220 protein-coding genes (2 of these 220 only partly in view) are annotated in these 228,458 nt (G+C 57.5%); 112 read left to right on the top strand and 108 right to left on the bottom strand.

Features of this window, described 5'->3' with window-relative positions:
• Positions 1–1,006: the 3' portion of a methyl-accepting chemotaxis protein gene (locus QPL94_RS09030; RefSeq protein ID WP_285356903.1), read on the top strand. Its footprint begins 632 nt before the window's first position; the window shows 1,006 of its 1,638 coding nt (coding positions 633–1,638); its start codon lies off the left edge, out of view; the stop codon is at positions 1,004–1,006.
• Positions 1,007–1,063: 57 nt separating this feature from the next.
• Here the strand turns inward: QPL94_RS09030 and QPL94_RS09025 are convergent, their stop codons facing one another.
• Together QPL94_RS09025 and QPL94_RS09020 are read right to left on the bottom strand one after the other, a co-directional pair.
• On the bottom strand, positions 1,064–1,645 hold the full coding sequence (locus QPL94_RS09025; protein ID WP_285356902.1) for a YceI family protein: 582 nt from the start codon (positions 1,643–1,645) through the stop codon (positions 1,064–1,066).
• A 53-nt stretch (positions 1,646–1,698) separates the two neighbouring features.
• The gene (locus tag QPL94_RS09020) at positions 1,699–2,259 is read right to left on the bottom strand and encodes a cytochrome b (protein WP_285356901.1); all 561 of its coding nucleotides are present in this window, start codon (positions 2,257–2,259) and stop codon (positions 1,699–1,701) included.
• 570 nt (positions 2,260–2,829) lie between these two features.
• On the opposite strand from QPL94_RS09020, the gene QPL94_RS09015 reads away from it, so the two are divergent.
• Complete coding sequence (locus QPL94_RS09015; protein ID WP_285356900.1) at positions 2,830–4,125, top strand: EAL domain-containing protein; 1,296 nt, start codon at positions 2,830–2,832, stop codon at positions 4,123–4,125.
• On the opposite strand, the gene QPL94_RS09010 is transcribed toward QPL94_RS09015, so the two are convergent.
• From QPL94_RS09010 to QPL94_RS08965, 10 genes are all read right to left on the bottom strand, one after another.
• The gene (locus QPL94_RS09010; protein WP_285356899.1) at positions 4,112–5,887 is read right to left on the bottom strand and encodes an SLC13 family permease; all 1,776 of its coding nucleotides are present in this window, start codon (positions 5,885–5,887) and stop codon (positions 4,112–4,114) included. The genes QPL94_RS09015 and QPL94_RS09010 overlap by 14 nt on opposite strands.
• A 104-nt stretch (positions 5,888–5,991) precedes the next feature.
• Positions 5,992–6,591, bottom strand: a complete 600-nt coding sequence (locus QPL94_RS09005) for a DUF2931 family protein (RefSeq protein WP_285356898.1) — start codon at positions 6,589–6,591, stop codon at positions 5,992–5,994.
• Positions 6,591–8,657 (bottom strand): T6SS phospholipase effector Tle1-like catalytic domain-containing protein, encoded by a 2,067-nt coding sequence (locus tag QPL94_RS09000; protein ID WP_285356897.1) that lies wholly within the window; start codon positions 8,655–8,657, stop codon positions 6,591–6,593. Before QPL94_RS09000 ends, QPL94_RS09005 begins: the two co-directional genes overlap by 1 nt.
• Before the next feature lie 48 nt (positions 8,658–8,705).
• Positions 8,706–10,601 (bottom strand): DNA topoisomerase IV subunit B, encoded by a 1,896-nt coding sequence (parE, locus tag QPL94_RS08995; RefSeq protein WP_285356896.1) that lies wholly within the window; start codon positions 10,599–10,601, stop codon positions 8,706–8,708.
• 114 nt (positions 10,602–10,715) lie between these two features.
• Positions 10,716–11,204 carry a protease complex subunit PrcB family protein gene (locus QPL94_RS08990; protein WP_285356895.1) on the bottom strand — a complete coding sequence of 163 codons (489 nt, stop codon included), beginning with the start codon at positions 11,202–11,204 and terminating at the stop codon, positions 10,716–10,718.
• Positions 11,204–13,834, bottom strand: a complete 2,631-nt coding sequence (locus tag QPL94_RS08985) for a S8 family serine peptidase (RefSeq protein WP_285356894.1) — start codon at positions 13,832–13,834, stop codon at positions 11,204–11,206. The genes QPL94_RS08990 and QPL94_RS08985 overlap by 1 nt, the downstream gene beginning before the upstream one ends.
• Positions 13,835–14,002: 168 nt before the next feature.
• A complete protein-coding gene (locus tag QPL94_RS08980) occupies positions 14,003–16,054 on the bottom strand; it encodes a TRAP transporter large permease subunit (RefSeq protein WP_285356893.1) in 2,052 nt (683 codons plus the stop codon).
• A gap of 14 nt (positions 16,055–16,068) precedes the next feature.
• On the bottom strand, positions 16,069–17,079 hold the full coding sequence (locus tag QPL94_RS08975; RefSeq protein ID WP_285356892.1) for a putative solute-binding protein: 1,011 nt from the start codon (positions 17,077–17,079) through the stop codon (positions 16,069–16,071).
• Positions 17,080–17,135: 56 nt separating this feature from the next.
• Positions 17,136–18,191, bottom strand: coding sequence for a hypothetical protein (locus tag QPL94_RS08970; protein ID WP_285356891.1), 1,056 nt, complete (start codon positions 18,189–18,191; stop codon positions 17,136–17,138).
• 304 nt (positions 18,192–18,495) lie between these two features.
• Positions 18,496–19,119, bottom strand: a complete 624-nt coding sequence (locus QPL94_RS08965; protein WP_285356890.1) for a TetR/AcrR family transcriptional regulator — start codon at positions 19,117–19,119, stop codon at positions 18,496–18,498.
• 171 nt (positions 19,120–19,290) lie between these two features.
• Between QPL94_RS08965 and QPL94_RS08960 the strand changes: the two genes are divergently transcribed.
• The 8 genes from QPL94_RS08960 to QPL94_RS08925 all read left to right on the top strand — a co-directional run bounded on the left by QPL94_RS08960 (position 19,291) and on the right by QPL94_RS08925 (position 31,317).
• The gene (locus tag QPL94_RS08960; RefSeq protein WP_285356889.1) at positions 19,291–21,096 is read left to right on the top strand and encodes an acyclic terpene utilization AtuA family protein; all 1,806 of its coding nucleotides are present in this window, start codon (positions 19,291–19,293) and stop codon (positions 21,094–21,096) included.
• Positions 21,097–21,249: 153 nt separating this feature from the next.
• The gene (locus tag QPL94_RS08955) at positions 21,250–22,116 is read left to right on the top strand and encodes an SDR family oxidoreductase (RefSeq protein ID WP_285356886.1); all 867 of its coding nucleotides are present in this window, start codon (positions 21,250–21,252) and stop codon (positions 22,114–22,116) included.
• Positions 22,117–22,126: 10 nt separating this feature from the next.
• Positions 22,127–23,743: an acyl-CoA carboxylase subunit beta gene (locus QPL94_RS08950; protein WP_285356885.1), complete on the top strand. Its 1,617-nt coding sequence runs from the start codon at positions 22,127–22,129 to the stop codon at positions 23,741–23,743.
• Between the two features lie 362 nt (positions 23,744–24,105).
• Positions 24,106–25,266, top strand: a complete 1,161-nt coding sequence (gene atuD / locus QPL94_RS08945) for a citronellyl-CoA dehydrogenase (protein WP_285356884.1) — start codon at positions 24,106–24,108, stop codon at positions 25,264–25,266.
• Between the two features lie 174 nt (positions 25,267–25,440).
• The gene (locus QPL94_RS08940) at positions 25,441–26,259 is read left to right on the top strand and encodes an enoyl-CoA hydratase/isomerase family protein (protein ID WP_285356883.1); all 819 of its coding nucleotides are present in this window, start codon (positions 25,441–25,443) and stop codon (positions 26,257–26,259) included.
• A gap of 337 nt (positions 26,260–26,596) precedes the next feature.
• Positions 26,597–28,591, top strand: coding sequence for an acetyl/propionyl/methylcrotonyl-CoA carboxylase subunit alpha (locus QPL94_RS08935; RefSeq protein WP_285356881.1), 1,995 nt, complete (start codon positions 26,597–26,599; stop codon positions 28,589–28,591).
• Positions 28,588–29,415 (top strand): SDR family oxidoreductase, encoded by an 828-nt coding sequence (locus QPL94_RS08930; RefSeq protein ID WP_285356879.1) that lies wholly within the window; start codon positions 28,588–28,590, stop codon positions 29,413–29,415. Before QPL94_RS08935 ends, QPL94_RS08930 begins: the two co-directional genes overlap by 4 nt.
• Positions 29,416–29,487: 72 nt before the next feature.
• A complete protein-coding gene (locus tag QPL94_RS08925) occupies positions 29,488–31,317 on the top strand; it encodes a long-chain-acyl-CoA synthetase (RefSeq protein WP_285356878.1) in 1,830 nt (609 codons plus the stop codon).
• Between the two features lie 493 nt (positions 31,318–31,810).
• Here the strand turns inward: QPL94_RS08925 and QPL94_RS08920 are convergent, their stop codons facing one another.
• Together QPL94_RS08920 and QPL94_RS08915 are read right to left on the bottom strand one after the other, a co-directional pair.
• Positions 31,811–32,791 (bottom strand): NADPH:quinone oxidoreductase family protein, encoded by a 981-nt coding sequence (locus tag QPL94_RS08920; protein ID WP_285356877.1) that lies wholly within the window; start codon positions 32,789–32,791, stop codon positions 31,811–31,813.
• A gap of 140 nt (positions 32,792–32,931) precedes the next feature.
• The gene (locus QPL94_RS08915) at positions 32,932–33,498 is read right to left on the bottom strand and encodes a BLUF domain-containing protein (protein WP_285356875.1); all 567 of its coding nucleotides are present in this window, start codon (positions 33,496–33,498) and stop codon (positions 32,932–32,934) included.
• A gap of 230 nt (positions 33,499–33,728) precedes the next feature.
• Between QPL94_RS08915 and QPL94_RS08910 the strand changes: the two genes are divergently transcribed.
• From QPL94_RS08910 to QPL94_RS08890, 5 genes are all read left to right on the top strand, one after another.
• Positions 33,729–34,346 (top strand): trimeric intracellular cation channel family protein, encoded by a 618-nt coding sequence (locus QPL94_RS08910; protein WP_285356873.1) that lies wholly within the window; start codon positions 33,729–33,731, stop codon positions 34,344–34,346.
• A gap of 129 nt (positions 34,347–34,475) precedes the next feature.
• The gene (locus QPL94_RS08905; protein WP_285356872.1) at positions 34,476–35,774 is read left to right on the top strand and encodes an NCS2 family permease; all 1,299 of its coding nucleotides are present in this window, start codon (positions 34,476–34,478) and stop codon (positions 35,772–35,774) included.
• A gap of 27 nt (positions 35,775–35,801) precedes the next feature.
• Positions 35,802–36,344, top strand: coding sequence for an adenine phosphoribosyltransferase (locus QPL94_RS08900; RefSeq protein WP_137435209.1), 543 nt, complete (start codon positions 35,802–35,804; stop codon positions 36,342–36,344).
• 9 nt (positions 36,345–36,353) lie between these two features.
• Positions 36,354–37,016 carry a fumarylacetoacetate hydrolase family protein gene (locus QPL94_RS08895; RefSeq protein WP_285356871.1) on the top strand — a complete coding sequence of 221 codons (663 nt, stop codon included), beginning with the start codon at positions 36,354–36,356 and terminating at the stop codon, positions 37,014–37,016.
• Between the two features lie 62 nt (positions 37,017–37,078).
• Positions 37,079–38,395, top strand: coding sequence for an ABC1 kinase family protein (locus QPL94_RS08890; RefSeq protein ID WP_285356869.1), 1,317 nt, complete (start codon positions 37,079–37,081; stop codon positions 38,393–38,395).
• A 33-nt stretch (positions 38,396–38,428) separates the two neighbouring features.
• On the opposite strand, the gene mscL is transcribed toward QPL94_RS08890, so the two are convergent.
• The 4 genes from mscL to QPL94_RS08870 form a co-directional block, all read right to left on the bottom strand.
• Positions 38,429–38,836, bottom strand: coding sequence for a large-conductance mechanosensitive channel protein MscL (gene mscL / locus QPL94_RS08885; protein WP_285356867.1), 408 nt, complete (start codon positions 38,834–38,836; stop codon positions 38,429–38,431).
• Between the two features lie 111 nt (positions 38,837–38,947).
• A complete protein-coding gene (locus QPL94_RS08880; protein ID WP_285356865.1) occupies positions 38,948–39,631 on the bottom strand; it encodes an SIR2 family NAD-dependent protein deacylase in 684 nt (227 codons plus the stop codon).
• 33 nt (positions 39,632–39,664) lie between these two features.
• Complete coding sequence (locus QPL94_RS08875) at positions 39,665–40,171, bottom strand: DUF2244 domain-containing protein (protein WP_285356864.1); 507 nt, start codon at positions 40,169–40,171, stop codon at positions 39,665–39,667.
• A gap of 41 nt (positions 40,172–40,212) precedes the next feature.
• A complete protein-coding gene (locus QPL94_RS08870; protein WP_285356863.1) occupies positions 40,213–41,616 on the bottom strand; it encodes a D-2-hydroxyglutarate dehydrogenase in 1,404 nt (467 codons plus the stop codon).
• Positions 41,617–41,796: 180 nt separating this feature from the next.
• Here QPL94_RS08870 and serA point away from each other — a divergent pair, with 180 nt between their 5' ends.
• The gene (gene serA / locus QPL94_RS08865) at positions 41,797–43,026 is read left to right on the top strand and encodes a phosphoglycerate dehydrogenase (protein ID WP_137435216.1); all 1,230 of its coding nucleotides are present in this window, start codon (positions 41,797–41,799) and stop codon (positions 43,024–43,026) included.
• 125 nt (positions 43,027–43,151) lie between these two features.
• Here serA and QPL94_RS08860 read toward each other — a convergent pair whose 3' ends face one another.
• From QPL94_RS08860 to QPL94_RS08850, 3 genes are all read right to left on the bottom strand, one after another.
• Positions 43,152–44,444, bottom strand: coding sequence for a S8 family peptidase (locus QPL94_RS08860; protein ID WP_285356862.1), 1,293 nt, complete (start codon positions 44,442–44,444; stop codon positions 43,152–43,154).
• A gap of 255 nt (positions 44,445–44,699) precedes the next feature.
• Positions 44,700–45,356, bottom strand: coding sequence for a YiaD family glycine zipper/OmpA-like lipoprotein (locus QPL94_RS08855; RefSeq protein WP_285356861.1), 657 nt, complete (start codon positions 45,354–45,356; stop codon positions 44,700–44,702).
• A gap of 62 nt (positions 45,357–45,418) precedes the next feature.
• Positions 45,419–46,438, bottom strand: a complete 1,020-nt coding sequence (locus QPL94_RS08850; RefSeq protein WP_285356860.1) for an alpha/beta hydrolase — start codon at positions 46,436–46,438, stop codon at positions 45,419–45,421.
• Positions 46,439–46,553: 115 nt separating this feature from the next.
• Here QPL94_RS08850 and QPL94_RS08845 point away from each other — a divergent pair, with 115 nt between their 5' ends.
• Positions 46,554–47,447, top strand: coding sequence for an alpha/beta hydrolase (locus QPL94_RS08845; RefSeq protein WP_285356859.1), 894 nt, complete (start codon positions 46,554–46,556; stop codon positions 47,445–47,447).
• 14 nt (positions 47,448–47,461) lie between these two features.
• Here the strand turns inward: QPL94_RS08845 and QPL94_RS08840 are convergent, their stop codons facing one another.
• From QPL94_RS08840 to QPL94_RS08825, 4 genes are read right to left on the bottom strand one after another with little or no spacing between them, the layout of a single operon-like run.
• Complete coding sequence (locus tag QPL94_RS08840; RefSeq protein ID WP_285356857.1) at positions 47,462–47,749, bottom strand: GIY-YIG nuclease family protein; 288 nt, start codon at positions 47,747–47,749, stop codon at positions 47,462–47,464.
• Entirely contained in the window at positions 47,746–48,651 is a 906-nt protein-coding gene (locus tag QPL94_RS08835; protein WP_285356856.1) for a DMT family transporter, read from the bottom strand. Before QPL94_RS08835 ends, QPL94_RS08840 begins: the two co-directional genes overlap by 4 nt.
• A complete protein-coding gene (locus QPL94_RS08830; RefSeq protein ID WP_285356855.1) occupies positions 48,644–50,029 on the bottom strand; it encodes a sigma-54-dependent transcriptional regulator in 1,386 nt (461 codons plus the stop codon). Before QPL94_RS08830 ends, QPL94_RS08835 begins: the two co-directional genes overlap by 8 nt.
• Positions 50,019–51,521, bottom strand: coding sequence for an ATP-binding protein (locus QPL94_RS08825; protein ID WP_285356854.1), 1,503 nt, complete (start codon positions 51,519–51,521; stop codon positions 50,019–50,021). The genes QPL94_RS08830 and QPL94_RS08825 overlap by 11 nt, the downstream gene beginning before the upstream one ends.
• 251 nt (positions 51,522–51,772) lie before the next feature.
• On the opposite strand from QPL94_RS08825, the gene QPL94_RS08820 reads away from it, so the two are divergent.
• Together QPL94_RS08820 and dctP are read left to right on the top strand one after the other, a co-directional pair.
• Positions 51,773–52,171: a DUF4168 domain-containing protein gene (locus tag QPL94_RS08820; RefSeq protein WP_285356853.1), complete on the top strand. Its 399-nt coding sequence runs from the start codon at positions 51,773–51,775 to the stop codon at positions 52,169–52,171.
• Between the two features lie 143 nt (positions 52,172–52,314).
• Complete coding sequence (gene dctP, locus QPL94_RS08815) at positions 52,315–53,394, top strand: TRAP transporter substrate-binding protein DctP (protein WP_285356852.1); 1,080 nt, start codon at positions 52,315–52,317, stop codon at positions 53,392–53,394.
• An 18-nt stretch (positions 53,395–53,412) separates the two neighbouring features.
• On the opposite strand, the gene QPL94_RS08810 is transcribed toward dctP, so the two are convergent.
• The gene (locus tag QPL94_RS08810; RefSeq protein WP_285357875.1) at positions 53,413–54,255 is read right to left on the bottom strand and encodes a 23S rRNA (adenine(2030)-N(6))-methyltransferase RlmJ; all 843 of its coding nucleotides are present in this window, start codon (positions 54,253–54,255) and stop codon (positions 53,413–53,415) included.
• A gap of 117 nt (positions 54,256–54,372) precedes the next feature.
• On the opposite strand from QPL94_RS08810, the gene QPL94_RS08805 reads away from it, so the two are divergent.
• Entirely contained in the window at positions 54,373–55,686 is a 1,314-nt protein-coding gene (locus QPL94_RS08805) for an MFS transporter (RefSeq protein WP_285356851.1), read from the top strand.
• Positions 55,687–56,074: 388 nt separating this feature from the next.
• On the opposite strand, the gene QPL94_RS08800 is transcribed toward QPL94_RS08805, so the two are convergent.
• The 6 genes from QPL94_RS08800 to QPL94_RS08775 all read right to left on the bottom strand — a co-directional run bounded on the left by QPL94_RS08800 (position 56,075) and on the right by QPL94_RS08775 (position 63,176).
• Positions 56,075–56,440 (bottom strand): DUF4870 family protein, encoded by a 366-nt coding sequence (locus QPL94_RS08800; RefSeq protein ID WP_285356850.1) that lies wholly within the window; start codon positions 56,438–56,440, stop codon positions 56,075–56,077.
• A 12-nt stretch (positions 56,441–56,452) separates the two neighbouring features.
• Complete coding sequence (locus QPL94_RS08795; protein WP_285356848.1) at positions 56,453–58,093, bottom strand: methyl-accepting chemotaxis protein; 1,641 nt, start codon at positions 58,091–58,093, stop codon at positions 56,453–56,455.
• A 220-nt stretch (positions 58,094–58,313) separates the two neighbouring features.
• On the bottom strand, positions 58,314–60,344 hold the full coding sequence (locus QPL94_RS08790; RefSeq protein WP_285356846.1) for a PhoX family protein: 2,031 nt from the start codon (positions 60,342–60,344) through the stop codon (positions 58,314–58,316).
• 210 nt (positions 60,345–60,554) lie between these two features.
• Positions 60,555–60,857 (bottom strand): hypothetical protein, encoded by a 303-nt coding sequence (locus tag QPL94_RS08785; protein ID WP_285356845.1) that lies wholly within the window; start codon positions 60,855–60,857, stop codon positions 60,555–60,557.
• 139 nt (positions 60,858–60,996) lie between these two features.
• The gene (locus tag QPL94_RS08780; RefSeq protein ID WP_285356843.1) at positions 60,997–61,257 is read right to left on the bottom strand and encodes a hypothetical protein; all 261 of its coding nucleotides are present in this window, start codon (positions 61,255–61,257) and stop codon (positions 60,997–60,999) included.
• Positions 61,258–61,373: 116 nt separating this feature from the next.
• A complete protein-coding gene (locus tag QPL94_RS08775; RefSeq protein ID WP_285356842.1) occupies positions 61,374–63,176 on the bottom strand; it encodes an acyl-CoA dehydrogenase in 1,803 nt (600 codons plus the stop codon).
• Positions 63,177–63,554: 378 nt separating this feature from the next.
• Here QPL94_RS08775 and QPL94_RS08765 point away from each other — a divergent pair, with 378 nt between their 5' ends.
• A complete protein-coding gene (locus tag QPL94_RS08765) occupies positions 63,555–63,719 on the top strand; it encodes a hypothetical protein (protein ID WP_285356840.1) in 165 nt (54 codons plus the stop codon).
• An 88-nt stretch (positions 63,720–63,807) separates the two neighbouring features.
• On the opposite strand, the gene QPL94_RS08760 is transcribed toward QPL94_RS08765, so the two are convergent.
• Positions 63,808–65,862: an NADPH-dependent 2,4-dienoyl-CoA reductase gene (locus QPL94_RS08760; protein WP_285356839.1), complete on the bottom strand. Its 2,055-nt coding sequence runs from the start codon at positions 65,860–65,862 to the stop codon at positions 63,808–63,810.
• Between the two features lie 72 nt (positions 65,863–65,934).
• On the opposite strand from QPL94_RS08760, the gene QPL94_RS08755 reads away from it, so the two are divergent.
• The 10 genes from QPL94_RS08755 (at position 65,935) to QPL94_RS08710 (ending at position 74,970) form a co-directional block, all read left to right on the top strand.
• Complete coding sequence (locus tag QPL94_RS08755) at positions 65,935–66,747, top strand: crotonase/enoyl-CoA hydratase family protein (RefSeq protein WP_285356838.1); 813 nt, start codon at positions 65,935–65,937, stop codon at positions 66,745–66,747.
• Positions 66,748–66,981: 234 nt separating this feature from the next.
• Positions 66,982–69,288, top strand: coding sequence for a putative monovalent cation/H+ antiporter subunit A (locus QPL94_RS08750; protein ID WP_285356836.1), 2,307 nt, complete (start codon positions 66,982–66,984; stop codon positions 69,286–69,288).
• Positions 69,285–69,710, top strand: a complete 426-nt coding sequence (locus QPL94_RS08745; protein ID WP_137435237.1) for a Na+/H+ antiporter subunit B — start codon at positions 69,285–69,287, stop codon at positions 69,708–69,710. Before QPL94_RS08750 ends, QPL94_RS08745 begins: the two co-directional genes overlap by 4 nt.
• Positions 69,711–69,756: 46 nt before the next feature.
• Positions 69,757–70,104, top strand: a complete 348-nt coding sequence (locus tag QPL94_RS08740) for a Na+/H+ antiporter subunit C (RefSeq protein WP_285356834.1) — start codon at positions 69,757–69,759, stop codon at positions 70,102–70,104.
• Complete coding sequence (locus tag QPL94_RS08735) at positions 70,101–71,615, top strand: Na+/H+ antiporter subunit D (protein ID WP_285356832.1); 1,515 nt, start codon at positions 70,101–70,103, stop codon at positions 71,613–71,615. The genes QPL94_RS08740 and QPL94_RS08735 overlap by 4 nt, the downstream gene beginning before the upstream one ends.
• The gene (locus tag QPL94_RS08730; protein WP_137435240.1) at positions 71,612–72,085 is read left to right on the top strand and encodes a Na+/H+ antiporter subunit E; all 474 of its coding nucleotides are present in this window, start codon (positions 71,612–71,614) and stop codon (positions 72,083–72,085) included. The genes QPL94_RS08735 and QPL94_RS08730 overlap by 4 nt, the downstream gene beginning before the upstream one ends.
• An 11-nt stretch (positions 72,086–72,096) precedes the next feature.
• Positions 72,097–72,369 carry an MrpF/PhaF family protein gene (locus tag QPL94_RS08725; RefSeq protein WP_137435241.1) on the top strand — a complete coding sequence of 91 codons (273 nt, stop codon included), beginning with the start codon at positions 72,097–72,099 and terminating at the stop codon, positions 72,367–72,369.
• Complete coding sequence (mnhG, locus tag QPL94_RS08720; RefSeq protein ID WP_285356830.1) at positions 72,362–72,775, top strand: monovalent cation/H(+) antiporter subunit G; 414 nt, start codon at positions 72,362–72,364, stop codon at positions 72,773–72,775. Before QPL94_RS08725 ends, mnhG begins: the two co-directional genes overlap by 8 nt.
• Before the next feature lie 96 nt (positions 72,776–72,871).
• The gene (gene ppnP, locus QPL94_RS08715; protein ID WP_137435243.1) at positions 72,872–73,153 is read left to right on the top strand and encodes a pyrimidine/purine nucleoside phosphorylase; all 282 of its coding nucleotides are present in this window, start codon (positions 72,872–72,874) and stop codon (positions 73,151–73,153) included.
• Positions 73,154–73,326: 173 nt separating this feature from the next.
• Positions 73,327–74,970, top strand: coding sequence for a fatty acid--CoA ligase (locus QPL94_RS08710; protein WP_285356829.1), 1,644 nt, complete (start codon positions 73,327–73,329; stop codon positions 74,968–74,970).
• A 61-nt stretch (positions 74,971–75,031) separates the two neighbouring features.
• Here QPL94_RS08710 and QPL94_RS08705 read toward each other — a convergent pair whose 3' ends face one another.
• The 8 genes from QPL94_RS08705 to QPL94_RS08670 all read right to left on the bottom strand — a co-directional run bounded on the left by QPL94_RS08705 (position 75,032) and on the right by QPL94_RS08670 (position 83,256).
• Entirely contained in the window at positions 75,032–76,462 is a 1,431-nt protein-coding gene (locus tag QPL94_RS08705) for an alkaline phosphatase PhoX (RefSeq protein WP_285356828.1), read from the bottom strand.
• 10 nt (positions 76,463–76,472) lie between these two features.
• Entirely contained in the window at positions 76,473–78,203 is a 1,731-nt protein-coding gene (locus QPL94_RS08700) for an alkaline phosphatase D family protein (RefSeq protein ID WP_285356827.1), read from the bottom strand.
• A gap of 177 nt (positions 78,204–78,380) precedes the next feature.
• Complete coding sequence (locus QPL94_RS08695; protein ID WP_285356826.1) at positions 78,381–79,634, bottom strand: D-amino acid dehydrogenase; 1,254 nt, start codon at positions 79,632–79,634, stop codon at positions 78,381–78,383.
• Positions 79,635–79,644: 10 nt separating this feature from the next.
• On the bottom strand, positions 79,645–79,998 hold the full coding sequence (locus tag QPL94_RS08690) for a translation initiation factor Sui1 (protein ID WP_285356825.1): 354 nt from the start codon (positions 79,996–79,998) through the stop codon (positions 79,645–79,647).
• A gap of 34 nt (positions 79,999–80,032) precedes the next feature.
• Positions 80,033–80,557 carry a DUF4136 domain-containing protein gene (locus QPL94_RS08685; protein WP_285356824.1) on the bottom strand — a complete coding sequence of 175 codons (525 nt, stop codon included), beginning with the start codon at positions 80,555–80,557 and terminating at the stop codon, positions 80,033–80,035.
• Positions 80,558–80,634: 77 nt separating this feature from the next.
• On the bottom strand, positions 80,635–81,240 hold the full coding sequence (locus tag QPL94_RS08680; RefSeq protein WP_285356823.1) for a YigZ family protein: 606 nt from the start codon (positions 81,238–81,240) through the stop codon (positions 80,635–80,637).
• 7 nt (positions 81,241–81,247) lie between these two features.
• Entirely contained in the window at positions 81,248–82,573 is a 1,326-nt protein-coding gene (locus QPL94_RS08675; RefSeq protein ID WP_285356822.1) for a sensor histidine kinase, read from the bottom strand.
• Positions 82,570–83,256, bottom strand: a complete 687-nt coding sequence (locus QPL94_RS08670) for a response regulator transcription factor (protein ID WP_137435250.1) — start codon at positions 83,254–83,256, stop codon at positions 82,570–82,572. The genes QPL94_RS08675 and QPL94_RS08670 overlap by 4 nt, the downstream gene beginning before the upstream one ends.
• A 202-nt stretch (positions 83,257–83,458) precedes the next feature.
• Between QPL94_RS08670 and QPL94_RS08665 the strand changes: the two genes are divergently transcribed.
• The gene (locus QPL94_RS08665) at positions 83,459–84,628 is read left to right on the top strand and encodes a GNAT family N-acetyltransferase (RefSeq protein WP_285356821.1); all 1,170 of its coding nucleotides are present in this window, start codon (positions 83,459–83,461) and stop codon (positions 84,626–84,628) included.
• Positions 84,629–84,670: 42 nt separating this feature from the next.
• Entirely contained in the window at positions 84,671–85,330 is a 660-nt protein-coding gene (locus tag QPL94_RS08660) for a hypothetical protein (RefSeq protein WP_285356820.1), read from the top strand.
• Positions 85,331–85,332: 2 nt separating this feature from the next.
• Here QPL94_RS08660 and QPL94_RS08655 read toward each other — a convergent pair whose 3' ends face one another.
• The 3 genes from QPL94_RS08655 to QPL94_RS08645 form a co-directional block, all read right to left on the bottom strand.
• Positions 85,333–86,691 (bottom strand): nicotinate phosphoribosyltransferase, encoded by a 1,359-nt coding sequence (locus QPL94_RS08655; RefSeq protein WP_285356819.1) that lies wholly within the window; start codon positions 86,689–86,691, stop codon positions 85,333–85,335.
• On the bottom strand, positions 86,685–87,233 hold the full coding sequence (locus QPL94_RS08650; protein WP_285356818.1) for an isochorismatase family protein: 549 nt from the start codon (positions 87,231–87,233) through the stop codon (positions 86,685–86,687). Before QPL94_RS08650 ends, QPL94_RS08655 begins: the two co-directional genes overlap by 7 nt.
• A gap of 61 nt (positions 87,234–87,294) precedes the next feature.
• The gene (locus QPL94_RS08645) at positions 87,295–87,510 is read right to left on the bottom strand and encodes a dodecin (RefSeq protein WP_137435254.1); all 216 of its coding nucleotides are present in this window, start codon (positions 87,508–87,510) and stop codon (positions 87,295–87,297) included.
• Between the two features lie 192 nt (positions 87,511–87,702).
• Here QPL94_RS08645 and QPL94_RS08640 point away from each other — a divergent pair, with 192 nt between their 5' ends.
• Positions 87,703–88,536 carry a DUF3750 domain-containing protein gene (locus tag QPL94_RS08640; protein WP_285356816.1) on the top strand — a complete coding sequence of 278 codons (834 nt, stop codon included), beginning with the start codon at positions 87,703–87,705 and terminating at the stop codon, positions 88,534–88,536.
• A gap of 90 nt (positions 88,537–88,626) precedes the next feature.
• On the opposite strand, the gene QPL94_RS08635 is transcribed toward QPL94_RS08640, so the two are convergent.
• From QPL94_RS08635 to QPL94_RS08625, 3 genes are read right to left on the bottom strand one after another with little or no spacing between them, the layout of a single operon-like run.
• Entirely contained in the window at positions 88,627–88,950 is a 324-nt protein-coding gene (locus tag QPL94_RS08635) for an AzlD family protein (RefSeq protein WP_285356814.1), read from the bottom strand.
• Complete coding sequence (locus QPL94_RS08630) at positions 88,947–89,693, bottom strand: AzlC family ABC transporter permease (protein WP_285356813.1); 747 nt, start codon at positions 89,691–89,693, stop codon at positions 88,947–88,949. Before QPL94_RS08630 ends, QPL94_RS08635 begins: the two co-directional genes overlap by 4 nt.
• A gap of 53 nt (positions 89,694–89,746) precedes the next feature.
• Complete coding sequence (locus QPL94_RS08625; protein WP_285357874.1) at positions 89,747–90,601, bottom strand: NAD-dependent protein deacetylase; 855 nt, start codon at positions 90,599–90,601, stop codon at positions 89,747–89,749.
• Positions 90,602–90,850: 249 nt separating this feature from the next.
• Between QPL94_RS08625 and QPL94_RS08620 the strand changes: the two genes are divergently transcribed.
• The gene (locus QPL94_RS08620) at positions 90,851–91,279 is read left to right on the top strand and encodes an organic hydroperoxide resistance protein (protein WP_137435259.1); all 429 of its coding nucleotides are present in this window, start codon (positions 90,851–90,853) and stop codon (positions 91,277–91,279) included.
• On the opposite strand, the gene QPL94_RS08615 is transcribed toward QPL94_RS08620, so the two are convergent.
• Complete coding sequence (locus tag QPL94_RS08615) at positions 91,257–91,820, bottom strand: DUF1415 domain-containing protein (RefSeq protein ID WP_285356811.1); 564 nt, start codon at positions 91,818–91,820, stop codon at positions 91,257–91,259. The two genes, QPL94_RS08620 and QPL94_RS08615, sit on opposite strands and share 23 nt — an antisense overlap.
• Before the next feature lie 104 nt (positions 91,821–91,924).
• Here QPL94_RS08615 and QPL94_RS08610 point away from each other — a divergent pair, with 104 nt between their 5' ends.
• Positions 91,925–92,830 (top strand): haloalkane dehalogenase, encoded by a 906-nt coding sequence (locus QPL94_RS08610; RefSeq protein ID WP_285356809.1) that lies wholly within the window; start codon positions 91,925–91,927, stop codon positions 92,828–92,830.
• On the opposite strand, the gene QPL94_RS08605 is transcribed toward QPL94_RS08610, so the two are convergent.
• Positions 92,821–94,407, bottom strand: coding sequence for an ABC-F family ATPase (locus tag QPL94_RS08605; protein ID WP_137435262.1), 1,587 nt, complete (start codon positions 94,405–94,407; stop codon positions 92,821–92,823). The genes QPL94_RS08610 and QPL94_RS08605 overlap by 10 nt on opposite strands.
• Positions 94,408–94,585: 178 nt before the next feature.
• Between QPL94_RS08605 and QPL94_RS08600 the strand changes: the two genes are divergently transcribed.
• From QPL94_RS08600 to QPL94_RS08590, 3 genes are read left to right on the top strand one after another with little or no spacing between them, the layout of a single operon-like run.
• Positions 94,586–94,882 carry a peptidylprolyl isomerase gene (locus QPL94_RS08600; RefSeq protein ID WP_257791956.1) on the top strand — a complete coding sequence of 99 codons (297 nt, stop codon included), beginning with the start codon at positions 94,586–94,588 and terminating at the stop codon, positions 94,880–94,882.
• Complete coding sequence (locus QPL94_RS08595) at positions 94,882–95,841, top strand: succinyl-CoA synthetase subunit beta (protein ID WP_285356807.1); 960 nt, start codon at positions 94,882–94,884, stop codon at positions 95,839–95,841. The genes QPL94_RS08600 and QPL94_RS08595 overlap by 1 nt, the downstream gene beginning before the upstream one ends.
• Before the next feature lie 60 nt (positions 95,842–95,901).
• A complete protein-coding gene (locus QPL94_RS08590; RefSeq protein ID WP_285356805.1) occupies positions 95,902–96,684 on the top strand; it encodes a substrate-binding periplasmic protein in 783 nt (260 codons plus the stop codon).
• 9 nt (positions 96,685–96,693) lie between these two features.
• Here QPL94_RS08590 and QPL94_RS08585 read toward each other — a convergent pair whose 3' ends face one another.
• Positions 96,694–97,872 carry a M24 family metallopeptidase gene (locus tag QPL94_RS08585; protein WP_285356803.1) on the bottom strand — a complete coding sequence of 393 codons (1,179 nt, stop codon included), beginning with the start codon at positions 97,870–97,872 and terminating at the stop codon, positions 96,694–96,696.
• Positions 97,873–97,951: 79 nt separating this feature from the next.
• Positions 97,952–98,770 carry a DUF2059 domain-containing protein gene (locus QPL94_RS08580; RefSeq protein ID WP_285356802.1) on the bottom strand — a complete coding sequence of 273 codons (819 nt, stop codon included), beginning with the start codon at positions 98,768–98,770 and terminating at the stop codon, positions 97,952–97,954.
• Between the two features lie 123 nt (positions 98,771–98,893).
• On the opposite strand from QPL94_RS08580, the gene QPL94_RS08575 reads away from it, so the two are divergent.
• Positions 98,894–99,583 carry a transglycosylase SLT domain-containing protein gene (locus QPL94_RS08575; protein WP_285356801.1) on the top strand — a complete coding sequence of 230 codons (690 nt, stop codon included), beginning with the start codon at positions 98,894–98,896 and terminating at the stop codon, positions 99,581–99,583.
• A gap of 7 nt (positions 99,584–99,590) precedes the next feature.
• Here the strand turns inward: QPL94_RS08575 and QPL94_RS08570 are convergent, their stop codons facing one another.
• Positions 99,591–100,487 carry a LysR family transcriptional regulator gene (locus tag QPL94_RS08570; RefSeq protein WP_285356799.1) on the bottom strand — a complete coding sequence of 299 codons (897 nt, stop codon included), beginning with the start codon at positions 100,485–100,487 and terminating at the stop codon, positions 99,591–99,593.
• A 129-nt stretch (positions 100,488–100,616) separates the two neighbouring features.
• On the opposite strand from QPL94_RS08570, the gene QPL94_RS08565 reads away from it, so the two are divergent.
• Positions 100,617–100,814, top strand: coding sequence for a hypothetical protein (locus tag QPL94_RS08565; protein WP_285356797.1), 198 nt, complete (start codon positions 100,617–100,619; stop codon positions 100,812–100,814).
• Between the two features lie 82 nt (positions 100,815–100,896).
• On the opposite strand, the gene QPL94_RS08560 is transcribed toward QPL94_RS08565, so the two are convergent.
• Entirely contained in the window at positions 100,897–102,579 is a 1,683-nt protein-coding gene (locus QPL94_RS08560) for an AMP-binding protein (protein ID WP_285356795.1), read from the bottom strand.
• Positions 102,580–103,031: 452 nt separating this feature from the next.
• Here QPL94_RS08560 and QPL94_RS08555 point away from each other — a divergent pair, with 452 nt between their 5' ends.
• On the top strand, positions 103,032–103,946 hold the full coding sequence (locus tag QPL94_RS08555) for a glutathione S-transferase family protein (RefSeq protein WP_285356793.1): 915 nt from the start codon (positions 103,032–103,034) through the stop codon (positions 103,944–103,946).
• A gap of 24 nt (positions 103,947–103,970) precedes the next feature.
• On the opposite strand, the gene QPL94_RS08550 is transcribed toward QPL94_RS08555, so the two are convergent.
• From QPL94_RS08550 to QPL94_RS08540, 3 genes are all read right to left on the bottom strand, one after another.
• Positions 103,971–104,597, bottom strand: coding sequence for a TPM domain-containing protein (locus QPL94_RS08550; RefSeq protein ID WP_285356792.1), 627 nt, complete (start codon positions 104,595–104,597; stop codon positions 103,971–103,973).
• 63 nt (positions 104,598–104,660) lie between these two features.
• Entirely contained in the window at positions 104,661–105,404 is a 744-nt protein-coding gene (locus tag QPL94_RS08545) for a TPM domain-containing protein (RefSeq protein WP_285356791.1), read from the bottom strand.
• Entirely contained in the window at positions 105,404–106,012 is a 609-nt protein-coding gene (locus QPL94_RS08540; RefSeq protein WP_427901854.1) for a LemA family protein, read from the bottom strand. Before QPL94_RS08540 ends, QPL94_RS08545 begins: the two co-directional genes overlap by 1 nt.
• A gap of 205 nt (positions 106,013–106,217) precedes the next feature.
• Between QPL94_RS08540 and QPL94_RS08535 the strand changes: the two genes are divergently transcribed.
• Positions 106,218–106,502, top strand: coding sequence for a YebG family protein (locus tag QPL94_RS08535; protein ID WP_137435277.1), 285 nt, complete (start codon positions 106,218–106,220; stop codon positions 106,500–106,502).
• 20 nt (positions 106,503–106,522) lie between these two features.
• On the opposite strand, the gene QPL94_RS08530 is transcribed toward QPL94_RS08535, so the two are convergent.
• Positions 106,523–106,951: an Lrp/AsnC family transcriptional regulator gene (locus tag QPL94_RS08530; protein ID WP_285356789.1), complete on the bottom strand. Its 429-nt coding sequence runs from the start codon at positions 106,949–106,951 to the stop codon at positions 106,523–106,525.
• A gap of 140 nt (positions 106,952–107,091) precedes the next feature.
• On the opposite strand from QPL94_RS08530, the gene QPL94_RS08525 reads away from it, so the two are divergent.
• Positions 107,092–108,216 (top strand): arginine N-succinyltransferase, encoded by a 1,125-nt coding sequence (locus QPL94_RS08525; RefSeq protein WP_285356786.1) that lies wholly within the window; start codon positions 107,092–107,094, stop codon positions 108,214–108,216.
• Positions 108,203–109,009 (top strand): DUF1338 domain-containing protein, encoded by an 807-nt coding sequence (locus QPL94_RS08520; RefSeq protein WP_285356785.1) that lies wholly within the window; start codon positions 108,203–108,205, stop codon positions 109,007–109,009. Before QPL94_RS08525 ends, QPL94_RS08520 begins: the two co-directional genes overlap by 14 nt.
• 15 nt (positions 109,010–109,024) lie before the next feature.
• Here the strand turns inward: QPL94_RS08520 and QPL94_RS08515 are convergent, their stop codons facing one another.
• On the bottom strand, positions 109,025–109,900 hold the full coding sequence (locus QPL94_RS08515; RefSeq protein WP_285356784.1) for a diacylglycerol/lipid kinase family protein: 876 nt from the start codon (positions 109,898–109,900) through the stop codon (positions 109,025–109,027).
• Positions 109,901–110,072: 172 nt separating this feature from the next.
• Between QPL94_RS08515 and QPL94_RS08510 the strand changes: the two genes are divergently transcribed.
• Positions 110,073–110,858 carry a ZIP family metal transporter gene (locus QPL94_RS08510; RefSeq protein WP_285356783.1) on the top strand — a complete coding sequence of 262 codons (786 nt, stop codon included), beginning with the start codon at positions 110,073–110,075 and terminating at the stop codon, positions 110,856–110,858.
• On the opposite strand, the gene QPL94_RS08505 is transcribed toward QPL94_RS08510, so the two are convergent.
• Complete coding sequence (locus QPL94_RS08505; protein WP_285356782.1) at positions 110,855–111,643, bottom strand: TSUP family transporter; 789 nt, start codon at positions 111,641–111,643, stop codon at positions 110,855–110,857. The two genes, QPL94_RS08510 and QPL94_RS08505, sit on opposite strands and share 4 nt — an antisense overlap.
• Before the next feature lie 239 nt (positions 111,644–111,882).
• Here QPL94_RS08505 and QPL94_RS08500 point away from each other — a divergent pair, with 239 nt between their 5' ends.
• The gene (locus QPL94_RS08500) at positions 111,883–112,548 is read left to right on the top strand and encodes an AbiTii domain-containing protein (RefSeq protein WP_285356781.1); all 666 of its coding nucleotides are present in this window, start codon (positions 111,883–111,885) and stop codon (positions 112,546–112,548) included.
• Between the two features lie 5 nt (positions 112,549–112,553).
• Here QPL94_RS08500 and QPL94_RS08495 read toward each other — a convergent pair whose 3' ends face one another.
• The 4 genes from QPL94_RS08495 to QPL94_RS08480 all read right to left on the bottom strand — a co-directional run bounded on the left by QPL94_RS08495 (position 112,554) and on the right by QPL94_RS08480 (position 116,309).
• Complete coding sequence (locus QPL94_RS08495; RefSeq protein WP_285356779.1) at positions 112,554–113,621, bottom strand: peptidoglycan -binding protein; 1,068 nt, start codon at positions 113,619–113,621, stop codon at positions 112,554–112,556.
• 12 nt (positions 113,622–113,633) lie between these two features.
• The gene (locus QPL94_RS08490) at positions 113,634–114,356 is read right to left on the bottom strand and encodes a MotA/TolQ/ExbB proton channel family protein (protein WP_285356778.1); all 723 of its coding nucleotides are present in this window, start codon (positions 114,354–114,356) and stop codon (positions 113,634–113,636) included.
• Positions 114,357–114,465: 109 nt separating this feature from the next.
• Positions 114,466–115,251 carry a substrate-binding periplasmic protein gene (locus QPL94_RS08485; protein ID WP_285356775.1) on the bottom strand — a complete coding sequence of 262 codons (786 nt, stop codon included), beginning with the start codon at positions 115,249–115,251 and terminating at the stop codon, positions 114,466–114,468.
• Between the two features lie 164 nt (positions 115,252–115,415).
• On the bottom strand, positions 115,416–116,309 hold the full coding sequence (locus QPL94_RS08480) for an alpha/beta fold hydrolase (RefSeq protein ID WP_285356773.1): 894 nt from the start codon (positions 116,307–116,309) through the stop codon (positions 115,416–115,418).
• Positions 116,310–116,534: 225 nt separating this feature from the next.
• Here QPL94_RS08480 and QPL94_RS08475 point away from each other — a divergent pair, with 225 nt between their 5' ends.
• The 4 genes from QPL94_RS08475 (at position 116,535) to QPL94_RS08460 (ending at position 120,042) form a co-directional block, all read left to right on the top strand.
• Positions 116,535–117,242 (top strand): DUF3581 family protein, encoded by a 708-nt coding sequence (locus tag QPL94_RS08475; RefSeq protein ID WP_285356772.1) that lies wholly within the window; start codon positions 116,535–116,537, stop codon positions 117,240–117,242.
• 13 nt (positions 117,243–117,255) lie between these two features.
• Positions 117,256–117,714, top strand: a complete 459-nt coding sequence (locus QPL94_RS08470) for a DUF4112 domain-containing protein (protein WP_285356770.1) — start codon at positions 117,256–117,258, stop codon at positions 117,712–117,714.
• Positions 117,715–117,799: 85 nt separating this feature from the next.
• Positions 117,800–118,018 carry a zinc ribbon domain-containing protein gene (locus tag QPL94_RS08465; RefSeq protein WP_285356768.1) on the top strand — a complete coding sequence of 73 codons (219 nt, stop codon included), beginning with the start codon at positions 117,800–117,802 and terminating at the stop codon, positions 118,016–118,018.
• A gap of 119 nt (positions 118,019–118,137) precedes the next feature.
• Positions 118,138–120,042 carry an N-acyl-D-amino-acid deacylase family protein gene (locus tag QPL94_RS08460; RefSeq protein WP_285356767.1) on the top strand — a complete coding sequence of 635 codons (1,905 nt, stop codon included), beginning with the start codon at positions 118,138–118,140 and terminating at the stop codon, positions 120,040–120,042.
• Here the strand turns inward: QPL94_RS08460 and QPL94_RS08455 are convergent.
• Positions 120,011–121,240 carry a spore maturation protein gene (locus QPL94_RS08455; RefSeq protein WP_285356765.1) on the bottom strand — a complete coding sequence of 410 codons (1,230 nt, stop codon included), beginning with the start codon at positions 121,238–121,240 and terminating at the stop codon, positions 120,011–120,013. The genes QPL94_RS08460 and QPL94_RS08455 overlap by 32 nt on opposite strands.
• Positions 121,241–121,608: 368 nt before the next feature.
• Between QPL94_RS08455 and QPL94_RS08450 the strand changes: the two genes are divergently transcribed.
• From QPL94_RS08450 to QPL94_RS08435, 4 genes are all read left to right on the top strand, one after another.
• On the top strand, positions 121,609–122,451 hold the full coding sequence (locus QPL94_RS08450) for a formate/nitrite transporter family protein (protein WP_285356764.1): 843 nt from the start codon (positions 121,609–121,611) through the stop codon (positions 122,449–122,451).
• A gap of 20 nt (positions 122,452–122,471) precedes the next feature.
• A complete protein-coding gene (locus QPL94_RS08445) occupies positions 122,472–124,190 on the top strand; it encodes a bifunctional protein-serine/threonine kinase/phosphatase (protein ID WP_285356763.1) in 1,719 nt (572 codons plus the stop codon).
• 92 nt (positions 124,191–124,282) lie between these two features.
• Complete coding sequence (locus QPL94_RS08440; protein ID WP_285356762.1) at positions 124,283–126,172, top strand: sensor domain-containing diguanylate cyclase; 1,890 nt, start codon at positions 124,283–124,285, stop codon at positions 126,170–126,172.
• A 6-nt stretch (positions 126,173–126,178) separates the two neighbouring features.
• The gene (locus tag QPL94_RS08435) at positions 126,179–126,916 is read left to right on the top strand and encodes a maleate cis-trans isomerase family protein (protein WP_285356761.1); all 738 of its coding nucleotides are present in this window, start codon (positions 126,179–126,181) and stop codon (positions 126,914–126,916) included.
• Here the strand turns inward: QPL94_RS08435 and QPL94_RS08430 are convergent.
• Positions 126,913–127,803, bottom strand: a complete 891-nt coding sequence (locus QPL94_RS08430) for a DMT family transporter (RefSeq protein WP_285356760.1) — start codon at positions 127,801–127,803, stop codon at positions 126,913–126,915. The two genes, QPL94_RS08435 and QPL94_RS08430, sit on opposite strands and share 4 nt — an antisense overlap.
• A 262-nt stretch (positions 127,804–128,065) precedes the next feature.
• On the opposite strand from QPL94_RS08430, the gene QPL94_RS08425 reads away from it, so the two are divergent.
• Entirely contained in the window at positions 128,066–128,242 is a 177-nt protein-coding gene (locus tag QPL94_RS08425; RefSeq protein WP_285356759.1) for a DUF1328 domain-containing protein, read from the top strand.
• A gap of 28 nt (positions 128,243–128,270) precedes the next feature.
• On the opposite strand, the gene QPL94_RS08420 is transcribed toward QPL94_RS08425, so the two are convergent.
• The gene (locus tag QPL94_RS08420) at positions 128,271–128,801 is read right to left on the bottom strand and encodes a shikimate kinase (protein ID WP_285356757.1); all 531 of its coding nucleotides are present in this window, start codon (positions 128,799–128,801) and stop codon (positions 128,271–128,273) included.
• A 172-nt stretch (positions 128,802–128,973) separates the two neighbouring features.
• Between QPL94_RS08420 and QPL94_RS08415 the strand changes: the two genes are divergently transcribed.
• Positions 128,974–129,675 carry a lytic transglycosylase domain-containing protein gene (locus tag QPL94_RS08415; RefSeq protein WP_285356755.1) on the top strand — a complete coding sequence of 234 codons (702 nt, stop codon included), beginning with the start codon at positions 128,974–128,976 and terminating at the stop codon, positions 129,673–129,675.
• Between the two features lie 7 nt (positions 129,676–129,682).
• Here QPL94_RS08415 and QPL94_RS08410 read toward each other — a convergent pair whose 3' ends face one another.
• Positions 129,683–130,309, bottom strand: coding sequence for a LysE family translocator (locus tag QPL94_RS08410; RefSeq protein ID WP_285356753.1), 627 nt, complete (start codon positions 130,307–130,309; stop codon positions 129,683–129,685).
• A 36-nt stretch (positions 130,310–130,345) separates the two neighbouring features.
• Complete coding sequence (gene mtgA / locus QPL94_RS08405; protein ID WP_285356752.1) at positions 130,346–131,047, bottom strand: monofunctional biosynthetic peptidoglycan transglycosylase; 702 nt, start codon at positions 131,045–131,047, stop codon at positions 130,346–130,348.
• A 74-nt stretch (positions 131,048–131,121) separates the two neighbouring features.
• Here mtgA and QPL94_RS08400 point away from each other — a divergent pair, with 74 nt between their 5' ends.
• The 3 genes from QPL94_RS08400 to QPL94_RS08390 are packed head-to-tail and all read left to right on the top strand — an operon-like array spanning position 131,122 to position 133,818.
• Complete coding sequence (locus tag QPL94_RS08400) at positions 131,122–131,814, top strand: pseudouridine synthase (RefSeq protein WP_285356750.1); 693 nt, start codon at positions 131,122–131,124, stop codon at positions 131,812–131,814.
• 13 nt (positions 131,815–131,827) lie between these two features.
• Positions 131,828–133,177, top strand: coding sequence for a dicarboxylate/amino acid:cation symporter (locus QPL94_RS08395; RefSeq protein ID WP_285356749.1), 1,350 nt, complete (start codon positions 131,828–131,830; stop codon positions 133,175–133,177).
• Positions 133,174–133,818: a DsbA family oxidoreductase gene (locus tag QPL94_RS08390; RefSeq protein ID WP_285356748.1), complete on the top strand. Its 645-nt coding sequence runs from the start codon at positions 133,174–133,176 to the stop codon at positions 133,816–133,818. Before QPL94_RS08395 ends, QPL94_RS08390 begins: the two co-directional genes overlap by 4 nt.
• Before the next feature lie 65 nt (positions 133,819–133,883).
• On the opposite strand, the gene putA is transcribed toward QPL94_RS08390, so the two are convergent.
• Positions 133,884–137,513, bottom strand: a complete 3,630-nt coding sequence (gene putA, locus QPL94_RS08385; RefSeq protein ID WP_285356747.1) for a bifunctional proline dehydrogenase/L-glutamate gamma-semialdehyde dehydrogenase PutA — start codon at positions 137,511–137,513, stop codon at positions 133,884–133,886.
• A gap of 169 nt (positions 137,514–137,682) precedes the next feature.
• The gene (locus QPL94_RS08380; protein WP_285356746.1) at positions 137,683–141,195 is read right to left on the bottom strand and encodes an NAD-glutamate dehydrogenase; all 3,513 of its coding nucleotides are present in this window, start codon (positions 141,193–141,195) and stop codon (positions 137,683–137,685) included.
• Between the two features lie 158 nt (positions 141,196–141,353).
• On the opposite strand from QPL94_RS08380, the gene QPL94_RS08375 reads away from it, so the two are divergent.
• The 13 genes from QPL94_RS08375 to QPL94_RS08315 all read left to right on the top strand — a co-directional run bounded on the left by QPL94_RS08375 (position 141,354) and on the right by QPL94_RS08315 (position 153,160).
• Entirely contained in the window at positions 141,354–141,806 is a 453-nt protein-coding gene (locus QPL94_RS08375; RefSeq protein ID WP_285356744.1) for an Lrp/AsnC ligand binding domain-containing protein, read from the top strand.
• Positions 141,806–142,717 carry a LysR family transcriptional regulator gene (locus QPL94_RS08370; protein WP_285356742.1) on the top strand — a complete coding sequence of 304 codons (912 nt, stop codon included), beginning with the start codon at positions 141,806–141,808 and terminating at the stop codon, positions 142,715–142,717. Before QPL94_RS08375 ends, QPL94_RS08370 begins: the two co-directional genes overlap by 1 nt.
• A 107-nt stretch (positions 142,718–142,824) precedes the next feature.
• The gene (locus tag QPL94_RS08365) at positions 142,825–143,628 is read left to right on the top strand and encodes a putative hydro-lyase (protein ID WP_285356741.1); all 804 of its coding nucleotides are present in this window, start codon (positions 142,825–142,827) and stop codon (positions 143,626–143,628) included.
• A gap of 38 nt (positions 143,629–143,666) precedes the next feature.
• Positions 143,667–144,731, top strand: a complete 1,065-nt coding sequence (locus tag QPL94_RS08360) for a TRAP transporter substrate-binding protein (RefSeq protein WP_285356740.1) — start codon at positions 143,667–143,669, stop codon at positions 144,729–144,731.
• A gap of 64 nt (positions 144,732–144,795) precedes the next feature.
• A complete protein-coding gene (locus QPL94_RS08355; protein WP_285356739.1) occupies positions 144,796–145,392 on the top strand; it encodes a TRAP transporter small permease subunit in 597 nt (198 codons plus the stop codon).
• The gene (locus QPL94_RS08350) at positions 145,389–146,672 is read left to right on the top strand and encodes a TRAP transporter large permease (protein WP_285356738.1); all 1,284 of its coding nucleotides are present in this window, start codon (positions 145,389–145,391) and stop codon (positions 146,670–146,672) included. The genes QPL94_RS08355 and QPL94_RS08350 overlap by 4 nt, the downstream gene beginning before the upstream one ends.
• A 32-nt stretch (positions 146,673–146,704) precedes the next feature.
• Positions 146,705–147,382: a DUF2848 domain-containing protein gene (locus tag QPL94_RS08345; RefSeq protein WP_285356736.1), complete on the top strand. Its 678-nt coding sequence runs from the start codon at positions 146,705–146,707 to the stop codon at positions 147,380–147,382.
• Positions 147,379–148,710, top strand: coding sequence for an amidase (locus QPL94_RS08340; RefSeq protein WP_285356735.1), 1,332 nt, complete (start codon positions 147,379–147,381; stop codon positions 148,708–148,710). Before QPL94_RS08345 ends, QPL94_RS08340 begins: the two co-directional genes overlap by 4 nt.
• Before the next feature lie 5 nt (positions 148,711–148,715).
• Positions 148,716–149,549, top strand: a complete 834-nt coding sequence (locus tag QPL94_RS08335) for a hypothetical protein (protein WP_285356734.1) — start codon at positions 148,716–148,718, stop codon at positions 149,547–149,549.
• A gap of 91 nt (positions 149,550–149,640) precedes the next feature.
• A complete protein-coding gene (locus QPL94_RS08330) occupies positions 149,641–150,708 on the top strand; it encodes an NADH:flavin oxidoreductase/NADH oxidase (RefSeq protein WP_285357873.1) in 1,068 nt (355 codons plus the stop codon).
• A gap of 39 nt (positions 150,709–150,747) precedes the next feature.
• Entirely contained in the window at positions 150,748–151,503 is a 756-nt protein-coding gene (locus QPL94_RS08325; protein WP_285356733.1) for a 5-oxoprolinase subunit PxpA, read from the top strand.
• On the top strand, positions 151,500–152,225 hold the full coding sequence (gene pxpB / locus QPL94_RS08320; RefSeq protein WP_285356731.1) for a 5-oxoprolinase subunit PxpB: 726 nt from the start codon (positions 151,500–151,502) through the stop codon (positions 152,223–152,225). Before QPL94_RS08325 ends, pxpB begins: the two co-directional genes overlap by 4 nt.
• Complete coding sequence (locus QPL94_RS08315) at positions 152,222–153,160, top strand: 5-oxoprolinase subunit C family protein (RefSeq protein WP_285356730.1); 939 nt, start codon at positions 152,222–152,224, stop codon at positions 153,158–153,160. The genes pxpB and QPL94_RS08315 overlap by 4 nt, the downstream gene beginning before the upstream one ends.
• A gap of 10 nt (positions 153,161–153,170) precedes the next feature.
• Here the strand turns inward: QPL94_RS08315 and efpL are convergent, their stop codons facing one another.
• The 4 genes from efpL to QPL94_RS08295 form a co-directional block, all read right to left on the bottom strand.
• A complete protein-coding gene (gene efpL, locus QPL94_RS08310) occupies positions 153,171–153,737 on the bottom strand; it encodes an elongation factor P-like protein EfpL (protein WP_137435321.1) in 567 nt (188 codons plus the stop codon).
• Between the two features lie 55 nt (positions 153,738–153,792).
• Positions 153,793–154,491, bottom strand: a complete 699-nt coding sequence (locus QPL94_RS08305; RefSeq protein ID WP_285356729.1) for a crotonase/enoyl-CoA hydratase family protein — start codon at positions 154,489–154,491, stop codon at positions 153,793–153,795.
• Between the two features lie 62 nt (positions 154,492–154,553).
• On the bottom strand, positions 154,554–157,127 hold the full coding sequence (locus QPL94_RS08300) for a DUF2339 domain-containing protein (RefSeq protein ID WP_285356728.1): 2,574 nt from the start codon (positions 157,125–157,127) through the stop codon (positions 154,554–154,556).
• Positions 157,128–157,143: 16 nt separating this feature from the next.
• Entirely contained in the window at positions 157,144–157,536 is a 393-nt protein-coding gene (locus QPL94_RS08295; RefSeq protein ID WP_502881516.1) for a DUF2750 domain-containing protein, read from the bottom strand.
• Positions 157,537–157,650: 114 nt separating this feature from the next.
• Between QPL94_RS08295 and QPL94_RS08290 the strand changes: the two genes are divergently transcribed.
• Positions 157,651–157,854, top strand: coding sequence for a DUF3185 family protein (locus tag QPL94_RS08290; protein ID WP_137435325.1), 204 nt, complete (start codon positions 157,651–157,653; stop codon positions 157,852–157,854).
• A 21-nt stretch (positions 157,855–157,875) separates the two neighbouring features.
• On the top strand, positions 157,876–158,019 hold the full coding sequence (locus QPL94_RS08285) for a DUF3096 domain-containing protein (RefSeq protein ID WP_099617637.1): 144 nt from the start codon (positions 157,876–157,878) through the stop codon (positions 158,017–158,019).
• A 52-nt stretch (positions 158,020–158,071) separates the two neighbouring features.
• Here QPL94_RS08285 and QPL94_RS08280 read toward each other — a convergent pair whose 3' ends face one another.
• Entirely contained in the window at positions 158,072–158,344 is a 273-nt protein-coding gene (locus tag QPL94_RS08280) for an Rdx family protein (RefSeq protein WP_137435326.1), read from the bottom strand.
• A 54-nt stretch (positions 158,345–158,398) separates the two neighbouring features.
• The gene (locus QPL94_RS08275; protein WP_285356726.1) at positions 158,399–159,271 is read right to left on the bottom strand and encodes a DMT family transporter; all 873 of its coding nucleotides are present in this window, start codon (positions 159,269–159,271) and stop codon (positions 158,399–158,401) included.
• Between the two features lie 119 nt (positions 159,272–159,390).
• Here QPL94_RS08275 and QPL94_RS08270 point away from each other — a divergent pair, with 119 nt between their 5' ends.
• Entirely contained in the window at positions 159,391–160,308 is a 918-nt protein-coding gene (locus QPL94_RS08270) for a helix-turn-helix domain-containing protein (RefSeq protein ID WP_285356725.1), read from the top strand.
• 66 nt (positions 160,309–160,374) lie between these two features.
• On the opposite strand, the gene QPL94_RS08265 is transcribed toward QPL94_RS08270, so the two are convergent.
• Positions 160,375–162,072: a BamA/TamA family outer membrane protein gene (locus QPL94_RS08265; RefSeq protein WP_285356724.1), complete on the bottom strand. Its 1,698-nt coding sequence runs from the start codon at positions 162,070–162,072 to the stop codon at positions 160,375–160,377.
• 154 nt (positions 162,073–162,226) lie between these two features.
• Here QPL94_RS08265 and QPL94_RS08260 point away from each other — a divergent pair, with 154 nt between their 5' ends.
• Entirely contained in the window at positions 162,227–163,444 is a 1,218-nt protein-coding gene (locus tag QPL94_RS08260; RefSeq protein ID WP_285356723.1) for a PQQ-binding-like beta-propeller repeat protein, read from the top strand.
• Positions 163,445–163,496: 52 nt separating this feature from the next.
• Here the strand turns inward: QPL94_RS08260 and QPL94_RS08255 are convergent, their stop codons facing one another.
• On the bottom strand, positions 163,497–164,504 hold the full coding sequence (locus QPL94_RS08255) for an Acg family FMN-binding oxidoreductase (RefSeq protein ID WP_285356722.1): 1,008 nt from the start codon (positions 164,502–164,504) through the stop codon (positions 163,497–163,499).
• Between the two features lie 206 nt (positions 164,505–164,710).
• On the opposite strand from QPL94_RS08255, the gene QPL94_RS08250 reads away from it, so the two are divergent.
• Positions 164,711–165,553 (top strand): CPBP family intramembrane glutamic endopeptidase, encoded by an 843-nt coding sequence (locus QPL94_RS08250; RefSeq protein WP_285356721.1) that lies wholly within the window; start codon positions 164,711–164,713, stop codon positions 165,551–165,553.
• Between the two features lie 110 nt (positions 165,554–165,663).
• Here the strand turns inward: QPL94_RS08250 and QPL94_RS08245 are convergent, their stop codons facing one another.
• Entirely contained in the window at positions 165,664–166,458 is a 795-nt protein-coding gene (locus tag QPL94_RS08245; RefSeq protein WP_285356719.1) for an SDR family oxidoreductase, read from the bottom strand.
• 36 nt (positions 166,459–166,494) lie between these two features.
• Positions 166,495–169,053 (bottom strand): EAL domain-containing protein, encoded by a 2,559-nt coding sequence (locus QPL94_RS08240; protein ID WP_285356718.1) that lies wholly within the window; start codon positions 169,051–169,053, stop codon positions 166,495–166,497.
• Between the two features lie 227 nt (positions 169,054–169,280).
• On the opposite strand from QPL94_RS08240, the gene QPL94_RS08235 reads away from it, so the two are divergent.
• Positions 169,281–169,940 (top strand): DUF2238 domain-containing protein, encoded by a 660-nt coding sequence (locus tag QPL94_RS08235; protein WP_285356717.1) that lies wholly within the window; start codon positions 169,281–169,283, stop codon positions 169,938–169,940.
• An 18-nt stretch (positions 169,941–169,958) separates the two neighbouring features.
• Here the strand turns inward: QPL94_RS08235 and QPL94_RS08230 are convergent, their stop codons facing one another.
• Both QPL94_RS08230 and QPL94_RS08225 read right to left on the bottom strand, forming a co-directional pair.
• Complete coding sequence (locus QPL94_RS08230; protein WP_285356716.1) at positions 169,959–170,282, bottom strand: hypothetical protein; 324 nt, start codon at positions 170,280–170,282, stop codon at positions 169,959–169,961.
• Position 170,283: 1 nt separating this feature from the next.
• Positions 170,284–170,658, bottom strand: coding sequence for a hypothetical protein (locus tag QPL94_RS08225; protein ID WP_285356715.1), 375 nt, complete (start codon positions 170,656–170,658; stop codon positions 170,284–170,286).
• A 153-nt stretch (positions 170,659–170,811) separates the two neighbouring features.
• Here QPL94_RS08225 and QPL94_RS08220 point away from each other — a divergent pair, with 153 nt between their 5' ends.
• The 7 genes from QPL94_RS08220 to QPL94_RS08190 all read left to right on the top strand — a co-directional run bounded on the left by QPL94_RS08220 (position 170,812) and on the right by QPL94_RS08190 (position 177,191).
• Entirely contained in the window at positions 170,812–171,381 is a 570-nt protein-coding gene (locus QPL94_RS08220) for an NnrU family protein (RefSeq protein ID WP_285356714.1), read from the top strand.
• Between the two features lie 39 nt (positions 171,382–171,420).
• On the top strand, positions 171,421–172,038 hold the full coding sequence (locus QPL94_RS08215; RefSeq protein ID WP_285356711.1) for a TetR/AcrR family transcriptional regulator: 618 nt from the start codon (positions 171,421–171,423) through the stop codon (positions 172,036–172,038).
• A gap of 79 nt (positions 172,039–172,117) precedes the next feature.
• Positions 172,118–172,594: a hotdog fold domain-containing protein gene (locus QPL94_RS08210; protein ID WP_285356709.1), complete on the top strand. Its 477-nt coding sequence runs from the start codon at positions 172,118–172,120 to the stop codon at positions 172,592–172,594.
• A gap of 10 nt (positions 172,595–172,604) precedes the next feature.
• Positions 172,605–173,009, top strand: coding sequence for a PaaI family thioesterase (locus QPL94_RS08205; RefSeq protein WP_285356707.1), 405 nt, complete (start codon positions 172,605–172,607; stop codon positions 173,007–173,009).
• A 61-nt stretch (positions 173,010–173,070) separates the two neighbouring features.
• Positions 173,071–173,829 (top strand): substrate-binding periplasmic protein, encoded by a 759-nt coding sequence (locus QPL94_RS08200; RefSeq protein WP_285356706.1) that lies wholly within the window; start codon positions 173,071–173,073, stop codon positions 173,827–173,829.
• Positions 173,830–174,023: 194 nt separating this feature from the next.
• Positions 174,024–175,379, top strand: a complete 1,356-nt coding sequence (locus QPL94_RS08195) for an MFS transporter (RefSeq protein WP_285356704.1) — start codon at positions 174,024–174,026, stop codon at positions 175,377–175,379.
• Positions 175,380–175,445: 66 nt separating this feature from the next.
• On the top strand, positions 175,446–177,191 hold the full coding sequence (locus QPL94_RS08190) for an extracellular catalytic domain type 1 short-chain-length polyhydroxyalkanoate depolymerase (protein WP_285356703.1): 1,746 nt from the start codon (positions 175,446–175,448) through the stop codon (positions 177,189–177,191).
• Positions 177,192–177,251: 60 nt separating this feature from the next.
• Here the strand turns inward: QPL94_RS08190 and QPL94_RS08185 are convergent, their stop codons facing one another.
• Positions 177,252–178,658: an ice-binding family protein gene (locus QPL94_RS08185; RefSeq protein ID WP_285356702.1), complete on the bottom strand. Its 1,407-nt coding sequence runs from the start codon at positions 178,656–178,658 to the stop codon at positions 177,252–177,254.
• Positions 178,659–178,980: 322 nt separating this feature from the next.
• Positions 178,981–179,445 carry a hypothetical protein gene (locus QPL94_RS08180; protein ID WP_285356701.1) on the bottom strand — a complete coding sequence of 155 codons (465 nt, stop codon included), beginning with the start codon at positions 179,443–179,445 and terminating at the stop codon, positions 178,981–178,983.
• A gap of 133 nt (positions 179,446–179,578) precedes the next feature.
• Here QPL94_RS08180 and QPL94_RS08175 point away from each other — a divergent pair, with 133 nt between their 5' ends.
• From QPL94_RS08175 to QPL94_RS08165, 3 genes are all read left to right on the top strand, one after another.
• The gene (locus QPL94_RS08175; protein WP_285356700.1) at positions 179,579–180,619 is read left to right on the top strand and encodes an AraC family transcriptional regulator; all 1,041 of its coding nucleotides are present in this window, start codon (positions 179,579–179,581) and stop codon (positions 180,617–180,619) included.
• A gap of 319 nt (positions 180,620–180,938) precedes the next feature.
• On the top strand, positions 180,939–182,207 hold the full coding sequence (locus QPL94_RS08170) for a hypothetical protein (RefSeq protein ID WP_285356699.1): 1,269 nt from the start codon (positions 180,939–180,941) through the stop codon (positions 182,205–182,207).
• Between the two features lie 235 nt (positions 182,208–182,442).
• Positions 182,443–183,045 carry a cysteine hydrolase family protein gene (locus QPL94_RS08165; protein WP_285356698.1) on the top strand — a complete coding sequence of 201 codons (603 nt, stop codon included), beginning with the start codon at positions 182,443–182,445 and terminating at the stop codon, positions 183,043–183,045.
• Between the two features lie 28 nt (positions 183,046–183,073).
• Here the strand turns inward: QPL94_RS08165 and QPL94_RS08160 are convergent, their stop codons facing one another.
• Complete coding sequence (locus QPL94_RS08160) at positions 183,074–183,997, bottom strand: homocysteine S-methyltransferase family protein (protein WP_285356696.1); 924 nt, start codon at positions 183,995–183,997, stop codon at positions 183,074–183,076.
• Between the two features lie 161 nt (positions 183,998–184,158).
• Between QPL94_RS08160 and QPL94_RS08155 the strand changes: the two genes are divergently transcribed.
• Entirely contained in the window at positions 184,159–185,166 is a 1,008-nt protein-coding gene (locus tag QPL94_RS08155) for a zinc-dependent alcohol dehydrogenase family protein (RefSeq protein WP_285356695.1), read from the top strand.
• A 278-nt stretch (positions 185,167–185,444) separates the two neighbouring features.
• Positions 185,445–185,636: a CsbD family protein gene (locus QPL94_RS08150; protein ID WP_137435346.1), complete on the top strand. Its 192-nt coding sequence runs from the start codon at positions 185,445–185,447 to the stop codon at positions 185,634–185,636.
• A 51-nt stretch (positions 185,637–185,687) separates the two neighbouring features.
• Here the strand turns inward: QPL94_RS08150 and QPL94_RS08145 are convergent, their stop codons facing one another.
• From QPL94_RS08145 to QPL94_RS08135, 3 genes are read right to left on the bottom strand one after another with little or no spacing between them, the layout of a single operon-like run.
• Positions 185,688–187,781, bottom strand: coding sequence for an FUSC family protein (locus QPL94_RS08145; protein ID WP_285356694.1), 2,094 nt, complete (start codon positions 187,779–187,781; stop codon positions 185,688–185,690).
• 13 nt (positions 187,782–187,794) lie between these two features.
• Positions 187,795–188,655, bottom strand: a complete 861-nt coding sequence (locus QPL94_RS08140; RefSeq protein ID WP_285356693.1) for an efflux RND transporter periplasmic adaptor subunit — start codon at positions 188,653–188,655, stop codon at positions 187,795–187,797.
• Positions 188,656–188,664: 9 nt separating this feature from the next.
• A complete protein-coding gene (locus tag QPL94_RS08135) occupies positions 188,665–188,865 on the bottom strand; it encodes a DUF1656 domain-containing protein (protein ID WP_137435349.1) in 201 nt (66 codons plus the stop codon).
• 38 nt (positions 188,866–188,903) lie between these two features.
• On the opposite strand from QPL94_RS08135, the gene tenA reads away from it, so the two are divergent.
• Entirely contained in the window at positions 188,904–189,572 is a 669-nt protein-coding gene (gene tenA / locus QPL94_RS08130; protein WP_285356692.1) for a thiaminase II, read from the top strand.
• A gap of 36 nt (positions 189,573–189,608) precedes the next feature.
• Here the strand turns inward: tenA and QPL94_RS08125 are convergent, their stop codons facing one another.
• Genes QPL94_RS08125 through QPL94_RS08115 form a run of 3 tightly spaced genes read right to left on the bottom strand, consistent with a single transcriptional unit; the run spans position 189,609 to position 193,133 of the window.
• Entirely contained in the window at positions 189,609–190,709 is a 1,101-nt protein-coding gene (locus QPL94_RS08125) for a histone deacetylase family protein (RefSeq protein ID WP_285356691.1), read from the bottom strand.
• A 44-nt stretch (positions 190,710–190,753) separates the two neighbouring features.
• A complete protein-coding gene (locus QPL94_RS08120; protein WP_285356690.1) occupies positions 190,754–191,296 on the bottom strand; it encodes a GNAT family N-acetyltransferase in 543 nt (180 codons plus the stop codon).
• On the bottom strand, positions 191,289–193,133 hold the full coding sequence (locus QPL94_RS08115) for a sensor domain-containing phosphodiesterase (RefSeq protein WP_285356689.1): 1,845 nt from the start codon (positions 193,131–193,133) through the stop codon (positions 191,289–191,291). Before QPL94_RS08115 ends, QPL94_RS08120 begins: the two co-directional genes overlap by 8 nt.
• A gap of 76 nt (positions 193,134–193,209) precedes the next feature.
• Between QPL94_RS08115 and QPL94_RS08110 the strand changes: the two genes are divergently transcribed.
• The 3 genes from QPL94_RS08110 (at position 193,210) to QPL94_RS08100 (ending at position 198,220) form a co-directional block, all read left to right on the top strand.
• Positions 193,210–194,190: a ribonuclease Z gene (locus QPL94_RS08110; protein WP_285356687.1), complete on the top strand. Its 981-nt coding sequence runs from the start codon at positions 193,210–193,212 to the stop codon at positions 194,188–194,190.
• 127 nt (positions 194,191–194,317) lie between these two features.
• Complete coding sequence (locus tag QPL94_RS08105; protein ID WP_350310613.1) at positions 194,318–195,646, top strand: PilZ domain-containing protein; 1,329 nt, start codon at positions 194,318–194,320, stop codon at positions 195,644–195,646.
• A gap of 18 nt (positions 195,647–195,664) precedes the next feature.
• Positions 195,665–198,220 carry an EAL domain-containing protein gene (locus QPL94_RS08100; protein ID WP_285356686.1) on the top strand — a complete coding sequence of 852 codons (2,556 nt, stop codon included), beginning with the start codon at positions 195,665–195,667 and terminating at the stop codon, positions 198,218–198,220.
• A gap of 54 nt (positions 198,221–198,274) precedes the next feature.
• Here QPL94_RS08100 and QPL94_RS08095 read toward each other — a convergent pair whose 3' ends face one another.
• The gene (locus QPL94_RS08095; protein WP_285357868.1) at positions 198,275–198,706 is read right to left on the bottom strand and encodes a DUF3010 family protein; all 432 of its coding nucleotides are present in this window, start codon (positions 198,704–198,706) and stop codon (positions 198,275–198,277) included.
• A gap of 37 nt (positions 198,707–198,743) precedes the next feature.
• The gene (locus QPL94_RS08090; protein WP_285356685.1) at positions 198,744–199,088 is read right to left on the bottom strand and encodes a PBPRA1643 family SWIM/SEC-C metal-binding motif protein; all 345 of its coding nucleotides are present in this window, start codon (positions 199,086–199,088) and stop codon (positions 198,744–198,746) included.
• A 208-nt stretch (positions 199,089–199,296) separates the two neighbouring features.
• Here QPL94_RS08090 and QPL94_RS08085 point away from each other — a divergent pair, with 208 nt between their 5' ends.
• Genes QPL94_RS08085 through QPL94_RS08070 form a run of 4 tightly spaced genes read left to right on the top strand, consistent with a single transcriptional unit; the run spans position 199,297 to position 204,125 of the window.
• The gene (locus QPL94_RS08085) at positions 199,297–199,719 is read left to right on the top strand and encodes a gamma-glutamylcyclotransferase family protein (RefSeq protein WP_285356684.1); all 423 of its coding nucleotides are present in this window, start codon (positions 199,297–199,299) and stop codon (positions 199,717–199,719) included.
• 51 nt (positions 199,720–199,770) lie between these two features.
• Positions 199,771–202,173 carry a Lon protease family protein gene (locus QPL94_RS08080; RefSeq protein ID WP_285356683.1) on the top strand — a complete coding sequence of 801 codons (2,403 nt, stop codon included), beginning with the start codon at positions 199,771–199,773 and terminating at the stop codon, positions 202,171–202,173.
• Positions 202,166–203,029 carry a universal stress protein gene (locus QPL94_RS08075; RefSeq protein ID WP_285356681.1) on the top strand — a complete coding sequence of 288 codons (864 nt, stop codon included), beginning with the start codon at positions 202,166–202,168 and terminating at the stop codon, positions 203,027–203,029. The genes QPL94_RS08080 and QPL94_RS08075 overlap by 8 nt, the downstream gene beginning before the upstream one ends.
• 16 nt (positions 203,030–203,045) lie before the next feature.
• Positions 203,046–204,125, top strand: coding sequence for an alpha/beta hydrolase (locus QPL94_RS08070; RefSeq protein WP_285356679.1), 1,080 nt, complete (start codon positions 203,046–203,048; stop codon positions 204,123–204,125).
• Between the two features lie 26 nt (positions 204,126–204,151).
• Here the strand turns inward: QPL94_RS08070 and QPL94_RS08065 are convergent, their stop codons facing one another.
• The 3 genes from QPL94_RS08065 to QPL94_RS08055 all read right to left on the bottom strand — a co-directional run bounded on the left by QPL94_RS08065 (position 204,152) and on the right by QPL94_RS08055 (position 206,759).
• The gene (locus QPL94_RS08065; RefSeq protein WP_285356678.1) at positions 204,152–204,790 is read right to left on the bottom strand and encodes an SDR family oxidoreductase; all 639 of its coding nucleotides are present in this window, start codon (positions 204,788–204,790) and stop codon (positions 204,152–204,154) included.
• A 132-nt stretch (positions 204,791–204,922) separates the two neighbouring features.
• Entirely contained in the window at positions 204,923–206,068 is a 1,146-nt protein-coding gene (locus QPL94_RS08060; protein WP_285356677.1) for a mechanosensitive ion channel family protein, read from the bottom strand.
• Between the two features lie 73 nt (positions 206,069–206,141).
• On the bottom strand, positions 206,142–206,759 hold the full coding sequence (locus tag QPL94_RS08055) for a class I SAM-dependent methyltransferase (protein ID WP_285356676.1): 618 nt from the start codon (positions 206,757–206,759) through the stop codon (positions 206,142–206,144).
• Between the two features lie 245 nt (positions 206,760–207,004).
• On the opposite strand from QPL94_RS08055, the gene nirK reads away from it, so the two are divergent.
• Positions 207,005–208,390 (top strand): copper-containing nitrite reductase, encoded by a 1,386-nt coding sequence (gene nirK / locus QPL94_RS08050; RefSeq protein ID WP_285356675.1) that lies wholly within the window; start codon positions 207,005–207,007, stop codon positions 208,388–208,390.
• 102 nt (positions 208,391–208,492) lie between these two features.
• On the opposite strand, the gene QPL94_RS08045 is transcribed toward nirK, so the two are convergent.
• Positions 208,493–209,623, bottom strand: coding sequence for a M14 family zinc carboxypeptidase (locus QPL94_RS08045; protein ID WP_285356674.1), 1,131 nt, complete (start codon positions 209,621–209,623; stop codon positions 208,493–208,495).
• Between the two features lie 168 nt (positions 209,624–209,791).
• On the opposite strand from QPL94_RS08045, the gene QPL94_RS08040 reads away from it, so the two are divergent.
• A complete protein-coding gene (locus tag QPL94_RS08040) occupies positions 209,792–210,622 on the top strand; it encodes a hypothetical protein (protein ID WP_285356673.1) in 831 nt (276 codons plus the stop codon).
• A gap of 9 nt (positions 210,623–210,631) precedes the next feature.
• On the opposite strand, the gene QPL94_RS08035 is transcribed toward QPL94_RS08040, so the two are convergent.
• The gene (locus QPL94_RS08035; RefSeq protein WP_285356671.1) at positions 210,632–211,891 is read right to left on the bottom strand and encodes an MFS transporter; all 1,260 of its coding nucleotides are present in this window, start codon (positions 211,889–211,891) and stop codon (positions 210,632–210,634) included.
• A 226-nt stretch (positions 211,892–212,117) separates the two neighbouring features.
• Between QPL94_RS08035 and fabG the strand changes: the two genes are divergently transcribed.
• Positions 212,118–212,861, top strand: a complete 744-nt coding sequence (gene fabG, locus QPL94_RS08030) for a 3-oxoacyl-[acyl-carrier-protein] reductase (protein ID WP_285356670.1) — start codon at positions 212,118–212,120, stop codon at positions 212,859–212,861.
• Between the two features lie 28 nt (positions 212,862–212,889).
• Here fabG and QPL94_RS08025 read toward each other — a convergent pair whose 3' ends face one another.
• Both QPL94_RS08025 and QPL94_RS08020 read right to left on the bottom strand, forming a co-directional pair.
• The gene (locus tag QPL94_RS08025; RefSeq protein WP_285356669.1) at positions 212,890–213,345 is read right to left on the bottom strand and encodes a GatB/YqeY domain-containing protein; all 456 of its coding nucleotides are present in this window, start codon (positions 213,343–213,345) and stop codon (positions 212,890–212,892) included.
• Between the two features lie 192 nt (positions 213,346–213,537).
• Entirely contained in the window at positions 213,538–214,191 is a 654-nt protein-coding gene (locus QPL94_RS08020; protein ID WP_285356668.1) for a PEP-CTERM sorting domain-containing protein, read from the bottom strand.
• Positions 214,192–214,364: 173 nt separating this feature from the next.
• Here QPL94_RS08020 and QPL94_RS08015 point away from each other — a divergent pair, with 173 nt between their 5' ends.
• A complete protein-coding gene (locus QPL94_RS08015; protein WP_285356667.1) occupies positions 214,365–215,237 on the top strand; it encodes a patatin-like phospholipase family protein in 873 nt (290 codons plus the stop codon).
• On the opposite strand, the gene QPL94_RS08010 is transcribed toward QPL94_RS08015, so the two are convergent.
• Positions 215,230–215,409 (bottom strand): hypothetical protein, encoded by a 180-nt coding sequence (locus tag QPL94_RS08010; protein WP_285356666.1) that lies wholly within the window; start codon positions 215,407–215,409, stop codon positions 215,230–215,232. The two genes, QPL94_RS08015 and QPL94_RS08010, sit on opposite strands and share 8 nt — an antisense overlap.
• A gap of 47 nt (positions 215,410–215,456) precedes the next feature.
• Positions 215,457–217,145: a GGDEF domain-containing protein gene (locus QPL94_RS08005; protein ID WP_285356665.1), complete on the bottom strand. Its 1,689-nt coding sequence runs from the start codon at positions 217,143–217,145 to the stop codon at positions 215,457–215,459.
• 389 nt (positions 217,146–217,534) lie between these two features.
• Between QPL94_RS08005 and QPL94_RS08000 the strand changes: the two genes are divergently transcribed.
• Complete coding sequence (locus tag QPL94_RS08000; RefSeq protein ID WP_285356664.1) at positions 217,535–217,735, top strand: hypothetical protein; 201 nt, start codon at positions 217,535–217,537, stop codon at positions 217,733–217,735.
• A 91-nt stretch (positions 217,736–217,826) separates the two neighbouring features.
• Here QPL94_RS08000 and QPL94_RS07995 read toward each other — a convergent pair whose 3' ends face one another.
• Genes QPL94_RS07995 through QPL94_RS07980 form a run of 4 tightly spaced genes read right to left on the bottom strand, consistent with a single transcriptional unit; the run spans position 217,827 to position 220,117 of the window.
• The gene (locus QPL94_RS07995; RefSeq protein ID WP_285356663.1) at positions 217,827–218,495 is read right to left on the bottom strand and encodes a DUF799 domain-containing protein; all 669 of its coding nucleotides are present in this window, start codon (positions 218,493–218,495) and stop codon (positions 217,827–217,829) included.
• The gene (locus QPL94_RS07990; protein ID WP_285356662.1) at positions 218,492–218,839 is read right to left on the bottom strand and encodes a DUF4810 domain-containing protein; all 348 of its coding nucleotides are present in this window, start codon (positions 218,837–218,839) and stop codon (positions 218,492–218,494) included. The genes QPL94_RS07995 and QPL94_RS07990 overlap by 4 nt, the downstream gene beginning before the upstream one ends.
• Positions 218,832–219,152, bottom strand: coding sequence for a hypothetical protein (locus QPL94_RS07985; protein WP_285356661.1), 321 nt, complete (start codon positions 219,150–219,152; stop codon positions 218,832–218,834). Before QPL94_RS07985 ends, QPL94_RS07990 begins: the two co-directional genes overlap by 8 nt.
• On the bottom strand, positions 219,149–220,117 hold the full coding sequence (locus tag QPL94_RS07980) for a CsgG/HfaB family protein (RefSeq protein ID WP_285356660.1): 969 nt from the start codon (positions 220,115–220,117) through the stop codon (positions 219,149–219,151). Before QPL94_RS07980 ends, QPL94_RS07985 begins: the two co-directional genes overlap by 4 nt.
• Positions 220,118–220,521: 404 nt before the next feature.
• Between QPL94_RS07980 and QPL94_RS07975 the strand changes: the two genes are divergently transcribed.
• From QPL94_RS07975 to QPL94_RS07960, 5 genes are all read left to right on the top strand, one after another.
• A complete protein-coding gene (locus QPL94_RS07975; RefSeq protein ID WP_285356659.1) occupies positions 220,522–220,968 on the top strand; it encodes a phosphate-starvation-inducible protein PsiE in 447 nt (148 codons plus the stop codon).
• 32 nt (positions 220,969–221,000) lie between these two features.
• Complete coding sequence (locus tag QPL94_RS07970; protein WP_285356658.1) at positions 221,001–221,768, top strand: SDR family oxidoreductase; 768 nt, start codon at positions 221,001–221,003, stop codon at positions 221,766–221,768.
• Between the two features lie 187 nt (positions 221,769–221,955).
• Positions 221,956–222,114 (top strand): PEP-CTERM sorting domain-containing protein, encoded by a 159-nt coding sequence (locus QPL94_RS21385; protein WP_350310612.1) that lies wholly within the window; start codon positions 221,956–221,958, stop codon positions 222,112–222,114.
• 85 nt (positions 222,115–222,199) lie between these two features.
• Positions 222,200–222,955: a sterol desaturase family protein gene (locus QPL94_RS07965; protein WP_285356657.1), complete on the top strand. Its 756-nt coding sequence runs from the start codon at positions 222,200–222,202 to the stop codon at positions 222,953–222,955.
• Positions 222,956–223,279: 324 nt separating this feature from the next.
• The gene (locus QPL94_RS07960; RefSeq protein WP_285356656.1) at positions 223,280–224,065 is read left to right on the top strand and encodes a hypothetical protein; all 786 of its coding nucleotides are present in this window, start codon (positions 223,280–223,282) and stop codon (positions 224,063–224,065) included.
• Between the two features lie 95 nt (positions 224,066–224,160).
• Here QPL94_RS07960 and QPL94_RS07955 read toward each other — a convergent pair whose 3' ends face one another.
• Positions 224,161–224,616, bottom strand: coding sequence for a CopD family protein (locus QPL94_RS07955; RefSeq protein WP_285356655.1), 456 nt, complete (start codon positions 224,614–224,616; stop codon positions 224,161–224,163).
• Between the two features lie 43 nt (positions 224,617–224,659).
• Complete coding sequence (locus QPL94_RS07950) at positions 224,660–225,514, bottom strand: ion transporter (RefSeq protein WP_285356654.1); 855 nt, start codon at positions 225,512–225,514, stop codon at positions 224,660–224,662.
• Between the two features lie 146 nt (positions 225,515–225,660).
• On the opposite strand from QPL94_RS07950, the gene QPL94_RS21470 reads away from it, so the two are divergent.
• The 3 genes from QPL94_RS21470 to QPL94_RS07935 form a co-directional block, all read left to right on the top strand.
• Entirely contained in the window at positions 225,661–225,930 is a 270-nt protein-coding gene (locus tag QPL94_RS21470) for a beta-eliminating lyase-related protein (protein WP_502881515.1), read from the top strand.
• Complete coding sequence (locus QPL94_RS07940; RefSeq protein WP_285356652.1) at positions 225,927–227,837, top strand: 3-oxoacyl-[acyl-carrier-protein] synthase III C-terminal domain-containing protein; 1,911 nt, start codon at positions 225,927–225,929, stop codon at positions 227,835–227,837. The genes QPL94_RS21470 and QPL94_RS07940 overlap by 4 nt, the downstream gene beginning before the upstream one ends.
• Positions 227,838–228,009: 172 nt before the next feature.
• On the top strand, positions 228,010–228,458 hold the start of the coding sequence (locus QPL94_RS07935) for a hypothetical protein (RefSeq protein ID WP_285356651.1). It continues 1,519 nt past the right edge of the window; only the first 449 of its 1,968 coding nucleotides appear in the window; it begins with the start codon at positions 228,010–228,012; the stop codon falls past the right edge of the window.

Genomic DNA, 228,458 nt, shown 5'->3' with positions numbered 1-228,458 from the left:
CATCCTTCGTATGATTATCCAGTCTGTGAGCGTGCTAAGGAAACAGCTGGACAACATTGCCCAGGGGGAGGGAGATCTCACTCAGCGTATTCCCGTTGAAATGGACGATGATCTCGGAAAGCTTGCCGCAAGTTTTAATCACGTGCTTGAAAACCTCCAGGGCATGATCGGCTCCATCCAGAATCTAAGCAAACAACTGGGCGAAGGTGCCTCTGAATTGTCCTCGACCGCCCATGACAACAGCAATGGCGTAACCCGGCAAACAGATGCCATTTCCATGGTCGCAACCGCCATCAATGAGATGCAAAGTGCCATTGAGGAGGTGGCGGGCAATGCCTCTCGCGCAGCCGACATCACCAGACACGCCCAGGAAAAGGGGCGGAATGGTGCGACCATCATCCGCAACTCATCGGTCCAGGTACAACGCCTGGCTGCACAGATATCCAAAGCTGTGGAGGTTATACGCAAGCTTTCACAGGACTCGGAGAACATTACTTCGGTTCTGGATGTTATTCGGGAAATCGCCGACCAGACCAACCTGCTGGCACTCAACGCTGCGATAGAGGCTGCCCGCGCCGGGGAGCAGGGCCGGGGCTTTGCCGTGGTTGCCGACGAAGTGCGCACACTGGCCAAACGAACACAGCAGTCGACCGAAGACATACAGACCATGATTACCGCCCTTCAGACCGGCGTTGCCGATATCGTGGCGGTGATGGAAACCGGAAGCAAGGAAGCGGTGGAAACCGAAAAACTTGCGACTGAAGCCGAGGCCGAGCTGCAGGGAATTCTTGAATCGATGGCGGACATCAGCGACATGAATACCAGCGTGGCGTCGGCGACAGAAGAGCAGACTCAAGTGGTCGACGAGATTAATCGCAGTGTTACAGAAATCAATGACCTGGCGTTTGAAGGGCTGGAACGGTCAGGTAGCATCGACCGTATTAGCAAGTCGCTGGACGGCTACGCCAGGGAGCTGGAACAACAGACAGGAAGGTTCAAGGTATAAATGGGAAGATCTCGCCCCATCTCCGGCTTCACCGCGAGACGGGGTGAACCAGGACGGTTACTGACGGATGCCTTCCACTGAAATGATCATTTCAACCGTTTCAGAGGCTTTACCAAGGTCCATGGGAATGCCGAAGTCAGCCAGCTTGAACTCGGTTCCGGCTTCAAACCCCATGCGATAGCCCCCCCATGGGTCATCGCCGTGCCCCAGCATTTCCACATCAAGAGTGATTTCTTTCGTCACACCGCGCAGTGTCAGGTCACCGATGATATCGGCCTCACCTTCGTCGTCCACTTCTACCCGCTTGCTCCTGAACGTTGCTTCCGGGAATTCGCTGACATGAAGGAAATCATCCGAACGCAGGTGTTTGTCCCGCTCGCCGTGGTTTGAGTCAACGCTGGAGGTATCCACAGTTACTTCTACAGAGCTGTTTTCCGGGTTTTCCGCGTCGTAGACAAACTGGCCGTCGAAGTCATTGAATCGACCGTAAAGCCAGCTGTATCCCAGGTGGGAAATCTTGAAGGTAATGAACTGGTGATCACCTTCGGTATCAAAAGCGTAGGTGCCACTGTGTTCAGATGCCTGGGCTCCACCAACCATGGTGAATGTAACAGCGGATGCAAGCAGCAGTTTTTTCATGTTTATCTCCTCATTGAAACAGCCCGAAGGCGTGATTGTAGATAGTGTTCAGATCAGTGTTGGCGACGGTCCGTACCCAGCATACGCCGCAGCGTATCGTCCCGGTCAATCAGATGATGTTTGATGGCTGCCAGGCCATGAAGGCCGGCGAGTACAATCAGGGCCCAGGTCGACCAGTAGTGAACCAGTCCGGCGGTATCCTCCATCCCCTTGATCCGGCCAGTCACCGAGGGGACTTCAAACCAGTCGAACACACTGATGGTTGACCCATCCGCAGTGGAAATGAGATACCCACTAACCATCGCCACGAAAATCAGGACATACAACATCAGGTGGGCGCCGTGAGCCGCCAACACCTCGAAGCGACTGTGATTGGGCAGGGGGCGCGGTACCGGGTTGATGAACCGCCACACCAGCCGCAGCGTCATTACCATCAATAGCAAAATACCGATGCTTCGATGGATGTCAGGGCCGGTGCGATACCAGTCATCGTAGTAGGACAGGTCTACCATCCAGTAGCCCAGTCCGAACAGCCCGAATACGGCAACCGCAACAAGCCAGTGGATCCCGATGGTCACAGCCCCGAACCGGTTGGCGGTGTTGCGTAGCTGCATGAATATCTCCTTGCCTGACGTTCCTGTACCTGCCGTAAATGCTAAAAGCAGTTTAGAAACAGGCGCCGTTAAAACCAATCGAAATGTTTTGCATACATAGGTCAGAAATTCTGACCAAAGGCACTATCAGGCCTATAGCACGTACTTTCCCTTATACCTTTGGTCTGATACGGGTTCTACGGATTGTAGAAAACCATGACTGGAATAGACTTTATGCATATCTTGAATACCCGGTTAGGGTTACTCATTGAACGAGAGGAAGCGACATGGAAATTGAATTCGACGAATCTGTTGCAGTGCCGAGCAACAACTGATTCCAGGCGGCTCCTGGCGAGCCGTCCGTAGGCCCCTCCCTACAGCGCCGTTCTGTGCGCTGTTACCTGACGTTGCCTGTTTTTACATGAAATAGTGGCAATAATTTGCTGGTTTTGGCACTCTCCTGTCTGGAACAATAATCCTGTGCATACTGGCTGAAATTCCACCAAAATCAGCAGGGTGCAGCCGGGATTGACAGATCGGAAGGCCACCGGGCGTTTCCGATGTTTTCGTATATCCGGACCCCGAAGACCTATGTCGCGAACCCTCCCAGAAGAGTTGACCGCACCGGAACTGGACGTGCTGTCGCCTATGCTATCCAGGGAGGGCGATTCATGGACGGCGAATTACCAGGGCCTGACACTGCGAACAGCGTTACAACCCATATTCAGCATTTCCCACAAACGCATCGTCGGTTATGAGGCACTGATCCGTGCCTTTGATCCGGACAATGCCGCGGTGCTCCCTCTACACCTGTTCGAGCTGCCGTCGTCAGATGCTGAAAACCTCCTGCTCGACCGGCTTTGCCGCTATTTACACATTCGCAACTATTCGAACTTCCAGGACCAGCTCAACTGGCTGTTTCTGAACGTGTCTCCCCGTGTGGTGTCGGCCGGCAGCCGGGCTGATTCGTTTTTCGGTGAACTGCTGAAAAAAACCGGGCTTCCCCCTCACCGTATTGTGATGGAAATTGTTGAGCAGCCCACCGATGACGCTGAAAGATTGCGGGAAACCGTTGCCTACTACCAGCAACTGGGTTGCCTGACCGCCATTGATGATTTTGGCGCCGGCCACTCCAATTTCGAGCGCATCTGGAACCTGTCACCGGATATCGTCAAGCTTGATCGCAAATTGCTCACCCGCGCCACCGGTGACCGCAAGGCCAGACAGATACTCAATGGCATTGTCTCGCTGCTTCACCAGTCCGGCTGCCTGGTTCTGCTGGAAGGCGTGGAAACCCACGAACAGGCCATGATAGCCATTGATGCCGGAGTGGATTTCGTACAGGGATTCTATTTCCGTAAACCGAGCATCGCACTGGCAGACATTCCCGGGGAACTGACCGATCTGGATGGGCTGCTGAGAGACTACAAGAGCAAGAACCGGGTAACGCAGGATCCGACCCAGCAGCTGACTTCCTTTTTCGAAGGCTTCTTCCGCAATGCTGTGGACCGGCTCAGCCAGGGCATGGTGATGCGAGAAGCCTGCAACACCCTGCTGAATCATCCGGCGGTCTCCCGGTGTTACCTGGTCGATGAAAGTGGCGTTCAGATCGATGACACCCTGGTGTCAGATGCCATGGCCAGCAGCCTTGACCCCCGCTTTCGTCCCCTGGAGAGCACCACCAGTGCCGACTGGTATCGCCAGCAGTACCTGCGCCAGGCCATCGCCCAGCCGGGCTATCTGCAGGTGACTGCGCCCTATCTCTGCATTACCGGCGCCTACATGTGTGTCACCCTGTCCCTGGGCTATTATCACAACGGAAAACTGAGAGTCCTCTGCTGCGACATTCTCGCCAACCCGACCGAAACCAGCGTCAGGAAAGGTTGATCCCGTACACCAGGGAAATCACCCCGACCGTGACCAGCCCGATAAACAGGTTCATCGGCAGGCCTATCTTCACGAAATCCATGAACCGGTAACCGCCCGGGCCGAAGACCATCATATTGGTCTGGTACCCCAGCGGTGTGGCAAAGCTGGCTGAGGCGGCCATCATTACCGCAATCACGTAAGGCTCGGAAGCAATACCCAATGAGGCAGTCATGGACAGCACAATGGGCAATACCAGCACCGCGGCGGCGTTATTGGTGATCACTTCAGTGAGAACCGATACCGAGAAATACACCAGCAAAACCGTCAGTAACGGGTGGCCACTGCTGACATCCAGTATTCCCGCCGCGACGAAGGCCGCTGCACCGGTTTCCTGCAGGGCCGCCCCGAGCGCAAAAGAAGCCGCGATGGTGAGCATGACGGGCACATCCACAGCCTTCTGCGCCTGACCGACCGAACAGCAGCCGCTGAGAACCATCAGCGCAGCCCCCATCAGCGCCGCGTTGAGCATACTCAACACACCGAAGGCTGCAGCCCCCACCAGTACCAGCAGAATTCCCCAGGACAGATACGCGCGGTCGTGACGGGGCGTTTCCGTTTCCAGGTCATTGATCAGCAGGAAGTCCTTGGCGTATCGCTGACGGCTGACGAACGCCGGGCGGGCTTCAAGCAGCAAAACATCCCCGGTTTTCAGGCGAATATTACCCAGGTTACCAGACACCCGCTCGCCACCCCGTGCGACCGCCAGCACCACGGCACCGTATCGATCCCGGAAACGGGCGTCGCGGATGGTCAGACCAAGTACTTCAGACTGTGGTGACAGCGCAGCCTCCACCAGCCGCCGCTCTGCCCGGTCTTTGCTCAGGCTGGGCTCATCATCATGAACGGAGGGCACGATGCCGTTAATCCGCAGGAGGTCGGAAATGGCCTGGGTATCGCCGGCAAACACCAACCGGTCACCACCCCGCAGGCGTTCTTCCGAGGGCACAGCAGTTACCACACTGCCATCCCGCTCAATCTCAACCAGGTAGAGGCGTTCCAGCTCGCGCAGACCAGCCTCGCCCACGCTCTTGCCGACCAGTGGCCCGTCAAAAGCAACCGCAACTTCCAGGGTAAATTCCCGCATGGACCCGAACTTCTGCTGGTCCTTGCGATCCGGCAGCGCCCTGGGTAATACCAGCAGCATCACCGCCAGACCAATCACCGCCACCGGCAACCCGACCGCGGTAATGGAGAAGATCGAGAAGCCGTCCTCGCCAGTCAGCTGCTGATACTGCCCGTTGACCACCAGGTTGGTACTGGTACCAATCAGGGTCAGGGTGCCACCGAGGATGGCGGAGTAACTCAGGGGAATCATCAGCTTCGATGGCGAGATGCCAATTTTCCGCGACCAGGCATGAACCGCCGGGATCATGGTGGCAACCACAGGGGTGTTATTAAGGAAGCCGCTCAGCAGCGCGACCGGAAATGCAATACGGGCCTGGGCCGAGCGCACGGTGCGGGGCGATCGCAACAGGTGATGAACCACCAGATCCACACCGCCGGAGTGATGTATGCCGGCAGCCACTACAAACATGGCGACAACGGTGATCAGGCCTGTGTTACTGAACCCGGCCAGGGCCTGATCGGCAGTGACAATGCCGCTGGCACTCAGCACAACGAGCACGCCCAGCATGACGAGGTGCGGACCAAAACGCCCGAAACTCATCAACAGCAACGCCACGCCCGCGAGGCTTAAAGCAAACCAGCCCTGCCAGTCCATCTGGTGTTCCCTTGGATAAAAGGCGCAGGATACCGAGTTTGCCGAAGACATAGAAAGAATAAAGGATGCTGTTTAAAGCACCAACAGATATATAGCCGGCACGTCTACCAGCCCTCGGTTGGCACACCGTGTTCTTCGAGGTAGTCGCCGTGTTGTTCGAGGTAGTTTGCTGTTCCGACTTCAAAATCGTCCGGATCCCCGTCTATTTCCGTGGCCTGCATACGCATCACTTCCACTTCATTGCCAATCTGGTTCAGGATCCATACCACCACCGTGCCTCCGGGGGCCAGACCAATGGTCATGGTGTGCCGGGGGCTCATACGTAACCCATCATAAGCCTTGAACGGTGCAGGTTCCCGCATGAGGTCCAGAAGACCGGGCGGTACTTCAATCAGCTTGGCGTAGTATTTCTGCTCGGCGAAGGAGAACCAGCGAAGGAAGATCAGTTCGGGGAAAGGGTCCGCGGCTGTTCCCTTACCCGAAGGCCCGTGCGGCCCTTTCCAACAACATGCAACGCTACCAATGGGTTGACGCCAGCTCCGTTCTCCACTCTTCTCCAGAAACATGTCAATCACCCACACTTCGTAATTCATGGGTGCCGCTATCTTGATGTTCCACGGTTCACGGCTATCAGGCGACGAAGCACAAGCGCTGACCAGAAATATTGTCAGAGTCAGCCACAGAATCACAATTTTTCTAACCATCAGTAGCCTTCCTGTTGCGGGTACACCCTGCGTTCCCTCGATGACGCTGGGGCATGTGGCCTGACATGGCGGAACAGGCTTACCCGCACGGGCACCTCGCCGATCAGTGTTTCAAAACTGTTATAGTTCGCGGAGTAGTGAATATAACGTTGCAACAACAACTCGTGGCTCTCCCTGGATAGAGAAGGCTCATCGTCTCCCTGTTTGACCTGCTGCATAAGCTTGTCGAGTATGGCTTCCAACTCTTCAGGCATTGTTTCATCCCGCTTCGTCGCACCTACATCCTTCAATGGCACCCCCTTGTCTGTTGCAAGCCGGTGCATCATTCGCAGGGCCACCCGGGAATAGTCGCCACGAACCTGTCGGGTCATGCGCAGTGCCAACTCTACCTCACCTTCCGGTGCGGGATGGTCTTTTCGGTTTGTCACTATGTCCAGGCTGGCATCACCTTCCGAGCCAGGGTTGGCCGCCAAGTTGTGGGGTTTGCGGGACTGCCGAACCGGTAAACTGTGGAGGCCAATCCAGCCCTCAGCTGCCACTTGTGTTCGCAATGCCTCAAGGTTATCCCATTCCATACTTTTCTCTGGCCAGCGCAGCCGGCTCGGTGGCACTGGCAATAGCGGACTGATCAAGACCTCCTCTCGCTGACTGTCACCGTATCCACCACCAATGTCCGAGTGGGCTCCGGGTAGCGCGATTTCACGGAAATTAGCAGGAAGGGTACCGTTCGGACTACGAAGACTATTCAGGGCGAAGTTCTTGCGGTGCTCGTGGGTAGCGGTTAGATGCACCGCATGATCAACCTGACCGGGGTCCAGATAGAGCTTAACAGGACTGTTGCGGGCATTGTCCGCAGCCAGGTCGCCGGCAAAAACGTTGACGATACCAGCAACAGTGTCATACAACCCAACGAAACGGATGCGAACCTCCTTCGGCCAGGCAACGCCGTACTCACTCAAAACCTTTGCCAGCAGCCCCTCTGGGCCAATATTAATCTCATGCGCTGCATGACGAGCCGCTGCAGCACCGCGGCTAAAACCAAAAAGATCGACTGCCAGTTGGTCACTTTGTTTACCTTGCAGGTCTTCTCTCATCTGCATGGCCAGCTGTGAAAATGCATAGTGAACCTGGCGGATAACGCCAGCATCTCCCAAGCCGGTAGCTGCACCGTACAATGAATCTTCGCTACCCGACTTTGAACCGGCGCCCGGTGCGTAAATGCTTCGACGAAAAGTAATTTTATTGTCTGACCTTAGTTGTCTATTTGGGTACAAATCCCATAGTTTCGCCACATTACTCGGAGCATTGGAGTAACTGCCACCCAGCATCAGGCCCAAACGACGCTCACATTCTTCCTGGCTTATTTCATCGTTCTCAAAGGGAGTCAGACACTCTTTCTCCAACTGCTCCGTAAAAACCCGGGTGTTGGTCGCATTATTCAAGGTCCCATCTGTAAAAATCCCCACCTCCAGATGAATACCGGGCGGTTCTTCCGACTTCTTACTGGTGTCAGTCGCTGGACTGGAAGTGGCAGGAAGCGGCATCACAGACGTGGCACTCCCCAGAGGTAGTGTCGGTGCGCTTCCAGATGACGATTGTCTCTGATGGTTTTCGGCGTGATGCCGGATTTGCATGTCGATGCCAAATGTCCGACTCCGGAATCCGCCAATTCCCGCGGGATTGCTGCTACGCAACTGCTCCGGAGTAACCGCCCATTCGTTCAGCTTTGCCACGTCGTTTTCGAGGAATGCGCCAACAATCAGCGTGTTCACTTTCCACTGGCCACCGCCAGGAAAATGTCCGCCGGGCTGCCAGGTAACCACCGGGGACACTGGAAAGCCGTCCACGGGGCCATGGACCAGCAACAGCTCACCGTTGCGAACCTGGTCCTGGAGGGTATCGGGATAGCCATTGCGCCGATAAGGCTTGCGGGGGAGGTCCTGCGGTAGCTGCAATGCGGAAAACGGGTCGGCCAGCAGGTGCTGTACCTTACTGGCGGCCAGAAACGGGCTTTCAATACGAGGGAGATCATACGCGGTCAAATCCCTTGACCGGACAAGTTTCATCGTCACCACTCCTTGCTGACGTTGTTGTTTAAGCTGTTGCGGACACCATCACACTTCGATGTCTGCCATGTTGCCGTAGGTTTCCAGCCACACCCGACGATCGGAGGCGCGCTTTTTACCCAGCAGCATATCCATACGGGCGTCGGTGTCGTCACCATCGGCAATGGTAAGCATCACCAGCCGCCGGGTATCCGGGGCCATGGTGGTCTCACGGAGCTGGAGCGGGTTCATTTCGCCCAGGCCCTTGAAGCGGGTGACGGATATTTTACCGCGGCGATTTTCCGCTGCCAGGCGGTCAAGGATGCCCTGCTTTTCATGCTCGTCCAGAGCGTAGAAGGTTTCCTTGCCCAGGTCCACCCGGTACAGGGGCGGCATGGCAACGAATACATGGCCGGCGGCAACCAGTGGGCGGAAGTGTTTGACGAACAGAGCACAGAGCAAAGTGGCGATGTGCAGCCCGTCGGAGTCGGCATCGGCGAGGATGCAGATCTTGTTGTAGCGCAGGCCGTCCAGCTTGTCCGAACCCGGGTCTACCCCGATGGCAACGGCGATGTCATGGACTTCCTGGGAGGCGAGGATCTCACCGGAGTCCACTTCCCAGGTGTTGAGGATCTTGCCCCGCAGTGGCATCACGGCCTGGAACTCCCGGTCGCGTGCCTGTTTGGCAGAGCCACCCGCGGAGTCCCCTTCCACCAGGAAGAGCTCGGAGCGGTTGCTGTCGCTGCCTGAGCAGTCTGCCAATTTGCCGGGCAGTGCCGGGCCGGAGGTGACCCTTTTCCGGGCGACTTTCTTGCTGGCACGAAGACGGCGCTGGGCGTTGCTGATAAACAGCTCTGCCAGCATTTCGGCAACGTCGGTGTGCTGGTTCAGCCACAGGCTGAAGGCATCCTTGACCACGCCGGAGATGAACGCAGCTGCTTCCCGGGACGACAGGCGCTCCTTGGTCTGGCCGGAGAACTGGGGCTCCTGCATCTTGAAGGACAGCACGTAGGCACAGCGCTCCCAGATATCTTCCGGCGACAGCTTCACGCCCCGGGGCAGCAGGCTGCGGAACTCGCAGAATTCCCGCATGGCTTCCAGCAGGCCGGTGCGCAGGCCATTAACGTGGGTGCCACCCTGGGCAGTGGGGATCAGGTTAACGTAGCTTTCCATGACCGCTTCGCCACCTTCCGGCAGCCACTGGATAGCCCAGTCGACAGCTTCCTTGTTACCGGAGAAGCTGCCGGTGAAAGGCTCCAGAGGTACCGCTTCGATGTCTGCCAGTTCGGTACGCAGGTAATCGCGCAGCCCGCCTTCATAGCACCACTCGTCCTTGTCGCCAGTCTGCTCCTGCAGGAAGGTGATATGCAGGCCTGGGCAGAGCACGGCCTTGGCACGGAGATTATGGCGCAGACGACTGACGGAAAATTTCGGGCTGTCGAAATAGCTGGGGTCAGGCGTGAACTTCAGCCGGGTGCCGGTATTACGCTTGCCAACGGTATCCACTACCTCAAGGTCGGTTTGTTTGTGGCCATTGGCGAACGTCATCCGGTGTAATTGCCCGTCGCGTTTGATCAGTACCTCAAGGTTCGTCGACAGGGCGTTGACCACCGACACACCCACCCCGTGCAAACCACCGGAGAAGTTGTAGTTGCCCTGGGTGAACTTACCGCCGGCATGAAGGCGGGTAAGAATCAGTTCCACACCGGGCACGCCATGCTCTTTGTGCATGTCCACCGGCATACCGCGGCCGTCATCTTCGACACTGAGCGAGCCGTCGCTGTGGAGGATCACGTCAATCCGGCGGGCGTGGCCTGCCAGAGCTTCGTCAACGCTGTTATCAATGACTTCCTGGGCCAGATGGTTGGGGCGACTGGTGTCGGTGTACATGCCCGGGCGCTTGCGTACCGGGTCCAGACCACTAAGAACTTCAATGGCGTCGGCGTTGTACTGTTTCTGGCTCATGGGAAGGAAATGACTCCACGGGTTTGTAATTAAGCTGGGCCATAGCTTAGGGATTCACGGGGAAAGATCAACGGTTGATTTGTGCGGGTGAGGACCAGCGCAGCTGCCGAGCTGCTATCGCGGGCGTGTGATGGTATCCAGGCCCTTGCCGGACACCCTGAGCTGCTTCCAGTCTTCGGGGGTGATGGCAATAATGGCGCAGGGCGTGGTCAGCGCCTGGGTGACCATGGCATCCGATGCCGGCTTCCGGACGTCAAGGGTCAGCCCCAGCACATTGTCAGCGATCTCTGCGGACTCCAGGGTCAAACCATAGCCGCCGGTGGGCTTCTGTCCCAGCCCCACAAGCACCAGGTGTTCCTGCTCCAGATCAAGAGCCCGGAGTTTTTTCATCGCAAGGTTGCCGGATGGCAGTCGCCCGAGCTTGTCCAGCTCGCTGGCGTCGCTGATATAGACCAGCCCCGGTGCCGTCAGGCCGCAATGGTCGGACTCCGTCACCTGCCGTGCCAGCGGTGCGCCACTGGCAGTTGCCGAGCGATTAACGGCGCACCCTGCCACCAGAGTGATGGCGAGGGTCAGGGCTGTCATATGTAGCAAACGCATCATCAACGGTCGTTCTCCAGGCGGCGAATTGGCACGTTATCCTGCTCTTTCTCACCGTCGGACTTCAGGCGATAGCCTTCGAATCCGATCCGTGGCAGGCCCATCGCAGCTATCGTAGGCCGGCGGAAACTGGTGCTTAACCTTACCCCGCTCAGCGGCTGGTCGCCAATGACGATTTTCTCAGGCAGACCATTGACCGGGTATTCGGCGCAGGCTTCACCGTTCTCGCAGATCAGGCCATTGTTGTCGATGTCGGTGCCAGCCACCAGGAAATACTCCCCCGGCTCGACCTGGTCAAAGGCGAAACGATACTGGCCGCCACTTGCGGATGCCACCACCTGCTCGATGGTATCCCGGTTGTCATCGGCGCTGACCAGGAGCACATAATGCCTGCCTGCGTCCCGCTCGTCTGCCGAAGTACCCAGCCGCAGGGAAACCGGGACCGTCAGGGTGCCTGCTTCTCCATTTTGCGGATCGTATTCGATCTCCAGTTCTGTGGTGTAACGTTTATTATTTTCCAGCCCGGACGTATCCACCGATACGACGAGCGACTGTGATAGGTCAGCCGGACGTTCTCCCAGGTTCAGCCATTCCGCTCCAGCGGTTACCTGGATGATAGTGATTGGTTCACCTTCGGGATAGGCTGAAAATTCAAGCTCCGCACTCAGAACGGCCGAATTGAACTGCAGCGCCGACGGAGATGCCCCAAGGGTGATGGGGAAGTTTCCGTCCAACGCGGCGTCCATGGCCGCCAGGGCGTTGATCAGGCCGGCACCGTATTCAAAAGCAGGGCCAACCTCTTCCGTCAGAGCACCACTTCTTAACAGGCTGCGGAACTCCCCCGGTGTAATTGTGGATTCTCCCTTCATCAGGGCATAGACGCCTGCCACGTGAGGCGCCGCCATGGAGGTGCCCTGAAGGCCGGCATAACCCGGCTCGAAGGAGCCACTGTCATCCCTGCCCCAGGTGCTGACAATTACATCAGCCGTACCATCCTGATTGGCGTCCCGGCTCGCATCGCCCCCTGGCGCTACTACGTCGACGGATTCGCCCACATTGGAGTAGGAGGCACGTTTACCAGCTCCGTCCACGGCCCCGACGCCGATCACGTTGGGGTAAGCAGCCGGGTAGGTTGGCTCATCAGTGCCCTGGTTGCCTGCAGCGGCCACAATCAATTGGCCATTACCGCCGGCCCAGGCTGCATCAATAGCGCTTTTGAGTGCATTACTGGGCCCGAGACCACCAAGACTGAGGTTGATCACGTCGATCTCGCTTCGGCCTGCCGCCCAGTTCACTGCAGCAATCAGATCCGCGGAAGAGCCTACACCGTCACGACCAAGAACCCTCACCGGGTAAATGCTGGCTCCAGACGCCATGCCGACAATACCTTGGACGTTATCCACTGCTGCAGCAACGCCGGCTACGTGGGTGCCGTGAAAGTTACTACTCCTGGTTTTACCGTCGCCAGGGTCAGCGGGATTGGTGTCTCGGCCTGGTTCCTGGTCAATATCCAGATCACCAGACACATAATCCATGATCTCACCGGAAATCAATCGGACATTCTCGTCCAGGTCCGGGTGCCAGGCGCCGCCGGTTGTCGGGGGCGATCGGAACACACCAGTATCAAACACTGCGATGCCGATGCCCAACCCTGCGTCCGGAGCCGCCTGCCAGGCCATAGGGGCCCTTGTCAGCGGCAAATTCCATTGCCGGTCATAAAGCGGATCGTCGTCTGGCGCAACCTGCTGCGAAGTGTAAAGATAATTAGGCTCGGCGGCAGCAACGCCGGGTTGCTCACGAAGCTCCCGTATCCAGTCCAGGGTATCCTCGCGAGCATCCTCCACCTGGCGGGCGCTCATGGTGGCGAGGTTTCGCGCGCTGTCCCTGCGCATCAACCAGGCGCCCCGACCCAGATTCCTCCGCTCTGACACAGCCATGGCTGCCGCCATTGCGACGCTCCCCGGATCTGCATCGAAACTCAGGATGGCTTCATCCACCATGAAAGCGGGATCCGTATAACTGGTATTCATGACACTGGGGGAAGCCTGATCCGCCAGTGTAAGAACGTAACGGAAGGGAATGCCCCCGGCTGTGCTGACTTCGATCAAGTAGGAGCCTGTTTCAGCATCAGCCGGGAGAGTAACCATAAGTGCCCGCAGAGTATCGGAGGCGGTGTCACTGTACTTCGGCACCAGATCTCCACCTTCCTGCTTGAGGATACGCAGGGTTCGATCTGGCAACGGCAGGCGCTGGTCCGGCGACAGGAACATCTGAACGGCTACCCGGTCGCCAGGCGACAGCTCAGTCACAAAAAAGTCCGCGGTATCTGTTACGAAATCGAATTGATCCGGGGTTCCCGTGTCATAGGTGCCTTCAATGAAACTGAGATAGCCACCTACAGTAGCCCCTGAAGGCAAGGCCTGTGCCGATCCGGGGGAGCCATTGTCCACCGACTGATCAAGGCGGAAGTCATCAGCGGTGTCGGAATCCACCCGCGTTCCGCTTTCTATATCGATAACGCCAGCCACATCAGGTGGGTTTTCAGCGCCGCCACCGGACCCTCCGCCACCACAGCCCGATAACAGCAGCAACAAGGACATCAAACCAGCAGTGACAGGTGCATTCCGGATCATAAAAGTCTCATAGGGCGACATCATGGACACGCGAGAACAGCTCCCTTTGTTTTCCCACATGGTATCTGATTGACGTTGGTAACACCGGATACGTTGCAAACATTTCATCAGATGCAAAAAACCGCCATCAGGTTACCCCGAAGGCGGTTTCTTTATAGTGACAATTGGTTACAGCGCGTAGAACAACAGTGGCACAAAGGCAGCGGTCAGCAGCGTTGGCCCCATCACCACCAGCGGCAGCAACAATCGCTCATAGCGGTGCCAGAAGGAGCCCGTGCGCTCAGCTGCCAGCACCTCGGTTTCGCCAACCACCTGCCGTGTCAGCAGGTGGTTCAGTGCCACCGGCGGGCTCAGGTAACCCAGCTCAAAGGCCACCAGGCACACAATCCAGAAATGCAGTGGGTCGATACCCAGCTGGATCGCCGGCTGCGCGATGGTAGCAGACACCAGGATAACCGCACCAAACGGGTCCATCACCATTCCGATAACGGTCAGCATCACTACGATCACCAGCATGGCAAGCCACGGGCTGGTCAGGTTTTCCGGGAACAGCGCGTGAACAATGTCGGAGCGTTCCAGAATACCACCAAGGCAGATCGAGAAGCCGATCAGCGCCAGCAAGGCACCAATATGCACGGCGGAGTCACTGGCTGCAGCCGTGCTGCGCATCCAGAAAGCCCGGCCACGGGAATGCCCCTGTTCATCATGGTCCTTTCCGGAATCCAGATAGACCAGTGCCAGCATCACCAGCGGCAAAATCATCGGTGCACTGTATTCATTGAATCCCAGCCCGAGGATCAGCCAGATGGCAACGATAACCACGGCAGCAACGGCTGCGTAGGGCGCCAATGGCCGCAGCTCGGCAAGGGATTTCCTGAATGCTCCAGGCGCCGGGCGCGGTTTCCAGTTGCCCTGGGTTTTACAGACAACCACGGAAAACAGCGTTGCCGACATGAGGAACACCCAGAAGCCCCAGCCGTACATCTCGGAGGTGGTCACTTCCTTGTTCAGGGCTGCAACCACCACGATCAACAGGCAGGGGTTCAGAACCACACCCAGGCTGCCAGACATGGCGGTCGTGGCCAGTGACAGCTGGCGCCCTGCCCCGCTCTTGCGCATCTCGTCATAGACAACGCCACCGACGGCCAGGATAAAAATACCCGACGCGCCAGTGAATGCCGTGGGAAACGCCGTGGCGAAGATCATCACCGAGGCCAGCATGGGGGCAGGCAGATGGTACGGCTTGATCACATTCAGCAGCAGTTCCGGAATCCGGGTCTGTTTGAGGGCCATACCCACCAGCACGTAGAGGCCGATGTTGATAAACATGGACGACAGATTGGTCATCATGCCGAAGTAGATGGCCAGGCCAGAGGAGTACCCGTCAACGAAGAAGAAATAACTCATGGCAACCAGGCCCATGGCGCAATACAGGGGCAGAACCAGGCCGGAGGATACTGCCAGCGTTCCCGCCCTCATTCGCGCCGGCACTGACAGGAAGCGCACCAGATTGATAACCATAAACAGGCCAAACACCGCAGCCCAGGCGTACTGCAGCACCATGGCGTCTTCCGAGCCAGGGGACGACGACAATCGGCCCACGTAGGAAAACAGCGAATACACCATCAGGCCATTGACCACGAACTGCATGCCCTGGCTCAGGCGCCACTCGGCGCGGTTGCGGGGCAGTCTCAGGGCAATATGGTCGGCATCCAGCGCGGAGATGGCCGCTGCCATGGCGAACATGCCAATAAACAGGAACTTGGTCAACTCAATGTTATCCAGCAGGAAATCGGCGAAGCCCTGCTCAACGGCCTTGAACACCGCCAGCGCGTCGGTGGCGTGCTTCTGGTTCTCCTGGTACCGGAAATGTGCTTCCTGACAAAGCGCCAGATTCTTTTCCAGGGATTTGCGGATCGCCTCCGGGTCCGGTGGCGAACTGAACAGGTCATCCGGGTCCGGCTCATAGGCCTCAACCCGCTTTTCAACCTCTGCATCGACATCCATGACCAGCCTGCATGTAGGCTCCGTGGCATCCGGGTCCAGCAGGTAATAGTTCGGCCAGGTCTGCTCACCCACCCACAGCATGCGCGAGTGGAGCGAGTTGCCCATACCCAGAAGAAGCGTGAAGATAAGGAGCAGCAGGAGAATAACCCCGTGCAACCGATGCACGGGGTACAGCGTTTTCGAGCCTGCGGCTGATAATGCTCGCCAGTTCATGGAGGATCAGCCCTTTATTCGCGGTCGGACGCTGTGCACTCGGAAGCACCGGGATTGCTGGAGCAACGGATCTTGCTCAGCAGGCTCATCATCTTGGGGTGATAGACCTCGTCGGCGCCGTCTGTGCCATCCCGCAACTGCAGGCGGTTCTCACGGAACATTTCCTGGTAGCCTTCGATGTCCTTCTCGGGGATGCGCACCCACTGCTTCTCGGGAATGGCGGATTCCTGGCGCTCGATCAGGTCCATGGCCTGGCCATACATGCCCCAGGCAACCTCGCGGGATTTCTGGGCAGTTTCGTCGTCGAAGACCCCGTCCCGCGCAATGATCTGGATCGTCAGTTGCGCCAGCGGGTAATCGACAATACCGCCTTCGTCCCCAATGCCTTTGTAGAGTTCCAGGGCCTCGTAGGCGAATGCCGGTGCGTAAGCCGTATCCACCGACCCATTGTTAAACTTGCCGGCAAAGTTGGTGATATCAGACGGCACAACGGTGGCCTTCACGTGGTTCACCATGTGAATGGCGTCTTTCTGGTAGTCCAGGGTGGCCATGCGCTTGCCCGCCAGCTTACCGGCAGTATTGATACTCCGGTCGTTGACGAACAGGTAGCCGGCACCGGCGGGCACAATCCCCAGCACTTCGTAATCCCCGTCTTTCATCAGGGGAGCTGCCTTGGGCTGGGCCAGGGTTGCCAGGGTTGTCTTCAGGTCGCCGTAGGTCGGAAGGGCACCGACCGCGCTGATGCTGCCGGTAAACCGGTTGAATGGCCTGGTGCGAAGGTCTGTGGCGGCAACGGCATCACACTGCCCTGAGTTGAAGTCACCAACGGCAACGCCCTCGTCCGTGTAGGGGCGCAATTCAAAGTCGACACCATGGGCTTTCATTTCCAGCGCATAGTCTTTGACCATGTTGTACATGTCGCCATTGGCACCAATTACGTCAAAGACACACATTTTGACCGGCTCAGCCGCGGCAAACGGGGCGGCGATAACCAGTGACAGGGCAGTAAGGGATTTGCGGATCATAAATGACCTCCGGGTTTCTTGTGTTTGTTGGTGTTTGTCAGAGTGGTGGACGCCCGCTACAGCAGGTCGTCCAGATCCATGGTTTCCGGTTCTTCGCCGACACGCTCAGGGCTCATCCGGCCAAAATAAGTACGGGGGGTGCGGTAGCCATAATTGGCTGTCCAGTGTTTATCGGATGAGAACCGGATTGCGTCACCGGCCACTTCATCCACCAGCCGGAATTCGCTCCACACATTGATGCGGTTTTCCGCCTCGGCAAATCTCGCGATAACATCCTCAAGCACCTCCGGACGACCAAAGGTCTCTGCGGCGACCGCCTCAAGCGCCATGGACGCTCGGATGCCTGCCTCGACTCCCAGGCGGGAGCTGTCCTCAAGCACCTTCCAGGGGTCGGGAGCGAGACTCGGCTGGGTGTCCGGCAACAGTAGCCATACCATGCTGCGAATGGCGTTCGGCAGGCCGCCCCACTTCTCATTATCAAGACAGGTAGCGGCACGCTCTGCCTGCGGCGCAATGTTGCGTGGCACACCTGCCATGGCTCCGGAGTTGGCGTCGTTCACGATGGCCTGCATCCCGGTCAGCAGGCCCAGCAGGAAGGTGAGCTCCTCCTGGTCGTCAAACAGGAACGGGCACTCGAACTCTTCAGCCGCAGGATCAAAATCGTAAGCGGCCATGGCGCGCTGGTAGGCGATGTAACGGCGCTTGGCGGTTTCAGCGTTCAGTCGCTTGGCTTTTTCGCGGGCGTCTTTCGCAGATGGCACCTCACCAGCGAAATCCGCTCGAAGGTAATCCAGTTCCGCCTCCCAGGCCTTGTACTCGGAACAGTTTGCCGCCAGCAGCATCAGCAGGGACCCAGTACTTTCAGGCGCATCGGTCACCCTGGAGAAGGAATACAGCAAGGGATCCACGCCCTCACCCAGCGCGCAGGCCATTTTCGGATCCGACATCTGCATCACGTAGGGGGTTGCTTCTCCCTCCGAATAATTGGAGAGAACCACGCCGGTGGTTGTGTAGATGGGGTTGGCCGAACAGCCGGCAAGGAGCGTCAATACCAGAAGGGCCACGCCACTATTACGCAGGCGCCCAAAGGATTTCACCAGTGAGGAGTTCATAGTTCGTCCTGTCTTACATTGTTTTTATAGGTCGGGGATGATCGGGGCTTATTATCACTGTCTGATCGACAGATACCGTGATGGATAACCCGCTATCGAATCCCCGCTCGTATTTTGACAGGGGCAAGAATGCTGCGAATCTTGTCTGACAAAAATGGCTGGAATGCCGATTTGGTCATGCCGATCAGGCCAATGGCCTGCAAAGACGGGAAAATAGAAGATTTAAATTGATTTAAAACAATGACTTCTGAAATTCATTACAGTTGATACATTTGTACCAGCACAAAAAATTTCCTTGCAGGACTCAACTTCCGGGCCCTGTCAGCCCCATCATGGCCACTACCTGCTCCGTCAGATCGTCCAGTGTGAGGCCACCATCCGGCCGGTACCAGGTCACTGTCCAGCTCAGTGCGCCCGTCAGCAGGCGGCGCACCACAAACGGATCCGCAGCCAGCACGCCCTGCTTTCGCAGCTCCTCCAGCACATCCAGCCACAACTGCTCGTAGATATCCCGGAGTTCAAGCACATAGGCCTGGGACGCCTCCGACAGGCTGCGCCACTCGAACACCAACACCGCCATGGCCTCTCCGGTTTGGCCATTGATGGACTCCAGCTCGGCGCGGACAAGCGCCTGCAGCTTGTCACGATGGGTTGTTGCGGCGTCCACCGCTGCCTGCATCAGGGCGGTATTGAGGCGAATGGTTTCTACCATCACCGCCTTGAGGATTTCTTCCTTGGTGCGGAAGTGATGAAACAGACTGCCCGACTGGATACCCACGGCGGCAGCCAGATCCCGCACGGTGGTGCGCTCATAGCCCTTGTCACGAAACAGCCTGGCCGCTTCGTGAAGAAGCCGGCCGCGAGCGCTGGCAGGGTCGGAAACCAGATTGTCGGCAATCAGTGAGCGCAGGATACAGTCTTGATTCACAGTGTTTTCCAGCCAGGGAACAGAAGAACGCCAATTCTATCCTGATTTTGCCTGTTTACAAACCAAGCGCTTGCTTGGTATTGTCACTGGAATCGCTGACAACCTCCGCAGAGCGCGGCCCCTTGAGGGCCTTTGCAAGCGCTTTTCGGCTTCCGTTTACAAGGTGAAACCATGCCAGACTCCGATCGTTCCAGGCCAGAAACCATCCGCATCGGCTGTTCCGCCGCGTTCTGGGGCGACACCGAAACCGCCGCGGCCCAGCTGGTTCACAAGGGCAATATCAATTACCTGGTGGCGGACTATCTGGCGGAGATCACCATGTCCATCATGGCCGGGCAGAAAATGAAGGACCCCAGCCAGGGCTACGCCCGCGATTTTGTGCAAACGGTGATGGGACCATTGCTGGGTGAGATAAAGCAGAAAAGTATCCGGGTACTCGCAAACGCTGGCGGCGTAAATCCGATTGCCTGCCGCGATGCCCTGCAAGCACTGTGCGAAAAAGCCGGTGTAGACATGAAGATTGCCCTGGTGCTGGGTGATGACCTGTTACCCAAGAAAAAACAACTGGCGGATGCCGGCATGACCGAGATGACGACCGGCCAGCCGATGCCACCGATGATGGTGAGCCTGAATGCCTATCTCGGTGCCCCGGGTCTCGTCGCTGCCCTGGAACAGGGTGCCGATATCGTTATTACCGGTCGGGTTGCCGACAGCGCGCTGGTCCTGGCGCCGCTGGTCCACGAGTTCGGCTGGAGCTGGAGCGACTACGACAAGCTGGCCCAGGGCAGCCTTGCCGGGCACCTGCTGGAGTGCGGTGCGCAATCCACTGGCGGTAACTTTACCGACTGGGAAGATGTGGCGGATGGCTATGCGGATATGGGCTTCCCGATTGCAGAAGTCACGGCAACCGGCGACTTCATAATGACCAAGCCGGAAGGCACCGGGGGCAAGGTGTCCAGGGGCACTGTGGCCGAGCAACTCGTTTACGAAATCGGCGACCCCAGGGCCTACCTGCTCCCGGATGTGACCAGTGATTTTACGGCAGTCACCCTCGAAGAGGTGGCGGCAGACCGGGTGCGTGTCAGCGGCGCCAAAGGGCTATCACCAACGGACAGCTACAAGGTGTCCGGCACCTGGCCGGATGGTTTCAAGTGCACGGTTACCTTCCTGCTGGCCGGTATGGACGCAAAAGCCAAGGCGCAGGCGGTGGCCGAGGCGATTCTGGCAAAGACGTCGCGAATGTTCAGCGAGCGCGGCCTGGCGGATTACACGGACACCAGTATCGAGCTGCTGGGCACCGAGACGACTTATGGTGCCCAGGGCCGCATGGGAGACTGCCGAGAGGTGGTGGTGAAGATCAGTACTGCTCATGTAAAGAAAGAGGCGTTGGTGCTGTTTTCCCGGGAAATCGCCCAGGCGGCGACGGGGATGGCGCCCGGGATTACCGGCATTGTGGGTGGGCGGCCGACGGTTTGGCCGAAGATTCGTCTGTACTCCTGCCTGGTTCCTAAAACTGAAGTGGCGGTTGCGGTGGATCTTGATGGCCATCAGCAGGCAGTGGATGTGGATACCACTGGTGGTTTCGAGCCGGGGCAACTTGAGCAGCAGGCGTCCAGCGCCGCAGAGCCGGCCACGGATACGACGGTGCCATTGATCCGGCTGGCGTGGGCGCGCAGTGGTGACAAGGGGGATCACACCAATATCGGGGTGATTGCCCGCAAGGCGGAATTTGTGCCGTTTATTGAGGCGGCGTTGACGGAACTGGCGGTGGCGGAGTGGATGGCTCACACGCTGGATCCGGAGCATGGTCGGGTTACTCGTTGGGCGTTGCCGGGTTTCAATGCGTTCAATTTCCTGCTCGAGCACAGTCTTGGCGGGGGTGGCGTTGCCAGCCTTCGGATTGACCCCCAGGGCAAGGCTTTTGCTCAGCAACTGCTGGAGTTTCCCGTGCCGGTTCGTGCTGACCTGCTTGATTAGTCTTACATTGATGCAAGCACTCCGGTGGGAAGGCTTGTCCGGGACACGCTGTGAATACGTCCCTGTACGCTCGACAAAAACATCCATGTTTTTGACGGTCCCGGACAAGCCTTCCCACCGGAGCGCCCGAACATTTGAAAAGGTCCTCTTATTATGAGCTATCAGTCTGTTTTTCATCCGGATCTCTTTCGGGATCAGGTTTTTATTGTTACCGGGGGTGGTTCGGGGATTGGACGCTGTACGGCCCACGAACTGGCCGCGCTTGGGGCCCGGGTCGCGCTCGTCGGGCGGAAGGCCGAGAAGGTTGAGGCGGTGAAGGCAGAGATCTCCGAGGACGGGGGTGTTGCCTCGGCTCACGTGTGTGACATCCGCGAAGAAGAATCGGTCAAGGCGACCGTTAAGGCCATTATTGAGGAACATGGTGGGCTGAACGGGGTAGTGAATAACGCCGGCGGTCAGTTTCCCTCCCCACTCGCGAACATCAACCAGAAAGGCTGGGAGACTGTCGTTCGCACCAATCTCACCGGTGGCTTTTTGATAGCCCGTGAGGCCTACACTCAGGCACTGTCGAAAACCGGCGGGGCGATTGTGAATATTGTTGCGGATATGTGGGGTGGTATGCCCGGCATGGGGCATTCCGGAGCGGCCCGGGCGGGGATGGTGAATTTTACCCAGACGGCGGCGGTGGAATGGGGCTGTTCCGGGGTACGGGTGAACGCGGTGGCGCCTGGGTGGATCGCGTCCAGTGGCATGGACAATTATCCCGAGCACATGAAGCAGTGGATTCGCAGCCTGGGGGATAATGTGCCCATCAAGCGTATGGGTACGGAATCCGAGGTCAGTGCAGCGATCTGTTTCCTACTGAGTCCGGGGGCGGCGTTTATCAGTGGGGATTGTCTGCGGATCGACGGCGCGGCGTCCCAGGGTGGACGGGTCTGGCCTTTCCCGAAGGCTAAGAACAACGAGCCCTTTAACGGTTTCCATCGGGCGGTCACGCCCAAAGTGTTGAGTGACGACTGAGGAGTAGGCAATGCAGGTACTGGAATCCACCGTTAATCCCCAGTCGGATGACTTTCGCGCCAATGCGGAGGTGATGGAAGCCCATATCGCTACTTTCCGGGACGTGGAGCAGAAGGTGCTGGACCTGGCGGAGGCGGCGCGGGAGAAGTTTATCAAGCGCGGCAAGCTGCTGCCCCGGGACCGTATCAACCGATTGCTGGATCGCGGTACACCGTTTCTGGAGCTGTGTTCCCTGGCCGGCTACAAGATGCACGACGACAAGGACGGCAGCATGTCCGGTGGCGGCATTATTGCCGGCATTGGCCACGTCAGTGGTGTTCGCTGTCTGGTGGTGGCCAGTAACAGTGCCATCAAGGGCGGCACCATCACGCCGGCAGGCCTGGACAAGACCCTGCGGCTGCAGCAGATTGCCATGGAGAACAAGCTGCCGGTGGTGTCGCTGTCCGAGAGCGGCGGTGCCAACCTGAACTACGCTACGGATATTTTTGTGCTCGGCGCCCGCGGCTTCGCCAATCAGGCCCGCATGTCCGCCGCCGGTATTCCCCAGGTGACCGTGGTGCACGGAAACGCCACCGCCGGCGGTGCCTACCAGCCGGGACTTTCAGACTATGTAATCGTGGTCCGCGGGCAGGCCAAGATGTTCCTGGCCGGCCCTCCCCTGCTGAAAGCCGCCACAGGCGAAGTGGCCACCGATGAGGAACTCGGCGGTGCACAGATGCACGCGGAAGTGGCGGGCACGGCAGAATACCTGGCCGAAGATGACGCCGACGGCATCCGTCATGCCCGCAATGTGCTCGAAGCCCTGCCCTGGAACGAGCAATTACCGCCTGTGCGGGAACCGGAATGGGAAGAGCCGCTGTATGCGGCTGAAGAATTGATGGGCGTGATCCCCAGCGATGCCAAAAAGCCCTACGACGTCCGCGAAATCCTCGCTCGCATTGCCGATGGCTCGAAGTTTATGGATTTCAAGAACGACTACGACGACCAGACCGTGTGCGGGACCATCCGCATCGAGGGCCACTCGGTGGGCATCATCGGCAACAACGGCCCCATCACCCCGGCCGGCGCCACCAAGGCCGCCCAGTTTATCCAGCTTTGCGACCAGGCGGGCACGCCTTTGCTGTTCCTCCACAACACCACCGGTTTCATGGTGGGCACCCATTCGGAGCAGAACGGCATCATCAAACACGGGTCCAAAATGATCCAGGCGGTGGCCAATTGCCGGGTGCCAAAGGTCGCAATTGTGATCGGCGGTTCCTATGGTGCAGGTAACTACGCGATGTGCGGCCGCGGCCTGGACCCAAGGTTCATCTTCGCCTGGCCCAACAGCCGCACCGCGGTCATGGGCCCGGCACAGGCCGGCAAGGTGATGCGCATTGTCGCCGAAGACAAGCAGCGCCGGGGCGGCATGGAACCGGATCCCAAAACCCTGGATTTCCTGGAACAGGCCACCGCCAAGAAGCTGGAAGACGGTTCCACTGCCCTGTTCGGTACGGCGCGGCTGTGGGACGACGGCCTGATTGATCCACGGGATACCCGGCGGGTTCTGGCTCTGGTGCTTTCGGTATGCCGCGAGGCTGAGGCCCGACAGTTGCGGCCTAATTCGTTTGGTGTGGCCCGCCTCTAGGGGGTCGTAGTGATGGTGTTTGGACCCGGAGCTGAGTTGCTTTGTCGGATTACGCTTCGCTCATTGTGCCCTTCACGGGTAAATCCGACCTACGTTTCCGGGCCCGCGACTCATGTAGGTCGGATTCGCCAAAGGCGTAATCCGACAAATAGGGAACAGGAAGCAACAGGTTAATAGACAACAGCACCTGTGGGGCACGGGCTTCAGAAACCGTGGAGGGCCAGGGATGGCCCGATCGAGCCTACACGGACGTACTTGCGGCGTGTTTCTGAGGCCCGTGCCCCACAGGTGCAGCCCAAGCTAGAGAACGTGCACCAAAACGACAAGGGCACGGACTACCAATAAGTCAGGAGAACAAGAACGTGAAATTCACCCCCGAACACGAAGCCCTCAGAAAAACCGTCCGCGATTTCGTGGAGAAGGAAATCAACCCCCACTGCGACGAATGGGAAAAAGCCGGCGAGTTTCCGATTCACGATATCTTCAAGAAACTCGGCAACCTCGGCCTGCTGGGCATTCAGAAGCCGGAAGAGTACGGCGGCATGGGGCTGGATTACAGCTACAACCTGGTGGCTGCGGAAGAGCTGGGCACGGCCCACTGCGGCGGTGTGCCCCTGGCCATAGGTGTTCAGACCGATATGTGCACCCCTGCCATTTCACGTTTTGGTTCCGATGAACTGAAACGAACCTTCCTCGCGCCGGCCATTGCCGGCGACATGGTGGGCTGCATCGGTGTAAGTGAAGTCGCTGCCGGCTCTGACGTGGCCGGGATGAAGACCACCGCAAAGCAGGATGGCGATGACTATGTCATCAATGGCTCCAAGATGTGGATCACCAACAGCCCCAGGGCTGATTTTATTTGCCTGCTTGCGAACACTTCCGACGACAAGCCCCACAAGAACAAGTCATTGATTGTGGTGCCCATGAACACGCCGGGCATTTCCTTCAGCCCGCACCTGAACAAGCTGGGGATGCGGTCCTCCGAGACGGCTGAGATCTACTTTGACGATGTGCGCGTGCCCCAGCGTTATCGAATCGGCGCTGAGGGCACGGGATTCATGATGCAGATGCTCCAATTCCAGGAGGAGCGGCTGTGGGGCGCGGCCAACGTGATCAAGGCGCTGGAACACTGCATCAACAAGACCATTGAGTACTGCCGCGAGCGCAAGACCTTCGGCCAGCCGTTGATCAATAACCAGGTGATTCATTTCCGCCTGGCTGAGCTGCAGACGGAAGTCGAGGCCCTGCGTGCCCTGACTTATCAGGCCTGTGAACTGCACATCGAAGGCAAGGATGTGACCAGGCTGGCGTCGATGGCCAAGCTGAAGGCCGGGAGGCTTGGGCGCGAGGTGACGGACAGTTGTCTGCAGTACTGGGGTGGCATGGGTTACATGTGGGAGAACCCGGTGTCCCGTGCGTTCCGGGATGTGCGGTTGGTGTCCATCGGCGGTGGTGCTGACGAAATCATGCTGGGAATTATCTGCAAGATGATGGGAACTTTGCCTGGCAAGCAACGCGACTAGGCTCTGAACCTTCTTGATTGGGAGAAAGGGCTGGCGCATGGGTAGAAAGGCTTTCCGGGACACGCTGTGAATACGTCCCTGTACGCTCGACAAAAACATCCCTGTTTTTGACGGTCCCGGAAAGCCTTTCTACCCACACACCAGCCCCCGGACAATTTTATTGGAGTCATGCTTATGGACACTTTGCTTCATTGCGAAACCCTCATTCTGGAAAAACAGGGCCCTGCCCTGCACGTCACCATCAACCGGCCAGACGTTCGGAACGCCATGAGCCTGGAGATGGTGGCAGAGCTTTCGGCGGTGTTCAGTCAGGTTGAGGGTGATACCAGCATTCGCGCTGTGGTTCTTCGCGGTGCCGGTGGCCACTTCTGTGCCGGGGGGGACATCAAGGACATGGCCGGTGCCCGGGGGCAGAAGCCGGCAGAGGGAGAGGAAGACCCGTTTTACCGTTTGAACCGGGCGTTCGGGCAGATGATTCAACAGGTTAACGAGTCGTCGAAGGTTGTGATCGCGGTGACCGAAGGTGCCGTGATGGGCGGTGGCTTTGGATTGGCGTGTGTGTCGGATATGGCCATTGCCGGGCCGTCGGCGAAATTCGGGATGCCGGAGACCACCCTGGGGGTGATTCCGGCTCAGATTGCACCATTTGTGGTGGAGCGTATCGGGTTCACGCAGGCGCGGCGGTTGGCGTTGCTGGGTTTGCGGGTGGATGCGAATGAGGCTTGCAGGCTGGGGATTGTTCATCAGGTTGCGGAGTCGGAAGTCGAGATTGACGAGTTTCTGGGTCATGCGGTCGAGCGGGTTCGGCAGTGTGCGCCCAATGCGACAGCCCAGACCAAGGCGTTGCTGCACCGCGTTGGCCACGAGTCCATGAGTGGCCTTCTGGACAGTGCGGCGGAGAAGTTTGCCGAGGCGATTCGTAGCGACGAGGGCTCTGAGGGGACGCTTGCGTTTATGCAGAAGCGTCCGGCCTCTTGGGCGGCCTCTGAATGACGGCTTCCGGCTGATGGTGGCAGGCTGGGGCGGGCATGGCTTTTCGGGACACGCGGTGAATACGTCCCTGTACGCTCGACAAAAACATCCATGTTTTTGACGGTCCCGAAAAGCCATGTACGCCCCAGACCCAGACCATGTGCAAAACGCCAGTTAGCAGCAACAGCATGCGATAACAACCGTTGGAGGGAGCGTTGATGTGAGGGGTGGGTCCGTCCAGGACCGTAAAAAACAAGGATGTTTTTTACGAGCCTACATGGACGTATTCACGGCGTGTCCTGGACGGACCCACCCCTCACAGCAACGCGGACAAGCACCCAACCATGAGACCAACAAAATGCTAAGAAAGCTCCTGATAGCAAACCGAGGCGAAATCGCCGTACGGGTGACCAAAACCGCGAAGTCGCTGGGCTACCGCACAGTAGCAGTGTACTCAGAGGCAGATGCCAAAGCGCTGCATGTGGAGTTGGCCGATGAGGCGGTGTGTATAGGCCCGGCTCAGGTTTCGGCTTCTTATTTGAAAGTCGAGGCTATTATTGAGGCGGCAGCCAGGACCGGGGCGGACTGTGTGCATCCGGGGTATGGATTTCTGTCGGAGAATTCCGGGTTTGCAAGAGCCTGTAAGGAATCCGGGCTGGTGTTTGTGGGGCCCCCGGAGGCGGCTATTGAGCTGATGGGTAGCAAACGGCGGTCGAAGATTGCCATGCAGGAAGCCGGTGTGCCGGTGGTGCCCGGGTTTGAGGGCGATAATGCCAGTGATGAGGAACTCATCGAAGCTGCAAAAAATATTGGCTACCCGCTGATGATCAAGGCCTCTGCCGGTGGCGGTGGCCGGGGTATGCGGCTGGTGGAAAAGGCAGAGGAACTGGCCGACAACATCCGGCGTGCCCGCTCCGAGGCCAAGCAGGCCTTCGGGGATGACGAGTTGATTCTGGAGAAGGCAGTCATCGAGCCCCGTCATATCGAGATTCAGGTGTTTGCAGACCAGCACGGTAATGCGGTCTACCTGGGTGAGCGGGACTGCTCCGTACAGCGGCGGCATCAGAAGGTCGTAGAAGAGGCGCCCTCGCCTTTTGTCACCCCGGACTTACGCAAAGCAATGGGGGAAGCAGCCGTCAAAGCGGCTCTCGCCTGCGGCTACGAAGGTGCCGGTACCGTCGAGTTCCTGGTGGACAAGGACCGAAACTTTTACTTCCTGGAAATGAACACCCGCCTGCAGGTGGAACATCCGGTCACCGAGCTGATCACCGGGCAGGATCTGGTCGCCTGGCAGCTTTCCGTCGCCGAGGGACTGCCACTACCGCTCACACAAGAGCAAATTCAATTGAACGGTCACGCCATTGAAGTGCGGCTTTACGCCGAAGACCCGGCCAACGGGTTTACGCCGCAGACCGGACCACTGCATCAGTTCCAGCCCGCCGAGGGCGAAGGATTACGGTTTGATACCGGTGTTCGCTCTGGCGATGCCGTCACGCCCCATTACGATCCGATGCTGGCCAAGGTCGTTGCCTGGGGAGCCAACCGCAACGAAGCTCGCCGCCGGCTATTGCGGGCACTGGAGGACACCACGGTGTTCGGCGTGACCACCAACCGTTATTTCCTCAGCCGCATCATCGCTGACGAAACGTTCGGTGCCGGTGAGGCCACCACGGCATTTCTGCAACAGGCGTTCCGGGACGATCCCTCGCTGGCCCCGAAGGACACCTCCATACGCGAACTGGCACTGGCGGCCTGCGTGTTCAGCCATGGCAATTCAGGCCCCGGTGCGGCTCGTCATGACATGAATAGTTCCTGGAGTAATGCGCCTGCCACGGTCACGCCCATGAAGCTGGAAACCGGCGACAAAACCCTGGAACTGCTGGTGCGACGCACTGGTAATCACTTCACGGTTACCCGGGGTGAGGACCAGCACGAACTCGACCTTGAAAGCATGGGCGGTGGCCTGTTATGCATTATCGACAACGGCATTCGTCAACAATGCCAATATCACCGCCGGGACGATCACCTATATTTGCAGGCGTCCGGGCAGGCAGTGGCGTTGCATGACGTCACCCACCAGCCGGCCAGCGGGGCTGCGGCCAGTGGTAGCGGCCGCATCAAGGCCACCATGGACGGCGCCATCATTGATGTTCTGGTGCAGGCCGGCCAGGCGGTGAAGCAGGGGGACACCCTGGTGATCCTGGAGGCCATGAAGATGGAGCATCCGGTGAAGGCGGACCGCGATGGTACAGTGGGTGAGGTGCTGGCCGCCAAAGGCGACCAGGTAAAACGCAGCCAGTTGCTGGTGGAAATTACTGCCGCTGAAGCTACCTCAGAGGAGGCCGGACAATGAGCACAATGCAGGACAGAACCGTTTTTATTACCGGCGGCAGCCGGGGTATCGGCCGGGCCATTGCCCTGGCCTGCGCCAGAGAAGGTGCCAATGTGGTGATTGCGGCCAAGTCCGACAAGCCACACCCGAAGCTGCCCGGCACGATTCACAGTGTGGCAGAAGAAATTCGGCAGGCAGGCGGTAAGGCCCTGCCCCTGGTGCTGGATGTACGGGACGAACAACTGGTGCGCCAGCGGGTGGACGAGGCTGCCGCTCACTTTGGCGGCATTGACGCGCTGGTAAACAACGCAGGTGCCATAAAACTGACCGGCGTGGAAAACCTGAAGGTCAGCCGCTACGACCTGATGCATCAGGTCAACGCACGCGCGGTATTTGTCTGTAGCCAGGCGGCACTGCCCTGGCTGAAGGAGTCGGACCGGGCCCATATCCTGAGCCTGTCGCCGCCCCTGAATATGGACACCCGGTGGTTTGCCCAGTACGGGCCTTACACCACAACAAAATACGCCATGACCATGTTGAGTATGGGGATGGCAGAGGAGTTCCGACGCTACGGCATTGCGGTAAACACACTCTGGCCCAAAACGCTGATTGCCACCGCTGCCATCGAGTTCGAAGTGGGCGGCCCGCAGATGATGGCCCAGGGCCGCAAACCGGACATCATGGCGGACGCCGCACTGAGCATTCTCAGCCGCCCTGCCGAGGACATGACCGGCCAGTCGGTGATTGATGAGGATGTACTGAGAGCCGATGGCGTTACCGATTTTGAACACTACCGGTACCAGCCCGGCGACAAACCGCTGCTGCCTGACCTGTTTCTGGATTAGCCCCGGAGCCATTGGTTGTCCCGGGGCAAAAACGAATAACAACGTTAAACACAGACCCTGACGGATGACTCTATGACCCAGGACAACATATCCCCACGCGACATCGCTCGCAGCCTGCCGGGCATACTCCGGCGCTTTCCCGCTATTGCCCGGGGCTATTACTACTACGCAGTCAGGAACGAGAACAAAGACCTGACCCTTGGCACCCTGGTAGAACGCAACGCCAGGAAACACGGCCAACGCCCGGCCATCCTCTACGAAGACCGCAGCATTACCTGGCGTGAATTCGACGAGTGGGCCAACCGCATTGCCGGGTTCCTGAAAGCCGAGGGGCTTATCAAAGGCGATGCTATTGCCGTGTTCCTGGAGAACCGTCCGGAGCTGCTGGCCGTGGTAGCCGGCGCTGCCAAAATTGGTGTCGCCTGCGCTATGCTCAACACGTCCCAGAAAGGACGGGTTCTGGAGCACAGCATCAACCTGATTGGTCCCAAAATGGTTGTGGTAGGCGAAGAACTGGTCGACAGCTTCGACGGTGTTAAGGGCGACATCCGGACCAGCCACCCCAACCCGTTCCTGTTCCTGGCCGACGCCAACACCATGAACGTCTTTGGCGATGCGCCGGAAGGTTACGTGAACATGGCTGCAAAGGTCAGCGCCCACCGGAACACCGGGCCCCGACCGGCCGACCCGCCCGTCATGGGCGACACCGCCATTTACCTGTTCACTTCCGGTACCACCTGCCTACCCAAGGCAGCGCCAGGCAGCCACCGCAAGTTTATGAAAGCCTACGGCGGCTTTGGCATGATGTCCCTGGACATGAAGCCACACGACGTCCTTTACTGCACACTGCCCCTCTACCACGGCACCGCCCTGCTGGTGTGCTGGGGTTCAGTGATGGCCGGCGGCTCCGCCATCGCCCTGCGTCGCAAGTTCTCCGCCAGCGCCTTCTGGGACGATGTACGGTATTTCCAGGCCACCACCTTCGGCTACGTGGGCGAGTTGTGCCGCTACCTGCTCAACCAGCCCCCCAGCGACCAGGACCGTAATCACAACCTCACCAAAATGATCGGTAACGGCCTGCGCCCGTCCATCTGGAAGGAGTTCAAGGACCGCTTCGGTATCGAAACCGTGGCGGAGCTGTATGCCTCCAGCGAGGGCAACATCGGCTTCAGCAATTTCTTCAACATGGACAACACCGTCGGTTTTTCCACGGCCCCCTACAAACTGGTGAAATTCCACGACGGCACCCGCGACCCGGTTCGTAATGACAACGGTTTTATGCAGGAAGTGGAGCAAGGCGAGGCCGGCCTGCTGATCGGCGAGATCACCAAAAAGTGGTCCTTCGAGGGCTATACCCAGAAAGACGCCACGGAAAAATCCATCCTGCGGGATGCTTTCAAGAAAGGCGATCAGTGGTTCAACACCGGCGATGTGCTCAAGGACATCGGCTGTGGCCACCTGCAGTTCGTCGACCGCATGGGCGACACTTTCCGCTGGAAGGGTGAGAACGTGTCCACCACAGAGGTGGAGAACATCATCGACGGCTCCAACATGGTGGAGGAGGCGATTGTCTACGGCGTGGAAATTCCGGGCACCAACGGCAAGGCCGGCATGGTGACGCTGGTGCCCCAATCCAATGGTCAGGAATTCGATGTCAACCGTCTGTTCCGTTACCTGAACGACAACCTGCCGCCCTATGCGATTCCGGTGTTTGTGCGGGTGACTAATGCCATAGAGAAGACGGGCACCTTCAAATACCGGAAGGTCGATATCCAGAAAGCCGGTTATTCCATCGACAAGCCCGGGGAGCAGGTTTATGCGTGGTTGCCTGGGACTGAAGGGTATACCCTGTTAACGCCTGAACTGGTGGCGGAGATTGATGCGGGGGAGGTACGGTTCTGAGTGTTTCTTGGCTTATGGTGGTGCCTATGGCTCCCGGCCCTAGCCTTTATGGCTTGGTGACTGCACCGATGGGAACCCCTCCCAAAAAACGCTACGAGCACATCCATGTGCGCTTGGGCTCCGCACATTTTTGGGAGGGGGTTCCCACCGGTGCTGACTAAGCATCGGAGATATCGCCCGTTAACTCGTAATCCTGGGAAAAACGTAGGTCGGATTAGCGAAGCGTAATCCGACTCTTTTCTGGCGTTATCTCCATTTGTCGGATTACGCTTCGCTAATCCGACCTACGGTTTTGTCATGTGCTGATATATTCCCAAGGTCTACCGGCCGGGGCTGAGGGGCCCTCCACAAAATGTCTCCGGCCAGGGACGGCCGGAGTCAAGCGCACATGGATGTGCTCGTAGCGTTTTTGTGGAGGGCCCCTCAGCCCCGGCCATACACCAAGCCAAAAAGGCTAGGGCCAAAACCCAGAAGCCAACTCAAAAACCAGACCTCAAGAACCAACCTTAAGAACAATCTTCCCGGTAGCCGTCCGCCCGGTCAGCGCCCCGAGGGCCTTCTCGTAATCCTCGAACTCATAAACCTTACTGATTCTCGGATCAATCTTACCCTCAGCAAACAGCTTCAGTAACTCCATCATGTTCTGGGCGCTGGTCTGCGGTTCGCGCTGGGTGAAGCTGCCCCAGAAAACACCCACTACCGAACAGCCTTTCAGCAGAGTCAGGTTCGCCGGGATCTTCGGTATGTCACCAGCGGCGAAGCCGATGATCAGGTGGCGGCCGTTCCAGGCCATCGCACGCAGGGCCTGTTCGGTGAATTCACCACCCACCGGATCGTAGATCACATCCACGCCCTTGCTGTTGGTCAGCCGCTTTACGGCGTCTTTCAGTGGCTCTTCAGTGTAGTTGATCAGCTCGTCGGCACCGGCTTCCTTCGCCACCGCCAGCTTCTCGGCCGTGCTGGCCGCTGCGATCACATGGGCGCCCATGGCCTTGCCCAGTTCCACCGTTGCCAGGCCAACCCCGCCGCTGGCGCCCAGCACCAGCAGGGTTTCGCCCGGCTGGATGTTGGCTCGCTGCTTGAGCGCATAATAGGAGGTGCCGTACACCATAGAGAAAGCAGCCGCTTTCTCGTCTGACATGGACTCGGGGATCGGCAGGATATTCTGCTCGGGAACCACCACTTCCTCGGCGAAGGCACCGTAGCCGGTGAGGCCGGCAACGCGGTCGCCCCGTTTGAAGCGGGTGACTTTTTCGCCCACTTCAATCACCTCACCGGACATTTCTCCGCCGGGGGAGAACGGCATGGTGGGTTTGAGCTGATACTTGCCTTCGATGATCAGCGTGTCCGGGAAGTTCAGGCCTGCGGCCTTGACCCGAACCTTGACGCCATGGCCTTTGACCACAGGACTGGCGACATCTTCTATCACCAGTTTGTCCGCAGGGCCGTATTCCTTGCAGAGAATCGCTCTCATGTTGTGACTCCGTTAATCGACGGTCGATAAAAGATGACTGCAGTTGATGGTTATCAACCTAAACAGAGTCGTGCCATGAAGCAAATAAAGAAATCTTATCCTACCGGATAAGCCTTGCTTATGGTCTCCGGAATCCCACGCTAGAGCATGGTGCTTACATAGGCCATTGCACCCACCAGACAGACGGCGGCCGCGATGAGACCCGCAAGAATACCTTTGGGAATGACAGACTGCTTGTTTCGTTTATTTCGCCCACCGTCATGGCTGACCACGCGACCTTCCTGGCTGGAGTTGCGAATAAGGGTGATCATCTCCTCGCACTGGCTGCGATTGAACCCCGAGGGTCGAAAGGCCTCCATCCCCTCCTTATCCAGGAACCTGTTGACGTCTGAAGACAGCGGCACGTACTTCATCGACCAGTTGGTAAAGGTTCGGGCTTCGATCGGCTCTTCCAGCAACGTAATCACATTACGGTGTCGGTCGTCTCTGGCAATCCGGTCATAGAGCTGGCGAACGGCCCCTTCTTCGCCCTCCAGATACTGGAAAAACTGGTCGTCGCCGTAGTAAAGGCCGCCAACGATTTCACTTCTGGCATTGTTTCGACGGGATTCCATCAGGATCCGGGCGACGTTGGGCTCTACACCCTTTTCCACTGGTTTGGCCTTGAAAGTGGCTTCACTGGCGTAAGCCAGACGCATCAGGGACATATCATTCACTCCGTACTACATTAAACGGTTAAGGTAGGTGTGAAATACGTCTCATACCTTGAAGATGGATCATAGACATTCGTATGGTTCTGTCTCCCGGGCATTGCATCGCCACTCAAAATGCCCGGACCTTACGCTTTTCCGGGATGAATCTGCCTGCCTTTTCAGCTATCCTGCGCGCACCGTAACCGGGCTGCCGCCTGCCCCTTGCTGTTGCTCCAGGGTCTGACATGTTCGATATTATCTACCTGCTTGAAATGATCGGCGTGATTGCCTTTGCCATATCCGGCATGATCGTAGCGCGATCCAAGAATATGGATCCGGTGGGTATATTCACAATCGGTTTTGTCACCGCTCTGGGTGGCGGCACCCTGCGGGACCTGATGATGGACAACCATCCGTTGTACTGGATCAAGCATCAGGAACAGCCGATCCTGATCCTGGTGATGGCGATCATCTACAGCTACTGGCACCGCGCCGGACGCCTCCGAGCATCCCGAATCGTCTTTCCCGACGCCATTGGTCTGGGCGTTTTCTCCATTCTTGGCGCTCAGTTGGCCCTCGACCTTGGCCACTCCTGGTTTGTCGCCTCGCTATTGGGGGTGATGACCGGTACCTTTGGCGGCGCATTGCGCGATACCTTGTGTAATGAGGTGCCGTACATTTTTCGCAAGGACCAGGTTTACGCGTCCATTTCATTTGCCGGTTGCTGGCTTTATTTTGTATGCCAGTGGCTGCTGGAGAGCGAAACCCTCGCCCTGACCATCGGCTTACTGTTCATTACCCTCACCCGCTTGCTGGCCGTGCGCTTTGATATTCGCCTGCAACGGGACAGACAACAGGGCTAATCAGCCTGCAATGTTGAATCGTCTCTTGGCGTTCACGGCTCCAGCCGGTAACATTGCCGTTTTTTCACCCAACTCCTGAAACCGATTCATTCAATCCCCATTCAGCTCCCTGTAAGGCAGGCATCCGTCATGCTCGAACGACTATTCCAGCTCCAGGCCCATGGCACCACTGTTCGTAAAGAGGTGATTGCGGGCTTTACCACCTTCCTGACCATGGCTTACATCATCGTGGTCAACCCCAGCATTCTCTCCGCCACCGGCATGGACTTCGGTGCGGTGTTCGTGGCTACCTGCCTGGCCGCCACTATCGGCACCCTGATCATGGGGCTGTGGGCCAACTACCCGATTGCCCTGGCCCCGGGCATGGGCCTGAACGCGTTCTTCTCGTTCACCGTGGTGGGCAGTATGGGTTATAGCTGGCAGGTGGCACTGGGAGCCGTGTTCATCTCCGGTTTCATCTTCTTTTTGCTGAGCCTCTTCAAGGTCCGGGAATGGATCATCAACAGCATCCCCCTCTCCCTGCGCTATGGCATCTCGGCCGGTATAGGCTTCTTTCTGGCACTCATCGCGCTGAAAAATGCCGGTATCGTTATCGATAACCCCGCAACCCTGGTAGGTCTTGGCGACGTTAAAGTGGCCGAAAGCCTGCTGTTCTTTGGCGGATTTGTGCTGATATGCGCCCTGTCGTTCCGTCAGATCACCGGTGCGGTGATGATTGGTATTATCGCCGTGACCGCCGCCGCAATGGCGATGGGCATGGTGGAATACGACGGCTTTGTTTCAGCCCCGCCCAGCCTCGCCCCGACCTTTATGCAACTGGACCTGGCCGGCGCGCTGAACGTGGGCATGATCAGCGTAATTTTTGCCTTCCTGTTTGTGGACCTGTTCGACACCTCCGGTACTCTGATTGGCGCCGCCCAGCGCGGTGGACTCCTGGACAAGAACGGTAAACTCCCCCGCCTGGGTCGCGCACTGATGTCCGATTCCGTCGCCACCATGTCCGGTGCCGCCCTGGGGACATCCACAACCACCAGCTACATTGAGTCCACCGCCGGCATTACCGCCGGCGGCCGCACCGGCCTGACGGCGGTTGTCGTGGCCGCCCTGTTCCTGGCGTGCCTGCTGTTGTCGCCCATTGCCAGCATTATCCCGGCCTACGCCACAGCCCCTGCCCTGCTTTACGTCGCGGTACTGATGGCCAGCGGGTTGAAACTGATAGACTGGGATGACGTCACCGAAGCCGCTCCGGCGGTCGTGACCGCATTGATGATGCCGCTGACCTTTTCCATCGCCAACGGCATTGCCCTGGGCTTCATCACCTATGCCATCCTGAAAGCGTTAAGCGGACGCTGGTCAGACCTGAACGCCAGTGTGGTGATCATCGCTGTCGTCTTTATCCTGAAATTCACTTTCCTGGACGTGGCGTAAGCTGCGTTTTCAGAGCCCGGATTCGCTATGGACTACTTTGCAGAAAGCATCAAGAAAGCCATTCGCACGGTGCCTGACTGGCCCAAGCCAGGGGTCGCCTTCCGCGACATCACCACTGTACTGCAGGATCGCACCGCGTTCCGCAAACTGATTGATGCCTTTGTTCACCGTTACCACGGCCACAAGATCGATGCGGTTGCAGCGGTAGATGCCCGTGGCTTCATTATCGGTTCGGCACTCGCCTATGAACTCAACGCCTCGCTGGTGCTGATCCGCAAGAAAGGCAAGCTGCCGTTCGACACCCTGGTGGAAGACTACGAACTGGAGTACGGCACCGCCTCGGTGGAGCTGCACAAGGATGCCTTCAAACCCGGCGACAACGTGGTTCTGGTGGACGACCTGATTGCTACCGGAGGCACCATGCTGGCGGCCTCGCGCCTGATCCGCCGTATTGGTGCCGAGATTGTCGAAGTGGCGGCAATGATCGACCTTCCGGACCTGGGCGGCTCACGCAAGCTGCAGGAGGAAGGTCTGAAGGTTTATACTGTGTGCTCGTTTGAGGGCGATTAGGGGGCTGCCATGCCTGATTATCAGCACCACTGGAAAGACGGGACACCGGTTCACCTGCCGCTGGGCAAGATTGTCTGCATCGGCCGCAACTACGCGGAGCATGCCCGGGAGTTGAACAACCCGGTGCCGGATGAACCATTACTGTTCATAAAACCGGCAACCTCGGCAGTGCATATCACCCGCCCGCTGGACTTTCCCCGGGACCGGGGTGAAGTCCATTTTGAAGCCGAACTGGCCGTACTGATTGGCCGCCCGCTGACCAACGCCTCCGCCAGCGAAGCCGAAGGCGCCATTCTCGGCTATGGCATGGCACTGGACCTGACCCTGCGGGACCTGCAGTCCCGGCTCAAGGACAAAGGCCAGCCCTGGGAAAGAGCCAAGGCCTTTGACGGCGCTTGCCCACTGTCGCCATTCGTATCCATTGACCGACTTCGACGCGACCACCTGACCTTTACCCTGGACATCAACCGTGAACGCCAGCAAACCGGCGACACCCGCGATATGCTGAACCCGATCGTGCCTCTGATCGCGCACATGAGCAGCCAGTTCACGCTGATGCCCGGCGATGTGGTCCTCACCGGCACGCCCAAAGGCGTCGGGCCGCTGGAATCGGGGCAGATATTGTCCCTGGAACTGGAAGATGCCTTGTTTGTTGAGACCACCGTGCTCTAGTGTGGGAACACGGATCTGCAAACCCAGTCAGGTCCATCGGCTTTTCAGGACGTATATCAGGCATGGCAAAGAAACCGGTTACCACCCGTAGCGGACGATTCTTCAGACTGGCAGGCATGACGGCTTCTGTAGCCGGGCAATATGCCGGGCAGCGCGCACGCCGGATATTCCGCAGCGAAGAGGACGACGAAGGCGCCCGCTCCGAAAGCTACACCCGTATGGCAGACCAGATTGTCGACACCCTGGGGGAGCTGAAAGGTGCAGTGATGAAGGTCGGGCAGATAGCGTCGCAGACTCAGGACTTTCTGCCCCGGGAATTCTCCGACGCTCTCGAGCGGCTGCAGAAAGAAGCGCCGCCGATGCCCTTCGAGGTGATTGTCGGGCAGGTAGAAAGCGAGTTGGGCAAGCCGGTTTCAGAATTGTTCGAATACCTGCAGGAAAAACCCTACGCCGCCGCTTCCATTGGCCAGGTCCACCGTGCCCGGCTGCACGATGGCACCGATGTCATCGTCAAGGTTCAGTACCCGGGGGTGGACGAATCCTGCGACAGCGATCTGAAGCAGCTACGCATGGCCCTGAAACTGGGCGGATTGCTGCGGATGCCCAAGGAACACGTGGACCAGCTGTTCGGTGAAATCCGTGTCCGGCTGAAAGAAGAACTGGATTACGAAAACGAGGCCCGCAACCTGGAACTCTTCCAGGCATTCCATGCCAACGACGACTGGATCGTCATCCCGAAAGTGTTCGAAAGCCACTCGTCCCGGCGGGTGCTGACCATGGAGCTGGTGGAAGGCGACCACATCAGCGAGGTAACACCGGAAAAATACGATCAGGACACCATCAACCTGATTGGTCACCGCATCTTCACCATGATGGCGGACCAGCTTTTCCGCTACCAGTGCATCCATGGCGACCCCCACGCCGGCAACTTTGCCTACCGCCCCGACGGCACCATCATTCTGTATGACTTCGGGTGTGTGAAAAAACTGAAGCCGGAGATTGTTGAAGCCTATCGCAACGCCCTCATTTCGGCCCTTGAAGAAGACTACGCCGCCCTGGACCAACACCTGATTGCCCTGGGCGCTCGCGTGGAATCCCAACCGGCAGTGGACGAAGCCTACTATGCCATGTGGCGGGACATCCTCATTCAGCCGTTCCGTAGTGACACACCCTACGATTTCGCTGACTCGGAGCTCCACAAGCACGTTGCCGCCAAGACCACGACCGTGTTCAAATACCTGGATTATTTCAAACCACCGGTGGAGAGTATATTCATCGACCGCATGATTGCCGGGCATTACTGGATGATGAAGCGGCTGGGTGTGCAGGCGGCGTTTCGGGAAGAACTGGAGAAATACCTTCGACAAACGCCGGACTGAGTTGTCACCCGGCCCGGCAGAGCGGCCAAAAAACTACTCGGGTTTCTGTTTCAGCAAATCCCGGATCTCCATCAATAACTGCTCCTGTGCTGAAGGAGCGGGCGGTGCGGCCGGGGTTTCCGCGTCCTTTTTACGCATGCTGTTCAGCGCCCTCACAGCGATGAAAACAGCAATTGCGACAATCAGAAAATCGAACACGGCCTGGATGAATGCCCCGTAACGGATCGCAACCGCCTCCGCACCCTCCTCGGCGGCTTTGAGCGTAATAACGAGGTTGGAAAAGTCGACACCGCCGATAAGTAGTCCGATAGGTGGCATCATAACATCGGCAACAAACGACGAAACAATCTTGCCGAATGCGACACCGATGATAATGCCTACCGCCATATCCATGACGTTACCCTTGACCGCAAATTCCTTGAACTCCTTTACGATGCTCATCGCAATCAACTCCCTGATACCAGACCTTGTTGGCCCAAAAAAACAGCAGAGGGCACGCCCACACGAGCGCTATAGAATTGTAGCGGAGTTTTGGGCGATTACTGCCACGGATCAGCGGTTTTCAAGTCCGGCCACCCATTGGGACACACCCTCACAGGCCCCCTTACGAATAACCCTCGCCCTGGAAAGGTTTGCCGGCTCACCGGGATCGATGACCGTAATCGGCACATCAAAATCCACCAGGTCCACCAGCCCCGCGGCTGGATAGACCTGCAGGGATGTGCCCACGATCAGCAGGTGATCCGCAGTTGGGACGATCTCGGCAGCGGCCTCAATCATCGGCACTTCCTCACCAAACCACACAATATGAGGCCGCAGCTGGGCGCCACGCTCGCAGGTGTCGCCGGTATGGATATCCGCGAACCCGATGTCGTAGACCAGTTCGGGGTGCTTTGAGCTGCGGGCCTTGGTGAGTTCGCCGTGCAGGTGGATGACATTGCTGGAGCCGCCCCGTTCGTGCAGGTTGTCCACGTTCTGGGTGATGATGGTTACCCGGTAATGCTGCTCCAGCTTCGCCAGCAGGCGATGGGCGTTATTGGGCTGTGCCGACTTCAGCTGCCGGCGGCGTTCATTGTAGAAGCGCAACACCAGTTCCTGGTTGCGGGTAAAAGCCTCCGGTGTGGCGACGTCATAAACGCTGTGCTGCTCCCACAGCCCGCCATTGTCGCGAAAGGTGGAAAGGCCACTTTCGGCACTCATGCCTGCGCCGGTGAGAACCACGATGTGATCTTTCATAGGGCACCGCTTTTATTTTTGTAGGGATGTACGTCAGAACCAGAGTTTCTCCGGCTTACGCCGTTTTTCTACTCTGAGCCCATGTTTTTCAAGGATAGCAACCAGTTCCTCGGTGTCATCCATATTAAGGAAAGAAGCCAGGGAAATTTCTTCGCCCCGGAACTGCAGATGGAGCTTGGGGGGCGTCCAGGGGTGGCGCGGCACATCCTGCCAGACGCGGGTATGGCGGCGGGGAAGTTCCCACTCTTTTTCCTTGCGGGTAAGGCCTTTTTCCAGGCGTATCAGTTCCGGTGAGAAAGTGAGCACTTCCCGCTTCTGGCACTTCCTTGAGGTATAGTAAAACGCCGCCACCAGGGCGCCCAGCTCCAGGCCGGCAAACGGCAACACCGGCCATGCCCCGATCAGGACCATTCCGGTGGAGATCATCAATTGAAGGAACACTGCCGCCAGCCAGACGCGGATGTTTCCCTTCCATGTCATGGACTGGTTGGGGGTCAGGAGAAAACAGTCGCCTTCATCTCGGGAAAGCTGCTCTACCATTGCGGTTACTCCCGGGAACCACCCGCACCGCCCTCACGCCTCTAGTCGAAGATCTTGCCGGGGTTCATCACCCGGTTGGGATCGAAGACCTGCTTGATGCCTCTCAGGTAGGCAATTTCAGCAGCGCTGCGGGTGTACTCCAGATACGCCTTCTTGGTCATGCCTACGCCGTGTTCTGCAGACACGCTGCCCTGATAACGTTCGACAATCTCGAAGACCCATTTGTTCACCTGTTGGCATTTCTCAAAGAAATCCTCCTTGGCCATGTCTTCGGGCTTGAGGATATTCAGGTGCAGGTTGCCGTCACCGATGTGACCGAACCAGATGATTTCAAAATCCGGATAATGCTCGGTTACCACCGCGTCGATTTCCTGCAGGAAACCCGGCACCCGGGAAACCACCACAGAGATATCATTCTTATACGGCGTGCGCGGTGCAATGGACTCGGAAATCCGTTCCCGTAGCTGCCACAGGTTCCGGGCCTGGGTTTCGCTCTGACTGATTACGCCGTCCAGTACCCAGCCATTTTCGACACACTGTTCAAACAGTGCCATTGCATCGTCCATCACCTGGTCGGAGACTGCCTCGAATTCCAGCAGTGCATAGTATGGCGCCTCGGTTTCAAAGGGCGCCTGCACCTGGCCGTGGGCCAGTACATGGCCCATGGCCTGGTGGGAAAAGAACTCGTACGCGGTCAGGTCGATCTGCTTCTGGAAGGTCTGCAGCACATCCATGGTGTTGGTAAGGTCGTTCAGGCCCAGAACCAGTACGGTCAGGTTGTCCGGCTTGCGGGACAGCTTCATGGTGGCCTCGGTAATGAAGCCCAGGGTTCCTTCCGCACCAATGAACAGATGGCGCAGGTCATACCCGGTGTTGTTCTTTTCCAGGTCCTTGTTCAGGTCGAGGATATCACCCTTGCCGGTCACCACTTTCAGGCCGGCGACCCAGTCCCGGCTCATGCCATAGCGGATCACCTTGATGCCACCGGCGTTGGTGGACAGGTTGCCACCGAGCTGGCTGGAGCCCGCCGAGGCAAAATCCACCGGATAGTAAAGGCCGTTTTCTTCCGCAAAATTCTGAAGCTGCTCCGTCACCACCCCGGCCTGGCATTTCACGGTGCGGTCACTGGCGCTGAAATCCAGGATCTGGTTCATGTTGTCAAACGCCACCACTACCTCACCATTGGCGGCCACAGCGCCGGCACTCAGGCCCGTGCGTCCACCCGAAGGCACCAGCGCCACCTGGTTGTCATTGGCAAACATCACCAGTGCCTGCACCTGCTCGGTGGTTTTTGGCAGAACGATAGCCACCGGTTTGGGCAGATAGATCCTGGTCCAGTCCTTGCCGTAGTTTTCCAGGTCGGCCGGGTCGGTCAGTACTTTCCCGGGCGTCTGGCCCGTTTCCATCAGGGCGCGAAGGGAGGCAACGATCTGTTCAGAATTCATGGATAGTCCGGTCTCGCAAAGGGTTAGTCAGGGCGTCAGCAGGCGAAGTTGATTCAGATAACCTGACGCGCTGTGAAAATCTGCGTTTATGGTATCATACCGCCCCTGTTCTGTGAGCCCGCCCGCCAACAGCGGCGCTCACGGGTCATTTCATGTGACGAAAGGTTCGGAAGCAAGCCCATGTCTAATACGTCTCTTGAAAAGAGCAAAATCCGCATCCTGCTGCTCGAAGGCGTGCACCAGTCTGCCATTGATACCCTGAATGCCGCAGGTTATACGAACATCGAGTACCTGACTCACTCGCTGGCCGAGGATGAGCTGGTGGAAAAAATCGCTGACGCTCATTTCGTGGGTATCCGCTCACGCACCCAGCTGACCGAAAAGGTATTCGAGGCCGCCCAGAAACTGGTGGCAGTAGGCTGCTTCTGCATTGGCACCAACCAGGTTGATCTTCAGGCCGCCACCCGTCGCGGCATCGCTGTCTTCAACGCCCCCTTTTCCAATACGCGCAGTGTGGCGGAACTGGTTCTTGCCCAGGCCATTCTTTTGCTTCGTGGCGTACCCGAGAAGAACGCCAAGGCGCACCGTGGCGAGTGGCTGAAGTCCGCCAAGGACAGTTATGAAATCCGTGGCAAGAAACTCGGCATCATCGGTTACGGCAACATTGGCACCCAGTTCAGTGTGCTGGCGGAAGGCCTGGGCATGGACGTCTATTTCTACGATGTGGTCTCCAAGCTGTCTATCGGCAATGCCACCCAGGTAGGTACGATGCAGGAACTGCTGAACACCTGCGACGTGGTCAGCCTGCATGTACCGGAAACGCCGGCCACCAAGTACATGTTCAAGGCGGAGCAGTTTGCCCAGATGAAACCGGGTAGCATCCTGATGAACGCCTCTCGTGGCACCGTGGTGGACATTGACGCATTGGCTGATGCCCTCGGTAGTGGAAAGCTTCTGGGCGCCGCCATTGATGTCTTCCCGGTGGAACCCAAGTCCAACGACGAAGAATTCATCTCACCGCTGCGAGAGTTCGACAATGTCATCCTGACCCCGCACGTGGGTGGCTCCACCATCGAAGCCCAGGAAAACATTGGCCGCGAAGTGGCGGAAAAGCTGGCCATGTACAGCGACAACGGCACCTCTGTCTCTTCCGTGAACTTCCCGGAAGTGGCCTTGCCCTCGCACCCGAACCAGCACCGCCTGCTGCACATCCACGAGAACGTGCCGGGCGTGATGTCGGAAATCAACCAGGTGTTCTCTGAGAACGGCATCAACATTTGCGGCCAGTACCTGCAGACCAAGGAGGACATCGGCTACGTGGTGATCGACGTCGACAAGGAATACGGCGAGCTGGCACTGGAGAAGCTGTTGAAAGTGAAAGGCACCATTCGGTGCCGCGTTCTGTTCTGATCCGGGAACATGAGGCATCACCAGGAGCCGGGGCCCACAAGCCCCGGCTTTTTTTTGGCCAATCAGGCCAACTCCCGGAAATAACCCCCGGTTAACCTGGTTTTCAGTGCTTCGCCCTTTCAGTATTACTGAGGCACTCTGAGCAGGAGGTTGGGCGATCCGTCTTTAATACCACCAAGTACGTTTTCGGTCGCCAGATCGTCCAGGCGGGCGTCCACGGCCGAAGGTGAAAGCCCGGGTTCAGCCCCGAGGATGAGGGCAGCGCCCCCCGCTACGTGAGGCGATGCCATGGAGGTACCGCTGATGGTGTTCACTTCATCGTCTTCCTGATACCAGGCTGCGGTTATGTCAGAGCCCGGAGCAAACAGGTCCAGGCATCCACCGTGGTTGGAGAAGGACGATCGCTGGTCCTCCCGGGTGGTGCTTCCCACAGTAATCGCTGGTTCTACCCGATTGGGGGACCCGGAGCAGGCATCGGCATCGCTGTTACCTGCAGCCACCACGAATGCCACCCCCTGCTCGATCGCCCCACGCACCGCAGTGTCCAGAGCATCGGAATCTCCTCCACCCAGAGACATGTTGGCCACCGCTGGCGCCCGATGATTCTCGGCCACCCAGTCCACGCCTGCTATCACATCCGCGTTAGTACCGGCGCCGGAACAGTCCAGCACCCGGACCGCCGAGACAGACGCGTGCTTGGCCACGCCATAAACCGTACCCGCAGCAGTGCTGGCCACGTGGGTGCCGTGGCCATTACAGTCCGTGGTGTTTTCCGGGTCGGTTTCGCCACCGATATTGACGATCGGGCCGATCAACGGCAACCCGCCCAGGCCCAGTAGCCCGGCATCGTTAACTGCGAAATTGCGGCCTTCAATCACCCGCCCGGCAAACTCATCATGGGTATCCCGCAATCCGGTATCGATGATGTAAACACTGACACCATTGCCGGCGGATTGCGGGTAGCTGTATCGCTCGTCCAATGGCAACACTGCCTGGTCTATCCGATCCAGGCCCCAGGTGGCATCAACCTGGGTCTCGACATTAGCCGCGACCACCTGGTCGGGCTCAACCGCCAGAACGCCAGGCAGGGAGGACAGCAAAGCCGCCTGTTGTTCCGTCAGGGTGACTGCTGCACCGGTCATCGCGGTCCGGTACAGATGCAGAATATCGCCACCACCCACAGCTAACAGCAGGGATTCGACACTTGCCTGTAAGTCGGACAGGCCAAGCATGTCGGGAATGGCGGAGTCCAGGGTCAATATGTAGCGGCCGGGCAAGCTGTCTCCTGGCTGAAGTGCGGCCGCGGTTGTTTCCGTAGAGTCCGGCAGCCCGGCCTCATTCACCAGGCCCGCATAGGCAGGCGCGGCGGCAAGAAAACAGACGGTCAATCCCATTGTTATTGTGATCTTTGTTGTCAAAGCACATCCTCCTTTTGCTCACTTTCCAGTAATGAGACTCACCAGGAACGGACAGCATAGAGCCTCAGGTCTCCTCACGGGGCGACCCGTCAAACAGTTCCATGAGTGACGAACCAAATCAGGTCAGAAGGGGCCATGCAGGCGCTTTTAAACAATTTGTAATGGCAGGGGGGCGTCGGGGAATTGGGGAAGCGGGACAGAACTGGCTCCGGAAACCATCGTATTCCGGAGCCAATCAATCATCATGCGTTTTTGTTACTGCATCGGAACCAGCGTCAGTTCAACGCGGCGATTCTGTTCACGGCCAGAGGCCGAATCATTGGATGCGATGGGATAACGCGGGCCATAGCCGACGGCACGCGTGCGCCTGGGCTCAATGCCCTGGTTCAGCAGGAAGTCCCGAACAGAGCTTGCGCGACGCTCGCTCAGCAACTGGTTATAGTCCCTGGAGCCGGTGCTATCAGTGTGGCCTTCGATCTGGATGATGGTCTTGTCAAACTCCTTCAGCACCAGTGCCACGGATTCCAGCGTATTGCTGAAAGACGGCTTGATGGAAGACTGGTCCACATCAAAGGTGATGTTGCCAGGCATGACCAGTTCGATTTCGTCGCCGTTGCGCACGACGCGAACACCGGAGCCTTCCAGCTTGCGGCGCAGTTCGGCTTCTTGCTTGTCCATGTAGTAGCCGATACCACCGCCAACTGCAGCGCCGGATGCAGCACCAATCAGTGCCCCCTTGCCGCGGTCACTGCTGCTGGACGTTGCCGCACCAACAGCCGCGCCACCGATGGCGCCAATTATACTGCCCTTGGTAGCGCTCGATGTTTTCTCTTCCCCGGTATAGGGGTCGTATGTCATACAGCCGCCCAAACCAACAGTGGCGACAGCAAAAGCAACAATAGTTTTCTTCACGGCATTCTCCAGAGTCTTTCCAAGGTATTACTGATAGCGGCACGTTCCCGCTCTGTGTTTACTTAACAGGCTTCCGAAAGGAAGCTGTCGTGGTCGCTTTCAAAGGTATCCACTATGGTGTTGAATACCGTTGCCTGCAAATCCTGAGCTTCGTTTACCAAGTGATGACGCCCATCGGGGATCCTGAGTTCCTCAACCGAGGCAAATTTATTACGGATAATCCGCAGATTGTGCTGCCAGTCGACGGTCAGGTCCTTCTCCCCCTGCACCACCGTCACCGGATAATTTACCGGACGAGCGGATTCGATATGGGGCACCCACTGCCGCAACGCCGACACCCAGTCTACATGAACAGCCCTGGCCTGAAGCGGATCATACTCCTTAAGGAAGGTCAGAAAACGCGAGTTTCCACTGTTCGTACCAAACACTCGGGCCCACCGTGAAACAAACGGTTTAGCCAGGCTATGGAGGAGTTTTGCCCCCAGCCACCCCATCGGGCGTATCAGCGGGGCCAGTAACACAACCCGCCGGAAATCCGAGGTTTCGGGAGTATGGTGATTGGTCAGCAGATAATCAATCAGGATAGCGCCGCCGGTACTTTGCCCCACCGCATACCACGGTGCCCTTACCTTGCCTCTCACCTTGGCCATCACGTCTGTCAGTACCGCCTGATATTCCAGGAAACTGCCAATAGCTGCCGGCGTTCCGCTGGACAGCCCGTGACCTGGCTGATCGTAAGCGAGCACGTCGAACCCCGCGCCCAGGCAACGATCAATCAACTGGCTGTACAGGCCCACGTGGTCAAAATAGCCATGCAGGATGAACACGGTACCTTTGGGCCGACGTTGTTCGGGCAACCGGAAATAGTGCACCATCACCTGGTGCCGGTCCGCCATGACGTACCCTTGATGATAGGAAACATCCGGGTGCTCCACCCAGAGATCCAGCCCGTAAAACCGACAGTAGGCCACCATATCTTCGCCAAGCGCTTCCCGGCGTTCGGGATCGAATGGCTCCAGCCTTTCCAGAAGCGATGCCCTGTTCCAGTTCGGAATTTCTATGGTATCTGTTTTCCAGTACACGTAGAGTTAAACGCCTGTTATCAATAGGTGCAAAGTTGGCACGTTGGCCGCCGGGGGCCCAGCCGTTAGATTAGCACACCACAACACCTTTTAGGCCGTTAAAGCGGAGTGAACAATGATACAAACTGCCCTGGAAACAGGACTGCGCCAGACCATGATCCGCCTGATCAGGCCTTTGCTGCACCCTGCCGTTCCGGTAAGCATTCAGCGCAAACTGGTGAGCAAAGCCTATCTGACCTCGGTTCCACCCCGTGGCACCCGCTTTGAAAACATTGAGGCCGAGGGCGTTGCCATAACGCGAGTCTGCCACAGTGACAACCCGGACGGTGTCGTACTGTATTTCCATGGTGGCGGTTATATCATCGGCTCCCCGCGAACTCACCGGGGAATTACCGGGCACCTCGCCAGGGCCAGCGGCACCATCGTAATAGTACCTGACTACCGGCTGGCCCCCGAAAACCCTTACCCGGCAGCCCTGGACGATGCGGAAGCCGTTTATCTGGCGCTGCTTGACGAGGGACATCCGCCGGCGTCACTCAGCCTCGCGGGCGACTCTGCCGGAAGCGGGCTGGCCATCGCACTGGCAATGCGCTTGCGGGACAAAGGGTTGCCCCTGCCCTCATCACTGATGGTCATGTCTCCCTGGACCGACCTTTCCAATGCACACCTTTACTCACCGGAATGTGAGCCGGTTCTGCAAAGACGCTGGATCGATAAGGCCGCCCGCCTGTATTGTGGTAGTGAACCTGTAGCCAACCCTTACGTCTCTCCGGTTTATGGGGACCTTTCCGGCTTGCCCCCCTTGCTGATCCAGGTAGGCAGCCAGGAAATCCTGATGAACGACGCTCAGCGCCTGGCGACAGTGGCCAACCGGGACAGCGTGGATACCCGGCTGGAGATCTATAACAGCCTTTGGCATGTGTTCCAGGTGCATGCCGGGCAGCTGGACCGGGCCACCGAAGCGCTGGAAACGGCGGGCCAGTTTATTCGACGCCACCTCACCACCTGATGGTCCAGCGGCAATCAGGTTTTTAACGCGGTCAGATCGGGCAGGGACAACTCACCGCGAACCAGTGCCTCTTTCTGCCGGCGCGGCCAACGCTTGATCTGCCACTCCAGTTGCGACGCAGTTACCCGGTCCCGGGTCTCGGCAGAGAAGACCAGCTCAAGGGGCCCCTTTCCCCGCAAGCTTCTGGCACCCTTTGGGGCGCCGGCCTGATGCTCCGCAAACCGGCGTGGCACATCCGTAGTGATGCCGGTGTAGAGGGCTCCCCTGGCCGTTCGCACCATATAGACAAACCACTGGCTCATGTGGATTGTGCCCTGGCCATTTTTTCCCGGGCCTTGCGCTGCTGAATCCATAACCCCGCGACAATCAGAACCAGACCAATGTAGGTGGACGGCAGAATGATTTCCCCGAGGATGAAATAGATAAATACCAGGGACAGGAACGGGGAGATAAAAATCAGGTTGCTCACCCGGGAGGTATTCTCGGCCTTTTTCATGGCATAGGACCATAGAATAAAGGCAATGCCCATCTCGAAAACGCCTACGTAGATGGCGGCCGTAAGGCCGGTACCTGGGCTGAAGTCAAAGCCCGCTGTCAGGGCACAGATCGCCACGATCACCGGCAAGCCGCACAGGAAGTTCAGGAACAGCCCCACCACCGGGTCCCGGGTGTCCCGTGTGGCAATAATCCAGTAGGAGGCCCAGACCAGTGTGCTGCCGATCGCATACGCCACTCCGAGGGGGTCGGAGAAGGTCATTGAAAAGACATCACCGCGGGTCGCAATCACCACCACACCGCTGTAACAGATCAGCCCGGCAATGATATCCGCGCGCCTCAGCCGCTGCCCCAGAAAGGGCACCGAGAGGTACGCCAACACCAGTGCCCAGGTGTAGTTCAGGGGCTGGGCTTCCTGGGCTGGGAGTCGATCAAAGGCGCCGAACAGCAGAAAATAATACAGGCAGGGGTTGATCAGCCCCATTCCGATGGACTGTAGATACTGGCGCCGACTCAACTGGAAAACCAGGTGCCAGCGACGCTGGAGCATGAGCACCAGTGCCATAACCAGCACCGAGGCGGAACAGGCCACTACCAGCATCTGTATCGGGCTCAGCTCCCGCAACGACAGCTTGAAGGCTGTGGCGACGGTGGACCAGAGCAGCACCGTGCCCAGACCATACAGCATGGCGTGTTTCTGGTTAGTCATGAGCCTCGTCCTTTTCGCTATCCAGCCAGCGATAAAGAGTGCGACGATTTACCCCCAGTATCTGTGCGGCCCGCCGCTTGTTGCCATCCACGGCAGTGATAACACGCTCGACATAATCCTGCTGAACCTGATCCAGGGTGGGCCAGTCTGCGAGATTTCCTGCGGGCAGGCCGGGCCTTGCTTCAGGTGTCTCCGTCCGGCGTTTACGTATCCGGGCGGGCAGATGCTCCGGGAGGATTACCTCACCTTCGCAGAAGGTCACAGCCCGCTCTATGGCACTGCCCAACTCTCTAACATTGCCCGGAAACGGGTAGTCAGCGAGGATCTGTGATACCACCTCGCTCATCTGCAGGAAACCACGGTTGTGCCGCTTCGCCGAATCCCTCAGAAAGTGCATGGCGAGGAGGTCCACGTCGTCTCCACGCTCCCGCAGCGGAGGCACGACCAGGGTCAGGGTTTCCAGCCGGTAATAAAGGTCTTCCCGGAAGTTCCCCTGCTCCACGGCTTTGATCAGATCCTGATGGGTTGCAGCGATGATGCGTACATCCACCTTCTCTTCCTGGTCGGCGCCCACCGGCTTGATCGTGCCTTCCTGCAATACCCGCAACAACTTAGCCTGCAAGGCCAGGGGCATTTCTCCGATTTCGTCCAGCAGCAGCGTGCCACCATCCGCCTCTGCAAACAGCCCCGGACGCGAGGATTTCGCCCCGGTGAAGGCGCCGGCTTCATGACCGAAGAACTCACTTTCCATCAGTTCCTGTGGAATGCCGGCACAATTAACCGGGATGAACGGCCGGCCCCTGCGGTCACTCTCCCTGTGGATTGCGCGGGCCACCAGCTCCTTGCCGGTCCCGCTTTCACCGCTGATCAGAACCGCGGCCTGGCTTCTGGCCACCTGTTTGATCTCATTCCTCAGCTGTACCAATGCCCGGCTTTCACCCACCAGGCCGAGTGAATTGTCTTCTGTGGTCTGCGACTTGTAGCGAGCCAGTTCGCTGGTAATGGCCGCGTGGGCCAGCAAACGCTTGATCTTCAATCTCAGATGATCGGTGGAGAGTGGTTTGGTGAGAAAATCATCGGCGCCCGCCTTGAGGGCCTCCACCGCCTGATCGACCGTGCCAAAAGCAGTAATGATGATAAACGACACCGACCTGCCCTCAGCCTGCAGCTGCCGGAGTATCGACAACCCATCACCGTCCGGAAGCCGGAGATCCGAAACAACCAGATCAGCGCCTGATTCCAGGGCGAGCCTGCGCCCTTCCTCCGCTGTTCCGGCGCAGATTACCCGGTAACCGTCCACCTCAAGCTCTTCCGCCAGCAAGGTTCGTAAACTGGCGTCGTCTTCCACCAGCAGAATCGAGGATGGATTACGGCTCATGACTGTTCTCTCCAAGGGCTTCCTGGTGTTGATAAACCGGCCAGAAAGTAGACATCCGGCATCCGCCCTCAGGGCTCGAGCCCACCTCAATCCGGCCGCCGTGCTCTTTGAGCACACTGCCAACAACGGCGAGCCCAAGACCGGTCCCTTCACCCGCAGCGCGGGTACTGAAGAAGGGCTCGAAAATGCGCTCACGCATGGCTTCCGCTATCCCCGGACCATCGTCACCCACCCGCAACTCCCACAGCCCGTCATGCTCGGCAAGAGCCACTGTCACTGTTGAGCGGGCCGCCTGGCAGGCATTACGGATGATATTCACGCATGCCATCTCAAGACGGGTCGGCTCTGCCAGGATGTCTGCCGTCCTATTGGGGATTGCGGACCGGATCTCTACCCCCTGGCACCTGGGCTCTTCACGGATGCGCCCCACGACTTCCTTTGCGGTTGCCGCCAGATCGGTCTTGCGGCGGGAGTCAGGAACGTGACGGAAGCAATCAAGTAGCTGCTGGATGATCAGTGTCATGCGCTCGACCTGGTGCTCTATATCCGTGAGATGTCGCCTGTCACCGTCAGCCAGATCGCCCCGGCCCAGTATGTTGGCACGACCCTGAATGACACTCAGTGGAGCGCCAAGTTCGTGGGCAACACCACCCGCCACGCGGCCAATCATGGCCACTTTCTCCTGGTATTCGAGCTGTTCGGCAAGTTCCCTTTCACGCTCGACGCTTGCCCTTATTTCGGTTTCTGCCTGCATCATGCGCTCCCCCATATCACGCAGGCCCTCGTGAATCTGGCGCAGTTCCCGTGGCCCGGCGGGCGCTTCGTCAACTCGCCAGCGCCCGGGTGCCATCTGCTCCATGATTCCCAACAAACGGCTGACATGACGCCCGACTGCTCCGTAGTGCCCCAGCACCACAACGAGGATGACCATCAGCGACACCATTGACCAGATGGTGACGGCCCAGATGCGGCTGGATGCCACCAACTCGTGGAAGTCACTGCGCTTGCGAGTCACCTGAAGCAGCCCCTGAATCCGGCCATCGCCGACAATCAGCGGCGTGAACTGGGAAAAAACAGAAACCCCGTCAACCTGGCGAAAGGCACCGCCGACTTTACCGCTGGCGATAACCCGCTCGGCACTGTCACTGCGGGTGACGTCAGTGTCAGCAACCCCCAGACTGGCAACCTGCTGACCATCCTCATCGAAAACGGAGGCCCCGAACACCCGGCCAATCCGGAATATCGATTTCAGCGACTCGCCCATGACAATTTCATCGCCATCAGACATGGCCTGTGAGAGCGGGCCGCTAACCGCACGGGCAACAAGCTCCAGATCCTCTCTCAGACGATCGTTCAGGTTTTCCTCCACGGCACCCAGCCCCACATAGATAGCGACACCACTGAACACCATAAGCGGAACGACGATGCTCAATACCAGGGTCAGGCGTAGTGACCGGAACATTTTTTGAGCGGTGAGCACAGGCCTTTTCATGGCGAACTCCGACAAAGTGTCACACATCTATGCCACATGTGACATTTCGCCACAACACACATTACCTACCATTAACCTCTTATAAACTCTAGGATATTGTTTTTATTGCATTTAATGAGCTATTCAAAAACTGGCACGGGGCTTGATAGGTGTCACAGAGAAAGCATCAATCAACCAGAACCACCCTTACGGTTCGCCAAGATTGTTTGTAGAACACGCAAGCAATCCAATCACTGCAAAAGGAGAACGTTATGAACAAGCTTCTCGTTTCATTGACCGCATCCCTGGCACTGCTTGCCGCCGGCCCTGCCCTCGCGCAGGACAACCAGCAAAGCCCGGAATCTGCTGACAGCGACGGTGGCTACAGCGACCCGGCTGCTGCAGGCACCCAGAACACCAATTTCAACGACCAGGAACTGAAGCAGTTCGTTAAAGCTCAGGAAGGCATCAATGATATCCGTGACGAATACATGGAGAAAATTGAAGCAGCCGATTCCCAGCAAAAAGCCCAGGAACTGCAGATGGAAGCCAATGATGAGATGGTGACCGTGATTGAGGATGCCGGGATGGATATTCCCACCTACAACTCAATCGCAACTGCCTACAACAGCGAGCCGCAGGTACGGAACCGCGTTGACGCGCTGATGTAAGCGACTGCCTGCGATCGTGTCGTTTCAGGCCCCGCATTAGCGGGGCCTTTTTGGTTGAGCCACCCGGCAAGGTGCAACCACTGTGCCGGCTTATTGTGGTACCTTGCGTACGAGAATCAGTTGATAACGGCCGGAGACAGGACATGCGAAGATTTTGCCATTGGCGGGCCCCATTGTTTGCGATGGTTATTCTGCTACTGGCTGGCTGTTCCGACAGCCCCTCTCCAACCGCAACCCGTGAAGATGCCGAAGAAAAGCCCACCTACCCGGTCACCTGGCGGTTCGCCCTTGAAGAAATTGAGGGCAGCGTCCAGCACCGTTATGCGCTGGAACTGAAAGAGCGTATCGAAAGCATCTCGGACGGCAATATCCTTATCGACATCTTTCCCTACGGCTCGATCGGAACGTCCATCCAGTTGACCGATCTGGCCCGCGAGGGGTCGGTCCATCTTGCTTTTGCATCCCCCGGGCATCTGGCCGACGTGGTTCCGGAAACCGGCGTTTTCACCCTCCACTTCCTTCTGTCGGACGACGAGAATGTAAACCGGGATATTCTGGCCAGTGATGAACTGGTGCAGATGTTCAGCGAACCCTACGCAGAACAGGACCTCCAGCTCCACGGCTTTGTACCCGAGGGCTGGATGGTCTGGACCGCTAACAAACCCCTGAAAACACCTGCCGATTTCGACGGGCTCGCATTCCGCACCATGACCTCGAAGATTTCGGCGGAAGCCTACAGGGCCTATGGCGCGACACCGACTCCGGCGCCCTACTCGCAGGTATACAGCGACCTGCAGTTACAACGTATTGAAGGGCAGGCCAACCCGGTTTTTGCCATTGAAGAGATGGGATTTTACGAGGTCCAGAACACCATGACTTTTGCCAGGCCCGCCCAGTTTGTCACCTCAGTGGTTTCCAACAAGGCGTGGTTTGACGCCCTCCCGGACGACCAGAAACGCTGGCTGGAAGACGCGCTGGATGAGGTCTCACCTCTTGCCTGGGAAGTACAGGCGGAGCTCAATGCCAGCCGCCTTGAAACCATCCGGCAGAACAGCGACATTCGCACCGTTGAGCTGACAGAACAAGAGCGTGACCGTTTCCGCGAAGCCAGCCTGTCGGTTCGCGAAAGCTACGCCCGCATCGCGGGCAAACGGGGAGAAGCCATTCTGGAACGCCTCATCGGCATGGTCGATGAGGCGGAGTCGGACGTCCCCGACCTCTGAACCGGAAGGTAGATCACGTCATTCCGGAACCAGCCAGTCCATCGTTGACGTAATGCCAAGACAGTCACTGGCGGAAACAGCTTCCATCATCGCCGCGAGCCTGCGGTCAAACCCCCAGGGTGGATTGATCACCAGCATCCCGGAGCCGGACATACCACGCTCCGGTGATTGCCTGAGCGTTATCTCACTGCAAAGCACTTTTCGCACAGGGCCGCCGGAAACTGCATTTTTTAGTCTTTCATGGGCGCTGCCGGCCAGAATCGGATACCAGATCAGGTACACCCCGTGCCGGCATTTCTGCCAGGCTCGCGTCAGCGCCTCCGCCACATCTTCATACTCGCTTTTTACCTCATAGGAAGGATCCGTCAGTACCAGAAGCCTTGGCTGTCTGGGAGGCAAGCCACGGAGCAGCCCTTTCAGGCCATCCTCCCGACAGATTCGAACCCCGGAACGCCCGGAACCCCACTGGGCCAGAGTTTCACTTTCGGCCGGATGCAGTTCAAAGGCCGTCAGGCTGTCCTGCTCACGCAGATACCTGTAAAACCAGTGGGGAGAACCGGGATAACGCTCAATCTCACCATGGTGCCCTGCTCCGGGTGCCAGCTCCTCGATGAGAACCTGCCAGTCCTCCGATTGCAGTTGTTCCCTGTAGCGCCAGACTTTTTGAACCCCCGAGTTTGCTTCACCCGTTTTCTGCGCCCGGTCACCGGCAAGATCATAGCTTGCACTGCCTGCGTGGGTATCAAAGCAGGCAATCGCAGAAGGCTTGGCCTGCATCATTCGCAAAGCCAGCACCAGCGCTGAATGTTTCTGGATATCGGCGAAATTACCGGCGTGAAAAGCGTGAAGGTAACTCAACATCATCAGGACTCCCGGTTGACGGACGGGTATTAGGCATCAGTGAAACAGAGGAGGCAAGACTTGAGAACCTGTCGCTGACTGATATCCTTTAGCCCTGATTTGCATGAGGACACCAATTTGCCAACCCCGAAAGATGACACTGCCGAGCGACTGTACAGCCTGATCGCCAACGAAGAAGACGCACGCGTCTGCACCGATATTCCCGAGGAGGCCTGCCGCGAGGTTCCCCGCAACTTCTTCCTGATTCTTGGCAGTAACGTGCTGACCAAACTCGGCGATTTGTTGATCAGCCCCAAAACGGTCCTGGCCTGGCTGCTGAGTGCGATCGGCGCACCTGCACTGGTGGCCTGGCTGGTCCCGATCCGTGAATCGGGGTCGATGATTCCGCAGATGGTGATCGGAGCCTGGGTGAGGCAAAAGCCGGTGCGAAAATGGTTCTGGACGCTCGGGAGCTTCGGGCAGGCGGCAAGTGTCATCGCCATGGCTGCAAGTGTGTGGTTTCTGGAGGGCTACGCTGCCGGTGGTAGCATCATTGCCGCACTCATCGTTTTTTCCCTGGCCCGCGGCTTCTGCTCCGTGTCCATGAAGGACGTGCAGGGCAAGTGCATTCCCAAAACCCGGCGGGGACGGCTCTCCGGCCTGGCGTCCACCCTCGGCGGCACCGCCACCGTTATCCTGACGGCCCTGCTGTTCTGGGACCGGGGGGATCCGACGATCGGTTTTTATACGGTGCTGCTGCTACTGGCTGCCTCACTCTGGATTATTGCCGGCTTCCTGTTTGCCGGTGTTGAAGAATACGACGGTGAAACCGGCGGTGGTGGCAATGCCATGGCAGAAGCCTTCAACAGTCTTTCCCTGCTCCGCGATGACGTTCCGTTCCGGAAATTTGTGGTCACCCGGGCACTGCTGCTCTGTTCGGCCCTGGCCGCCCCCTACTTTGTGGTTCTGGCACAGAAGGAATCCGATATTGGCTGGATGCTGGGGGTTTTCCTGCTGGCCAGCAGTCTCGCCAGCTCACTCAGCGCCAGTTTCTGGGGCTGGGCTGCCGACACTTCGAGCCGGAAAGTGATGATTCGTGGCGCCGCCATGGCCAGTGGTGTATGCCTGGTCGTGGGCACCATCGCACTGATCGACCGAACCGAAACCGGCAGCGTCTGGTTTTACCCGGTCGCTTTCTTCATTCTGAGCGTGGCCCACGCCGGTGTACGGCTGGGCAGAAAAACTTATCTGGTGGATATGGCCGGAGGCAACAAACGCACCGACTATACAGCGGTGAGCAACACCGTCATCGGTGGCCTGCTGCTGGTAACTGGTGGCTTTACGGCGCTGATCTCGATGGTGTCGGATGTGGCGGTCATTCTTGTGCTGGGCCTGATGGGGCTGGCGGGTATGTTCAATGCACTACGTTTGCAGGAGGTAACCTCCGACTGACTCGCGCGACTGAGACGCACGTCACAGCAAGCAATGCTATTGGAACCGGATTGGTGCATTTTACGTCAAGTTCCAAAACAGCCAACACGGAGCCTGGCAAAGGGATACTAAAACAAGGACGTGTCGTTCCACTGCGCAGTCGCTAATAACTTGAGGCAGAGAAATGCGGACAGACACACCCATACCCAGCAAGCATCAAAGCCGGTTGACACCTGAAACGAAGGCGTCATGACGGCCAGGCCTGAACCCGACGCGGTTCACCATCACAGCCTGGTGCCACCCCATCGTCGTGCTCGGGTCATTTTCGCCCTGGTTTTCTTCTCTCTGAGTCTGTTTTTGCTGACCTACGTCGGCACAGTCCCGCCCAAATAGCCGGGCGGGAGCTACTCTACAAAGGCGATTTCCCGTCATTCAGGGCCAGGGCGCCCTTTACGATGCGGTAGATAATCCAGATGGATACGCCCAGAAGCACGAACCAGCCAACGATAAGGGGAGTGGTCACAATGCCGACAACAGTCCACAGCAGCCCTATCCAGAAGGTGCGGATCTGCCAGCGAAAATGAGGTTCTATCCAGGTGTTTTTGACATCATCAAGCTTGACGTAATTGATGATAACGCCGGCAAGGCCGGTGATCCCTCCGACAAAGAACGATAGCGCCTGGAGGATATAAACCAGCACGGCCAGATTGCGGCCTGGTTCTTCGCGGCGGGCCAGCGGATCATCGTCGGCGGGAATGTATTCAGGCTCAGGCAATGGATTCTCCACTCAGTGACTGTCCGGTTTGTAACCCAGGCGGAAACCGCCCCAGTGTTTACCGTTCACATAAATCGGCACCGACAGGTCATGCATGATTTCCCCGGTATCCCGACGATAGGTCTGCAGCAGCATACTCTGGGTATGGCTGCCACAACGGGCGCCGGTGCGGTCGTTGAACAGCCGCTTGCTGCGGCTTTTCATCAGGTCCACTTTCGGATCGCCGGTTGGTGCATGGGCAAAATCACGGTTATGGGTAGGCACATAGCCATCGGGCGCGATGGCTATGGCATACACCATGGACGAATGAGCTGCCTTTACCGCTTCCTGCACCGATGGAAGCTGCTGGTCAGTAAACCGGTCATAACTGCTTGAGTACTTCTGGGGATCGGTATTCGGTATGGGCTCCCTCTTCTTGTCAAACAGAGCGTTCTCGGACAGCTGTCCGTCACGAACCGCCTGTTCGAAGAGCTTGCCGATACGGTCTGCACCCTGGCGGGCCTGATCATAGAAGGCCCGATGATAACTTTCATCACTGTTCAGGGCAAAGGCGGCATTGGCCTCTTCCGCCAGTTCCATCAGGGTTGCGGCCTGCTGGGCGAGGGAAGCCACGCTGGTATCACTCTCCGTGATCTGGTCCCGGACCGTTTCAATGGCGCCAGACACCTGCTGCAGGCTTTGTTCGTTATTCTGGTCAATCTCGGCAATACGGGCCACCTGCTGCTGAACCCGGTCGGATTGATCGCGAATCTGATCCAGGCGCTCACCGACACTTTCAACCGATTCCAGGCCAGCCTCGACGCTTTTGGCAAGGTCCTCGATTCGCGAGACAATCAGGGAGGTATCAGAGCGGATTTCCTGAAGGGTTTCGGCCACTTCACCGGTTGCCTGTGCGGTTCGACCGGCCAGTTGCCTGACCTCATCGGCGACAACGGCGAAGCCGCGCCCCTGATCGCCCGCACGGGCCGCCTCAATGGCCGCGTTCAGTGCGAGCAGGTTGGTCTGTTCGGCGATTCCCTGAATGGTGGTGGTGACACCCTGGATCTTGTTGGATTTCTCGTTCAGCTCCTGGATCAGCCTCAGATTCTCGCTGGACTGCTCGTGCACCGCCCGCACACTGTCTATGGCCGATGTCAGCGCTTCCCTGCCTTCAATGCTCACCTGCCGATTCTGCAGGGCCATGGTAGCGGCGTCCGTGGCCTGCTGGGCGGATTCCCGCACACTTTCTGTAATCTGCCCGGCATACTCCGACATCTGCGAGGTTTCACTGACCTGGCGGTCCAGGCGGACCTTTAACTGATCCGCTGCGAAAGACACCTGGGCCGCCGAAATCGCGCTCTTGTCGGCACTTCCCGACAGCGCCTCAATCAGAGCGCGACCGGCCTTCGCCTCGGCAAGGAGGCCCGAACACTGTTTACCCAGGAGGCTCTCATCAGAGAGCTCGCCGGCACTCAGTTGCTTGAGGGAACGTTCTACCGGCTCCAGTACCCGCAATACCAGATAAGCGGTGGCCACCACCAGGCCGATTACCAGGCCCGCCAAAACCGACGAACCGTCCAGCCCGATCAACGGTGCCCCCATTGTCGCCACGATGGCAACAACAACCGCAACCGACACCCCCATAAACAGAATAGGTCGACTGAGTAAACCCATAGCCACCTCGTTATTATCATTATTAATGAATGCATCTTTATTGGATATTACCCGTGAGAGTAATGAATTGACCTGTGTTAATAACTGCTACTTTAGTTCACCAATAATTGTTTTTCGGCAGGCGGCTACAAATCTGAAGCAAAAAAAACGCAAGCCGGAGACTTCCAGGCAGAAGAATCCGGCTTGCGTTCAGGCTCAGTTGAATGGTTGGCAGCCTGAATCAGGCGCCGATCACACCTCCATCATCCCGCGTTACGATCACTGTTGCATCCCGGGGACGGTCCTCCGCCGCATTCGGCCAGTTGCCGTCCGGATGCTGGATGTTGACGAACATGGTCTTCACATCCGGTGTCGATACGACGCCGGTGACCTCACAACCTACCGGACCGACGAAGAATCGCTTGATTTCACGGGTCACCGGATTGGCTGCCAGCATCATATTGTTCTGGTACGGCGCGGCATCACTGCCATCGGTCTGAATCCACAGGCGTCCATTGTAATCAAACCACAGGCCGTCGGGACTGTTGAAGATATTGGTATCGTCCAGGGTAACCACTGCTTCTCCATCAACCACGGTTTCGGTTCCCTGTTCACCGGCGAACACAAAGATGTCCCAGTCAAAGCTGGTCGCTGTGTGGTCGTTGCCGGCTTCTGTCCAGCGGATAATATGGCCGGTGGCATTCTCAACAATCGGGTTCGCAGCGTTAACGTCGTCAAACCCTTCTTTCCCACGGTTGCTGTTGTTGGTCAGCGTGAAGTAAACCTCTCCGGTTTTCGGATCAACAGCGCCCCATTCCGGGCGGTCCATCGTGGTGGCACCTGCGATGTCGGCCGCCAGACGGGTATTCACCACAACGTCGGCCTGATTCTCGAAACCATCAAACTGGATATCGCCCACCAGGGTTCCCTGAGCGGCTGCAACCTTGTCGGCAAAGTCTGCGTCTTCCAGATCCAGTGCCAGCCAGTCGCCGGAGCCGTCGGCGTTGAATCGGGCGACGTAGAGCGTGCCTTCATCCAGCAGGTAGCCGCCAGCCGTTGCGGCATGGTAAGGCTTGGAAGAGACAAACTTGTAGATGTATTCGAAGCGGGAGTCATCACCGGAGTAGCAAACCACCGGCTCACCTTCTTTGGCAGACGCAAAGATAACACCCTCATGACCAAAACGGCCCAGAGCCGTCCGTTTCTGGGGTTTGCTCTCGGGGGTGAAAGGATCAATCTCAACCATGTAGCCGTAAGTGTTCGCCTCGTTACGATAATCCTCGGCTGCAGAAGAAGCGCCGGTGGTTGTTACGTTGAAACGCATGTATTCGTCGGCACCCGTATCAGCCAACTCCCAGTCATAACGGGAGTTGTCATTTACACCATGTCGCACATATTCACGGGGGCGCTCGGTATCGGCGGTGGCAAAGTAGCCATGCCAGTTCTCCTCCGCCGTAAGATAGGTCCCCCATGGCGTCGGGCCCATCGCGCAGTTGTTGAGGGTACCGCGGGTTTGGGTGGCATTCGGGCTGTAGGCGGTGATCAGCTTGCTGTAGCCACGAAGCGGGCCACGAATATCCATTTCGGTATTGCCGGTAATGCGCCGGTTAAAGGGGCTGCCGAAAACGATGTCCCAGGCACCATTGCTGTCGCGCCTGATGTGAATAACGGAAACACCGTGAGCCGCAATCTCCTTGCGAACTTCGTCCGCCGGACGAACATTCCCGTTATCAGCAGCTCTGGTCGGGCCGTTGGCATGCAGCGCGCCCTGGTTGATGTATTCGTGGTTCATGACCAACAGGCCTTCGGTAGAGCTGTTGCCCCCGGACTTCTGGTCGATCGGGAAAAAGTGCACGCCATCGTGATGCATACCAACCTGCTGCTCCTGGTCTTCGCCGGTGTTGGTGCCATCGGCGCGGTATTCAGGATAGCTGCCAGTGATCGGCGTTCCCCAGGGCACAAAGGTTTCAGTCGAGTAGCCTTCCGGAACAACAACGCGGTTTTCGGTTGAAACCGCCACCGGCTTGAATCCCAACTCTGTGCTGGACTGGACATCACCAGTGGTGCTGCCGTTGTCGTCGTCACTGTCAGAGCAACCAACGAGGCCCATCCCCATAACACTTGCCAGGGCAGCGCCAACACTGCCTTTCATCAAAGTGCGCCGCTGCATTCTTGCGGTCAGCACCGATGCGAAGGACGTATTGCCGGAATGATTTACAACGGGCTCGAAATTGGGATCCAGATAATTCGGATCCAGGTCATGCTTCGCCATGGTCCTGCCTCTCTCGGGTGGTTTATAGGTTATTCCGAGAACCCAGTGTCGATGGCGAAGGTGACAGATTGCAGACAGTCAGAAGTCAGTTTCTTTAACGTTTTTTGACAGTTCAGACGAAAAAAGCCTGCCCGGTCAGGGGCAGGCTTTTTCACGCAACGGTGCGCGTCTTCGAGGCAATCAGGTGGCCTCGGCGTGAATCCGATGATTCTATTGCATGGAGTCACCTGCCTCCTCAGCAGCTTCTCCCATTTCTTCGCCTGCTTCGTCCATTGCCTCGCCGGTTTCCTCAGCGGCGTCGCCAGCGGCATCCTTGGTTTCATCCCAGGCGCTGTCATTCTGGCCAGTGGCGTCTTCGTAAGTCTCTTCGATGGAATCGCCAGCGTCGTCCGCCATATCCTCGATGTTATCACCGGCTTCCTCGAAATCTGCGCCCTCATTGTCGTCCTGACTGCAGGCCGCGAGGCCCAGTGTCATCAGCAGTGCCAGTGCGCTCAGTGTCAGCTTGTTCATAACCATGTCCTTATTCGGTTTGAGGTGTGAAAACAACAGCGACAAGTCTACGGCCATCGCCGACACCGGCACAATTACCTGCTGATTACGTTTTTGTTAGTAGTGACAATAAGTTAGGAAAAGCAATGACCTGAGAACGTCAATCGGCCACCGACACTGTTCTGCCATCAAGCGTCAGTACATGATCCAGCCGGACCATATGCCCACGCCCCAGAAAAACAAACTCCTGGCCTGCCCTGCTGAAGAGATCCCGGATGACATCGTGGGTAGTCTGGACCTGCCCGGCATCGTCGCGATACACGATTTCCGCCAGCTTTGATGAGGTCAGGTATTCCCTCAGCAGGCTCTGTATTTCACAGCGCACCGGATGGTAAGCGTTAGAGGCATTTTCCCACGTCATGGCAGACTCTTCCCTGTGGATACCGACAGGACAGAAAAATGCCCCGGAGCGCCGAATTCAGCGCGGGAGCCGGGGCATGCCTACAGTCTGGTTCAGATTGAGTCAGTCTGCCAGTCTCAGAACCACTCCGGCTTCATGTTCATACAGGTATCGTCCTGGTTCCTCAGCAACACCAGGTCCTGCGCCACGGTTGGCAGTTCCCAGTGGAAGAAGTACTGGGCAGCCTGCAGTTTGCCCTGGTAGAAACTGCGTTCGTCGTCGCTGTTCGCCGAGCCCAGCGCCTTGGCCGCGGCATTGGCCTGGCGCAGCCACATCCAGGACACAATGATGTGGCCGAACAGGTGCAGATAACATGAGGCGTTGGCCAGAACCCGGTCCGGGTCTTCCGACATCAGGGACTTGCCCAGGCTCTGGGTGACTTTGACAGCCTGTTGCAGGGTTTCACTCAGGGAAAGCGCCCATTGCTGGCAGCGGTCGGTAGTGGCGGCTTCGAGATCCACCTGCATTTCCTGCATCAGCAACTGCAGGCCGTGGCTCTGGTCCTGCCAGATCTTGCGGCCCAGCAGGTCCAGTGCCTGTATGCCGTTGGTGCCTTCGTGGATCGGGTTAAGGCGGTTGTCACGCCAGCACTGCTCCACCGGATATTCCCGGGTATAACCCGCACCGCCGTAAACCTGGATGGCGAGATCGTTTGCCCTGGGGCCGAACTCTGACGGCCAGGCCTTGATGACCGGGGTCAGTAGGTCCAGCAATTTGCCGGCTTCCATCCGCTTTTGCTCATCCGGATGGGTGTGCTGGTCATCCATCAGGCGCGCACCGTACAGGCACAAGGCCAGGCCCCCTTCGCTGTAGGCCTTCTGGGCCAACAGCATTCGGCGCACGTCGGCGTGTTCGATGATCGGCACCTGGGGCGCTTCCGGATTCTTTTCCGACGGTTTGCGGCCCTGCAGACGGTCTTTCGCATACTCCAGGCTGTGCATGTAGCCACGGTAGCCTATGACGGCGGCACCAAAGCCTACACCGACGCGGGCCTCGTTCATCATCTGAAACATGTACTTCAGGCCCTGGTGAGGCTCGCCAACCAGGTAGCCGTGGCAGGGGGCGTCGTCACCGAAGCTCAGGGCCGTGGAGGTGGTGCCCCGATAACCCAGTTTGTGAATCAGGCCCGCCAGGTTCACGCCGTTGCGCTGTTTCGGGTTGCCGTCTTCATCAACGATGAATTTCGGCACGATAAACAGGGAGATACCTTTCACCCCCGCCGGTGCGCCTTTGATCTTGGCCAGCACCATGTGAACGATGTTTTCGGTGATGGATTGTTCGCCGCCCGAAATATAGATTTTGGCGCCCTTGATCAGATAGTGGCCATCATCTGTTGGCGATGCGGAGGTGCGAATGTCCGCGAGGGAGGAGCCGGCATGGGGCTCGGTCAGGGCCATGGTGCCACTGAAACGGCCGCTGAGCATGTGGGGCAGGAAGGTGTTTTGCTGCTGGTCGTTGCCGAATACGCGGATCAGGTTGGCGGCAGCGGTGGTCAGGAACGGATAGCCGGCTGTGCCGGGGTTGGCTGCGGTGAAGAAGCCGTTGCAGGCAGCCATCACGGATTCGGGCAGTTGCATGCCGCCGAGTTCGTAGTCGTAGCGGCCGGCGATAAAACCCGCGTTGGCGTAGGCGTCGAAGGCTTCTTTTACCTGGGGAAGCATTTCAATCTGGCCATCCACGAACTTCGGTTCGTCTTTGTCGGCGGCGCTGTTGTGGGTGGCGAACTTTTCCCGGGCCATTTTATCGGCGGTTTCGATGACGGCGTCGAAGGTGTCGCGGTTGTGTTCGCTGAAGCGTTCGCGTTCGCTGAGGCTTTCGGTGTCGAGTACTTCGTAGAGTTGGAACGCCAGGTCGCGGCGGTCGATCAGGGTGTCTGTCATTGGGGTAGTCTCCTGTTTATGGCGTATAGCCTCTCATACGGTTGTTTTGTTGAAACCGGCGTTAATGACATGATCATGGTTAATCCCGCCACTTTTCATTCTGGGCGACCGGGCAATCACGGGGATTACACTGCTTGCGGATGGAGACTGGCGGGAGAAGTGACGAGAATGGTGGGTTACGAGGACGTCAGTTCGTTCAGCCGTCTGTTCCGGAAACACACTGGCCTGCCCCCCGGTGTTTACCGGGCCCGCTTTGGTCGCTAGCGCACATACACGGCGGTTTGGCCCGGGTTATGCTTTGTTACAACCATAGGGCCGAAAGCTGGCGCCAAACGTAAAGTTTATTGACACAGGCTATTTCCCGCGGAGGGTAATACCATGACAGCACTACAGAGAAACCAGCAATCCGATCTGCTGAGCCGCCTCTACGCCATGAAGCAGAAACAGCTGCTACAGGCCAGCCAGCAGGCCGACAGCCTTCGTTACCGGGTACTGTCTGCCGAAGCTGACGCCATCAGCGCAGCCCTGAAAGCCATTCGATAACGGGCAGCCAGGACTGTAACGGTACCTGACTGCCACTAACGCCGGAGTGATAAAGGCGCTCACTTTGTGACCAAAATTGTCCATACGGTCAAATCCGGGCAGCCACTTCTGTCCCCTGGCGGATGGCCCGCTTCGCGTCCAGCTCTTCAGCCACATCAGCGCCACCAATCAGATGCGTCTGAATTCCCCGGTTTACCAGATCATCAAACAGGGCACGGAACGGCTCCTGACCTGCGCAAATGATGACATTATCCACCGCCAGCACCTTACTCTCCGTAACCTTGCCATCTTTGTCTGATAACGTGATGTGCAGGCCCTCATCGTCAACCTTTTCGTAGCTGCAGCCCCGGAGCATTTCCACGTCCCGGTGCTTGAGGCTGTTGCGGTGAACCCAACCGGACGTCTTGCCCAGGCCGCCACCTACCTTGCTGCTCTTGCGTTGCATCAGGTAGATCTTGCGCGGTGACGATGCTGGCTTGCGTTCCGCCAGCCCACCCGGCCCTTCAAATTGCGGGTCAACGCCCCATTCCGCCTGCCAATCGGCAACGCTGACCTGCTCGCCCTCGGGGTGATGGCCGGATTCGTGGGTGAGGAACTCACTGACATCGAAGCCGATACCCCCGGCGCCAATCACCGCCACTGATTTGCCAACGGGCTTGTTGTGACGAAGCACGTCGAGGTAACCCAGCACTTTCGGATGATCGATACCGTCAATCTTCGGTGTTCGTGGTTTCACGCCCGTGGCGATGATGACGTCGTCAAATCCGGCTTCACTGAGCGAGTTCGAGTCAACGCGGGTATTGAGCCTGAGCTCAATGCCGAGGATTTCAATCTGGCGCTGGTAGTACCGTAGTGTCTCGTAGAATTCTTCCTTGCCGGGGATGCGCTTGGCATAGTTGAACTGGCCGCCAATCTTGTCATCCGCTTCAAACAACGTCACTTTGTGCCCTCGTTTGGCGGCGGTGGTGGCTGCAGCCAAGCCTGCGGGCCCGGCGCCCACTACAGCAATACGGCGGCTGACCGGCGCCACCGTGAGCACCAGTTCGGTCTCGTGGCAGGCGCGGGGGTTCACCAGGCAGGACGCTCGCTTGAGCTGGAACACGTGGTCCAGACAGGCCTGATTGCAGGCAATGCAGGTATTGATTTCATCGCTGCGGTTCTGCTCGGCCTTGCGAACAAACTCCGAATCCGCCAGCAGCGGCCGCGCCATGGACACCATATCCGCCTTGCCGGCGGCAAGGATTTCTTCACCTTTCTCCGGGGTGTTGATGCGGTTGGTGGTGCACACCGGGATATCCACTTCGCCGTAGAACTTGGCGGTGACGTCGGCAAAGCCGCCCCTGGGCACGGAAGTCACAATCGTTGGCACCCGGGCTTCGTGCCAGCCGATGCCAGTGTTGATAATCGTGGCACCAGCTTTTTCGATGGCCTTCCCCAGTTGAACGACCTGCTCCCAGGTCTGCCCGCCTTCCACCAGGTCCAGCATCGACAGGCGGTAGATAATGATGAACTCCGGGCCGACCGCTTCCCGCATCCGGCGGACGATCTCCACCGGCAACTGCATACGGTTCTCAAAGGGGCCGCCCCATTTGTCAGTGCGCTTGTTGGTGCGCTCGCACAGAAACTGATTGATAAAATAGCCTTCCGAGCCCATTACCTCGACGCCATCGTACCGCGCGAGCTTTGCCAGTTTGGCGGCATCGACAAAATCATTGATCTGTTTGTCCACGCCTTTGGTAGACAGGGCCCGTGCCTTGAAGGGCGTGATCGGCGCCTTGGTGGCAGAAGCTGACACGCTGAAGGGCTGGTACCCGTAACGGCCGGCATGCAGCAACTGCAGGCAGATCTTGCCACCGGCATCGTGAACTTCGTTGGTGACATGGCGATGAAGCAAGGCGGTACCGCGATGGTTCATGGTGGACGCCAGGGGCGAAAGCTGGCCCACAAAGTTGGGAGAGAAGCCACCGGTGACCATGAGCCCAACGCCGCCTTCCGCACGTTCGGCAAAATAACGGGCAAGTTTGTGGATGTTCCAGAAACGGTCTTCCAGACCCGTGTGCATGGAGCCCATAAGCACGCGGTTTTTCAATTCGGTGAAGCCCAGGTCAAGGGGCTTGAGCAGGTTCGGGTAGGCTGCAGTCATGTAGTCTCTCCTTCGGGAGGCAACATGGTAGCATAGCGCCCTACGACTAATGTATGACACGGAACCGACGATATGAGCACAAGCGATTCTGAACGGGTACTGATCGATATTGAGGATGGCATTGCGACTGTCACCCTCAACCGGCCGGAAAAATATAACGGCCTGGACATGCCCATGTTCGAAGCCATTACCCGGGCGGCCAAGACCCTGAAGAAAGACCGCAGTGTGCGCGCCATTATTCTGAGAGGTGCAGGAGAGGCCTTCTGTTCCGGGCTGGATGTAAAAACCGTGTCGAAGAACCCGGTAAATTTTCTCAAGCTGCTGATAAAGCCGGGCCGCAAGATCAGTAACCTTGCCCAGGATGTAGGCTATTTATGGCGGGATGTGCCCGCGCCGGTCATTGCCGTCACCCATGGTTATTGTTTTGGCGGCGGCTTCCAGGTGGCGCTGGGGGCCGATTTCCGGTTTTCCACTGACGACTGCGAGTTTTCCATTATGGAAAGCAAGTGGGGCCTGATCCCGGACATGAGCCTGACCGTATCCCTTCGCGAACTGATCCCCATTGACCTGGCCAAGGAACTGACCATGACAGCCCGGCGCTTCAACGGTACCGAGGCAAAAGCCATGGGCCTGGTCAGCCGGGTGAGCAACGATCCGATGGCTGAGGCCCTGGCCTTTACCCGCGAATTGGCGAATCGCTCCCCGGACGCTGTCGCCGCCAGCAAGCTGCTGTTCAACCGGAGTTGGAGCGCCACTGACAAAGTAGCGCTGGACTGGGAAACGAAATTGCAGAAGAAGGTGCTGGGCCGTGCCAATCAGCGTGTTGCGCTAGCACGGAACTCCGGCTCTCCGGACAAACCGTACCAGGACCGCCGTGATTTCTGACCGCTATTGGTGATAGCGTGGTTTCTCACTGGTCCGACAGCTCTGCAAAACCGTATGGAGGTGTCTAGTCTTGTAGTCAGGCGGCCTGCAACCTGTCTTGCCTTTAATCAAGGTGTCGGATAGGCTCTCAGGCGTCTGAATACAGGGTAGTAGTCAACATTCCCTGTGGATCCGTCTCCAGCCCCGGAGCGATCCAGCCGACTTTAACGGGCCTGACTGGAGCGCAATCTCAACATGCTACTGGCTGTGTTATCAGGATTTCTGCTGGCAATAGTGGCACCGGCGCTACACCGGGTAACGGGCAGGTACATCGGCTGGACGCTCGCGATACTGCCCGCCAGCCTGACTGCCTATTTCGCCAGCCTGATTCCGGAAATCCAGGCCAATGGTTCGCTGGTTCTGGAATATGCCTGGATACCGGGCCTGGGCATCAACCTGAACTTTCTGGTTGACGGCCTTTCCCTGGTGTTTGCCCTGATGATCAGCGGCATCGGCACGTTTATCCTGATTTATGCCGGCGCCTACCTCGCTGGCCATAAATACCTGGCACGTTTCTTCGTGATCATGTTGTCCTTCATGGCCTCCATGCTGGGACTGGTGCTTTCTGACAACCTGGTTTCGCTGTTCGTGTTCTGGGAACTCACCAGTATCACCTCCTACATGCTGATCGGCTTCAACCATGAAGACATGGAGGCCCGAAAATGTGCGCTTCAGGGCCTGTTTGTCACCGCCGGCGGCGGCCTCGTACTGATGGCGGGGCTGATTCTTCTGTCGATCATGACTGGCAGTTACTCCTTGGCTGAAATCCTTGCGTCGGACCTGGCCCTCCATGAACACGTCTTCTACACAGGGGCGGTCATCTGCATCCTTGCGGGATGCTTTACCAAATCCGCCCAGGTGCCGTTCCACTTCTGGCTGCCCAACGCCATGGCGGCACCCACGCCGGTTTCCGCCTTCCTGCACTCCGCTACCATGGTGAAAGCCGGCGTATACCTGATGGCCCGCCTGAATCCCTCTCTGGGGGAGGGCGAACTCTGGAGTCAGGCATTGATGCTGTTCGGTGCCGCCACCATGTTTACCGGTGCCTACCTGGCCTTCTGCAGTACCGGTATCAAGAAAGTCCTCGCCTACTCCACCATCATGGCCCTTGGTACCCTCACGATGCTGATTGGCGTGGGCACCGAACTCGCCCTGACTGCCTTTATCTGTTTCCTGGTGGCGCATTCGCTGTACAAAGGGGCGCTGTTCATGATCGCTGGCGCCCTGGATCACGAAACCGGCACCAAGGACATCACCCGCATGGGCGGCCTGAAAAAGGCCATGCCGGTAACCGCGGTGATCGCATGCCTGGCAGCGTTGTCCCTGGCGGGCCTGCCACCCCTGTTCGGGTTTATCGCCAAGGAACTGCTGTTTGAGTCATTGCTGGACTCCCCGCTCTGGTCCGCCGGTCTGACCACGGTAGCCGTTGCTGCTGCGGTGCTGATTGTCGGCGTTGCGGGCCTGGTGGCCATCAAGCCTTTCTTCGGTCAGGTCGGCAATACACCGAAAACCCCTCACGAGGCGCCCTTCGGTATGCTGATTGGCCCTGCGGTACTGTCAGTGACTGCCCTGATATTCGGCCTCGCTCCGTTCCTTCCCGAGGGAGCGCTGCTACAGTCTGCCGTAGGCAGCGTCTATGGTGCTTCGGTAGAAACCCATCTGGCGCTCTGGCACGGCGTCAACGTGCCACTGATATTATCCATCGGAAGCCTGGCACTGGGCCTGAGCCTGCTGACCGGCTGGAACCGGCTGCAGCCATCGATTTATGCCATCAATACCTCCGCCGCCCGGTTTGGCCCGGAGGCGGGGTACTTCCGCTTTATGGAAGGCATCACCATTGTTGCTGCCTGGCAGACCCGGGTATTGCAGAACGGAGTGCTCGGTTTGTACCTGCTGCTGCTGGTAGCGGTGACCTTCGGCCTCACCGGGTACACCCTGCTGACCCACCATGGCATCAATCTGACCCTGGATCTGACTGACAGTTACTTCTATGAGTGGGGCATTGCTCTGCTGCTCGTTGCCGCTGCCACTTTTGCCAGCACCACCCACTCCCGCCTGGGCTCGGTGGCTTCGATGGGTGTACTTGGCTTCGGCGTTGCCCTCACCTTTATACTGTTCAGCGCGCCTGACCTGGGCATTACCCAACTGCTGGTGGAAACGCTGACCGTCATCCTTCTGGTGCTGGTGCTGTTCAAGCTGCCGGAATTCGTCAACCTGTCCTCGCCGTTCGAACGATACCGCGACCTTGCGGTAGCTACGTTTGCTGGCGTGGTGATGACACTGCTGATTCTCGCCGCACTGGATGTTCAATACTTCGAAAGTATCTCGAGCTACTACGTCGAGAACAGTGGGACGCTGGGCCATGGGCGTAACATCGTCAACGTCATTCTGGTGGATTTCCGGGCTCTGGATACACTGGGCGAGATCTTCGTTCTGTCACTGGCCGCCCTCGGCGTGCTTTCAATGATCAAACTGAGGGCGGAGGATCAGTACAAATCATGAAATCCAACACCCTGATTCTGCACACCGCTGCACTGTTTATCATGCCGTTGCAGCTTATGTTCTCCGTCTTCCTGCTGCTCCGCGGCCACGACGAGCCCGGTGGCGGTTTCATTGGCGGACTGGTAGCGGCGAGTGCCTTTGTGCTCTACGCCTTTGCGTTTGGCTCGGAACCCACTCGCCGCATCCTTCGGGTCGCCCCCAGGGATCTCCTGGCTGCCGGGCTGTTGTTCGCCATCGCCTCGACCATTCCTGCGTTTCTGGCAGGCCAGCCCATGCTGACCGCTCACTGGTGGGAGCTGCCGCTTCCCGGCGGTAGCTACCTCAAGCTGTCAACGCCACTGATTTTTGATATTGGCGTTTACGCGGCCGTCCTTGGCACCATCATGACGTTTGTTATCAACCTGATGGAGTCGGATGAATGAACCAGGCTATTGAAATCCAGTACATCTTTTCAAAAGGAGGGCCGTTATGGAAAGTCTGATGGCTTACGTCGTCGGCATCCTTTTCGCGGCAGCGATTTACATGATGCTGCGACGCTCCATTGTCAAACTGGTCATCGGCCTGATAATGCTGAGCAACGCTGCCAACCTTCTCATTTTTGTCGTCTCCGGCATGACCAGGGGAGCGCCTCCCCTGCTTCCGGAAGGTGCTGATGCGCCTCTGGGTGTGGTTGCTGACCCGTTACCCCAGGCACTGATACTGACTGCCATCGTTATCGCCTTCGGCGTCCTGGCCTTCGCAGTGGTTCTTATACGCCGCGCGTATGAAGTAGTGGGAACCGATGACCTCGACCAGATGAAGGATACGGACACTTGAACCTGGAACTCGTCCTCCCGATTCTTATTCCGCTGATTTCCGGCGCCCTGTCCGTGGCACTGTGGCGCTCGGTTCGCTATCAGCGCATCCTGGCGGTTCTGGCTACTGGCCTTTTGCTCGCTGCCAGTGTCTGGCTGCTGCGCTCAACCATTGACCAGGGGTTCCTGGTGATGGAAATGGGCAGTTGGCCAGCACCCTTCAGCATTGTGTTTGTCTCCGACCTGCTCAGTGCCATCATGATCGTGTTGACCGGCATCATCGGTCTTGCCATCGCCATCTACTCACTGGCGTCCACACCCAGCGGGCATGAGAAATTCGGTTATTATCCCCTGATGCACCTGCTGCTGGCCGGGGTTTCGGGTTCTTTCCTGACTGGTGACATTTTCAACCTGTTCGTCTGGTTTGAGGTGATGCTGCTCGCCTCTTTTGCTCTGCTCACTCTGGGGGGCGAACGGGCGCAGATGGAAGGGGCGATCAAATACGTCACCCTGAACCTGTTTTCTTCCGCGATTTTCCTGTCAGCGGTGGGCCTGCTTTACGGAACCGTTGGTACGCTCAACATGGCGGATATCGCCCAGAAAGTGGCCACACTGGAAGACCCCGGCATGGTCACGGTGGTATCCATGATGTTCATGGTGTCCTTTGGCATCAAGGCGGCCGCCTTTCCACTGTTTTTCTGGTTGCCAGCTTCCTATCACACTCCACAGGTGGCGGTTTCTGCCCTGTTTGCCGGGCTGCTGACCAAGGTGGGTGTCTACGCCCTGTACCGGGTATTCACCCTGATCTTTACCCAGGATGTGGAGTACACCCACACGATTCTGCTGTGGGCCGCTGCGCTCACCATGCTGACAGGTGTTCTCGGGGCTGCGGCCCAGTTCGAGTTCCGCAGGATTCTGTCGTTCCATATCGTCAGCCAGATCGGCTACATGATTCTGGGACTTGCCCTGTTCACCCCGCTGGCCATCATTGGCGGCGTGTTCTATATCATGCACCACATCATCGTTAAGACGAATCTGTTCCTGGTCAGTGGTATTGTTTACCGGCTGCTCGGCAGCTACGAACTGAAGGATCTTGGCGGCGTCTACAAAGAGCGGCCAATGCTCGCCCTGCTGTTCCTGATTCCTGCCCTGTCACTGGCCGGTATTCCGCCCCTGTCCGGGTTCTTTGCAAAATTCGTTGTGATCCGCGCCGGCCTGGAAGCAGAAGCCTATGTTGTGACCGGCATAGCCCTGCTGGTTGGCCTGCTGACGCTCTACTCCATGATCAAGATCTGGGCGGAGGTGTTCTGGAAGAAAACGCCAGAACACGTCAAGTCCCTGAGCCTTTTGAGGGGCGACGTGAAAACCGGTCACAACTGGGCCTACCACGTACCGGTCGTCGGCCTTGCTGCCTGCACCCTGTATATTGGCCTTAACGGTCAGCCGATCTATGAACTGGCGGAAATGGCGGCTGACCAGTTGATGAACCCTGAGCTCTATATAGAAGCGGTTCTGGGAGGTGCGCAACAATGATCGGATTCTTCTGGAACATCATGCTGGCACTGGCCTGGGTGGCCCTGAGTGGCAACTTCTCGGCGATGAACTTCCTGGCGGGTTTCTTCTTTGCCTACCTGGCGCTGATGGTCCTGCAAAGGCAGGTCCCCGTGCTCAAGGGCTATTCAAGCCGTATCCCCCGGGTGGCGGCGTTTCTGGTGTTTTTTGTGAAAGAACTGGTCAAAGCCAACTTCCGCGTTGCCTATGACGTCGCCACGCCGGTCTGGTATATGAGACCCGGTGTGATTGCATTTCGTCTTGAGGCCCATACCGACGTCGAGATCATGTTCCTGAGCAGCGTGATCTCCCTGACACCGGGAACCCTGAGCCTGGACGTGTCGGACGACCGTCAGGTGCTTTTCATTCATGCCATGTTCCTCCAGGATGAAGAACAGTTGCGGCAGGACCTCAGGGAACTCGAGCACCGAATCCTGAAGATCTTGCGCTAAGGAGCCAATACGTGATTCCGTTTGTGATCAACATTGTCTATTTCATGCTCTCGTTGGCGCTCCTGTTCGCATTCATTCGCCTGACCAGGGGGCCTTCACTGCCAGACCGTGTCGTGGCCCTGGAGTTGGTGGCTTCCATTGTGGTGGGTTATGTCGGAGTGCATGCGATCGATACCGGAGTCTCCAGCCTTCTGGACGTGGCCATCGTCATCGCTCTGACTGCCTTCCTGGCAGCCATAGGATTTGCCCGCTTCCTGGAACGGGGAGGTCGCAGGAATGATTGAAATCATCGTCTCGGTACTGCTTCTCGCAGGGGCGGCATTCATGCTGCTTGCTGCCGTTGGCATTCTTCGCCTGCCTGACCTGCCCACCCGCATGCATGCGTCCACCAAGGCCGGTGCCATGGGTGCCATGTTCACCATGGGCGGTGTGGCGTTCTATTTCGCAGACAGCATCGTGTTTGCCCGGGCGTTTGCGATTGTGGTGTTCATCCTGATTACCTCACCCATCGCCGCCCATGTTATCGGGCGTGCCGGGTACTTTACCGGAACCACCCTCTGGGACGGTACCGTCAAGGACGAGCTCCGGGAAAACTACGACGCCGAGACACACAAGCTCAGCAGCGGCTATGAGGGTAGCCCCGAGAGCGTGACACCTCCGCCCGAACCCGAGTCACCCGAAGACCCCTAGGTGTCCCCTTCTTTTAGGTTTGCCGCGGTGATTTTTCACAACGCGGCAATACAACTTCGCGTATAGTGCGCCCATCAATTATGAGGAGATGCTTTCATGTTGAACGTGAATGAATATTTTGATGGAAAGGCCAAATCCATTGCCTTCCAGACCTCCACCCTGCCAGCCACCGTAGGCGTGATCAGTCCTGGCGAATACGAATTCGGCACCAGTAAAAAAGAAACCATGACCGTCATCAGCGGCGCACTTACCGTACTGCTGCCAGGTATGGATGAATGGATGACCTATGGTTCCGGCGAGTTTTTCGAGGTAGCGGGACAGGCCAGCTTCAAGGCAAAAACCGACGTAGACACTGCTTACCTGTGTACCTACGAATAACACCTGCACATCACTCCGGAGAAACGCGGAACGGGACACACGGGCCAATAAAAACCTGCGGCTCCGGTTCTGCGTTATTTTTAACCGTTAAAGGTTTCCGTTGACGTAAAACTGTGTCAGATTTAGGACTCTTCTCGTTATAAATTAAACAATTGAGAAAGAGGCATCGAGTTATGGCACAGACCCGCATCCTGCCGCCGGCAGACAACGCCCATCAGTATCCACTGCTGATCAAGCAACTGCTCATGTCTGGCCCCAGGTACTCTCCTGACCAGGAGATCGTTTACGCCAACCGTTCAAAATACACCTACACCGATCTGGTTGAACGCATCCATCGCCTGGCAAACGCCCTGACCGATGCCGGCGTCAAACCTGGTGACACCATCGCCGTTATGGACTGGGACACGCCCCGTTACCTTGAGTGTTTCTTTGCCATTCCGATGATTGGTGCGGTCCTGCACACCGTCAACGTGCGCCTGTCGCCGGAACAGATCGTTTACACCATGAACCATGCCGAAGACGATGTGGTCATGGTCCATGACGACTTCCTGCCCATCCTGGAAGGCGTGAAGGACGAGATCAAAACCGTCAAACACTACATTCAGCTAAGCGACGAGCCGAGCGCGAAGTCCACCTCACTCAATTCCCTCGGTGAATACGAGTCGCTTCTGGGCAAGGCGGACACCCAGTTCGACTTCCCGGATTTTGACGAGAACAGCATTGCCACCACCTTCTACACCACCGGCACCACCGGTAATCCGAAGGGGGTTTTCTTCAGCCACCGGCAGCTGGTCCTGCACACCCTGGCCATGACCGGCTCCCTGTCCGCCTACGACGAGATCCCGCTGCTGCGCTCTTCCTCGGTGTATATGCCGGTCACCCCCATGTTCCACGTTCATGCCTGGGGTGTGCCCTACGCCGCTACCATGATGGGCATCAAGCAGGTTTACCCCGGCCGCTACGAGCCCGAGCTGCTGGTGGATCTGCTCAAGGAGCACAAGGTCACTTTCTCCCACTGTGTCCCCACAGTGATGCAGATGATGATGGCCACCGAATCCATCAAGACCGCCGACCTGAGCAACTGGCATGTACTGATCGGTGGTAGCGCCCTTACCCGGGGCCTGTGCGACGCCGGCGCCAGACTGGGCATCTCCATGTACACCGGTTATGGCATGTCAGAAACCTGTCCACTGCTGAGCGTAACCCACCTCAAGCCGGAAGACCTGGAGCTGCCGCTTGAGCAGCAGACGTCCAAGCGCATCAAGACCGGCATCGCAGTGCCCATGGTCAACCTTGAAATTGTTGACCCGGAAGGCAACCCGGTGCCCCACGACGGCGAAGCCAAGGGCGAAGTGGTTGCCCGCGCGCCCTGGCTTACCCAGAGCTACTTCAAGGAGCCGGAAAAAGGCGAGGAACTCTGGCAGGGTGGCTGGCTGCACACCGGTGACGTGGCCAGCATGGAGCCTGACAACACCCTGGTGATCAAGGACCGCATCAAGGATGTGATCAAGACCGGCGGTGAATGGCTGTCATCCCTGGACCTGGAAAACCTGATCAGCCAGCACCCGGCGGTTGCCGGCGCTGCAGTGGTTGGCGTGCCTGATGAGAAATGGGGCGAACGCCCCCATGCCCTGGTGACGCTGAAGCCTGGTGAGGAAGCCAACCTGGAAGATATCCAGAGCCACCTGAAGCAGTTCGTGGATTCCGGCGAAATCAACAAGTGGGCCATCCCCGGCCAGATTGATTTTGTTGAGGATATTCCGAAAACCAGTGTTGGCAAGATCAACAAGAAGCTGATCCGGGATCAGTTGAAATAGGGATCATCGGCGCAAGCCCGGCCATGGGGTCAGATGATTGTCATCTGACCCCATATCATGCTCACAGGTCATTGGGCAGAATCAGCTCGTAAACCATTCCCAGCCCATTGGTAAATCCGCCAACGCCGTTTCTACCCCCACGATCCGATGTAAAGTACATCCGACGCCCATCCGGCGAAAAAGCGATCCCAGCAACCTCCGAAGCGTCCTGCCCGACTATCTGCAGCAGCGGCTTAAGAGTGCCGTCCGGCAGAATCACCACAACCTGCATATCGCCACCATCCTCTGCCACGAGGATATCTCCCTGCGTGGTTACGAACAGGTTATCCACGCCGGACAGAATGTCGTTTGGAGCAACCGCAGTGGCTCGGTCATAAATGACTTCAATGGTCTGTGACAGGGTATCCACTGCCCAGATCCGGTCGTCACCCTTGGTGGCGAAGTAGACGATGCCCTTGAAGAACCAGACGCCCTCTCCTCCGTCGAACACTGTTGAAGCTGGCAGACGATTCTCATGTTGCGGCTCATGGGGATTCTGGACGTCAAGCCATTCAATCGCCTGAGGCGCGTCCAGAGCTGCATCCACGCCCTCTCCGCGCACTGCCAGCACCTGGAGGCGCCCCGATTGCAGTGCAGCCCGGTCACTGCCCTCCGGCCAGTCGGAAGGGTCTGGAATCCAGCGGTAGAACCGACCATCCGGCATATCCTCGGTGAGATACAGCATGCGCTCGCCCGGGTCTATGGCAATCGCCTCATGGGAGAAAAAGCCCAGCGTCGGTCTCGCCAATCCTTCACCAGGCTGGTAAGGGTCACATTCCCAGACCTGCCCGTTGGGAAACTCCTCACACGACAGCCAGGTATTCCAGGGTGTTACGCAGCCCGCGCAATTGAACGTGGTGCCGCTGAGGATTGTATAGGAGTCGACAATTGTGCCGTCGGGATCGAACACCAGCGTACCCACCTGGGCAAGCCCCGGTGTGAACTCTTCAATAGCGGTGGAAAGCCCCGCCAGCTCCGGGAAGGTAAACCCCAGCGTGCCAGCTCCGGGAACCTCACTGTTACTGATGTAGATCCAGCCGCCGTTTTCACGGGGCACAACGCCTCCACCATCCGGAAAGATGTGCCAGGGCTGGTTACCAATGCCGCCCGTTTGCGGCGCGCTTGCGTCCATTCCTTCAGGCTGGGGAAGCTCACCGTTGATCGCGACAATGCGCGTCGCAAAGCCTTGAGGGGATCGCACGCCATGAATGTCGGCATCCTGCAACGGACCGATATCGGCAAAGCGTCCAAGGAGTTCATCTACAATCTCGGGAAGCTCCTCGCCATCGGGCACGTCACCAATACCAGGGGTAGGTGCAGCGGCGGTGGAATCAGAGCCACCACAGCCGACCAGCCAGGACGCAGAACCCACCGCGCCGGCAGTGAAGAACAGCGTCCGTAGAACATCACGGCGCTTCCACTGATTAGCTTCCGGAAAGAATGATCGGGACATCGGTGACTCCTTAGCTGACCGCATTGCGTACGGGCGGATGAAACAGTGCGGTGCGCACCGCTCGTGGCTGGGACCGGGGGCGATCCTCATAAATACGGGCATTGCCATCGTCGACACCGACAACCTTGGTCATCGCGGGATCAACCTCCCCCAGTTGGTCGGCACTGGAAATACTGCGGACATAGAGGAACTCCGCCTGGGTACGCTCCGTCGTCACGTCAACGAGAATGAAACCGGGCGACTTGAGCTCTACGTACTTCATGTGGGGATTTGCCACTTTAACCGCCTCCGCAGCGATATCGGCAAACTCTTCCGGAAACCCCGGCGAGGTTACCGAAGGCGTGACAAACTCGGCCGCCAGGGGGCCGACAGTGGCATTCTCCAGAAGGTTGCCCGAGTCCGCATACACTTCGTTAGCCCAGGAGGTGTGAATATCGCCGGTAAAGAACACTGTGTTATCGATGCTTTCCTCGGCAAGCGATTGCAGAATGACTTCTCTGTCTGCGACATAACCGTCCCACTGGTCCACGTTCAGCGCCAGCAACTGGCCGTTGAATGTGGTCAGATCCTCCATGCCAAGGGTGCCTGCGGCATCCAGGGTGCGAACAATATTCAGTTCTGCAAACATGACCTGCTGGCCGATCATCCGCCAGCTTGCCCGGGACGAGGACAACCCCCCGACAAGCCAGTTCATCTGCGCATCACTCATGATCCGCCGCTCCTCGTCGAAACGGGCCGGATCCGACGGAGAGGACGCCTGCAGGTCTCGCCCCTCAAGACGGGTATCCAGCATGAAAAGGTCGATCAACCCGCCAAACTCGAACTGCCGCCAGATCCGCCCCTTTTCGGTGCCCACCTCACGAATCGGCAACCACTCGAAATAGGCCTGGACTGCCGACGCGCGACGCTCGGTCCAGGCGCCTTCTGTCGCCTCGTCATGATTCTCAGCACCGCTGCGGTAGCTGTCGTTGGCAGACTCGTGGTCATCCCAGACGCAGATCATTGGAAACTGCTGGTGCACCGCCTGCAGGTTGGTGTCGGTTTTGTATTGGGCGTGACGCTGCCGATAGTCCGACAGTGTCAGTATCTCATGGGGGGGCAGAGGGTCGCGGCCAGGAAAACTGCCATACTCACCGGGTCCGTACTCATAGATGTAGTCACCCAGGTGCAGGATAAAGTCCAGGTCGCTTTGCTCGCTTACGGCCTTGTAGACGGAAAACAGGCCGAATGCATAGTTTGAGCAGGACACAACAGCGAATCTTGCCCGTTCACCCGGCATGTCCGCTGCCGGAAAGGTTCGGGTTCGACCAACCATGGAAACCTGTTGACCGACGGCAAACTGGTAGTAATACCAGGTATCGGACTGCAATCCCGTCACATCCATTTTCACGCAGAAATCCTGCTCGGGGCCGGTCGCAGAGCTGAACTCACCGACCTTTTCCCGCATCTCGCGATCCCGTGCCACTGCAACCCGCACCGGGACAGTGTCCACATCCCGGGGAAGCGATTCTGTCGGGGTTACCCGTGTCCACAGAATGACTCTGTCTGAAAGCGGATCGCCGGAAGCAACGCCGTGGTTAAACTCGACCCCGGGGATACTCTGGCTATCACCTGCCGAAGTAGTCGAGCCTGGTTCATCATTCGTGCTGGCGGGGTTCGAAGAACTGCCCCCGCAGGCGCTCAAGGCAGTGAAAGAAGCAGCAGCGAGGCCCTTGACCACCGCACGACGTTGCTTGTCCATTCTATTCTCCAATAAATCGGGGCTGGGTCGATAACCGTTCAACCACAGTTGGTTTGGGAGGTAACAGACTGGAAAAAGTTTATGAATGAATCGTGACAATAGCCTGGTAGATCAGGCCAACGAAGCAACGCCACTGCTTTTTTCAGAAGTGCCGTTGTTATCGTGAGGGTGGTCTATCTAGAGACCTGTGAAGTTGAAATCCAAGTCAGGCTTTCGCCCAGCCACAATATCCGTCAGCGCTGCAGCAGAACCGCAGGAGTGCGTCCAGCCCAGCGTACCGTGACCGGTGTTCAGGTAGAGGTTGCCGAAACGGCTTTTTCCGATATAAGGCACATTGGAGGGGGTTGCTGGCCGCAACCCGGCCCAGAACTCCGATTGCTCCCAGTGGCCGGCCTCTGGCATCAGTTCGGCGGTTCGCCGGACAATCGCCCGGCAGCGGGTAAGATTCAGCTCCCGGCTATAGCCGCTCAGTTCAGCCGTTCCCGCCACGCGAATGCGGTCGCCGAGGCGTGAGAACACCAGTTTGAACTCGTCGTCCGTGAGGCTGACATTGAACGCCGCTTCTTCATTTTTTACCGGCACGGTTATGGAATAACCCTTCGCCGGGTAGATGTTCAGGAACAGGCCCAGTTTCCGGGCCAGTATGGCGCTGAAGCTGCCGAGGCAGAGCACGTAACTGTCCGCGCGCAGGGTCTGATGCTTGCCCGCACGAATAACGTTCACGCCAAGCACACGATCCCGCGTGTTCTCAAAGCCGAGAATGTCCGTCTGGTAAAGGAATTCAACACCGGCGTCCTGTGCTTTTTTGGCCAGAGCCTGGGTGAACTGGCAGGCATCACCGGATTCATCTTCCGAGGTGTAGGTTGCCCCGGCAATCCGATGTCTGACCGGTGCCAGCGCGGGCTCCAGCTCAACCGCGTGATCGGCATCGATCACCTGGCGGTCACAACCCAGCTCCCGCATGATACGGGCGGGCTCCAGAGCCGACTCAAACTCTGCGGGGTTGGTGTAAAAATGCAGGATACCCCGCTCAAGGTGAGAGTACTCGATTCCGGTATCCTTTCGCAGTGCCTGCAAACACTCCCGGCTGTAGGTGCCAAGACGCACAATCTGCCGGATATTGTGGGCGGCTCTGGCGGACGTACACTGCCGCAGGAATGCGATAGCCCAACGCCACTGGGCCGGATCCATGCGCGGGCGGAACAGCAGGGGCGCATCTGAACGCGCCAGCCATTTGAGCACCTTTAACGGTGCTGAGGGGTTGGCCCAGGGTTCGGCGTGGGATACCGAGATCTGTCCGCCATTGGCATAACTGGTTTCAATACCTGCATTACTCTGCCGGTCTACAACGGTGACCTCATAGCCCTGCTGTCTCAGGAACCATGCGGTGGTAACACCAACAACGCCGGCTCCCAGCACCAGTATGTGCATTCATTCCCCCTCAGCCGCCGGCCTTTTTCACGGTCCAGCCTTTATCCTGCAAAAGCGGCACCAGCACATCCCGCTGGTCACCCTGAATCTCCACCACCCCATCCTTGACGGTACCACCGGTTCCGCACCGGGCCTTGAGTATCTTGGCGAAGGCTTTCAGGTCTTTTTCGTCGAGGGGGATGCCGGTGATGAGGGTAACGCCCTTGCCCTTGCGACCCTTGGTTTCACGGCTGACGCGCACAACGCCATCACCGGCGGGGCGTGACGGCGCCCCACAAATGCAGTCGTCAACCGGGTGTCGACAACCGGGGCACATGCGCCCCTGCTCCGTGGAGAACACCAGTCCTCCGGAACGGTTTTTCATAACGTCCTCTTATTCACTACGGTACCTGCCGGCTTCACACTCCGGGAGGATACTTTTCAAACATGTCGGCCACGACTTCATCAATCAGCTCTCGCCGGGACTCGGACGACTGGTTTTCATTCAGGTAGCGGCGGCTGGCTGCTCGCCAGACAACGCGGTCGGTGTCTGTGTCGACCAGTTCCACAACCAGTTTGCCTTCCTCAATTTCCCGGATCGGTGGCGCCGAGGAAAGCCCCCAGCCAAAGTTGCCACTGCCAAAACCAAAACCAAGGCCAACGCCGCTGCGTTCAAGACGCTCTTCCTCGACGATCTGCCAGGCGACGAGCAGGTCTGCCTCGTTCTGCTCTACCTTGCGCATGGACTTACGGTTGAGTTCCCGCTCAACGGCGCTCTCAATGCGGCCACCGTCGAGGGAGGTAAAATTCTCACCCTCACCCTTTGGCGCAAATGCCCAGGACGCGTAATTACCAAAGACGGTGCCGGAATCATAATCTGTTACAACGTTGCTGGCACATCCGGCCAAAGCCAACATCAACAAGGAAACAAGGATAACTCTCATGATTACAACTGCCCCTTTCTGTATTGCCTGTGTTCAGTATACGCACAGTAGACGCCTGGCGTTTCGGTAAACGTTCCCTAGCTTTCGAAACTGTAATCTATGCCGCGGGCGTCGCAAAATGCGCAGAGTTCACTATTCCGGTCGACCGGCAGGGTAATCTCTGCCGTGACCCGGGCACTGTAGTCCACCTGGTCTACCTGGGCGCTGTTCTGCTCACACCAGTGCCTGAGCGGCTGTTCATCGGCGAAGGTCATGGTAAGGATCACCCGCGATAGTGGCTGCTGGATCACCCGGTCCACCGCAGACAGCACCGCCTCGGTGGCGCCGGCGTAGGCCCTGACAAGGCCTCCGGCTCCCAGCTTGATACCGCCAAAGTACCGGATGACCATGACCAGTACATCGCCCATATCCTTGTGCTGGATGACGCTCAGGATAGGCTTTCCGGCGGTGCCCGATGGCTCGCCGTCATCATTCATGGCAGCCTCCGCAGCCGCACCCGGCCGGCCAATCTGATAGGCCCAACAGATATGGCGGGCATCCGGATGGTCTTTGTGGGCCTGCTCCAGCCAGGCCTTGACCTCATCCCGGGACGAAACGGGCACAACCCGGGCTATAAACCGGCTCTTCTTGACCTCTGTTTCCCGTTCCAGGAAGCCTGCCGGGACCGGATAATCCTTGGACATGGGCGGCTCAATTTGCTCCGGTGAAGATGGGAAGCCGCAGCAACACTGCCAGACCACCCTGATCCGCGTTAAAGGCTTCTATCTGGCCGTCATGAATGGCCACAATATCCCGGGCTATGGCAAGCCCAAGCCCCCAGCCCTTGCCACCACGGGACTTGTCAGCACGATAGAAAGGCTCAAACAGATGAGGTAATACCTCGTTGGGCACTCCCGGCCCCTCGTCCCGGATCTCCAATACCAGTTGCTGTGGCTCTGAGCGCAAGGCGACATGGACTTTCTTGCCCGGAGGGGTGTGATCCAGTGCATTCTGCAGAATATTGTCGAACGCGCGCTGCAGCAGTCCCTGGTCTCCCAGTACGGAAGCACGCCTGCAATCCGGACTGATGGTCAGCAGGCAGTCAACGCCCCGATGTTCTGCGTAATCGGCTGCATCCTTGAGCACATCATTGATTACCTTGACCGGCTGAACGCCTTCGCGCTCGATATCCCCACCTTTTTCCGATACCCGGTACAGCGTCAGTATCTGGGATGTCATGGCTTCCAGTCGCTCATTCTGGCGCAGGATAGAGGCCATCAGGTCGCCATCCACACCGCCTTCACTCGCCAGCTCAATGGCAATCCGCTGTCGTGTCAGCGGCGTTCGTAAATCGTGGGAGATATCCCGTAGCAAATGGGTCTGGCGATCCAGCAGGTTGCACAGTTGCTCGGTCATCGCATTGAACGCTGTTGCCAGGGCACCCACTTCGTCACGGCGGCTGGCAATACCCTCGCTGACACGCAGGGAATTATCGCCTCCGGCAATGGCCCGCGCTGTCGATTCCATATGCTTCAGGGGGCGTGACACCAGGCGTGCGACCCACACGCACGCCAGGGTGATGATGACGAAGGCAAGGGCAAGCTCAAGCCACTGAAAAACCCGGGGGCTCAGCCATGCCTCGCCATTCAGGCGCGGCCAGGCAACGAGCCGGTAGCCTTCAGCCACTTCAATTACGGCGGGCCGCTGCTGATACCAACCGACAGATTCCATGCGTTCCCGAATGGATTCCGGCAGGCTGCCATCATCGTGGTCTGCTTCAATGAGGAACAGATGCAGATCCAGCTTGCTGCCCTGCTCTTTCAGAAAGCGCCAGGCATCGCCCCGTCCCCGGGTTTCACGAACGGCCAGTGCCTCAACCGCAAGTTCCTGCAAACCTGCCTGGCGCTCGATAGCCTGCCTCTCACGATCTTTCAGCGTGTAGGTCACCAGGTTGCCGACAATCATGGTGAGCGCCATGGCAAGCCAGATGGAAATGAATATCCGCCAGAACAGCGGAAATCTCAGCCCCCTGGTCATGCCGGCACCCGATAGCTGTACCCCAGCCCCCGGATCGTCTCGATTCGCGGCGGGTCATCATTCCCCAGTTTCTTTCGCAGATTGCTGATATGCATATCCAGTGTGCGGTCATAGGCCTCCAGACGACGGCCCAATGCCCATTGCATCAGATCCGTCTTTCTCACCACACTGCCGGCATGGGCCAGCAGTACCTGTAACACCTCATACTCGGTAGCGGTGAGATCCAGTGCTTCATCGTTCTGGTAGATCCGTCGGTGAACGGGTTCCACTCTCAGATCGCCATAGGTTCTGGACTCGTCCAGCCCGACTTGCTGATCCCAGGCCACTCGTCGCAGCAGCGCCTGGAGCCGGGCGATGAGTTCACGGGGATTGCAGGGCTTGGGGATGTAATCGTCCGCGCCAACTTCGAAGCCGACGATGCGGTCAGTCTCGTCGCCACGGGCAGTCAGCAGAACAACAGGAAGGTGGGTCTTTTCCCGCAGCTGGCGTAATACTTCCAGGCCGCTGATGTCCGGCAACATGATGTCCAGCACGACGATATCACAGTGCTGCCCCAGTGCCAGTGACAACCCGTCCTGGCCATTCGCCGCCTCGCGTACGGTAAAGCCCTGATTGGAGAGATAGCGTGACAGCAGCTCCCGCAATTCCTCATCGTCTTCGACCAACAGTACCCGGTTCTGCATGGCAATCCTCCGTTGTTACAGACAGCAGTCTATCACGACACTGCAAGGAGCCTGTTTTGTCTCATTTTTCTTTGCATAACCTTTACATGGGGCTGTTGTATTCCGCCACATCAACTGACCAACAGAAATTTAACCCTCAATCAATGATCGCGGACCGGATTGTAACGTATGGTAGTAGCTAAACTCGTGAGCAGCCCAGACTATGCCAGAACCCGGTAACCCCGAACTGACAATCCATGCAACCCGATCTATTGGCGAGATCCCCCCGGAGGACTGGAACCGGTTCGCAGGCAATGACACGCCGTTTCTGCGCCATGACTTTCTGCTTGCTCTGGAGGAGACCGGGGGCACAACCGCTACGACGGGGTGGGGCCCGTCTCACCTGATGATCTACCTCGATGACAAACTCGCAGGCGTGATACCGGCGTATCTGAAAACCCACTCCATGGGCGAATACGTTTTTGACTGGGCCTGGGCCGAGGCCTATCAGCGTTACGGCATGAACTACTATCCCAAACTGCTGATTGCCATTCCCTTTACCCCTTGCCAGGGGCCGAGGCTGTTGTTCTCTGAAGAGCTGCGCGGGTGGATGACGCCTGAGCGCATCCACCAGACGCTGGACGCTGTCACCGGCGACCTCGGTGCCCATTCCTGGCACCTGCTGTTTCCGGAACGTCGGGACCAGGAACTACTGGGCAAGCCGGATGAACTTCACCGATTTGGCTGCCAGTTCCACTGGTATAACCGGGGTTACAGGACATTCGATGATTTCCTCGCGAGGCTGACGTCGCGAAAACGTAAATCCATCCGCAAGGAACGAAGATTGGTCGCGGACCAGGGCATTACGTTCCGGCATTTTTCAGGCCAGGACATCCCCGATCACGTCATCTCGGCATTCTATGTTTTTTACCAGGCCACCTATCTGAAGCGGGGGCAAAGACCCTATCTGAACAAAGAGTTTTTTCAGCAGTTGAGGGAAAGACAGCCAGAGCAGCTTCACATTATTATGGCTGCCAGAAGCGAGCAAATGATTGCAGGAGCCCTGTTTGTTCAGGGCGGAGATACCCTCTACGGCCGCTACTGGGGCTGCCTGGAGGAATTCGACCATCTACATTTTGAAACCTGTTACTATCAGGGTATCGAGCTGGCCATTCAGCAGGCACTGACACGCTTCGACGCCGGTGCACAGGGAGAGCACAAACTGGTTCGGGGCTTCGAGCCGGTTATTACTCACTCCTGGCACGGCATACTTCACCCCGGTTTCCGTGAGGCTATTGCCAGGTTTACCCGGGAAGAAGCCGAGCATGTGATGGCCTATGCCGAGGATGCTTGGGAGGCATTGCCTTTCAGGCAAGTCGAGCCGGATCAGTAGCAGACCTCAAGATATTACTGACATTTAACGGAGCGGGCAGCCATGGAACCGGACAATCTTTTCGACATTTTAAGCACCAACCACGTTATCCTCCTGATCGCTGTTGCAGCACTGGTTGTGGCCATCGTCTCGATTTTCTCCGGCACCACCGCCAGGCGCAAACTGGCCGATCGAGTCGACGCCATAAAAATGAGGGTCGACAGCCTGTGGACAGATATGGACGAACTGCGGGTATCGCACTTCAACGGCCCGAAAGCCTCCGGCGCCTCAGGTGGTAACGATACCACCTCCAGTGAGAGATTCTCTGCAGAAAAGGCGGCTTACGAAGCCATCTGGCCACTGGTCTGGTCACTGCACGACAAACTGGGCATGTTTCTCAGGGCCGTTGAGGCGGACGACCAGGCTGGCGAGCTTCGGCTTGAGGCCCGCAATGCAGCGCTGACAGCCCGCAGCACCTTGAATCGGGTTCGCCCCTTCTGTCACGGCGATATTGACGAGCTGATTACCCAACTGATTGATAATCACATAAAAGCACACCTGGCAGCGTGCCATTACATGGATCTGCGCAAAGACTCTCTGTCATCCAGCTCGAATCATGAAAGGGCCGTACAGAAAGAAAAATTCCGCATGCTCTATGATGGTCAGTCCAAGGAAATGCTGGACCAACTGGTTACCAACATCCGGCACAGGATGCTCCGGTAGACTCAGGCCCTTCTGACCCTCTCCAGGGTATCCCGCTGCAACGCCTTCAGAAAGTCACTGATTACGACGGGTACTTCACTAATGGGAGCAAGGGAGCGAATACGCTTCGGCAGGGTGTCGATTGCGTTGCTGGCGTTCTGGACCTGATCATCCAGTGACACCATGGCATCCTCGATGACCCGCCCCCGCTTCATCACCGGTTTCAACAACGGGGTGCCGTCGAACACTTCATCCCTGCCACTTACAACGTCCTGGACGATACAGCCGTCAGGCCCCAAGCGCCGGTATATCTGTTTCGGCCCCGGGAACGACTGCTTCCCCGGAGAATTCTTCATCCGCGGAAGGCTGGCGTATTCAGTCAGTTTGAAGGCAAGTTCCAGCGCTGGCTCATCGTTCGAAACACCAATCGCTGTGCCGACACCGAACCCGTCAATGGGTGCTCCGGAAGAAAGCAGCTCCGCAATCCGGTATTCATCCAGGCCACCACTTGCCATTATCTTGATATCCGTCAGGCCAGCCTCATCCAGCATGTTCCGGCAGTCCACGGCTTCCGCAGCAAGGTCCCCGGAATCCAGGCGGATACCACCGATGCTCACCTTCGGGTCGTCCTGCAGCCAATTGATGATTCGCCTGACTGCGGAGCGTGTATCGTAAGTGTCAACCAGAAGTGTTGTTCCCGGATAGAGATCCGCATACACCTTGAACGCATTGAGTTCGCCTGCACACGCCTGTACAAAACTGTGGGCCATGGTGCCGTAAACAGGCATATTGAAATCCAGGCCAGCCAGGACATTGCTGGTGCCCGTCAGCCCGGCCAGACGATAGGCCCTCACCGCACGGTGCGCGGCATCCAGACCATGTGTTCTGCGCATGCCAAAGTCGATCACCGGCCGCCCTTCCGCGGCGAATGCCAGCCGGACTGCTTTGGACGCCAGTACCGACTCCAGGTGCACATAGTTCATCACCAGGCTTTCCAGCAGCTGAACCTCGGCGATCGGCCCTTCAATCTCCAACAGAGGTTCCTGGGGAAACAGGGGCGTGCCTTCAGCAACCGCATGAACAGAGCCGCTGAAGCGGAAATCCCTCAGCCAGTCCAGAAACGCCGGCTGAAACCGGTCAAGAGACGCCAGACGCTCAATGTGTTCACCCGTAAACCAGAGGGATTCAATAACAGACACGACGCTCCTCTGCCCACAGGCAAGAACGAAGTTCCGGTTCTCCGGGAGTTCACGAAAGAACAGGCTGAAAACCGCTGTGTCATCCATGCCCTCGGACCAGTAAGCCTGGGCCATGGCCAGTTCGTACAGGTCTACCATCAGTGGCAGGTCGCCCTGCCTGACAAGCGGGGGTTGTGTCAGCACAGGTCAGCTCCCTCTTCTTTCAGTTCTTCAAAGACTGCCGGCGCTCCGTCTGCCTCAACCGCACGAGTACCATCGGCAATGAGCTCAACCTCAAAACCGAGCTTGAGTGCATCCTTCACGGTTGCTTCCACGCACACATCGAGCGCCAGACCGGCCACAAACAGACGATGGATACCGTGCCGGCGGAGATAGCTGTCCAGTTGGGTGCCATCAAACGCGGAATAGGCGTCGGTATCAAAGGCCGTCCCCTTGCTGACTCTGATGGCGGAATCGGGGAGGTTCATTTTGGGGTGAAATTCAGCCCCATGGGTATCCTGAACGCAGTGGACCGGCCAGGGGCCTCCGCGATCCTCAAAGCTGATGTGGTCAACGGTATGCCAGTCACGGCTGGCAAGAATCGGCCAATCTGACTCTTGCGCTTTGCGAATCCACTGATTGATGGCCGGGAAAATCTCACCGCTGCCCGGAACTGCCAGGCTGCCGCCTTCACAGAAGTCATTCTGAACATCAACGAGCAATAAAGCATTTGGTCCAGTGCCCATAACAATTCCTCCCATGGTTCTACCAGATGTAGATGAAGAGGTTCGTTCAGATCACCGGATGTCAGCTTCCTTCTATCCGGAAGCCTATTTTAAGTACAACCTGATAGTGTCCGACTTTGCCATCAGTAACATGACCGCGGGTTTCCTGTACTTCAAACCACTCGATGTTCCGAAGGTTCTTGCTGCATTCGGCAATCGCATTTTCGATGGCCTCTTCAATACTCTTGGTCGAAGAGCCAACTACCTCTACCTTCTTGTAAACATGATGGTCGGACATGACACCTCCTGCTTCTTAAGGCCGTGTGTATCAGGCAAACCATTTGAATGCCTGTTATTTCAGCCTATACCAGTAAACTGGGACCAGCAAACACACGGAAGGTTTCTGTGCAGGAACTTTCCGGATCAAATGAACTCTGAGGTTGCCTGTGTCGTAAACTGGTCGTTACCCACTACTTCCGCCCGGAACACTATGAGAAGAATCAAACGCTGTTTTATAGGTGTTTTCCTGACGATGGCGCTATTACTTGCCGGCCCACTGTTCCTGGCCGCCTGCGCCGGCTTTCAGGACACCGGTAGCTGGCGCACGGCGGACCGATCCAGCGCGGGCCTGGCGCCGACTCCCGAACAGGAGGCAGGCGCTGTGGTGCAGGTATATGGTGCACGCGCCTACAACTGGCGGGGCTATTTTTCATTGCACACCTGGATCAGCACGAAGGAGGCCGGCGCCAGCAGTTATTATGTGCATGAGGTGACAGGGTGGCGACACTATGTGGTCCAGTCCAGGCCTGATCACCCGGACCGCGCCTGGTTCGGAGCCAGACCAGAATTGATTGCGGATTTTCGCGGGGAACAGGCCCAGCGCATCATTGCGCAGCTTGGTGGTGTTATTGAAGAGTATCCCTATCCAACGACGTATGAGGCATGGCCGGGCCCCAACAGCAATACCTTCGTCGCCTGGGTTATCCGCCAGATTCCGGAGATGGATGTCGCCCTGCCCAGCCATGCCATCGGCAAGGATTATCTGGGCAATGGCCTTGTTTCCGAAGTCCCCGGCGGAACCGGTTATCAGCTTTCTCTGGGGGGTTACTTCGGTGTTCTTGCAGGTGTCCGGGAAGGGCTTGAACTGAACATCCTTGGGCTTACCCTGGGGGTTAATCCCCTGGGCCTCGGGATCAAACTCCCTGGTATTGGCGAGCTGGCGCTGCGTAACACCAATCCTATGGCGGAACCATTGAATTCAGAAAATAAACCCGATACCACCAAGACGGCCGAGGCAGGGCAAGTCTCCCAAAAAACACTGTAAATACGTCCGTGTACGCTTGAGCTCCGCCATCCCTGGCTCCGCACATTTTTGGGAGACCTGCCCTGCCCCGGCCTGATTCTGTGACTGGGGCTAGAATCCGGTGATACCCGCGTAACGGACTAACCCAGCTGCTGCAATACCTGCCGCAATTGCCGGAAGTGGCTTTTTGGTAACCAACATAATAACCGCTGTAACAACGAGAGCCGCTAACGAGCCAGCATCACCGCTGAATGCCATGGGGACAATAATCGCGATCAGCACCGAGCTGGCCATGGTGTTGATGAAGCTTTCGATCCGGGGATTGATCGTCACGAAAGACATCAGGAACACACCGCCGAAGCGGGTCACTACGGTGACAATCGTCATGATTGCAATCAGGGCCAGGATCCCGGCGGTGGTGGTTTCAATGCTCATGTCGAGGGTCCCTCCTCTGCAGCTACTTCGGCTTCACCAGGTTTCTTTTCCAGCCAGAAGAAGCCGATAGCGCCTCCGGCCAGCGCGCCGACTACCACGTGGGTATTCGGGGGCAGCCATTTCCAGGCGGCCAGTGAAGAGATCGCGGCGACTGTCCATGCCACCAGCGTTCGAGGTGACTTGTTTCCGCCCAGCGCCATGGCCAGCAGGAAACAGCCCAGAACCATATCCAGGCCAAGGGACTGTGGGTCCTGCAGTAACCCGCCGAAATACACGCCGAGCCAGGTTCCGATAATCCACGCCATCCAGATAGCGAGACCGCCACCGAGGATGACTTCCAGGTTGCGTTTGCCGCTCTGGTATTCCTGGGCAGACACCGCCCAGTTGGCGTCGGTCAGAAACAGCAGCAGGCCGTATCGGCGGCCAGGAGACATGTCCCTGAGCATGGGGTACAGCGAAGCGCCCATCAACAGATGCCGGGAGTTGATGGCAAAGACCACGGCAATCAGAGGAATCAGGGAGACTTCGCTGCCCCACATATCCACTGCAGCGAACTGGGAGGCACCGGCGAACACAGTGAGGCTCATGAGGATGGCCTGCAGCGGTTCGAGTCCCTTCTGGACAGCCGCCAGGCCAAAGGCAGCGCCGAATGCCACCACGAATAACGAGATGGGAAGCAACCTGAAAAACTCGGCACGGACTTTTTCGGGCTGAAGATGGTAGGAATATGCGCTGGCGTTCATCTAAGCAAGCTAATGAAACCTGCGGCAGATGCGTATAGGTAGATGCCGAAGCATCAGAGTTGGCAGAGGGTAGCGGCCAGAGTTTCGCTGATGTCAGCGTTAAGCTTCAGGTCTACCAGCGAGTCGGCGCGGGTGCGCCCCAGGTTCAAGGTAGCCATTGGTTTGCCCCATTCCCCGGCATATCGGCAAAAGCGGAACCCGGAATAAACCATCAGCGATGACCCGATCACCAGCAGGCCGTCGCTGGCTTTGAGCGTGTCCAGCGCGGAGTACACCCGGTCTTTGGGCACGTAATCGCCGAAAAAAACCACATCAGGCTTGAGAATGCCACCACAACAGGGACAGTCGGCGATACGGAAATCAGAAAAGTCCACTTCAAGATCAGCATCGCCATCCGGTGCGGCACCCGCGGTGTATTGCCCAAACTCCGGGTTCATGTCTGCGCAGCGATCATGCACTTCATCCCGCCTGCAGCGGTAACCACAGCTCATGCAGATGACTTCGTCTGCCCTGCCGTGCAGATCTGTCACCAGGCGGCTGCCGGCCTGCTGATGCAGGCGATCCACGTTCTGGGTGACAAGCAGACGGCTGTGGTTGCGCCGTTCCAGTTCGGTCAGGTGATGATGGGCAATATTTGGCCTGGCATTGCGGATGACCGGCCAGCCTATCAGGCTGCGCCCCCAATAACGCTGGCGCACTGCCGTACTCGTCATGAAGTCACTGTGCTGCACAGGCTGTTTGCGCTTCCAGGCACCGTCGCCATCCCGGTAGTCGGGAATGCCCGAGTCGGTACTGACGCCGGCACCGGTCAGTATCACCAGGCCCGGGTACCGGTGAATAAACTCCGCCAGCATGGCACCGGCTTCCTCCGGAGAGTGTAGCAACAGTGGCTGGTCATTGGCCGGCATAATCACACCTTTGGCGGACTTCTGGATAGCAGACATCGCGTTCACACCTGTTGATCGATCCCTTTACTTTAAGGAGCAAACCGCACCCTGCCAATGGCAACAACCGGAAAACCACTCAAAAGATCGGTACACCCCTTCAATATACATTGTGCACAATATAATTTTGTGCAATTATTGTTTGCGTAGAGTCACTACCAGAGTCCTTTAAACTCGATGCGCTGTAATGCGCCAGAAAGGAGAAACAGAATCATGTCTATTGAACAGGTTGTATACCGCGCCTCAGCAGAAGCCACCGGCGGCCGTGATGGTCGCGCCATTTCTTCGGACGGTATCCTTGATGTTGAACTGGCAACCCCGAAAGAACTCGGTGGCGCTGGAGACAAGGGCACCAACCCTGAGCAGTTGTTTGCAGCGGGCTATTCCGCGTGCTTTATCGGTGCCATGAAGTTTGTGGCGGGGCGGGACAAGCTGCCCATGCCGGAAGACGCATCAATTGAAGGTGTGGTCGGAATTGGCCAGATTCCCGGCGGTTTCGGGATCGAGGTGGAGCTGAAAATCTCCCTGCCCGGCATGGACGATGCCAAGGCTAAGCAGTTGATCGATGAAGCCCACAAGGTGTGCCCTTACTCCAACGCCACCCGTGGCAACATTGATGTCACTCTGACCCGGGTGGACTGATCGCTGATAGTCGGGAAAGCCTGCGGCGCATCTCATCCGCGCCCAGGCGATTCATCAATGCGATGTTCTGCTCCGGTATGAGTTCCGCGCCCGGATACCCGGCGATAGCACGCTCAAGGCTTTCCTCCCGCAACAGGTGGAGCATCGGATAAGGCGACCGATTGGTGTAGTTTTCGGCATCGTCCGGATTGGTCCCACCAAACTGGTAGTCCGGATGGAAGCTGGCGATCTGGTAGATCCCGTCCAGTTCCAGGTACTCGATGAGGCCATCGGCGGTGGCGAGAAACTCGTTGTACGCCATGAAATCCTGCAGCACGCCGGGATGCACCAGCAGCGTTGTCTCAATGTCAGGGTGCTCATTCAGATGCACCAGCTCGTTCTGCAGCGCTATCAGCAGAGCCTCTTCCGAGCTGGCAGCAGTGACCTCAAAGCGAACCCGCTCCTTCAACAGCTCCCTGCGCGCGAAAGGGCACAGATTCAGGCCAACCACCACATCTGACACCCATCGGTGGGTGGCATCAGCAATCGAATCGTGGTCCACGTGGATACTCCCGCATCTGAAAAAAGGGACCGACACGCCAACGGCGAGTCGTGATATGTTAAGCAAGCTTACAATAATTCCATTACCGATACAGGAGACACAAAATGGACGTGGTGAGAACGCCTGAAGAACGATTCGAACGCCTTCTGGACTATCCCTTCGACCCGCACTATGTAGAGGTCGATGGTCTGCGCATGCACTATGTCGACGAAGGGCCCGCAGACGCCAGACCTGTGCTGATGATGCATGGCGAGCCGTCCTGGTCCTACCTTTACCGCCACATGATCCCTATCTGCGCTGCTGCGGGGCATCGGGTCATCGCCCCGGACCTGATCGGTTTTGGCAAGTCGGACAAGCCCACGGATATCAACGCCTACAGCTACCAGAGCCATATGGACTGGATGCAATTGTTCCTGGACCAGACCGGCCTGCAGGACATTACCCTGGTCTGCCAGGACTGGGGTTCGCTGCTGGGCCTGCGCCTGGCTGCGGAGAATCCGGACCGGTTCCGCGCCATCGTCGTGGGCAACGGCATGCTGCCAACCGGCGATCAGCCGGTACCAAAAGCTTTTCAGCTATGGAAGAACTTCGCCCTCTACAGCCCCTGGTTCCCCATTGCCCGTATCATCAACACCGGCAGTTTCCGCACACTCGGTCCGGATGAACGTCGCGCCTATGACGCCCCGTTTCCGGGCAAGAAATACAAGGTCGGTGCCCGCGCCTTCCCGAAACTGGTGCCGGTAAAGCCGGACAACCCGGCCAGCGAATCCAATCGGGCGGCCTGGAAGGTGCTGGAGCAGTGGGAAAAACCGTTTCTGACCACGTTCAGCAACGGCGACCCCATTACCCGGGGCGGCGACCGTTACATGCAGGAACGGATTCCCGGTGCCAAGGGCCAGCCCCACACCACCCTGACCGGCGGACACTTCCTGCAGGAAGACTCACCGGTGCAGTTTGCGGGCGCCATCAACGACTTACTGGCCCGCCTGGATCAGGGTGATCAGACGTAACCCTGGCTGCGCAGGTAGTCGTCGTAGCTGCCGCTGAAGTCGGTGATGCCATCGGCTTTCAGCTCGATGATGCGTGTGGCCAGCGACGATACAAACTCCCGGTCATGACTGACGAACACCAGCGTGCCCGGGTAGTTCTCCAGGGCCAGGTTCAGCGCCTCGATGGATTCCATGTCCAGGTGGTTGGTGGGTTCGTCCATCAGCATCACGTTGGGCTTTTCCAGAATCAGCTTGCCGAACAGCATGCGGCCCTGCTCGCCGCCTGAAATCACTTTCACCGACTTGCCAATATCATCCCCGGAAAACAGCATGCGGCCCAGGGTGCCACGCACCAGTTGCTCACCGCCGGTGGTCCATTGCGACATCCAGTCAGTCAGGTTCATGTCCTCGTCGAAATCAGAGGTGTGGTCCTGGGCGTAGTAGCCAACCTGGGCACTGTCCGTCCACTTAACATCGCCGCTGTCAGGGGTCATGGTGCCTGCCAGACACTGCATCAGGGTCGTTTTACCGATGCCGTTGGGGCCGATGATGGCCACCCTCTCGCCGGCCTCAATCTTCAGGTTGAGCTTGTTGAACAGGTTTTCGCCATCAAACCCTTTGGTCAGATCCTTGAGAGTGACGGCCTGACGATGCAGCTTCTTGGTCTGCTCAAAGCGGATAAACGGGCTCACGCGGCTGGAAGGTTTCACTTCCTCAAGCTGGATCTTGTCGATCTGACGGGCACGGGAGGTGGCCTGCTTGGCCTTGGAGGCGTTGGCAGAGAAGCGGCTGACAAACTGCTGCAGCTCGGCAATCTGGGCCTTCTTCTTGGCATTATCCGACAGCATGCGCTCGCGGGCCTGGGTAGCAGCAGTCATGTATTCGTCGTAGTTGCCCGGGAACAGCCTCAGCTCGCCGTAATCCAGGTCCGCCATGTGGGTGCACACACTGTTGAGGAAGTGGCGGTCGTGGGAAATGATGATCATGGTGCTGTCCCGTGCCACCAGGACGCTTTCCAGCCAGCGGATAGTATTGATATCCAGGTGGTTGGTGGGCTCGTCCAACAGCAGAATGTCGGGGTCGGAAAACAGTGCCTGGGCCAGCAGCACGCGCAGCTTCCAGCCCGGCGCGATCGCACTCATCGGGCCGTTATGCTGTTCCAGGGGGATGTCCAGGCCCAGCAGCAGCTCACCGGCACGGGCATCGGCGGTGTAACCGTCCATCTCGGCAAACTGCACTTCCAGGTCTGCCACGGCCATGCCGTCTTCTTCACTCATTTCCGCCAGTGAATAGATACGGTCCCGCTCGGCTTTCACCCGCCAGAGCTCCTCGTGGCCCATGATCACGGTATCGATCACCGTGCAGTCCTCGTAGGCGAACTGGTCCTGGCGCAGTTTGCCCAGTCGCTGGTTCTGGTCCACCATGACCTGGCCGGCAGAAGGCTCCAGATCACCCCCGAGGATTTTCATGAAGGTGGACTTGCCGCAGCCGTTGGCGCCGATAAGACCATAACGATTGCCGTTGCCGAATTTGACGGATACGTTTTCAAACAGGGGCTTGGCCCCGAACTGCATGGTAATGTTCGCGGTGGAAATCAAGAAGAAACCTATTAACAGTGAATACCGGGTAAAAGCCGGTCAAGAAAAGCCGGCATTGTACAGGTTTGCAGCCAAAACCGTGAGACAGCAGAAACACGGATAAAAAGCGCTTGCCTCAGCGGCCCGGGGCGGGCAGCATTTCAGCCTCGGTAATACCAACACACACTTCATCACCGCGATAAAGGAAACAGACGTCATGACACAGGCAACCGCACGCCACATCCTGGTAGACAGCGAAGCAAAATGCGAAGAACTGAAGAAAGCCATCGAAGGCGGCCAGGACTTCGCAGAAGTGGCCAAGCAGCACTCATCCTGCCCTTCCGGCCGCAACGGCGGTGATCTGGGCTCCTTTGGCCCGGGCCAGATGGTTCCGGAGTTCGACAAGGTGGTATTCAGCGGTGACGTGAACAAGGTACTCGGTCCGGTGAAGACCCAGTTCGGCTACCACCTGCTGGAAGTCACCAGCCGGAGCTGATGGGCGTAAACCTGTCAGTTGACAGACCTGCCCGCAAAGCCCCGATATGGCAATATCTGGCCTTGGCGGGCGTGGTCCTGATAACCCCCTTCTTCTTCATTGGTGGCCCCGGGTGGACCGACGGGCCACTGTACAAGTCCGCCTGGAATCTCGGACATATCCTGTTCTTTGCACTGCTGACTCTTGCTGTTCAGCCCTGGCGGTTCTGGACCGGCTGGAAGCTGTGGGGGCTCTCCACCCTGGCGGTACTCCTGGTGGGCCTGGGCATAGAAGTGCTCCAGTACGGGAGCAGCCGCCAGATGGACTGGCAGGACATCTTCCGTAATTTGCTCGGGCTATGGGTCGTACTCGCGATACGACCGCTGGCGTCGTGCGCCGGGCACTCTGTGCTGGCCACCTGGTCTCTGCGAATCATCGTTGGCGTACTGCTGGTTGTAGAAGTTACCGCCACGGCCGGGGTCGCCCTGCAACAATACAGGGTCAGCCAGTTGTTGCCGGCACTCTACGATTTCGGCCAGTCAGACCCGTCACCTTTCTGGAAAGGGCCAATCCGGAAAGAACCGATCAGTCCCGTTTTCAGCAGCCAGGAAGGCGAACTGAGGATATCCCTGAGCACCGACCGCTACTCCGGCGTCTCCCTGCACAACTTCCCGGGCGACTGGCGCGATTACAGCCACCTGGTCATAGTGCTGCACAACCCCCAGGATCATCCCATCCCGATGGTTCTGCGAATCAACGACGTTGAACATGACCTCGGCGATAACGCCTACAATGACCGCTTTAACACACGCCTGGTGCTGCCTCCCGGTGAACAGAGCTTTCGGCTGGATCTGGATAGGGTCAGAAACGCACCTGCTGGCCGCACTATGGATATGGGAAGTGTCCGGCGGCTGGGCCTGTTCGTCTCCAGGTTAGAGGAACCAAAAACCGTCTACCTGCGCGACATCAGGTTGGAGTGACCTCCTCCGCCATTTGAACTAGAATTGTTATCAGTAGCATCCTTGGCTGTAGGCAACTGCATGAAGTTTGTAATTGCGCATATCGTTGTACTGGTGGCTTTCTGGTGGCCGCCTGCATTAGCGCATGATGATGATCGGCAACTGAGTATCAGCGTTGGTGACTGGCCCCCCTTCTTTGTGGAAGGTGAGCCGGGTCAGGGCAGTGTTGCCCGACTGGTCAGTGACATCTTTGCAGAGGCAGGCTACGAGGTGGAGTTCCATTTCCTGCCCTGGAAACGAGCCTACCGGGAAGCCGCAGCAGGCAAACATGATGCGACTGCAATCTGGATGTATGCTGCAGACCGGGAAAAGGACTTTGTCTACAGCGACCCGGTAATGAATGAACGCTTCGTGCTTTTTTACCGAAAGGCTGCCCCCATCCATTGGGACCAAATAGCAGACCTTTCCGACCTCCGCCTCGGGGCCAGCATCGGCTACAGCTACGGCCCGAAATTCGACAGGGCTGTTGAAAATGAGATTCTGGACGTGGAATGGGTAGCCTCCACAGAACTCAATTTCCGCAGGCTGCTGTACGGGCGCATCGATGCCTTTCCGGAAGAAATCAACGTTGGCTACTATATTCTCCGACGGGAAACCGACCAGGAAGAGGCCCGCCAGATTACCCACCACCCTGAACCCATTTCCGAAAACAAGAGCTTCCTGCTGTTTCCGGCGGACGAACCGGAAACGGAGAGGCTGCGGGAAATATTCAACCGTGGCCTGAAAACGTTCAGGGACGACGGACGTTACAGCAACTATTTCGAAAGCAGACCGCAAGCCTCAATCAAATCATCGGGCCAATAACCGGGCTGTTCAGTCGAGCCGCCAGGGGTTGGACGTCAGCGGTTCCGCTCCAGTTTCGCCGACCAGCACCGTATCACTGCAGCCAATACCCCACTGCCCCGGAATCCGCAGGCAGATCGGCAGGTGAAATACCATGCCTTGCCGAAACACCGTGAATTCACCGCGAGCAATAAACCCCGAGCCCTCCACCCAGGATGGGGGGAACTGCGCACCAACGGTGTAGCCAAACACCCCGGAGAAAAACACCTCATCAGCCAGCGGTGCCATTGCCTGTTCCGCGGCGCTGGCCGCGGAATCAAAGGTCCTGCCCGGTACCATGGCGGCCTGCAGGGCATCCACCACGCGTCGGCAGCCGTCGAACACCGATCGCATCCTGGCGGACGGCTGGCCAGCCACGACGGTACGCATCATCGGGGCCGTATAACGCTGCCAGACCGCCCCGAACTCCAGGAAGACGGTATCGCCATCCTCCACCTTGCACCGCTTGTGGTTGGTATGAATCACGCTGCTTCGCTGCCCCACGGTGACGATAGGCTGCATGCTCATGAATTCACTACCACCGGCCAACAGGGCTTCGGCGCCCACGGCTGCGATGTCGTTGTCGGTCATGCCGGGTTGTATGGCTGAAACAGCGGCTTCTATACCCAGCCCGGTAATGCGGGCACTTTGCCTCAGGCAGTCAATTTCCGCGGACGATTTCACGATGCGGCTATTTTTCAGCAGGCCGGAGGCGTCCACGAATTGGGTATCCGGCAGCCGCTGCTTTAACCCTTCCACAACACCCTGGCGCAACGAGCCATGCCAGTAGTCGATACCTACGATTGTTCCATGACCACTGAGAGCCTGTGCCAGCGGGTCAAGCACATCACCAATCCCCTCCCAGCGGTAGCCAGTGACGTTATCAACCCGGGTGGTGATCATGGCAGGGCCGGTTTCAATGGACGGTACCTGTAGCATCAGGGACTCGGCCGTGACCACCAGCGCGACGTGAACGGAAACCTCGAAGGTACTGTAGCCGGTCAGGTAGAAAAGATCGGACGGATCGGTCAGCAGCAATGCCTCGACACCTTCCGCCGCCATTCCGGCCCTGAGCTGCTTGAGACGCTGATCGTATTCAGCCTGGGGAAAGGGGCATTCGCGCCCCCTGAGTTCTCTGGCCAGGGCTTTCTGGTAGGCGTTGAAATCCATAGGGGTCGTCTCCGGGCGGAGGAAAGGTTACTACTGGAGACTGGACCCAAACCGGCTGGTTTTCAAACCCTGACGGGTTTTATTGAGGATTCAAAAACCGCGTCAACTGATTGCCCACCGATTCCACGGGGTCGGTAATCGAGCGCTGAATACTGCTGGTGGCCACCCGGGTGAATGCTGAACCGGCATCACTCTCGAGAAATTCAACATAGTCTTTCAGTTCGGACGTGCTCAGCTCCTGATAGGTATAGAGGTAGCCGACGTAGACCTGTTGGGCAACCAAGCCACGCAGCATGCCTCTCTGGCTTTCAATCTTCTGCTGCAGCTGCTCGAAAGTGGGGCCCTTGCTACCGTTGAAGGCAGCCATGGCCGAGGCCAGGCCCAACTGGACCGCTACGGTGGTGTCCACTGTGCTCTCGGTGGCCCGGGCAGCCCTGTCAAACCGTTCAAAAAGCTTCGCACGCTCGCTGCCTTCGTATTTTTCCTGTAAGTCCGCGGCTGCGGCCTCCACTTTTTTCCACGCTGCCGGCCTGGACGCGGCAACCTCTGCCCGGGAAATCTTCTCTGCCAACGGCGTTTCATACCAGGCAAGTACAGAATTCAATTGCTGATCACTCAGGCCCTGATTCAGGTCCTCAACCACCTGGGCGCGAATCTGCGCGACACTGAACGCATTGCTGACAACATTGCTGATGGTGTTGGCGACGAATGGCTCTACCCGGCCGCTCTGCTTAAGACCCTCACGTACGCCCTGGCTCATCATTGCCGGATACTGGGCGACAATCTCGTCGATGGGGGACGCCCGTAGCACCGAGTCAGCCAATGGGCTGGCAGTAGCGGACGTACAGACCAGCATAAGAAAAAGTAAAGCCGGTTTAACTTGGGATAGTGCGCGCATGAACCTAGTATCCTGTGAAATCGGATGTTTGTTATGCCATGGCGCCGGCGCCCCCTGCAAGCAAACCGGGCCGACGTTAGATGACCATTTTGTAGTGTGGAGCAAGAGAGCCCTGAGTTGCCCATGAAGAAACGTCGTAACCGACTGAAAATCTGGAAGTCGCGGCTGCGCTGGTACGGACTCCCCTCACTGGGCCTGGCCATCGCGATTGTGGCGACCCTGCGGTTCAGTCTGCTGGAACCCGACCCCCCGGCCAACACGGAGAACGTCTGTGAGATTTTCCGGGAACATCCGGTCTGGTATGACTACGCCAGCCGCTCGAAAGAGCGCTGGGGCACGCCCATCGCCACACAACTGGCGTTCGTTTTTTACGAGTCGTCGTTCCGCAGCCATGCCCGGCCGCCCCGTAGCCAGCTGCTGGGATTCATTCCCTGGACCCGGCCAACGTCTGCTTACGGCTACGCCCAGGCTCTGGACCCTGCCTGGGGCGAGTATCTGGAGGCAAACGGCGACGGATTATCGGTGGTGCGTACCAATATGAAACACGCACTGGACTTTGTGGGCTGGTATAACCACCTGACCAACCGCGACGTGGGCATTCCTCTTACCAGCCCGGAGAAACTCTACCTCGCCTACCACGAGGGCAGAACCGGGTACCAACGACAAAGTTACCTGGCCAAGCCGGCAGTGATGTCACTGGCCGAGCGGGTGCAAACCCGGGCTTTTCGCTACCATCGACAACTACAGACCTGCGAGGAAGAGTTCCAGTGCTGGCGCTTCTATCAATTCTGGCCGTTTTGCGGTGACTGGTAGAGGCGGGTCAGACCCCGTCTCCCTCCACTCGCGGTGATAGCTTTGCCAGCCTGGAAGTCAGAAACTCCATCACGATCCGGACCCGTGCCATCTGCTGGGTTTCGTGGTTAACCATCAGCCAGAGATCCACACCTTCGCCTTCCAGAGGTGGAGACAGCCGCTCCAGTTCTCGGGTGCCGTCTCCCAGGTAACAGGGCAACGCGGCGAGACCGGCCCCGGATCTAGCGAGGGCGTGCATAGCCTGAAGGCTGTTGCAACGAATAATGGAAGAGGCGTTTTTCAGGTGCTTGCGGTACCAGCGCCCGGTTGCCAGGTGACTGAAACTCTCATCGGGCAGAATCCAGAGTTGCTGGTCCGGTGCGGTCTCCAGGTCCATGTCAGGGTTGCGCTTGCAGTACCTTGCGGCCCCATAGATGGCCGACTCGATGGTACCGATACGTTCACCTTCCAGGGTGGCCTGGGGTTTATTGACCGGCCGCAGCGTCAGGTCAGCCTCGCGGTGGCTGAGATTGAGCACATCGTTATCAGTGAGCACTTCCAGCTCAATTTCCGGGTATTCCCGCACCAGATCGGCAATCATCGGGCTGATCAATGCGTTGACCATGGTATCGGTAGCGGCGAGCCTGACTTTGCCCACGGGTGCCGAATCCTGCCCCACCAGCTGGCGCTCGAGGTTTTCCATATCGCCGGTCAGCCTTTCAGCCGCGCGGAAGGCGGTTTCACCCACCGGCGTCAGCTGCAGTCCGTCACGATTGCGCTCAAAAAACTGCACGCCCAGCTGTTCTTCCATCTGGTCCAGACGGCGAAGCACCGTGGTCTGGTGCACACCCAGTATGTCACCGGCTTTGGCGAGGGTTCCACCTATAGCCAGCGCATGTATATATCGAAGATAATCCCAGTCCATAGCTACTGCATATTTGCAACATGAGTACGGATTTTAACGTATTTAAGCTGCAAAAAAGAAGGCGTATAGTCTTTTACATAGTCAGCTAACCAATATTTTTTCAACCCACCAGATAAGGAGGAAGGCGCTATGACTCAAGCACATATCGCGACCGTACACCCCATGCCATCCAGTATCCTCCACAACAGTACTGAGGTCAGGCGCCAATACACCCGTGCAGCTGCAAGGCAGGCCGCACAGGTTATCAGCCGGAAGATGGGTTCCTGGAGAAAGAAGGCAGCAACCGCAACGCCGGAGATGCCCCAGATGATGCAGGGCGAGCACTAAGCGCCCCCTGTAAAGGAAGACAGATTTCATCAGCACCGGTGGCCCTGAACACTCAGGCCCACCGGTGTTTTCGTTTGCAGGCTCAGAATTCCCAGATCACTTTCTGTTTCTTGCCGAACCACTCATCCATTTTGCGGTTGTAGTAGTCCTCGATCACGTTCCGCTTGATCTTCATGGTGGGGGTCAGCATGCCGTTTTCCATGGTCCAGGGTTCCTTCACGACGACCACAAAGGCCAGTTTTTCATGGCCCTCGCATTCCCTGTTTACCGCATCCAGCTCTGCGGCCAGCTCCTGCTCAAGCTCGTCCCGGCTGCCACCGGCTTCCAGTTCCTCACGCGCTTCTTCCGATAGCAGCACCATCAGGCATGGCTGGGGCTGATTGGCACCGGCCACACACACCACCTCTGCTTTCGGATGGTTGAAGCGGTTTTCGATAGGCACCGGTACCACGTACTTGCCCTTGGAGGTTTTGAACAGGTCCTTTACCCGGCCGGTAATTCTCAGGAAACCGTCCTTGTCGATTTCCCCCATATCACCGGTTTTCAGGAAGCCATCGTCGGTGATGTCTTCGCGGGTCTTCTCTTCGTTCTTGTAATAGCCCAGCATTTGCCCGGGGCTTTTCACCTGAACTTCTCCACCCTCTGCCAGGCGGTGTTCCACGCCCGGGTTGGTCACGCCCACGGTGCCGGGCTTCGCCGCGCCCGGGCGGTTGGCATGGGAATAACCGAAGTTTTCGGACATGCCATACACTTCCAGCAGCTCGAGGCCCAGGTTGCGATACCAGGCAATGATTTCACCGGACAGTGGCGCTGCACCTGTAAGGGCTGCACGGCAATGGTCGAGCCCCAGCTGCTTGAGTACTTTCCTCTTAACCAGCCGGTTTAGCAGTGGAATATTAAACAGCACTTTCTGTTTCTTGGGCGGCAACTTGGCATTGACGCCTAGGTAGAATTTCATCCACAGGCGCGGCACCGAGAAGAACAGGGTCGGGCGGGCCCGCTGCAAGTCCTCCTGGAAGGTTTCCAGGGAATTGGCGAAATAGAGATGGAATCCGTAATACAGCGACTGGGTTTCGACGGCGGCACGCTCCGCCACATGGGCAAGCGGCAGATAGGAGAGCATGCGTTCGTCCTGGGTGACCGGAAATATTTGCTGCAAGCCATCCGCCACGGAAATCATGGTGCGGAAACTGTGCATGACACCTTTCGGGCGCCCGGTACTGCCCGAGGTATAAACGATGGTCGCCAGGTCGTCGGGATCTGGCAGTTTCGGCTCCGCCGGCTCCTGGCTGGCAATGATGTCCAGCCATTTCGGGGTGTCGTCCCGGGGCGACATCGGCAGCGAGATAATCGGCAGGTCGTCAGGGATGTGGCCCTTGATGTCGTTCCAGCCGTCGGCCTTGCCGTCCAGCTTACCCAGGAAAAGCAGCTTCGCCTCGCTGTGCTCAAGAACATAGGCCGCCGTATCGCCGTTCAACGTGGGGTACAGCGGAACTGAAACGTGCCCTGCGGCCCAGGTGGCCAGGTCACACAGGATCCAGTGCGCGCTGTTTTTACCCAGGATCGCAATATTGCTGCGCTCAGGAAGTTCCAGGGTCCCCAGATGGGCCGCCATCCGGGAGACCTGGTCTGCCGCCTGCTTCCAGGTGATGTCTTCGGTGGTTCCATCCGGAAACGGCTGGGTCAGATAACCCTTATCGGGAGTCTGCTCCGCCCAATAGTAAAGGCAATGAAGGGAGGATTGCTTTGCGTTGTCTACCGCCATCGAAGGCTCCTTATTGTTATAATCCGGAATCACTTTTTTTTATCAGACTTAAGCGTAGCCAGGTAGATAGTACCTGTATTTGCCGTTTCCTCAAGCTCCCCCCATGCCGGGATCATCTCGCCGCCAAACCGGACAAATGCGACACGCAGCACACTTTAATTCGTGACATCTGTCAATTATGGTCTAGAGTGACGAAGTTAGCGTAGAGAACAACAACAAAAAGGTCACTCTGGAGGTGCCTGTGAGAACAACAACCCGCTCATCATTGATTTTCCCCGCCTGGGCGCTTATCTGCGCGGGCGCAGTTGCATTCCTGTACTGTGCATCAGCAGGGCTTCTGACCGCCTGAGTGGCCCAGCCGGACAACCTTCGGGGCTTCCGCCAGGGTGGTTTGCAGCGTACCCTCCTTTGTTTCGCCAGCTAATACTGTCAACAAGGAAGGGTTACGCCCGATGCAAGATCTCATTCTGTTCCACTATCCCATGTCCCCCTTTTCCGAAAAGGTGCGGGTGATGCTGGGCTATGCCGGCCTTTCCTGGCAATCCGTTACCGTGAAGGAAATGCCACCCAGGCCAGTGCTTTCCATTCTCGCCGGCGGCTACCGAAAGGTTCCGGTGGCCCAGAATGGCGCTGATGTCTTTTGTGACAGCCGCGCCATTGCCGACGAAATCGCGCGCCTGAGCGGCAAGAAAGAACTGAGCCTGGCCGGTCAGCCGCAGGAAGTCATCGATTTCGTGCGCACCACCGATCTGGAGGTATTCCTGGCCTGTGTGATTGCCGCCAGCGACGGCCGCATGCTGAAGAAGCTGGTCAGGGAAACATCGCTTTTCCACGCCTTCCGCTTCCTCAAAGACCGCATCAGCATGGGCAGAAAATCCCGGGTCAAGGCACTACGGGGCCCTCAGGCCAAGGAAAAAGTCATCTCCCATATCAGCAGCATGGAATCCATGCTAAACGACGACTTCCTCTTCGGGAGTACTCCCTGCGTCGCGGATTTCTCGGCTTACCACGGCCTCTGGTTTGTGTGCGACCTGGCCGGGAAACCATGGCTTCGGGACTTTCCGAAAGTAACTGCCTGGATGGAACGGATGAGGGCCTTTGGCCATGGCGAATTCCGGGAAATCACCGCAGATCAGGCTCTGGACATCGCTCGCGATGCCATGCCACGGGCCATTGAATCCGCCGGTGATGACCCGCTTGCCAGAAAGAACGTGGGAATTGCACCGGATGATTACGGGCGGGAGCCGGTCAGCGGCAAACTGGTGTATGCCGATAACCAGGCGCTGGTTCTGGGACGCTCCCATAAGCGGGTGGGCCAGGTACATGTGCACTTCCCGCGTCAGGGATTTGCAGTAAAGCCGGCCTGATGTCTCAGGCCGGGCTGGCAGCCGTTAAGATCGTTCTGGTATTAACACCAGGTGATTAGGCAATTCGTTTTTCTCGTGTGTAGCCGGCACCTGCTCGCGGAGATGCTGCCCGCAGCTTTCAATGCACTCCAGGAAGCCGGCCAGGGTATCGCCACTGCGCACCCGGTCGGTAAAGGTTTTGACAATACCCTCCCAGACATCATCACCAACCTTTGAAGAGATCCCCTGGTCGACGAGAATTTCCACGTAGTGCTCCGCTTCCGATACGAAAATCAGCATGCCCACGCCGCCTTCAGTGTGGTGCAGATTCTGTTCCAGGAACTGCCTCCGCGCCATATTGGAGGCCCGCCAGAACCGCACGGGGCGCGGAATCAGGTGGTGCCCCACCCCCGGAAACTGCAGCAACAGGCAGAGCACGATAAAGGTGGCCCACTGCACCACCAGCAACCAGTCGGCGCCGAGGGAACCGGTGAAATAATTGATGGTGCCGGGAATCAGTAGCGCAATGATTCCCGCCCAGAGCAGCGGTATGTAGGAGTAACTGTCGGAAGCATCCGCCAGCACCGTAACCAGTTCCGCGTCGGTTTCCCGCTCGACGTCAGAGATGGCCGAGGCCACCTGTTGTTGTTCCTTGTCTGTTAATAGTGTCATGTTTGTTCCGATATTGCTGAATCAGGGGGGTTCCGTGTTTGCGCACCTTGTGACAGGGCATGGCTACCAGCCGCCGGACGCTCCACCGCCACCGAAGCCACCGCCTCCGCCGCCGAAGCCGCCACCTCCGAAACCACCACCGCGACCGCCGCCAAGCCCACCGAGCAGAGCGCCCGCCAGTATGGCACTACGGCCACGCCGGCCGCTCGAGAAAAACACCACCAACACGATAATGAAAAACAGGATGCCGAGCGCAGGATGAGGTTTGTCCTGCTGCGCATCGGAACGCTGGCGCTCAGGTACCGCGAGGGGTTCACCCCCCAGTACCTGGACCATGGCCGCTGCACCGTTAGCGATCCCGCTGGCAAAATCACCCTCCCTGAAGGCGGGGGTAATGATCTGGTTGATAATGGTGGCGGAGGTTGCGTCCGTAAGGCGGCCTTCCAGGCCGTAACCCACTTCGATACGGATGCGTCGCTCGTCTTCAGCAACAATCAGCAGGGCCCCGTTATCCTCGCCTTCCTGGCCAATCCCCCAATGCCGGCCCAGTTGATAGCCATAATCCTCGATGGCGTAGCCCTGCAGGTCGGGGAGAGTGACCACCACCACCTGCTCGGTGGTCGCCTGCTCATGGGCTTCCAGCATCTGGGCAAGGTTGGCCTCTACCTGCTGCGGAAGCATGTTGGCCTGATCCACGACACGGCCCGAAAGTTCAGGAAAATCCGGAGTGGACTGGGCAACGGCGCTGGCCTGAAAGATCAGGCCCAGGACAACGAGCACGGTTATCCGGTGCAACAGAACAGGCATCAGAATTCCACCTGGGGCGCGTCTTCCGCATTCGGGGCAGTTGCCTCAAAGTTGGCCCGCAACTCCATATCACTGTAAAGGAAGCTGTGCCACAGGCGGCCCGGGAAGGTGCGAATCTCGGTGTTATAGCGCTCAACCGCCTGGATAAAGTCCCGTCTGGCCACCGCAATGCGGTTCTCAGTACCTTCCAGTTGCGACTGCAGCGCCAGGAAGTTCTGGTTGGATTTCAGGTCAGGATACCGTTCAGACACCGCCATCAACCTGCTCAACGCGCTGCTCAGTTCGCCCTGTGCCTGCTGGAACTGCTGGAGCTTTTCAGGATTGTTGAGAATGCTCTCATCCACCTGGATCGACGTAGCCTTCGACCGGGCTTCAATGACCGCCGTCAGGGTTTCCCGCTCCTGTTCCGCAAAACCCTTGACGGTCTCAACCAGGTTCGGGACGAGGTCGGCCCGCCGCTGGTACTGGTTTTCTACCTGCGACCAGGCCGCCTTGACCTGCTCGTCGTAGGTGGGGATATTGTTTATCCCACAGCCGGTCAACAACAGGGCCAGTAGTGCCATGGCCGCCAAACGGAATGTGAATCGGCCTGGCGTGGCCGTGCTCATATAGTGCATATCGTATCGTTTCCTTGATGATTAACGAGCTGATCGCCTGGAAGCCTAGAACACTAACACACTTCCGCCCAGGCATCTGCCGTTCCAGGGGCCCCGGGAAACACTGTATACATATACAGACCTGTTCGTTATACTCCCGGCGACTCAATGAACCCCACCAGACACGACAACGTGCGGGAACACACTGGAGAACATCATGGCCGTACAAGCGCTGTATTACTCGGAGAGGGACGGACTGGAGATGGCACTTAAAAACCCTGACACAATGCTTTTCTCGTCCAAAGCAGAAGCCGACGCCCGCGACAAGGTTCTGGAACTGGCTGAAGAGATTACCCAGTTTCTGCAAGCGAGGGTTGAAGGCATGGATGAAGCCATGGCCGAAAAGGCCGCACTGGCCATTGCCGAAGAGAAAGACCTGTTCGGCAAGGCGCTCAAGAAGCCCTCTTTGTTGAATGAGCAGGCGCAGCCGGATTCCGACTGACGTCCGCCAGCTCTCACCACTCAGCGGCGGAACCGTGTTTCCAGCACCACCGCTGAGTTGGTTCGCTCTACGCCTTCCAGATTGCCGATCTCGTCGAGTACCGCACTGAGTTCCTCCAGCGACTGCGCCTGAACAATAGCGATCAGGTCGTACTCGCCGCTGACCGAATACAACTGGGACACCTGGCTGATCTGCTCAAGGGCGGTGTTGGTGCGGGCTGTCAGCTTTTGATAGACCTTGATCGACACGTGCGCCTCTACCTGATTGGCAGAGAACTCGCCACCGAGCAGCACTGAATAGCCACGGATGACACCGCCGGCTTCCAGCTTCGCTATACGGTTCTGCACCGTTGAGCGCGAGACATTCAGGGCCCGGGCCAGGTCAGAAATACTGGAACGGGCATTTTGGCGGAGCAGCAAAAGCAGCTCCTGATCTTGCTTTCCGAGCATATTGCCAAACCTTTATGTCAATTTGTGCATATAATCTATCATTTTTGATATTTTGAAACTACAAATTGACATCCCGCTTCATCATACTGTCGTCATCAATCTTCACCAGCAAAGTGCCAGTTACAGATGAGGATGCCACGATGATTATTCGCCCGGTTGCCACCACGGATCTCCCGGCCTTGCAGCAAATAGCTGTGGAATCCGGCCCTGGCTTCACCTCACTGGTGGATGATCGTGATTTTCTGGCTCAAAAGGTCCACCGTTCCATGGCAAGTTTCGGCCGCATGGTGAATTCACCCGGCGACGAAAGTTACCTGTTTGTACTGGAAGATCCGGATACCGGCGAAATCATGGGAACCACCGGCATCGAAGCCTCGGTAGGCACCCGACGCCCGCTTTACCACTATCACTGCAGCCAGGTGGTGCACCACTCGCCTGAGCTGAACCTGCGTCGCAAGCTGGAAGTGCTGGACATGTGCAACCACTACACCGGCTGCAGTGAAATCTGCACACTGTTCCTGCGGCCGAAGTTTCGCCGCGCGCACGCCGGCAAACTGCTCTCAAGAGTCCGTTTCCTGTTCATGGCGCAACACCCTCAACGGTTTGCAGAGACGGTCATTGCCGAAATGCGGGGCGTGTCGGATGAGAGGGGCCAGTCCCCGTTCTGGAACTGGCTGCGTGCGCATTTTGTGGATCTCGACTTCGACACCGTGACCCGCATGGTCGGTACCGGGGATAATGGCTTTATTGCCGATTTGATGCCCCGGCACCCACTCTATACCCACCTGATGGACGAGAGCGCCCGCGCGGTTATCGGACAGGTGCACGACAAGACCCGCCCTGCCCTGAACATGCTTGAGGCCGAAGGCTTCCACCATACCGGTTTCATTGATCCCTTCGATGGCGGCCCCACAGTTGAGGCGAAACTGACGGACATCCGGTCGGTGTCCACCTCCGTTGGCTGCCGAATCCAGGTTGTTGATAAAGTGGAACCGGCACTGGAAAAATGGGCCTGCGGCGGCCAGGGACGGGTACTGGCTGTTACCAATACCGGAACTGAACATTTCCGCGCCACCATCACCAGTGCCGCCAGGTATCTGCCCACGCGCAACCTGCTACAGGTGCCGGCAACACTGGCAAACGCGCTCCACCTGCGTAACCATGGGCAGGCCCGATTCATGGAACTGACAACCGCCAGCACGGGCAGGCAGCCGACGGCTATTCCAATGTGCCAACAACAGGAGGCGCTCCATGCATACCGATAGAGACACACTGTTCGGTCGTCTTTGGGAGAACTATTGCAAAGTGACTCCCTCTGCCGAAGATATTCACCGTTTACTGGATGACACCCAGGGCGGCGAAATCGTCAATGACCATATTGCCCTGCGCACCTACAACCTCGAAAAGGTGAACCTGGACAAGCTGGCTGCGCACTTCCTGGCGCTGGGATACCAGGAGGGTGGCGAGTATCATTTCGAAGCCAAGAAACTCTACGCCAGACATTACGAACACCCGGACCCGTCCGCCCCCAAGGTGTTCATTTCCGAGTTGCTGGTCGAGCAGTGTTCCGAGCCGTTACAGGCCATTGTCCGGAACCTGGTGAGTCAGATTGATCCGGATGCTGTCACCGCCGACAATTTTCTGTATTCCGGCCGACACTGGGACATCGACTATCCCACCTACCAGACCCTGCTGGAAGAAAGTGAATACGCCGCCTGGGTGGCCGCCTGGGGCTTTCGCGCCAACCATTTCACGGTAAGCATCAATGCCCTGAGCCGCTTCAGGACAGTGGCGGAGATCAACCAGGTGCTCAAGGACAACGGCTATCGGGTGAACGACTCGGGAGGGGAAATCAAAGGATCACCGGAAGAACTGCTGGAGCAATCATCCACCATGGCAGACCGGGCGGAAGTACAATTTTCCGACCAGGTGGCGGCCATTCCCAGCTGCTTCTACGAGTTTGCGCTCCGGTACCCGAAGCCCGACGGCCAGCTCTACAGCGGATTTGTCGCCGCCTCAGCGGACAAGATCTTTGAAAGTACCGACAGCCGGCGCTAGTTCTGCGTCCGGCTATTACTCTGTGGTGACCAGCTCTTCGCAGATCACTTTCAGGCAGGCGGGCCGACATTTTGCCGTGAGCGGTGTCTTCCCGGCGATGTCTCCGTCCATGGTGATGGTTTTGGGTGAACGGGTAACAACGCTCACTACGGGGCTCTTCATCTGCACAACCGTACTGTTTCGCTTCGTCGAACTCCGGCTCAGGCGAACCGTGAGAAAAGCCAGGAACAGCTGGAACAAAGACCGCGGCCGGACCGCAATCACGTCCAGCTGCCCGTCACTGGCCGAGGCCTCGGGAATCTCACTTCCGCCGCCGAAAAAGGCACCGGAGGAGACGGCGATGGTGAGCCAGCGCCCGGTGACCTTACCCTCCTCGGTCTCAATAACACCGTGGAATCCGCGGTAGGCCGCCAGCTTCTGCAACAGCGCCACGCCATAACTGAAACGCCCGAGAAAACGCTTACTCTCCCCCGATGATTCCCGCACGGCATGAGTCCCAAGGCCAATATGAGCAACGTTCAGAAACCTCCCTTGTTGGGCAACGGCAATGTCTACCATTTGCGTCTTCCCACTCGCCACCAAGTCACAGAGGCGCTGCGGATCCTCCGGCAGGCCCAGGTTGCGGGCGAAGTCATTGGCCGTGCCGGATGGAAGCACTGCAAGGGTCGCGCCGGATTCCAGGCAGAAGCCCGCCCCCGCATTCACGGAACCGTCACCGCCGGCTGCCAGCACAATGTCGGCGGTATCAATCTCGCGTGTCCAGGCTGTATCCTCGAGGCTGCAGTCCCGGATATCGGATATACCGGCAGCTTCCAGGTGCTTGCGCCAGAAATCCGGGCCACGACTGCCCTCTTCCCCTGCCTTGGGGTTTGCCATCAACCAGTAGACCATGACATTCCTTTGCTCCCTGAGCCAGTGCGCTTAAACAGACGTACACTGGTATCAGTTATACACCCAAAACGGGTCATCAACATGATGAGTGTTTAATCTGGCGGTAACACCCCCGACCAAACCGCAGGCGGGCGCAAGCACGACAGGACTAGACAAGACAAAAGGGAGGCCAATGCTGGAAGAAGTCAACGTAGTCTTGCTGGGAGCCACTGCCAGTCTTCTGGCAGGCCTGGGCACCGGGGTTGGGGCGCTGGGTGTTTTCCTGGTGAGAAAGCTCACCCCGCAACTGCAGGACGGCATGCTCAGCGCAGCCGCCGGCGTCATGCTGGCGGCATCATTCTTCTCGCTACTGCTGCCCGGAATCGAATACGGTGAAGAGCTCACGGGAGCGACGTGGATTGCGGCACTGATGGTGATCGCCGGACTCCTCATGGGTGCGGGACTGCTTTTCAGCATTCACCAGCGACTGCCTCACGAGCATTTCACCCTTGGGCGAGAGGGGCCGGAGAGCGCGCGAATCCGCCGTATCTGGCTGTTTATTATTGCCATCGCCTTACACAATTTCCCCGAAGGCATGGCGGTAGGTGTGGGATTTGCCGGAGGCGATATCGGCAACGGCACCGCTCTGGCGGTTGGCATCGGGCTACAGAATATTCCTGAAGGCCTGGCGGTGGCGGTGTCACTGCTGGCCATTGAGCACTCGCGGCTGAAATCCTTTGGCATTGCAGTCCTGACCAGCCTGCTGGAACCCATTGGCGGCCTTTTCGGCAGCGCCATGGTGTGGCTTGCCGAACCCATCATGCCCTGGACCCTGGGCTTCGCCGCCGGGGCGATGCTGTTTATCATCAGCGACGAAATTATCCCTGAAACCCATCGCGGCGAGTACAAGACCCTGGCGACATTTTCCCTGCTGGGCGGATTCGTGGTGATGATGTTTCTGGACGCAACGCTGGGCTAGACCGGAAACAGCACCTTCATCATCCCGATACTGCTGACGATCAGCAGTACCACGCCAAGTACCCGGAAAAACACCGGTGTCTCCGCCCTCAGCATACGGTCATGGACATAGAGGCCAACCACATGGCCCACGGCAGCACAGGGCAATAGCCACAGGTGGTGGATCAACTGCAGGTCGATTCCAACCCAGATAAAGGCTGCCATTTTGATGACCACCAGTATGAACCAGAGCGCGAACAGGGTATCCCGTAACCGTTCCTTGGGCAGGTGTTGCGCTGCCACAGCAATAATCAGCGGCGCCCCGATCAGTGAAGTACCGCTGACATACCCGCCAACCATCAGGAAAACGGTATCAACGGCACGGCTGCCACTGCGAAAGGGTCGGTCAAGGATGTAGGAGACAGAATAAAGCGCCACGATGACAAAGATGATGGTGCTCATGACATCCGATGGCAGAGTGATAAGCCCAAACACACCGATCAGCTTGGGCACAATCATGATGGCCAGAATTCGCCAGAGGTAGTTCCAGTCCACCGTACCCGCCGATATCTTCCCCTCATCGTCCGTTCTTGACGACTTGCGGTTGTTCATCCAGATGGTGAGTGATGAAAACACCAGTAGATGCACAGCAATGATGGGCAGGAAAACCAGCGGCTCATCCAGTACCAGCAGCAGAAACGGCAACGACAACACCGCCCCGCCAAAACCTAGCCCGGACCGGACAAAGCCGCTCCAGACAAAGATCAGACCAATCAGGACATACTGGTACAACGCCAGTTCAGACATAGTGAGACTCAGGTTCCGGCAGGTAAGTTCGCGAATGCAAAGGTATAAGAGGATACCCGCCAGCCCCCCATTACTTCCAGTAACAAAGGGGCTACTTTTCTACAACGGAAGAAATGCCCAATAGCGCCTAATTTTTAATCAAAGGTTCCGGTGTTGTGCTGCCCGGAACTTCTGATAAAAACAACAACCGGGCGGGGGCAGCAACTCCTGCTTCTGCCCGTGGAGAAGGGAGAATAACGATGTCAGCAGCGGTTGAACACCTGGACGAAAAGCTTCAGGACAGCAGCGAGCTACTTGAAGAAATCATGCCTTCGGCCATCACCCTGGCCATGATGCTTCGTCAGCGAACCATGGCAGCCTGGATGCGGACCGAATTCGACGGTTATGGCGACCCCGCTGCATTACCCCCTTACCGACGTGATGTACCGGGCCATATTGTCGCCCGCTCTCCTCAGTATGGCTGGATTCCAGCACCCGTCGACGACCAGCAGAAACTGGATTTCGGACACCGGGATATGATGGAGGGCATCAAGTCCCTGGAGAAAACCTGCCTCAGCTGCAAGAAGGGTACCGGTCACCGCATTGTGTTCGACAAAGAGGAAATGGCAACACTGCAATCCCGGATCAATCTCAGTGCGGAACTGGCTATCACCATCAGCAGAGACAGCTACTGCAAAATGCTGCGGGTTATGCGCAGTGCACTGTACCTCTGGTGCCAGGAGCTGATGGAAACAGGCATTGGCGGCGACCATAATTCGTACAGCCAGGACGAACGCAAGAAGGTGGCCCATCTTGACGATCCCGAGCGCTTCTGGCGCAAGGCTCTGGAAAGCAACGACGACCTGCCGGTTCCGGATGTCCGCGAGGCAGGCTTTTTCGAGCGGGTCTTCGGGCGCGCAGGCTGAACCTCTTACCGGTCGGTAAGCTTGATCTCGATACGGCGGTTCCGCTGCAACGCTTCTGCGGAACTGCCCTCGTCGACCGGAAAGAACTCACCGAATCCGGCCGCTACCATACGAGTCTGGGGCACGCCTTCCGAGGCAAGGTAACGCACCACTGCCACTGCCCTGGCAGTGGACAGCTCCCAGTTGGACGGGAATTCTTCGGTATTGATCGGAATGCGGTCGGTATGGCCATCAATTCGCAGAATCCAGTCGATATCGTCCGGTATGGCAGAGGCGACATCCAGCAGCACCTCTGCCAGCTTGTCCAGCTCACGCTGCCCCTCTTCACCGAGGCTGGCTGAACCGGACGCAAAAAGCAGCTCGGAGGGCAGCAGGAAACGGTCACCGACAATACGGATGTTCTCGTTATCCTGCAGAATTTCCCGTAACCGGCCAAAGAACTCGGACTGGTAACGCTCCAGTTCATTGACCCGCTCTGCCAGCAAGGTATTCAGCCGTTTACCCACTTCTTCCAGTTCGGCCTGTTTCTCGGCAGTCAGGTCTTCCTGCAGCCGCAATGCGGCAGTAATGCGGCTCAACTGGTCCTGCAAGGCTGCGATCCGGTTCGACAGCTGCTGAATAAACGCACGCTGGGAGGCGCTCAGCTTCTCTTCGTCCTCCAGCTCGGCCTCGGCGCCGGAGACCGCCCGCTGCAGATCCTCAACTTTCAGGGCCTGGGCCTCGGCATTGTATTGCTGCGCCAGCCGTTGCGCCCGCTCTTCTTCAATCTCTGCGCGAAGCTCGTCATTCAGGGCAAGGCTTTCACTGTAGCTGCTCTGCACCGTGGCCATCTCCTCTTCCAGAGCTGCTGTCTGCTCCTGCTCCAGTCCCAGAAGCCGGGAAATTTCCGCCAGCTGGGCATTCAGCCTGGCCAGTTCGGAGTCACGGTCCGACAGGGTCTGTGAGAGATAGAGCTGACTGACCACATAGATCAGCAACATGAAGATAATCAGCATCAACAATGCCGACAGGGCATCCACATAACCGGGCCATACGTTGATGTTGCTGCGGGTGCGACGTCTGGAGCCGATCATGGCGCCTGCCTGTTATTGCGGTGCATCTTCAACCCGGTCCACCAGGTTGGTTACACCGGTCAGCCACTCTTCCAGGCCGTCGTAAAAACGGTTCTGGGCATGCCCTGCCTGGATATCCAGAAAGCCAAGGACCAGAGAGCCTCCCAGCCCCAGCAATGATGAGCTGAAAGCCGTACCCATGCCTTCCAGCGGCTTGAGAAGACCCGACTGGAGGCCGGCGAACACCTCGCCGAAATCTTCCTGCCCCATATCCAGGTTTACGATCACCTCTCCCACCGAGTTGATCGTGCCGAGCAGGCCCCAGAAGGTGCCCAGCAGGCCCAGAAAAATAAGCAGACTGATGAAATATCGGGTAATTTCACGCTGCTCATCCATGCGGCTGTGGATGGCATCCAGTACGGTGCGCAGCGACATGGTAGACAGCGAGAAGCGGTCCCGCTTGGAGTCGTCGTCAAGCTGGCGTGCCAGCGGTTTCAGTAACCGGGGCTCCTGCAACACGGAAAGCCCGGCATGACCGGTACGGAACTGCGCAACCCATCGCAGTTCCGGGAACAACACGAACACCTGACGGTAGGTAATGGCGATGCCGATCAACAGAACACAGAGGATGAGCAGGTTGAACACCCAGTTCGCCATGAACGCGGTCTGCAGCGGCTTGTAGATCAGGGCACAAACCACCACGACCACCGCCAGAAACAGCGTCATCCAGAAAAGGGTATGTTTGGGATTGCTCATTAACGCCACCGGTTTTATCAGGAAACACGTTAAAAGCTAGCACAACCCCCGGACCCCTGCTGAACTTAACCCGGTTCTGGCGGGTTACGTATTTGTTACCTGGTCAGCTTCAGCGCTGATAACGGCTGACAATGTCGTCCAGAGCTCCACTTTTGCGGGCCTCATCCAGGCCCCGCTGAAGATCCTCCACAATCCCGGAATCGGTCTGGTTGCTGACAGCCAGGTACATCGGCGTTTCCCGGAAGACCAGGACCGGTTTCAGGCCGGTAATGCCATGCTCTTCTTCCGCCACCAGTGGACCCACCAGTCCATCGGTAACCCACAGGTCGGCCTGACCCAATGTCAGCCTGCGCGGGTTCTGTTCACCAGACACGTTCATGATGACGTCAAACCCCTCACCGACAAGATAATCCGACATCACGTCTCCCTTGTAGCCGGCAATTTTGTACTGTTTGGCATCGTCCAGGGTGTCAAGTGCAATATCTGAGTCCGGTGCCGCGAACAGTGTCCACTTGATTGGCGCCAGCGGTCCCACCCACTGGAACTGGCCTTCCCGTTCATCGGTTCGAGCCGTGCAGAACAGGGCATGATTCTCACGGCCCTGAACCCTATCGTAGGCAAGGCTCCAGTCACGCATCTTCATGACGTATTCGTAGTCCACCCGCTTCATCATCTCCTTGACCATATCCGTACAGATACCTGATATATCCCCGGCATTATGGGCAAAACCCTGGCCAGTGGTCGAAGCGTTATAGGGAGGGTAATTCTCGGTATAGATATAGAGCTTGTCGTCGGCGAGGGCTGTTGGCATCAGTGCCAGCAATAAGAGGCCCTGGGCCACACGTCTGATAAGTGTCAGGGGGCTTGGAATTCCGGAGCCTGATCTGGCTGGCATTCTTGTATCCTCGTTGCAATAGGGCTTTGTCAGTTGTATATATATGCAAAAACTACATTCTGGCATTTAAGGCTAATTGCTTTGGTCGCTTATGCCAATACGACCATCATTGCGGTTCTGACGCAAAATTTCAGTGACAAAACGTATCTTTGTTGTGCGTAATTTTAATGCGTCGCAGGCAGGAACCAACGCTGCAGTTCCCTCAGGACATCCTCAGGCGCTTCCTCGGGAAGAAAATGCCCACAGCCCAGCAGCCTGCCCTCCACCTTATCGGCATAGCGTTGCCACACGGCCATGACATCGTAGGTGCGGTGAACAAACCCCCTGCTACCCCAAAGCACCAGCAGCGGGCACTCAATCTTGCGATTGCGATCACGGTCATGCCTGTCATGCTCCAGATCGATCGTAGCGGCGGCCCGGTAATCCTCACAGGAGGCATGAATCACCCGCGGATCACGGAAACAGCGCACGTACTCGGCAACCGCGCCCGGGTCAAAACCGGCATCGGGACCGCTCCAGCGATTGAGTTTCTCCTTCAGGAAGTAATCGGGATCAGCGCCGATCATGCGCTCGGGCAATCCATCGGGCTGAATCAGGAAGAACCAGTGATAGTACCCGGTGGCAAAATTCTGGTCGGTGTGGCTGAACATATGCAGAGTGGGCGCAATATCCATCACACAGACACGGGAAACCTGGTCCGGATAATCAAGCGCCATGCGATGGGCCACTCGCGCACCCCGGTCATGGCCGGCAACGGCGAACCGCTGATAGCCCAGGCCCGCCATCACCTCTACCATGTCCCGGGCCATTTCCCGCTTTGAATAGGCTCCATGAAGGGTATCGGATGGCGGTTTCGAGCTGTCACCGTAGCCGCGCAGGTCCGGACAGATCACGTGAAAATCCCGGGCCAGCTCCGGCGCTACCCGGTGCCACATCACATGGGTCTGAGGATATCCGTGTAGCAGGAGCAACGGCGGCCCCTTACCGCCCTGGGCAAGGTGGATATCGGCACCTGACGTTCTGATGCGGTCGGTTCTGAACTCAGCCCCAAAATCCATCAAATACCTCCGCCATTTGCTCTTAGTCTATTGAATTCGACATTGAAATAGATAGTGTAGCCAATCAACCGCAGGGATCGAACGGAACAGGCCCGGCCCCCGGGGCAAGTAACCGCAGCTATTTTGGCGTTTATCTTAGACATTGGTTTCGTTGCGTCTTGCTGCAGGCGGCTTTTAAGGCCACTATCGTAACCATCCATATTTGCGAAAACGAAAAGGCACCGCATGTTTCTCGAACGTTACCATTCAATCCAGGACGGACACGTGCTGATCAGCGCGACCCAGGCCAGCCGATTTGCCAAGGAAGTGGCAGGAGATTTCAACCCGATACACAACCCCGACGCCCGCCGCTTCTGTGTACCCGGGGACCTGCTGTTCGCTCTGCTGGTCTCACACTTCGGCCTGTGCCGGCATATGACGTTCCACTTTCGCAGCCTGCTGGGCGAGAATGTCCCACTGGACTTTCGCGAAGACAGCGACGGCGTGATTCGGGTCTACGACCAAAAGGGCAAGGTGTATATCGAGGTCGAGCGCAGCGGCGAATGCACCCACGATGAAACCGTCATCGAGAATTTTATTCGCTGTTATGTTGCGGCTTCGGGCAAGAACTTTCCCCATACCCTCAAACCGTTAATGGAAAGCGAAGGCGTGATGTTCAACCCCGACAGGCCCATGATCATGTACCAGAGTATGAGCCTGACTATGAACACCCTTGATGCACCATCTCCTGATCTGGAGTTGCACAATGCCGGCCTGAAGCCGGAAGGAAAGCGGGGCAACGTCTCGCTGGATTACCGCTTGATCTCGGACAGCAAAACCGCGGGCGAGGTTTCCAAGAAGCTGGTTGTCAGTGGCCTGCGGGAGTACGACTCAGACGCGATGGATGCGGTTGTCGAAGAATTCTACCGGCTCAAGAACAGATCCTGGGATTAACCGGAACCCTGTCATGGCAACCACACCGGTAAGTCGGGAAGACAAGCTGGCGGCACTGGCCCGTCTCGACAGGTTCAGCCGAATGGCCGATAACGCCATTGTCATACCGTTCACCCGTTTCCGGATCGGCGTCGAGCCCCTTATCGGTCTTGTTCCTGTGCTGGGTGACTTCGCCGGCCTGATCATGTCGGGTTACGTGCTTGTCGAAGCGCAGCGGGCCGGTGCCAGCAGTCGTGTTAAACGGCAAATGGTCCGCAATATGGCGATCGACTTTGTTGGCGGCCTTGTTCCCGTCGTCGGCGATGCCTTCGACTTTGCCTGGAAGGCCAATGCCCGCAATGCAAAACTGCTTCGTGACTACCTGGAAATCGAACTGAAAACACAGCCCGAACCTGCGTTTCCCTGGAAACAGTTTGTGGTCACCATCGGCATTCTCTCTGCACTGACAGTCCTGGTAGTCATTGCCCTCTGAATCGGGATCACTACGGATTTGTGCCTGGCAGCCCCAAGGCTTAACCTTGACTCAGGCACATTGAATGACTGAAGGGACAACCACTATGGCGAAGAATAGCTGCTCCAACTGTGGGATGGACATACCCCGGGGAAGTAAAAAATGCCCGGAGTGCGGCAAACTTCAGACTTCAAGGCTCAGGATGATTCTTGGCGCGGCCACCGTGCTGATTGCGGCACTGGTTATTGTCATCGGGGCTGTTTTCATCATCGTGAAGGACGAACCCGCCAACCCCGCCGGGAGCACTACCGAAATCACTCCCTGACCTCACGCCATTTTCGCAAGTATCGACTATTATTGCCGCAGGGCTGATTCCGTTCTGGCGGCACCGGGCAATAGTAACGATCTACTTCGGAAACCAGAATAACAACAGGTGAAACACTCATGAGCGATGGACCAACCGACACTGGCTGGGACTATCTGATCCGGGGCGCCAAGGTCTTTGATGGCATCGGCGATTTGCCGGTGCGCGAAGATATTGCGGTTGCCGGTGGCAAGATAGCCGCCAGGGGCGCAAACCTTGATCCCCGAAAAGCGCGCACGGTGATAGATGGCAGCGAATGCTGGGCCATGCCCGGGCTTTTCGATATCCACACTCACTACGACCTTGAACTGGAAGTCGCCCCCGGCTTGCCCGAGTCCGTGCGCCACGGCACCACCACGGTGGTGATCGCCAACTGCAGCCTGGGGCTGGCCTTCGGTTCCCAGCGCAAAAACGGGGCTGACCCGATTGTGGATTGTTACGCCCGCGTGGAGAACATTCCCAAAGAGGTGCTACGGGCAACCGCCGATCGGGTTGACTGGCAGAACCCGAAGGAATATATCCAGCACCTCAACAAACTCAGCCTGGGGCCCAACCTGGTTGCCCTGGTGCCCCACTCCATGCTGCGCATCGAAGTGATGGGGTTTGAGGCCAGCATCTCCCGTGCCCCCACCGAAGACGAGCTCCAGGCCATGGAGTCTTTGCTGGAACAGGCACTGGACGACGGCTACGCGGGTTTCTCCACCGACGCCCTGCCCTTCCATTACCTGGCCAATCAGCCTAACACCCGCAAAACCATTCCCACCCAGTTTGCCGGGTACCCGGAAATCAAACGGCTGACCGATGTGGTCCGGCGCAAGGGTGGTGTCTGGCAGGCCACACCACCGAAAGACAGCACCATTGGCACCATCAAGACCTTCCTGCTCAGCTGCGGCCGCCTCCACGGCAAGCCGTTGAAAACCACCGTTGTGGCGGCACTGGACGTGCATAGCAACCGCAAGATCGTGCGGCTGGCACGTTTGCTGGCCCGGGTACTCAATTCCCGCCTGCTGAAGGGTGACTTCCACCTTCAGGCGCTGGCAGCGCCTTTCAAGGTATGGTCTGACGGCGCGGTAACGCCGCTCTCTGAAGAGATAGAAGAGCTGCGCATCCTCAATGAAACCGAACTGGAAGACCGCGAAGGCAGACAGAAAATCCTTTATGATCCGGCCTACATCAAGCAGTTCAAGGCCATGTGGATGAGCGGCAAGACCGGCCTTGGCCTCAGGCGTCTGAAACACCTGGTTCGTCTCGAGGATTACGCGTTCAACCGTACCCTGGAAGACATGACCATCGACGTCTGCCCGCTGAAGGACTGGGAGGGTAAAACCTTCGCCGACGTCTATGCGCGCGTGAAAGCTGCCAATGCAGGAAAGCCCCGGGACAGCAGCGACGCGGAAAAGGCCCTGCTGAAGGACTGTTTCAGCCAGGTGAAGGATGAAGGCGACTTCGTACTGGCAATGCTGCGGGCCTTCGATCGCGACCTGAGCTGGTACACCGTTTCTGCCAATCGGGACGAGCGCACAGTGCGCAACCTGCTGATGGACCCCCAGCTACTACCCGGCTTCAACGACAGCGGCGCGCACCTCACCAATATGGCCTTTTACGACGGCAACCTGAGAGCGCTGAAACTGGCGTCAGACGGTGGCGATATGGATGTAGCCTACATGGTGCGACGCCTCACCCGCGATCCCGCGCGGGTGTTCGGCGTCAAAGGTGGAAGCATCGGGGTGGGTGATCAGGCGGACCTGATTCTGGTGGACCCCTCTGCGCTGCGCCGCATGGACCATAACAACACTGTTCAACGTCAGTACCGCGAAGCGTTCCAGCATGAGCAACTTGTCAATCGCACCGATGGTGTAGTGCCCCTGGTGATGATCGCCGGTCACCCCGCTTGGCACGGAACGGAGTTCGACGAGGCACTGGGGCAGAAAAGAATGGGCACCGTGCTGGACACTAGCCAAAGAACCAATAGCACACCAGGATAGCCGTCAGCATACCGGCAAAGTCCGCCAGCAGGGCACAACCGAGGCCATGGCGGATTTTGCGGATGCCCACGGCGCCGAAATACACCGCCAGCACGTAGAAGGTGGTTTCGGTACTGCCCTGCATGGTGGCCGCCATTAATGCGGGAAAACTGTCCACCCCGAAGGTATCCATGGTCTCAAGCATCATCGCCCGGGCACCACTGCCGGACAGGGGCTTCATAAAGGCGGTAGGCAGCGCCTCGATGAAACCCGTATCCCATCCCAGCCCCTCAATGACCCACCGAATACCCCCAAGGCCCGCATCCAGTACGCCACTGGCCCGCAGAACACCGATCGCCACCAGCATTGCTACCAGGAACGGCAAGAGTGAAATGGTGAAACTGAAGCCCTCCTTGGCCCCCTCGATAAACGTATCGTAGACATTCACCTTCCGCAGGGCACCGATCAGCAGGAAGCTGATCACGATGCCGAACAGCGTGAGATTGCCCACCAGCGTTGACGTAGCCGCCAGGGCCTGGGCGGACATGCCCGCCAGTGTTGCCAACAGCAACCCCAAAGCCGCCGCGCCGGCGAGAAGGTAAGCCAGCACCACCGGGTGCCAGAGCTTCAGCCGCTGCATCAAGGACACACTCAGCAATCCCACCAGGCTGGACGCAGTCGTCGCCAGCAGAATAGGCAGGAACACTGAAGTGGGCTCCGCGGCCCCTTGCTGCGCGCGGTACATGAAAATGGTCACTGGCAGCAGGGTCAGTGACGACGTATTGAGAACCAGGAACAGAATCTGCGCGTTACTGGCCGTATCCCGGCTCGGGTTCAGTTCCTGCAGCGAATGCATGGCCTTGATGCCAATGGGCGTAGCCGCGTTATCCAGCCCCAGGATATTGGCAGCAAAATTCATGGTGATATGCCCCTGCGCCGGGTGGCCACTGGGCACTTCCGGCATCAGCCTGCGGAACAGCGGGTCCAGGACTCTGGCCATAAGCTGAATCAACCCGGCTTTTTCGGCAATGGCCAGAAAACCCAGCCACAGCGTCATGGTGCCCACCAGCACCAGTATGATCTCGACACTGAGTTCTGCCATGTCGAACATGGCCGCAACCAGGCGGCTGAACACCTCGCTGTCGCCCATGCCCAGCCATTGCCAGAGTGCCGCTGCAAAGGCCACCAGGAAAAACCCCAGCCAGATTCCGTTAAGCATTGTGTGATTCGCTTCCCTGAGTTGTGAGTGACGAGTTCATTTTCGGGGCACCAGCCTTCCGCGCGCACCAAATTGAACCATACTCGCCATGATCAGCCCGCACCGGCACCAGATTTCGCACGGCACTGCATTAATAAATAGGCGTTAGTTTACTGAACTTCATAGATTTTTTTTGGATCAGCGAAATCAGGCACGGGTATTGCGTTGTACCAGATGACATTAACCAGCGATTGCCGGGCCTTCACCGGCCCGGAACATTGAACACTACCCGGACAACGGCGTCCCCACAAACCTGACTTTCAGGCTTTCGTGTGCGCGCCGTTTTTTTGTGCCCGGAACATTCCATCGTCAAATGAGGTAATTAAAGGATGTCCTATCTAGTTCCTTCAGAATTCGTCACCAAAATGGTGGACGCCGGTGAATCCAAGGTTCACATGTCCACCCGCGACACGCTGATCCGCGCTTTCATGGCCGGCGCCATTCTTGCCCTGGCGGCTGTATTTGCAGTTACCGTGGCGGTGGAAACCGGCAGTTTCCTGCTGGGTGCCGTGCTCTTCCCGGTGGGGTTCTGCATGCTCTACCTCATGGGGTTTGACCTGCTCACCGGCGTGTTCATGCTCACTCCCCTTGCCCTGCTGGACAAGCGACCCGGGGTTTCCACCAATACCATCCTGAGAAACTGGGGCCTGGTTTTTGTCGGCAACTTCGCTGGTGCACTGACCGTCGCCTTCATGATGGCCTTTATTTTCACCTACGGTTTCAATACCGAACCCGGCGCCGTTGCCGAGAAAATTGCAGGCGTCGGTGAAGCCCGGACCCTTGGCTATGCCGAGTATGGCGCAGCCGGCTGGTTTACCATCTTCATCCGCGGCATGCTGTGCAACTGGATGGTTTCCATGGGCGTGGTGGGCGCAATGATTTCTACCAACGTTGGCGGCAAGGTACTGGCGATGTGGATGCCCATCATGCTGTTCTTCTTCATGGGCTTCGAGCACTCCGTTGTGAACATGTTCCTTTTCCCGTTCGGCATTATTGTTGGTGGTGGCTTCTCGGTGATGGACTACCTGATCTGGAACGAAATTCCCACGGTTCTGGGCAACCTGGTTGGTGGCCTCGCCTTTACCGGCCTGACTCTCTACACCACCCACATCCGCACCGGTGCCAAGCGCAACTTTTCCAAGAGCGCCAGTGCTGACCGCGTGCCCGCGTAAATGGGCTGTTGTATTTCAACATGAGCAGGCATCTGAAGGTTTCTGCCGGTCAGCATTCGGACAAAGGCCGCAAGCCATCCAACCAGGATTTCCACGGCTGCATTATGCCGGCCGAACCACGCCTGGGGATGAAAGGCGTCGCCTTTGCCATGGCCGACGGGATCAGTAGCAGCGACGTCAGCCAGATTGCCAGTGAAACGGCGGTGAAAAGCTTTCTGGATGACTACTTCTGCACTTCAGAGGCCTGGTCTGTGCGCAAGTCTGCGGAGCGGGTAATGACGGCCACCAACTCCTGGCTCCATGCCCAGACCCGCAACAGTCCTTACCGGTATGAAAAGGACAAAGGGTATGTCTGCACACTCAGTGCGCTGGTGTTCAAGGCTTCCATGGCTTACCTGTTCCATGTCGGTGACACCCGGATCTACCGCCTGCGGGACAGGGCCCTGGAACAGCTCACCAATGATCACCGGTTATGGATTTCCCAGCAGGAGAACTACCTGGGCCGCGCCCTCGGGATGGATTCGCTACTGGAGATTGATTACCAGTCGCTGCCGCTGAGAGAGGGCGACCTGTTTATTCTGGCAACCGACGGCGTCTACGAACATGCCAGTGCACAACAAATGATCGGCACCATCAGTCAACACCCGACAGATCTGGACCAGGCCGCCCGAGCCATGGTCAAGGCTGCTTTCGACAACGGCAGCGACGATAATCTGAGCGTGCAGATTATTCGGGTGGACCAACTGCCAGAGCAGAGATCCGCGGAGATTCAGCGGCAGGTGGAAGACCTGCCTTTTCCGCCCATCCTGGAACCACGGCACAGTTTCGACGGCTACACCATTCTCCGGGAAGTGCACGCCACCAGCCGCAGCCATGTGTACCTGGCACTGGATACCGAAACCGACACCCGGGTGATCCTGAAAACGCCGTCCATAGACCTGAGGGGTGACCCCGGCTACCTGGAGCGGTTCCTCATGGAAGAGTGGATTGCGAGGCGGGTGAACAGCGCCCATGTTCTCAAGGCGGGCCTGCAGGATCGTCCCCGCAACCACCTGTACACCGTGACCGAATACATCGAAGGCCAGACCCTGAAGCAATGGTTGATTGACCACCCCAAACCGGATCTGGAGACGGTGCGCGGCCTGGTGGTTCAGATTGCCCGCGGCCTCTACGCGCTGCATCGCATGGAAATCCTGCACCAGGATATCCGCCCCGACAACATCATGATTGACACCAACGGCACCGTAAAAATCATCGACTTCGGCTCCGCCCGGGTGGCCGGCATTGTGGAGGCCAATACCCTGGAGCCAAACGACATCCCGGGTACCGCGCTGTACATGGCGCCGGAATACTTTATGGGCGAAACCGGCACCAACTGCTCAGACCTGTATTCACTGGGTGTACTTACCTATCACATGCTGTCCGGCAGATTCCCCTACGGCACCCAGGTGGCCAAGTCCCGCACTGCATCGGCCATGCGCCGGCTCACCTATGCCTCGGTACTGGACGATGACCGGGAAATCCCCGCCTGGATCGATGAAACCATCAAAAAAGCGGTACACCCGAACCCGGACAAGCGTTATCAGGAACTGTCCGAGTTTACCTTCGACCTACGCCACCCCAACCAGAACTTCCTCAACAAAACCCGCCCGCCGTTACTCGAGCGTAATCCCGTGGCTTTCTGGCAGAGTGTATCGGCCCTGTTGGTCTGTGCTGTTGTCTACCTTCTTGCTACATAAAACCAACACTCCGAATACTTTTTAGAACCCAAATTTCGCGACAATTGGCTAGTATTGGTGCAAGTTTCCAGCGAACAACCCGAGAGTTACCATTGCAACGCGCCATGGGCCACCGGCCAATCCTGCAGAATCCAGCGGCGGCAATCTGTCGGCTTGCGGTGGTGCTGTGCCTTCTGTTGGTCCTCGCCCCCAGCGCGCTGGCACTGGACCCGGTTAACGTTACACAGGGAAAGGACAGCCTGTCACTCGGGCCACACATTGAACACCTCAAAGACCCTGACCGCTCTCTGGACCTGCCCGATGTCCGCGCCCTTGGCGAACAGTTCACCCCGATCACCCGGGAGGTGCTCAACATCGGTTACACCAGTGCCGGCCACTGGGTGCGGTTCCGGCTCAAGAATCCCGGCACCGAGTCACTCACCCGCTACCTGGAATTCCGGTCTCTTTTCGTCGACAGACTGACGCTTTATCACCCCCGGGGAGGGGGTGAGTACGAGAAAATTGAGTCCGGGCGCCTGGTGCCTCCGGCAGAACGCCCTCACACATCACAAACGTTTATTTTTCCGATCACGCTGCCTCCAGACACTGACGCTGACTTCTACCTCTATGCCGCCAGCGCCGACACCCTCACCATTCCCCTGTACCTCCACACCGACGATGGCTTGCAGCAAACCGAGTTGACCAGCCGCTCCTGGCTGACATTCTTCCAGGGCCTGATTGTCACCATGACGGTATTCAGTCTGTTCCTGCTGGTGACATTGCGGGACCGGGTCTACGGCTACTACATCGGCGTTATCGTGGTGCATCAGGGCCTGTTCTTTACTCTGTTCAACGGCCTGGGCTACCAGTACTTCGGGCTGGAGAGTCCCTGGTGGTCGCGGGAGGCAATGTCTGTACTGGTCAGCCTGGCGATGTGGATGATCATGCAGTTCACGCGGGTACTGCTGACCACCCGGGACCAGCAACCCCGTCTTGACCGGCTGGTCGTCGCGATCCAGTTTGCCGCTCTTGTCATTGCCAGCCTGAGCCTGTTCGTGGACTATTACCTGTCCATCCGCCTTGCTAATCCCCTGGCATCTGTCACGGCACTCACACTCTGGGTCGTTGGCTGGAACAGCCTGTGCAAGGGCAATCCGGCCGCCAGATACTTCCTCATTGCCTGGACTATGCTGATCATTGGCGGCCTGACTTACAGTCTGAAATCCTGGGCGCTGATTCCCAGTAACAACTTTACCGAACACAGCTGGCAGATTGGTGCGGCCATAGAGGCTATTTTCCTGTCGCTGGCCATTACCGACCGCATCAGTACCGAAAGCCGGCAGCGCATCCAATTGCAGCGCGAAGCTCAGAAGGCGCAAGCCAGAGCGCTGGAAGTGCAGCTCAAGGCCAATGAGACACTTGAGCAGAAAGTCCAGGAACGCACCGAGGAACTCCGGGAGGTAAACCGCAAACTGCAACAGCTCAGCGATACCGACCAGCTTACCGATATCAGCAACCGCCGTTCCCTGGAACGTTATCTGAAACACACGTTTCAGCGAGCCACCATCGACGGCAAGAGTATTGCCGTGCTGTTGATCGATGTGGACCACTTCAAGCCGGTCAACGACACCCATGGCCACCAGACGGGTGATGACTGCCTGAAGGTGATCGCCGAGCGTATTCAGGCACATTCCCGCTGGCCAGCTGACATGGTAGCCCGCTATGGCGGAGAGGAGTTTTGTGTGGTGCTCCCTGCCACCGACCAACAGACCGCTGTACTGGTGGCAGACCGCATCCGGAAAGGCATCGCATCCAGGCCTGTACCAACACGGATCGGGCCACTGAAGCTGACCATCAGCCTGGGCGCCTGCGCGGCAGTTCCGACACCGGCAGATACCTGTGAAACATTTCTGGAGCGCGCTGACCAGGCGCTTTACCAATCGAAGCAGGAGGGACGCAACCGGGTTACACTGTATAACGCTGAAACGGTCCAGAATGGTTGAGGCAAAATGAACACAACAACCGCCCGGATGGCTTTCCTCTACCCCGGCCATGCCGCTGAAGATGACTATCCACGGCTGGCAGCGATGAGTTCGCCGGCGTCTGAAGTGACCGTCATCCATACAGAATTCAATGAAGATGCCCACACTGTGGAAGCACTCACAGAGATGGGAAGCCCACAACGTCTGAGTGAAGGCGCAAGGCAGCTTGAGAACAGGAACCTGGAAGCCGTTCTGTGGACGTCCACCAGCGCCAGCTTTGTTCGGGGCCTGGACGGCATACGCGAACAGATCGAAACGCTGGAAAACCTGCTCCACATCCCGGCCTCCACCACGGCGATGGCGTTTGCACGGGCTGTTACTGCAATCAATGCGAAGCGTGTCGCCATCGCAGCGACCTATCCCAGGGACGTTGCCCTGCTGTTCAAGGCGTTTCTGGAGCATTTCGATATCGAAGTGGTGCACATGACCAGCCACGGCATTGTCACCGCCGCAGAGGTAGGCACGCTGCAGCGAGAGGCCGTATTACGGTTCGCGACAGACAACAATCACCCTGACGCCGATGCGTTACTGGTGCCGGATACCGCGCTGCACTCGGCTGCCTGGCTGGAGGACCTGGACGCGGCTGCCGGCAAGCCGGTGCTAACGGCCAACCAGGTCAGTTTCTGGGAGGGGTTGAGGTTATGCGGCAAGCTCACACCCCAGCCGGGCCTGGGCTCCCTGTTCAGGGTAAACCCGTGGGATTAGGAAGCCGGCTTCCGCTGCGTGACCACCAGGGCAACGCCGGTGATGGATATGGCTCCACCGATCATTGCGAGCACACCCAGCCGTTCATCGAACAGCCAGAACGCTTCCAGAGCAGTCACCGGCGGCACCAGGTAGAACAGACTTGCCACCTGTGATGCCGCACCACGGCGAATCAGCCACATCAGCAGCAGGATTGCGCCGATCGAGACCCCGAAAACCAGCCAGACCATCGACCATATCAGCGGCGGGGCCCACTCCACTGCACGGGTTTCAAAGACAAAAGCGCCCACGGCAAAAAACGTTGCCGCGGCGCTGTATTGAATGAAGGTTCCGGCGACGAGATCCGCCTGGGTGCCATTACGCTTCTGGTAGACGGTACCCAGGGAAATGCCGCCCAGGGAGAGCGCCGCCCAGATCAGTGTCCACAGGGGAAAGTCCGTACCGGATGTGCCGGCACCAAACTTCTCCGCCAGCACCAGGCTGACGCCTACCAGACCAAGCGCTAGCCCCAGCCACTGACGGGACGAAACGCTCTCTTTCAGGACCAGGATCGCCACCGCAGAAGTCACCAGTGGCTGCAAACCAACAATAAGCGAGATAATTCCCGAGGGCATGCCGCCCTGAATGGCGTAGTACACGCCGCCCAGATAGCAGCCGTGAACCAGCAAACCGGTTACCGCCAGGTGACCGGCGCCACGCCATCCGGGCCAGCGGGTTTTCAGGAACCACGCGAGTACGCTGAGTAACGCCAGCGTGAACAGCATGCGTATCAGCAGGAGTGTAAAAGGCTCGGCAAAGGGCAAACCGAATTTTGCACCGATAAAGCCCGTGCTCCACAACCAGACGAACAGGGCCGGCACAAAAAACGAGTAGAAAATCTGGGGCATACGCTTAACCGCGAATTGTCAGACGTGGGTGGGAACGGATCAGAATTCTCCCGGGTTTATTGGGTAGACAATAGCAATGTTTAGCGACGGATCGTACCTTAGTAAACATTAATCAACCGACAACAATCAGAAATACGCCTAAAAAACATTATTTTATGCTTCTCCATCTCCATTCCGGAGCCGTTCGCAGTGATCCTCTGTTTGTGCCTTTCCGATGCATGTGCCACGTTTAAATACGAAGCCATCTGATAGGAGAAAGGATATGCTCTATTGGGCTGTCGTATGTCTCGTCGTCGCGATTATCGCCGGTGTACTGGGATTTGGCGGTATCGCTGGAACAGCTGCAGGATTTGCAAAAGTTCTGTTCTTTATTTTCCTCATCCTGCTTGTCATATCCCTGGTTGCCAATGCCATGAAGGGCCGGGGGCCAAAGATCTAGATACAAGTACACCCGGCGGCGGCAGGCTTCAACGTGCCGCCCGGGCTCGCGCCAGGGCTACGAGCACGGCGTCACACACCTCTTCGTGGTCCTTGCCGACACAATCAATAGCGACATCAGCCAGGCGGGAATAGAGCTCATACCTTTCAGTGAACAGGTCTTCCAGCGACTGATCCGGGCGACGGGAAATACCCCGTGCGCTGTAATCACCAATACGCTCAAGTACCACGCCCAGCGGAATATCCAGAAACACCACAACAGCATCGGCTTTCAGATGTTGCATCGCCGCTTCACTGTAGACCGCACTGCCGCCGGTCGATATGACCTGGCGCTGCACCTCCAGCCGGAGTAACACCTGCTCTTCTATTCTTCTCAGTGCCTGATAGCCATCACCATCGACAATGTCCTGCAGGGTACGGCCTGCTTCCTGCTGAATCAGCAGATCAGTATCAATAAACCCCAGCCCCAGCCGCTTCGCCAGCAGCACCCCGACCGTGCTTTTACCACTACCCGGCATACCGATGAGCACAACATTGCTCGCTGTTTTGTTCGCAGGCACCTTACCTCCGGAATCCGCCAATAATGTGAACTGACCGGCTATACTGAAAAAGTAACACTTTTGCGACACACATTGCGGTTTCTTCAAGCAACTATAGCCGTATAATCAGGCGAAAGGCTGAAACAAATGGCAGACAGCCGCGTTTATTGATCGGGCAGTACAAGAGCAAACAATGACGAGCGGCAAAACCTTCATCGCTTCATCGCTGGCACTGATGCTACTGGCGTTTTCCGCGCCGGGAATGGCGGACAGCATCAAGCGCATTGTCCACCCTGATGGGAGGGTGGAGTATACCAACGTGAAGGGCAGCAGCCAGAAACGGGCTTCCACAAAGGATGAAGTGGTTTACCGTTACAGGGACGACAACGGTGTGGTTGCCTACAGTGGCATACAACCCGCCAGCTCAAATTTCGACGTCATCCGATTCCACTGCTACGCCTGCGACCCGGACTCCAACGTGAACTGGCGCACCACCCCGCTGTTCCTGAAGCCCTACCGGGACGAAATTAGTACGGCTGCCAGCGAATTCAATGTTGACCCGGCACTGGTACGGGCCGTCATCCACGCCGAGTCGGCGTTCAATGATAAAGCCCTGTCACCCAAGGGCGCCCAGGGGTTGATGCAGCTTATGCCGGCCACCGCAAAAGAGCTGGGTGTTCGCAACGCCATGGTTGCCCCGGAAAACATCCGCGGCGGTGTAAACTACCTCGCCCGTATGCTCAAACGTTTCAACGGCGATACCAGGCTGGCAACGGCCGCCTACAATGCTGGCCCGGGTGCTGTCGGGCGCCACGGCGGCATACCGCCCTACGCCGAAACCCGAGCTTACGTGGAGCGGGTGGGCATCCTTCATGAACGGTATGCAAGTAACTGATACAGCATTAACCAAACGCCAGCCACGCCCCAACCAGTATCATCAGGCTTCCCGCCACCCGGTTGACCGTGCGAACGCCTCCGCCCTGTTTCAAGGCCTTGCGTAACGTTTTGCCGCCGTGGGCATAGAGCTGCAAGCAAAGGAACTCCAGGCCCAGAATAATCAGGATCATCGCCGTCAGCTGCGGCGCCATTGGCAGTTTGCTGTCAATAAACGGTGGCAGCAGAGCTATGAAAAAAGCCCACCCCTTTGGGTTGGCAATTGCCGTCACAAACCCCTGAAGCGCCAGCTGCAAGCGTGAGCTTTCAACCGGCTCCGCGTCCTCCTCCGGCATCGCCATTTTGCCCCTGGATCGCCACATCTGGATGCCAAGCCATGCGAGGTAGGCACCGCCGGCATACTTGAATACCGCAAAGGCTGTCGGGTACTTCAGCATAAAGGTTGCCACTCCCACTGCTGCCGCCGTCGCCACCAGAGCAACGCCGACCAGTTCACCCGCCATCATCCACAGCGCCCGCTTCACGCCAATGGTAATGCCGAGCGACAGCGCCAGGGTCATACACATGCCCGGGGTAATGGACACCACGAAGAACGTTGGAATAAAGGCGGACAACAAGGCCAGGTTCAGGGACACCACAAACAGACTCTCACGTTGAAGGTGACGAAACCGTTAATTATACAACCCCTGCAGATAACGCAAACCCGAAAGCTGTGCCATCTGTCCCCGAATCCATGCGACTCTTTCCCACACGTAGGCAGAGGGACTCGCAGCGCTGAGTACTTTCGGGTTGGGAAGAACCGCTGCAAGCCGGGCCGACTGGGTTTGAGACAAAAGGCTGGCAGGTACACCGAAATAGAGGCGGCTGGCGGCCTCTACGCCGTAGACCCCGTGACCAAACTCGGCAATATTCAGGTACACCTCGATAACCCGCCGCTTGGGCCAGAGCGCATCGATACCCAGTGCAAGCCCCGCCTCCAGTGCCTTGCGTATAAAACTGCGCCCGTTCCACAGGAACAGGTTTTTGGCCGTCTGCTGGGTGATGGTACTCGCGCCGCGCAAACCCTGGCCCGCCTGGTACTCCGCCAACGCCTTACGGATGGCACCGAAATCCACACCGTGGTGGTGCGGAAAGCGCTGGTCCTCACTGGCGACCACCGCCAGCGGCATCCAGGGTGAGATATCATCCAGGCTGACCCATTCCTGCCTCAGCTCCTGGCCGGAGCCGGACAGAAGGTGTCCGAGCATGAAGGCGGATGTGGGCGGGTTTACGAACCGGAACAGTAAAATCGCTGCGATCACCAGCAACAAAACCCCGGCGAGGGCCCAGGCAAACGTTCTCAGGGATTTCCGGATCAAAGAATGTCGAGCCACAGTGTTATCATCAACCGATTGTAGGTATCGTCGTTCAAGCGCAGAAAGTCTGACAAGACTATAACATTGACCCTATGAAGCTTTCCCGAATTCTCAGTAATCAAAACGGTGTCAGCCGCAAGCAGGCCAACGCACTGATTGCCGCAGGAGCGGTAACGATCAATGGTGTTGCCTGCCGGGAAGCGGCCCGGGAAGTGGACCGTTTCTCAACGGTGACCTGCCGTGGCAAGGTTATACAGCCGGGTGAGCCGGCCTGTTATCTGATGCTGCATAAGCCTGCAGGGTACCTCAGCGCCACATCCGACGAGGTTCACAAAACCGTAATGGAGCTGATCAACCACAACCTGCACACCGGCCTGCATATTGCCGGGCGGCTTGACCGGGCGAGTACCGGATTGCTGGTTATGACCAATGATGGCGCCTGGTCGCGCCGGCTTACCGAACCGGAAATCAGGATACCAAAGGTCTACCGGGTCTCTACCGCCAGTGCCATCTCACCAGAGACCGCCGAACGGTTCGCCGAAGGCATCTGGTTCCAGTTCGAGCAGCTCAGAACCTCTCCTGCCCAGATCGAACTGCTCGGCGAGCGGGAAGCAAGAATCACTATATACGAGGGCCGGTATCATCAGGTAAAACGCATGTTTCATGCCGTCGGCAATCGAGTAACGACACTGCACAGGGAGAGGATGGGCAACATTCACCTTGATGGCAGCCTTACGACCGGCGCCTACCGCCCGCTGACAGAAACGGAGATCAGCTCAGTCTGATAAAGGCCCGACCATGACTGAAAACAACTCAAGCTACTATCCCCGACCGCTGCGGCATCTGAGCAGCTATCTGTCAGGTCTTGTCCAGGACCGGCTCTGGCTGAAGGTACTCGTAGGCATGTTCCTGGGGCTGGTGACGGGCACCTTGCTGGGCCCCTCTGTTGGTCTTGTCGAGCCCGCGACGGGCACGCTGATTGGTAACTGGCTGGCATTCCCCGGGCAGCTGTTCCTGGCCACAATCCAGATGATCGTGATTCCCCTGGTCGTTGCCTCCGTCGTCCGCGGCCTTGCTGCCAGCGAAGACCTGGACCAGCTCCGCAAGATGGGGCTGCGAGTCACCGGCTTTTTCGTCATCACCACGGCCATCGCTGCCTCTATCGGGCTCTGGGTTGGCAGCGTGATGAATCCCGGCAGCATGATGACTGGTCTTGCGGGTACTGTCTCATCCGGGGAAGGCACGACCGCGGCAGCAACCATGCCCAGCGTGGACGAACTTCCCAAAACCCTGATCGGCCTGCTTCCCGGCAATCCACTGGATGCCATGGTGGAAGGCCAGATGCTGCAGGTGGTCATTTTCTCCATCATCGTCGGCATCGCACTGGTGAGTATGGCTCCGGAAAAATCACGGCCCCTGCTGGACTTGCTGGACTCCCTGCAACAGGTGTGCATGACCGTCGTGCGCTGGGCCATGCGGCTCGCGCCCTACGCCGTGTTCGGACTGATGGCACAGTTGACCACCACGATCGGCTTCCAGGCCATGATGGGTATGGCATCCTATGTGGTGACGGTTCTGGTGGGGCTGCTGCTTCTGCTCGGTTTGTACATGCTGATCCTGAAGCTGCTGGCCGGCCAGCCCCCTGTGCAGTTCATCAAGGACAGCCGTGACGTTTTACTGCTTGCGTTCTCCACTTCCAGCTCCGCGGCCGTGATGCCGCTGTCGATTCGCACCGCTGAAGACAAGCTCGGGGTACGGCCCTCGGTGTCGCAGTTCGTCATTCCTCTCGGCGCCACCATCAACATGAACGGCACAGCGCTGTACCAGGCCGTGGCGACAGTTTTCCTGGCGCAGGTCTACGGTATTGATCTCAGCATGGGCAGTATGGCGCTGGTCGTCGCCATGGCGGTAGGTGCCTCCATCGGCTCACCGGCAACGCCGGGCGTGGGTATCGTCATCCTCGCGATGGTGTTGCAGACTGTTGGCATTCCGCCCGGTGGCATTGCATTGATCATGGGAGTGGATCGAATTCTGGATATGTGTCGTACTGCCATCAACGTCACCGGCGACCTGGTCACCTGCCGGCTGATGGAGAACTGGTCCGGTAAACGGCTAGCTGACAACCCTGTTTCCGAGGAGCTCCCATGACAACCGTGCAAATCGACATCGTTTCCGACATCGCCTGTCCCTGGTGCGCCATTGGTTATGCCCGCCTGGAAAAGGCCATGGCGGCCCTGAAAGACGACATGGAATTCACCATCGAATGGCATGCCTTTGAGCTGAACCCGGATCCGTCCGGCGATGGCGAGCCTATCCTGCCGGCCCTGAGCCGTAAATACGGGCGCAGCGAAGACGAGATGAAAGCGAGTCAGGCGCAGATGATGGATATTGCCAGCGACCTGGGGCTGAACTTCGAGAAGCTTCAGGAACGCCATACCCGCAATACCTTTGATGCCCACAGGCTGGTGAAATGGGCAGGAGAACAGGGAAAGCAGACAGCTATGAAGATGGCCTTCTTCGAGGCCTATTTTGGCCGCGCGGAGAATATTTCAAACCCGGAGGTGCTGGTTTACTGCGTGGAAGCCATAGGGCTGGACGGCGACAAAGCCCGCGAGGTTCTGGCTTCAGACCTGTACGCGGATGCCGTGCGGCAGGATGAGGCTCAATACCAGCAGGCGGGTGTTTCCGCCGTGCCTGCCTACATCATCAACCAGAAATACCTGGTGTCCGGCGCGCAGGAACCTGAAACGCTGGTAAAAGCCTTTCGGGAAATCGCCGGGTCTGCCTGAGCGGCCCCCGGCGGTAATTACCAGCACACCCCCCTTCCCTGGGGGTTGTCCGGCAAGGTCAACCGTTACTCGGAGGCTGCGATCAAGCTGGCGTTACCACCGGCTGCAGTGGTATCCACACACAGATGGCGCTCAATCACGTACCGCTGATCCAGCTTGTGCTCGGTAATCAGTGGTAACAAGGCGCCGTCACGCTTCATCAGCGCTTGGCGATACGGCTTCAACAGTGACGGTTTTGCACAACTGACCACAGCCTCGAAACCATTAACCTTTTCAACGGCATCCGGCTCCAGGCGGCCTTCTACGCCGACTACCGGCAGGCCAGCCCTGGCAGCGCGATCCAGGGTGTGTTGAATACCCAGCGCAATTACCACCGCTTTATTGCCCTGAGCCAAAGCCATGGTCATCTGTTCGATGGCAGTTTCCTTATCGGGGCCAAGACATAGCACCGTGCCACGGGCGTGGTTGGTCAGTATGTTGGATTCACCCGTTGGCCCTGGCATTTCCTCGGCGTGGGCGTCCAATGGCTCGGGAACCGAGTCAAAGATCGACTTCATGGCCTCGATTCGCGCTTTTGGCTCCTGGGCATCCATCTTGTCGAGCTTGCCGATCAGGCTTTTCAGCTTCTTGGCATCCACTTTATCGCCACCCGACTCTGTCACACTCTGAACCGTCTCACCTTTCATAAACCGGCGCACATACTGAGGACCACCGGCTTTGGGGCCGGTACCCGACAGGCCTTCGCCGCCGAACGGCTGGGAGCCGACAATCGCACCGATCTGGTTGCGGTTAACGTAGGTGTTGCCGACCTTGATTCGACTGGCGATACGGTCAACCCGAGTGTCTACACGACTATGGATGCCAAAAGTCAGGCCGTAGCCCTTCGCATTGATGTCATCCACGACCTTATCGATATCTTTCGCATCAAAGGTAGCAACATGCAGTACCGGGCCGAAGATCTCTTCTTCCAGATCCTCAATGCCGTTCACCCTGAGCACCGCAGGAGACACAAAGTTACCCGTGTGCGGCACTGACAGTTTTTTCAGGAGTTGATCCTTGTTCTCGAATTTCTTGCAGTGATCAATGATTTTCTTCGCAGATGGATCATCAATGACCGGGCCTACGTCCGTGGACAGCAGCCACGGATCACCAATGCCCAGCTCTTCCATGGCGCCGTACAGCATGTGCAGCAGACTATCGGCGATGTCCTTCTGGACATACAGCATCCTCAGCGCCGAGCAACGCTGACCGGCACTCTGGAAAGAAGATGCCAGAACATCCCGGACCACCTGCTCTGGCAGTGCAGTGGAGTCGACGATCATGGCGTTCAGGCCACCGGTCTCTGCCACCATGACAGCGTCCGGTTCCATATTATCTGTCATGGCCTTGTCGATGATCTTGGCGGTGTTGGTAGAGCCGGTGAAGCATACCCCGGCGACACGGGAATCCGAGGTCAGGCCCGCACCGACGGTCGCACCGGTGCCCGGTACCAACTGGATGGCATCTTTGGGAATGCCCGCCTCATGCATTAACTCAACCGCGCGAAAGGCCAGCAATGATGTCTGCTCGGCTGGCTTGGCCAGCACCACATTGCCCGCCACAAGGTTGGCCAGAATCTGGCCGGTAAAGATCGCCAGCGGGAAGTTCCAGGGTGAAATACATACCACTGCACCACGAGCTTCACCGCTATCCTTGTAGCGAACGCCTTCGTTGGCGTAAAAGTGGGCAAAGTCTACTGCTTCGCGAATCTCAGCCACAGCATCCGACAGGGATTTACCCGCTTCTCGACAGGTCAGTGCAAACAGCTCGTAAGTGTTTTCTTCATAAAGATCCGCCACCTTGCGCAGGCAGTCAGCCCGCTCTTCTGCAGATTTGGAGGACCAGGACTTGAACCCTTTATCTGCGGCAGTGATTGCAGTGTCAATATCGGCTTCGTTAGCCTGGGTAACATGGCCAACTACATCATCCGGGTTGGCCGGATTACGCACTACCTGAACTTCAGTGCCAGATACCTTGCCTTTTATCAGCGGCCCGCCTTTCCACTGATGCTCTTTGTAGGCACCACGGCCCTTTTCGATGGCCTCGATGGTGACCGGGTCAGTGAGATCCCAGCCTTTGGAGTTGCGGCGGTGCTCGCCGAAGATCTTCAATGGATGGGTAATTGCCTTGCTGGAAATGTCTTTGCCCATTTCCCTGACCGAATCGATCGGGTCTTTCGCGATCATCTCCGGCGTAATGTCTTCGTCCACAATCTGGTTGACAAAGGAGCTGTTGGCGCCGTTCTCCAGCAGACGACGCACCAGATACGCCAGCAGTTCCCTATGGGCGCCGACCGGTGCGTAGATCCGGCAGGGAACGCCGCTCTCTTTCATTACCTGGCTGTGCAGGGACTCACCCATGCCGTGCAGGCGCTGGAACTCGTAATTGGCTTCACCACGAACCCTCGCCAGCTCCAGAATAGCGGACACTGAATGCGCATTGTGGGTCGCAAACTGCGGGTAAATGCGGTCGGTCATGTTCAGCAGTTTGGTGGAACAGGACAGGAATGACACATCACTGCAGGCCTTGCGGGTGAATACCGGGAACCCGTCCAGGCCCATCACCTGGGCACGCTTGATTTCCGCATCCCAATAGGCGCCTTTCACCAGCCGCACCATGATGCGACGGTCGTATTTTTCAGCCAGACCGTACAACCAGTCGATCAGGAAAGGCGCCCGCTTGCCATAAGCCTGCACCACCACGCCGAAGCCATTCCAGCCTGCCAGTTCAGGATCCCTCAGCAGCTCTTCAATAACGTCCATTGAGAGGTCCAGCCGATCCTGTTCTTCGGCGTCGATATTGAAGCCCATATTGGCGGCAGCAGCTTTCTTGACCAGTCGCTTAGCCCGGGGCAGAAGCTCTTTCATCACCCGTTCTTTATTGCCGTACTCATACCTTGCAAGCAGCGCAGAGAGCTTGACGGATATGCCGGGGTTCTTGCGAACGTCGCCCTGGCAATGTCTGGCAATACTGTCGATAGCGTTGGAATAGGAATTGTAATAACCCTGGGCATCGTGATCCGTGCGGGCTGCCTCCCCCAACATGTCATAGGAATAGGTGTAACCCTTTTTCATGTAGTCTTCGCCGGCTTTCTGGGCTTCCTTGATGTCGCGCCCAAGCACAAATTGCCGCCCCATTTCTTTCATGGCAAGACCGGCCACCTTGCGAATCACCGGTTCACCCATGCGCTTCAGAAGCCTGCGGAGGGTTTCAACCACGCTCTGGCGCTCGGACTCCGTCAGCAACTTGCTGGTCATCAGCAAGGCGACGGTTGCAGTATTTATCAGCGACGAGGAGGCTTTGCCAACGTGGTCACCCCAGCTGCCTGATGTGATCTTGTCTTCGATCAGCTCGTTGATCGTCACGCTATCCGGTACCCGCAACATGGCCTCGGCCAGGCACATTAGTGCCACGCCTTCCTGGGTGGTCAGCCCGTACTCCGCCAGGAACTTTTCCATAATGGTGGACTTTGAATTCTTTCGGACTCTGCGCACCAGTTCGGCTGCGCGGGCGGAAATCGCCTTACGCTCTGCCTCGGTCAACTGAGCGCCAGCAATCATTTCATTGATGACTGTGTATTCGTCGGCCAGATAATAATCGCGGATGGCCTGACGGCTATCGACGAGCTCAGGCGTCTCTGATTGCTGCGGTCTCATGGTTGAACCCTCTCAGTTGTTTGTCTTTCCCGCATTCTACCGGGAACGACAAAGACTATTTGACTGTAAAAACCAGCCAGGCGCGGTATTCAGGCTTTTTTGATGTACTAAAATTAATATTTTTCCTGTCGCACGATTAATTTTTAGACGAAGTTACTCGATCAGTCGATCATTCTGCCTTTGCAGCCAACTCCCGAAGCATGCTGTGAGCCACGGAAAAGACGGCACAATCCATCACCGTCGCTGTCTGCATGTCTCCCAGCATCCGGTGCCAACGGGCCAGGGGCGCCTGTTTATCTTCACGCCAGGCTTCGAGCATCTGCTCCGGCGACGCCTTGGCGCCCTCTCCACCGGTACCTGTGGAAAGCACACCCGAGGTGAGATTCCGCAACTGGTGGTCCAGCTCATCCCGGTAGTGGAGCGTTGCCAGCACCTGCCAGTGGCCGCGGGCCCTGAAGGAAAGCATCTGCCGATCAAGCCAGGTCAGGTTAAGGCCTTCCCCCAGACTGAAATACACCCAGGCGACCGACTTCAGGTCATGCCCCAGCTGACGGCCAATCTCGATGATGTCCATCAGCCAGTAACGGCTTTCCGCAGATGCAGCGTAAGCTGCCAGCCCCTGCGGAACTGTCTGCTTACAATACTTATCATAGCGTTCCTGCCAGCGACTTGCAGGAATCACCGATCCGAGGCGCTCCAGAGAGGCCAGCACCTCGGCCAGGGGCTCCTGGTAATGGTCGACACAGGAGGCCGGATCCAGATTGCTCCGGCGGTTATGCAGCAACCAGCTGGTGCTGCGGGTGACGAGGCGAATGACGTCACTGAACAGTTCTGCCTGCACAGCGGAGCTGATCTTTCCATCAAGCGCCTCTATGGCCTTCCATTGAGTCTCTACGTCATGGATCCGGAGGGAGATCAGGTAGGCAGCGGCAATCCGGCCACTGTCGGCACCAGTCGCATTACGGAGTTTGTCCGCCCAGCTGATGCCCATGCGATTGACCATGTCATTGGCGATCTGGGTGGCTGAAATTTCCGCACGCAGCGGGTGGGCGTCAATTGCCTCGGGGAAATGCTCCAGTAACGATGCCGGAAACGCCGAATGCAGCGCCTGGATAAAGCGATCGTCGTGAACAATCGACGTGGTCAGCAATGCCTGTTTGAGTTCGATCTTGGCGTAGGAAATCAGTACGGAAAGCTCCGGACGAGTAAGACCGGAGGCCGGCTCCCGCCGTTCCCTGAGCTCATCATCGTCGGGCAGGAATTCAAGAGCCCGGTCAAGCTTGCCTTCGGCCTCCAGCCGCCGCATAAGCCGCTCGTATTCATCCATGGTGGCAACCGCACCGCTTTGTGCCAGGCACAATGCCATGGCCTGGCGATAGTTGTTGCGCAGCACCAGCGCTGCTACCTCAGAGGTCATTGCCCTGAGCACATGATTGCGTTGTTCAAGGGTCATCTGCCCACGCCGTACCTGCTCATTGAGCAGAATCTTGATATTCACCTCATGGTCAGAGCAATCCACCCCGCCGGCGTTATCAATAAAATCGGTGTTGGCCGCCCCTCCCGCACGGGCAAAGCCAATGCGGCCAAGCTGGGTAAAGCCCAGGTTACCGCCCTCGCCCAGCACCTTGCACCGTAACTCATGGCTATCGACTCTCACGGCATCGTTGGATTTGTCACCAACGTCTTCGTGGGATTCGCTTGCCGCTTTCATATAAGTGCCGATGCCACCATTCCAGAGCATGTCCACCGGCGCCTTCAGCAGCGCCCTGATCAACTCATTGGGCGGAAGGCGATCTGCCTTGATGCCCAGGCAGGCCTGCATTTGCGGCGATACGGGAATCCACTTTGCGGCCCGTGAAAAGACACCGCCACCTTCGCTGATCTTTTGCTCGTCATAATCCGCCCAGCTTGAGCCTGGCAACTCGAACAGACGCTTGCGCTCGGCGAAAGACGCCGCTGCATCCGGTTCGGGGTCAACAAAGATATGCAGATGATTGAACGCGCCGATCAGGCGGATACGATCCGACAACAGCATGCCGTTGCCGAACACATCTCCCCCCATGTCCCCGATACCAACCACGGTAAATTCCTCGGCCTGGGTGTCGATGCCCTTCTCCAGGAAGTGGCGCTTGACCGACTCCCAGGCTCCACGCGCGGTAATCCCCATCTTCTTGTGGTCGTAGCCCTCACTGCCGCCGGAGGCGAACGCATCTCCCAGCCAGAAGCCATACTCATGGGCCAGCCGGTTGGCAATATCAGAGAAGGTTGCCGTGCCCTTGTCGGCCGCCACAACCAGGTAGGTGTCATCGCCATCGTGCCGAACCACCTCCGCCGGTGGCACCACTTCGCCTTCATCGAGGTTATCGGTCAGATCCAGCAACCCGCGGATGAACGTCTGATAACAGGTAATGCCCTCCTCCCTCAACGCCTCCCGGGAGCCGTCTTCCGGCGGCTGTTTGACAATAAACCCTCCCTTGGCGCCTACAGGCACAATCACCGAATTCTTCACCTGCTGGGCCTTCACCAGCCCGAGAATTTCGGTGCGGTAGTCCTCGCTGCGGTCGGACCAGCGCAACCCGCCCCGGGCCACCGGCCCTGTCCTGAGGTGAACCCCTTCTACCCGCGGTGAGCACACGAATATCTCGAAACGCGGGCAGGGTTTGGGGATATCAGGAATGGAGGAGGGGTCAAGCTTGAGCGACAGGTATCCCTTAAACTCGCAGGTCTCCTGACGCTGGAAATAGTTGGTTCTCAGGGTGGCCTTGATCAGCAGATAGAACCGCCTGAGGATGCGGTCATCATCGAGGCTGCTGACCGCCTCAAGAGCCTCCAGAATGGCACCCTCGATCCTTGCAGTCTCTGACTCCCTGCTTTCAGCCACCGCAGCACCGGGATTGAACCTGGCGTTGAAGAACCCGACCAGCAGTGCGGTAATATCCAGGTGCCGCGCCAGGGTGTCGGCAATGAACGGCTGGCTGAACCCGAAACGCAGTTGCTTGATATAGCGGGAATAAGCCCGCAGCACACTGACCTCACGCCAGCCCAGACTGGCCGCCATCATCAGTTGATTAAAGCTGTCATTTTCCGCAAAGCCATTCCAGATCTCGCGGAATCCTTCCTGCAGCAGGGGCTTGGCCTTTTCAATATCGGCGCCGCGGCAACGGGAATGGAACTGCACGGTGAAATCGCTGACCCCGAACTGTTCCCCGTCACGCCGCCGGATACGGTAGGGATGTTCCCCCAGCACTCGCATACCAAGGTTTTCCAGAATCGGAATCACATCCGACAGGATCACCGACTTACCCTGGCTGTAGAGTTTGAAACTCAGTTCCTGAGTCCCCTGCTCAGAGGGGTGGTAGAACCGCATGGGCACGTCGGAAGTCAGGGCTATGGACTGAATCTGCTGAATATCGTCAACGGCATCCTCTATAGAGAACTTCGACCGGTAGCTCGATGGAAAACCACCACTGAACATGCCGGCAAAGCGTTTTCCGGGCCCCTCTCCCAACTTCTCAGTCAGTTGGTGTAGCAGCCCGTCGTCCCACGACCGGGACTCTTCCAGCATCGTGGTGACAATCTCTCGCAGGTTTCGCGAGTCGTCGGGGTCGTAATCCTCCCCCTCAAGGGCATCTGAGAGCTGTTCCAGCAGCGTTTGTTTTTGTTTGGCTTCGGAAAGGGTCATCGGTGGTCTCCGGGACTATCAACTGGCGCGTGTATCACTGAACATCTCCAGTATAGCCAACTCAGCGAAGACCCTTTGGCCATATAGTTTTAATGTGCAGGTATTTTGATTATATTCGTGGGCATAAATAGCCGTATATCTAGCCGGGAAATGAAATTATGGTCGAACTGGACAGAATCGATCACTCCATCATTCGCGAACTGCAGAAGCACGCACGGATTACAGTGACAGAGCTGGCGTCACGGGTAGGACTGTCGAAAACGCCGTGTCAGGTTCGCATGCGGCGCCTGGAAGAGCAGGGCTACATCACCGGCTACACCGCCCTGGTCAACCAGACCAAACTCGGGCAAAGCCACATCGCGTTTGCACAAGTCACCCTCAACGACACCAGCAGCAGTGCCCTGACGGCGTTCAACACTGCGGCAAAAAAGATCTCGGCAGTGGAACAGTGCCACATGATTGCCGGCAACTTCGATTATCTGCTGAAAGTACGCACCCGGAACATGGCGGAGTACCGGCAGGTGCTGGGAGAGCAGATATCCGCCCTGCCCCACGTGCTGCAGACCAGTACATTTGTGGTGATGGAGAGCGTCAAGGATGCCGGGATCTGATGAACATCCGCACCCTGGAAACGTTTGTCTGGATAGCCAGACTGGGCAGTTTCCGCGCTGCCGCCAGCAGGGTCTACGCCTCACAACCGTCGGTTTCGGCCCGTATTGCCGGGCTGGAAGACCAGCTTGGAATAGAGCTGTTTGATCGTTCCGGCAAGAAGATCACCCTGACCGCCAAGGGCCGGGAATTCCTGGTCTATGCCGAGAAAATGCTGAGCCTGCACGGAGAGATGCTGCAGGCCGTCGCCAAACCATCGTCCATCCAGGGCACCATTCGCCTTGCCGTCTCGGAAACCATTGCCCATACCTGGCTCCCCCAGTTGCTGGAACGTGTGAGCGAAGCCTACCCGGCTATCAACCTTGAACTGGACGTGGATATCTCCCTCAACCTGGCGGAGAAACTCAAGAATCACGAGATCGATATCGCTTTCCTCATGGGCGGCGTCAACCAACCCGGCATTACCAACCGTGACCTGTGCCGCTACTCGCTGACCTGGGTCGCAAGCCCCCAGCTCGACATTCCTGACCAGCCCATGTCTCTCGCCGAGCTCGCCACCTGGCCAATCGTTACCTATCCAAGAAAGAGTGAGCCCTACATTGCCATCCGTTCACTGGTGGACCCGATGAACCACTCCACACGCGTTCATTCCTGCTCTTCGCTTTCAACCATCATCCGCATGACGGTGGACGGTCTGGGGGTCAGTGCCCTTCCCCGGGAGATTCTTCAGCGTGAACTGGACGCTGGCGTGCTGCGGCAATTCGAGGTTGATGCAACCGTGCCGGACCTCACCTTCATTGCGGCCTACAGGGCAGCACCAACCAGCAGTGTCGTACACGCCATTGCAGAACTTGCACTGATAACCGCAAAAGAGCGCGCGGGATTGGTCGAACAGTCCCCCGCAGAGCGTTGAAAACCATGGGTGATCCATTTTTTCTATCGAAACTGATCCCAAATTTCGATTTGTGTTAATCACTAATTCTGCCTTAAATGTAAGAAACTCATCTATCGGGCAGAAACATGACAAGCATCGCTCAGCTGGACGCACACTCAACACCCCAGGCTGTTCGCCAGGCCGCGAGAGAAGGCAGCCTGACCGGGCCAACGTCCGGGCTTGCCAGTGGGTATGTCCAGGTCAACCTGGTCATCCTGCCGGAATCCCAGGCCGCGGGCTTCCTCCGTTTCTGCCAGGCCAACCCCAAACCATGCCCCCTGCTCGCTGTCAGTGAACCCGGCGCCCGCACCTGCACCCTTTTAGGCCGTGATCTGGACATTGCCCGCGATGTGCCAGCGTACCGCATCTACCGCGATGGCCAGGTCAGTGACACCTGTACGGATGTCGCAGAAGAATGGCGGGATGACCTGGTGACTTTTGCGCTTGGCTGCTCCTTTACCTTTGAGCACGCCCTGATCAGCGCCGGGCTTCAGGTTCGCCATATAGACGAAGCCAGAAACGTGCCGATGTACAACACCTCGGTACCACTGACGCCAGCGGGCGGTTTTGGCGGCAACCTGGTTGTCTCCATGCGACCGTTTGTGGCCGCTGACGCCATCCGTGCCATCCAGATCACTACCCGTTACCCGCAGGTTCACGGTTCTCCCGTGCACCTCGGCAACCCATCCCTGATCGGCGTTGCCGATCTGAGTGCACCGGATTACGGCGACTCCGTTTCCGTGGGTGAGAATGAAATTCCGGTGTTCTGGGCCTGTGGTGTTACACCACAGCAGGTCCTGATCGATTCCGGTATCGAGTTCGCCATCACCCACAGCCCGGGGCACATGCTAGTCACGGATATTCCTGACAACAGCCTGGCCCTGTTCTGAAAAGAACCAACCCCGACGAAGACCATGAGGAAAACACCATGAATACAAGAAAAACCCTCGTTGCAGCCTCCCTGATGAGCCTGGCATTTGCCAACTCATTGGCGTTGGCGCAGGACCTGGACAAGACCAGCTTTAACTATGTGGGAAGCTGGAGCAGTTTGTCCCTCTATCAAAACTTCGAACGTCCGTTCTGGGAAAAACACGTTCCCGAAGCCTCCGATGGCCAGATTTCCACCAAGGTCACCACCTTTGACCAGATGGGCCTGGGTGGCGGTGAGGTCTTTCGTCTGATGGACCGTAACGTCATTGAGGTCACTTCCACGGTAGCCGATTACGCAGTTGAGGATGCCCCGGAACTGGAAGCCCTGGACATGCCCATGATCGCTCCCGACGTGGACACCGCGCGCAAAGTGGCGGAAGCCTATCGTCCGGTTCTCGCGGATGCATTTAAACAACGGTACGACGGTGCTCAACTGCTGGCCGTTGTCCCTTATCCTTCGCAAATGGTGTTCTGCAACGCCGATATCGACGGCCTGAGTGACCTCAAGGGCATGAAGGTTCGGGCCAGCGGTCGTACCACCGCCGAATTCCTCCAGGCGCTGGGCGCCGAAGGCATCACGCTGAATTTCAGCGAAGTACCCGGCGCGTTGCAGCGCGGCGTTATCGACTGCGCAGTAACCGGTTCCCTGTCCGGTTACAGCTCTGGCTGGCATGAAGTGTCTACTCATCTGTACCCGCTGCCGGTAGGTGGCTGGGACCACGTGGTGACCGCCATGAATGGCAAGAAATGGAACTCGCTTTCAGAGGAAACCCAGGAGTGGCTGACCGCTGAAATCAAGGAAAACTATGAAGACCCGGTGTGGGCCTCCGCAGTGGATGAGACCAAAGAAGGCATCGCCTGCCTGACCGGCAACGGCGAATGCTCCCGCGGTGACGCCGGAGACATGACCCTGGTGGAGGCCACCGATAGTGACTTCACTGAGGCTTCTCGCCACCTGGAAGAAACCCTGCTGCCTAACTGGGCACAGCGCGTCGACCAGGAATGGGTTGACCGCTGGAACGAAACCGTAGGTGAAGTAACCGGTCTGAACGCGTCCAAGTAATACGCTTCTCACCCACAACGGCGACCGGGGCAGCCACGTTGCCCCGGTCGGTCTGGAGAACAATATGTTGCAACAGGTGAACTCTTTTCTGGACCGCGTGCTCGCTGGTGTTGAAGTCGGCTCGCTCTGGTTTGCCCGGGCAGGGGGCGTGATGATCCTGCTGACCGTGGCCCTGGTTACCATCGAAGTGGCCTCACGGGTGTTTATGGGGCGTTCTGCGGTCCACGCCACCGAACTGACCGGTTACATCATGGCGATCAGCGCCAGCTGGTCTTTCGCCTACACCCTGATGTGCAAGGCGCATATTCGCATTGATGCCCTGTACCTTACCTTTCCCATGAAGATTCGAGGCGTGCTTGACCTGGTCGCGCTACTGGCACTGGCGATGTTCTCCATTCTGGTGGTCGACGCGGTTTTCGCTGTCCTAAGCCACTCCTACAGCGGCGGATCGACAGCCAACACACCACTGGGCACCCCCTTGTGGATGCCACAGGCGTTGTGGTTTGTGGGATTGGTCTGGTTTGGTTTTGCCGTGTGTGTGGTTTCCCTGAGAGCCTTTTTCGGTTTGCTCAGCGGCGACACCGAAGGTGTGCAGAAACTGGCGGGCAGTCCGACGCTGGACGAACAGATTAGCGATGAAAACAGGGAAGCACGCTCATGATCATTACCGCACTGGTTATTCTGATGGTTCTGCTGCTTCTGAGCGTGCCTGTCGCGGCCACGCTGATTGCACTGGCCCTGGTGCTGGCGGAACTGTTCTCGCCCTTCCCGCTGCTCAACGCAATGGGGGATGTGCTCTGGTCGGCGTCTGACAAATACCTGCTGATCGCCATTCCGCTGTTTATCCTGCTGGGCGAGATTCTGGTGCGCACCGGCATTGCCCGTGGCACCTACCGGTCCCTGGAGAGCTGGATGTCCTGGCTGCCGGGCGGGCTGCTGCACGCCAATATCGGCACCGCGACCCTGTTTTCGGCAACCTCCGGTTCCAGTGTCGCCACGGCTGCCACCATCGGCACGGTCGCATTGCCGCAAGGCAAGGAAATGGGTTATGACCCCAAACTGTTCACCGGCTCCATTGCCGCCGGCGGTACCCTGGGCATCATGATTCCACCGTCGATCAACCTGATTGTTTATGGATTCCTGACCGAAACCTCGATTCCGCAACTGTTTGCCGCCGGTCTGATACCGGGTCTGTTGCTTGCTCTCATGTTCATTGTTGGCACAGCTCTGATCTGTATCTGGAAGCCGAGTCTGGGTGGTCCCAGCGTGTCACACAGTTGGGGCGACCGTTTTTCCGGTCTCAAACACCTGGTACCGGTATTGACGCTGTTCGGGATCGTGGTTGGATCCATCTACGCTGGTGTCGCAACACCTACCGAAGCGGCCTCCCTGGGTGTGCTTGGCGCCTTGGTGATCGCCCTATTCATGGGCAAACTGTCCGTTAACGTAATTGTCCAGGCCCTGGACGGCACCATGAAGACCACCGGCATGATCATGCTGATCATCATCGCCTCTTACTTCCTCAATTTCGTGCTGGCCTCCGCCGGCGTAACAAGGGAACTGACCGCATTTCTCGAAAACGCTGGACTTGGTCCCTACTCAACGCTAATGCTGGTCATCCTGCTTTACATCGTTCTCGGTTTCTTCATCGAGACACTGTCGCTGATGGTCATCACCATTCCCCTCGTCGCCCCTATCATCATCGCCCTGGGATTCGACCCGGTGTGGCTGGGTATCCTGATCATTCTGCTTATTGAGATGGCGCTGATCACTCCGCCCGTGGGACTCAACCTCTACGTGGTTCAGGGCGTGCGTGAAAGCGGACCCTTCAGTGACGTGATGAAAGGGGCCATGCCCTACGTTGGCATCATGTTCCTGATGGCAATCGTGCTGGTGCTGTTCCCGCAAGTGGCCACATTCCTCCCCGAGCTGATGAAGTGACCAACAATGAACCCGATGAACGGAGTGACACAATGACCAACTTCCAGCTTGCAGACACCAAGGAAACCATTCACGTCGACGTCCGCGAGCTCATCATTGCCGGCTGGGCAGGGCGGGTGCAGTCTGCCATCGACGAACACATCGAAGAACTGAAGGAAATTGGTGTAACGCCACCATCCACCACTCCGCTGTTCTATCGGGTGGCCGCCAATCAGCTCACCACGGCTCCGGACATCCAGGTGCTGGGGGAAGCCTCCAGCGGCGAGGTAGAAGTGGTCCTGATCGGCTCCGATCAGGGCACCCTGGTAGGCATCGGTTCGGATCATACCGACCGCGAGGCCGAAGCCTGGTCTGTGGCCCACTCGAAACAGGTCTGCGTCAAACCGGTGAGCACCCGGGTGTGGCGGCTCGACAGCGTGATCGACCACTGGGACGAACTGCAGATGGCGTCCTACGCCACTATCGACGGTGAAGAAGTGTTGTACCAGGAAGGCCCGGTCACTGGCCTGCTGCACCCTGCGGAACTGCTGCGCCGTTTCGGGCTGGAGAAAGCTGAACTGGCCCCGGGGCAGGCCATGCTGTGCGGCACGCTTCCGGTGCTCGGTGGGCTGCGCCCGGCACAGGCATTTCGGATGGTGCTGAAAGATCCGGTCTCAGGCAGCGAACTTCAGCACCAGTACAACATTCGCACACTGCCGGTGATCCAATGAATCAGCCAACCACACTCGCCCGGCTGCTTGACGAGATGGATAGCGGCCAGCACAAGGCCGCGGAGCTGCTGGAGAGCTGTTTCGAGCGTATTGATGCAGACGATGACACCAATGCCCAGATCTACACCAGGCGCTTTGATAGAACCGCCCGCGCCGAAGCCGATGCCATCGACCGACAGCGTGAGGCCGGACTGGCTGGCGGTCAACTTGCCGGGCTGCCCATCGCCCTGAAAGCGCTTTTTGACGTGAAGGGCGAGATTACCCATGCCGGGTCCCGGGGTTGGCAGGCGCCAGCACAAACCGATGCACTGATCGTTTCCCGATTGCGACGTGAAGGCGCCGTGATCACCGGCCACACCAACATGACCGAGTTCGCGTACTCCGGCGTGGGATTGAACCCGCACTACGGCACACCGGATAACCCTCTGGCGCCTGGTCGCATTCCCGGTGGATCGTCTTCCGGCGCTGCGGTGGCGGTGGCCCGGGGAATGGCCGCCGGGGCTATTGGCACCGATACAGGCGGTTCCGTGCGGATTCCGGCGGCGTTCTGTGGCCTGGTGGGTTTCAAGCCGTCCCAGTCCCGCGTTCCCCGTGATGGCACTTTCCCGCTGTCCGACAGTCTCGATTCCATCGGCCCTATTGCCCCGACAGTGGACTGCTGCGCCCGCCTCGATGGTGTGCTGTCTGGTCGCCAATTCCAGCCACTCAGACCTTTATCGCTGAAGGGCATGCGCTTTGTGGTCCCGACCGATTACATGCTGGACGATCTGGATAACACCGTTGCACAGGCATTTGGCTGCAGCCTGAACAGGCTGCGCGATGCCGGCGCCAATATCATTGAAGCGCCTGCGCCAGTGCTTGCCGCAATCCCCGAGCTCATGGAGGGCGGCGGTTTCACCGCCGCAGAAAGCTATTTCGTGCACCGCCAGTCTCTGGCGGACCACGGGGACCAGTACGACCCCCGCGTGCGCAGCCGGATCGAACGTGGTGCCGACATTACCGCCGCCGACTACCTGGAACTTTGCCGTCGCCGACAGCAACGAAAGCAGGAGGCGGACGAATGGCTGCAGGATTACGATGGCCTGCTTGCCCCGACAGTGCCCGTGGTTCCGCCACGGTTCGAGGAACTGACCGCAGACGAGGATTACGCCCGCCTCAACCTGCTGATCCTGCGGAACCCTACCGTGGCGAACATGCTGGACCTGTGCTCCATCACCCTCCCCAACCACAAGCCTGGCTACCTGCCAGGCGGGCTGATGCTGATAGGTCGCAACGGCACGGATGACACCCTGTTGCGGCTGGCGCAAGCTGTCGAACAGGTGTTGTAACGACCATGCTGACCGTGCTCCTGACCAAACTGATCGCTACCGCACTGGTGGTCATCGGTGTGTCGGTTGCAGTTGGCAAACTGGGCCCAAGGCTGGGAGGCATCATTGCCGGAACGCCCATTATTCTCGGCCCGGGCTACTTCTTCCTGTTACAGGAATGGCCCACAGAATTTATCCAGCATGCCGCACTGGCAACCCTGCATGCACTGATCGCGACATTACTGTTCAGCATCAGTTTCGTGCTGACCGCCGAACGCCTGGGTGCCCTGCCTAGCCTTGGCCTGGCGACCCTGATCTGGATTCCGGGGGCATACCTGTTCTCTTTCGTTCCCGGGGGGGTTGCTGTTGCCGTTGTACTTTACGGCCTGGTGCTGCTTGCAGCAGAAGTCATCAAACGTGCTCTGGACCTGACTCAGCCCAAAGTAGTGGCGGTCTCCGGCTGGTTCGATGTGGTGTTGCGAGGGCTCCTTGCAGGTGTACTTGTGGCCGTAGCCACCACACTGGCGGCCCGCTCCGGCCCCATGCTGTCGGGCATACTGGTCGGATTTCCCGTGGGTCTGTTCACAATCGGCTGGACACTTCACGACCGTTATGGTCCCGATGTGGCAAGAGCCACCGTCGCCGCCGCGCAACAAGGCATGCTCAGCCTTGTTGCCTTTGCCGTGGTAACGGCAATTCTCGTCGGGCATGTGGCGCCCATGGTCACGTTTCTGGGCGCCCTACTGGCATCCATTGCCGTCAGCGCCACTCTGTTCCTGGTCAGCCAGTGGCGGGTGCGGCGCGCTTACGGCCATTTACTGACACCGGAATCAACAATAAAAGGAAATCCCCATGAGTGACAAAACCACCGAGTCGAACGCACCGATCGCCGATTCCCGTTCCGGTGGCGAAAATGCCCGCCGCATCCTCCGACGTGACCCGAAGCCGCATATGTTCCGGCCGGTCCGTTTTCGCTCTGTGGAAGCGCGCAACCGAATCATGCTCTCACCAATGTGCCAGTATTCCGGCGAGAACGGGCTCTCCAACGACTGGCACTTTGTTCACCTGGGTGCCCGGGCGGCCGGTGGTGCGGGCTGGGTGTTCACTGAAGCCGTTCACATCGAACCCCGTGGGCGCATCACACCCCATTGCCTGGGGCTATGGAACGATGAACAGCGCGATCACCTTGCCCGCATTGTCCGTTTTGTTGAGACTCAGGGCGCCGTGCCCGGCATTCAACTTGGCCATGCCGGCCGCAAGGCATCGGTGGGGCGGCCATGGGAAGGCTCGCACCCCCTGAGGGCCGACACCGGCGGATGGGAAGATCTGGTGTCGGCGTCAGCCCTGCCCTACGCCAGCGGGTGGCAGGTACCGGAAGCGATGACTAACCATCAGATAGGCGAGTCCCTGCAGAGCCTGAAATCCGCCACCCGACGTGCGCGTGAGGCCGGTTTCAAAGCACTGGAACTGCACGGCGCCCACGGTTACCTGATACACCAGTTCCTGTCGCCCCTGAGCAATCAACGTACCGATGAGTACGGCGGCAGCTTTGAAAACCGCATACGCTTCCTGCAGGAGTCCATCGCCGTGGTGCGCGAGGAATGGCCGGACCACCTGCCTCTGTTTGTGCGGTTGTCCTGTACCGATTGGGTCGACGGTGGCTGGACGCTCGACGACACCGTACGGCTGGCCACTCTGTTACGGTTTCAGGGCGCTGTCGACCTGATAGACTGTTCATCAGGGGGTAATGATCCGCGCCAGAAGATTCCCGTTCACCCGGGCTATCAGGTACCCCTGGCCCAGGCGGTGCGCTCGCGGGCGGATATCGCCACCGGTGCCGTTGGCCTGATTCACAGCCCGGACCTGGCCGAGTCGATCGTCGCCAACGGCCAGGCCGACCTGGTTATTCTGGGGCGGGCGCTGCTGTCGGACCCGGCCTGGCCGCTTCGCGCCGCAGCGGCCCTGAAAGCCGAAAATGTAGAGTGGCCAAAACAGTACGAACGCTCGAACATCTTCTGAGTCAACAGGCTGTTTCAAAGCAAAGAAAGAGAGGACACCATGAAACCTTTACTGCTGAACGCCGACATGGGTGAAAGCTTCGGCCCCTGGGTGATGGGCCTGGACCACAAGGTTATGCCACACGTGGATCTGGCCAATATCGCCTGCGGCTTTCACGCCTCGGACCCGGACGTCATGCGGCGCACGGTTCGCATGGCAGCGGAACATGCCGTCGGTATCGGAGCCCATCCGGCCTACCCGGACCTGGTCGGTTTCGGCCGCCGCTCAATGGCCTTTTCGGCGGAGGAAATCGAAAATCTGGTGCTCTACCAGATAGGTGCCCTGGCGGCCATGTGTCGGGCAGAAAGCACTGAGCTCCGTTATGTAAAACCCCACGGCGCGCTCTATAACGATATGACCCACAAACCGGAAATCTTCAGCGCCGTCGCCAGGGCCATTAAAGCCTATGACCCGGAACTGCCGCTGATGACCCTGGCAACCCGAGACCCCAGCGCTATACGTGAACTGGCCCGTGAGCACGACCTCGCACTCTGGTTTGAAGCCTTTGCCGACCGCGCCTACGACGCCGACGGCAGGCTGGTTTCCAGAACTAAGGCGGGTGCGGTACATCACGACCCTGACGTTATTCTCGATCAGGCCCAGCGAATTGCCACGGGGCAACCACTAACCGCCAGCGATGGCAGTGAACTGATCCTGACTGCAGACACCCTGTGTGTCCACGGAGATAACGAAGAGTCAGTGGCCTCCGTGCTCGCTATTCGGCAAATGCTCAACCAGCTTAAAGAACGGGCATGAAATCCACACGCTTACCCTGCCTGGAACGGGCCGGCCTGGATGGTTGGATGGTGCGGCTGTTCGACAGCATTGAGGAAAACAACCTTCTGTGGCTGACCGCCCTTGCTGAGGAATGTGAGGCTGCATTTGGCGACACCCTAGTGGACCTGGTGCCTTCCTACACAACGCTGATGGTGGTTTTTGATCCGCTTCGGATAACACCCAGCGAGGCGCGACAAAAACTGCTCGACATACTCGCCACCCTCAGGCCTGCCGAAGCCGACGCCGGTGGAAAACTCCACGAGCTACCCACCTGGTACCACCAGCAGGTAGGCCCTGACCTCCAGCGGGTGGCCGATCTCTCAGACCTGTCGATCGATTCCGTCATCGAAGCTCATAGCAGCCGGGAATATCGCGTGTTCGCTCTCGGCTTCGCGCCCGGGTTTGCCTTTATGGGACTGCTGGACCAGGCACTGAACTGTCCGCGTCTGGATACCCCGCGTCAGAAAGTCCCCGCGGGCAGCGTGGCTATCGCCGGCCAGCAAACTGCGGCTTACCCGGTGGTCACTCCCGGCGGCTGGAACCTGATCGGCCGGACGCCGGCACGGCTGTTTGATCGCAATCGCGAGGGGTTCAGTCTGCTCAGGGTGGGCGACCGCGTGCGCTTCGTGGCGTTGAACCGGGAGGAATTCGAGGCGCAGGGTGGCGATGCCTCACCCTGTAACGGGGAGTCGACAAAATGAGTGCAAGCGACCTGACCGGATTTCACGTCTCCCGCGCCGGCCCTCTGGCGCTGTTGCAGGATGCGGGCCGTTTCGGAGTCAGACACCTGGGTGTAACCCAGGGCGGGCCGGCTGACCTGCACGCCTGGGCCTGGGCCAACCACCTCACAGGCAATGCCTGGGGCACCGCAGCGCTCGAAATCACTTTCGGCGGGCTGGAACTGGTAGCAGAGCGGGACCTGACCATTGCACTGACAGGCGCAGACCTTGGCACCAAGCACAATCAGCAGCCGGCGGCCATGTGGCGAACCCTGGCCATCAGTGCCGGCGATACGCTGACCTTTCGCACCCCGGTTAACGGTTTGCGGGCGTATCTTGCCGTGGCAGGCGGGTTTCGCAGCGATACCGTACTGGGAAGCGTCGCCTGCGTGGTACGGGAACAGCTTGGAGGCTTTGACGGCCAGGGATCCAGCCTGCGGGAAGGGGACACCCTGCCCGTAAACCAGAACCAAGCCGCCACCACGGATCGGGTTGCGCCGGGGCAGGAACAGCGGGACTATCGCCAGACACCCACGCTGGATCTGTTGCCGGGTGCACAGATAGCGGCATTCACTGGCAAGAGTCTGTTTGATACATTCAATGCACAATGGCAGGTGGACCAACGCGCTGACCGCATGGGGGTTCGCCTTACCGGCCCGCGGCTGCACTGCACCATCGGCTCACTGGTATCGGAAGGAATTTCACTGGGCGCCGTTCAGGTACCACCGGATGGCCAGCCAATCGTCCTGCTGAACGACCGGCAGACCATTGGCGGCTACCCGCGTCTGGGCAACCTGACACCCCTGGCCGCCAGCCGCCTTGCCCAATGTCTGCCGGGGCAGACCGTGCGCCTCAGGGCTGCCGGTATCGACAGCGCACTGCGACAGCACCGGCAGTTCCTGGCAGCGTTCCTCTAAAGCGGCCGTATCACGCCCGGCCCAGGAACCGGCGCTCTTCCACATTGATCTTGATTCGGTCGCCGGTAGAAATATGTTCAGGCACCTGAATAACCAGGCCCGTCGTGAGCCTGGCAGGCTTGGTCCGCGCCGTTGCAGACCCGCCTTTTACCGAGGGATCGGTTTCCTCGATGACAAGATCCACCGTCGGGGGCAAGTCCAGGGCTACAGGCGCATCGCTTACAAGAATCACCATCAATCCCTGGGTATCCTCGTTGATGAACAGCAACTCATCGGCAATGGCCTCGCCATTGAGGCTGTATTGTGTGAAGTCTTCAGTATCCATGAAGACGTACTCTTCGCCGTCTGAATAGGAGAACGTGGCTGGCCTTCGGACCAGGTCAGCCAGGTTCAGCATGTCGGAATCCTTGAACGTCTGGTCGATCTTGTAGCCGGTCACTACGTCGTAGAGACGCATGCGATAAAGGCTGCCACCGGCTCTGCCCTGCGGCACTGACCGCTCGATGTCCTTGACGAAGTAAACGCCACCCTCGTATTCAACTGCGGAATTCTTCTTGATTTCACCTGCTTTTGGCATCGCTTGTGGTTCCGGAATCAAAGTGGGACAGAAAGGTTAATCAGGCCACGCATTCTCAGGCCATTAAACCAAGGTGTTCTGCGTCCTTCAGGATACAATCATCCAGAAGTTCGAGATACGCGGCCTTGGCTTTACGCTTGGTCTGCTCGTGCGCCTTCATGTTCAGCTTACGGAACTGCTGGGCCACTTCATTCGCCCTCTCCTTAAGCTGCTCCGGCGCAACCACCTCATCCAGGAAACCGGCATCAACGGCTCCTCTGGGGCTGAAGATTTCCGCGTTAATCACAGAACGGTAAAAATGCGCCGGCGACAGGCGATGGCGCGCAATCTCGATACCGGCATGGTGCATAGTCATACCGATGGCCACTTCGTTCAGGCCCAGCTTGAAATCACCCTCGATACCAATGCGGTAGTCCACTGACAGGAGAATGAACGCGCCCTTGGCAATGGCGTGGCCACTGCAGGCACCGATTATCGGCAGCGGGAAGGCTGCCAGGCGACGGGTGAACCGTGAACCGACCGTGACCAGCGCGGACGCTTCCTTCGGCCCCTTCTGCATTTCCTTCAGGTCGTAGCCGCCGGAAAGAATACCGGGCTGCCCGGTCAGAATGACCACTGCATTGTCTTCCTCGGCCCGGTCAAGGGCGTGATTCAGCGCTTCAAACACGTCGTGGCTCAGCGCATTCGCCTTGCCGTTACTGATAGTGATTGTGGCTACGCCATCTTCCAATTGGTAATTTACAAGGTCCGTCACCGGAATACCCTCTTGCTGAAGTTGAATTTTGGAGTGGCGAACTTTGCCACCTTCTGCCCAAACTAGCTACTCTCAGGCGTGCGCCGCGTTTTCCCGTACATCCAGGCCAACCCTAACAACGCCAGGCCAAGCCCCATGAATGCGGCTACCCGCCACAGGCCCTGCAGGCCCGCCATGTCGACCAGGAATATCTTGCCAATCACAATACCCAGAAGGGCCATGCCCGCCTTGTGAAGCACCTCATTGTCACGTCTCGTAGAATAGAGAATGGCGGCAATGGCATACAACATGCCCACCACCGAATAGCTGTACAACTCCCCCTCTGACACACCGAACGACAGCCCCATCTCACTACCCTGCCAGAGCTGGCGAATTTCCAGCAGGGTAAACAACGCAAAACAGGCAGCTGCCACGCACAACGACCATAGCCGGGGTGCAAGCTGAGGGAACCGGCTTGCAACAAGCACCAGCAGCACCGGGCCACCAAAGGCAGGCAACAGCATGTTGAATATCGCAGCATCACCAATGACGCTGTCGCCCCACCAGGGATTGTGCACAGTAACGAGAGTGAGATAACTCAGGATGGACAGTCCAAGCAGAATCCACGAGAACAGGCGATAGAGCCATTCCAGCGACTGGCTTGCTCTTGCGCGCACCATGTAGGTCAGGCTAAGCGCGCCCCACAGCAAGGTGTTGATGGTCGCCTCGGTGAAACTGTACTCAAGGGCAAAAATATCGCCCTCATAGAGCCAATGACGCATCTCCGCGCCGAGGAACAACACCAGCAAATGCAGTGTTGCCCCTTCGAGCCACGGGCGAATGCCATGATTCCTGCCGGCCATCAAGGTGGCAATGCCGGCAAACAGCGCCGCCCCACCATAGGTCCACAAGGACCAATGCACGGTGGCATCGTAGTCCTGCAACCATGGATTGAAGGTCAGCCGTGCAACGACCAGGGCCAGCGCCACTTTCAACAACAGGTACAGTTCCGGCATCTCATAGTGGCGTGCCAGCCAGGTCAGACTGACAAACTGGGCTGAAAGTGCGAGCGTCAGTGAGCCTTCGCGGAACAGCATCACTGCTGCCAGGGAGTAACTTATGTGCGCCGCGAGAACGGCCCAGACAACGCCACGCCGATAGCGTTCGAGCGCTTCCATTTTCCAGGCCAGCACACCGTACACGCCGCCGATGACCAGCATCGCCACCGACCAGGTGACGGACGTTTCGGAGCCGTGAATCAGTAACCAGCCGAGAACCAGCCATACCAGGGGTGACAGAAACGTTAACGAGGCCCACCGCCGCTGATCACTCTGACGCACCCAGTGCCACAACCCCAGACCAACAGTGATTACGCCGGCAGCAATGAGATAGGAAAGAAAGCTGTCCTGTTGCTCCAGGGGCATCTGAGTCGGGAACAGCGAGTCTGCGCCACTGCGAGCCCTGTACCCCAACCAGCCTGCTGCGCTGGCCAGCACCGCACCCCAGGGAAGAAACCACAGCGTTCCGCGGCTCTGTGGAGCCAGCGCCGCCACTGGCAGGATCAACAACCAGCTCCAGAACAACGGGCTGGAAACTGACTGGTCATCCATCGACAGTGCCCAGATAATCAGCAGTGATACCAGGACCTCCCGCAGGCGCGGCACCTCCACCTTTGCCGCACCCGGCAGGATCGCGAAGACCAGGAACAAACCGGCGATATACCAGGCTGTCGCGGCTCCGACGGCAGCAGAAGACACGGTAACCAACCACCACAAAAGTGCACCAGCCAACGTGGCGTACCACAGCCAGTCGCGATACACATAGCGCATCAACAGCAGCGAGCTGAGGGTAATCAGGAAGCTGTAAGCCAGCACAAATGCCACGCTGCCATCCTCACCACCGATCAGCAGAGGCACCAGATAGGCACCACTTAACCCCATGACGGCCAGCAACGGGCCATGAACCAGTGCCAACACCATGGTACCCAGTGATACCGCCGCCAGGCCGACCAGCGCCACCGTCGGGCTGACCAGCCCATAGTGGTGTACACCGGCCAGCAATGCGGCATATAAGGTAATACTGCCGCCGCCCGCCAGCGCGGCGAACACCTGGTCAGCACCCTGGTTACGGCGGCGCAGGTATTCCGCTCCCGCATGCAACGCAAGACCACTTGCCAGAGCCATGATCAGTTGCTGCACAGGGCCAATAAGCCCGGCATTGATAGAGTGGCTGACCATGAATATTCCCGCCAGTCCCACACTCAGACCGCCAAGCCAGACCATCCAGTTTTCTTTCAGGGTACGAACCAGGCGGGAAGACTTTCCTGAGTCCGATGCGCTACTGGCTTCCGGGCGGGGCGACGCAGCCCAATCATCGGTTGATGGCGCGGCTGGCCCGGGATGCTGTTCCGTCAGATGCCGTGCAGTGACGACGGGCGCTTCAGGCTCGTCCAGTTCCAATGCCGGCGGTTGATCCCCCCGTGCCATCTGGCGCCTGAGCCCTGCAATTTCCGTTTGCACCACTGACAACTCGTGCTCCAGCGACGCCATACGAGCTGCCTGGTCACCACGCCGGCGAAAGGCGAGAAAGCCCAGGACGGAGCCAACAGGAACAAGCACCGCAACGGCTAAAACCAGGATGATGAGTAATGCTTCCAAGCTCTTTTCCCCTTCTTCAGAAGCTTGACATCTCGTCCTGCAGGTCGCGCTTCAGCTCCTCTGGCTCTGTTATCCACAGTGTGTCATCGCGGCCGGGAAAGACACCTACCTCCAGGCCGTCTTTGGTCAGGCCAGGTACCCATTTTTTGAAAAAATCAGGGAGCGAGATACTTTTCGGGGAGAGGTCACTGGCACCTTTCGCGTACTCCATCGCAAACGCCGAGCTGGGCCATACCGGCAAATGAGCAAGGGCACCGTCGTCCGATTCGATCTTCAGGAAGCGGTTCTCCGCATTCACCAGAATCCAGATTTCCCGCTCTTCACCCACCAGGCTCAGGAAGTAGTCGTATCGCTCTTCACCATTCAATTCGAGGACCTGGTTCATTTCGTCGTTGGTCATGGCAGTCATTAACAGTTGCACTCCGGTAAGATACCCTGCCCCATTCACCTGCTACACTGGCAGGTTCAGGGCTACTTTGGGCCTTGAGATTTGGTTCCACAAGCACACTATAAGGAAATTGGAATGGGAAGCACGAAACTCATTGGCCTAGTTCTGCTGGTGGTTGGTATTGCCCTGCTCTTCTTCGGGTACCAGTCTACACAATCAGTGGGGGACCAGATTACTGAAACGCTCACTGGTCGCTTTACGGATGAAACCATGTGGTACCTGATTGGTGGCGCCGCAGCCGTTGTTGCGGGTGGATTCCTGGCGTTCGTCAGAAAATAATCATTGCAGGAGACCAGACGTATGACACTTCACCTTGAACTTGCCCCCCTGATCAGTCTGGGTGCAGGCATTGGCATACTGGTATTTCCAAAGCTGCTCAACTATATCGTGGCAGGCTACCTGATCGTTCTGGGCGTTCTGGGATTACTGGGGCATTCCTTCTGAGGGCACCAGGCCCGTAACAGGAGAGCCCGGGTAGACTCGTTGGTCCCGGGCTTCAGCGATCCACGTGTCCGAGCGAGCGTTCAGGGTCGATTTCGTCCCGTACCAGTTGCTTGAGCACCTTGATCTCCGGAAATCCTTCTTGCTCCTTGCGGGACCAGATCCGCTTTTCATTAACCCACACCTCGAAAATTCCACCGCTTCCCGGATGCAACGCCAGCGATTCCAGCTCGCCTTCGAAGGTGGTCAGCAGTTCCTGTGCCATCCAGGCTGAACGTAGCAGCCAGCGGCAGCCTGTGCAGTAATGGATATCAACTCTGTTTGTCATTGCGCTCGTCCATTATTTTCCGGGAGTGTTTTCGTTCGCAGTATACAGCAGACGCTACGTCTTCTGACCGGGTCGACGAAACAACACGTAGTTCCCCAGTATGGCCAGTATCGCTCCCAACACCGCTGTAATGGTCCACTCGAAACCCTCCAGCCAGGTGGACACACTCAAGGCCACGATCGGGAACAGCACCGTTGCATAGCCCGCCTTGTCAGCGCCCAGCGTCTGAATCACTGTGATATAGGAATAGAAGGCAATGATGGAGCCGGGAACCGCAAGGAACACCGTTGCACTCCAGAAGGTGGCTGTTGTGGGCACCACCCACTCAACCCCCTGAATCAGGCACCAGACACCCAGGATCAAGGCACCGTAGACCATGCCCCAGGCATTGGCGACCAGCAGGGGGATCTCTGCCAGTCGCACCTTTATGCTCACCAGGTTCCCCATGGAAAACCAGAAAGTACCCGCAGCGGCAAACAGTATGCTGGCACCGGTTGCGTTACCCAACTGCAGGTCATGCCAGAATAACAACGCGACGCCGCTTATGCCCAGTGCCACGGCCGGGTACAGTCGGGCGGTGGGCTTCAGCCGTAGCCACAACCAACCATTAACCGCGTTGAACAGCGCCACCAGCGAGAACACCACCGCCAGAAGGCCACTGGTCATCGACTCCGCAGCGCGATAGATCAGCAGAAAATTCACGCTGTACAGGGTAAGCCCCTGAAGCACCAGCCAGCTGTGCTGCTTCAGGCTCAGCTTCTGCAGGCGTCGCATCAACGCAAGCACCGTCAGGGTCACAACAGAGGCCATGAGAAAACGGTAGAACACCGAAATATCAACCGGTGCCGACTCTACCTGCAAACGAATAGCTGTCCAGGTAAGGCCCCATATCAGCACAGTGAGAGCATAATGAGCAGAAACAGGCATGGCAGGTATTCCAGAAAAAAGTTGCACGTAACCAAACGACAAGGACAGAGTAAGGGGTTGGAGAGGGCAAGACTTGTCAGATCCTGCGCAACCATGGATGATTCTTGCGGAGGCCCGCTATGGATACCGACCAAATACCCACAAACGCTTCACCGACCAAGCCCCGGCAGAATCGCCGCGATATCGTAGACACGCTGAAAGCCGCCGGCGTGTCGCCACAGAAACTGATGGAACTGGATAAGGGGCGGGCGCTGGCGCAGTGGCAGAACCGCAAGGGGGAAGTGCGTTATGAGCGGCCTAACCACCACGCCCTGAGCATCTACATCAACGAGGGTGCCAAAGCCAGACGGATCGTCAATGGGCAGGCCGTGAGCCAGGGGTTCCCCGGTGCCGTTTGCCTGTTTCCGGCGGGCAGCCGCTCCACCTGGAAGATCGGCGGTCAGTTCGAATTCTTCCATTTCTACTTTAATGACCTCGACATAACCCAGTGCGCAGAGCAAACCTGGGATTGCGAACCACACAACGTCGAGCTTGCCGAGCTCTACCATGCTGAAGACCCGGTACTGGCCCAGGCCGGGAAGTTGCTGGCGCTGAGCGACTGGCAGGCCCCTGGCCAGGTCATGGCAATGGACCATCTGGCACAGTGGCTGCTGTTGCAGGTGGTCAGCCGCCACTCCACAGCGCAGAGGACACCGCCTGCTGTCACCGGCCAGCTCTCTCTGCATTATCGCAGGCTGCTGCAGGAGCGCATCCATCAGCAACTGGACCAGCCGCTGACCCTCGCGGAGATGGCAGGCTGGGTAAACCTCAGCCCCTATCACTTCGCGCGCCTGTTCCGTGCCACCTTCGGCTGTGCACCCTATCAATACGTCCAGGAACAGCGGCTGACCCGGGCCCGAGATCTGCTACGCCAGCCCGGGCATAAAATCACCGCCATCGCCCTGGCCTGCGGTTTCAATGATTCCAGCCAGTTCAGCCGGACGTTCAAGGCCCGGTTTGGGTTAACGCCGTCCGGCTATCGCGGCTCTGTCGAATAACTGGATGGAACGATCATCCACGACCAGTCATGCTGGCCGCACCAGGCCTGATCACAGAACCGTCGCCTAGAACTGCGTTCGACCCCGCAGCAACACCTGCACCTGGTCAATGCTGTCGTCCCCGTCCAGCGGGAAAGCAAAGTCCAGGTGCAGCATCCGCTGTACTTCAATCCGGTTTGAGGCCAGCCGCACGCCGAACCCCGCATCTTTCAGGACGCCCTCAGCCGGGCCATTGTTGCGTCCGTCATCGAACCAGGCACGACCTACGTCAGTGAACAGAACACCACCCAGACGGAACAGCTTGAACGGGTGCCAGTCCGGAAAATAGCGCCGCTCCAGCGTCCAGAGTGCTCGCCGGTTACCCTGTTGGTAGTCACTCGGATATCCTCGGAGGCCGTTCTCACCGCCGATTAATAGCTGCTGGTCCGCGGTCAGATTATGGGCTGCAGTAACAGACAGATTGGTATACCAGCTCGTCCACCGCACGGAACCACCGTGAAAGTACTCCAGATCGAGTGTGCCCTGAAGATTCTCGACACGGTTTTCATCCAGACGATAGCTGCCACTCTGGCTGAGCCCGTAGCGGGCATAGTCGGTTTCGGTAGCCAGCAGCGCATCCTCGAATTCCATGTTCAATACGACGCGATCCTCTGTAGCTCCCAGTCCGGGAGATGAATAACCCAGCTCTGTCAGCCACACGAACCCATCCCGGACATCCTCAACCCGCTGCAGGCGAGTGAGGTTTGTCATCTCCCGGAAGCGGTTTTCGCGGTAGTCAAAACCGATCCATGGGTAGCTCAGGGTCCGGTCTTCCGGCAGTATGTCCAGGTCGGGCTCATCCGGCAGGCGTTCAAATTCCAGCGCATCATAACGCCAGCCGGCAAGCAGCCTCCATTGGCGATCATCCTGCTCCGCCAGCCGCCAGCCTACGTCAACACTGACGAATTCCTGGCTACGGTGGTAATCAGCAATGGCCTCGGCACCCACGAAACGGGACTGTTCCCGTACGTCGTCCACGCCGCTGAGCCCGAAGCGCCAATCTGTGCGTTCGCTGTAAAATGGACGCTCCAGGTAGGCACTGCGACCACGGCCGTCGCTGCGTTTATCGTAGGAAAACCCCGACTGCCAATGGGAACCAAGAACATTGGGATCATCAAAGTTTATGCCGGTCTCGGTGCGGTCAGGGTCCCTGGTGTAGGAAATCTCCACGCTCTTACCGGACCCGAGAAAGTTCGGGTCGGAAATACCGGTGTTGGTGGTGTTCTCGCCACCGGAACGCGACCCTCCGACCGTAGGAAATAACGTCCAGGTATCCCGTGCCAGAACACTCACCTCCACCTCATCCCCGCAGACACGAGTGACACCAACCCAGGCCGCGGCCAGGTACTCGCGCTGACGGAGAATGCGTTCGGACTCGGCGATGGCATCCGGCTGGTAGACATTGCCCTCGCTGAACACCAGCTGGGCACGCAGGGCCGACTCCCAGGTGGGGGTATTGAGTGCGTTGAGGGTGCGGTAAAAAACATTGTCCTGGTCCGGATCACTGACATCAAAAATCGGTCGGCGAATAATACGAACCTGGCCGATACGGGCGCCTTCCGGGATCACCATATCGCTCTGGCGTGCCAACTGGTCGCGGGGCTGGTCAAGGTCGATTGACTCGGGCTGGACGTCGCTGACGATACAGGTGTCCGTTTCGGGATCTGCTGCCACGGGCGGTGAGAAAAGCCCTATCCCGAAAATAACAAAGGCACGTTTGAACATGATCAGGCTCTCGTATTCGGGGCCTAGTATGTATTACCTAATCCCTTCAAATATAGTCGTCCTCGCCTGCTTACCAAGCGATTCCAAGAACAACACAGCTTCCGTGAGCGCAGTAACCCATGGATATTCACCTTTACAATGGAGTGTTGTTCCCGTGCAACGTAACACACAGAAGAAAACCATTACCCTGCTACTCAGCCTTGTTCTGATTGCGGCCTGTACCGCGACCATTCAACCGGAATGGGTCAGCCTGTACAACCATAAAGCCGACGTTGAAAGCGACCGCCTCACCTGGCTCGACGACATGGCCGTCAATAGCTATGGCGATGTGATCGTGGCCGGAACCACGATCCGTGCAGGGCTGGAAAACCGGGTGCACGATCTGGTGCTGGCCCGGTTCACAGACAGCGGCCAACGGATCTGGGCCCGGGATTTCGACCTCGCCACCGGCGATTACCGCAGCGACGACAGCGCCGTGGCGATGGCCGTTGATCATCAGGACAATGTGTATGTTCTGCTCAACCAGTTCAAGGCGCAGGGCGATAGCTCGTCCAGTGGTGCCTGGCTGATCAGCACCGATGCCGACGGCAACGAACGCTGGCGCCGCCAACTCAGTGACAGCGAGGAAATGCGCGCGCTGACCCTCAGCAACGACAAGCTTTACACCACCGGCCCCAGCACCCGGATTCTCAGCCTGGAAGGCAAGCTGCTGCAGCAAGTGGAGCACGACGACCACAGCGGACATTCGGTGCAGGCGAACGCAGCTGGCCAGTTCGTTGTCGGTGGCGGACAGGCGGTGAGCTTCTACGGCTCCAACGGTCAGCGTCTCTGGCAGCACGCCGGCACAACCGAAGAGTGGGCAGCCGGAAAGGTGATTTTCACCATGAACGGCGACATCGTGGCCTCCCAACTGCTGGAAGAAAACGGCGCTGCCCGCATCACCCGCTATTCGGCCCATGGCGAGAAGCTCTGGAGCAGAAACTTCAGCGCCGCCTACACCAGCTACGGCCTGCCCGGCCCTGCACTGGTATTCGAGGACTACCGTGGTGACCTGCTGCTAAGTGCTTCCAACGCCGACGGTCACCGTATTGCCAAACTGGACAGCAGCGGCCGGGTGATCTGGAACAAAACCTCACGCAATGGCATCGTCAAAGACGCTGCTCTGAGCGGAAGCGACCTGCTCGTCGTAGGCGGAGGATACAATGCCAAGTATGAGAGTGATGGCAGCCGGGTCGCGGAGTCGAAGGTGAACCGGAACGTGCAGATTACCACCGGCAGTATCGCCATAGACGGCGACAAATTCTATGCAGGGTACAGCGCTGAGGACAATGGCACCTTTGCGCTTCACCTCTCACAGTATCTCGACCGGTAATACCTGATCAGGCTGTGGCTCCTCACGCTTGGAGTCACAGCGCTGCCCAGGTTCATTTGATAACTTGCTCCAGCGGCCGTCGCAGGGATCGTGGCGTTTTCGCTCCGCGACCAACTCTCACGATAAAGTCCGGCCGTCGATTCCCGACATCCAGAAAACGGGCAAACTTCGTTCGCAACGGAGCCACCTCAACCGGCTGATTAATAAAGGCCGTACTCAGGCCCAACGCGGCTGCCTGCAGGGCAAGTCGCTCGTAGCACCGACCGGCCTCAATCCAATGGGGCCTGTCGTCGATCTCAGAAACCAGTACTGCAATCGCGGATGAACTCCGGATGTGACGGTAGTCTTTCTGGCTCTGCTTCTTCGCAGAGAACCCGAAGTGCATCGCCATCAAACCCAGCCATCGCGGCACTGCCGGGTTGCCCATGACCGGTCCATACAGACCGTCACCTGTTGTCACCGCCTCTGAACCGTTAAAGCGAATCCAGGACTTGAGCTCCCGGGCCCATTCTGAATCGCCAAACTGGGCGGCATTGCCTTCCGCCACATATCGCGCGACCTGTTCCTTCTGTTCACCATCAGTGAACACAATGATGGAGACTCCATCACCCTGCCCGGCCTTCTCCAATTGCTGCAACTGCTCGGCAGAGAGTTGCGAACCATCGTACTCGACGCGGCTGCACTGCCTATGGGGAATGGCCTCGAACAAAGGCGACCGGAAAGGCGTTGTTTCCTCAAAATCAATGTTGACCCCCGAGGTTGAGGCATCATAGGAGCAGTGGCCCTTCAGCCCCGCCGCTTCTGCTGCCAGCAGCAGATTCTCGGCGGCACAGCCCAGGCTCGCGTACAGGTGGTGGTCATCAGGGTCCACAGCCGGACATCGCCGTGACAGATCCGGAAGAATCCGTATCCGGTTGTTTTCCAGTTTGAAAATCCAGGGCTGGGTATTGTGACTGGACGCCGCCAACGTCGCATAATGCACGAGCACCGAATAATCTTGCACCGCGTTGTCCAGCGCCAGGTGACGCCAGGTCTCCTTTGCATAGTCTGAGTAGTTCATCTCGCCCTCACATGCCGCCTTCAGGCAACGTTGTGTTAGCCAGTATCTTACCAATCGGCGGGCCATTCTTGACGCATATCAAGAGAACATCCGGTTAGCCAAAATCTGAAGGCGCCTGTCTGTACCGCCCGGCCTTTTCGTGCCTACCATGAACTGTACAGCGAGAACGGTTCGCCCAATAGCCATCCGCATCCGGGACACTACCTATGCCCTCTCCAGGCAAAACCGTTCAACCGGAAACTATCCCATTCGGTTCGCTGGCATTATTTCTGGCGCTGACGTTCGGAATTGCCTGGGGAATCCTCGCTGCGTTCATTTTTTTACCAGAGACCATGGTCGGTGTTTTTGGCGAAATTACCGGTCAACACCCCCTGTTTTACCTTGCGGTCTGGGCCCCGGCCATTGCGGCCTTTATCGTGGTTTTCCGATTGTCGGGCATCGAAGGTCTACGCCGATATCTTGGCCGTTTTCTGATTTGGCGCTGTCCCCGGGGGTGGTATGCATTTCTGCTAATCGGAGTCCCTTTGGTGTTTGTGGCTGGTTCGCTCATGAAGGGCAATATTTCCGAGACAGGCTTTCCATTCGACTCGATTCTGTCCTTTCTCGGGGCGCTGATTCTTATCGCGATCAAGGGCCCCATCGAGGAATTTGGCTGGCGTGGACTGGCACTGCCCCTGCTACAGCGAAAGGTGGCCCCCATCTGGGCCGCTCTGATTCTGGGTATTATCTGGGGACTCTGGCATACCCCGGCCTTCCTGCTCAGCGGCACCCAGCAAAGTGCGTGGTCGTTTATGCCTTTCTTCCTGGGCACTATCGCCCTGAGCGTTATCGTAACACCGCTCTTCAATGCCTCACGGGGAAGCATACTGCTACCGGCGCTGTTTCATTTCATGCTGATTAATCCGGTCTGGCCAGAAGCACAGCCCTACGACACCTACCTCTTTGCGCTTGTTGCTGTAGCACTGGTCTGGCTGAATCGGAAAACCATGTTTACACGCAAATACAGCATCACAGAAGTCATTCCAGGAAAGCGGACGTCCTCGCCATGAATACGGTGACGCGACGATCGACTCCCTTGGAAATGACGCGGAAAGTGATTCAGAAGGGCGTATCGCGCCTCTGGGTCGCAGTTGGTTTGAACTATCGGTTTTAACTGGCCCTAGGAACGAGCTCTGGTAATGCGGAACAGCGCCTCCGGCGAGATCCGCTTGATCCACAGCGCGGCCATTTCCTTGCCCTTGCCTACCGGAATCTCACGCTTCTTAGCTTGCAGGCCCTTGAAGACCACCTCGGCGCATTCATTGACATCCATGCCGCCGGCAATGTCCTCGTCCTCCTCACCAAACGCCGAGCCGTCGCCGGCAAGCGCATTGCGGGAGATGTCCGTGCGAATAAAACCGGGAGTAATCGTCGATACGTGCACCCCCTGCCCTTCTACTTCCGCACGGAGGGCATCAAAAAAGCCCATAACCGCGTGTTTGGCCGCGCAGTAGCCGGTTCGCAGGGGCACGCCTACTTTGCCGGCAACGCTGGACGTCACGGCAAGATGCCCGGCACCGCGCTCCAGCATATGGGGCAACACCGCCTTGGTCAGCGCAATCTGGCCCATTACGTCCACATCCATCAGTTTCTGGTAGACCGCCATATCGGTGTCTTTGCACAATGAGCGCTGTGAAACACCGGCGTTGTTAACCAGAAGATCAATGGCGCCAAAAGTATCGAGCACCGTCTGGACCGCCCCGGGCAACGACGCCCAGTCAGTCACGTCCAGAGGCAGCACCAGTACCTCATCAGCCGCAAGGCCGGCGTCACGGCAACGACGGGCAACGCGCTCCAGTTCGCTCTTACGCCGGGCAGAAAGAACCAGGCGGGCACTGTCCTGCGCAAATCGAACAGCGAGCGCCTCACCGATACCGGCGGACGCTCCGGTAATCCATACAGTTTGTCCAGACATAACAGCAGCTTCCTTAAAGAGTTTGTGTGTTGGCCACTACACCAGCCATTCCCTGAGCTCCCCCAATGGCAGCGGCCTGCAGAACCAGAACCCCTGGAGCCTGTCGCACCCCAGTTCTCCCAACAACCGGGCCGCCCGGGCGCTTTCAACACCCTCGGCCACCAGTTGATAGCCAAGGCTGTGAGCCATGTTGGCCGCGGTTTGAACGATCACCCTTGAGCTCTCACTGGTCAGGATATCTTCAATCAATGACCGATCCAGCTTCAACTCCGTTGCTGGCAGTTGCTTGAGGTAAGACAGTGACGAATAGCCGCTTCCAAAATCATCGATGGAGATTTTGATCCCTGTATCGGCCAGCGCTTTCAGAGCCGCCAGGCCCTTTTCGGGATCCTCCATGGCCGCTGTTTCTGTCAGCTCCAGAGTGAGCCTCTCGGCTTTCACCTCATGGCGCTGCAAAGCAGACAGGATCCATCCCTCCAACTCTCCCGATACCAGATCCCGGGCGGAGATATTGATGGAAACACCCATTTCCGGATAGTAATCCGACAAGCTCGCCAGGTCACGAATGCCACGGTCAATCGCCCAGCGCGTCAGTTGTGTGATGACGCCGGTATCTTCTGCCAGCGGAATAAAATCCGCAGGTAAAACCCAGCCGCGCTCCGAGTGATTCCAGCGAATGAGCGCCTCCAGTCCGATCACAGAATCACTGGCAAGGCACAGTTTCGGCTGGTAATAGAGTTCGGTACGATCTTCCTGCAGTGCTTCCCTGAGGTCAGACATCAGCGTCAGCCGGCTTTCGCTGTAAATATCGTACTCTTGCGAATAGACCCCGGTTTCATAAGGGCCGTGGGGCGTGATCTCCATACCAACGTGGGCATTACGGACAAGCACTGCGGCGTTATCGCCATGCTCGGGGTAAATTGCGGCACCGAACCGGGGATGCAGCTCAATGGCGAGTTTGTCCAGCACAACCGGTTCCGCCAGTTGTTTCAGCGCGCTGTTCAGCCCGTCAAAGTTGTCATGTACCGCACTGGCATTAACCAGCAATCCAAACGTGTCACCGGACAACTGGTACACAAGATCCTGATGCCCATGGCTATCCGGGCTCCGGTGCAGAAACGGGAGTGTTCTGGCCAGATCCGTCATCTGGTTTGCCAACCGCTGAAGCAGCCAGTCACTCCGGCTGAGCCCGAGCGTGCGGTTGATTTCATCCAGACGGGTGATTCGGGCAACCCCAACCATGTAGTGGCCACCGGGATCCTGTTGCAGTTGTTCGTTGACCATCCGCTCAAAGCGGTTCCGGTTGGGCAGGCCGGTCACCGGATCATGCGTCATGGCTTCGTTCAGCTGATTCTGTGCCTCGTTCCGGGCCTTTTCCTTACTCAAAGCATCCGCCTGCGCCTGGATTTTTTCCTCTCGCTCGCGGTACAGGCGGTCAGCCAGAGCCAGAGTCAGGATGAACGCTTCAAGGCCGGAGCCGATCTGCATGGCGTGCTCGGTCAGGAAGTTTTCCGGAAAGAACCCCAGTGCCCGACCAGCCGTAGCCAATACACCGACTGTCAGTGGTGTCCAGGCCAATGTGAAAAACGCACCGGACCGAACACCCGCCGCCCAGGTGATGGGCCCGGCCACAAACAGCAGCGAGAAAAAGAACAGCGCGGAAACTGCCGACAGTAAAACCGCCGCGTTATAACTCAGCGTGAGCGCGGCTATGAAATTGATAATCTCGAAGCCGATCATGGCCCGGATAGCGACATCCAGCTTCGGGCTGTGAGAGGGGATTTTCAGCAATTCACGGCAGAACAGCACCGAAAACAGCGCAAGTACCGGCATCGACACCAACAGGACGCGGGCGTGAATGGCAGGAAACTGGGGGTAAAGGAGCTGAAAACTGTAGCCCTTGATAGATGCGAAAAACAGCAAGTACCCGGCAATGGCCAGTGCGTAATAGAGGTACAGCTTCTCCCGAAGGGTCAGGAAGACCGCCAGGTTGATCAGGATGATCACCGTGAGGCTGCCATAGTAGAAAAAATGCAGTTTCTGTTCGTTTGCCGCGGCACCGAAGAAGTCGTTCTCGCGCCAGATATTGAGTGGCAGGATCATCGATCCGGCGGTTTCCACCCTGACATACACCGTCTTGACCTGCTCCGGCTGCAAATCAAACCGTAACAGCATATTCGGGTGGTCAACCTGTCGGGGATAGAAAGCCCTCGCATCGCCGGTACGGAATTCCTGAACAGGCTCACCATTTGCAAACACATGGAATACAACATCATCGAGTTGTGAATAGGCCAGTTCGGCAACCAGATTGAGGATGTCGGCTGTGCGGTTTTCAACCGCAAATCTTATCCAGTACGCAGAGGAAGTGATGCCAAAGGTCGCACTGCCTGTCGGCACCTCGTGCCACTGACTGTCAGCCAGCGCGATAACCTGCTGAAGGCCCGCCTCTCCCTCCGGGTCCTCCCAGACGGAAAAATGGGGCTGAATCGGCGATGAAGCGTTGATCGTAACGGGTTGGGTTTCTGCCAGCGCAAGGTTCCCGGCCAGCACAAACGAGATCGCAAACAAACAACGCCACACCCGCCAGATATTCATGACCAGCCAACCGCCGCATTGGTCATCGAAAATTCCCCGTTTTTTTTATCAGACTGTGTCACCCACCAATCCTAGCCTTGAACGAGGCGCTGATTGAATGCTTTTCGTGTATAAAATTGTGTATACATACACCACAGACTGGAACAAACACCGCCACGGCAAACCAGCGGCAAGCATCAGTCATGTTGTGGTAGGGTTAACACATTGATTTCTTGAGCCTCCGACCCATGCGCATCCGGATTACCCACCAGAGAATCACCATTGCACTGCAGCTTATCCTGCTTGCTGAAACGGTATTCGCCGTTTGGGGTCAGCGCTGGTTTACTGCGTTCCTGACAGCAATGATTATTGCCATCACCTTTTTCCCGCTGCTGTTTGAGCGCCGCTTCCGGATCCACATCCCACCAGAACTGCAGCTTGCTGCCATCGTGTTTGTGTTCGCCTCCCTGTTCCTGGGCGAGATCCGCGATTACTACACCCGGTTCTGGTGGTGGGATATGGCACTGCACACCATGTCCGGCTTTTTGCTGGGCATCCTTGGCTTCCTGCTGGTCCACATCATGAACGAAACCGAGAAAATACACGTGCATATGAACCCCGGTTTCGTGGCCTTCTTCGCCTTCATGTTTGCCCTGGGTGTTGGCGCGCTGTGGGAGATTTTCGAATTCACCATGGATGCCGTGTTCGGCATGAACATGCAGAAGCCGATGCTGGGCGACCCATCGGGGCTGACGGACACCATGTGGGACCTGATCGTCGATGCGGTGGGCGCGCTGGTGATTTCGGTCCTGGGCTGGCGCTACCTGAAAAATCCCGAGCAGAAATCATTCCTGGAACGCTGGATCGATTCATTCATCGAACGCAACCCGAGGTTCTTCAAGCGGTAAACGGTGGAGCAGCCGGATTCAGCCAAAGTAATCCTGTATCCAGTCAAACAGTGTCGTCGTATCTACATCAGACAACGCCACCTGTTTGAAGTCATTACCCACCTCATCGTCGATGGTGACAAACTGATAGAGCAGAGCGCCTGGCTGCTCATCATGCAGGATGAGTGTTATGCGCCGGCGGGTGCGCAGGCAGTCGATGGTCATCACATCGGCCGGTATGCCGGCATCACGCATACTGCGGCGAACTTCCACCACCGGATTGATATGCTGGTGGGCCGCCTGGATGCGGGCATGGGCATCACTGGCCATATCGGACAGGGCTTTCAGCGGATCTTCAGACATTCTATTCAACCACTCCAGATCGGGGAACCAGACAATTCATCGCCGTAATGGACAGATCCCGGAACACAGCCTCCGAAGCAATAACACTCGGGAACCTGTCGTAGACCCCACGTCGGCAGGACGACGTCCTGGCTTCGGCCCCGGATACGCACTCCGAGAAGGCTTTGGCGTCACGGTCTTGTCCGGTTGCATCCTCGCACAGTGCAGGAATCCGGGTAACCACCCAGTCCGTGGCGACACTTCGCTCCACCGGATTCGCAGACAGATTGGTAAAGCGGCTGGCATCAACGGGCTCCGGCCGCTCCCGGGTTTGCTCCCAGACAACAAACACCAGGGCTGCGGATACCAGTACAACGGTGACCTTGGGAAACTTCATGGGCGCCTTTTCAATCCGGTGGAACAGGCTCGGGATGATAAACCCTCAGGAATGTGCTGTCTCGGTTTGCGCGGCTATACTGACTGAGATTTTCCCTGGCAGGGCCATTCAGGAAAAATGGCCCGATCAATCAAACGACAAGGAGTTCTGCAAATGACCACACTGATTGTTGGCCTGGTTCTGTTTCTCGGAGTGCACTCACTATCCATCGTCAACGAACCGCTGCGCAATCGCCTGCGTGCCTCTATGGGCGAGGGTGCCTTCAAGGGGCTCTATTCCGTGGCCTCCCTGATCGGCCTGGTGCTTATCATCTGGGGCTACGGCGCCGCCCGCATGGACCCGACCGTGATCTACACCCCGCCAGGCTGGCTCAGACACCTGGCCATGCTGCTTTTGATCCCGATCTTTCCCCTGCTGTTCGCCACCTATTTTCCTGGCAAGATCAAGGCAAAACTGGCGCATCCGATGTTGGTAGCGGTCAAGCTCTGGGCACTTGCCCACCTGCTTGCCAACGGCATGCTGCACGACCTGCTGCTGTTCGGCTCCTTCCTGGCATGGGCCGTGGTCGACCGGATTTCCATGAAGCGCAGAACCCAGCGGTCAATCCCGACACTGCCGGCGAGCAAGGCGAACGATGCCATTGCGGTCGTAGGCGGCCTTGCGGTGTATGTGGTAATGGTGTTCTGGGCTCATCAGTGGCTGTTTGGTGTAGCGCCAGTCTGATCTCCGCCCCCTCATAACCCAAGCATTTCAGAGGAACCAATGCTGCAAGATACCTTCGAACGGGTGCTACCCGGAGCCCGTAAATCCACGAAGCGCCACATTCTTCGATGCGCACTGGAGTGCTTTCTGGAAAGCGGGATCGAGTCCACAACAATAGACACCATCCGCCAGCGATCCGGCACCAGTGTGGGGACCATCTACCACCATTTCGGCAACAAGGAAGGACTGGTAGCCGCACTGTTCTTTGCCGCACTGGATGACCACAAAGCCGTAATGTGGCCAGAACTCGAGCGTGCGAATAGCCCGAAAACTGTCATTGAGGAGCTCGTTCACAGCTATATGGACTGGGTCACCCGGCAGCCCGAACTGGCCCGCTTTATGTTTCTCGCCCGCTCCAGTGTGGCGGCCGGCCCGTTCGGGGAAGAACTTGCCGTAAGGAACCGCGAGCAATACAGCGTGCTGCACAAATGGCTGGCCGAAGGCGTAAAGCTGGGGGACATCCGCTCTCTGCCGAAGGAAACGTATCCGTCCCTGCTACTCGGGCAGTCCGAAAATTACTGTCGGGCGTGGCTGTCCGGCCGGGTGCCAACACCTCCAGGCGATCATGCGCCTGTGTTCGCCGATAGCGCCTGGAGGTCCCTGGCACAACAGATTTAGAATATTATTCTAGAAATAACTTCTGCGTTTTGGCATGATTTCCTGGTAGGCCCTTATTTCATCATCAGGAAGCAATGCCATGGACATCATCCGCCTGTACAACCGCATGAACCGCTTACCAATGGGTAAAGCCCTGTTCAGCCGTGCGGTTTGCCTGACTGCCCCTTACTTCTCCAGCATCGCACCCCGCGTAGAAATCCTCGAACCGGGCCGCTGCGTGGTCACCATGAAAAAACGCCGCAAAGTCACTAACCACCTGAAAACCGTGCATGCCATTGCCATGTGCAACATGGCTGAACTCGCCGGCGGGCTGATGACCGATGCATCGATTCCCCTGGGAGCTCGCTGGATTCCATCCGGCATGTCAGTGAAGTATCTCAAAAAAGCCAAAACCGATCTGACTGCTACTGCAGATGGTTCTGAACTGAGCTGGTCTGAGGATGGGACAATTCAGGTACCGGTATCGGTCACCGACACGTCGGGCCAGCAGGTGTTTCATGCCCTGATCTGCATGAACATCAAGCACACGAAAAAAACCGGGGCATCACCGAACTGAGGATATAGCCATGAGCGAGCTATTCGACTTCGGCAAAAACATACTCGAGCAACAACCGTTCAGTGTGCTTCTGGGCACAGAACTCAGGGCCTTTGAACCCGGGAAAGCTGAGCTGGCCCTGGCAGTCAGGGACGAACTGAAGCAGCAGCATGGTTTTGTCCACGGGGGCGTAGTCAGTTATCTGGCAGACAATGCCCTGACCTATGCCGGCGGTTCGGTGTTGGGTGATTCGGTCACATCCGAATACAAGATCAACTACCTGCGGCCCGCCCTGGGGCAAACATTACTCGCCAGGGCAACCGTGATTTCAGCAGGAAAAAGACAGGCGGTATGCCAGTGCCAGGTGGTGGCCATTAACGACGGTGAGGAGCGGGTAGTCGCCGTCGCTCAGGGCACGATTACCAAAATAGGTTAGGCGCCGGCGTCAAGAGGGGATAAGCTCTGTATAGATGCATCTCCTATATATGAGAAAAGCAATGAGGTACCGTTCGTCGCTTTTTAGCCTGTTACTGGCGAGTCTGGCCTTTATGTGTTCATCGACGCTGGCGGAACAGTCACGCAGCGAATGTGAATTACGGGTCGGCTGGGATGATTGGCCTCCCTATTTTGAATTCGAGAATGGTCAGTTTTACGGCCTTGAATACGATCTTTTGAAAGCCACAGCCGATGCGGCTGGCTGCAGTCTTGATATGATCCAGGTGCCCTGGGTGCGCGCATTACACATGTTGAGCAAGGGCTCGCTCGACCTCTTATACGGCGCCAGCTATTCAGAAGAGCGCGACGAATTTTCCCGCTACTCCCTTCCTTACCGCCAGGAGCAATTCATCCTGATTACCAAAAGTGAAGCATACGACCAAGGCCGTTCAGTTTCACTTCACGACTGGCTCCAGTCCACGCCAGCACACGGAGGCCGAAGTCGCCTGGGGCTATTCCGCGGCAATTTCTACGGCGAAAAAATGGAGCGCATTCTGGACGACAACAAAGATCATGTTGAGCGGGTTTACCTGGGCAGCAACGAGCAGATGATCGAAATGTTGACCCGCAACCGTCTGGACGGCTTTATCACAGAGGATGGCGTTGCCAGGATGCTCACGGGGACTTTCCCTCCTGCGGTACAGCGGCTCATTATCAAGGAACAGGTCGCGGATCCTCTGCACTATATTTTCTCACTGGAGGTTCCCGTTGAGGTAATCGAGCGATTCAATGCAGCGATTATCAACAACACGCAGGATTGACCAGCACTACGCAGCAACACATCAAACCCGGGCCGGAAGCGTTCCATGCCAGACCGTTAGCTCATGATTTCAAAGCCGAACAATAGACCGTGTCACCGAGTATGCCCCTTTTAATCCCTGCATCCACCCCCACGAAACTGTAAAGGCGTCACTTGCGGAATACGTTGTTTATCATCAACCAGAATGGAGGACCGATGCAAAGGACCATCGTCAGCCTTTCTTCACTGATAGTCAGCATTATCCTGCTCATCATGGGCAACGCCTTCCTGATGACCCTGCTCGGCCTCCGGCTCAGTATCGAGGAGTTCAGTGCCGGTGTTATCGGCTGGATCCTGGCGTTCTACTCTATCGGCTTTGTGGCCGGCACGCTGTACGCCGGGCGAATTATTGAGAAAGTCGGTCACATCCGTGCATTTGCCGTCTTCGCAGCTGTGCTCACAGCCTCCGTACTGATCTATCCCATGGCGATCGAAGCCAATCTGTGGGGAGCGCTCCGTGCTGTGGGCGGCTTTGTAATGGCAGGCCTGATGATCGTTATGGAGAGCTGGTTCAGCAGCAAGGCTGACAACCGCAACCGGGCTAGCCTGTTTGCCATCTACCAGATTGTCTTCTTCCTCTCCACGGCCGGCGGGCAGGTATTGATCCGCGTGGCCGACCCATCCGGGTTTATCCCCTTCTCCCTCGCGGCGGTTCTGGTTGTACTGGCTCTGACTCCCCTGTCACTGACCCGTCGTGAATCACCGAGTATTGCCAGGAGTGAGCGGCTTTCACTGACAAAGCTGTACCGCAAGTCGCCAGCAGGCACCCTGGGCGCACTCATTGCCGGACTGCTGATAAGTGCGTTTTACGCCATGGGGCCAGTGTTCGCCAACCGGATTGGTCTCGGGCTTGACCAGCTCTCCAACTTCATGGCGTCAGCCATTGTGGCCGCCATGCTGCTGGCCTGGCCCATTGGCCGAATCTGCGACCATTTCGACCGCTACCGCGTGATGCTGGTTGTGGCGATTGTCGCCGCTGTCAGCAGCCTCATAGCCGCAGCCATCAGCAACAACAGCGTCGTTGTTCTGGTGTTGTTTGTTGGTCTATACATGGGGCTCAGTGCTGCGATCTACCCCATCGCTGTTGCCATCACCAATGATCTGATGGAAAGCCATCAGGTTACCGCCGCCAGCACGGCGCTGCTGTTGAGCTACGGGCTGGGCAGCATTATAGGGCCGCTCATCAGCGCCCTGTTCATGGAGTTACTGGGAGCACGGGGCCTGTTTATCAGCAACGCCCTGATACTCACCGGCCTGATCCTGTTCATGCTGGTGGGACCTGGCCGTAGCCATCCCAAAGTAACCCGGCAGGAACACTACTACACCACAACCCCGGAGGCGGCCCTGGGCGTCTCAGAACTTGACCCGCGGAACACCGAATTCGAGGAATCGGCGGCATCGGAAGCTGATGAAGATTCGTCGAAGGCGTCCGACAATCCAGACAACCCGTCCGGAATTCCGACCACATCCGGAACGGAGCCAGAGGATCAGGACCCCAAATCAACCAGTTGAAGCCCTGGCATGATATTTCCTTGTTTGTAGTTGCCGAACAATAAATCCAAGAAAGGAGCTACAACAATGACGTTTCCGTCCATTCCAGGATACGGCGGCCCGGCACTGTCCGCGCTTATCCTGTCGGTGTTTCTCAGCATCACGATACAACCTGCGTTCGCCGGCCAGACCCATTCCTATACCCAGCCTCAACAGGGCTACAATCAGTCCCGCGCCAGGGACTATAAAGTGTACGTGCCAGACAACCTCTCCACGCCGGCGCCGATGATGATGGCACTGCACGGCTGCAAACAGACCAATAACGACGTCCTGAATGACTGGGGTCTGACCGAAGCGGCAGAAAAATACGGCTTTATCCTGGTGGCACCGTTTATCACCAGCTATGACGGGCTGCGCAACGAGAACTGCTGGGGATTCTGGTTTGACCATCACCGCCACGAAGGCGCTGGAGAAGTTGAGGACCTGCACCAGATCGCACAGGCCGTGGAGGCCAACTTCAGCATTGACCCGAATCGTCGGTTTATCACCGGGTTGTCTTCCGGAGGTGCCATGGCCACTGTCGCCTCCGTGGCACACAATGAATACTGGGCAGCCGCAGCACCGGCATCAGGCCTGCCCTATGGTGAAGACTCCGCCTCTGTCTCGTTATCCGGACAGTGTCCCGGAAGCGCAACTTTCCATAGCGTATCCCGGGTAGTGTCGGACATGCAGAACGAACTGGATGACACCTACCCCATCCCCTTGATGGTTCTGCAGAACGAGAACGACTGTACCGTACTCAAGACAGCTGCCGACAACACACGGGACGCCCACCTCAAGGTCTTTGGGGATCCTGCCTTTGATACACCCGCTGAAGCGGAAGCTTCATCCACTGCGTGCACGCCCTACTACCAGAACAACTACAGCTGCGAGCACATACGCTACACCCGGGACGGCACATTGGGCTCCCGTTCCCTGGTAGAAACCGTCTACCTAGACGGACCGTTATCCACCCCGAACACACAGGACACAGACCACGGCCATTACTGGGTTGGCGGTGAGCATGGCAATAATGGCAAATGGTCCATCCGGGTCGGCCCCAGTTACCCGGACATGATCTGGGATTTCTTCAGCCGCAACAGCCGCGATGGCACTGATCCGGAAGGGTTTCCGGTGATCACCCTGATTGGCGATAACCCGATGACGGTGAACATCAACACCACCTTCACCGACCCCGGCGCCACCGGCGAAGACACCGACGATGGCTCCCTGACTGTGAACGCTGACTGTAGCGATGTGGACACATCAACCACAGGCTCCTATACCTGCACCTACTCTGCCACCGACAGCGACGACAACACCACCACCAAAGACCGAGCCGTGAATGTCGTCGACCCCAACGCCCCCATTGAAACCTGCGAGCAGGCCACCGCCTCACCAAACGCCCACATCTCCGCAGGCCGGGCCTATGCAGGTGGGTCCTACGACCTGCGGGCACTGACATCCGGTGATGATGTAGACATTGGCGGCTCCTTTGACACCTGGAGCAGTGTCACCCTGCACGAGGGTGAACCGGGGCTCTGGTACGCCAGCGAACCTGCGGCGTGCAGCGGCTCTGGAGATGGTGGTGACGGCGGAAATGATGGCGGTGGCGAGTTTGCCTGCCAGGACTGGAACGACACCAATCTTAACCATGATCTTGCGGGACGGGCGTACTATGCCGGCGGCTATTTCAGCACCGGCGGTGATGACACGCTGGGAGCCCTTTCAGGAACCTATACCTGGGTAAAAGAAACCTCTGACGGTTTCTTCGAGGCCGGGGCATGTAATTAAGGCTCATAAAAAAGGACCCCGAGGGGTCCTTTTTACTTTACAGCGTAACTGCTTCGGTTATTACTGTGCCGGTTGCGTAACCGCGTTCGCGTCCAGGGTGACCGCTGTCTGGGACAGTGCCCGACCGTTGAAGGTGGCTCCGGTCTGAAGGTCAATCAGGGTTTTGCCGAGGAAGACCCCATTGATGTCACTTGTGGTGCCGAAGATAGTTTTACCAGCTACCTGCCAGAACACATTCTTCGGCAGAGCGCCGCCCGCTAAGGCGATTTTAACGCCGTTACTCACGGTGAGATCACCAGCGATCTGTAGAATCCACACATCGTTCTTGCTACCAGACAGTGTCACATCAGTGGCAATATCCAGACCGCTGCTCCATTTGTAGAGGCCCGGGGTGAGGGTCAGCCCACTGATGTTGCCGGCACCGAGTTCAGTGGCGTCAGGGTTTGAGCGTCCAGCAGCGTCGGTATAAGCGGTTTCCATATCGCTTACTGCGGTTGTAAGCATGGACGGTGTAGGTGCTGCCATGTTGGCCGCAAAAACTTTGCCGGTTACAGTGCTTGATTTAGAAAAAGTGTTAGTTGCATCCCGGACAAGGGAGAAGCCGGTGATAAAGCTTTCTGCAGCCGGGCTGAGTGCGATGTCGCCAGTGATGGCAGTAGTGCCGGTGGTGGAAATCCCGGTTTTCGCCAGAATCACGTAATCACCTGCGGTACCAAGAGTTACCGGTGCTGGACCCTTCGCCACACTGTCGCCGGTAGTGAATGACCAGATAAAGCTGGCTGCCAGCGCATTTGCCGCAAGGTCCTCAGCGCTAGTGGTGACTGTGGCGGTGTATTTGGTGCTAATGGCAAGGTCATTCGCAGGAGTGAATATGGCGGTAGTGCCAACAAGCTCTACCGTGCCGGCGACCGGGTTGGTATTGGGATCCGTCACGAAGAAGGTTGAGCTGTTGATGGTCGCTACGTTCATCGCTTCGCTGAAGCTGGCGGAAATGTTCCGGTTGATCGCTACGCCCGTTTCCAGGTCAACGGGGTCGCTGGCCGTAATCGTAGGTCGTTCGAGATCAGCACCAGCGCCTGTGGTAAAGCTCCACTGGTAGTTGCTTGGCAGTGCCTTGCCATCCGTAGACTTCACGGCGGTAGTTATGGTGGCCGTATATTTTGTGCTGGCTGCGAAATCGCCGCCACTGGTCTGGAATATACCAGTGTTGGTTTCGCTATCCAGGCTAACCGTGCCCGTCATCGGCACTTCGCCATCAGGACCCACCGTAAAGCTGGAGGTATCGAGCGTATCTGCGTTTATCGCTTCACTGAAAGTGGCGGTGACGACACTGTTGGTGCCTACACCGGCTGCATCATTGAAAGGGCCGGTAGCGGTAACGCTCAGCTCGCTACCCGTGGAAGTAGTTGAGCTGTTACCACTGCTACCGCTGCCACTAAAGCAAGCCGAGAGGGAGACTGTTAACATTATAATAAAAATCGCTATTAGCGATTTTGTATGTTTCTGAATCGTATTCATGTTTATTTCCTACTACTTTATTCCGTCCATATTTATATGGGCGGCAATGGAAGTGAGCAATAATGCTACTCATTCCGGGATGCTTCACGCGCTCGCAACTGTTTATTTATTCGCAAGAAACGCTATGAATGCGCTTTTGAGTTGGTCTGTCCGGGCTGAGTCATAATTCAGCCACGTTCTCTTATATTCCCTATCCCACCAATAAGATATATTTATTTTGTATTTAAATATAACTGCATGGAAATGAAGGGTCAGCGGCCCGACAAAATAGTTACCGGGGCACAAAATATTCCCGGGTCCCCATCAGATGGTCGAACCAGGGGCGGGTGACACACCAGTTTGCATTGGGGTTTGGCCCCATATGGTGATCGTAGTGCCAGGGCAGGTGCGTCTTCGCCCATTCGGGGTCCAGGTGGGATTTGCGGTGAACGCGGTAATAGTTCCAGGCACAGAAATACAGCGTACCCACGAAAAAGGGCGCAACCGGCAACATCGGAGTTACAACAACCGCCCCCGCCACCAGGCCGGCAACCTCCTTGCCCTGGGCATGCCAGCCCCAGGGCGACCTTTCGTAGGCCGGGTCATGGAAGTCGTTCCTGCGCACGTCACGGTGATGCTCGTGCCAATGAAAACGCCAGAAACTGTTGCGGTTCCGGCCCAGGCCATGCAACACATACTTGTGGGTGACCCACTCCACCGCATTGGCGGTGAGCAGCCCCAAAGGAATACCAATCATGACAACCTCCTGTCAGGGTTGAACTGAAAGTTCAGGCTATTCCTTCCGGTGCTCAAACGTCCTGTCATCCGACACCCAGAAATGTGGCCACAAAAAACAATTTGAGGCGCCCCATACCAGCTATAGTAATAATATGAATTCTCCACAAAGCGACCCCTGGCTCACCCTGCCTGCCAGTGTGGCCTGGCCCTATGTCGATGCCTTGCAAAACCTGCTTGGGCAGGCCGGGTTCCAGGTTCGACAGTGGCTCGCCGACGCCGGTGTTGAACCGCAATCGCCAGATAGTGACGGAAGGATCTCCCTCTATCACGCCCTGTCTCTCTGGCATCGGGCCGAGCGCGACGCCCGGGCGCCCCTGCTCGGGCTTCAGCTTGGCCAGGCGGTACAACCAAAGGATTTTCCAATACTGGGGCAAGCAGCTCTGAGTGCAGACACACTTGGGGCAGCGATTTATCGCCTACAGGAATTTGAGTCGCTGATCTGGGACATTGGCCTGTGCCGTCTCCAGATCGACGGGCAGGATGCGAAGCTGGTGCTCAGCCCCCAGCATGACAAACTGCTGCCCCGGGGCATCATTGAACTGGCAGTCAGTGGCTGGCTGAGTATCGGGCGAAGGCTGCTACCGGAATACCAGGGCAGCACCGTCAGCTTCAGCCACCAACCGCTTGCGGACGAGACACTGTATCGGCAATACCTGGGCACCGATGTGCGTTTCGACCAACCATTCAATGGCCTGATCTTCCCCACATCCTGGCTGGACATCCCACTACCGGCTCGGGATGGATACCTCCAGGCTCTCCTGCAACAGCAGGGCCGGCGCTTGCTCGCCAATTACCACCGCGACCTGAATCTGCCCAATGAGGTACGGGCCCAGATCTGCAAGCATCTACTGGAAGGATCTGTTGAGCCAGCTGGAACCGCCCGGGAACTGGGCTTCAGTACCCGCAGCCTCAGGCGCAAACTGGCGGCCCGCAACACCAGCTGGAGCTCCCTCTATGAGGAAGTGCGCCGGGACCTGGCCATGCTGTGGCTCCAACAGCCGGAAGCCCCCCTGGCCGACATCGGCCTGCTGCTGCAGTTTGCCGACCAGAGCGCCTTCAACCACGCGTTCCGACGCTGGACCGGTGAAACACCCGGCCGGTTCCGTCGCCGGCTCCACAGCCTCCCAGAATAATCCCTGCACTTGTTTAAATATGTAATCGCGCACTTGCACTACGCCTGCCAACCACTGGCTCACCTCTGGGACTGAATCGTGCAAAACGATAGATAACAACAGGTTATAAAGATAACACCGCTCCCGAACCGTGTTACGTTCGATCTCAAGATGTATCCCTCCGTAAGCGCCAACTTCCTGACAAATTCAACCCGCCAAATCCTGAACCAACCCACATATAACCGAAAACCGTCTCGGTATGATTTGCCTGAATTCGTCAATGAAATGGTGCGCAACAATGTCAATTTGCGGCAAAAAATTATCGAAGCATGGACTGCTGATGTTACCTGCGGTGGTTCTGCTCTCGGGCTGCGGACTGGACATTACTTCCGGCGAAAGCACTTCAGCAGCGCAGTCCCAGGGCTCGAACGAGCCGACTGTCGAGATCGCCGGTGCGGCCATGAAAGGCGTCATACAGCAGGGCCTGGTAACCGCCAACCGCCTGATTTCCGACAAAGACGGCCACTATGCCCCGCAACGAGAGGCGGCCAAGCCGGTACTGACGGCGGACGATGGCAGCTACGAGTGGCAGCTGCGAGGAAAGGCAGATGGCTGGGCTCTGGTGGAGCTTCAGGCAGATGCTGACACTCGCATGATCTGCGACGTTGTCCCCCAGTGCGAACAGAGCGGCGCAGAGGCTGTTGCCTTTGGCCAACCCATGGGGCTGGACAACAACTTCAGCCTGCGCGGAGCCGGCGACCTGAGAATGGAAACCGTCAACCTGACCCCGCTGACCCATCTGGCCGTAGCCCTGGCCGAACGCAGCACAAGCGGTCTTTCTCCAGAGGCCCTCTCTGGCGCTTACGAGACAGTAGAGGACTGGTTTGGCCTGGCTGCCGGCTCCCTGCGCCTCACCCCGCCGGATCTGACCCGGCTGGATGAGTCAGACGATGTATCTGCCGATGCCCTACAGGTCGCTATCGCGAACGCCGCTTTTCTGGCGCTGGTCAACGAAAACGCCCAATGGGACACAATTTCCGATGTGCTGAACAACATGACCGCCCAGGTCAGTGAAACCGGCCAGATCAGCCTGATAGGTGATGGTGTGAACGTGGCCCTGGCAGATCTGGTTTCTGCGGCAGCGGTTCAGGCGTCTGAGCTTCAGACCAGGGTGGACTCAAGCATCATCAACCAGAGACTGGTCGTGGTCGAGTACCGCACCGTGCAGCGTTTCAAGACCGTGGCGGATGTTTACGGTGACAGTTCTGGCGACGCTACAGCCGACACTGGAGCCGAAACCAGCGAACCGCCGACAACAGAAGTCACTCCGGAAGAAACCATTCCAGCCGACGCCGCCCTGCTGAGCTGGACCGCGCCACTAACCCGCGAAAACGGTGATAGCCTTTCCATGGGTGAAATTGCCGGCTTTGAAGTAGTCTACGGCACCAGCGCAGAAACCCTGGACCAGAGTCTCGCCATAGGTGATGCTTCAGTCGACGAGCTGCTGGTGGATGAACTCACCGCAGGGACCTGGTATTTCGCCATTCGCACACTGGACACTGATGGCAATCGCAGCCGACTCTCCGACGTTGTCTATAAGCAGATCTGAGACCGCCGGGGATCACCTCTTGCCCAGAAACCGCGACGGCTCAATGGCGTGACCACCGGGCCGTGAGGTCTATAAAAAAGTGCGAGCCTGGGTTGAGTAATCAAAGAGTAAGCTGTTCCGGTATTCCCTGCCACCACCCTACCAAAGACTCATCGAAACGGGTTTATGGTCGTATGTACTGTGGGATCAGCGCATGATGCACTGATCCCCCACGACCAACGCCAGGAGAACAACCATGACAACAGCCTCCACATCGCTTCGGGACCTGAACGGCCTCGGCAACAAACCATCAAGACTTTCCGAATCCGCCCTGATCATGATCGACTACCAGAACACCTATCGTGAAGGCGTCATGAAGCTTGAGGGCGCGGAAGAAGCCCTGAAAGAGGGTAAGAAACTGCTGGAAATGGCCCGTGCCGAAGGAATTCCAGTGTTTCATATCCGCCACGATTCTGGCCCGGGCTCACCCTACGATGTGAACGATCACATAGGCGCTATCGCCGATATCGTTGCCCCGAAAGACGGCGAACCGGTCATTACCAAGAACTTCCCGAACTCGTTCGTGCAGACCGATCTGGATGAGCAGCTCAAGGCCAAAGGTGTGAAAAACATTATTCTCGCAGGCTTCATGACCCACATGTGCGTCAATTCCACCGCCCATGGCGGGTTCAATCTGGGCTATTCACCCACAGTGGTCGCCAGTGCAACGGCAACCCGCCCCCTTGAGGCTGCGAATGGCAAGGTCCTATCCGCCCAGGAGGTTCATGACGGCGCACTGGCTTCAACGCGGGATCTTTACGCCGCAGTTGTCGACAGCGTGGCAGATCTGCCTGCCTGAACAACACGGGAGGTCACCTTATAAACCATCAATGGCCTTCGGAAGGATTTCGAAGGCCCAGCTGCGATAGACGAACACAATTGAATTCACCTGCAAGCGCATCGGCCATAAAATGAACGTGCTCAGGTGTAATCTCGCAACACCCACCAACAACACGGGCACCATCCGCCAGCCATTGACGCACCTGCCCTGAATAAGCTTCCGGAGTGATATCCGGCCGTGCCTCCAGGGCATCTACCAATCCGCCACTGGCCACAGCCTCTACAGATTTAAAGGCATTGGCGTAACCTCCGACAATCGGGTACAGATTCACCAGCTCTGGCATGGCGTCGGTTACCAGTTCGGGGTCACAGCAGTTCAACATCACTGCAGCGGGCAAATACCCTTTGATGGCAGCCACCGCTTCCTCCAGGGTTTCGCCCGATTTGAGCCTGCCGTTTGCTTCAAGGCGAAATGCCACTCCAAAAGGTTTACCAAGATCACTGGCGGCCGCACACGCAGCCCTCGCTTCCAGGGTGTTGGTCATGGTTTCGATCAGGAATACGTCGGCGCGAGCCTGCAGCTGAACCAGAGTCTCGTATTCGTCACGCACGTCCTCAAAAGAGCGGGCCGGCTGACCCTGATAGCTTGCAGTCAGGGGCGGAAGGCAAGCGGCGATATCCACCTGCACACCGGTGGCGTCGATCGCCCGTTCCAGGGCCTGGAACGCCTGCTGGTGAATGGCAAATATCTGTTCTTGCAATCCCTGCTTTCGCAAACGGGTTGGTGTCGCTGCATAGGTATTCAGCGTCAGAGTTTTTGCCCCGGCCCGGATGAAATCCGCATGCACCGCCGTAACAACCTCAGGCTGCTCCAGCATGACGGCTACGGACCATAGTGGAGAACTCACACCACGAGCCCTGCGATAGATTTCCTGGCCAAGACCACCATCAAGAAGTGCAACGTTTCGCATAGTGCTCTTAGCTCCTTTATTAAGAGTGTGTGATCATGATATTGCCAGATTGCAGAGTATGTTTCGGTATAGAAGTCAGGATTAATCATCAAATATGATCCAATACAGCTCAGTAAAACTACCCTAGCCCATCATTTAACCGAATAGACCGAGGCCAAACCATGAAACTCGCTACTCTCTCCCAACCCGGCGGACTGGATAAACTGCAGATCACGAACGGCCCGGAGCCGGGCGAACCAGGCCCTGGTGAACTGCGGGTGCGGATTCACGCAAACTCTCTCAACTTCCATGACTACGCGGTAGTCGCTGGTGCCATACCGACCGACGATGGCCGCGTACCCATGGCCGACGGCGCGGGTGTGGTCGAAGCGGTCGGTGCAGATGTGAGCGAATTCAGGGTCGGAGACCACGTGGTTTCTACCTTCTTCCCCCAGTGGGAAAACGGCCCGGCCCCCATCGACAATTTCACCACCACCCCGGGCGATGGCATCGACGGCTATGCCCGCGAATTGGTCACCGGCCCTGCCCGGGGGTTCACCCACGCACCGAAAGGCTACAGCCACGCGGAAGCCGCCACTCTGACTACGGCGGGCCTGACCGCCTGGCGGGCGCTGGTCGTCGACGGCGGCTTGAAGGCTGGCGATACGATACTCACCCTGGGTACAGGCGGCGTCTCCATTTTTGCCTTACAGTTCGCCAGGATGATGGGCGTCCGGGTGATATCAACGTCATCCTCCGACGAAAAGCTTGAGCGGCTGAGCGCCCTCGGAGCCGACCACACCATCAACTACAAAACCACGCCGGCCTGGGGCCAGCAAGTGCTTGAGCTGACCGGCGGCAAGGGCGTCGACCATGTGATCGAAGTGGGCGGCCCGGGCACCCTGCCGGAATCCATCGACGCAGTGCGCATCGGTGGCCACATATCGCTGATCGGCGTGCTCACCGGTCGCTCCGGTGAAGTGCCCACGGCAAAACTCATGGCCAAACAGGCTCGTCTGCAGGGCTTGATCGTCGGCAGCCGCGCTCACCAACAGGACATGATTCGTGCCATCGAGGCTAATGACATGCACCCGGTGATCGACCGCTCATTTGCGCTGGATGAAATCGCGGCTGCGTTCCAGTACGAAGAATCCGGCAAGCACTTTGGCAAGATCTGCCTGGAGTTTTAAGCAAACCCAGCGGACGTCATGATTGCGAAGGCAACACCCCGAATCCGGCGTCAATCTGTCACCGAATTCTTAAACTTTTATAATCAAATCGATAAAGTATTAGTTTTCAATTACTTAGGTACCGACAAGCCGGCCTGCAACGGTTTACGTCAACCCAGGTTATTGTCGAAAATCATGTTGTGTGGCACGTTGAGCCTAGCAGTTACGCATTAGCGAAAAGGATTGGCGCTATTGCGGAAGTCAGTTCATTTCAATCTCACGGAAAAAGGACTATCGAAATGAATAAAGACATTATGGAAGGTAACTGGAAGCAACTCAAAGGCAAAGTGAGAGAAAACTGGGGCAAGCTAACCGATGACGAAGTCGATGAAATCGGGGGCCGGAAGGACAACTTTGTCGGCAAGATTCAGGAAAAATACGGCATGAAAAGAGATGAGGCCGAAAAAGAGTGGGACAAGCTCACTAAGTAATCCTTATCGACACCTCCTGGCCTGGGGAATACAGAGCCCTTTCTGTATTCTTCAGGCCAAGGATTCAGTCTCTGCAGAAGCTAATTTCGGCTGGCCTGTTGCCTCAGCCACCGTTCTGGCGGTTCGCTCCATTGTCAGTGCCAACCGCTCAAACATACCTTCGACGACAACCGTTTTCTGGTCCGGATCCCTTTGGGCGTGAATGGCCTCAAGCAGCCTGGCGCCAGCCTTCCGGAACTCTGGATTGATGACACCCCGGGCGCTCAACAGGTAGGTTTCCGCCAGGGTCTGCTGCCACTCCTTCAGAAGCCTGTCAACTGTGGGACTGCGATGGTCCTGAATCAGCTTGCGCAGACGAATGGACACATGCCCGAGGTTAAGCCCGGTGAACCCCAGGTCGGTCATATAGCGTTCGCTGCTTTCAGAACTCTGATCATAATTGGCCAGCCGCAACAGACGCTCCCCCATACGACCATTAAACCAGTTTTCAGGCATTTCGTGATCGTCAATTGCGGTCAGGTCACGGGCCGTGGATCTCAGCAGGCGGCGCTGCATAAACCGGCTGTCCGGCGGGGTAATGACTTTGAATACCCAATAGAGGATGCTGATTCCCACGAACAGTCCCAGTGCAATATTCACCGCACTTTCGGCATTGAATGTCATGCTGTTGCTTGGCTGAGTGATGATGGTGAACGGAATACAGAAGCCCAGCCCGTAAGGCAGCGTGGGACGATCGGCAAGAGCCAGCAGGCCAAAGAAATAAGGGCCTGCCAGAACCAGCATCAGGAGTTCGACATTGCCACTGGCCCGGGATAACAGGCCCAGCCCGAAGAACAGGGCAACGGGAATAGCCACCGTTGCACCCATCAGCACCCGACGCAGAATAGGCGTCAGCTCCGCCAGCGAAAAACGGGCGAACATCACGGAAAATACCACGGGCATGATCATGATCATCAAGGCGGCCGAGCTTGCCGTCTGGGTCCAGATTATCGCCCCGATTCCAAATATCACGGCCGTGCGAAACCCGTTGATCAGTCCGACCAGCGGGTCCCGGTGGGTTTCCAGCATGGGCGCCTTCAGCAGCGTCCGGTCACGGCTTTCCAGCGCGTTATAGGCCCGCAATACCACCACCAGATCACTTACCAGTTCCAGTGCCGTCCTGGTCAGACGTGTCACGATGGCGGACTCGTTCCTGAACCCGGTTCGCTGCTCCAGCAAGGACCGCCGCAGCTCATGGGCAAGCCGGTAACCTTCCTGGTAGCTATCTGCTTCGGCGATTTCCCCGAAATATCGGCGCATCTGGCTGAGCACCTCACTGAACGCAGGTGACACCAGGTCACCATGATTCCTCTGGAACCGCCCCATAATCTGAGTAACCGCCAACAGGGACATTACCTTGTTGCACAACAGATTGGCTGCCCTGCTCCGGCCCGAGCCTTCGGGGCCTTCGTAGGTAACAGCGCTGGAATCGTCATTAACCGCTACCAGGGTTTCGAGAATCTCGTCCGCATGCTCGTGACGCTGCCTGTGGGAGCTTCCCGGCTCCAGCTCCAGTTTGAGATAGGCCAGCGTTTTGTTGATCACCTTGCGGGCATTCACACGCAGGCCATCTTTTACGGTCACCGGCCATAACAGCTGGCTGACCAGCATGGCACACACGGCGCCGGTCGCAATTTCGCTGATCCGCGCCTGGGCGATGGTAAAAACCGCCTGGCTGTTTGTGGTGCCGGCATCCGCCATCACAAGGATGACCACCAGTCCGGCTGTCATCCCTGCCATCGCGAAGGCATAGATATAATTGAGGTTGTGCACCATGGAGGACGCAGCTGAATTCAGGCCAATCCACAGCGTTAAGAGGCCCAGCGCCAGAAGCGGATACGGTGTCAGCAACGCAAGCACCAGAATGCCAAAGCCACCACCAGCCGCCGAACCCACGATCAGGCACAGCGCTTTCTCGATGACCAGCCCACTTTCCGGGCGGATCTGCAGGAAAATCGCGGAAACCATCGCCCAGTAGGGACGGTCCAGTTGCAGGGCCATCGACACAAACAACGCCAACGCCATGGCGACCACACCCTTGATGGCGAAGATCACGGCGTATCGGTTCGGCGCCAGGAGTTGCGCCAATAGCGGATGGGGTGACATGTGCGCCGGCCCGCTACTCGGAGTCCAGATAAATTGAAACCGTCATCCCGGCACTCAGATGTATATCCTCCGGCACCGGGTCCAGCGCAATATCGACCGGAATCCGTTGGGCCAACCGTACCCAGTTGAATGCCTGCTGAACCTGGGGAAGCATCTGGTCGTTGCTGCTGGCATTGATATCGGCAATCCCCGGGGCAATGCTGACGACGGTGCCAGTCAACTTCCGGTCGCCACCCATCAGGGTAATCCGGGCGGATTGCCCCACCTGCACCTTATGCAGTTTGGTTTCTTCAAAGTACCCGGTGACATAAAAGGAATCGGCCTTCACCTCAGACAACACAACCTTCCCTTTATCGACGTAGTTGCCCTGGCGCAGATGGAGGTTACTGATGGTGCCATCTGCCGGTGCCACCACCTGCGTGCGCTCAAGGTCAATGCGCGCCATCTCCAGTTCCGCCTTGGCGAGTTCAAGACCGGCCACCGCGGACGCCCGTTTAATACGGTAGGTTTCCAGGTCGTCCTCAGTGGGGGCCTGTTCGTCAGACAGTCCCTGTCGGCTCTGGTACCTGTGCCTGGCCAGCTCGAGAGAACTGTACTTCTCTGCGACCTTCGCCCTGGCTTCCGCAAGCGCTGCCTGATAACGCGTATCGTCAATGGTAAAGAGCGGATCACCCTGCTTTACCGCCTGGTTGTTGGCCACGCTCAGTTGCGTGACCCAGCCTGAAACATCTGGCGCAATCGTGATGACATCGGCACGAATCCTTCCGTCGCGGGTCCATGGCGAATACAGATAATGGTTCCAGACCCAGCTTCCGGCAACAACCGCTAGCGCGACCACCAACAACGTAATACCAACACGCAGTAGCTTTCCCATGAGTCTTCCCTAGTTCCCGAACAGATAAACAATGATTGCCAGATAGCAGATGAACGCGGCAACATCGAACCAGGCTTCCTTCCAGATATAGCGGCGCAGGTCCAGCCGGTACAAGGCCAGCCGGGTGACAGCACTCAACGCAAACGCCATCGGCACCAGCACCAATAATGGACTGAACAGCATTCCGCCAAAACTCAGTTCGTGTAGCATGCTCTCTTATCAGCGTGTTGTGACCAGAAGGAGTTCAAATGCCCTACCAGTTTAAAGACCTCAAAAACCAATGCCAGACAGAGTGGCGCGCCTACATCGAACACAGCTTTGTGCGACAACTGGGCGATGCAACACTTTCCAGGGAAGCGTTCGAACATTATCTCAAGCAAGATTACCTCTTCCTGATCCAGTTCGCCCGTGCGTTTGCCCTGGCCGCCTACAAAAGCCCGACCCTGTCCGACCTGAGGCAGGCAAAGGAAGGATTACAGGCAATTGTAGACGTTGAGCTGGATCTGCACATCGGCTACTGCAAGGAATGGGGCATTTCGGAACAAGAACTTGCCGAACTGCCTGAAGCCCGAGCCACCATCGCCTACACACGGTATGTGCTCGATACCGGCAACAGGGGCGATCTGCTGGACCTGCACGTCGCACTCTCACCCTGCATGGTCGGTTACGGCGAAATCGCCAACTGGCTGAACCGACGGGCGGAAACAATCCGGGGCGACAGCAACCCCTACGATGCCTGGATCGCCATGTACGAAAGCGACGAATTCCAGCAAGCCATGCAGGCCGAAATCCGTTGGCTGGATGAACGGTTGGCTGATGTTTCCCCGGCCAGATTCGAGCAGCTCACGCGGATATTCAGCGATGCAACCCGGCTGGAAATTGATTTCTGGGAGATGGGGCTGAAGCAAAGCGATTGATCATCGCGAAGGCGCCATCCGGGCTATCCCGCTCTTTCAGTCATCGTCACTGAACGCGGAACGGTGGAACTCGGCGGCTTCGTTCGCTTCCTTTACACCCGCTTCCAGCAATTCCGGTACATCTCCGCCGGCAAGCACTTCCAGCACAGCGTGGACACCTTGCGCGAGGGAGGTCAAATTGTAACCACCTTCCAAAACCAGCGCGAGCCGGCCTTCGCAGTGCTGGTCGGCGATTTCCTGGATGATGCGAGTCATGACCTTGAAACCGTCGTAGGTCAGGTTCATAGCCATGTCATTGCGGTGGGGGTCGAATCCCGCTGAGACGAGAATCAGATCCGGTTTGAAGTACTCAGCGGCCGGCACCAGTATTTCGCGGTACACTTTTTCAAAAGCGATGTCCCCGGCTGACTCAGGCAGCGGGACATTGATGGTATAGCCCTCACCGAATCCGGCGCCCACCTCTTCCAGGTCTCCGGAACCCGGATAAAAGGGTGCGGCACAATGGGTATCGAAGAAGAGGACATCCGGGTCCGCCCAGAAAATATCCTGGGTTCCATTACCGTGATGCGCGTCCCAGTCGATGATCAGCACCCGTTCACAGCCCAGTTTTGCCTGGGCATGGGCAGCCGCCACCGCGACGTTGTTCAACAGACAAAAGCCCCTTGCCCTCACCGGTTCTGCGTGATGACCCGGCGGACGCACCAGCGCGAACGCACTCTGGCAATCGCCATTAACCACGCTCTCCACGGCCGCAATGGCGTTTCCGGCTGCAGCCAGGGCGGCGTTGACACTGTTGGGGGAGACTGCGGTGGTATCAGAATCCACCCAGGCGGCCTTCCCGAACAGTGAGAGGAAGTGATCCAGGTAGGAGGTGGTATGCACCCGGGCCAGCTGATTATAGGTGGCGGCACTCCCGACCTTGAACTGGACACCGGGGACAGGATGTTGCTCCAGGTACTTCATGATTGCACTCAGTCGCCCCGGGTGCTCCGGATAACTCCACTTGAAGTCCAGGCCCTGCAGGATATGTCTGACGCGTTTTTCCACCCGGCTGGGAACGAAAGGCAGATCCACCTGGGGGTCGTGGCCCAGCACGACGTCATCATAAAAGACATTCACGGTTCGATCGCCTAGCACTCAAATCTCCTTCTCGCCTTGAATACCCTGTACTGTAACGGTTTCTAGGACCGATTGTTCAGAACTTCCTGCACAGCGGTAGTGAATGCCGCGGCACGCACCCCTATTGTCTTAAAGCCCAGACGGGTCCAGGCCGCCTTGGCCTCCTTGTTCGATGCAGAATACTCCAGAACCAACTCGTAGGCACCCCGGCTCTCCGCAAATGCCACCAGGCTACGCAGCAGGTCCGGAAAAATCCCGAGCTTGCGAAACTCGGGTTCAACCCAGACATCATCAATGAACGCCGACCGGTACTCGACGTGACTGGTTTGCTCCCAGATGCCCTGATTGCGCGAAATATAAATATAGCCCATGCCAACAAGCCCTGCTCCGGGCACCTCCGCCACCATAATGTGCTTATTGGCATCGGTCAGCGACGACAGCAGTACGCCGTGAAGACGGTCCCATTCACGCTCCTTCAGGCTCTGGGGTGGCGCACCCGAAACGTGGAGAGCCAGCTTGGCGAGGAATTCCACCAGCACGGGGACATCATCCTCTACGGCTTCCCGTATCAGAAACTTTTTACCAGCCTCTTTCTTGTTAACCATTCTGCGACTCCTGTGGAAGCACCGGGCGTGATCGCAAAGCGGGAATCTGATCCGGAGGCAGCGGGCGGGAAAAAAGATAACCCTGGCCGTACGTGCAATGCTGTCCGTGCAGGAAGGCCAATTGCTCTTTCTTCTCAATACCTTCAGCCACCTGCTCCATTCCCAGGGCCTTGGCCATCTCGATAATGGTGCGGGTAATCGTTGCGCCGTCCTCGCTCGTGGGCAGGCCATCAATGAACGAGCGGTCAATCTTGAGGCTGCTCACCGGCACGCGGCGCAGGTAAGACAAAGAAGAGTAACCGGTACCAAAATCGTCGATGTTGATCTCTATGTTCCGCGCCTTCAGCCGCACCAGATTGTGCTCCACGGCCTCATTGTCCCGCACCAGGGAATGCTCGGTGATTTCAATGCGCAGCAGCTTTTCGGGAACCTGCGCCAATGCCAGTCGGTTGAGCAGTTCCTCCGAGAACGTCGGCTGCACCAATTCAGCCGGCGATACATTCACTGCGACGGGAATATCCCAGTCCGGCTGCTCCGAGCACCAGGCCTGCAACTGTCGGCAGACTTCCTCTCGAACCCATCGGCCGATAGGAAGAATCAGGCCACTTTGTTCTGCCAGTGGAATAAACCGATCCGGAGAGACCTGGCCAAGCTCTGAACACCGCCAACGCAGCAGTGCTTCGACCCCCGTCATCTGGCCGGTGGTCAAGGATAAAATCGGCTGGTACAGCAAATAGAACTCGTCCCGTGCCAGTGCCCTCTTGAGGCAGGACTCGATTTTCAGGATCTCGGAGAACGCATCCGAATGGGCAGCATCAAAGTAATGCACTGGCTCGGCCAGGCTCTCAGGGCTGACCCGAATCGCCGCCGATGCCTGTTCGATCAACGCCTCCGGGCTGTCACCCTGATCGGGAAACAGGCTTCCCCCGATACGAACTCTCAGATAATGCTCCTGGCCCAGGCAGCGATAGGGGTGCTCGAGCGTCGCATGGATCTGGTGAGTGACTTCTTTACGCTGGCTGTCATTGAGTACCGGAAACACCAGCACCAGCTCATCGGCTTGCAGGCGTGCGACTGAACCACCTTTGGGGCAATTATCCCGCAGCCGTTGGGCCAGTTGCTGCAACAGTTCATCGCCTCCCTGGGTGCCCAGGCTCTGATTGATCAGGCGCAGACCCGTTACGTTGAACAGCAGTACCGCTACCTGCAGGGATTCCATCGTTGCCAGCTTGAGCAACTGGCTCAAGCGGTCCATCAGCAACTGGCGATTGGGCAACTGGGTCAGGGGATCGTAATAGGCCGAGCGCTCAATTGAACTCTTCAGTGCCAGCAAGTCCGCACCGTGGGCAATTTCATTTTCGATCAGGTCGGCGAACTGGCGCAGGCGGATACGATGCTCCTCGTCAAAGTACCTGGGCTGGTGATCCAGCACGCAGAGCGTGCCCAGAGCCTGCCCTGCAGGGCCGCGCACAACAGCGCCCGCATAGAAGCGAATATAGGGCTCACCGGTGACCAGTGGGTTACCCGCAAACCGCGGGTCATCCAGCGCATCGGGTACAACCAGCAATGAATCCTGGTTTATGGCGTGGCCACAGAAGGAAATATCGCGTGGACACTGGGTTTTATTCCAGCCCACCCGGGATTTGAACCACTGCCGATCACGGTCCAGCAAGGTGATCAATACAATGGGAAATCCGAATATACTCGCCACCAGACTGGTATACCGGTCAAAACGCAGCTCCGACGCCGTGTCCAGCAATCGAAGGCCATACAGCTCCTCCAGGCGCTCCTCTTCACCTTCGGTAATCTCTGGGGGTATATAGGCGTTCTGATTCATGGCTATCCAAAGCGTCCGGAAGAATCCTTTATCCCAGTGTAGAATATAAGACAGCCGATACCAGACTGGATAGACAATGGAATTCACCTTCCTGGGCACATCTGCCGGAACCCCGACACGGTCACGCAACGTGAGCGGCCTTGCCCTGTGCCACTCCGGCCCCAAGCCCTGGTACCTGGTGGACTGCGGTGAAGGCACCCAACATCAGTTACTGCGCACTCGTTACTCGGTCATGCAGTTGCGGGCCATATTCATCACTCATATCCACGGTGACCACACCTTCGGCTTACCCGGCCTGCTCACCAGTGCCTCCATGCTTGGCCGCTCGGAACCGCTGGATGTCATCGCCCCTGTCCAGGTACAACGTTTCATCGAAGCGGTAATCGATAACAGCGACTCCAGCCTTAGCTACCCCCTGAATTTCATCGATTCCGAGGCCCCGGACTTCTGCTGGCAGGATGATCACTTCCATGTGTTCAATGTAGCACTGTCCCATCGCGTGGCCTGCCGTGCCTACGTGTTCACTGAGCGCAACCTGGAGCGTCAGCTGCTGCAGGACAAACTCAGACACAATGGCATAGAACCCGGCCCCGGCTGGAGCGAATTGCAGAAAGGAAATGACGTAACGCTTGAGGACGGCCGCCTGCTCAGGAGCGAAGACTACACACGGATTCCACGTGTGGCCCGCCGCGTGATCGTCGCTGGCGACAACGACAATCCCGAGCTGCTAACGGATGCCAGCGACGGCACCCAGGTGCTGATCCACGAGGCCACCTACACTCGGGACGTGGCCGACCGGGTCGGCCCCTGGCCACAACACAGCTCCGCGGAACAGGTGGCCCGCTTTGCCCAACAGGCCCGCCTGCCCTACCTGGTGCTGACCCACTTCAGTTCCCGCTACCAGTCCGGACCGGGCGGTGCGCCCCATATCAACCAGCTGGCAGCCGAAGCCATGCAACACTACCGCGGCCAGCTTTTTCTGGCGCGGGATTTCAATACCTACCGGCTGGGAAAGGACCTGTCACTGAGCTGCCTGACCACCCGCAACACAACCTGATGACCGGTTGGTCCCTCACCGTTCAGAAGTGCATGAGGTCGTTGGAAAAATGGCGGCTTTCATCAGATTGGTCCAGACTGTGATCAGGAAGTGACTATCTATTTCGACAGGGCGTCGGGGGCCAGCGATGATAAGGATGCATGGAGAGTATCGCCGGCATTTGCGATCCGGGATCAGACTCCCGGTGGTTCTGAAGTATGCCAATCACACCATCAAAACCAATACTCTGGACGTATCGGCAAGCGGATTACGGCTGAAAAGGCCAGAGGGAGTTTATATCCGCCCCGGGGAGGTCACGGACGTCGATTTTCCCGACAAAGCCGCTATGAACGTAGCGGCGACCGTGGCGTACATCGGTAAGTCCCACATTGGTATGCAATTCTACCGCAGGCGCTTTTCCGAATACGAGCTGAGGGAACTCTACGACGTTGCCCCGTCCTGGCAACGCCTGACCGCCAGAAGCAAGCGTGCATTATGGAGGAGCAGCCGCCGTTTTGCGGTTTTGTTGACCAATACCCTCTTGCGCTCCCCCATTAATGCCATGGCCAGGCCGCATTTTCTGTTTGCGGTTTACGGTAACCAGCAACAGGCCGGGTCCTATTTCACGCCCGGTATGGCGCGGCGTATGCCACCCAACCTGGTGCTTGGCTTCATTCGCAATCAGGACAAGCGCGGCCTGCTGGTGGCGTCGCAATTTATGGAGCATGAGTTAGAGGAAGATTCCGAAAAAGTTCGCTTTTACCTGGACCAATTACAGCGGGACTACCCCGATGTGCAGCGGATCGCCCTCGTTGGGCGACTCCCCAACTTCGTCATGAAAGCTGGTATCGAGATTACCGAACCGCTGGTGGAAGGGAGCCTGGGAACACGCTATATGATCTGGGACGTAGCCCGAAAAATGCGTGAGCGCCCCCAATACAGCCAGCAGACCAGCATCGTCGTGCTGGGCGGTGCCGGTCGCATCGGCAATGCGGTGTGCCAGGATCTCACCAGCCTGTATGACAAGGTGATCGGGTTTGATCCGCGCTATGAGGAGGACAGGGAGATAGGCACGGATCAGGGCACGATATTGCAGACGTCCTCCCCGGCCCATCTGGAGGACGAAAAGCTGTACATCGGTTTAACTCATCATGGCGATGCCGTACTGGAACTCCAGCAGCATATATCTGCGGGCTCCCTGATCGCAGATGATACCCACCCCTGCATCAGCCTGACTGCCCGGGAACGTCTGCAGCAAAGGCAAATCGCGGTGGAAAAGGTGGTGCTTTCGCACGAAGAATTCCTGATGTGGCCACGCATGCCGGACTGGAGCAACCGGGACATTCCAGGGTGTCTGGTTGAAGCCCTGGTTTTGCTTCGCCAACCGGGTGCAGGGGAAGGCGAATTTTCCGCCTTTTGCCAGGAAGCCGAGTTTCTCGGCTTTACCGGCCGGATGATCAGCCCGCTGGACGAATAGGGTGGACAGGAATGCACCATGATGAAATGCGACAAATGGCCGGCGGGGTTGATGGCGATATTCCTTTTATTCGCCTTTACCGCCAACGCCAAGGAACTGACAATTCAGGGTGACGCTGGTCAATACAGCCTGAACAATCACATCGAGTACTTTCTGGGTGATGAACAAACCCTTGATCAGGCACTGCAACAGGAACAATGGCAGGAAAAGTACGATGACAGCGTACTGAACCTGGGGTTCACCGACCAGGCAGTATGGCTCAGGACGACCCTGACACTTCCGGAACCGTTGACCCGTCAATGGTACCTGGTGATTCCTTACCCACTGCTGGAGGAAGTGGACCTCTATCTGGTGCGTGATCAGCAACTACCAGCGATCTACCACACCAGTCGACAGGAAACTGAAAGCCGGCGAGAGCAGGCCCGCAGCTATCAGGTGGCCCTGCCGTTACCGCGCGACCTGAACGGCCAGGTGGAATTGTACCTGCGGGCACGGTCGGCGACGTCAATGCAATTGCCAGTCGAGCTTTGGCGCGAGGACCGTCTGCTGCTGCGATTTTCACACCTGAGCCTCTATTGGGGCGCTTATTTCGGCGTACTGGGTGCCCTGGTCATCTACAACCTGTTCCTGTTCCTTTCCCTCAGGGACTTGGCCTACGGCTATTACGTGCTGTACATCGGCTCGATCAGCCTGCTGATGCTCTGCATTTCCGGTGCCGGGAGCGCCTGGTTCTGGGGCGGGCACCCGATACTGCCCCGTTATGCCCTGCCCATCAGCACCGCACTTGCGTCTCTGTTCGCCTTGATGTTCGCACGCAGCTTTTTGAAATGGCAGGACATTTCTTCACGCTGGGATCGCAGCATGAAGATCGCCGCCGGACTGGCCGGGGTGCTGATTGTCTACACCTGGGCCGACCCCATAAACGGTGCGCTGTTCGCCGGCCTGCTGGGCACCCTGGTGATTGTATTGCTCATCACCGTGGGGCTGGCAGGCCTGAGGGCCGGCGTCGCCATTGCCCGTTATTTCGTGCTGGCCTGGACAACCTTTGCCCTGGGGTCCGCCCTGTATTTACTGAGCGTCTTCGATTTTCTGCCGGTAAACCTCGTCACCAACCACGCCATGCAGGTCGGCTCGGTCGCGGAGGTGCTGCTACTTTCCTTTGCCCTGGCCCATCGCATCAAAGACGAGCGGGCTCGCAAGCTGGCAGCGCTGCGGAAACAGCAGATGGCCGAGCGACAGGTCCGGGATCTGGAAATGCAATCCCTTGAACAGGCCATGCACGATTCGACGACCAGGATGCCCAATGCCGCTCTGCTCAATCAGCAGTTACAGGCAATGATGACTCAGAACAAACGGGTCGCACTTGCGCTGGTCCACTATCCACAGGTCAAGGATATTGCGTCCAGCATGGGCCACAGGCTGGCAGAAGAGGTGTTTTGTCAGTTGATGAGCAAGCTCAACCATAAGCTGGCGGGGGTGGGCGGTGTGATCTGTCTGGAAAGCCGGCAGCACGCCTACATTGCGATTCCCGGATTCGGCTCAGCCGCGTTCCTGATTGATCTCAATGAATTCGAAGGCCCACTGGAGCCCTTTATCGAACTGGTGGTGGGTAATCATGAAATCTCTGTCCATGCCGTCAGGCTGCCTGTGTTAATGAATCTACACTGCGGCGTGGCTGTTGCCCCGGAGCATGGCGACAGCGCGGAAATCCTGTATCAACACGCGTCTGCGGCAAGGGACCACAGCGAATCACGCAAGGTTCCGGTGCAGGTCTATAACAATGAAATCTCCGATTTCGCGCGGCGCCGCCTGGATCTGGTGACCGCCTTGCCCCCGGCCATTCTGGCCGGGGAGCTGGAGCTTTACCTGCAACCGCAAATGAACAACACTGGTCAGGAACTGGTAGGCGCAGAAATACTGTTGCGCTGGCACAGTCCGCGATTCGGGGCAGTGCCCGCCGGGGAAGTGATCGAAATCGCAGAAAATGCAGGCTTGATGGATGTGCTATCGCGTTACATCGTATCCCAGGCCTGGAAAACCATGCAGACGCTGCAGCGCCGACAACTCAACATTACCTGCAGCATCAACCTGTCGGTTCAGAATCTCACTAACAGCCACTTTGTGACCTTTGCACTGGCGGGGGTAAGGGACCACGCCATTCCAATGAATCGCGTGATCTTTGAGGTGACTGAGACCTCCATGATGCACAACATGGACGCTGTGATCGGGTCTCTGCTTAAGATTGCCAACAGCGGCTGCAAGATTGCCCTGGATGATTTTGGTACGGGCTACTCCTCCCTGGCCTATCTGAGCCGCCTGCCCATCCACGAGCTGAAGATTGATCAGTGCTTCATAAGCCAGATGGTTTCCAACCAGAATGACCTGGGAATTGTCCAGAACACCCTGAAACTGGCTCGCGCCCTCAGGCTGGAAGCCGTAGCTGAAGGCGTGGAGGACAATAACACCCGGGAGCTTCTCAGCTACCTGGGCTGCCACCGGCTGCAGGGCTACCTGTTCGCCAGGCCGATGCCGCTGGACAAATTCTGCGATTGGGCCATGACGCAACACCACTGAGTCCGTTCAGACTCGTGCTGACGATGGCCAACGGGTCCGTTTTGCGCCAACGCACTACTTCGCCATGTGCCCCACATACGCAGCGGTGAACGCGGTTTCCTGAAAGACCTTCAATCCGGTCTCGGCAAACGGAATCGGCAACGGGTTGGCGGCCAGCGTGGACTTGATCAGCGCTGGCGAGAGCAACCTTACCTCGAGCCCGGCACCGCCAATCAGCTGAATGGCTGCCTCCAGCTTGAAACTGATGGCGCCACCGGCAAATTTGCCTTTCGGCATCCGCTCCTTGATCGCGACGCGGGCGACCCCATGCTCGGCCATAAGCTCAGCAAAAGCCGCCTGGAACTGCTTCAGATCGTCCCGAGTGTGGTTCTTGTTCAGGGACAGCTTGCGCACCCTGCACTCCGGCAGGCTGAACTGCCCCCGATCCAGTTTCAGCAGACACACCACCGCATCGCTGCCGGTCAGTTCCACTCCGCAAACAATCATGGCATTGCTCCCCTTGCTCTCAACAGCCTGAGCGCTCTCAGCCACAGCACTTCTTGAATTTCAGGCCACTGCCGCAGGTGCAAGGGTCATTGCGGGAAGCTGCTTTCGCCGCGGTAACGGTCGCCCCTTTGTTCTGAAGTGCAGTCAGTTCGGTGATGGATTCAACCGCACCCTCACTGGTATCAACCCTAATGTTGGCATGCAGCCTGGCCTCCGCCACCTGGACTTCGATCTCCTGCTTGCGCACCTCACTGGTTACCACCAGCGTTAACGGGAATTTCTTGCTGCCACTCTTTTGACTGGCATTGGTCTGGAAGCCGCCGTAAGCAGTGTGGTGTTGGCGCGCGTCCTGCCGGCCTTTGAAGAAAAATTTGTCTGACATGCTGTGATCCTGATAAATGAAAGAGTTCCCGGGCGCTTCAAGAAACACTCGCTACGGCTGGGCGAAGACGTTGTAGCACGCTTCCGGGATCGGTTATATAGGCACAAGTGGAAATTCAATGAGGAGGCTTGTGTATACTGGCCATACGATTGAAGACTAAGCGTAAAGCCCGATGAGAAAATCAATCCGATATACCTTGGCGAGTGTCTTGACCCTCTTTATTCTGGCGGTTGGCTATCTTTGGCTGACTTTTGCCAGCCCGTACGGCTATAACCCGACCGGAGATCTGCCTGCGATAGACGACGATGCCACCTATTCGGTATTCGTATACGGCACTCTTACGAAGCCATGGGTACGCTGGTTGGTGACAGGCCGCGCCGGGGATAGTGAACCCGCAAAGCTACCCGGCTTCCGTAAGGAAGAGCTGGACATCAAGCCCGCTGCGGGCGCGGTCACCGAAGGCGAAGTTGTCACAGTGAATGCCGATGAACTCAGGGCTCTGGATCGCTACGAACGGTTGGGTGTGCGCTATGAGCGGGTGGAAATGACGCTGCAGGATGGTGAATCAGCCTGGGTGTACCGGCTGATGGATCCCCTCGTGCTGGAGCTTACAGACGAGATTTCCGATTAACCCAGAACACCGCTGGCCATACGCTGCCAGTCACTCCTCAGGAGGACCTTGATGACATTACCCACGCCCCTGACCCCGGAACAGGTCTATCACCGCTGCCCACTCGACCAACTGGATTTCGATACCACCGAGTCACTGGAAGACCTGGAACTACCTTGTGGCCAGGAGCGGGTGTTGCGTGCCCTCCAGTTCGGGGCCAGCATGAAAGCCGACGGATTCAACCTGTTTGTGCTGGGGCCGTCCGGTGCTGGCAAGCACGAGTTGGTCGAACGCTTCCTTGGCAAATATGCCGAACGCCAACCTGTGCCTTCGGATTGGTGCCACGTTCACAACTTCGAGTTCCCGGACCGGCCCAGGGCCATATCTCTGACAGCCGGCGAAGGGCGGCAATTCAAGAAAGACATGAACGATCTTTCCGGGGAACTGCGCACAGCGATTCCGGCGACCTTCGAAAGCGAGGAGTACCAGGCGCGTCTGCAGGAACTGCAGGAGGAAATGACAAAGCGCCAGCACCAGGGTTTGTTTGAAATCCAGGAAGAGGCCAACGCCAATAACATCGCCATGATAACCACGCCTGCGGGCTTCACCTTTGCACCGATGCGCAATGGCGAGGTGATTGATCCAGAGGACTATAAAAAGTTCTCTGATGAAGAAAAAGAGCTCATTGAGTCCAAGGTAGAAGAACTCCAGAAAAAACTGCAGCAGAACATTCAACAGGTTCCCCGTCTGCGGAAGGAGGTCCGGGAGCGGGTTCATGCGCTGAATGAAGAGATGGTTCAGCTCACTCTCGGTGGCCCGATTGGAGAGCTTCGCGAAAAATGGCGGCATCTTCCCGCCATTGTCGATTACCTGGATGCCATACGTGAGGACGTGGTGGAGCATGCAGAAGCGTTCCAGGACACCGAAAACGGCCCACCCACTGGTCTTCTGGGGCGGTACAAAGTCAATTTGCTGGTGGATAATGCGCAAACAACAGGCGCGCCTGTCATTTATGAGGACCTGCCGAATCATCAGCACCTGGCGGGCCAGATTGAGCATCGAGCCCGACAGGGCACTCTGTACACCGATTTCACCCTGATCAAGGCCGGTGCGGTTCACCGGGCCAACGGCGGCTACCTGATCATTGATGCCCGTCGCATACTGAGCCAGCCCATGGCATGGGAGAGCCTGAAACGCATTCTGTTCTCCAGCGAGATTCGGATCGAATCCCTGGAGCGCCTGTATGGATTGGCGAGCACCATAAGCCTGCAGCCAGAGCCCATTCCGGTATCGGTCAAAGTCGTGTTGTTGGGCGACCGCCTGCTCTACTACCTGCTGTCCCACTACGACCCCGATTTCCTGGACCTGTTTAAAGTTGAGGCCGACTTTGAGGATGACCTCAACCGGGACGATGCCAGCTATGGGCTCTATGCCCGCATGATTGCCACCATGGGGCGGAAGCTGAAATGCCGGCCGCTCGGCCGGGGCGCGGTGGCAAGACTGATCGAACAGGCAAGCCGGCTGGCGTCAGATCAGCGCAAGCTTACGGCGCACGACCGTGTGCTACAGGATCTCGTCAGCGAGGCTGACCATTGGGCCGATCAGGCAGGCACGGCCATTATTGAGGTGAATCATGTCCAACAGGCGATCGATGAGCGGGAATTCCGCGCCAGCCGGATTCGCGATCGGAGCCGTGAGCAGATTGCCCGCGGTATCGTAATGATTGCGACTGAGGGTGAGACCGTGGGCCAGGTGAACGGCCTGTCGGTGCTCAAACTCGGAGCTTCCATGTTTGGTCAGCCAAGCCGGATCACCGCCACCGCCCGACCGGGAAGGGCGCAGGTCGTGGATATTGAACGGGAAGCCAAACTGGGCGGCCCGATTCACAGCAAGGCAGTGATGATTCTCTCCCGCTTTCTGGCCAGCCGGTATGCGGGCGATGGCGAGCTGTCCCTGTCGGCAAGTCTGGCTTTTGAGCAGTCTTACGGAGGCGTGGAAGGCGATTCTGCTTCGGTCACAGAAACCTGTGTTCTGCTGTCGGCCATCAGTCGCCTACCGTTACGCCAGAGCTTTGCTGTCACCGGTTCGATGAACCAGCATGGCGAGGTTCAGGCGGTGGGCGGTGTTAACGAAAAAATTGAAGGCTTCTTTGATGTCTGTCGTGAGGCCGGGAAGGTTCACGGACAGGCTGTCATTTTACCGGCCAGCAATGTCGAACACCTGATGCTCAACTCAGACGTTCGCAAGGCCATTGCCGATGGCGATTTCAGCATCTACCCGGTAACGCATATCAATCAGGCGATTGCACTGTTGACCGGCATGGAAGCCGGCGAGCCAGACGAGAACGGTGAGTTCCCCGAGGCGTCCTTCAATCAGGCGGTCGCCAATCGCCTGTTCCGGTTTGCCGAAATCAGCAAGAAGCAGGATGACGGCGAAGAGCGCGGTGACAGCAATGGAGGCGCCAGCCGTGATTAATACTGTACAGCTCAACGAGCAGGCGCCTGCGCGCGGGCGTGTTCTGGTGCTTATCGACGGGTCACGGATGAGTTATGCGGCCCTCGAGGCCGCGGCTGACATTGCAGGCAAGCGGGGTGCCGACATCCTGGGTGTGTTTGTTGAGGAGTTAAACCTGGTGCGCAGCGCCGGATACGGTTTTTCCCGCGAGGTTGGCTCGGTCTCAGGGATCAGCCGGCCATTCGACACCGGCATTCTGGAACAGCGCATGCGACGGCTGGCGGACCATGCGCGTGCCGCACTTGCCGGGGCAGCAAAGCAGCGCGGAGGCAAAGCGGCGCTCAGTATTGCTCGCGGCCGTGTGATTGATGAGGTACTGGCAATCGCCGGCCCGGATGATCTCCTTGTGCTCGGCCGTACCGGTTGGTCTTCCCCGGCTGGTGCCAGGTTGGGCTCCACCGCACGGGGGCTGATTCGGCAGTCACCGGGGCAAGTGTTGCTGTGGTGCGAACAGAAACTTCCCTACCAGAACCGGGTAGTTGTTTTCCTGAATGATCATGATGAGGCAAATCATCGGGCCGCATTGGCGGCAGCCGAAATTTCCCGGAATTCCCACCTGCCGGTGACGATCATTCTGGGCGCTGACCACGAGCCCTCCGCCGACCGGCTCGACGCTATCCGGCATGATCTTGATGTGCTCGGGGCCGGCACCCGATTGCGGGTTATGTCTGATACCAATCCGCTAACCGTAGCCCGGGTGCTTCGGGAGGAGTGCGCCTCGCAACTGGTCGTCAGCCGGGGATGTGCGCTCTTCAACGAACCCGGCGCAGAACAGCTGCTGGCAGCGTCGAGCCTCCCGGTTACCGTAACACCCTGACAAGTAAGGGCTGTATATGATGTTTGGAATCGCCTGGTTCGCAATGATGTGGTTTGGGCTGATCATGGTGGCGCTGATTGCAGCCGTAGTGATCGTGCGGCGCCGGCATCACGATGCCGGAGATGCCACCGAAGCATCCACCCGCGAGCAACAGAGTGAGGCTCGCCAACAGGTGCTTGAAAGCGTCCAGGGCATGCATGCCGCCGCTGAAGGTCTCCGTGGCCGCGCCCGCGTCAAGGCGTTGCGGAACTATATGGACAGCATGAGCGATGGTCTGCAACTGGTCTCTGAAATCCGCTCCCCTGCCAGCGGCTCCCCCAGGGGAGAATGGGTAATTGCGCCGGGGGCAAAACCCGAGCGTCGTATTCTCTACATTCACGGCGGCTCCTGGATCGCCGGCAGCCCCAAAAGCCATCGCGCCATCACTGACCGGCTGTCGCGGCTGGCCCACGCCTGCGTTTTTGCTGTCGACTACCGGTTAATGCCTGAAAACCGCTATCTGGACGGCATCATCGACTGTCGGCAGGCTTATCGCTGGATACTGGACAACGGCCCGGACGGAAAGGCTCCGGCGGATTTCGTGGTCGTTTCGGGAGACTCCGCTGGCGGCAGCCACACGTTGGGGCTTATCGCCTGGATACGGGATCAGGGCCTGCAACCACCGAACGCGGCAATTGCATTGTCACCCTCCACCGAACTTATGCTGACCTCTCTGGGCAGCCGTGCCAACCTGAAAACCGATGTCATGCTGGGGCCAACCGTTAAAAAACTGTCCCGGGTACCGCTGCCGCTGTTGTGGTGGGGAACCGTTCTGGGCATGCGGGTATTGCCCACCAGCCCGATCGCATCGCCCCTGCGCGGGAAGCTACACGATCTGCCACCAACGCTGATTCACGTCAGCGAATCGGAAATGCTGCTGGAAAACGCCCAGCGGTACGTCGAAAAAGCGCGGGCTGCCGGTTCGCCGGTGGAAGTGAAAACCTGGCCTGACATGGTTCATGTGTGGCACCTGTTTACGCCGCTGTTACCGGAGGCCGAAGAGGCTTTCGAGCATATCGGGGAGTTTCTGTCACGGGTAGAAGCGGGTTCACCGTAAAAGCAAAAGCGGAGCCCCCTAAGCCATTACAGCCCTGCCAATGCTTCAGGCACCGGCGTGTCGCCGGACACCACATCAAAAACGCGGTCTGTCGTATTTTCCGAATCCAGCACCGCCAGCAGAACGCGGGCAACATCCTGCCGTGGAATCTTACCGAAATCCTCCAGCCGCGCACTCACCGCAACCTTACCTGTACCGTCATCGTTAGTCAGCTGGCCGGGACGAACAATGGTGTAATTCAGGCCGCTGTTCTTCAGGTGCTCATCGGCGTTGTGTTTGGCCCAAAGGTAATGCTGGAGTTTTTCCGGCCCCTTTGCCGGCTCTTCAGCACGCATACTGCTCACCATGATAAAACGCTTGATACCCATGGCCCTGGCGGTATCCACCAGCCGGATAGCACCGTCCTGATCCACATCGATGGTTTTATCGGGCCCGGTATGAGGGCCAGAGCCCGCGGTAAAAATGACCGCATCGCAGCCTTTCATGGCTTCGCTACAGTCGTGTTCCAGATCGCCCATTACGGTTTCCGTAGCACCCAGCTGCTGCAATTCCGGGCCCTGATCCTGGTGCCGGATCAGGGCCCTCGCCTCGTGATCGCTGTCTGCCATTTCCCGCAACAGGTGTTGCCCGATTTGCCCGTTGGCTCCTGCTATGAACACATGCATGGCGGATCTCCTGATTAGCTGTTTGGCGTGACTATCTTCTATAGCTGAGTGCACTGCACGCACAATTCAAGGCACCGGACCCACTTCGCGGGCGCCAGCCGGGCCATTGCGGATCTGTCCCGGTCTGTCAGGTCATTTGGCTGCCAGCTTCGGGTAAAGGGGCTCGACGATCGGCTTCAGCCCTTTGGCATCGTCAATAAAGAGCTGCAGATGGGGGAACGGAATCTCAATGCCGGCAGCGTCCAGGGCCTCTTTCATCTGCTCCAGAATGTTCGCCATTATTCGGGGCTGCACATCCAGGTTGTCCGGGGTAATCCAGACTTTCACTTCCAGGTTCATCGAGGAGTCGCCCAGGCTCTTAAGCAACACCCGGGGCTCCATACCGGCTGCCTGCAATACCTCCGGATGCCCAAGCAAAACCGGCATAAGCACTTCTCTGGCCGCCTTGGCAGATTCTTTGTAGGCAATGCCCACTGGAATATTGAGCCGGGTTGCGCCCTCGGCACTGTAATTAATGATATCCGACGACGCCACGCTGTCATTTGGAATCATCGCGAAAATATTATCCCGGGTACGCAGCCAGGTGGTGCGCAGGGCGATCTTGACCACCTTGCCATCCTGGCCGTTAATGGTCACCCAGTCACCGATACGGAAGGGGCGTTCAATCAGCAGGGTAATACCGGCAATGAAGTTGGACAGGGTAGATTGCGCCGCAAAGCCAACCGCAATACCGACGATGCCCAGGCCTGCAATTATCGAAAGCACATCAAATCCGAACTGGGCCAGTACCGTCACCAGAGCCAATGTTCCGGCCAATACTGAAAACAGGTTTTCGACCAGCTGCCGGATAGACGGATCCAGCCGGTAGCGAGTCACCCCCTCCCTCATCAGCCGCCCGACAATCATCCAGGCTACAAAAAATCCCAGGACCATCAAACCCGCCCGGGCCATGGCCTTGAGGAACTCAGGCGAAGCCCCAAACTGGGCCAGGATCACCAGCAATGCTCCCAGCCCGGCAAGATAACGGGCACCGCTACGCACCTGTAAGAACGACGGTTGTTGGGCCCGCTGCTTACCAATCACCAGCCGGATGGTGCCTGTCAGTAACAGATAAGCCCCGATAAATAGCGCAAGGTAGAGGATGGAAATCAGCAGCTGGCTTAACAACTGAGCCGCAAACTCGCCCCATTCCACATCCTCGCCGGTCACGGCCAGAAGAGCATCACCAAGGTTTCGCCTCAGCTGTTCAGCCACAGCCGCAGTGAATGATTCAGCCATAGGCTCATTACTCGGTTTGAATGTCAGTCAAATTATGAATCGGATAAAGATTCACAATCTCCCGGTTCTCGGCTCAATCATCCGCTGTCTTGAACCAACTATAAACCCGCATCGGGGGAATATTCCGTAGTTCCAGCCGGCAGCTGGCAGGCGCCCCCATAATCGGGCCAGTAATCCAGGCTACATCCCGGCAGAACTGGTAAGCAATGAAACGTCCGCCCTCGGCCAGATTGTCCCTTACTGCCTGCGCCACCCGGGTCGCCACGGCTTCCGGCATTTTCGAGAAGGGAATACCGGAGATGACCACATCCGGTTGCCCCATATCATGCAACGCCAGAATATCTGCAATATCTTCGGCGCTACCCAGGTGGTTGGTGAAACGCGGGTCTGCGATTTCGTCAAGCAGTTCATGGAAGTACGGGCTTAACTCAATGGAAAGCAGCTTCGCATCCTGACCAAGGTGCCGCAGAAACGTTCGCGTGGTGCCACCGGTACCGGGCCCCAGCTCTACTACCCGCCTGGCGGCAGACAGGTTCGACGCCTCGACGATGCGCTGCTCCAGGAATCGTGAACTGGGAATAACAGAGCCCACCTGACGCGGCTCCCGCAAGAACCCAAGCAGGAAAGCCGCTGGACTTGTTCTTCGGTTTGAGTTGTACTTCGGGCTGCCACTTTCCTCACCCTCTGCCATAGCATTCTCTCAAACTGGCCACATGGATTGTTCATCGATTATAGCAGTGAGATCTGGAGACAGGGGTCAAGCTGGCTGCGCTGATAACCATTAAGAGGTAACTCTAATCACCCACCCGTTATTGATGACCCCTGACCTTTATCAAGAGCAAAGCAACCCCTCCAAAATACAATTATCTCAAATCAATGTTTAAAGGCATTGATGGACCCCGCTCGATGCGGGTCATTATAATGGGGAGAAATACCATGAAAGCCTTTGTTCTAATAGCCTCTTTGTGCACAGTTCTAGGATTCAGAGCACCGGCCTATGCGGAGCATCCGCAAAGCAGCTCTGAAGTTTCATATATACCGGATATTACTTATACGCTTCGAACCGACATTGCCGACGGCAAGCTGGTTTATGTCAGCGAAGCGGGTCCCACCAAAGGGCAGATCAACCCGGACCTCAAAGTCCCCGAGGGCGCGGTAGTACAGATCAACGTTGTTAACGGCGACGGTGCTCTTCATGACCTGGCCGTTCCCGGGTTTGATGCCAAGTCAGATGAGATTTCCGGAAAAGGTGCAGCTACGGCTATCGTGTTCAAGGCCAATAAAACAGGTACCTTCGAGTATCTGTGCACATTGCCCGGGCATAAAGCTGCCGGCATGCTCGGTAAGTTGATTGTTGGTGATCCGCAGGAACAGGCCGCTAGCCAGGCAAAAGACCTCTCCATGGACCCCAATGACGTCGGTGAACCAGTCGGCAAGCGTGGCCCCAAGAATGTCACTGTCGACCTTGAAACAACGGAAGTCGTCGGCCGTCTCGGCGATGGCAGCAGCTACAAGTTCTGGACCTTCAACAACACCGTTCCCGGCCCGATGATCCGGGTGCGCGCTGGGGACACCGTGACCGTGAATATGAAGAACGCCGACGAGAGCTCCCACATTCACTCTGTTGATTTCCACGCGGTGACCGGCCCTGGCGGCGGTGCTGCAGTAACCCAGGCAGCGCCGGGCCAGACCAAAAGCTTCAGCTTCAAGGCTCTGACCCCTGGGCTGTACGTCTATCACTGCGCAACTCCGATGGTGGCCCAACACATCACCAACGGTATGTACGGCATGATCCTGGTGGAGCCTGAAGGTGGCCTTTCTGAAGTAGACCGTGAGTTCTACGTCATGCAGGGCGAGCTGTACACAGCGCAGCGCCACGGTTCATCCGGACTGCAGGAATTCTCACTCGACAAAATGCTCGACGAGCGCCCGGAGCACATGATGTTCAATGGTGCCATGGACGCCCTGACAGCCATCCACAAGATGGAATCCGAGACTGGCGACAATGTCCGAATCTTCTTCGGCGTTGGTGGCCCGAACCTGGTATCCAGCTTCCACGTTATCGGCGAGATCTTCGACAAGGTATACGACCAGGCTTCCTTGACCAGCCCTCCACTGACCGATGTCCAGACAACTCTGGTACCTCCTGGCGGTGCAACAATGGTTGAGTTTGTAACCGATTACCCCGGCAAGTACATCCTGGTAGACCACGCTTTGTCACGGGCAGAGAAGGGACTGGTAGGCATCCTTAATGTCAGCGGCGAGGCCGACTCTGAGATCTTCGAAAGCTCCGAACTGGTGGATGAGAGTTCAGGACACTAACCACCGTTAACCGCACTGATTGACCCCGGCGCAAGCCGGGGTCTTCTGCTTTTGGGGACTAAAAAGTCTCAGCGTGCCTGACTGGGCCGCCGATGAACCTTATTACTCCACTTCTTCTGCTTCTTCATTAGGCGCGCCAATTCCCGGGCCCCGGGGAGGAAGATTTTCAGCAATCGTGGTGTCCGCGTCGAACAATGTTCCGTCGGCCATGGCCGCCACGACGGCTTTGGCTGCATTGTACGCGGTCTTGGTGATGTACCCATTGCTCTTTGTCCCGATACCACCGCGCATCTCGAATAACACCGATCCGGCACCCAACAGTCCATAAGCATTACGGGCAATTCCAGGCGTCGTCGTACCCGGATAGAGCGTGAGGTTGGCATAACCGTATTGATCGAGCTCTGTGGCCATAACAGCGACCACTTTTTTTGCCAGCTCAACCCCGGCCTCAAACTGATCCACTACCCCAAGCGCCTCAGCCGACGAGGTGGCATTGGGCCATAACGTCGAGCCGGTGATCAGGTCGCCGTCGGCATCAACGTACGAGCCCTGGTGGTGAAAATCGATAACCACCGACGGTTGAAACTCGTCAAACAACAAACGCATGGCGACCGCCTCAGGAACGGGGTTGGCGCCTCCTATGTAAGGGTCGATCTCCGGGCTGTCTGCAAGAAACGAATGGTAACGGTTGATGTCATAACCGCGCCCGCGCTGATAGAACGCAGGACAAGGGCCAGTAACACAGAATGGGTCGTAATTCTGACGCCACGGTGGCGTATTCCCGAAAGCATCTTCGACACTCGCGTCAAACCCGTCGACATTGACCCTGGGCACAATGGTAAGCGTCAGGGCATCCCGTATGTCTCTGGCTTCTCTTGAGTTGCTGGAAAGGTTTCTGGCCAACTCAATCATCGCCTCACTGACAACGTACTCGTTGCCGTGTTGCTGCGCGATGATCATTATCCGCTCAGGTCCACTCCCTATGGTAACCACGGGGATTTCGCGGCCTGTATTACTTGCCCGCGGTGCACTCGAAAGAACAAACTCCCCTTTCGCGGACCGATCCAGTTGCTCCAGCGTGTGCCATAGCTGCTCATAACTGCGTAATGCTGCCAGAGACACATTCTGTTCGTCCGTAAGCCAGGGGCCGTTGGGTTTACTCTGAGGAGCGGCAGACACCAAGCCCGTCAAAACCAGACTACTGATGGCGAAAATCGATAAACATATTTTCATGAGAAATCCTTCCTCTATATCTATGTTTAGTAGAATGATTATCCAGCTAACAGGGCACCAGCCATGCATCCACTGCAGTTGCGCCATGCGTTTTTATTATTAGTTCATTATCTAGTTCGAAAACCTGATATGTGCAAGGGGCGTTGCTTTCAAACCGTAGGTCGCGCGATGTCCCACCACTTTCTTATGGCGGTTCTTCTGACAGCCGCCCTGGCACTGCCTCACACCGTTCAGGCCGCAAGCGACGTTTACCTGCAGTACCGTCAGTGGCAGCCCTACGACTGGCCGCAAGAGATGGCGTCAGCCAAGGAGGTGACCCGATCTCAGCGTGGGCTGGGGTGGCATCACCAGGGCGCTGCCGGCGAGTTCGGCATTGATTACGACTATCAGCCCCTGCGTATACGCACCGGCATCCCGGCGCACAACGGCCATCTGCACCGGCTGACCTTCGGTGGCTTATGGCAGCAGCGGCTTTACCTTGTGCAAGCGCGGGCTGGCTTTGCCGGTACCTCCAATATGTTCAAGCACCAGGCATTCCATGGTGATGTGGTGAATGGCCGTGTGGCGATCTTCCGGGCAGTGAATGAGGGCTCGCCCCTGAGCCTGGGTATCGGCGGCGACCATCGCTTCGGTTCCTTCCGCTGGCTTCCCCGGGTGCGGTGGGAGCACGCCAGTGATAGCGGCCACTGGCTGATGGATCTGCCCGTTATGCTGCGATGGCAAAGCCCCGGTAATCGCTGGGGGCTTCGGCTGCAACGTAAGGGAGATCGCTGGGCCACGCTTGATCAGGCTCGGGAGGTCGAAAGCGCGCTTTATCTGCGCGAGTGGAGAGCGGAGCTGACATACCGGATTCGCCCGGCTGAAAGATTGTGGCCTGCCGTGGTTCTGGGACTTGGCGCCAGCGTGGATACCCGTGTCCGGTATCTGGACCTGGCGACCGGGACCCGGGATCTACGCTTGGGCGATGCACTCCTGGGGAGCATAAGGCTCGGCTGGTAGATCGCTTTCCTATTCTTTCGTATCGTAAGTGAACGGCTCGCCCTCATCGGTCTGGAGCTGATAATCGTAGGCCGCCTGGAGGCCGGTGTCCTCCCCGGCCTCTTCATCGGACCCTTGCTCAATATTACGCGGGTACAGCGGCGACAGCAGTGCCACCAAAATTCCGATCACGGAGAAAATGGCAAAGGCATCGCTATAGCCGAGGTTGTTCACCAACATGCCGACAATGGGCGAGCCGGTCGCCTGGCCGAGCGAGATCGCCATGAATGGCAGTACCGGCCCCATCGACAGACGGCCCGGCAACAGCCGGACGCCTGTCATCAGATACAGCCCCGTCAGACTCATATAGGCCAGGCCAAAGACCAGCCCGGAAAACGCCGCAAGCACCACCTGATCGGGACTGGCAGCCAACAATGCCAGGCTCGCGGCGAGCATCATCAGCATCAGGGCCTGAGTGATAGGCGGGTTGTTTCGATCAGCCAGATCAGCCACCACAGCGCCGCCGAGCCCTGCGACACCAACCGCCAGCCAAAGCCACCCGGTTGCCGCGGACGGCAGCTCGCCAAGGGTAACCACGAGATCGGGCGCAAAGATCCAGTAAGCAGCGGAGACAAATCCCATCACGAAGGCAAACAGCGAGAGCCTGAACAGACGCCACCACTGAAGGGCGCTGATGGGCGGCGGCGGCGCAGCATTCGATGGAGCAACCCGAGACACCGAGGGAATATAAAACCAGGTGGCAAGCACGCCGATAATCGCCAGCAAGGCAAAGAACATGTAAGCGTAGCGCCAGAGGCCCGCCATAAACAGAACGGCAGGAACGGCAACCATGATACCGACACTCGTACCCGCGTTCATCACAGAGCTGACGCGCCCGTGCACAGAGCGATCCACCAGTACCTGCATGGCAGCCGTAAGCGCGGGCATCATCAGGCCGGTGCAAATGCCGCAAGCAAACACGCCAACGCCAAGCGACAGGGCGCCAGAAGACTGGCTGATCAGCGCCAGGCCGACAGCACCGAATCCACCAGACAGAACCGCCGTATTGCGGGCACCGAGACGATCTGCTGCAAATGGTGCAACCACCATGGCCAGCAGGAAACTGATAAGCGGCAGCGCACCGATGATACCGATCAGTTCGGGCGTCAGGTCCAGCTCGTCGCGGATGGGGGGTACAAACAGGCCGAAGGCAAAACGCGCGAGACCGTAACTGATCGCAATCAACGATGCGCCGAAAAGAGCAAATCCTGTACTCGATACGGTCTTCACGATACCTTCTCCCTCAGTAGCGCACCCGGGACCAGCCTTTACAGAGTAGAAGTTGTGCTTACTGGGATCAAACCATGTTGATTGCCTTTAGAAGTAAAGCCGGCTTCGCCGAAACCTTCCATTAATTTCTTGTCGCTTTTCAAGGCGTCTGCTAGCTTCAAAACAGAGCTTTCAGAAGATCAATAAGCTCCACGCCGAACAACAAGAATACTGCGAGGAGAGCATCATGCAGGATCTAAAAGGTAAGGTCGCCATTGTCACCGGGGGCTCCCGCGGTATCGGCAGACACATCGCACTTCAATTGGCCCAGCGCGGCGCAGATGTCGCTATCAATTTCCGCTCACGTCAGTCCGACGCAGACGAGGTCGTCAAGGAAATTGAAGCGACCGGCGTCCGGGCGCAGGCAATCCAGGCGGATCTGTCCAAGATGCCAGAAGCGCGGAGCCTGGTGCGTCAGGTTCATGACCAATGGGGGCGCATCGATATCCTGGTGAACAACGCCGGTATCACCCGCGACAAGTCCATGAAAAAACTCACCGACGACGACTGGAACGACGTCCTCGATACCAACCTCGGGAGTGTCTACGCAACATGCTCCGAAGTGCTGAAGATAATGATGGACCAGCAGTTCGGTCGCATCATCAATATCACGTCATTCGTGGGCCAGGCCGGCAATTTCGGGCAGGCAAACTACGCGGCCAGCAAGGGGGGTATCATTGCATTTACCAAGACCCTGGCACTGGAGATGGCCAAGTACAACATTACGGTCAATGCCATTGCGCCTGGCTTCACCGAGACCGAAATGCTCGCCCAGGTGCCAGAGAATATCCGCGAGCAAATCATTGCACGGGTGCCGATGGGCCGCTTTGGTCAGCCCGCTGAAATCGCCCGCGCAGTGGTATTTCTCGCAGCGGAAGGAGACTACATCACCGGCCAGCAGATCAACGTTAACGGCGGCGTGTACATGTAATGCCGCCCACGGGCTGCTGTGGCTGAATCTAGCCCGCCAGTGCAGCCCGCACCTTCTTGCTCAGATGGCCCATATCGACCCGGCCAAGTACCTGTGGGCGCAGGTCGTTCATGACACGCCCCATGTCCTGCATTCCCTGGGCGTCGGTTGAGCTGATGGCCATACGGATCAGGCCGTCCAGGTCATCCTCGGTTAAGGCGGCAGGCATGAATTCCTCAATGATCACCATTTCTGCCCGTTCCTTGTCGCCCAGCTCCTCGCGACCGGCATCATCGTATTGACTGGCGGCATCACGGCGCTGCTTGAGCATTTTGTCCAGCACCTTCAGAACGTCATCGTCATCCAGTTCGCGGCGCTCATCAATCTCGATCTGTTTGACCGCAGCCTGAGCCATACGCAGGGTGACAAGCCGGGTCTTATCCTTGTTTCGCATCGCGTTTTTCACAGCGTTGTTCAGTTGTTCCTTGAGTGATGATTCCGCCATCGTCGATCTCCTGTTCTATAGGTTAAGGGCACTGACTTCGCATGAAGCGACGGGGTAGGTTTAACGGAAATTCGGCGTAGGTTCAATCGTGATGGCCTAAAAAAAGCCCCGAAGTATCAGCTTCGGGGCTTTCGGCATTCTGGACTGTTAACTCTCAATTGCATCCGGCGACATCGGGCGCCAGCCCGGCATTCAGACTGCTTGTTTCCTGCGACGGGTTGCGGCTATGCCCACCAGCCCCAAACCGATCAGGCCCAATGTGGCAGGTTCCGGCACCTGTACAGCCTCGGAGTTAACCTCAATGGCAAAGCCCGTGCTTCCGCCGTGGTCAGCGCGGAGGATTTGCAGTGAGTGATCACCAGCGGAAATCCCGGACAGGTTAATATCATACTCGTTCAGATTGGCACCGCCTGAGCGGGTTGCGCCAAAAAGGAATGCACCATCAAGCCACAAAACAATGCCATTATCGACACCAACGTCTATGGTCAGGTCGGAGAGGCTATCGAGAAAAAAGTCATACACGATGGCGGTTTCAGTATTAACTGCCCAGGTACTCGGAATACCGGTCCCCGGGGCGCTCCAGGTGCCGCCAGTGTAATCGCCAGCCAACCAGTCAGCTCCGAACTCTGTTGTAAAAGCGAAGCCAGGGTCACCTGCCAGTTCAATGGTCGGGTCGCCTTCACTGACATTCGCACCTAAAAGGAAGCCGCCTGCACCATCCATATCGGCAAGATCACCAAGGCCAGCGTTGTAGCGCCCAGTGGTTGAATTATCGATAATCAATACCGCATGAGCCTGAACGGAAGCTGCAAGCAGTGCAGTAGCCATCGCAATTTTAAGTTTCATCAGTTACTTTCCTTATTTGGGCGTCAGGTAGAACGCAAGATTAAATGTGTACATGCAACGCACATACCAAAAAAATAACTGCTGTAAAACCAGCAACCTGAGAAAACCAAAAACTAACGATGTAAATTATTTCGACAGCTGAAACATCTGGAGTGAGGTGGAGGCGCTCATGCATGAAACTCAATCCCTTTAATACCCGAATCGGTCTGGCCCTGGGAGGCGGTGCCGCCAAGGGCATTGCTCATATCGGCGTTTTGAAGGCCTTTGAGGAGGAGCAGATCCGGATTCATTGTATTTCGGGAACCAGTGTTGGGGCACTGGTCGCCAGTTACCACGCCTTCGGCCGCCCGGCCGAGTCCATACTTTCGATCTGTTCCGAGCTGAACCTGTCCAAGATTCTCGACTTTACCCTGAAGCGCGGCGGCCTGTTCAGCACGAATTCCATCCGGGAAATGATCCACCGGGATCTGGGGGATTGCCGGATTGAAGATGCCAACATTCCCCTGGCCATCTGCGCAACCGATATCGAAACCGGCGAGCAGCTGATTTTCAGAAAAGGAAACCTGGCAGATGCCGTCTGTGCGTCCATGGCTGTGCCCGGCCTGTTTGTGCCGGTGGAAATAGATGGCAGGATTCTGGTGGATGGTGGGCTGGTGGAAAATGTCCCGATATCACCGCTGGCGGATATGGGCGCGGGCATTATTGTGGCCGTTGACCTGAGCCATGTCGGCCGGTACCCGAAACCCGAAGATACGCTTGATGTGATCAGCAATGCCATCAACATTGGTATCGACTTCAATACCCGCAAGCAGCTGAAAAAGGCTGACATAGCAGTACCGCTGGATTTAAGCGGGTACAGCCTCACCAACAACGCTGACCGCGTGGAAGAGCTGTACCTCGAAGGCTACCGCCCCATGAAGAAAAAGATTCGCCAGGTGCTCTGGTACAAGCGGTGGAATGTTGTTATCAGCCTTATAAAAGCGGCCGGGACATTGCTGCCTTTCAAGGTGCCCGAGATCCTCAAAGGCCTTAAACGCCTCACATGAAGTAATGCCGAATCAGTTGCAGCACAATAACCAGCGCCATCAACGGTATGAACCACCGCGTGATATTGCTGTAGTCCCGGGTTTCATCTTTGGGCGCGTACTTTTCGACCAGCGGAACAATAATGATCAGGGCCAGAAAAAGGACAGCGAGAATCGTCAGCAGAGTACCCATGGCCAGTTTCTCCAAAAAGATTGATGACAGACCGAAGCGTTGGCACGCTAACTCGTCGCGGCAACCCCGCCCGACTTCCTGCGGGACAGCTTGTGCTGGTACATACGCCTGTCCGAGATAGTAAACAGATGGGAGGGCAAGCTGCATTCACTGGCATAGGCTACCCCGTAACTCACACCAGCCTCTTTGAAACCCGCTGCGATCAGTATGCCCTCAATGTGCCTGATGGCCTCGTGGAGCAAGGGTTCCTGTCGCCTGGTGGACAGTATCCCGAACTCATCCCCTCCCAGACGGTAGCTGTCGCTGCCTTCGCCACAGTGAGTCCTCAAGCCATCGGCGAACAGACGCAGAAGCTCATCACCGGCCGTATGTCCGTAGGTGTCGTTAATGGTTTTGAGGCCATCCAGGTCAATCAGGAAAATAATCTGCTGTGCCTCGTCATCGGCCTCGGCTGAGAACTGAAAAAAGTTGTCAAGATAGGTGTCAAAGGCGTAGCGATTGCCCAGCCCGGTGAGACCGTCAGTATTGGCCAGCTTGAGGGCATCGTTGAGATTGTTCAAGTAGCGGTCTTTCTGCTCCGAGAGCAGCTTGATCTTGTCCGCCAGGGCAAATGCCAGCAGTAACGCATCCAGCGTTCCCCCCAGCAAGGTCAACAGCTCTGCGTTATCCACCAGTTCGGATGTCAGCCCGATGTTGGCGGGCAGAATCAGCAACCCCGGAATAATCAATGCCACAAATGCAAACACAAAATAGCGGGCCGGCCGGTAGCCCCGGCGCCAGGAAAGAATGCCGCTTACCAACGCCAGAGCCAGCCAGAAAGTAATGACCACCGTGGCCAGGCTATGGGCATAACTGACCGCAAAAAAACAGCTGGGCAGCAGGAGCAGTGCCAACACCTGGTTACACCGGCTCAACTTCGCCAGCATGGGGTTGTACTGGTCGAGCTTGAGGAACTCAAGGTAGAAAAGCGTGTTCAGAACCGGTAGCAGAAAGAAGGGTACGTAGTGCAGAGAGATGTTGCGGTAACCGAAAAACTCTACCGGCAGATGAAAAACAAACGCCCAGGCCACGAAGTACGCCAGCAGATAGAACGCGTAATACAACTGGCTCCGGTCCCGGGTCGACAAGAAAACGAACAGGTTGAAAATGGCCAGCGCGATCAGGCTACCGAAGGCAAGCAGTATCAGTGCGTTCTCAATCGCCACCTTGTGGCGGTAGTCCGTTTCCGGCATCACCTCGAATTCAGGGTGGGACGAGAAGTACGGGCTGGAAAAGCGCACCAGTACCCGATAAGTCGTGTCTGGCTGCAGCTGAATACGCTTCCCGTAGTGCAGCATATACTCGTGATCATGCTGATACCCCGTATGCAGCACCTGGATATCCCCGTCCTCGCTGTACACACGGGCCTCTACCCGGTCAATGAGGGAATTGTTAGGGTCCAGCACCCAAGCAGTCGTGCTACCCTCATGGCGCACCTCCCCGAGTAGCCAGTAATCACCCCCGGTCAGGGCAACGGCTTCAACGGGGCTCTGTTGCGCGCTCCACTCGGGTAGGCCCTGATAGGTTTCCGGAAAGGTCTGACCGTGGGCAATGTACAGGCGCCCGCCCTGCTGAAGATCCATCGCCTCTGCAGGCTGGGACGTAAAGGGCCGCAACTCTGCATAGAGGGGTGCATGCCACCAGCCCCCCAAAAGAATCAACGCTGCGGCAAGAAGCCGGAACACAATGCGCTGCATAGGAATTTTCTTGTTATGGATTTAGTGCCCGGTCAGGACGACTGGAAACGCTATCAACCCGCCCTTACCGCCGCAGAGTGATCCCTACAACATATATTAGTAAAGGCCTATTATAAATTAGCTTGGTAACCTTTCTGCGTGCACCAAAAAACCATACAACGACACAATTACGATCCCGGGTTACACAAGTATAGCGTTCAGAAACAGAATGTTACGGGATCCTGTAATCCTGGGCCTAGTGAATAGGCAAATGCCGATATGAGTCCTTAATAGTTGGTTAATTCGATTGCCAGCCCCCTCACCAGCCCCTAAGATTCCCGCAATCGGCAGCCTCTAACGACATTCGGTGAGGCTCAAGCGGCAATCCAGAAAACCTGAGGTCTTACCAAATGGAACACACCAGTAATATCAGTTCCGTTGAACCCGAAAACATTTCCTTCGATGCCGTTGAGATCGCCGGACTCATCGCTCCTCTGCTTTTTGCGGTCATGACCATTGTTCTGGTGGCACTAAACCCAGACCCCTCCGGGACAGTTTCCAAAGATTCAAAAATCCCCCCCGACCGGATTGAGCAAATCCATCGACGGTAAGGGGATATCGCATCACGGGTGCGGGACGAAACGAAAAACAGCCCCATACGGGGCTGTTTCGCAAATGAACGATCCAGTCTGAATTGCAGTGCTACTGTGCGGCGTTTACTCGCTTATAGTATTGATCGTGTGCAGGGCTATATGGCCCTGGCGGCAGCCCGTTCACGCCGTAAAATACGGCCGAATTCGCTTGCCGCGTTAATGGGAGATAATTCGGTGCCGCCCTTTCCGCCGCCGCCGAGACAGCCATGACGATAAGATCGGCCAGCGGGTTACCTGTGCTGTTGTTATCAGGGGTGTAGGTCATTCTCTGGCGGGCGGTCCAGAGCTCTGCGCCATCAGCATTGACAATCCGGTATTCGAAATCCACCTCTGTTGTTGTAGTCAACAACATGTACTTGGATGTCCACTCGTGAATGGTCACATACAGTATTGAGTCTGCCTTGAACAGATTTGCCAGCTGTTCAGGCGGGGCGGCATGTATTTCGGCGGATTCGTAATAACCCTCGTATTCAAGCAAGGTTTTCACTGTGTTTACGGGGAAAACATAAAAGCCCTTCTCCGCAAGGTAGAAAGGTAAAGTTGCCAACAGCGAGGTTGTGCTCTGCACATCGGTCGACATATTGACGGGAGGCACCACCAGAATCGACTTGGGCGCCGCATTGTGGAATGCATCAAGACGGTTTGGATTGCCTGTCGTGGCACAACCGGTGGCTAACGCGATCATGAAAAACACCAGACTCAGCTTCAACATTTTCATTGCCGGGCCTCCAGATTCCTGATGAGCATGCTGAGCATCGGCCGGCTTTCAGGCCAAGCATCGTATTCCATCCTGTAGAACTTGAGTGCGGAATCCACGTCCCCCTGTTCCAGCATAAAGGTGCCCGCCTCTGCAAAAAGGCCCGGGGCAATGGGATGTTCGGGCGTACCCCCGGTTTCGACAAACTCCACGTAATTTTTCAGAGCTTCCTCTTTCAACGCTGGTTCCTGATAAACGACAAACAGCGTTTCCTGGTACTGCCCCCACTCGTAAAGCCCCTGATTACTGGCGCATCCCGTCAACAAAACAAACATCGATAATGTGAGAAGAAATCCTTTAGTCATGGGTGCCTACCTTGAGAATCCTGTTAACCCCGGTACCAAGATAAATCTCCTGGTGATAAACCACCTTACCGTCGGAAAGAAGTTCAACCTGATGGGTGCCATCAATGATTTTCAGCAGATTTTCACCCGCCTGATATTGGCCAACATAACCGTACGAAACTCCGTCAATCCGAAGCTCATAGTATTCCGAAGCCACCGATGGCAACTCGAACGCAATACCCGGACGGTCATCGACAACTTGGGTATTGCTGGTAGGCGCCTGGACACAGGCCGTCAGGGTGAAACAAATTAGTAACGCGAGCAGAATCTTCACTGTTTCCTCTCCTTGACGCTCAGTTCGCCCAGATCATGGCCTTCCAAAGAGCCTTTAGATAATTCGCCGATTGCCCCCTGGTCCAGAGGGTCATCGCCAAACAGCCCGACGACTGTAAGCTCGGCAATTTCCTTTCCTGGCAGGGAGATCACCGTACCGGTAGTTTGAGATTTTACTTTCTTGCCTCGTGTCTCAACGGCAAAAACCATCCCTTTGCGGACACCTTGACTCTCGCCACCGCTGATATAAACGAGACCGTCTTCCTGGGCCAGAACATCGGCCGTCCATGGTTTTTCGAGAAATAGTCCTGTCATCTTGTCCACGGCCGCTGTGACCGCCGCGGCAATAGCCTGATCATTCAGGCTGCCGTCGTATCCTGCCGCAGAGCCAAACCCCATCGTACGGGCCTGTTCAGTCGATGAAGAGCCGGACCCTGTCACAGAGGCGAATACCCGACCAGTCGTCACGTCTACCAACCTGAGATCCACAGTCGCCGTTGCTTCTTGCTTCTTGGAGGAGGACAGAAAACCGCGCTCGCCTGTCGTAGCGCGACCAAACTGAGTCAGCGAACCAATGACAAGAGTGTCAACACCAGTGATTGAAATTTCCTGACCGGAAAGTTCTGCCTCCTTACTCAACAATTCAATATCCGGCCGCTCAAAAACCAGATAGCTTTCGCTGTTGGCCAAAGCCTGCAGAAACATGTCCGTGACCTTTGAGCCCAACTGATCTTCAGCATTCGAACGAAGCAGACTACGACCATAATTCGTTTCATTGGAAATTCGGCCAACCGCAATCTTTCTCTTAAGACTTAGACGGTTGGACTTACTCTCTTCTAACGCAGCCTGCTGTGCCGCTCGCTGCTGTTCGGCAGAGATCGTCGGTTCGACTTCTTTCATTTGAGGCGTTTGTGTTGCACAGCCTGAAAGAACCCCCAACATCAGCCAGGGAAGGATTTTTTTCATCAATTGGCTCCTTAGCCTGCCAGGAACAATGGTTTAACGAACAAATAATAAGGTGATGAGACAGCGGGAAGGGAATACGCACCAAGACTCTGAGATGGTTCCTGTCTGAACCAGATGTCATCCCTTACGTGTTGTCATGGACGAATACTTTACATCATGACTGGGCCGAAAAAGTATACCCGTATCAAAAAGCTATATATCTTTACAATGTTTTTAGCGTGGACATGAGGCCGGACGGCGACAACGTGGTGACTTGCGTTTCATGATCAATTTGCCAAAAAGCCATCAGCAGACCACTCTGCTAACGGAGGGCGGCAGAGGGCTCATCGCCTAACAACATCCTTGAGCTCCCCGGTACCAACCAGATGGGTTAGGTAATTGCCGACAATAAAAAAGGTTCAGTCATGAACGATTCAAAGTTGGACAGTGCGCGTCAAACTGACGACCCGAATGAAAAAACGCCTGAAGTTCGAGAGATCAGCAATTCGGAACAGCTTTTCGTTATTGGCGGCTTCAACCTGATCCAGAAGCTGTTGCTGATTGTGACGGGGCTGATGACGTTAGGCGCCGCCGGGTTAGAGATCCTGGGCATCTACGAAAAAGGTGTCGTAGCCCTCGCAGATATTCTGATGATGTTCCTCTACACCGAGGTGGTTGCAATGGTGGTGGTGTCTTACACCGGGCGAGGTTCACCGTTTATCTATCCGATTTTCATCGCTATCACTGCGATAGCGCGGCTGATAGTGCTACAGGGCAAGGACATGGCCCCGCAAAACATCCTGTTCGAAGCCGGCGCAATCGTGCTTTTGGCTATTGCGGCCATCGCCATTATGCGTTTGCCGCGGCGTTGACTCCATTTCCTGATCACAAGGAGCCAGAACACATGGCACAGCAACTCCCGGTCATACTCGTAACCGGCGGCGCCCAGGGCATCGGCAAGGGCATTGCCGCCTATTTCCTGGACAAGGGCTGGCGCGTGGTGGTCCTCGACCAGGATGCAGAAGCCATCACCGCATGCAGAGAGGATTTAAACAATCCGGACAACCTGCTCCTGATCACAATGGATGTGTCCCGCGAGTCCGAAGTGGTCTCCACGGTGGACGAGGCAGTGCGATGGGGCGGGCGGCTGGACGCAACGGTCAATAATGCAGGAATCGCAGATCCGGAGACTGGCCCCATAGAGACGCTTGAGCTTGCCCAGTGGCAACGGCGAATCGACGTCAACCTGACCGGCGCCTTCCTGATGGCAAAGCATACGGTGCCACACCTCCGCCAGAGCCGTGGCAGCATCGTCAACATGGCCTCCACCCGCGCCCTGCAGTCCGAGCCCCATAGCGAGGCTTACGCCGCCAGCAAGGGCGGCCTGATCGCGCTGACCCACGCTCTGGCTATGAGTCTTGGCCCGGATGTGCGGGCCAACAGCATCAGCCCGGGCTGGATCGATGTCCGTGCCTGCCAGGCCGGTGCGCCCGCCGGGCTGCAGCCCCTCTCCGCTTCCGATCATGAACAACACCCCAGCGGCCGCGTCGGCACACCCGCCGATGTCGCAGCCATGGTGGCCTACCTGGTCTCGCCGGAAGCCCGCTTTGTGACCGGCCAGAACTTCGTGATCGACGGCGGGATGACCCGCAAGATGATTTACGAGGACTAGGCCCTTGGGTATCGGCCGCCGCTGTGTGCGGTGATCGCCCCGGCCTGGATCAATCCCCTCCAAAGCGCCGGATATTTTTACACCTCTGGTTTCGCCGCAAATCCAGGTAATTGATTCTTCAGGTTTCAGTACCCCTGGCCTGAAAAATGCTGCACCCATATTGAGCCCATCATATGGAAGATTCACTATGAAATACCTAATCACTGGACTGACCGTCTCAATGCTTTCTGCAACCGCTCTTGCAGGTGCGACTGCTCCGCCTGTATCGGTTCCCGAGCCCGGCATGCTGGGTTTATTTGCAGCCAGCGTGGCAGCACTCTTTATCGCAAAGAAATTCCGTAAGTAGTCTGGTTTCGCGGAAAAACCGTGACAGATGGCAGGGACAGAGAAGCAGGGACGCTGCAGTTCAAGAACCGCCTGAATAAAATGCTATGGCCACCTACCAGATTCTTTACCTGATTGGCATTCCGCTGATTATTGCGGCGGAGTACCGGTTCACCCGGAATGAGCTTTTTCGGGATCGTTACGACCGCTGGTTCAACAATCTGAGCCTGGGTTTTATCAACGAAGCCGTACTCCTGGCTTCTCCGGTATTGATCCCCCTATTGCTGCTGACAGAATCACCCTCCCCCTACCTGCACCCGTTGTTGGCAGCGTTGGTTGCTTTCCTGGTTCTGGATCTGGCTGGCTACTGGCTCCACCGTGCATACCACCATTTCGGTGCGTTCTGGCGTCTGCACCGGGTTCACCACAGTGATCTCGAGCTGGATTATTCAACCACCTTTCGCCACCACCCGGGGGAGGTCCTGGTCAGTTTGCTGGTCATTTATCTGGTCATGGCAACACTGGCACTGACACCAGCGCAGGTCATTCCCTATGTGATTGCGGTCAAGGCGGCCCAGCTTCTGGCACACTCGAATATCCGCCTGAATGCCCGCACAGAGTCCCTGATCAATCTCCTTTTCGTGACACCGGGCACTCACCAGTTTCATCACTCCAGACAACAGCCCCAGACCGACTCCAACTTTGGCGAGGTATTGACGATCTGGGACCGGCTGTTTGGAACCTACACCTGCCCCCGGAGCTCGCCGGAGCCTGAAGCCTTTGGTCTCGACGAGTTTTCAGAGTCCAGGCACCAGCGTCTTGGCGCATTACTCGCGCTGCCACTACGATCAAACGGGAAATAGACCGCGCAGCCTCAGGATTACCTGTTTAAAACCTGTTACAGGTGCGTCGAAAAATTTTACACCCCCACTCGTTAAACCTGTAAATTAAACTCCCAGGACATGCAATTAGAGGGCAAAACGTCGCTCTGGCTCTGATATTGCATTTAGTACTTTTGTGCCAATTTCTGTGTTGTAGCGATTCCTGAGACCGGGAGGCTTGCATTGTTGGATTTGGAACTTGTGGGTTGTAAATCGCCGCGCTTTTGGCCTTCCCCCAACAGGTGACAAAACGATCAGAGAATGCAAAGAGACGTTGTCTCAAAGGTCGCTTGAAGGAGATGCGAAATGTATAAAAGGACGTTTGATTCAGGTCGTGCAGTAACAATGCTCTGCGCCAGTTTAGTTTTAAGTGCCTGTGGCGGTGGCGGTTCGGGCAGTTCAAGTAGTTCAGGCGGCGATACCAGCACACTGAAAGCCGGTCTGTACGAGGCAAAAATAGAATACGTTGATGGCAAACCTACACAAAACGCGACCGCTTTTCTCAGTCCGACAGGGAAGTTTGCAGTTGTCTACGGAGGTGACGCAGGAGTCTCGATTGGAAAGTTCTCGTTTGAGGGTACCAGGATCAGCGGGACCAGCAATGACTATCGTCAGGTGGGCCCTGAAGGCTTTATCGAAAATAAAGGCACTGAGGAGGGGACGATAAACGGGACCATCAGATCGCAAACGTCTGCTACGTTTTCTACCTCCGACAGCGCGGGTGAGGTAAATACGAACGTCACACTGCAGCGGCAAAACTCACTCAGCGATTTGGGTATCTCTCTGAAGAGAGCCTCTGGTATATATGTAAAGGGCGACTCCGAGGTAGCCCTGACCGTAGGCGAGGATGGCACAGTCGACTCTCACTACTATACGGATACTACCAAATGCCAACTTTTAGGAATCGAAACCCTCTCAGTGCACGACACATCAATTAACGTCTTTGACATCTCCTACACCATGACCCTTTGCACCAACGAAGATCGCCGTGGAGAGTACTCTGGCATCGGCTTTGTCGGCCCGGCGGGAGAGCAAATGGTGTTTGCATCCCATAACGGAAGGGTGGCCATGAAGTTCCAAGGTACCGAATAAGTTCTGATCACCGGCCGCTGGCACCTGCTACAGGATCACGGCCTTGAGTCATGAATACGACCTTCTTTGCCTGAACCAATCGGGCTTCGTGGGGTTTACAGATACCGGCCACCGGCACCGATCGCCACCACAATCAGCCCAAGAATCAGGTTGGTGCCCACCAACTTGCGGATCTGTCCCACCTGGCGCCCGCCTTCCTGGGGATCCTGGTTGGCAACGGCCTGCTTCAGCCGCCGGAAGGGGGCAAAATAGACGTGAAAATAGAGCAGGACCATCACAATCCCCAGCCCCTGCATGACGTGGATATGCCAACCGGCACCAGCCATGCCACCGAACACACTGAAGATCATCCAGTAACCGGTCACCAGCAACAGGATCACGGCCGCCCATACCCACCGGAAAAACCGGGACAGGGTGTGACACCAGAGTACGCCCCGCTGCGACGCATCAATCACCTCGACCACTGCCGGACGCATAGCCATGTAGGCGAAAAACATGCCGCCGACCCAGATCACGGCAGAGAGAACATGTAGTGCGATAGCCAGACTCATAAAGCGACTCCCGAATGAGCAATGTGTGTAATGAGCATAAGCTTCACCCGGAGCCACCCGGCTCGGGCTTCTCCTCATCAAGCCAGGTACCGCAATATTTGCAGTAGTTGGCGTCGGTTTCATGTCGATGTTTACCGCATCCCGGGCAGGCTTCATCGGAGTAACGTTCCGCCCGCAGGGCGCGAATAACTTCCGCGGAAAAAACGCCAACGGGAAGCGCAATGATCGAGTAGCCCGTCAGCATGATCATCATGGAAATGAACTGACCCAAGGGTGTTACCGGCGTTATATCACCATAGCCCACCGTTGTCAGTGTCACGATTCCCCAGTAGATGGATATGGGAATACTGGTAAACCCCGCTTCGGCCGGCTCAATGAGATAGAGAAATGAAGAAAAGATGGTCACGACCATCAACACTGTGAACAGAAAAAGCAGGATCTGGTCCCGGCTGCGAAGCAGGGCGCCCAACAGCAGGCGGCCCTCGCCCACTACCGTCATCATTTCCAGTACCCGGAACAGGCGCAAGGTACGCAGCAAGCGCAATACGACGAGAGTCTGCGCACCCGGGAACAACAGTGCCAGCCAGGTAGGCAGAACGGCCAAAACGTCGATAACACCATAAAAGCTTTTCAGATAGAGCTTCGGTTTCTCCAGGCAATAAATACGCAGACCCAGTTCAAGAGTGAAGAGTATCGTTACGCCCCACTCCAACACATAGAAGAGCTCACCGAAGCGGGCATGATATTGCGGAACACTGTCCAGAAGAATAATCCCGACACTGAGGAATATCAGCACAGCCAAACAAACATCAAAGCCTTTGGCCAGGCGGGTGTCCGATTCGAAAATGATCTGAAACAGGCGGGTTTTGATTCCCAGGCCGCCCGGTTTTTCTGTCACGATCCAAGCTCCCTCTTTAACTGCCACTGACAATCCGGCGATCCGGCTAAACCCGGAGCTGCTAATCCTGAGTGCCGCCGTACAGCCCCCTTACACCGACTGTATACTCTCCTCATCTGATCGCCAATAAAAGGGCCGCCACCACCATGATCGATTTCCGCAGCGACACCCAGGCCAACTTGATGGCGATCATGAGCCACTGTGGCCGGGGCGATGAATACCTCTGTGGCCAGTCGGCCCACAACTACCGATATGAAGGTGGTGGGGGGCGGCATGCGCCAGGCCGGCATACTGGCCGCTGCGGGACGCATGGCCATGTAGGCGGACAACCCATTGGGATAATGGCGTCTATACTGCCTGTTACACATCATCGAGAAGCTGGTGAATTATCGGGTATCAGCAAGGAGCACTTATGAAACCGTTTCGACTGAACAAACACGGAAAACTGGTGTTTCCCTCAAGCATCTTTACCGAGCTCGACTTTTCGATCATCACCGATCTCGACCAGTTGAAGGCGATCATTCGGCGCGACTTCGAAGTGAAAGCTCCGACCGGCACCGAAATCGCCGAGCGGGCAGCTGCGGGAAGCTATGCGACGCGCTACGATCTGTTGCGCGACATTGGCTTGCACCTTTTCTGGGCGAATCGTTACGCACTGGTGATGTACCACAAGCAGCCGATGCGCTGGCGCGATGTCCCGCGAAACCGCGACGATGTCTTCGTGCCTCTGCTGCAGCCCTGGGAGGGGCGGGCAGCCAAGACCGCAACAGTCCGCGAGGCCTACACGAAGCTGCCGGAAAAGTGGAACGCAACAGCTGAAGACGAACTGTTCGCCCTACTCTTCGACTGCTTCTCAAACAAGCTCTACCACGCAACGTCACTGCCGCCGATAAAAGCTACGATTGCCGAGGCGCTTGCCACTAGCGGTGCCATGACAACCACCCTCGGCAACTACGATCCCGACCACCAGCGCTACAGCGTTGACGACATACTTGATGTCTCAGACGAACAGGCCGAACTCGAGGCGCTACGGCGCTGGTCAATGGTGCTGCACAATCAACAGCCATGGGACCGCAGCCAGGCAAGACTGAAACCGTTGGCCGAGATGCAGGATGACGACATTGTCGTGCTGTATTATCCGAAAAACCGCCACGTGCTCGAATTCATCAACCGCGAGAAAAAGGGCGCCACTGTCGCGAAACAGGCACCGACGCCAGATCCTGCCGTCGAGCCCGTGAGGCCCTATCCGCCAGTAGTGATCGATGATGATGCGCCGGTCCAGCCGAAGATTGAGGCGTTGGCAATCCGCAAGGGTGAAGTCATCTGCTCAAACGAGGATGTGGTTCGCAACTCCCCGTCCTCGTGGTCGCCGATGACTGCGAAGGAAATTGCCGACAAAACCGGCATCGAACGACGCCGCTATACCGCCGAGCCACTGGAGAATATCGCCCTTGAGGCCGCGCGAGCAGCGCTGAAACATGCCGGTCGCGGGGCCGAGGAGATCGGTGCGGTGCTGTTCTGCTCCTGTACCTCCAGCCGACTGATCCCGTCGACCGCCACCTGGCTCTCAGGCCAGCTGGGTATCCTGCAGACTCATTGCTCGGCCGACATCGTCGCTGCCTGCGCCGGGTTCCCGTACGGCGTCGCCGAGGCGGTCCGCCTGCTGCGTGAGATCGAACGTCCGGTTCTACTGGTCATGGCCGAGAAGTTCTCGGACAAGATCGGCAATGCCCGGCCGTCGCGGATGATCTTTGGCGACGGGGCCGCCGCCGTGGTGATCGCGCCGTCCGACGGTGAACGAGACATTCATGTGGTCCAGACCTATGCAAGCGGGCCGGCAAGCCAGGTGAACTCGATCATCTGGCCGAATCACGATTTCGACAACGACATCACCGTCTATGGCCCCGAGGTCAAGGCACTGGTCAAGCGCTACCTGAACCAGATGATGGGCGAGCTTACCGACCTCGGACTCGAGATCGACATCATCGTGCCCCATCAGGCCAATAAGACCATGATCATCGAGATCGCCGAGCAGCAGGGGATTGACGCCAAAGACATTTACTTCAACATCTCCGAAGTCGGCAACGCTTCTGCGGCGAGCATCCCGATCGCACTCGCCGACGCCGTCTTCGACGGGGCGATCAATAAACGGTCGCTGGTTTTTGCTCCGGGCTTCGGTGCCGGAGCCGTCGGTGGCTACGTTATCCTGTCGCTGGACCCGGCGATGGTGGCGCCGGAGGTGACCAAAGCCCTCCCCATGAGCCCGTCGTCGACGAAGGCGCACTCCTCGATTGAAGATATCAAGGAGGCGTTCCATACGTAAATCGCGTTAGGAGAAGCGCATGGTTTACGCGGTTGGTGACGGAACCTTCATCGTTGAAGGGCGCACGATTGACCAGAAGACGATGATGGCACCCAAGCTTCCGCCAGGCGTTTGCACCGCAGGGTCGGGGTGCCGTTGACATGTCCTGAAGTTCACTGAAAGATAGGACGGTATGACCAGAGCCAACCACGAACCCGAAAACCTGAAGCCACTTGACGCGGCCATCGACCGCCTTGCGGAAACCAATGCCATCGAGGGCGTCTCGCCGGTATTCGAGGTGATCGATGCGGCAAAACCCCTGATGCTCAGCCCGGAAGGTCTGGAAGCGCTTTACGAACGCGTCCCGGCCATTGAGTCGGCCGGATTCTTTGGTGGAAGCGATTGGGACTACCCACAGACACTGGTGCCCTCCCTGGCCGCACGCACGGTTCGCCACGGGGAATCGGCCGCAACACTGGTTGAAAGCCTGAGCCAGATTCGCCTTCTGGCGGTAGCCAAAGGCGATTACACCCACACGTCTATCTCGGCGGAACACGCCCATCACTTTCTCGCCCAGGTACTGGCGATGAATCTCGATCTGGTGGTCAATGATCTCCAGGAGAGCGACCGGCTGCGGCCCGA

This window comes from Marinobacter sp. SS13-12 (assembly GCF_030227115.1).
GTDB lineage: Bacteria > Pseudomonadota > Gammaproteobacteria > Pseudomonadales > Oleiphilaceae > Marinobacter.
This window is presented reverse-complemented; position numbering and strand designations above follow the sequence as displayed.

What these genes read in the sequence shown, in the direction of transcription:
- QPL94_RS09025 (WP_285356902.1), bottom strand. Translation starts at nt 1,645, where the DNA reads ATGAAAAAACTGCTGCTTGCATCCGCTGTTACATTCACCATGGTTGGT.
- QPL94_RS09020 (WP_285356901.1), bottom strand. Translation starts at nt 2,259, where the DNA reads ATGCAGCTACGCAACACCGCCAACCGGTTCGGGGCTGTGACCATCGGG.
- QPL94_RS09015 (WP_285356900.1), top strand. Translation starts at nt 2,830, where the DNA reads ATGTCGCGAACCCTCCCAGAAGAGTTGACCGCACCGGAACTGGACGTG.
- QPL94_RS09010 (WP_285356899.1), bottom strand. Translation starts at nt 5,887, where the DNA reads ATGGACTGGCAGGGCTGGTTTGCTTTAAGCCTCGCGGGCGTGGCGTTG.
- QPL94_RS09005 (WP_285356898.1), bottom strand. Translation starts at nt 6,591, where the DNA reads ATGGTTAGAAAAATTGTGATTCTGTGGCTGACTCTGACAATATTTCTG.
- QPL94_RS09000 (WP_285356897.1), bottom strand. Translation starts at nt 8,657, where the DNA reads ATGAAACTTGTCCGGTCAAGGGATTTGACCGCGTATGATCTCCCTCGT.
- parE (WP_285356896.1), bottom strand. Translation starts at nt 10,601, where the DNA reads ATGAGCCAGAAACAGTACAACGCCGACGCCATTGAAGTTCTTAGTGGT.
- QPL94_RS08990 (WP_285356895.1), bottom strand. Translation starts at nt 11,204, where the DNA reads ATGATGCGTTTGCTACATATGACAGCCCTGACCCTCGCCATCACTCTG.
- QPL94_RS08985 (WP_285356894.1), bottom strand. Translation starts at nt 13,834, where the DNA reads ATGATCCGGAATGCACCTGTCACTGCTGGTTTGATGTCCTTGTTGCTG.
- QPL94_RS08980 (WP_285356893.1), bottom strand. Translation starts at nt 16,054, where the DNA reads ATGAACTGGCGAGCATTATCAGCCGCAGGCTCGAAAACGCTGTACCCC.
- QPL94_RS08975 (WP_285356892.1), bottom strand. Translation starts at nt 17,079, where the DNA reads ATGATCCGCAAATCCCTTACTGCCCTGTCACTGGTTATCGCCGCCCCG.
- QPL94_RS08970 (WP_285356891.1), bottom strand. Translation starts at nt 18,191, where the DNA reads ATGAACTCCTCACTGGTGAAATCCTTTGGGCGCCTGCGTAATAGTGGC.
- QPL94_RS08960 (WP_285356889.1), top strand. Translation starts at nt 19,291, where the DNA reads ATGCCAGACTCCGATCGTTCCAGGCCAGAAACCATCCGCATCGGCTGT.
- QPL94_RS08955 (WP_285356886.1), top strand. Translation starts at nt 21,250, where the DNA reads ATGAGCTATCAGTCTGTTTTTCATCCGGATCTCTTTCGGGATCAGGTT.
- QPL94_RS08950 (WP_285356885.1), top strand. Translation starts at nt 22,127, where the DNA reads ATGCAGGTACTGGAATCCACCGTTAATCCCCAGTCGGATGACTTTCGC.
- QPL94_RS08940 (WP_285356883.1), top strand. Translation starts at nt 25,441, where the DNA reads ATGGACACTTTGCTTCATTGCGAAACCCTCATTCTGGAAAAACAGGGC.
- QPL94_RS08935 (WP_285356881.1), top strand. Translation starts at nt 26,597, where the DNA reads ATGCTAAGAAAGCTCCTGATAGCAAACCGAGGCGAAATCGCCGTACGG.
- QPL94_RS08930 (WP_285356879.1), top strand. Translation starts at nt 28,588, where the DNA reads ATGAGCACAATGCAGGACAGAACCGTTTTTATTACCGGCGGCAGCCGG.
- QPL94_RS08925 (WP_285356878.1), top strand. Translation starts at nt 29,488, where the DNA reads ATGACCCAGGACAACATATCCCCACGCGACATCGCTCGCAGCCTGCCG.
- QPL94_RS08920 (WP_285356877.1), bottom strand. Translation starts at nt 32,791, where the DNA reads ATGAGAGCGATTCTCTGCAAGGAATACGGCCCTGCGGACAAACTGGTG.
- QPL94_RS08915 (WP_285356875.1), bottom strand. Translation starts at nt 33,498, where the DNA reads ATGTCCCTGATGCGTCTGGCTTACGCCAGTGAAGCCACTTTCAAGGCC.
- QPL94_RS08910 (WP_285356873.1), top strand. Translation starts at nt 33,729, where the DNA reads ATGTTCGATATTATCTACCTGCTTGAAATGATCGGCGTGATTGCCTTT.
- QPL94_RS08905 (WP_285356872.1), top strand. Translation starts at nt 34,476, where the DNA reads ATGCTCGAACGACTATTCCAGCTCCAGGCCCATGGCACCACTGTTCGT.
- QPL94_RS08900 (WP_137435209.1), top strand. Translation starts at nt 35,802, where the DNA reads ATGGACTACTTTGCAGAAAGCATCAAGAAAGCCATTCGCACGGTGCCT.
- QPL94_RS08895 (WP_285356871.1), top strand. Translation starts at nt 36,354, where the DNA reads ATGCCTGATTATCAGCACCACTGGAAAGACGGGACACCGGTTCACCTG.
- QPL94_RS08890 (WP_285356869.1), top strand. Translation starts at nt 37,079, where the DNA reads ATGGCAAAGAAACCGGTTACCACCCGTAGCGGACGATTCTTCAGACTG.
- mscL (WP_285356867.1), bottom strand. Translation starts at nt 38,836, where the DNA reads ATGAGCATCGTAAAGGAGTTCAAGGAATTTGCGGTCAAGGGTAACGTC.
- QPL94_RS08880 (WP_285356865.1), bottom strand. Translation starts at nt 39,631, where the DNA reads ATGAAAGATCACATCGTGGTTCTCACCGGCGCAGGCATGAGTGCCGAA.
- QPL94_RS08875 (WP_285356864.1), bottom strand. Translation starts at nt 40,171, where the DNA reads ATGGTAGAGCAGCTTTCCCGAGATGAAGGCGACTGTTTTCTCCTGACC.
- QPL94_RS08870 (WP_285356863.1), bottom strand. Translation starts at nt 41,616, where the DNA reads ATGAATTCTGAACAGATCGTTGCCTCCCTTCGCGCCCTGATGGAAACG.
- serA (WP_137435216.1), top strand. Translation starts at nt 41,797, where the DNA reads ATGTCTAATACGTCTCTTGAAAAGAGCAAAATCCGCATCCTGCTGCTC.
- QPL94_RS08845 (WP_285356859.1), top strand. Translation starts at nt 46,554, where the DNA reads ATGATACAAACTGCCCTGGAAACAGGACTGCGCCAGACCATGATCCGC.
- QPL94_RS08840 (WP_285356857.1), bottom strand. Translation starts at nt 47,749, where the DNA reads ATGAGCCAGTGGTTTGTCTATATGGTGCGAACGGCCAGGGGAGCCCTC.
- QPL94_RS08835 (WP_285356856.1), bottom strand. Translation starts at nt 48,651, where the DNA reads ATGACTAACCAGAAACACGCCATGCTGTATGGTCTGGGCACGGTGCTG.
- QPL94_RS08830 (WP_285356855.1), bottom strand. Translation starts at nt 50,029, where the DNA reads ATGAGCCGTAATCCATCCTCGATTCTGCTGGTGGAAGACGACGCCAGT.
- QPL94_RS08825 (WP_285356854.1), bottom strand. Translation starts at nt 51,521, where the DNA reads ATGAAAAGGCCTGTGCTCACCGCTCAAAAAATGTTCCGGTCACTACGC.
- QPL94_RS08820 (WP_285356853.1), top strand. Translation starts at nt 51,773, where the DNA reads ATGAACAAGCTTCTCGTTTCATTGACCGCATCCCTGGCACTGCTTGCC.
- dctP (WP_285356852.1), top strand. Translation starts at nt 52,315, where the DNA reads ATGCGAAGATTTTGCCATTGGCGGGCCCCATTGTTTGCGATGGTTATT.
- QPL94_RS08810 (WP_285357875.1), bottom strand. Translation starts at nt 54,255, where the DNA reads ATGTTGAGTTACCTTCACGCTTTTCACGCCGGTAATTTCGCCGATATC.
- QPL94_RS08795 (WP_285356848.1), bottom strand. Translation starts at nt 58,093, where the DNA reads ATGGGTTTACTCAGTCGACCTATTCTGTTTATGGGGGTGTCGGTTGCG.
- QPL94_RS08790 (WP_285356846.1), bottom strand. Translation starts at nt 60,344, where the DNA reads ATGGCGAAGCATGACCTGGATCCGAATTATCTGGATCCCAATTTCGAG.
- QPL94_RS08785 (WP_285356845.1), bottom strand. Translation starts at nt 60,857, where the DNA reads ATGAACAAGCTGACACTGAGCGCACTGGCACTGCTGATGACACTGGGC.
- QPL94_RS08780 (WP_285356843.1), bottom strand. Translation starts at nt 61,257, where the DNA reads ATGACGTGGGAAAATGCCTCTAACGCTTACCATCCGGTGCGCTGTGAA.
- QPL94_RS08775 (WP_285356842.1), bottom strand. Translation starts at nt 63,176, where the DNA reads ATGACAGACACCCTGATCGACCGCCGCGACCTGGCGTTCCAACTCTAC.
- QPL94_RS08765 (WP_285356840.1), top strand. Translation starts at nt 63,555, where the DNA reads ATGACAGCACTACAGAGAAACCAGCAATCCGATCTGCTGAGCCGCCTC.
- QPL94_RS08760 (WP_285356839.1), bottom strand. Translation starts at nt 65,862, where the DNA reads ATGACTGCAGCCTACCCGAACCTGCTCAAGCCCCTTGACCTGGGCTTC.
- QPL94_RS08755 (WP_285356838.1), top strand. Translation starts at nt 65,935, where the DNA reads ATGAGCACAAGCGATTCTGAACGGGTACTGATCGATATTGAGGATGGC.
- QPL94_RS08750 (WP_285356836.1), top strand. Translation starts at nt 66,982, where the DNA reads ATGCTACTGGCTGTGTTATCAGGATTTCTGCTGGCAATAGTGGCACCG.
- QPL94_RS08745 (WP_137435237.1), top strand. Translation starts at nt 69,285, where the DNA reads ATGAAATCCAACACCCTGATTCTGCACACCGCTGCACTGTTTATCATG.
- QPL94_RS08740 (WP_285356834.1), top strand. Translation starts at nt 69,757, where the DNA reads ATGGAAAGTCTGATGGCTTACGTCGTCGGCATCCTTTTCGCGGCAGCG.
- QPL94_RS08730 (WP_137435240.1), top strand. Translation starts at nt 71,612, where the DNA reads ATGATCGGATTCTTCTGGAACATCATGCTGGCACTGGCCTGGGTGGCC.
- mnhG (WP_285356830.1), top strand. Translation starts at nt 72,362, where the DNA reads ATGATTGAAATCATCGTCTCGGTACTGCTTCTCGCAGGGGCGGCATTC.
- ppnP (WP_137435243.1), top strand. Translation starts at nt 72,872, where the DNA reads ATGTTGAACGTGAATGAATATTTTGATGGAAAGGCCAAATCCATTGCC.
- QPL94_RS08710 (WP_285356829.1), top strand. Translation starts at nt 73,327, where the DNA reads ATGGCACAGACCCGCATCCTGCCGCCGGCAGACAACGCCCATCAGTAT.
- QPL94_RS08705 (WP_285356828.1), bottom strand. Translation starts at nt 76,462, where the DNA reads ATGTCCCGATCATTCTTTCCGGAAGCTAATCAGTGGAAGCGCCGTGAT.
- QPL94_RS08700 (WP_285356827.1), bottom strand. Translation starts at nt 78,203, where the DNA reads ATGGACAAGCAACGTCGTGCGGTGGTCAAGGGCCTCGCTGCTGCTTCT.
- QPL94_RS08695 (WP_285356826.1), bottom strand. Translation starts at nt 79,634, where the DNA reads ATGCACATACTGGTGCTGGGAGCCGGCGTTGTTGGTGTTACCACCGCA.
- QPL94_RS08690 (WP_285356825.1), bottom strand. Translation starts at nt 79,998, where the DNA reads ATGAAAAACCGTTCCGGAGGACTGGTGTTCTCCACGGAGCAGGGGCGC.
- QPL94_RS08685 (WP_285356824.1), bottom strand. Translation starts at nt 80,557, where the DNA reads ATGAGAGTTATCCTTGTTTCCTTGTTGATGTTGGCTTTGGCCGGATGT.
- QPL94_RS08680 (WP_285356823.1), bottom strand. Translation starts at nt 81,240, where the DNA reads ATGTCCAAGGATTATCCGGTCCCGGCAGGCTTCCTGGAACGGGAAACA.
- QPL94_RS08675 (WP_285356822.1), bottom strand. Translation starts at nt 82,573, where the DNA reads ATGACCAGGGGGCTGAGATTTCCGCTGTTCTGGCGGATATTCATTTCC.
- QPL94_RS08670 (WP_137435250.1), bottom strand. Translation starts at nt 83,256, where the DNA reads ATGCAGAACCGGGTACTGTTGGTCGAAGACGATGAGGAATTGCGGGAG.
- QPL94_RS08665 (WP_285356821.1), top strand. Translation starts at nt 83,459, where the DNA reads ATGCCAGAACCCGGTAACCCCGAACTGACAATCCATGCAACCCGATCT.
- QPL94_RS08660 (WP_285356820.1), top strand. Translation starts at nt 84,671, where the DNA reads ATGGAACCGGACAATCTTTTCGACATTTTAAGCACCAACCACGTTATC.
- QPL94_RS08650 (WP_285356818.1), bottom strand. Translation starts at nt 87,233, where the DNA reads ATGGGCACTGGACCAAATGCTTTATTGCTCGTTGATGTTCAGAATGAC.
- QPL94_RS08645 (WP_137435254.1), bottom strand. Translation starts at nt 87,510, where the DNA reads ATGTCCGACCATCATGTTTACAAGAAGGTAGAGGTAGTTGGCTCTTCG.
- QPL94_RS08640 (WP_285356816.1), top strand. Translation starts at nt 87,703, where the DNA reads ATGAGAAGAATCAAACGCTGTTTTATAGGTGTTTTCCTGACGATGGCG.
- QPL94_RS08635 (WP_285356814.1), bottom strand. Translation starts at nt 88,950, where the DNA reads ATGAGCATTGAAACCACCACCGCCGGGATCCTGGCCCTGATTGCAATC.
- QPL94_RS08630 (WP_285356813.1), bottom strand. Translation starts at nt 89,693, where the DNA reads ATGAACGCCAGCGCATATTCCTACCATCTTCAGCCCGAAAAAGTCCGT.
- QPL94_RS08625 (WP_285357874.1), bottom strand. Translation starts at nt 90,601, where the DNA reads ATGCCGGCCAATGACCAGCCACTGTTGCTACACTCTCCGGAGGAAGCC.
- QPL94_RS08620 (WP_137435259.1), top strand. Translation starts at nt 90,851, where the DNA reads ATGTCTATTGAACAGGTTGTATACCGCGCCTCAGCAGAAGCCACCGGC.
- QPL94_RS08610 (WP_285356809.1), top strand. Translation starts at nt 91,925, where the DNA reads ATGGACGTGGTGAGAACGCCTGAAGAACGATTCGAACGCCTTCTGGAC.
- QPL94_RS08595 (WP_285356807.1), top strand. Translation starts at nt 94,882, where the DNA reads ATGGGCGTAAACCTGTCAGTTGACAGACCTGCCCGCAAAGCCCCGATA.
- QPL94_RS08590 (WP_285356805.1), top strand. Translation starts at nt 95,902, where the DNA reads ATGAAGTTTGTAATTGCGCATATCGTTGTACTGGTGGCTTTCTGGTGG.
- QPL94_RS08585 (WP_285356803.1), bottom strand. Translation starts at nt 97,872, where the DNA reads ATGGATTTCAACGCCTACCAGAAAGCCCTGGCCAGAGAACTCAGGGGG.
- QPL94_RS08580 (WP_285356802.1), bottom strand. Translation starts at nt 98,770, where the DNA reads ATGCGCGCACTATCCCAAGTTAAACCGGCTTTACTTTTTCTTATGCTG.
- QPL94_RS08575 (WP_285356801.1), top strand. Translation starts at nt 98,894, where the DNA reads ATGAAGAAACGTCGTAACCGACTGAAAATCTGGAAGTCGCGGCTGCGC.
- QPL94_RS08570 (WP_285356799.1), bottom strand. Translation starts at nt 100,487, where the DNA reads ATGGACTGGGATTATCTTCGATATATACATGCGCTGGCTATAGGTGGA.
- QPL94_RS08565 (WP_285356797.1), top strand. Translation starts at nt 100,617, where the DNA reads ATGACTCAAGCACATATCGCGACCGTACACCCCATGCCATCCAGTATC.
- QPL94_RS08560 (WP_285356795.1), bottom strand. Translation starts at nt 102,579, where the DNA reads ATGGCGGTAGACAACGCAAAGCAATCCTCCCTTCATTGCCTTTACTAT.
- QPL94_RS08555 (WP_285356793.1), top strand. Translation starts at nt 103,032, where the DNA reads ATGCAAGATCTCATTCTGTTCCACTATCCCATGTCCCCCTTTTCCGAA.
- QPL94_RS08550 (WP_285356792.1), bottom strand. Translation starts at nt 104,597, where the DNA reads ATGACACTATTAACAGACAAGGAACAACAACAGGTGGCCTCGGCCATC.
- QPL94_RS08545 (WP_285356791.1), bottom strand. Translation starts at nt 105,404, where the DNA reads ATGCCTGTTCTGTTGCACCGGATAACCGTGCTCGTTGTCCTGGGCCTG.
- QPL94_RS08540 (WP_427901854.1), bottom strand. Translation starts at nt 106,012, where the DNA reads ATGAGCACGGCCACGCCAGGCCGATTCACATTCCGTTTGGCGGCCATG.
- QPL94_RS08535 (WP_137435277.1), top strand. Translation starts at nt 106,218, where the DNA reads ATGGCCGTACAAGCGCTGTATTACTCGGAGAGGGACGGACTGGAGATG.
- QPL94_RS08530 (WP_285356789.1), bottom strand. Translation starts at nt 106,951, where the DNA reads ATGCTCGGAAAGCAAGATCAGGAGCTGCTTTTGCTGCTCCGCCAAAAT.
- QPL94_RS08525 (WP_285356786.1), top strand. Translation starts at nt 107,092, where the DNA reads ATGATTATTCGCCCGGTTGCCACCACGGATCTCCCGGCCTTGCAGCAA.
- QPL94_RS08520 (WP_285356785.1), top strand. Translation starts at nt 108,203, where the DNA reads ATGCATACCGATAGAGACACACTGTTCGGTCGTCTTTGGGAGAACTAT.
- QPL94_RS08515 (WP_285356784.1), bottom strand. Translation starts at nt 109,900, where the DNA reads ATGGTCTACTGGTTGATGGCAAACCCCAAGGCAGGGGAAGAGGGCAGT.
- QPL94_RS08510 (WP_285356783.1), top strand. Translation starts at nt 110,073, where the DNA reads ATGCTGGAAGAAGTCAACGTAGTCTTGCTGGGAGCCACTGCCAGTCTT.
- QPL94_RS08505 (WP_285356782.1), bottom strand. Translation starts at nt 111,643, where the DNA reads ATGTCTGAACTGGCGTTGTACCAGTATGTCCTGATTGGTCTGATCTTT.
- QPL94_RS08500 (WP_285356781.1), top strand. Translation starts at nt 111,883, where the DNA reads ATGTCAGCAGCGGTTGAACACCTGGACGAAAAGCTTCAGGACAGCAGC.
- QPL94_RS08495 (WP_285356779.1), bottom strand. Translation starts at nt 113,621, where the DNA reads ATGATCGGCTCCAGACGTCGCACCCGCAGCAACATCAACGTATGGCCC.
- QPL94_RS08490 (WP_285356778.1), bottom strand. Translation starts at nt 114,356, where the DNA reads ATGAGCAATCCCAAACATACCCTTTTCTGGATGACGCTGTTTCTGGCG.
- QPL94_RS08485 (WP_285356775.1), bottom strand. Translation starts at nt 115,251, where the DNA reads ATGCCAGCCAGATCAGGCTCCGGAATTCCAAGCCCCCTGACACTTATC.
- QPL94_RS08480 (WP_285356773.1), bottom strand. Translation starts at nt 116,309, where the DNA reads ATGGATTTTGGGGCTGAGTTCAGAACCGACCGCATCAGAACGTCAGGT.
- QPL94_RS08475 (WP_285356772.1), top strand. Translation starts at nt 116,535, where the DNA reads ATGTTTCTCGAACGTTACCATTCAATCCAGGACGGACACGTGCTGATC.
- QPL94_RS08470 (WP_285356770.1), top strand. Translation starts at nt 117,256, where the DNA reads ATGGCAACCACACCGGTAAGTCGGGAAGACAAGCTGGCGGCACTGGCC.
- QPL94_RS08465 (WP_285356768.1), top strand. Translation starts at nt 117,800, where the DNA reads ATGGCGAAGAATAGCTGCTCCAACTGTGGGATGGACATACCCCGGGGA.
- QPL94_RS08460 (WP_285356767.1), top strand. Translation starts at nt 118,138, where the DNA reads ATGAGCGATGGACCAACCGACACTGGCTGGGACTATCTGATCCGGGGC.
- QPL94_RS08455 (WP_285356765.1), bottom strand. Translation starts at nt 121,240, where the DNA reads ATGCTTAACGGAATCTGGCTGGGGTTTTTCCTGGTGGCCTTTGCAGCG.
- QPL94_RS08450 (WP_285356764.1), top strand. Translation starts at nt 121,609, where the DNA reads ATGTCCTATCTAGTTCCTTCAGAATTCGTCACCAAAATGGTGGACGCC.
- QPL94_RS08445 (WP_285356763.1), top strand. Translation starts at nt 122,472, where the DNA reads ATGAGCAGGCATCTGAAGGTTTCTGCCGGTCAGCATTCGGACAAAGGC.
- QPL94_RS08435 (WP_285356761.1), top strand. Translation starts at nt 126,179, where the DNA reads ATGAACACAACAACCGCCCGGATGGCTTTCCTCTACCCCGGCCATGCC.
- QPL94_RS08430 (WP_285356760.1), bottom strand. Translation starts at nt 127,803, where the DNA reads ATGCCCCAGATTTTCTACTCGTTTTTTGTGCCGGCCCTGTTCGTCTGG.
- QPL94_RS08425 (WP_285356759.1), top strand. Translation starts at nt 128,066, where the DNA reads ATGCTCTATTGGGCTGTCGTATGTCTCGTCGTCGCGATTATCGCCGGT.
- QPL94_RS08415 (WP_285356755.1), top strand. Translation starts at nt 128,974, where the DNA reads ATGACGAGCGGCAAAACCTTCATCGCTTCATCGCTGGCACTGATGCTA.
- QPL94_RS08400 (WP_285356750.1), top strand. Translation starts at nt 131,122, where the DNA reads ATGAAGCTTTCCCGAATTCTCAGTAATCAAAACGGTGTCAGCCGCAAG.
- QPL94_RS08395 (WP_285356749.1), top strand. Translation starts at nt 131,828, where the DNA reads ATGACTGAAAACAACTCAAGCTACTATCCCCGACCGCTGCGGCATCTG.
- QPL94_RS08390 (WP_285356748.1), top strand. Translation starts at nt 133,174, where the DNA reads ATGACAACCGTGCAAATCGACATCGTTTCCGACATCGCCTGTCCCTGG.
- putA (WP_285356747.1), bottom strand. Translation starts at nt 137,513, where the DNA reads ATGAGACCGCAGCAATCAGAGACGCCTGAGCTCGTCGATAGCCGTCAG.
- QPL94_RS08380 (WP_285356746.1), bottom strand. Translation starts at nt 141,195, where the DNA reads ATGACCCTTTCCGAAGCCAAACAAAAACAAACGCTGCTGGAACAGCTC.
- QPL94_RS08375 (WP_285356744.1), top strand. Translation starts at nt 141,354, where the DNA reads ATGGTCGAACTGGACAGAATCGATCACTCCATCATTCGCGAACTGCAG.
- QPL94_RS08370 (WP_285356742.1), top strand. Translation starts at nt 141,806, where the DNA reads ATGAACATCCGCACCCTGGAAACGTTTGTCTGGATAGCCAGACTGGGC.
- QPL94_RS08365 (WP_285356741.1), top strand. Translation starts at nt 142,825, where the DNA reads ATGACAAGCATCGCTCAGCTGGACGCACACTCAACACCCCAGGCTGTT.
- QPL94_RS08360 (WP_285356740.1), top strand. Translation starts at nt 143,667, where the DNA reads ATGAATACAAGAAAAACCCTCGTTGCAGCCTCCCTGATGAGCCTGGCA.
- QPL94_RS08355 (WP_285356739.1), top strand. Translation starts at nt 144,796, where the DNA reads ATGTTGCAACAGGTGAACTCTTTTCTGGACCGCGTGCTCGCTGGTGTT.
- QPL94_RS08350 (WP_285356738.1), top strand. Translation starts at nt 145,389, where the DNA reads ATGATCATTACCGCACTGGTTATTCTGATGGTTCTGCTGCTTCTGAGC.
- QPL94_RS08345 (WP_285356736.1), top strand. Translation starts at nt 146,705, where the DNA reads ATGACCAACTTCCAGCTTGCAGACACCAAGGAAACCATTCACGTCGAC.
- QPL94_RS08340 (WP_285356735.1), top strand. Translation starts at nt 147,379, where the DNA reads ATGAATCAGCCAACCACACTCGCCCGGCTGCTTGACGAGATGGATAGC.
- QPL94_RS08335 (WP_285356734.1), top strand. Translation starts at nt 148,716, where the DNA reads ATGCTGACCGTGCTCCTGACCAAACTGATCGCTACCGCACTGGTGGTC.
- QPL94_RS08330 (WP_285357873.1), top strand. Translation starts at nt 149,641, where the DNA reads ATGTTCCGGCCGGTCCGTTTTCGCTCTGTGGAAGCGCGCAACCGAATC.
- QPL94_RS08325 (WP_285356733.1), top strand. Translation starts at nt 150,748, where the DNA reads ATGAAACCTTTACTGCTGAACGCCGACATGGGTGAAAGCTTCGGCCCC.
- pxpB (WP_285356731.1), top strand. Translation starts at nt 151,500, where the DNA reads ATGAAATCCACACGCTTACCCTGCCTGGAACGGGCCGGCCTGGATGGT.
- QPL94_RS08315 (WP_285356730.1), top strand. Translation starts at nt 152,222, where the DNA reads ATGAGTGCAAGCGACCTGACCGGATTTCACGTCTCCCGCGCCGGCCCT.
- efpL (WP_137435321.1), bottom strand. Translation starts at nt 153,737, where the DNA reads ATGCCAAAAGCAGGTGAAATCAAGAAGAATTCCGCAGTTGAATACGAG.
- QPL94_RS08295 (WP_502881516.1), bottom strand. Translation starts at nt 157,536, where the DNA reads ATGACTGCCATGACCAACGACGAAATGAACCAGGTCCTCGAATTGAAT.
- QPL94_RS08290 (WP_137435325.1), top strand. Translation starts at nt 157,651, where the DNA reads ATGGGAAGCACGAAACTCATTGGCCTAGTTCTGCTGGTGGTTGGTATT.
- QPL94_RS08285 (WP_099617637.1), top strand. Translation starts at nt 157,876, where the DNA reads ATGACACTTCACCTTGAACTTGCCCCCCTGATCAGTCTGGGTGCAGGC.
- QPL94_RS08280 (WP_137435326.1), bottom strand. Translation starts at nt 158,344, where the DNA reads ATGACAAACAGAGTTGATATCCATTACTGCACAGGCTGCCGCTGGCTG.
- QPL94_RS08275 (WP_285356726.1), bottom strand. Translation starts at nt 159,271, where the DNA reads ATGCCTGTTTCTGCTCATTATGCTCTCACTGTGCTGATATGGGGCCTT.
- QPL94_RS08270 (WP_285356725.1), top strand. Translation starts at nt 159,391, where the DNA reads ATGGATACCGACCAAATACCCACAAACGCTTCACCGACCAAGCCCCGG.
- QPL94_RS08265 (WP_285356724.1), bottom strand. Translation starts at nt 162,072, where the DNA reads ATGTTCAAACGTGCCTTTGTTATTTTCGGGATAGGGCTTTTCTCACCG.
- QPL94_RS08255 (WP_285356722.1), bottom strand. Translation starts at nt 164,504, where the DNA reads ATGAACTACTCAGACTATGCAAAGGAGACCTGGCGTCACCTGGCGCTG.
- QPL94_RS08250 (WP_285356721.1), top strand. Translation starts at nt 164,711, where the DNA reads ATGCCCTCTCCAGGCAAAACCGTTCAACCGGAAACTATCCCATTCGGT.
- QPL94_RS08245 (WP_285356719.1), bottom strand. Translation starts at nt 166,458, where the DNA reads ATGTCTGGACAAACTGTATGGATTACCGGAGCGTCCGCCGGTATCGGT.
- QPL94_RS08240 (WP_285356718.1), bottom strand. Translation starts at nt 169,053, where the DNA reads ATGAATATCTGGCGGGTGTGGCGTTGTTTGTTTGCGATCTCGTTTGTG.
- QPL94_RS08235 (WP_285356717.1), top strand. Translation starts at nt 169,281, where the DNA reads ATGCGCATCCGGATTACCCACCAGAGAATCACCATTGCACTGCAGCTT.
- QPL94_RS08230 (WP_285356716.1), bottom strand. Translation starts at nt 170,282, where the DNA reads ATGTCTGAAGATCCGCTGAAAGCCCTGTCCGATATGGCCAGTGATGCC.
- QPL94_RS08225 (WP_285356715.1), bottom strand. Translation starts at nt 170,658, where the DNA reads ATGAAGTTTCCCAAGGTCACCGTTGTACTGGTATCCGCAGCCCTGGTG.
- QPL94_RS08220 (WP_285356714.1), top strand. Translation starts at nt 170,812, where the DNA reads ATGACCACACTGATTGTTGGCCTGGTTCTGTTTCTCGGAGTGCACTCA.
- QPL94_RS08215 (WP_285356711.1), top strand. Translation starts at nt 171,421, where the DNA reads ATGCTGCAAGATACCTTCGAACGGGTGCTACCCGGAGCCCGTAAATCC.
- QPL94_RS08210 (WP_285356709.1), top strand. Translation starts at nt 172,118, where the DNA reads ATGGACATCATCCGCCTGTACAACCGCATGAACCGCTTACCAATGGGT.
- QPL94_RS08205 (WP_285356707.1), top strand. Translation starts at nt 172,605, where the DNA reads ATGAGCGAGCTATTCGACTTCGGCAAAAACATACTCGAGCAACAACCG.
- QPL94_RS08200 (WP_285356706.1), top strand. Translation starts at nt 173,071, where the DNA reads ATGAGGTACCGTTCGTCGCTTTTTAGCCTGTTACTGGCGAGTCTGGCC.
- QPL94_RS08195 (WP_285356704.1), top strand. Translation starts at nt 174,024, where the DNA reads ATGCAAAGGACCATCGTCAGCCTTTCTTCACTGATAGTCAGCATTATC.
- QPL94_RS08190 (WP_285356703.1), top strand. Translation starts at nt 175,446, where the DNA reads ATGACGTTTCCGTCCATTCCAGGATACGGCGGCCCGGCACTGTCCGCG.
- QPL94_RS08185 (WP_285356702.1), bottom strand. Translation starts at nt 178,658, where the DNA reads ATGTTAACAGTCTCCCTCTCGGCTTGCTTTAGTGGCAGCGGTAGCAGT.
- QPL94_RS08180 (WP_285356701.1), bottom strand. Translation starts at nt 179,445, where the DNA reads ATGATTGGTATTCCTTTGGGGCTGCTCACCGCCAATGCGGTGGAGTGG.
- QPL94_RS08175 (WP_285356700.1), top strand. Translation starts at nt 179,579, where the DNA reads ATGAATTCTCCACAAAGCGACCCCTGGCTCACCCTGCCTGCCAGTGTG.
- QPL94_RS08170 (WP_285356699.1), top strand. Translation starts at nt 180,939, where the DNA reads ATGTTACCTGCGGTGGTTCTGCTCTCGGGCTGCGGACTGGACATTACT.
- QPL94_RS08165 (WP_285356698.1), top strand. Translation starts at nt 182,443, where the DNA reads ATGACAACAGCCTCCACATCGCTTCGGGACCTGAACGGCCTCGGCAAC.
- QPL94_RS08160 (WP_285356696.1), bottom strand. Translation starts at nt 183,997, where the DNA reads ATGCGAAACGTTGCACTTCTTGATGGTGGTCTTGGCCAGGAAATCTAT.
- QPL94_RS08155 (WP_285356695.1), top strand. Translation starts at nt 184,159, where the DNA reads ATGAAACTCGCTACTCTCTCCCAACCCGGCGGACTGGATAAACTGCAG.
- QPL94_RS08150 (WP_137435346.1), top strand. Translation starts at nt 185,445, where the DNA reads ATGAATAAAGACATTATGGAAGGTAACTGGAAGCAACTCAAAGGCAAA.
- QPL94_RS08145 (WP_285356694.1), bottom strand. Translation starts at nt 187,781, where the DNA reads ATGTCACCCCATCCGCTATTGGCGCAACTCCTGGCGCCGAACCGATAC.
- QPL94_RS08140 (WP_285356693.1), bottom strand. Translation starts at nt 188,655, where the DNA reads ATGGGAAAGCTACTGCGTGTTGGTATTACGTTGTTGGTGGTCGCGCTA.
- QPL94_RS08135 (WP_137435349.1), bottom strand. Translation starts at nt 188,865, where the DNA reads ATGCTACACGAACTGAGTTTTGGCGGAATGCTGTTCAGTCCATTATTG.
- tenA (WP_285356692.1), top strand. Translation starts at nt 188,904, where the DNA reads ATGCCCTACCAGTTTAAAGACCTCAAAAACCAATGCCAGACAGAGTGG.
- QPL94_RS08120 (WP_285356690.1), bottom strand. Translation starts at nt 191,296, where the DNA reads ATGGTTAACAAGAAAGAGGCTGGTAAAAAGTTTCTGATACGGGAAGCC.
- QPL94_RS08115 (WP_285356689.1), bottom strand. Translation starts at nt 193,133, where the DNA reads ATGAATCAGAACGCCTATATACCCCCAGAGATTACCGAAGGTGAAGAG.
- QPL94_RS08110 (WP_285356687.1), top strand. Translation starts at nt 193,210, where the DNA reads ATGGAATTCACCTTCCTGGGCACATCTGCCGGAACCCCGACACGGTCA.
- QPL94_RS08105 (WP_350310613.1), top strand. Translation starts at nt 194,318, where the DNA reads ATGATAAGGATGCATGGAGAGTATCGCCGGCATTTGCGATCCGGGATC.
- QPL94_RS08100 (WP_285356686.1), top strand. Translation starts at nt 195,665, where the DNA reads ATGATGAAATGCGACAAATGGCCGGCGGGGTTGATGGCGATATTCCTT.
- QPL94_RS08095 (WP_285357868.1), bottom strand. Translation starts at nt 198,706, where the DNA reads ATGATTGTTTGCGGAGTGGAACTGACCGGCAGCGATGCGGTGGTGTGT.
- QPL94_RS08090 (WP_285356685.1), bottom strand. Translation starts at nt 199,088, where the DNA reads ATGTCAGACAAATTTTTCTTCAAAGGCCGGCAGGACGCGCGCCAACAC.
- QPL94_RS08080 (WP_285356683.1), top strand. Translation starts at nt 199,771, where the DNA reads ATGACATTACCCACGCCCCTGACCCCGGAACAGGTCTATCACCGCTGC.
- QPL94_RS08070 (WP_285356679.1), top strand. Translation starts at nt 203,046, where the DNA reads ATGATGTTTGGAATCGCCTGGTTCGCAATGATGTGGTTTGGGCTGATC.
- QPL94_RS08065 (WP_285356678.1), bottom strand. Translation starts at nt 204,790, where the DNA reads ATGCATGTGTTCATAGCAGGAGCCAACGGGCAAATCGGGCAACACCTG.
- QPL94_RS08060 (WP_285356677.1), bottom strand. Translation starts at nt 206,068, where the DNA reads ATGGCTGAATCATTCACTGCGGCTGTGGCTGAACAGCTGAGGCGAAAC.
- QPL94_RS08055 (WP_285356676.1), bottom strand. Translation starts at nt 206,759, where the DNA reads ATGGCAGAGGGTGAGGAAAGTGGCAGCCCGAAGTACAACTCAAACCGA.
- nirK (WP_285356675.1), top strand. Translation starts at nt 207,005, where the DNA reads ATGAAAGCCTTTGTTCTAATAGCCTCTTTGTGCACAGTTCTAGGATTC.
- QPL94_RS08045 (WP_285356674.1), bottom strand. Translation starts at nt 209,623, where the DNA reads ATGAAAATATGTTTATCGATTTTCGCCATCAGTAGTCTGGTTTTGACG.
- QPL94_RS08040 (WP_285356673.1), top strand. Translation starts at nt 209,792, where the DNA reads ATGTCCCACCACTTTCTTATGGCGGTTCTTCTGACAGCCGCCCTGGCA.
- fabG (WP_285356670.1), top strand. Translation starts at nt 212,118, where the DNA reads ATGCAGGATCTAAAAGGTAAGGTCGCCATTGTCACCGGGGGCTCCCGC.
- QPL94_RS08025 (WP_285356669.1), bottom strand. Translation starts at nt 213,345, where the DNA reads ATGGCGGAATCATCACTCAAGGAACAACTGAACAACGCTGTGAAAAAC.
- QPL94_RS08020 (WP_285356668.1), bottom strand. Translation starts at nt 214,191, where the DNA reads ATGAAACTTAAAATTGCGATGGCTACTGCACTGCTTGCAGCTTCCGTT.
- QPL94_RS08015 (WP_285356667.1), top strand. Translation starts at nt 214,365, where the DNA reads ATGAAACTCAATCCCTTTAATACCCGAATCGGTCTGGCCCTGGGAGGC.
- QPL94_RS08010 (WP_285356666.1), bottom strand. Translation starts at nt 215,409, where the DNA reads ATGGGTACTCTGCTGACGATTCTCGCTGTCCTTTTTCTGGCCCTGATC.
- QPL94_RS08005 (WP_285356665.1), bottom strand. Translation starts at nt 217,145, where the DNA reads ATGCAGCGCATTGTGTTCCGGCTTCTTGCCGCAGCGTTGATTCTTTTG.
- QPL94_RS08000 (WP_285356664.1), top strand. Translation starts at nt 217,535, where the DNA reads ATGGAACACACCAGTAATATCAGTTCCGTTGAACCCGAAAACATTTCC.
- QPL94_RS07995 (WP_285356663.1), bottom strand. Translation starts at nt 218,495, where the DNA reads ATGAAAATGTTGAAGCTGAGTCTGGTGTTTTTCATGATCGCGTTAGCC.
- QPL94_RS07990 (WP_285356662.1), bottom strand. Translation starts at nt 218,839, where the DNA reads ATGACTAAAGGATTTCTTCTCACATTATCGATGTTTGTTTTGTTGACG.
- QPL94_RS07980 (WP_285356660.1), bottom strand. Translation starts at nt 220,117, where the DNA reads ATGAAAAAAATCCTTCCCTGGCTGATGTTGGGGGTTCTTTCAGGCTGT.
- QPL94_RS07975 (WP_285356659.1), top strand. Translation starts at nt 220,522, where the DNA reads ATGAACGATTCAAAGTTGGACAGTGCGCGTCAAACTGACGACCCGAAT.
- QPL94_RS07970 (WP_285356658.1), top strand. Translation starts at nt 221,001, where the DNA reads ATGGCACAGCAACTCCCGGTCATACTCGTAACCGGCGGCGCCCAGGGC.
- QPL94_RS21385 (WP_350310612.1), top strand. Translation starts at nt 221,956, where the DNA reads ATGAAATACCTAATCACTGGACTGACCGTCTCAATGCTTTCTGCAACC.
- QPL94_RS07965 (WP_285356657.1), top strand. Translation starts at nt 222,200, where the DNA reads ATGGCCACCTACCAGATTCTTTACCTGATTGGCATTCCGCTGATTATT.
- QPL94_RS07960 (WP_285356656.1), top strand. Translation starts at nt 223,280, where the DNA reads ATGTATAAAAGGACGTTTGATTCAGGTCGTGCAGTAACAATGCTCTGC.
- QPL94_RS07955 (WP_285356655.1), bottom strand. Translation starts at nt 224,616, where the DNA reads ATGAGTCTGGCTATCGCACTACATGTTCTCTCTGCCGTGATCTGGGTC.
- QPL94_RS21470 (WP_502881515.1), top strand. Translation starts at nt 225,661, where the DNA reads ATGATCGATTTCCGCAGCGACACCCAGGCCAACTTGATGGCGATCATG.
- QPL94_RS07940 (WP_285356652.1), top strand. Translation starts at nt 225,927, where the DNA reads ATGAAACCGTTTCGACTGAACAAACACGGAAAACTGGTGTTTCCCTCA.